213 protein-coding genes, 3 tRNA genes, 2 pseudogenes and 1 riboswitch (2 of these 219 running past the window's edge) are annotated in these 227,079 nt (G+C 69.3%); of the genes and pseudogenes, 129 read left to right on the forward strand and 89 right to left on the reverse strand.

Annotated elements, in window-relative coordinates:
- Together groL and FHU35_RS27255 are read left to right on the forward strand one after the other, a co-directional pair.
- Positions 1–112, forward strand: partial view of a chaperonin GroEL gene (groL, locus tag FHU35_RS27250; RefSeq protein ID WP_145744920.1) — the 3' end only. Its footprint begins 1,523 nt before the window's first position; 112 of the gene's 1,635 nt are visible here — the last part of the coding sequence; its start codon lies beyond the left edge, outside the window; it ends in the stop codon at positions 110–112.
- 142 nt (positions 113–254) lie between these two features.
- Positions 255–2,252: a glycoside hydrolase family 84 protein gene (locus FHU35_RS27255; RefSeq protein WP_145744922.1), complete on the forward strand. Its 1,998-nt coding sequence runs from the start codon at positions 255–257 to the stop codon at positions 2,250–2,252.
- A 314-nt stretch (positions 2,253–2,566) separates the two neighbouring features.
- On the opposite strand, the gene FHU35_RS27260 is transcribed toward FHU35_RS27255, so the two are convergent.
- Positions 2,567–3,136 carry a suppressor of fused domain protein gene (locus tag FHU35_RS27260; RefSeq protein ID WP_145744924.1) on the reverse strand — a complete coding sequence of 190 codons (570 nt, stop codon included), beginning with the start codon at positions 3,134–3,136 and terminating at the stop codon, positions 2,567–2,569.
- Positions 3,137–3,269: 133 nt separating this feature from the next.
- Between FHU35_RS27260 and FHU35_RS27265 the strand changes: the two genes are divergently transcribed.
- From FHU35_RS27265 to FHU35_RS27295, 7 genes are all read left to right on the forward strand, one after another.
- Entirely contained in the window at positions 3,270–4,133 is an 864-nt protein-coding gene (locus FHU35_RS27265; RefSeq protein ID WP_145745399.1) for an AAA family ATPase, read from the forward strand.
- 179 nt (positions 4,134–4,312) lie between these two features.
- The gene (locus FHU35_RS27270; RefSeq protein WP_145745401.1) at positions 4,313–5,404 is read left to right on the forward strand and encodes a vWA domain-containing protein; all 1,092 of its coding nucleotides are present in this window, start codon (positions 4,313–4,315) and stop codon (positions 5,402–5,404) included.
- A 69-nt stretch (positions 5,405–5,473) separates the two neighbouring features.
- Entirely contained in the window at positions 5,474–6,592 is a 1,119-nt protein-coding gene (locus tag FHU35_RS27275) for an XdhC family protein (RefSeq protein WP_145744927.1), read from the forward strand.
- 111 nt (positions 6,593–6,703) lie between these two features.
- Positions 6,704–7,270, forward strand: coding sequence for a (2Fe-2S)-binding protein (locus FHU35_RS27280; protein WP_145744929.1), 567 nt, complete (start codon positions 6,704–6,706; stop codon positions 7,268–7,270).
- Positions 7,267–9,699 (forward strand): xanthine dehydrogenase family protein molybdopterin-binding subunit, encoded by a 2,433-nt coding sequence (locus FHU35_RS27285; RefSeq protein WP_145744932.1) that lies wholly within the window; start codon positions 7,267–7,269, stop codon positions 9,697–9,699. The genes FHU35_RS27280 and FHU35_RS27285 overlap by 4 nt, the downstream gene beginning before the upstream one ends.
- Positions 9,696–10,550 carry an FAD binding domain-containing protein gene (locus FHU35_RS27290; RefSeq protein WP_145744934.1) on the forward strand — a complete coding sequence of 285 codons (855 nt, stop codon included), beginning with the start codon at positions 9,696–9,698 and terminating at the stop codon, positions 10,548–10,550. Before FHU35_RS27285 ends, FHU35_RS27290 begins: the two co-directional genes overlap by 4 nt.
- Before the next feature lie 223 nt (positions 10,551–10,773).
- Positions 10,774–11,583, forward strand: a complete 810-nt coding sequence (locus FHU35_RS27295; protein WP_342788588.1) for an SRPBCC family protein — start codon at positions 10,774–10,776, stop codon at positions 11,581–11,583.
- Between the two features lie 11 nt (positions 11,584–11,594).
- On the opposite strand, the gene FHU35_RS27300 is transcribed toward FHU35_RS27295, so the two are convergent.
- From FHU35_RS27300 to FHU35_RS27310, 3 genes are all read right to left on the reverse strand, one after another.
- Entirely contained in the window at positions 11,595–12,575 is a 981-nt protein-coding gene (locus FHU35_RS27300; RefSeq protein ID WP_145744939.1) for an o-succinylbenzoate synthase, read from the reverse strand.
- Positions 12,576–12,737: 162 nt separating this feature from the next.
- Positions 12,738–13,331, reverse strand: a complete 594-nt coding sequence (locus tag FHU35_RS27305; RefSeq protein ID WP_145744941.1) for a suppressor of fused domain protein — start codon at positions 13,329–13,331, stop codon at positions 12,738–12,740.
- A gap of 120 nt (positions 13,332–13,451) precedes the next feature.
- Positions 13,452–15,113 (reverse strand): DNA repair helicase XPB, encoded by a 1,662-nt coding sequence (locus FHU35_RS27310; protein ID WP_145744943.1) that lies wholly within the window; start codon positions 15,111–15,113, stop codon positions 13,452–13,454.
- Between the two features lie 305 nt (positions 15,114–15,418).
- Between FHU35_RS27310 and FHU35_RS27315 the strand changes: the two genes are divergently transcribed.
- From FHU35_RS27315 to mdlC, 5 genes are all read left to right on the forward strand, one after another.
- Positions 15,419–16,417: an IS481 family transposase gene (locus FHU35_RS27315; RefSeq protein ID WP_145737187.1), complete on the forward strand. Its 999-nt coding sequence runs from the start codon at positions 15,419–15,421 to the stop codon at positions 16,415–16,417.
- Between the two features lie 243 nt (positions 16,418–16,660).
- Positions 16,661–17,872: an IS256 family transposase gene (locus tag FHU35_RS27320; RefSeq protein WP_246110309.1), complete on the forward strand. Its 1,212-nt coding sequence runs from the start codon at positions 16,661–16,663 to the stop codon at positions 17,870–17,872.
- Positions 17,873–18,007: 135 nt separating this feature from the next.
- The gene (locus FHU35_RS27325; protein WP_145744945.1) at positions 18,008–18,559 is read left to right on the forward strand and encodes a DUF4334 domain-containing protein; all 552 of its coding nucleotides are present in this window, start codon (positions 18,008–18,010) and stop codon (positions 18,557–18,559) included.
- Positions 18,560–18,617: 58 nt separating this feature from the next.
- Positions 18,618–19,271 (forward strand): LppU/SCO3897 family protein, encoded by a 654-nt coding sequence (locus FHU35_RS27330; RefSeq protein ID WP_145744947.1) that lies wholly within the window; start codon positions 18,618–18,620, stop codon positions 19,269–19,271.
- A 73-nt stretch (positions 19,272–19,344) separates the two neighbouring features.
- Positions 19,345–20,940 carry a benzoylformate decarboxylase gene (mdlC, locus tag FHU35_RS27335; protein WP_145744949.1) on the forward strand — a complete coding sequence of 532 codons (1,596 nt, stop codon included), beginning with the start codon at positions 19,345–19,347 and terminating at the stop codon, positions 20,938–20,940.
- 82 nt (positions 20,941–21,022) lie between these two features.
- Here the strand turns inward: mdlC and FHU35_RS27340 are convergent, their stop codons facing one another.
- The 5 genes from FHU35_RS27340 to FHU35_RS27360 all read right to left on the reverse strand — a co-directional run bounded on the left by FHU35_RS27340 (position 21,023) and on the right by FHU35_RS27360 (position 26,061).
- Positions 21,023–21,844, reverse strand: a complete 822-nt coding sequence (locus FHU35_RS27340) for an ABC transporter ATP-binding protein (protein WP_145744952.1) — start codon at positions 21,842–21,844, stop codon at positions 21,023–21,025.
- A 3-nt stretch (positions 21,845–21,847) separates the two neighbouring features.
- On the reverse strand, positions 21,848–22,654 hold the full coding sequence (locus FHU35_RS27345; RefSeq protein ID WP_145744954.1) for an ABC transporter permease: 807 nt from the start codon (positions 22,652–22,654) through the stop codon (positions 21,848–21,850).
- A gap of 88 nt (positions 22,655–22,742) precedes the next feature.
- Positions 22,743–23,510, reverse strand: a complete 768-nt coding sequence (locus tag FHU35_RS27350; RefSeq protein ID WP_145744956.1) for an ABC transporter permease — start codon at positions 23,508–23,510, stop codon at positions 22,743–22,745.
- A 7-nt stretch (positions 23,511–23,517) separates the two neighbouring features.
- Positions 23,518–24,531: an ABC transporter substrate-binding protein gene (locus tag FHU35_RS27355; RefSeq protein WP_145744957.1), complete on the reverse strand. Its 1,014-nt coding sequence runs from the start codon at positions 24,529–24,531 to the stop codon at positions 23,518–23,520.
- Between the two features lie 516 nt (positions 24,532–25,047).
- Positions 25,048–26,061, reverse strand: coding sequence for an ABC transporter substrate-binding protein (locus FHU35_RS27360; RefSeq protein WP_145744959.1), 1,014 nt, complete (start codon positions 26,059–26,061; stop codon positions 25,048–25,050).
- A 570-nt stretch (positions 26,062–26,631) separates the two neighbouring features.
- On the opposite strand from FHU35_RS27360, the gene FHU35_RS27365 reads away from it, so the two are divergent.
- From FHU35_RS27365 to FHU35_RS27380, 4 genes are read left to right on the forward strand one after another with little or no spacing between them, the layout of a single operon-like run.
- On the forward strand, positions 26,632–29,967 hold the full coding sequence (locus tag FHU35_RS27365) for a sensor histidine kinase (RefSeq protein WP_246110610.1): 3,336 nt from the start codon (positions 26,632–26,634) through the stop codon (positions 29,965–29,967).
- Between the two features lie 20 nt (positions 29,968–29,987).
- Positions 29,988–30,395: a roadblock/LC7 domain-containing protein gene (locus FHU35_RS27370; protein ID WP_175548002.1), complete on the forward strand. Its 408-nt coding sequence runs from the start codon at positions 29,988–29,990 to the stop codon at positions 30,393–30,395.
- 31 nt (positions 30,396–30,426) lie between these two features.
- The gene (locus tag FHU35_RS27375) at positions 30,427–31,218 is read left to right on the forward strand and encodes a DUF742 domain-containing protein (RefSeq protein WP_145744961.1); all 792 of its coding nucleotides are present in this window, start codon (positions 30,427–30,429) and stop codon (positions 31,216–31,218) included.
- Positions 31,199–31,798: a GTP-binding protein gene (locus tag FHU35_RS27380; protein WP_145744963.1), complete on the forward strand. Its 600-nt coding sequence runs from the start codon at positions 31,199–31,201 to the stop codon at positions 31,796–31,798. Before FHU35_RS27375 ends, FHU35_RS27380 begins: the two co-directional genes overlap by 20 nt.
- Positions 31,799–31,853: 55 nt before the next feature.
- Here FHU35_RS27380 and FHU35_RS27385 read toward each other — a convergent pair whose 3' ends face one another.
- Positions 31,854–34,106: a helicase-associated domain-containing protein gene (locus FHU35_RS27385; protein WP_145744965.1), complete on the reverse strand. Its 2,253-nt coding sequence runs from the start codon at positions 34,104–34,106 to the stop codon at positions 31,854–31,856.
- A gap of 206 nt (positions 34,107–34,312) precedes the next feature.
- Here FHU35_RS27385 and FHU35_RS27390 point away from each other — a divergent pair, with 206 nt between their 5' ends.
- From FHU35_RS27390 to FHU35_RS27405, 4 genes are all read left to right on the forward strand, one after another.
- Positions 34,313–34,498, forward strand: coding sequence for a hypothetical protein (locus tag FHU35_RS27390; RefSeq protein WP_145744967.1), 186 nt, complete (start codon positions 34,313–34,315; stop codon positions 34,496–34,498).
- Between the two features lie 269 nt (positions 34,499–34,767).
- A complete protein-coding gene (locus FHU35_RS27395; RefSeq protein WP_145744970.1) occupies positions 34,768–36,222 on the forward strand; it encodes an NAD-dependent malic enzyme in 1,455 nt (484 codons plus the stop codon).
- A gap of 86 nt (positions 36,223–36,308) precedes the next feature.
- Positions 36,309–36,794, forward strand: coding sequence for a cyclic pyranopterin monophosphate synthase MoaC (moaC, locus tag FHU35_RS27400; RefSeq protein WP_145744971.1), 486 nt, complete (start codon positions 36,309–36,311; stop codon positions 36,792–36,794).
- Between the two features lie 131 nt (positions 36,795–36,925).
- Entirely contained in the window at positions 36,926–37,852 is a 927-nt protein-coding gene (locus FHU35_RS27405) for a molybdenum cofactor biosynthesis protein MoaE (RefSeq protein ID WP_145744973.1), read from the forward strand.
- Positions 37,853–38,221: 369 nt separating this feature from the next.
- Here the strand turns inward: FHU35_RS27405 and FHU35_RS27410 are convergent, their stop codons facing one another.
- From FHU35_RS27410 to moaA, 3 genes are all read right to left on the reverse strand, one after another.
- Positions 38,222–38,821 carry a LysM peptidoglycan-binding domain-containing protein gene (locus FHU35_RS27410; RefSeq protein WP_145744975.1) on the reverse strand — a complete coding sequence of 200 codons (600 nt, stop codon included), beginning with the start codon at positions 38,819–38,821 and terminating at the stop codon, positions 38,222–38,224.
- A gap of 736 nt (positions 38,822–39,557) precedes the next feature.
- Positions 39,558–39,866 carry a MoaD/ThiS family protein gene (locus FHU35_RS27415; RefSeq protein WP_145744977.1) on the reverse strand — a complete coding sequence of 103 codons (309 nt, stop codon included), beginning with the start codon at positions 39,864–39,866 and terminating at the stop codon, positions 39,558–39,560.
- 5 nt (positions 39,867–39,871) lie between these two features.
- Positions 39,872–40,930 carry a GTP 3',8-cyclase MoaA gene (moaA, locus tag FHU35_RS27420; protein WP_186459646.1) on the reverse strand — a complete coding sequence of 353 codons (1,059 nt, stop codon included), beginning with the start codon at positions 40,928–40,930 and terminating at the stop codon, positions 39,872–39,874.
- A 149-nt stretch (positions 40,931–41,079) separates the two neighbouring features.
- Between moaA and FHU35_RS27425 the strand changes: the two genes are divergently transcribed.
- The 7 genes from FHU35_RS27425 (at position 41,080) to FHU35_RS27455 (ending at position 47,750) form a co-directional block, all read left to right on the forward strand.
- Positions 41,080–41,493 (forward strand): TOBE domain-containing protein, encoded by a 414-nt coding sequence (locus tag FHU35_RS27425; protein WP_425474188.1) that lies wholly within the window; start codon positions 41,080–41,082, stop codon positions 41,491–41,493.
- A complete protein-coding gene (gene modA, locus FHU35_RS27430; RefSeq protein WP_145744981.1) occupies positions 41,494–42,255 on the forward strand; it encodes a molybdate ABC transporter substrate-binding protein in 762 nt (253 codons plus the stop codon).
- Between the two features lie 20 nt (positions 42,256–42,275).
- Entirely contained in the window at positions 42,276–43,046 is a 771-nt protein-coding gene (locus FHU35_RS27435; RefSeq protein WP_145745407.1) for an ABC transporter permease, read from the forward strand.
- On the forward strand, positions 43,043–44,134 hold the full coding sequence (locus tag FHU35_RS27440) for a sulfate/molybdate ABC transporter ATP-binding protein (RefSeq protein WP_145744984.1): 1,092 nt from the start codon (positions 43,043–43,045) through the stop codon (positions 44,132–44,134). Before FHU35_RS27435 ends, FHU35_RS27440 begins: the two co-directional genes overlap by 4 nt.
- Before the next feature lie 26 nt (positions 44,135–44,160).
- Complete coding sequence (locus tag FHU35_RS27445) at positions 44,161–44,925, forward strand: HAD-IIA family hydrolase (RefSeq protein ID WP_186459660.1); 765 nt, start codon at positions 44,161–44,163, stop codon at positions 44,923–44,925.
- A gap of 77 nt (positions 44,926–45,002) precedes the next feature.
- Positions 45,003–46,751 carry an AMP-binding protein gene (locus FHU35_RS27450; protein ID WP_186459647.1) on the forward strand — a complete coding sequence of 583 codons (1,749 nt, stop codon included), beginning with the start codon at positions 45,003–45,005 and terminating at the stop codon, positions 46,749–46,751.
- Between the two features lie 180 nt (positions 46,752–46,931).
- A complete protein-coding gene (locus tag FHU35_RS27455) occupies positions 46,932–47,750 on the forward strand; it encodes an IS5 family transposase (protein WP_145737558.1) in 819 nt (272 codons plus the stop codon).
- A gap of 49 nt (positions 47,751–47,799) precedes the next feature.
- Here FHU35_RS27455 and FHU35_RS27460 read toward each other — a convergent pair whose 3' ends face one another.
- Complete coding sequence (locus FHU35_RS27460; RefSeq protein WP_145744988.1) at positions 47,800–48,765, reverse strand: R2-like ligand-binding oxidase; 966 nt, start codon at positions 48,763–48,765, stop codon at positions 47,800–47,802.
- A 127-nt stretch (positions 48,766–48,892) separates the two neighbouring features.
- Here FHU35_RS27460 and FHU35_RS27465 point away from each other — a divergent pair, with 127 nt between their 5' ends.
- Complete coding sequence (locus tag FHU35_RS27465; RefSeq protein ID WP_145744990.1) at positions 48,893–49,510, forward strand: HAD family hydrolase; 618 nt, start codon at positions 48,893–48,895, stop codon at positions 49,508–49,510.
- Here the strand turns inward: FHU35_RS27465 and FHU35_RS27470 are convergent.
- A complete protein-coding gene (locus FHU35_RS27470; RefSeq protein WP_145744992.1) occupies positions 49,507–49,716 on the reverse strand; it encodes a hypothetical protein in 210 nt (69 codons plus the stop codon). The two genes, FHU35_RS27465 and FHU35_RS27470, sit on opposite strands and share 4 nt — an antisense overlap.
- 239 nt (positions 49,717–49,955) lie before the next feature.
- Between FHU35_RS27470 and FHU35_RS30260 the strand changes: the two genes are divergently transcribed.
- On the forward strand, positions 49,956–50,351 hold the full coding sequence (locus FHU35_RS30260; RefSeq protein WP_145744995.1) for a cold-shock protein: 396 nt from the start codon (positions 49,956–49,958) through the stop codon (positions 50,349–50,351).
- A 65-nt stretch (positions 50,352–50,416) separates the two neighbouring features.
- Here the strand turns inward: FHU35_RS30260 and FHU35_RS27480 are convergent, their stop codons facing one another.
- From FHU35_RS27480 to FHU35_RS27490, 3 genes are all read right to left on the reverse strand, one after another.
- Positions 50,417–50,893 (reverse strand): DUF2771 family protein, encoded by a 477-nt coding sequence (locus FHU35_RS27480; protein WP_145744997.1) that lies wholly within the window; start codon positions 50,891–50,893, stop codon positions 50,417–50,419.
- 9 nt (positions 50,894–50,902) lie between these two features.
- Positions 50,903–52,552 (reverse strand): MFS transporter, encoded by a 1,650-nt coding sequence (locus tag FHU35_RS27485; RefSeq protein WP_145745411.1) that lies wholly within the window; start codon positions 52,550–52,552, stop codon positions 50,903–50,905.
- A 167-nt stretch (positions 52,553–52,719) separates the two neighbouring features.
- Positions 52,720–53,559 carry a glutaminyl-peptide cyclotransferase gene (locus tag FHU35_RS27490; protein WP_246110611.1) on the reverse strand — a complete coding sequence of 280 codons (840 nt, stop codon included), beginning with the start codon at positions 53,557–53,559 and terminating at the stop codon, positions 52,720–52,722.
- Between the two features lie 141 nt (positions 53,560–53,700).
- Here FHU35_RS27490 and FHU35_RS27495 point away from each other — a divergent pair, with 141 nt between their 5' ends.
- Complete coding sequence (locus FHU35_RS27495) at positions 53,701–54,588, forward strand: DUF3027 domain-containing protein (RefSeq protein WP_246110612.1); 888 nt, start codon at positions 53,701–53,703, stop codon at positions 54,586–54,588.
- Complete coding sequence (locus FHU35_RS27500; protein ID WP_145745001.1) at positions 54,585–57,563, forward strand: sacsin N-terminal ATP-binding-like domain-containing protein; 2,979 nt, start codon at positions 54,585–54,587, stop codon at positions 57,561–57,563. Before FHU35_RS27495 ends, FHU35_RS27500 begins: the two co-directional genes overlap by 4 nt.
- Before the next feature lie 19 nt (positions 57,564–57,582).
- Here the strand turns inward: FHU35_RS27500 and FHU35_RS27505 are convergent, their stop codons facing one another.
- Complete coding sequence (locus tag FHU35_RS27505) at positions 57,583–57,882, reverse strand: DUF2530 domain-containing protein (protein WP_145745003.1); 300 nt, start codon at positions 57,880–57,882, stop codon at positions 57,583–57,585.
- 62 nt (positions 57,883–57,944) lie between these two features.
- On the opposite strand from FHU35_RS27505, the gene FHU35_RS27510 reads away from it, so the two are divergent.
- The 3 genes from FHU35_RS27510 to FHU35_RS27520 all read left to right on the forward strand — a co-directional run bounded on the left by FHU35_RS27510 (position 57,945) and on the right by FHU35_RS27520 (position 61,421).
- Positions 57,945–59,411, forward strand: coding sequence for an NCS2 family permease (locus FHU35_RS27510; RefSeq protein ID WP_145745005.1), 1,467 nt, complete (start codon positions 57,945–57,947; stop codon positions 59,409–59,411).
- A 215-nt stretch (positions 59,412–59,626) separates the two neighbouring features.
- Entirely contained in the window at positions 59,627–60,061 is a 435-nt protein-coding gene (locus tag FHU35_RS27515) for a MarR family winged helix-turn-helix transcriptional regulator (protein WP_145745007.1), read from the forward strand.
- A gap of 10 nt (positions 60,062–60,071) precedes the next feature.
- Positions 60,072–61,421, forward strand: a complete 1,350-nt coding sequence (locus tag FHU35_RS27520) for an MFS transporter (protein ID WP_425474193.1) — start codon at positions 60,072–60,074, stop codon at positions 61,419–61,421.
- 232 nt (positions 61,422–61,653) lie between these two features.
- Here the strand turns inward: FHU35_RS27520 and FHU35_RS27525 are convergent, their stop codons facing one another.
- Together FHU35_RS27525 and FHU35_RS27530 are read right to left on the reverse strand one after the other, a co-directional pair.
- Entirely contained in the window at positions 61,654–62,283 is a 630-nt protein-coding gene (locus FHU35_RS27525; protein WP_145745011.1) for a superoxide dismutase, read from the reverse strand.
- Positions 62,284–62,384: 101 nt separating this feature from the next.
- Positions 62,385–63,881 carry a glutamate-cysteine ligase family protein gene (locus FHU35_RS27530; protein ID WP_145745013.1) on the reverse strand — a complete coding sequence of 499 codons (1,497 nt, stop codon included), beginning with the start codon at positions 63,879–63,881 and terminating at the stop codon, positions 62,385–62,387.
- 651 nt (positions 63,882–64,532) lie between these two features.
- Between FHU35_RS27530 and FHU35_RS27535 the strand changes: the two genes are divergently transcribed.
- Together FHU35_RS27535 and FHU35_RS27540 are read left to right on the forward strand one after the other, a co-directional pair.
- Entirely contained in the window at positions 64,533–65,336 is an 804-nt protein-coding gene (locus FHU35_RS27535; RefSeq protein WP_425474189.1) for a TrmH family RNA methyltransferase, read from the forward strand.
- Positions 65,336–65,932 (forward strand): DUF2537 domain-containing protein, encoded by a 597-nt coding sequence (locus FHU35_RS27540; protein WP_145745017.1) that lies wholly within the window; start codon positions 65,336–65,338, stop codon positions 65,930–65,932. Before FHU35_RS27535 ends, FHU35_RS27540 begins: the two co-directional genes overlap by 1 nt.
- Positions 65,933–65,988: 56 nt before the next feature.
- Here FHU35_RS27540 and sepH read toward each other — a convergent pair whose 3' ends face one another.
- The 4 genes from sepH to FHU35_RS27560 all read right to left on the reverse strand — a co-directional run bounded on the left by sepH (position 65,989) and on the right by FHU35_RS27560 (position 70,703).
- Entirely contained in the window at positions 65,989–66,924 is a 936-nt protein-coding gene (sepH, locus tag FHU35_RS27545; RefSeq protein WP_145745018.1) for a septation protein SepH, read from the reverse strand.
- Positions 66,925–67,207: 283 nt separating this feature from the next.
- Positions 67,208–68,350, reverse strand: a complete 1,143-nt coding sequence (serC, locus tag FHU35_RS27550) for a phosphoserine transaminase (RefSeq protein ID WP_145745020.1) — start codon at positions 68,348–68,350, stop codon at positions 67,208–67,210.
- A gap of 225 nt (positions 68,351–68,575) precedes the next feature.
- A complete protein-coding gene (locus FHU35_RS27555) occupies positions 68,576–69,535 on the reverse strand; it encodes an SEC-C domain-containing protein (protein ID WP_145745022.1) in 960 nt (319 codons plus the stop codon).
- Positions 69,536–69,590: 55 nt separating this feature from the next.
- A complete protein-coding gene (locus FHU35_RS27560; protein ID WP_246110614.1) occupies positions 69,591–70,703 on the reverse strand; it encodes a citrate synthase 2 in 1,113 nt (370 codons plus the stop codon).
- 616 nt (positions 70,704–71,319) lie between these two features.
- On the opposite strand from FHU35_RS27560, the gene pdxH reads away from it, so the two are divergent.
- From pdxH to FHU35_RS27580, 4 genes are all read left to right on the forward strand, one after another.
- Entirely contained in the window at positions 71,320–71,973 is a 654-nt protein-coding gene (pdxH, locus tag FHU35_RS27565) for a pyridoxamine 5'-phosphate oxidase (protein ID WP_145745026.1), read from the forward strand.
- Positions 71,974–72,134: 161 nt separating this feature from the next.
- Positions 72,135–73,427, forward strand: coding sequence for an MFS transporter (locus FHU35_RS27570; RefSeq protein ID WP_145745028.1), 1,293 nt, complete (start codon positions 72,135–72,137; stop codon positions 73,425–73,427).
- A 107-nt stretch (positions 73,428–73,534) separates the two neighbouring features.
- Positions 73,535–74,929 carry an APC family permease gene (locus FHU35_RS27575; RefSeq protein WP_145745030.1) on the forward strand — a complete coding sequence of 465 codons (1,395 nt, stop codon included), beginning with the start codon at positions 73,535–73,537 and terminating at the stop codon, positions 74,927–74,929.
- 73 nt (positions 74,930–75,002) lie between these two features.
- A complete protein-coding gene (locus FHU35_RS27580; protein ID WP_145745032.1) occupies positions 75,003–75,929 on the forward strand; it encodes an aldose 1-epimerase family protein in 927 nt (308 codons plus the stop codon).
- Between the two features lie 36 nt (positions 75,930–75,965).
- Here FHU35_RS27580 and FHU35_RS27585 read toward each other — a convergent pair whose 3' ends face one another.
- Positions 75,966–77,108 carry an acyl-CoA dehydrogenase family protein gene (locus FHU35_RS27585; RefSeq protein WP_145745034.1) on the reverse strand — a complete coding sequence of 381 codons (1,143 nt, stop codon included), beginning with the start codon at positions 77,106–77,108 and terminating at the stop codon, positions 75,966–75,968.
- 124 nt (positions 77,109–77,232) lie between these two features.
- Here FHU35_RS27585 and FHU35_RS27590 point away from each other — a divergent pair, with 124 nt between their 5' ends.
- From FHU35_RS27590 to FHU35_RS27600, 3 genes are all read left to right on the forward strand, one after another.
- Positions 77,233–77,853 (forward strand): TetR/AcrR family transcriptional regulator, encoded by a 621-nt coding sequence (locus tag FHU35_RS27590; protein ID WP_145745037.1) that lies wholly within the window; start codon positions 77,233–77,235, stop codon positions 77,851–77,853.
- Positions 77,850–78,779 carry a carbohydrate kinase family protein gene (locus tag FHU35_RS27595; protein WP_145745039.1) on the forward strand — a complete coding sequence of 310 codons (930 nt, stop codon included), beginning with the start codon at positions 77,850–77,852 and terminating at the stop codon, positions 78,777–78,779. Before FHU35_RS27590 ends, FHU35_RS27595 begins: the two co-directional genes overlap by 4 nt.
- A 380-nt stretch (positions 78,780–79,159) precedes the next feature.
- The gene (locus FHU35_RS27600; protein WP_145745042.1) at positions 79,160–80,464 is read left to right on the forward strand and encodes a citrate synthase; all 1,305 of its coding nucleotides are present in this window, start codon (positions 79,160–79,162) and stop codon (positions 80,462–80,464) included.
- 113 nt (positions 80,465–80,577) lie between these two features.
- Here FHU35_RS27600 and FHU35_RS27605 read toward each other — a convergent pair whose 3' ends face one another.
- The gene (locus tag FHU35_RS27605) at positions 80,578–82,152 is read right to left on the reverse strand and encodes a glycerol-3-phosphate dehydrogenase/oxidase (protein ID WP_145745044.1); all 1,575 of its coding nucleotides are present in this window, start codon (positions 82,150–82,152) and stop codon (positions 80,578–80,580) included.
- The gene (locus FHU35_RS27610; protein WP_145745046.1) at positions 82,149–82,799 is read right to left on the reverse strand and encodes a TetR/AcrR family transcriptional regulator; all 651 of its coding nucleotides are present in this window, start codon (positions 82,797–82,799) and stop codon (positions 82,149–82,151) included. The genes FHU35_RS27605 and FHU35_RS27610 overlap by 4 nt, the downstream gene beginning before the upstream one ends.
- 16 nt (positions 82,800–82,815) lie before the next feature.
- Here FHU35_RS27610 and FHU35_RS27615 point away from each other — a divergent pair, with 16 nt between their 5' ends.
- Positions 82,816–84,453, forward strand: coding sequence for an FAD-binding oxidoreductase (locus FHU35_RS27615; RefSeq protein ID WP_145745048.1), 1,638 nt, complete (start codon positions 82,816–82,818; stop codon positions 84,451–84,453).
- A gap of 187 nt (positions 84,454–84,640) precedes the next feature.
- On the opposite strand, the gene FHU35_RS27620 is transcribed toward FHU35_RS27615, so the two are convergent.
- The 9 genes from FHU35_RS27620 to FHU35_RS27660 all read right to left on the reverse strand — a co-directional run bounded on the left by FHU35_RS27620 (position 84,641) and on the right by FHU35_RS27660 (position 91,851).
- Complete coding sequence (locus FHU35_RS27620) at positions 84,641–85,378, reverse strand: GNAT family N-acetyltransferase (RefSeq protein WP_145745051.1); 738 nt, start codon at positions 85,376–85,378, stop codon at positions 84,641–84,643.
- Between the two features lie 179 nt (positions 85,379–85,557).
- Positions 85,558–85,929 (reverse strand): hypothetical protein, encoded by a 372-nt coding sequence (locus FHU35_RS27625; protein ID WP_145745053.1) that lies wholly within the window; start codon positions 85,927–85,929, stop codon positions 85,558–85,560.
- Positions 85,922–88,726 carry an FtsK/SpoIIIE domain-containing protein gene (locus FHU35_RS27630; RefSeq protein WP_145745055.1) on the reverse strand — a complete coding sequence of 935 codons (2,805 nt, stop codon included), beginning with the start codon at positions 88,724–88,726 and terminating at the stop codon, positions 85,922–85,924. The genes FHU35_RS27625 and FHU35_RS27630 overlap by 8 nt, the downstream gene beginning before the upstream one ends.
- 129 nt (positions 88,727–88,855) lie before the next feature.
- Positions 88,856–89,107, reverse strand: a complete 252-nt coding sequence (locus FHU35_RS27635; protein WP_145745058.1) for a hypothetical protein — start codon at positions 89,105–89,107, stop codon at positions 88,856–88,858.
- A 2-nt stretch (positions 89,108–89,109) separates the two neighbouring features.
- A complete protein-coding gene (locus FHU35_RS27640; RefSeq protein WP_145745060.1) occupies positions 89,110–89,370 on the reverse strand; it encodes a hypothetical protein in 261 nt (86 codons plus the stop codon).
- Positions 89,371–89,501: 131 nt separating this feature from the next.
- Complete coding sequence (locus tag FHU35_RS27645) at positions 89,502–89,918, reverse strand: hypothetical protein (protein WP_186459648.1); 417 nt, start codon at positions 89,916–89,918, stop codon at positions 89,502–89,504.
- Between the two features lie 49 nt (positions 89,919–89,967).
- Positions 89,968–90,306 carry a PRC-barrel domain-containing protein gene (locus FHU35_RS27650; RefSeq protein WP_145745062.1) on the reverse strand — a complete coding sequence of 113 codons (339 nt, stop codon included), beginning with the start codon at positions 90,304–90,306 and terminating at the stop codon, positions 89,968–89,970.
- 109 nt (positions 90,307–90,415) lie between these two features.
- Entirely contained in the window at positions 90,416–91,219 is an 804-nt protein-coding gene (locus FHU35_RS27655) for an alpha/beta fold hydrolase (protein ID WP_145745064.1), read from the reverse strand.
- A 107-nt stretch (positions 91,220–91,326) separates the two neighbouring features.
- Positions 91,327–91,851, reverse strand: a complete 525-nt coding sequence (locus FHU35_RS27660) for a DUF4232 domain-containing protein (protein WP_246110615.1) — start codon at positions 91,849–91,851, stop codon at positions 91,327–91,329.
- A gap of 328 nt (positions 91,852–92,179) precedes the next feature.
- Here FHU35_RS27660 and FHU35_RS27665 point away from each other — a divergent pair, with 328 nt between their 5' ends.
- Entirely contained in the window at positions 92,180–92,971 is a 792-nt protein-coding gene (locus tag FHU35_RS27665; RefSeq protein WP_145745068.1) for a GH25 family lysozyme, read from the forward strand.
- Positions 92,972–93,223: 252 nt separating this feature from the next.
- Complete coding sequence (locus FHU35_RS27670; RefSeq protein ID WP_186459649.1) at positions 93,224–94,348, forward strand: hypothetical protein; 1,125 nt, start codon at positions 93,224–93,226, stop codon at positions 94,346–94,348.
- 29 nt (positions 94,349–94,377) lie between these two features.
- Here the strand turns inward: FHU35_RS27670 and FHU35_RS27675 are convergent, their stop codons facing one another.
- Entirely contained in the window at positions 94,378–95,430 is a 1,053-nt protein-coding gene (locus tag FHU35_RS27675; protein WP_246110616.1) for a copper resistance D family protein, read from the reverse strand.
- A gap of 725 nt (positions 95,431–96,155) precedes the next feature.
- Here FHU35_RS27675 and FHU35_RS27680 point away from each other — a divergent pair.
- Genes FHU35_RS27680 through FHU35_RS27695 form a run of 4 tightly spaced genes read left to right on the forward strand, consistent with a single transcriptional unit; the run spans position 96,156 to position 100,358 of the window.
- Positions 96,156–97,133 (forward strand): DMT family protein, encoded by a 978-nt coding sequence (locus tag FHU35_RS27680; RefSeq protein WP_145745072.1) that lies wholly within the window; start codon positions 96,156–96,158, stop codon positions 97,131–97,133.
- Positions 97,130–98,362 (forward strand): glycosyltransferase, encoded by a 1,233-nt coding sequence (locus FHU35_RS27685; protein ID WP_145745074.1) that lies wholly within the window; start codon positions 97,130–97,132, stop codon positions 98,360–98,362. Before FHU35_RS27680 ends, FHU35_RS27685 begins: the two co-directional genes overlap by 4 nt.
- Before the next feature lie 2 nt (positions 98,363–98,364).
- Complete coding sequence (locus FHU35_RS27690) at positions 98,365–99,279, forward strand: alpha/beta fold hydrolase (protein WP_145745076.1); 915 nt, start codon at positions 98,365–98,367, stop codon at positions 99,277–99,279.
- Positions 99,276–100,358 carry a glycosyltransferase family 4 protein gene (locus tag FHU35_RS27695; RefSeq protein WP_145745078.1) on the forward strand — a complete coding sequence of 361 codons (1,083 nt, stop codon included), beginning with the start codon at positions 99,276–99,278 and terminating at the stop codon, positions 100,356–100,358. Before FHU35_RS27690 ends, FHU35_RS27695 begins: the two co-directional genes overlap by 4 nt.
- Here the strand turns inward: FHU35_RS27695 and FHU35_RS29485 are convergent.
- The 4 genes from FHU35_RS29485 to FHU35_RS27715 all read right to left on the reverse strand — a co-directional run bounded on the left by FHU35_RS29485 (position 100,352) and on the right by FHU35_RS27715 (position 103,956).
- Positions 100,352–100,768: a peptidase inhibitor family I36 protein gene (locus FHU35_RS29485; RefSeq protein WP_186459650.1), complete on the reverse strand. Its 417-nt coding sequence runs from the start codon at positions 100,766–100,768 to the stop codon at positions 100,352–100,354. The genes FHU35_RS27695 and FHU35_RS29485 overlap by 7 nt on opposite strands.
- A 515-nt stretch (positions 100,769–101,283) precedes the next feature.
- Complete coding sequence (locus FHU35_RS27705; RefSeq protein WP_145745082.1) at positions 101,284–101,646, reverse strand: hypothetical protein; 363 nt, start codon at positions 101,644–101,646, stop codon at positions 101,284–101,286.
- A 298-nt stretch (positions 101,647–101,944) separates the two neighbouring features.
- Entirely contained in the window at positions 101,945–103,543 is a 1,599-nt protein-coding gene (locus FHU35_RS27710) for a solute symporter family protein (protein ID WP_145745085.1), read from the reverse strand.
- Positions 103,540–103,956 (reverse strand): DUF485 domain-containing protein, encoded by a 417-nt coding sequence (locus FHU35_RS27715; RefSeq protein WP_145745087.1) that lies wholly within the window; start codon positions 103,954–103,956, stop codon positions 103,540–103,542. The genes FHU35_RS27710 and FHU35_RS27715 overlap by 4 nt, the downstream gene beginning before the upstream one ends.
- A 690-nt stretch (positions 103,957–104,646) precedes the next feature.
- On the opposite strand from FHU35_RS27715, the gene FHU35_RS27720 reads away from it, so the two are divergent.
- Genes FHU35_RS27720 through FHU35_RS27735 form a run of 4 tightly spaced genes read left to right on the forward strand, consistent with a single transcriptional unit; the run spans position 104,647 to position 109,306 of the window.
- Positions 104,647–107,649: a nitrate- and nitrite sensing domain-containing protein gene (locus tag FHU35_RS27720; RefSeq protein ID WP_145745089.1), complete on the forward strand. Its 3,003-nt coding sequence runs from the start codon at positions 104,647–104,649 to the stop codon at positions 107,647–107,649.
- 56 nt (positions 107,650–107,705) lie between these two features.
- Positions 107,706–108,137, forward strand: a complete 432-nt coding sequence (locus FHU35_RS27725) for a roadblock/LC7 domain-containing protein (RefSeq protein ID WP_145745091.1) — start codon at positions 107,706–107,708, stop codon at positions 108,135–108,137.
- 7 nt (positions 108,138–108,144) lie between these two features.
- A complete protein-coding gene (locus FHU35_RS27730; RefSeq protein ID WP_145745093.1) occupies positions 108,145–108,699 on the forward strand; it encodes a DUF742 domain-containing protein in 555 nt (184 codons plus the stop codon).
- Positions 108,680–109,306 (forward strand): GTP-binding protein, encoded by a 627-nt coding sequence (locus FHU35_RS27735; protein ID WP_145745095.1) that lies wholly within the window; start codon positions 108,680–108,682, stop codon positions 109,304–109,306. Before FHU35_RS27730 ends, FHU35_RS27735 begins: the two co-directional genes overlap by 20 nt.
- An 85-nt stretch (positions 109,307–109,391) precedes the next feature.
- Here the strand turns inward: FHU35_RS27735 and FHU35_RS27740 are convergent, their stop codons facing one another.
- Positions 109,392–110,207, reverse strand: a complete 816-nt coding sequence (locus FHU35_RS27740; protein WP_145745097.1) for an SAM-dependent methyltransferase — start codon at positions 110,205–110,207, stop codon at positions 109,392–109,394.
- 212 nt (positions 110,208–110,419) lie between these two features.
- On the opposite strand from FHU35_RS27740, the gene dprE2 reads away from it, so the two are divergent.
- Positions 110,420–111,163 (forward strand): decaprenylphospho-beta-D-erythro-pentofuranosid-2-ulose 2-reductase, encoded by a 744-nt coding sequence (gene dprE2 / locus FHU35_RS27745; protein ID WP_145745099.1) that lies wholly within the window; start codon positions 110,420–110,422, stop codon positions 111,161–111,163.
- 70 nt (positions 111,164–111,233) lie between these two features.
- The gene (locus FHU35_RS27750) at positions 111,234–112,016 is read left to right on the forward strand and encodes an isocitrate lyase/PEP mutase family protein (protein WP_145745101.1); all 783 of its coding nucleotides are present in this window, start codon (positions 111,234–111,236) and stop codon (positions 112,014–112,016) included.
- Here FHU35_RS27750 and FHU35_RS27755 read toward each other — a convergent pair.
- The 3 genes from FHU35_RS27755 to FHU35_RS27765 form a co-directional block, all read right to left on the reverse strand.
- Positions 111,971–112,714, reverse strand: a complete 744-nt coding sequence (locus FHU35_RS27755) for a dienelactone hydrolase family protein (RefSeq protein WP_145745103.1) — start codon at positions 112,712–112,714, stop codon at positions 111,971–111,973. The genes FHU35_RS27750 and FHU35_RS27755 overlap by 46 nt on opposite strands.
- Before the next feature lie 125 nt (positions 112,715–112,839).
- Positions 112,840–113,844, reverse strand: a complete 1,005-nt coding sequence (locus FHU35_RS27760) for a peroxidase-related enzyme (protein ID WP_145745105.1) — start codon at positions 113,842–113,844, stop codon at positions 112,840–112,842.
- A 53-nt stretch (positions 113,845–113,897) separates the two neighbouring features.
- A complete protein-coding gene (locus tag FHU35_RS27765) occupies positions 113,898–114,302 on the reverse strand; it encodes a VOC family protein (RefSeq protein WP_145745107.1) in 405 nt (134 codons plus the stop codon).
- 78 nt (positions 114,303–114,380) lie between these two features.
- On the opposite strand from FHU35_RS27765, the gene FHU35_RS27770 reads away from it, so the two are divergent.
- Positions 114,381–115,421 carry a nucleoside hydrolase gene (locus FHU35_RS27770; protein ID WP_145745110.1) on the forward strand — a complete coding sequence of 347 codons (1,041 nt, stop codon included), beginning with the start codon at positions 114,381–114,383 and terminating at the stop codon, positions 115,419–115,421.
- Between the two features lie 89 nt (positions 115,422–115,510).
- On the opposite strand, the gene FHU35_RS27775 is transcribed toward FHU35_RS27770, so the two are convergent.
- Positions 115,511–115,972, reverse strand: a complete 462-nt coding sequence (locus tag FHU35_RS27775) for a very short patch repair endonuclease (protein WP_145745113.1) — start codon at positions 115,970–115,972, stop codon at positions 115,511–115,513.
- Positions 115,973–116,081: 109 nt separating this feature from the next.
- Here FHU35_RS27775 and FHU35_RS27780 point away from each other — a divergent pair, with 109 nt between their 5' ends.
- Positions 116,082–117,329, forward strand: a complete 1,248-nt coding sequence (locus tag FHU35_RS27780; protein ID WP_145745115.1) for a DNA cytosine methyltransferase — start codon at positions 116,082–116,084, stop codon at positions 117,327–117,329.
- Positions 117,330–117,680: 351 nt separating this feature from the next.
- The gene (locus tag FHU35_RS27785; RefSeq protein ID WP_145745117.1) at positions 117,681–118,721 is read left to right on the forward strand and encodes a NaeI family type II restriction endonuclease; all 1,041 of its coding nucleotides are present in this window, start codon (positions 117,681–117,683) and stop codon (positions 118,719–118,721) included.
- A gap of 562 nt (positions 118,722–119,283) precedes the next feature.
- Here FHU35_RS27785 and FHU35_RS27795 read toward each other — a convergent pair.
- Genes FHU35_RS27795 through FHU35_RS27810 form a run of 4 tightly spaced genes read right to left on the reverse strand, consistent with a single transcriptional unit; the run spans position 119,284 to position 121,862 of the window.
- Positions 119,284–120,093: a hypothetical protein gene (locus FHU35_RS27795; RefSeq protein ID WP_145745119.1), complete on the reverse strand. Its 810-nt coding sequence runs from the start codon at positions 120,091–120,093 to the stop codon at positions 119,284–119,286.
- A gap of 4 nt (positions 120,094–120,097) precedes the next feature.
- Positions 120,098–121,261 carry a hypothetical protein gene (locus tag FHU35_RS27800; protein ID WP_145745120.1) on the reverse strand — a complete coding sequence of 388 codons (1,164 nt, stop codon included), beginning with the start codon at positions 121,259–121,261 and terminating at the stop codon, positions 120,098–120,100.
- 2 nt (positions 121,262–121,263) lie between these two features.
- The gene (locus tag FHU35_RS27805; RefSeq protein WP_145745122.1) at positions 121,264–121,551 is read right to left on the reverse strand and encodes a hypothetical protein; all 288 of its coding nucleotides are present in this window, start codon (positions 121,549–121,551) and stop codon (positions 121,264–121,266) included.
- Positions 121,548–121,862 carry an SAV_915 family protein gene (locus tag FHU35_RS27810; protein ID WP_145745124.1) on the reverse strand — a complete coding sequence of 105 codons (315 nt, stop codon included), beginning with the start codon at positions 121,860–121,862 and terminating at the stop codon, positions 121,548–121,550. The genes FHU35_RS27805 and FHU35_RS27810 overlap by 4 nt, the downstream gene beginning before the upstream one ends.
- Before the next feature lie 276 nt (positions 121,863–122,138).
- On the opposite strand from FHU35_RS27810, the gene FHU35_RS27815 reads away from it, so the two are divergent.
- Positions 122,139–122,711: a hypothetical protein gene (locus FHU35_RS27815; protein ID WP_246110617.1), complete on the forward strand. Its 573-nt coding sequence runs from the start codon at positions 122,139–122,141 to the stop codon at positions 122,709–122,711.
- A 28-nt stretch (positions 122,712–122,739) separates the two neighbouring features.
- Here FHU35_RS27815 and FHU35_RS27820 read toward each other — a convergent pair whose 3' ends face one another.
- Positions 122,740–123,588: an SDR family NAD(P)-dependent oxidoreductase gene (locus FHU35_RS27820; protein WP_145745127.1), complete on the reverse strand. Its 849-nt coding sequence runs from the start codon at positions 123,586–123,588 to the stop codon at positions 122,740–122,742.
- A gap of 47 nt (positions 123,589–123,635) precedes the next feature.
- Between FHU35_RS27820 and FHU35_RS27825 the strand changes: the two genes are divergently transcribed.
- Entirely contained in the window at positions 123,636–124,622 is a 987-nt protein-coding gene (locus FHU35_RS27825; RefSeq protein ID WP_246110618.1) for an alpha/beta fold hydrolase, read from the forward strand.
- Between the two features lie 147 nt (positions 124,623–124,769).
- Positions 124,770–125,105 (forward strand): hypothetical protein, encoded by a 336-nt coding sequence (locus tag FHU35_RS27830; RefSeq protein WP_145745129.1) that lies wholly within the window; start codon positions 124,770–124,772, stop codon positions 125,103–125,105.
- On the opposite strand, the gene FHU35_RS27835 is transcribed toward FHU35_RS27830, so the two are convergent.
- Positions 125,102–126,130 carry a glycoside hydrolase family 113 protein gene (locus tag FHU35_RS27835; protein ID WP_222429507.1) on the reverse strand — a complete coding sequence of 343 codons (1,029 nt, stop codon included), beginning with the start codon at positions 126,128–126,130 and terminating at the stop codon, positions 125,102–125,104. The two genes, FHU35_RS27830 and FHU35_RS27835, sit on opposite strands and share 4 nt — an antisense overlap.
- A gap of 100 nt (positions 126,131–126,230) precedes the next feature.
- Between FHU35_RS27835 and FHU35_RS27840 the strand changes: the two genes are divergently transcribed.
- The 3 genes from FHU35_RS27840 to FHU35_RS27850 are packed head-to-tail and all read left to right on the forward strand — an operon-like array spanning position 126,231 to position 128,063.
- A complete protein-coding gene (locus FHU35_RS27840) occupies positions 126,231–126,869 on the forward strand; it encodes a TetR/AcrR family transcriptional regulator (protein WP_145745131.1) in 639 nt (212 codons plus the stop codon).
- Between the two features lie 58 nt (positions 126,870–126,927).
- Entirely contained in the window at positions 126,928–127,362 is a 435-nt protein-coding gene (locus tag FHU35_RS27845) for a VOC family protein (RefSeq protein ID WP_145745133.1), read from the forward strand.
- Between the two features lie 53 nt (positions 127,363–127,415).
- Positions 127,416–128,063 carry a class I SAM-dependent DNA methyltransferase gene (locus FHU35_RS27850; RefSeq protein ID WP_145745134.1) on the forward strand — a complete coding sequence of 216 codons (648 nt, stop codon included), beginning with the start codon at positions 127,416–127,418 and terminating at the stop codon, positions 128,061–128,063.
- Here FHU35_RS27850 and FHU35_RS27855 read toward each other — a convergent pair.
- The 3 genes from FHU35_RS27855 to FHU35_RS27865 all read right to left on the reverse strand — a co-directional run bounded on the left by FHU35_RS27855 (position 128,049) and on the right by FHU35_RS27865 (position 129,929).
- Complete coding sequence (locus FHU35_RS27855) at positions 128,049–128,549, reverse strand: putative immunity protein (protein ID WP_145745137.1); 501 nt, start codon at positions 128,547–128,549, stop codon at positions 128,049–128,051. The two genes, FHU35_RS27850 and FHU35_RS27855, sit on opposite strands and share 15 nt — an antisense overlap.
- 244 nt (positions 128,550–128,793) lie before the next feature.
- Positions 128,794–129,222, reverse strand: a complete 429-nt coding sequence (locus FHU35_RS27860; protein ID WP_145745139.1) for a helix-turn-helix domain-containing protein — start codon at positions 129,220–129,222, stop codon at positions 128,794–128,796.
- Between the two features lie 47 nt (positions 129,223–129,269).
- Positions 129,270–129,929, reverse strand: coding sequence for a TetR/AcrR family transcriptional regulator (locus FHU35_RS27865; RefSeq protein ID WP_145745142.1), 660 nt, complete (start codon positions 129,927–129,929; stop codon positions 129,270–129,272).
- A gap of 122 nt (positions 129,930–130,051) precedes the next feature.
- Here FHU35_RS27865 and FHU35_RS27870 point away from each other — a divergent pair, with 122 nt between their 5' ends.
- The 3 genes from FHU35_RS27870 to FHU35_RS27880 all read left to right on the forward strand — a co-directional run bounded on the left by FHU35_RS27870 (position 130,052) and on the right by FHU35_RS27880 (position 135,731).
- Positions 130,052–132,784, forward strand: a complete 2,733-nt coding sequence (locus FHU35_RS27870; RefSeq protein WP_145745144.1) for an MMPL family transporter — start codon at positions 130,052–130,054, stop codon at positions 132,782–132,784.
- A 5-nt stretch (positions 132,785–132,789) separates the two neighbouring features.
- Positions 132,790–134,841, forward strand: coding sequence for a YhgE/Pip domain-containing protein (locus tag FHU35_RS27875; protein WP_145745146.1), 2,052 nt, complete (start codon positions 132,790–132,792; stop codon positions 134,839–134,841).
- Between the two features lie 110 nt (positions 134,842–134,951).
- Positions 134,952–135,731 carry a class I SAM-dependent methyltransferase gene (locus tag FHU35_RS27880; protein ID WP_145745148.1) on the forward strand — a complete coding sequence of 260 codons (780 nt, stop codon included), beginning with the start codon at positions 134,952–134,954 and terminating at the stop codon, positions 135,729–135,731.
- Between the two features lie 56 nt (positions 135,732–135,787).
- Here the strand turns inward: FHU35_RS27880 and FHU35_RS27885 are convergent, their stop codons facing one another.
- Together FHU35_RS27885 and FHU35_RS27890 are read right to left on the reverse strand one after the other, a co-directional pair.
- Entirely contained in the window at positions 135,788–137,323 is a 1,536-nt protein-coding gene (locus FHU35_RS27885) for an aldehyde dehydrogenase family protein (protein ID WP_145745150.1), read from the reverse strand.
- Between the two features lie 11 nt (positions 137,324–137,334).
- The gene (locus tag FHU35_RS27890; protein ID WP_145745152.1) at positions 137,335–138,561 is read right to left on the reverse strand and encodes a cytochrome P450; all 1,227 of its coding nucleotides are present in this window, start codon (positions 138,559–138,561) and stop codon (positions 137,335–137,337) included.
- A 132-nt stretch (positions 138,562–138,693) separates the two neighbouring features.
- Between FHU35_RS27890 and FHU35_RS27895 the strand changes: the two genes are divergently transcribed.
- The 3 genes from FHU35_RS27895 (at position 138,694) to FHU35_RS27905 (ending at position 142,221) form a co-directional block, all read left to right on the forward strand.
- The gene (locus FHU35_RS27895; protein ID WP_145745169.1) at positions 138,694–139,302 is read left to right on the forward strand and encodes a TetR/AcrR family transcriptional regulator; all 609 of its coding nucleotides are present in this window, start codon (positions 138,694–138,696) and stop codon (positions 139,300–139,302) included.
- 100 nt (positions 139,303–139,402) lie between these two features.
- Positions 139,403–141,436 (forward strand): putative bifunctional diguanylate cyclase/phosphodiesterase, encoded by a 2,034-nt coding sequence (locus tag FHU35_RS27900; protein WP_145745173.1) that lies wholly within the window; start codon positions 139,403–139,405, stop codon positions 141,434–141,436.
- A 302-nt stretch (positions 141,437–141,738) separates the two neighbouring features.
- Positions 141,739–142,221, forward strand: coding sequence for a hypothetical protein (locus FHU35_RS27905; RefSeq protein WP_145745175.1), 483 nt, complete (start codon positions 141,739–141,741; stop codon positions 142,219–142,221).
- Here the strand turns inward: FHU35_RS27905 and FHU35_RS27910 are convergent.
- Positions 142,218–142,685, reverse strand: a complete 468-nt coding sequence (locus FHU35_RS27910; protein ID WP_145745177.1) for a hypothetical protein — start codon at positions 142,683–142,685, stop codon at positions 142,218–142,220. The genes FHU35_RS27905 and FHU35_RS27910 overlap by 4 nt on opposite strands.
- A 221-nt stretch (positions 142,686–142,906) precedes the next feature.
- On the opposite strand from FHU35_RS27910, the gene FHU35_RS27915 reads away from it, so the two are divergent.
- Positions 142,907–143,647, forward strand: a complete 741-nt coding sequence (locus FHU35_RS27915; RefSeq protein WP_145745179.1) for a lysophospholipid acyltransferase family protein — start codon at positions 142,907–142,909, stop codon at positions 143,645–143,647.
- 72 nt (positions 143,648–143,719) lie between these two features.
- Here FHU35_RS27915 and FHU35_RS27920 read toward each other — a convergent pair whose 3' ends face one another.
- On the reverse strand, positions 143,720–144,457 hold the full coding sequence (locus FHU35_RS27920) for a helix-turn-helix domain-containing protein (RefSeq protein ID WP_145745181.1): 738 nt from the start codon (positions 144,455–144,457) through the stop codon (positions 143,720–143,722).
- 109 nt (positions 144,458–144,566) lie between these two features.
- Between FHU35_RS27920 and FHU35_RS27925 the strand changes: the two genes are divergently transcribed.
- Positions 144,567–146,012, forward strand: coding sequence for an alpha/beta hydrolase (locus FHU35_RS27925; protein ID WP_145745183.1), 1,446 nt, complete (start codon positions 144,567–144,569; stop codon positions 146,010–146,012).
- 49 nt (positions 146,013–146,061) lie between these two features.
- On the opposite strand, the gene FHU35_RS27930 is transcribed toward FHU35_RS27925, so the two are convergent.
- Positions 146,062–147,267 (reverse strand): cytochrome P450, encoded by a 1,206-nt coding sequence (locus FHU35_RS27930; RefSeq protein ID WP_145745185.1) that lies wholly within the window; start codon positions 147,265–147,267, stop codon positions 146,062–146,064.
- Positions 147,268–147,364: 97 nt separating this feature from the next.
- Between FHU35_RS27930 and FHU35_RS27935 the strand changes: the two genes are divergently transcribed.
- From FHU35_RS27935 to FHU35_RS27950, 5 genes and pseudogenes are all read left to right on the forward strand, one after another.
- Positions 147,365–148,003 carry a TetR/AcrR family transcriptional regulator gene (locus FHU35_RS27935; protein ID WP_145745186.1) on the forward strand — a complete coding sequence of 213 codons (639 nt, stop codon included), beginning with the start codon at positions 147,365–147,367 and terminating at the stop codon, positions 148,001–148,003.
- A 167-nt stretch (positions 148,004–148,170) separates the two neighbouring features.
- Positions 148,171–148,263, forward strand: a pseudogene (locus tag FHU35_RS30480) (hypothetical protein); the annotation flags it as partial.
- Between the two features lie 16 nt (positions 148,264–148,279).
- Entirely contained in the window at positions 148,280–148,507 is a 228-nt protein-coding gene (locus FHU35_RS27940) for an alcohol dehydrogenase catalytic domain-containing protein (RefSeq protein WP_281290276.1), read from the forward strand.
- Between the two features lie 42 nt (positions 148,508–148,549).
- Positions 148,550–149,143 carry a TetR/AcrR family transcriptional regulator gene (locus FHU35_RS27945; RefSeq protein ID WP_186459652.1) on the forward strand — a complete coding sequence of 198 codons (594 nt, stop codon included), beginning with the start codon at positions 148,550–148,552 and terminating at the stop codon, positions 149,141–149,143.
- Positions 149,144–149,225: 82 nt separating this feature from the next.
- Complete coding sequence (locus FHU35_RS27950; protein WP_145745191.1) at positions 149,226–150,611, forward strand: NHL repeat-containing protein; 1,386 nt, start codon at positions 149,226–149,228, stop codon at positions 150,609–150,611.
- Positions 150,612–150,661: 50 nt separating this feature from the next.
- On the opposite strand, the gene dprE1 is transcribed toward FHU35_RS27950, so the two are convergent.
- From dprE1 to FHU35_RS27965, 3 genes are all read right to left on the reverse strand, one after another.
- The gene (gene dprE1, locus FHU35_RS27955) at positions 150,662–152,032 is read right to left on the reverse strand and encodes a decaprenylphosphoryl-beta-D-ribose oxidase (protein WP_145745193.1); all 1,371 of its coding nucleotides are present in this window, start codon (positions 152,030–152,032) and stop codon (positions 150,662–150,664) included.
- 99 nt (positions 152,033–152,131) lie between these two features.
- Complete coding sequence (locus FHU35_RS27960) at positions 152,132–153,418, reverse strand: aminopeptidase P family protein (RefSeq protein WP_145745195.1); 1,287 nt, start codon at positions 153,416–153,418, stop codon at positions 152,132–152,134.
- Positions 153,419–153,447: 29 nt separating this feature from the next.
- Complete coding sequence (locus tag FHU35_RS27965) at positions 153,448–154,443, reverse strand: SDR family NAD(P)-dependent oxidoreductase (protein WP_145745197.1); 996 nt, start codon at positions 154,441–154,443, stop codon at positions 153,448–153,450.
- A gap of 142 nt (positions 154,444–154,585) precedes the next feature.
- Between FHU35_RS27965 and FHU35_RS27970 the strand changes: the two genes are divergently transcribed.
- Positions 154,586–155,341, forward strand: a complete 756-nt coding sequence (locus FHU35_RS27970) for a hypothetical protein (protein WP_145745199.1) — start codon at positions 154,586–154,588, stop codon at positions 155,339–155,341.
- Between the two features lie 247 nt (positions 155,342–155,588).
- Here the strand turns inward: FHU35_RS27970 and FHU35_RS27975 are convergent.
- From FHU35_RS27975 to rpmB, 7 genes are all read right to left on the reverse strand, one after another.
- A tRNA-Arg gene (locus FHU35_RS27975) sits at positions 155,589–155,661 on the reverse strand.
- Positions 155,662–155,708: 47 nt separating this feature from the next.
- Positions 155,709–157,196 carry a GGDEF domain-containing protein gene (locus FHU35_RS27980; RefSeq protein ID WP_246110619.1) on the reverse strand — a complete coding sequence of 496 codons (1,488 nt, stop codon included), beginning with the start codon at positions 157,194–157,196 and terminating at the stop codon, positions 155,709–155,711.
- 57 nt (positions 157,197–157,253) lie between these two features.
- Positions 157,254–157,934, reverse strand: a complete 681-nt coding sequence (gene bluB, locus FHU35_RS27985; RefSeq protein WP_145745201.1) for a 5,6-dimethylbenzimidazole synthase — start codon at positions 157,932–157,934, stop codon at positions 157,254–157,256.
- Positions 157,935–158,013: 79 nt separating this feature from the next.
- Positions 158,014–158,238 (reverse strand): 30S ribosomal protein S18, encoded by a 225-nt coding sequence (gene rpsR / locus FHU35_RS27990; protein WP_246110620.1) that lies wholly within the window; start codon positions 158,236–158,238, stop codon positions 158,014–158,016.
- Between the two features lie 5 nt (positions 158,239–158,243).
- Positions 158,244–158,549, reverse strand: a complete 306-nt coding sequence (rpsN, locus tag FHU35_RS27995; protein ID WP_145745204.1) for a 30S ribosomal protein S14 — start codon at positions 158,547–158,549, stop codon at positions 158,244–158,246.
- 60 nt (positions 158,550–158,609) lie between these two features.
- Entirely contained in the window at positions 158,610–158,777 is a 168-nt protein-coding gene (gene rpmG, locus FHU35_RS28000) for a 50S ribosomal protein L33 (protein ID WP_145745206.1), read from the reverse strand.
- Positions 158,777–159,013 carry a 50S ribosomal protein L28 gene (gene rpmB, locus FHU35_RS28005; RefSeq protein ID WP_145745208.1) on the reverse strand — a complete coding sequence of 79 codons (237 nt, stop codon included), beginning with the start codon at positions 159,011–159,013 and terminating at the stop codon, positions 158,777–158,779. Before rpmB ends, rpmG begins: the two co-directional genes overlap by 1 nt.
- A 79-nt stretch (positions 159,014–159,092) precedes the next feature.
- Between rpmB and mrf the strand changes: the two genes are divergently transcribed.
- The 7 genes from mrf to galT all read left to right on the forward strand — a co-directional run bounded on the left by mrf (position 159,093) and on the right by galT (position 164,999).
- Positions 159,093–160,337 (forward strand): ribosome hibernation factor-recruiting GTPase MRF, encoded by a 1,245-nt coding sequence (gene mrf / locus FHU35_RS28010; protein ID WP_342788587.1) that lies wholly within the window; start codon positions 159,093–159,095, stop codon positions 160,335–160,337.
- Entirely contained in the window at positions 160,334–160,585 is a 252-nt protein-coding gene (locus tag FHU35_RS28015; protein ID WP_145745210.1) for a type B 50S ribosomal protein L31, read from the forward strand. The genes mrf and FHU35_RS28015 overlap by 4 nt, the downstream gene beginning before the upstream one ends.
- Positions 160,586–160,619: 34 nt before the next feature.
- The gene (rpmF, locus tag FHU35_RS28020; RefSeq protein WP_145745212.1) at positions 160,620–160,772 is read left to right on the forward strand and encodes a 50S ribosomal protein L32; all 153 of its coding nucleotides are present in this window, start codon (positions 160,620–160,622) and stop codon (positions 160,770–160,772) included.
- Positions 160,773–160,899: 127 nt separating this feature from the next.
- Positions 160,900–161,595: a response regulator transcription factor gene (locus FHU35_RS28025; RefSeq protein ID WP_145745213.1), complete on the forward strand. Its 696-nt coding sequence runs from the start codon at positions 160,900–160,902 to the stop codon at positions 161,593–161,595.
- Between the two features lie 11 nt (positions 161,596–161,606).
- Positions 161,607–163,031 (forward strand): sensor histidine kinase, encoded by a 1,425-nt coding sequence (locus FHU35_RS28030; protein ID WP_145745425.1) that lies wholly within the window; start codon positions 161,607–161,609, stop codon positions 163,029–163,031.
- A 106-nt stretch (positions 163,032–163,137) separates the two neighbouring features.
- On the forward strand, positions 163,138–163,929 hold the full coding sequence (locus tag FHU35_RS28035; RefSeq protein WP_145745215.1) for a DeoR/GlpR family DNA-binding transcription regulator: 792 nt from the start codon (positions 163,138–163,140) through the stop codon (positions 163,927–163,929).
- Positions 163,926–164,999, forward strand: a complete 1,074-nt coding sequence (galT, locus tag FHU35_RS28040; protein ID WP_145745217.1) for a galactose-1-phosphate uridylyltransferase — start codon at positions 163,926–163,928, stop codon at positions 164,997–164,999. Before FHU35_RS28035 ends, galT begins: the two co-directional genes overlap by 4 nt.
- A 183-nt stretch (positions 165,000–165,182) precedes the next feature.
- Here galT and FHU35_RS28045 read toward each other — a convergent pair whose 3' ends face one another.
- Complete coding sequence (locus tag FHU35_RS28045; protein ID WP_145745219.1) at positions 165,183–165,917, reverse strand: SDR family NAD(P)-dependent oxidoreductase; 735 nt, start codon at positions 165,915–165,917, stop codon at positions 165,183–165,185.
- 121 nt (positions 165,918–166,038) lie between these two features.
- Between FHU35_RS28045 and FHU35_RS28050 the strand changes: the two genes are divergently transcribed.
- The 3 genes from FHU35_RS28050 to FHU35_RS28060 all read left to right on the forward strand — a co-directional run bounded on the left by FHU35_RS28050 (position 166,039) and on the right by FHU35_RS28060 (position 168,886).
- Positions 166,039–166,635, forward strand: a complete 597-nt coding sequence (locus FHU35_RS28050) for a TetR/AcrR family transcriptional regulator (RefSeq protein WP_222429509.1) — start codon at positions 166,039–166,041, stop codon at positions 166,633–166,635.
- 112 nt (positions 166,636–166,747) lie between these two features.
- Complete coding sequence (locus FHU35_RS28055; protein ID WP_246110621.1) at positions 166,748–168,106, forward strand: S1C family serine protease; 1,359 nt, start codon at positions 166,748–166,750, stop codon at positions 168,104–168,106.
- Between the two features lie 279 nt (positions 168,107–168,385).
- Positions 168,386–168,886, forward strand: a complete 501-nt coding sequence (locus FHU35_RS28060) for a MogA/MoaB family molybdenum cofactor biosynthesis protein (protein WP_132619691.1) — start codon at positions 168,386–168,388, stop codon at positions 168,884–168,886.
- A gap of 67 nt (positions 168,887–168,953) precedes the next feature.
- Here FHU35_RS28060 and FHU35_RS28065 read toward each other — a convergent pair whose 3' ends face one another.
- Positions 168,954–169,250 (reverse strand): antitoxin, encoded by a 297-nt coding sequence (locus FHU35_RS28065; protein WP_145745221.1) that lies wholly within the window; start codon positions 169,248–169,250, stop codon positions 168,954–168,956.
- A gap of 119 nt (positions 169,251–169,369) precedes the next feature.
- On the opposite strand from FHU35_RS28065, the gene FHU35_RS29490 reads away from it, so the two are divergent.
- Positions 169,370–169,546 (forward strand): hypothetical protein, encoded by a 177-nt coding sequence (locus tag FHU35_RS29490; protein ID WP_186459653.1) that lies wholly within the window; start codon positions 169,370–169,372, stop codon positions 169,544–169,546.
- Positions 169,547–169,611: 65 nt separating this feature from the next.
- On the opposite strand, the gene mscL is transcribed toward FHU35_RS29490, so the two are convergent.
- The 4 genes from mscL to FHU35_RS28085 form a co-directional block, all read right to left on the reverse strand.
- Positions 169,612–170,082, reverse strand: a complete 471-nt coding sequence (gene mscL, locus FHU35_RS28070; RefSeq protein WP_145745223.1) for a large conductance mechanosensitive channel protein MscL — start codon at positions 170,080–170,082, stop codon at positions 169,612–169,614.
- A gap of 139 nt (positions 170,083–170,221) precedes the next feature.
- Complete coding sequence (locus FHU35_RS28075) at positions 170,222–170,416, reverse strand: hypothetical protein (RefSeq protein WP_145745225.1); 195 nt, start codon at positions 170,414–170,416, stop codon at positions 170,222–170,224.
- A gap of 240 nt (positions 170,417–170,656) precedes the next feature.
- A complete protein-coding gene (locus tag FHU35_RS28080) occupies positions 170,657–170,995 on the reverse strand; it encodes an FmdB family zinc ribbon protein (RefSeq protein WP_145745228.1) in 339 nt (112 codons plus the stop codon).
- Between the two features lie 97 nt (positions 170,996–171,092).
- Positions 171,093–171,686: a 5-formyltetrahydrofolate cyclo-ligase gene (locus tag FHU35_RS28085; protein WP_246110622.1), complete on the reverse strand. Its 594-nt coding sequence runs from the start codon at positions 171,684–171,686 to the stop codon at positions 171,093–171,095.
- A gap of 37 nt (positions 171,687–171,723) precedes the next feature.
- Here FHU35_RS28085 and FHU35_RS28090 point away from each other — a divergent pair, with 37 nt between their 5' ends.
- The 5 genes from FHU35_RS28090 to FHU35_RS28110 all read left to right on the forward strand — a co-directional run bounded on the left by FHU35_RS28090 (position 171,724) and on the right by FHU35_RS28110 (position 175,907).
- Positions 171,724–172,626: a UTP--glucose-1-phosphate uridylyltransferase gene (locus tag FHU35_RS28090; RefSeq protein WP_145745232.1), complete on the forward strand. Its 903-nt coding sequence runs from the start codon at positions 171,724–171,726 to the stop codon at positions 172,624–172,626.
- A 60-nt stretch (positions 172,627–172,686) separates the two neighbouring features.
- Positions 172,687–173,910 (forward strand): molybdotransferase-like divisome protein Glp, encoded by a 1,224-nt coding sequence (gene glp, locus FHU35_RS28095; RefSeq protein WP_145745234.1) that lies wholly within the window; start codon positions 172,687–172,689, stop codon positions 173,908–173,910.
- Positions 173,911–173,916: 6 nt separating this feature from the next.
- On the forward strand, positions 173,917–174,588 hold the full coding sequence (locus FHU35_RS28100; protein WP_145745236.1) for a GNAT family N-acetyltransferase: 672 nt from the start codon (positions 173,917–173,919) through the stop codon (positions 174,586–174,588).
- 258 nt (positions 174,589–174,846) lie between these two features.
- Entirely contained in the window at positions 174,847–175,743 is an 897-nt protein-coding gene (locus FHU35_RS28105) for a gephyrin-like molybdotransferase receptor GlpR (RefSeq protein ID WP_145745238.1), read from the forward strand.
- Positions 175,744–175,834: 91 nt separating this feature from the next.
- A tRNA-Ala gene (locus FHU35_RS28110) sits at positions 175,835–175,907 on the forward strand.
- A 194-nt stretch (positions 175,908–176,101) separates the two neighbouring features.
- Here FHU35_RS28110 and FHU35_RS28115 read toward each other — a convergent pair.
- Positions 176,102–177,037 (reverse strand): AraC family transcriptional regulator, encoded by a 936-nt coding sequence (locus FHU35_RS28115; RefSeq protein ID WP_145745240.1) that lies wholly within the window; start codon positions 177,035–177,037, stop codon positions 176,102–176,104.
- Between the two features lie 181 nt (positions 177,038–177,218).
- Between FHU35_RS28115 and FHU35_RS28120 the strand changes: the two genes are divergently transcribed.
- The 12 genes from FHU35_RS28120 to FHU35_RS28175 all read left to right on the forward strand — a co-directional run bounded on the left by FHU35_RS28120 (position 177,219) and on the right by FHU35_RS28175 (position 191,470).
- The gene (locus FHU35_RS28120; protein WP_145745241.1) at positions 177,219–177,770 is read left to right on the forward strand and encodes a flavin reductase family protein; all 552 of its coding nucleotides are present in this window, start codon (positions 177,219–177,221) and stop codon (positions 177,768–177,770) included.
- Positions 177,771–177,913: 143 nt separating this feature from the next.
- Positions 177,914–179,392 (forward strand): 4-hydroxyphenylacetate 3-hydroxylase family protein, encoded by a 1,479-nt coding sequence (locus tag FHU35_RS28125; protein WP_246110630.1) that lies wholly within the window; start codon positions 177,914–177,916, stop codon positions 179,390–179,392.
- A 150-nt stretch (positions 179,393–179,542) separates the two neighbouring features.
- A complete protein-coding gene (locus tag FHU35_RS28130; RefSeq protein ID WP_145745245.1) occupies positions 179,543–181,099 on the forward strand; it encodes an adenylate/guanylate cyclase domain-containing protein in 1,557 nt (518 codons plus the stop codon).
- Positions 181,100–181,244: 145 nt separating this feature from the next.
- Positions 181,245–181,589 (forward strand): ArsR/SmtB family transcription factor, encoded by a 345-nt coding sequence (locus FHU35_RS28135; protein ID WP_145745248.1) that lies wholly within the window; start codon positions 181,245–181,247, stop codon positions 181,587–181,589.
- An 81-nt stretch (positions 181,590–181,670) separates the two neighbouring features.
- Complete coding sequence (locus FHU35_RS28140; protein WP_222429510.1) at positions 181,671–182,150, forward strand: NADH-quinone oxidoreductase subunit B family protein; 480 nt, start codon at positions 181,671–181,673, stop codon at positions 182,148–182,150.
- Positions 182,147–184,165, forward strand: coding sequence for a proton-conducting transporter transmembrane domain-containing protein (locus FHU35_RS28145; protein ID WP_145745250.1), 2,019 nt, complete (start codon positions 182,147–182,149; stop codon positions 184,163–184,165). Before FHU35_RS28140 ends, FHU35_RS28145 begins: the two co-directional genes overlap by 4 nt.
- Positions 184,162–185,118 (forward strand): respiratory chain complex I subunit 1 family protein, encoded by a 957-nt coding sequence (locus FHU35_RS28150; RefSeq protein WP_145745252.1) that lies wholly within the window; start codon positions 184,162–184,164, stop codon positions 185,116–185,118. The genes FHU35_RS28145 and FHU35_RS28150 overlap by 4 nt, the downstream gene beginning before the upstream one ends.
- A 37-nt stretch (positions 185,119–185,155) precedes the next feature.
- Complete coding sequence (locus tag FHU35_RS28155) at positions 185,156–185,818, forward strand: hypothetical protein (RefSeq protein ID WP_145745254.1); 663 nt, start codon at positions 185,156–185,158, stop codon at positions 185,816–185,818.
- Positions 185,818–187,299, forward strand: coding sequence for a proton-conducting transporter transmembrane domain-containing protein (locus FHU35_RS28160; RefSeq protein ID WP_145745256.1), 1,482 nt, complete (start codon positions 185,818–185,820; stop codon positions 187,297–187,299). Before FHU35_RS28155 ends, FHU35_RS28160 begins: the two co-directional genes overlap by 1 nt.
- A complete protein-coding gene (locus FHU35_RS28165) occupies positions 187,296–188,810 on the forward strand; it encodes a hydrogenase large subunit (protein WP_145745258.1) in 1,515 nt (504 codons plus the stop codon). Before FHU35_RS28160 ends, FHU35_RS28165 begins: the two co-directional genes overlap by 4 nt.
- 317 nt (positions 188,811–189,127) lie before the next feature.
- Entirely contained in the window at positions 189,128–190,321 is a 1,194-nt protein-coding gene (locus FHU35_RS28170; protein ID WP_145745260.1) for a glycoside hydrolase family 64 protein, read from the forward strand.
- Between the two features lie 141 nt (positions 190,322–190,462).
- A complete protein-coding gene (locus tag FHU35_RS28175) occupies positions 190,463–191,470 on the forward strand; it encodes an SDR family NAD(P)-dependent oxidoreductase (RefSeq protein WP_246110623.1) in 1,008 nt (335 codons plus the stop codon).
- On the opposite strand, the gene FHU35_RS28180 is transcribed toward FHU35_RS28175, so the two are convergent.
- On the reverse strand, positions 191,471–192,013 hold the full coding sequence (locus tag FHU35_RS28180) for a TetR/AcrR family transcriptional regulator (protein ID WP_145745264.1): 543 nt from the start codon (positions 192,011–192,013) through the stop codon (positions 191,471–191,473).
- Positions 192,014–192,097: 84 nt separating this feature from the next.
- On the opposite strand from FHU35_RS28180, the gene FHU35_RS28185 reads away from it, so the two are divergent.
- On the forward strand, positions 192,098–192,874 hold the full coding sequence (locus FHU35_RS28185; RefSeq protein ID WP_145745266.1) for an SAM-dependent methyltransferase: 777 nt from the start codon (positions 192,098–192,100) through the stop codon (positions 192,872–192,874).
- A 163-nt stretch (positions 192,875–193,037) separates the two neighbouring features.
- Positions 193,038–194,390 carry an L-lysine 6-transaminase gene (gene lat, locus FHU35_RS28190; protein ID WP_145745268.1) on the forward strand — a complete coding sequence of 451 codons (1,353 nt, stop codon included), beginning with the start codon at positions 193,038–193,040 and terminating at the stop codon, positions 194,388–194,390.
- A gap of 83 nt (positions 194,391–194,473) precedes the next feature.
- On the opposite strand, the gene FHU35_RS28195 is transcribed toward lat, so the two are convergent.
- The gene (locus FHU35_RS28195; protein WP_145745270.1) at positions 194,474–195,088 is read right to left on the reverse strand and encodes a response regulator transcription factor; all 615 of its coding nucleotides are present in this window, start codon (positions 195,086–195,088) and stop codon (positions 194,474–194,476) included.
- On the reverse strand, positions 195,088–196,263 hold the full coding sequence (locus tag FHU35_RS28200; RefSeq protein ID WP_246110624.1) for a histidine kinase: 1,176 nt from the start codon (positions 196,261–196,263) through the stop codon (positions 195,088–195,090). The genes FHU35_RS28195 and FHU35_RS28200 overlap by 1 nt, the downstream gene beginning before the upstream one ends.
- A 146-nt stretch (positions 196,264–196,409) precedes the next feature.
- On the opposite strand from FHU35_RS28200, the gene FHU35_RS28205 reads away from it, so the two are divergent.
- On the forward strand, positions 196,410–197,297 hold the full coding sequence (locus FHU35_RS28205) for an ABC transporter ATP-binding protein (RefSeq protein ID WP_145745272.1): 888 nt from the start codon (positions 196,410–196,412) through the stop codon (positions 197,295–197,297).
- Complete coding sequence (locus FHU35_RS28210) at positions 197,297–197,995, forward strand: ABC transporter permease (protein ID WP_246110631.1); 699 nt, start codon at positions 197,297–197,299, stop codon at positions 197,993–197,995. The genes FHU35_RS28205 and FHU35_RS28210 overlap by 1 nt, the downstream gene beginning before the upstream one ends.
- Here the strand turns inward: FHU35_RS28210 and FHU35_RS28215 are convergent, their stop codons facing one another.
- Positions 197,996–199,450: a dolichyl-phosphate-mannose--protein mannosyltransferase gene (locus tag FHU35_RS28215; RefSeq protein WP_145745436.1), complete on the reverse strand. Its 1,455-nt coding sequence runs from the start codon at positions 199,448–199,450 to the stop codon at positions 197,996–197,998.
- 198 nt (positions 199,451–199,648) lie between these two features.
- On the opposite strand from FHU35_RS28215, the gene rsmI reads away from it, so the two are divergent.
- The 12 genes and pseudogenes from rsmI to FHU35_RS28275 all read left to right on the forward strand — a co-directional run bounded on the left by rsmI (position 199,649) and on the right by FHU35_RS28275 (position 214,912).
- The gene (gene rsmI, locus FHU35_RS28220) at positions 199,649–200,485 is read left to right on the forward strand and encodes a 16S rRNA (cytidine(1402)-2'-O)-methyltransferase (protein ID WP_145745276.1); all 837 of its coding nucleotides are present in this window, start codon (positions 199,649–199,651) and stop codon (positions 200,483–200,485) included.
- Positions 200,486–200,908: 423 nt separating this feature from the next.
- Positions 200,909–202,705 carry a methionine--tRNA ligase gene (metG, locus tag FHU35_RS28225; protein ID WP_145745279.1) on the forward strand — a complete coding sequence of 599 codons (1,797 nt, stop codon included), beginning with the start codon at positions 200,909–200,911 and terminating at the stop codon, positions 202,703–202,705.
- Positions 202,705–203,538: a TatD family hydrolase gene (locus tag FHU35_RS28230; protein ID WP_145745281.1), complete on the forward strand. Its 834-nt coding sequence runs from the start codon at positions 202,705–202,707 to the stop codon at positions 203,536–203,538. The genes metG and FHU35_RS28230 overlap by 1 nt, the downstream gene beginning before the upstream one ends.
- A 294-nt stretch (positions 203,539–203,832) precedes the next feature.
- Positions 203,833–204,084 (forward strand): annotated as a pseudogene (locus FHU35_RS28235) (transglycosylase family protein); the annotation flags it as partial.
- A 620-nt stretch (positions 204,085–204,704) separates the two neighbouring features.
- On the forward strand, positions 204,705–206,195 hold the full coding sequence (locus FHU35_RS28240) for a resuscitation-promoting factor (RefSeq protein WP_145745285.1): 1,491 nt from the start codon (positions 204,705–204,707) through the stop codon (positions 206,193–206,195).
- A 101-nt stretch (positions 206,196–206,296) separates the two neighbouring features.
- Positions 206,297–207,166 (forward strand): 16S rRNA (adenine(1518)-N(6)/adenine(1519)-N(6))-dimethyltransferase RsmA, encoded by an 870-nt coding sequence (rsmA, locus tag FHU35_RS28245; protein WP_186459654.1) that lies wholly within the window; start codon positions 206,297–206,299, stop codon positions 207,164–207,166.
- Positions 207,167–207,340: 174 nt separating this feature from the next.
- Positions 207,341–207,430, forward strand: a riboswitch (SAM riboswitch).
- 241 nt (positions 207,431–207,671) lie between these two features.
- Positions 207,672–208,694: a methionine ABC transporter ATP-binding protein gene (locus FHU35_RS28250; RefSeq protein ID WP_145745287.1), complete on the forward strand. Its 1,023-nt coding sequence runs from the start codon at positions 207,672–207,674 to the stop codon at positions 208,692–208,694.
- Positions 208,691–209,374 carry an ABC transporter permease subunit gene (locus tag FHU35_RS28255; RefSeq protein ID WP_186459655.1) on the forward strand — a complete coding sequence of 228 codons (684 nt, stop codon included), beginning with the start codon at positions 208,691–208,693 and terminating at the stop codon, positions 209,372–209,374. The genes FHU35_RS28250 and FHU35_RS28255 overlap by 4 nt, the downstream gene beginning before the upstream one ends.
- Before the next feature lie 102 nt (positions 209,375–209,476).
- A complete protein-coding gene (locus tag FHU35_RS28260; protein WP_145745289.1) occupies positions 209,477–210,283 on the forward strand; it encodes a MetQ/NlpA family ABC transporter substrate-binding protein in 807 nt (268 codons plus the stop codon).
- Between the two features lie 128 nt (positions 210,284–210,411).
- Positions 210,412–211,368 (forward strand): 4-(cytidine 5'-diphospho)-2-C-methyl-D-erythritol kinase, encoded by a 957-nt coding sequence (locus FHU35_RS28265; protein WP_186459665.1) that lies wholly within the window; start codon positions 210,412–210,414, stop codon positions 211,366–211,368.
- A gap of 33 nt (positions 211,369–211,401) precedes the next feature.
- A complete protein-coding gene (locus FHU35_RS28270) occupies positions 211,402–213,180 on the forward strand; it encodes an ABC-F family ATP-binding cassette domain-containing protein (protein WP_145745293.1) in 1,779 nt (592 codons plus the stop codon).
- A gap of 73 nt (positions 213,181–213,253) precedes the next feature.
- Entirely contained in the window at positions 213,254–214,912 is a 1,659-nt protein-coding gene (locus FHU35_RS28275) for a fatty acyl-AMP ligase (RefSeq protein ID WP_145745295.1), read from the forward strand.
- Positions 214,913–215,023: 111 nt separating this feature from the next.
- Here FHU35_RS28275 and pth read toward each other — a convergent pair whose 3' ends face one another.
- Together pth and FHU35_RS28285 are read right to left on the reverse strand one after the other, a co-directional pair.
- A complete protein-coding gene (pth, locus tag FHU35_RS28280; protein ID WP_145745297.1) occupies positions 215,024–215,599 on the reverse strand; it encodes an aminoacyl-tRNA hydrolase in 576 nt (191 codons plus the stop codon).
- An 84-nt stretch (positions 215,600–215,683) separates the two neighbouring features.
- The gene (locus tag FHU35_RS28285) at positions 215,684–216,304 is read right to left on the reverse strand and encodes a 50S ribosomal protein L25/general stress protein Ctc (RefSeq protein WP_145745299.1); all 621 of its coding nucleotides are present in this window, start codon (positions 216,302–216,304) and stop codon (positions 215,684–215,686) included.
- Positions 216,305–216,706: 402 nt separating this feature from the next.
- Here FHU35_RS28285 and FHU35_RS28290 point away from each other — a divergent pair, with 402 nt between their 5' ends.
- Complete coding sequence (locus FHU35_RS28290; protein ID WP_145745301.1) at positions 216,707–217,312, forward strand: malonic semialdehyde reductase; 606 nt, start codon at positions 216,707–216,709, stop codon at positions 217,310–217,312.
- Between the two features lie 219 nt (positions 217,313–217,531).
- Here FHU35_RS28290 and FHU35_RS28295 read toward each other — a convergent pair whose 3' ends face one another.
- The 4 genes from FHU35_RS28295 to FHU35_RS28310 form a co-directional block, all read right to left on the reverse strand.
- A complete protein-coding gene (locus FHU35_RS28295; RefSeq protein ID WP_222429511.1) occupies positions 217,532–218,503 on the reverse strand; it encodes a ribose-phosphate diphosphokinase in 972 nt (323 codons plus the stop codon).
- An 11-nt stretch (positions 218,504–218,514) separates the two neighbouring features.
- Positions 218,515–220,041, reverse strand: coding sequence for a bifunctional UDP-N-acetylglucosamine diphosphorylase/glucosamine-1-phosphate N-acetyltransferase GlmU (gene glmU, locus FHU35_RS28300; protein WP_145745307.1), 1,527 nt, complete (start codon positions 220,039–220,041; stop codon positions 218,515–218,517).
- Positions 220,042–220,294: 253 nt separating this feature from the next.
- Positions 220,295–222,025, reverse strand: a complete 1,731-nt coding sequence (locus FHU35_RS28305) for a GGDEF domain-containing protein (RefSeq protein ID WP_145745309.1) — start codon at positions 222,023–222,025, stop codon at positions 220,295–220,297.
- A gap of 110 nt (positions 222,026–222,135) precedes the next feature.
- A tRNA-Gln gene (locus tag FHU35_RS28310) sits at positions 222,136–222,206 on the reverse strand.
- 516 nt (positions 222,207–222,722) lie between these two features.
- On the opposite strand from FHU35_RS28310, the gene FHU35_RS28315 reads away from it, so the two are divergent.
- Positions 222,723–223,685, forward strand: a complete 963-nt coding sequence (locus FHU35_RS28315; RefSeq protein WP_145745311.1) for an acyl-CoA desaturase — start codon at positions 222,723–222,725, stop codon at positions 223,683–223,685.
- Between the two features lie 178 nt (positions 223,686–223,863).
- Positions 223,864–224,457: a TetR/AcrR family transcriptional regulator gene (locus tag FHU35_RS28320; RefSeq protein WP_145745440.1), complete on the forward strand. Its 594-nt coding sequence runs from the start codon at positions 223,864–223,866 to the stop codon at positions 224,455–224,457.
- A gap of 39 nt (positions 224,458–224,496) precedes the next feature.
- Here the strand turns inward: FHU35_RS28320 and FHU35_RS28325 are convergent, their stop codons facing one another.
- Positions 224,497–225,645, reverse strand: coding sequence for a PQQ-dependent sugar dehydrogenase (locus FHU35_RS28325; RefSeq protein ID WP_145745314.1), 1,149 nt, complete (start codon positions 225,643–225,645; stop codon positions 224,497–224,499).
- Between the two features lie 166 nt (positions 225,646–225,811).
- Here FHU35_RS28325 and mfd point away from each other — a divergent pair, with 166 nt between their 5' ends.
- Positions 225,812–227,079: the beginning of a transcription-repair coupling factor gene (gene mfd, locus FHU35_RS28330; RefSeq protein WP_145745317.1), read on the forward strand. 2,317 nt of this gene lie beyond the right edge of the window; 1,268 of the gene's 3,585 nt are visible here — the first part of the coding sequence; its start codon is at positions 225,812–225,814; its stop codon lies off the right edge, out of view.

The raw sequence follows: 227,079 nt of genomic DNA on the forward strand, positions 1-227,079 counted from the left end.
CGCCGCGCTGTTCCTGACCACCGAAGCCGTGGTCGCGGACAAGCCGGAGAAGGGCGGGGACGCCGCTGCCGCGGCCGACCCGACCGGCGGCATGGGCGGCATGGGCTTCTGAGTCCAGTCGACAGCTGAGCGAAGGGCCGTCCCCGATGGGGGCGGCCCTTCGCCTTTGCGTCAGGCGGGCAGGTGACCCGGTCGGGTCACTCGCCGGTGTGTTGAACTGGGGGCGTCCGCCAGTGGATTGGATGGGGAGCTCGATGCGCGGTTTTGCCAGGTCGCTCGCGGTGTGCGCGGCCGGGATGATGGCCCTTGCCGGATGCACGAACTCCGCCCCGCCGCCGGACGAGCCCGCCCCGCAGAGCTCCGACGCACTGCCCGGCGAGGGCATGCCGTCGGTGGTCCCGCAGCCGGAGCTGATCGACCGGCTGGGCGACGACGTCGCCGTGCGCGGCAAGGCCGAGGTCGTGGTGGACCCGCTGGTCGACCAGCAGACGAAGGACCTCGCCAAGCAGGTGCTCGAACTCGCCGGCGCCGACGAGGTCGAGTTCCGCGAGCCGGGCGCCCCGGCATCGGATGCGGCGCTGCGCGTGCGGATCGGGGAGCGCACCTCGCCGACGCTGGTCAAGGGCCTGCAGGACTCGCGCATGGGCGCCCCGGTCCCGATGGAGAACGAGGCGTACGTGCTGGCGGTGCGGCCGGACACCGACGCCGAGGTGATCATCGGCGCGTCCGACCCGGCCGGTGCCTACTACGGCGTGCAGACGCTGCGGCAGCTCATCTCGCCCGGCCGCATCGCCGGGGCCGTCGTGCTGGACCGGCCCGCGATGCCGCTGCGCGGTGCGATCGAGGGCTTCTACGGCCCGCCGTGGACGCACCAGGAGCGGATGGACCAGCTGGCGTTCTACGGCGACGTCAAGCTCAACACCTACATCTACGCGCCCAAGGACGACCCGTACCACCGGGAGAAGTGGCGCGAGCCCTACCCGGAGCAGGAGCTCGGCGAGGTGCGCGAGCTCATCGGTCAGGCCGGGGCGCACCACGTGAAGTTCACCTTCGCGCTCTCGCCGGGCAATTCCATCTGCTACAGCGATCCGCGCGATTTCCAGGCGCTGCAGGCGAAGTTGCAGGCCATGTACGACGAGGGCGTCCGCGACTTCTCGCTGCCGCTGGACGACATCTCCTACACGCGCTGGAACTGCGCCGGTGACGAGCAGGCCTACGGTCGTCCTTCGGAGGGCAGCGCCGGGCGGGCGCAGGCCGACCTGCTCAACCGCGTCCAGCGCGAGTTCGTCGACACCCACCGCGGGGTGGCACCGCTGCAGTTCGTGCCGACCGAGTACTCCGACGTCGAGGACTCCGAGTACAAGACGGCGATCCGGGAGGTGCTGGATCCGCGGGTGCGGGTGATGTGGACCGGCGACGGCGTGATCCCGCGCCAGATCACGGTTTCCGATGCGAAGCAGGCGGAGGCCGTGTGGGGCCGCAAGGTCTTCCTCTGGGACAACTACCCGGTCAACGACTTCAACGGGTCGCGCGGGCGGATCATGCTCGGCTCCTACGACAAGCGGGAGCGCGGGCTCAGCGATCAGCTGGCGGGCGACGTCGTCAACCCGATGAACCAGGCGGCGGCGAGCAAGGTCGTGGAGATCGGTGCGGCCGACTTCGCCTGGAACGACCAGGACTTCGACCCGCAACGGGCTTGGCGCGCGGCCGCCGAGTACCTGGCGGGCAAGCGGCTCGCCGGTGAATCACCGGGCGTGCAGGCGGATCCGGCGACGGTGGAGGCGCTGCTGGCGTTCTTCGACCTGGAGCACATGGCGCCGGTCGCCAACGGCTCGGCCTGGCTCCCGCCGGCGCCGGAGCTCTCCCGCCGGATCGACGCGTTCCACGCGGCGTGGGCGGGCGGTGACCGCCAAGCGGCGGTCCGGGACCTGCGGTCCTACGCGGATCTCCTCGCGTCCGCGCCGAAGCGCATCCGGGCCGGGGCGCCGCGGGACTTCGTCGCCGACACCGACCACTGGCTGATCGCCGCCGCGCAGTGGTCCCAGGCCCTGCTCGCGACGGCCGACGGGCTCGACGCACGTGCCAGGGGCGATGAGGCGCTGGCCAAGGCCCGCTTCGACGAGGCCCGGTGGGGAGTGGACGCGGCCAAGCGGATCCGCTCCACCACCGCAGAAGTCCGCCCCGCGGGCCAGGTCCTGGTCGCCGACGGAGTCCTCGACACCTTCATCACCCAAGCCCCCGAGATGCGCTGACCCCAACCCGCGTTCATCGTTTCGGGGCAATTCCCAGTTTTAGTCCAAACCGAGCCATGATCATGTCCGAAATGTCGGCTCAGTTATGACTAAAACTGGGACCTGGTGCGGCTCGTTGCTTCAGGTGTGGGACTCAGCCCGCACCGCTGCGCCGTCCCCTGTGGGGATTTCTCACTCGTCGTCTGGCGAGTACGCCGCGACGCCGATGTCCACCCCGGGGTAAGCGGAAGACATCAGGAGTGGCGCACGGAGTCCAGGCGGCGTGTGAGGTTCCGCTACCCGCACCGCCACGCAAAGTGATTCTGCAATGACCCCTAAAACTGGGAAATGCCGACGTCGCTCCGGAAGATGTCGACGAGGTCGCTGTCGTGCGACTCCCAGCGGTCGTAGAGGGCGTCGCGGCCGTAGCGGGCGACCAGCTGCGACTCCGCCCGGGTGATCGGCACCAGCGTGATCAGCTGCAGCACCGGGCGACCACCGTCGTCCAGCAGCACGTCGAACTCATCGCCCAGGTAGGGGTGCGGGGCGGCGAGAGCGCCCGCGATCGCCGTGTCGGGCAGCAGGATCCGGTCGTTCATGATCAGCGCGCCGTAGCCGACGCGCGCCCGGGACTCGGTGAGCAGCTCCGCGATCACGGCCACCAGGTGCTTGGCGTAGAGCTCCTGATCGCGGCGGAGCGTGCACAGCAGTTCCTGCGGCAGCGGCGCGCCCGCGGTGTGCTCGCGGAGTCCGCTGGTCAGCACGGTCACGTGCGCGCCGTCGGCGTGGTCGCAGTACACGAGGTTGTACGCGCGCTCCCGTCCGCCGGCGCTGCGGCTGTCGGCGCCCCGCACCCTGCCGACGTGCTTCTCCACGTGCGCCGGGAACCCCTCGAACGCGCTCATGCACCACTCCAAGATCGACCGACGCGCATCCTAGCCGCGGGCGCCGATCGACCTGCACCGCTGCCCGGGAGAATGATCGTCGCCAGCGCGGCGTCCGGTCGAATAGGCTCGGGGGGTGGCTGACGCTCTCGAGATGACATCACCGGCCGAGGTCGCAGCGGCGCTGGACAAGACCGGCTACCTGCCCGATGACGGGATCGCGACGGCGGCCTTCCTGGCGATGCGGATGCGGCGTCCGCTGCTGACCGAGGGAGAACCGGGCACCGGGAAGACGGCGCTCGCGCAGGCCCTGGCGGCGGCGCTCGGCGTGGACCTGATCCGCCTGCAGTGCCACGAGGGCATCGACGCGGCACAGGCGCTCTACGACTGGGACTTCCCCCGGCAGTTGCTGCACCTGCGCACCCTGGAAGCCGCTTCCGGTGGTGAGTTCGACGCCGATGCCGCCGAGTCCTCCCTCTACACGCCGCGATTCCTGCTGTCCCGGCCGCTGCTGCGCGCCTTGCAGGAGGCGCCGTGCGTGCTGCTGGTCGACGAGATCGACCGCGCCGACGACGAGTTCGAGGCGTTCCTGCTGGAGGTGCTGTCGGAGTACGCGGTCAGCATCCCGGAGTACGGCGAGGTCCGCGCCGAGCAACCGCCGATCGTCATCCTGACCTCCAACCGCACGCGCGAGGTTCACGACGCCCTCAAGCGGCGCTGCCTCTACCACTGGCTGGAACATCCGGACCTGGACCGCGAGGTCGCCATCCTCCGCCGCCGGCTGCCCGGCGTGGACGCCCGCCTGGCGGAGCAGGTCGCCGCGTCGCTCCAGCGGATGCGCCAGATGGAGCTCCTCAAGCCTCCGGGCGTGGCCGAGGCGATCGACTGGACCCAGGCCCTCCAGGCCTTGGGCGCGGATTCCCTCGACACGGAGACGGCCGCGACGACCCTCGGTGCCGTCCTCAAGTACCGCGAGGACGAAGCGCGGGTTCGGGCGTCGGGAGTCCTGGCGCCCTGACCGGGGACGGTCACCAGTGGGTGGTCCTGGTCCGAATTGACCGGGCAAAACGTGGACGGTTCGGACCAGAACCGCCCGGAGCACCGGTGCGAATCCGATGACCTGCGGTGGGAGGTGTGCTGACGGTGGAGACCGTGACCGGGTTGGTGGGGTTCGCCCGCGCCCTGCGGCATTCGGGGATGGCCGTGGGGCCCAACCGGGTGCAGAGCTTCCTGTCCGCCGTGGAGGAGGTCGGGGTCGACGACCGGGAGGGCGTGTACTGGGCTGGGCGCCTCACGTTGTGCTCCGAGCCCGACGACGTCCCCCGCTACGACGCCGCGTTCGCGACCTGGTTCAGCGCGGAGCCGATGCGGGTGGAGCAGCCGGGCCAGACGGTGTCGCGACCGGCGAAGATCGCGGCCCTGAGCGCCGAGACCTCGGACGGCGAGGGGGAGGGCGAGTCGGAGGATCCCCTCGCGGCGGCCGCCAGCGACGCCGAGGTGCTGCGCGACCGGGACGTGACCGAGCTCAGCGACGCCGAGCGGGATCACCTGCGACGGATGCTCGCGGTGCTGCGCCCGGACCCGCCGACGCGTCCGTCGCTGCGGCGCGAGCCGGGCAAGCGCGGTGCCCTGAGCCCCCGCGCGACGTTGCGCGCGATGCTGCGCTCCGGGGGCGAGCCGGTGCGCCTGCCGCGGCAGCACCGCTCGCGACGGCCCCGCCGCGTGGTGCTGCTGATCGACGTGTCCGGTTCGATGAGCCCGTACGCGGACGCGCTGCTGCGCTTCGCGCACGTGGTGGTGCGCCGGGCTCCGGCGAGCACCGAGGTCTTCACCCTCGGAACCCGGATGACCCGTGTGAGCAGGCAATTGCGCCAGCGCGACGCCGAATCCGCGCTCCAGGCGGCGTCGCGCGCGGTGCCCGACTTCTCCGGCGGGACACGGCTGGGTGACACTCTCCGGGTGTTCTTGGACAGGTGGGGCCAGCGCGGCATGGCGCGAGGCTCCGTCGTGGTGCTCTTCTCCGACGGATGGGAGCGCGGCGACGCCACCGACCTGGCCGAGCAGATGCGCCGGCTGCACCGGCTCGCCCGAGGTGTCATCTGGGCGAACCCGCACGCCGGTCACGACGGATATCAACCCGTGCAATCCGGAATTGTCGCGGCCCTCCCGCACGTTGACCGAATGGTGGCCGGTCACAGTCTGAGGTCGCTCGAAGACATCTGGTCATGGGTACGCAGGCTTTCGCAGTCCGGGGAGCAGGTCCCCGGGACTCCGGTCGGTGTCGTGTGACGCCGGTGCGGGTGGATGCTTGAGAGGGCCGGGGAGGCCCCATGGAGGTTGCCCCAATGGAGGTGCACCGTGCGTGACGTGTTGGATGACTTGACCAAGCGCTGGGAGGCCGGTGAGTCCGTCGGCCTGGGCACGGTGGTGGCCACGTTCCGCTCCGCGCCTCGCCCGCCCGGAGCGTCGATGCTGGTCACGCAGGACGGCGAGGCGGTCGGCAGCGTCTCCGGCGGCTGCGTGGAAGGTGCCGTCTACGAGGAGGGCTCCGCGGTCCTGGAAGGCTCGGAGCCGGTGCTGCGCCGCTACGGCGTCAGCGACGACGACGCCTTCGCGGTGGGCCTGACCTGCGGCGGGATCCTCGACGTCTTCGTCGAGCGGATCGACCGCGAGACGTTCCCGGACCTCGACGAGGTCGCCACGTCGGTGCGCGCGGAGGAGCCGGTCGCGGTGGCGACCGTCGTGGAGCACCCCGAGCAGGAGAAGGTCGGCACCCACCTGCTGATCTGGCGCGAGCGGGTGCGCGGCACCCTCGGTTCGGCGCGGATGGACGACGCGGTGGTCGACGACGTGCGCGGCATGCTCGCCAGCGGTCGCAGCGGCGTCATCGAGTACGGCCCGCACGGGCAGCGCCGCGGCGAGGGCATGCGGGTGTTCGTCAACTCCTTCGAACCACCGCCCCGGATGCTGGTCTTCGGCGCGATCGACTTCGCCGCCGCGATGGCCCGGATGGGTGCGTTCCTCGGTTACCGGGTCACGGTGTGCGATGCCCGCCCGGTGTTCGCGACCAACAGCCGGTTCCCCGGCGTCGACGACGTGGTCGTGGACTGGCCGCACCGCTACCTCGCCAACGAGGCGGAGGAGGGGCGGCTCGACGAGCGCACCGCCGTCATGGTGCTGACCCACGACCCGAAGTTCGACGTCCCGGTGCTCAAGGAAGCCCTGAGCATGAACGTCGGCTACATCGGCGCGATGGGTTCGCGCCGCACTCACGAGGACCGCTTGAAGCGGCTGCGCGAGGAGGGCGTGACGGAGGAGGAGCTGTCCCGCGTGTCGTCGCCGATCGGGCTCGACCTGGGCGCCCGGACTCCTGAGGAGACGGCCGTTTCCATCGCGGCGGAGCTGATCGCGCTGCGCTGGGGCGGCCGGGGTGTGAGGCTCTCCGACGTGGAGGGTCCGATCCACCACCACGACTGAGTGCGCTTGCTCTCGCCGGAACGGCGTAGGACCCTCTAGCCGAGTGACATCCGTCACTCGGCGGAAGTCCGTGTTCCCGAACGTCCGCGCTCCTGGCGAGGAGGCCGTTCCATGCCCCGCATCACCGTCAACGTAGACGGCACCAAGTACACCGATGAAGTGGAACCGAGAACGCTGCTCGTGCAGTACATGCGCGAACGGCTAGGCAAGGTGGGCACCGTCGTCGGTTGCGACACCGGCAACTGCGGCGCGTGCACCGTCCACATGGACGGGCACAGCGTGAAGTCCTGCTCCGTGCTGGCCGTGCAGGCCGACGGCCACGACGTGACCACCATCGAAGGACTGTCCCAGGACGGCAAGCTGCACCCGCTGCAGGAGGCCTTCCACGACAACCACGCGTTGCAGTGCGGGTACTGCACGCCCGGCATGATCATGCAGGCGTTGGACCTGCTGGCCGAGGACCCGGAGCCGGACGAGCAGGCGGTTCGCGAAGGCATGGAGGGCAACCTCTGCCGCTGCACGGGCTACCAGAACATCGTCCGTGCGGTCCGCGACGCGGCCCAGCGCATGGAGCCCGGCGCCGGACCTGCGGCCGAGCACACCGACGACACGCCCATGCAGCGCAAGCCCTCCGATGAGCGGACCGGCGCCGAAGCCGCAGGAGGTCGTCAGCAATGACCGCGACCGCAGAGCCGGAACTCGGACGTTCCCGCAAGCGCAAGGAAGACGCGCGGCTGATCACCGGCCGCACGCGTTGGACCGACAACCTCGCACCCAGCGGAACCCTGCACCTGGCGATCCTGCGCTCGCCGATGGCGCACGCCAAGATCACCGCGATCGACACCGAGGAAGCCGGGCAGGCCCCAGGCGTGATCGCGGTCGTCACCGGCCGCGACATCGCCGACGTCCAGGGCAGCCTGCCGTGCGCGTGGCCGATCACCGAGGACATGAAGGCCCCGGCGGCTCCGCCGATGGCCGTCGACGAGGTGTGCTTCGCCGGTGAGGCGGTCGCCATCGTGGCGGCCCGCTCGGCGGCGGAGGCGCGCGACGCGATGGACCTCATCGACGTCGACTACGAGGACCTGCCGGTCGTGCTGGACATGCCCTCGGCGATCGAATCCGGATCGCCGCTGGTCCACGAGGACCTGGGCACCAACACCAACGCCGTGTGGACCTTCGACTCCGCCGAGGCCGGCACGGGTGGTGACGTGGAGCAGGCCCTGGCCGGGGCGGAGGTGCGCGTCGAGCGGACCCTGCGGCAGCAGCGGCTGATCCCGGCGTTCATGGAGCCGCGGTCGGTGGTCGTCGACCCGACCGGTGACCAGATCACCGTCTGGTCGGCCACCCAGGTCCCCCACATCCTGCGGGTCATGCTCGCCATGACCCTGGGCGTGCCGGAGAGCAAGGTCCGGGTCATCGCACCCGACGTGGGCGGCGGGTTCGGCGGGAAGTTGCAGGTCACGCCGGAAGAAGTGCTGGCGTTCGTGATGGCCCAGCGGCTGAACCGCCCGGTGAAGTGGACCGAAACCCGTTCGGAGACCATGGTTTCCGGACACCACGGCCGCGACCAGATCCAGAAGATGTCGATCGCGGCCACCCGCGACGGCAAGATCACCGGGCTCAAGGTCGAACTGCTCGCCGACATGGGCGCCTACCTGCGGCTGGTCACGCCCGGCGTGCCGATCCTGGGCGCGCTGATGTTCAACTCGATCTACAAGATCCCGGCGTACCACTTCAGCTGCACCAACGTGTTCACCAACAAGACGCCGACCGACGCCTACCGCGGTGCCGGACGCCCGGAGGCCACCTTCGGCATCGAGCGGATGATGGACGAACTCGCCGCCGAGCTCGGCATGGAACCGATGGAGCTGCGGCGGAAGAACTGGATCGCCCACGACGAGTTCCCGTACGACACCGTCGCAGGCCTGACCTACGACTCGGGCAACTACGAGGCCGCCACTGACAAGGCGATGGAGATGTTCGGCTACACCTCGCTGCGCGAGGAGCAGGAACGCCGCCGTCGCGAGAACGACCCCGTGCAGCTGGGCATCGGCATCTCCACCTTCACCGAGATGTGCGGGCTCGCGCCCTCGCGGGTGCTGGGGTCGCTGTCCTACGGCGCGGGCGGCTGGGAGCACGCGTCGATCCGGATGCTGCCCACCGGCAAGGTCGAGGTCGTCACCGGAACCTCGCCGCACGGCCAGGGGCACGAGACGGCGTGGAGCCAGATCGTGGCCGACCGGCTCGGCGTGCCCTTCGACGACGTCGAGGTGCTGCACGGCGACACCCAGGTCTCACCGCGCGGCCTCGACACCTACGGGTCCCGGTCGCTGGCGGTCGGCGGCATGGCCGTGGTCGCCGCCGCCGACAAGGTCATCGACAAGGCCCGGCCGATCGCCGCGCACATGCTCGAATGCGCCGAGGAGGACCTGGAGTTCGCCTCCGGGCGGTTCGGCGTGCGAGGCACCGATCGGGGCGTGGCGATGGGCGAGGTCGCGCTCGCGGTGTTCGCCGCGCACGACCTGCCCGACGGGGTGGAGCCGAACCTGGACTCCGACGCGACGTTCGACCCGGAGAACTTCTCCTTCCCGCACGGCACCCACCTCTGCGCGACCGAGGTGGACACCGAGACGGGACGGGTGAAGATCCGCAAGTACGTGTGCGTGGACGACATCGGATCGGTGATCAACCCGCTGATCGTGGAAGGCCAGGTGCACGGCGGGCTCGCGCAGGGCATCGCGCAGGCGCTCTTCGAGGAGGCCGTCTACGACGAGACCGGCACGCTCACCACGGGCACGCTGGCCGACTACCTGGTGCCCTCGGCGGCCGACCTGCCGGAGTTCACCACCGATCGCACGGAGACCCGCGCGACCTCGAACGCCCTGGGAGTCAAGGGCGTCGGAGAGGCGGGAACCATCGCCTCCACTCCGGCCGTGGTCAACGCGGTCGTCGACGCGTTGCGGCCGATGGGCGTCAACGACGTCGAGATGCCCTGCTCGCCCCAGCGCGTGTGGCGGGCGGTGACCGGCGCTCGCGCGTCCGGCAACACGGCACCCGAGGCCGGCGGCGGACTCGGTTCGATGAACCCCGAGGGAGGTGCCCGGTGATCCCGGCACAGTTCGACTACGTCGCGCCGTCCACGGTGGACGAGGCGCTGGCCGCGCTCGCCGCGGCCGGTGAGGACGGCAAGGTGCTCGGCGGTGGGCAGAGCCTGCTGCCGGTGCTGCGGATGCGGATGGCCGATCCGAGCACGATCGTCGACGTCGGCCGCATCCCCGAGATGCGGGGGATCCGCGAGGACGGCGACGCGCTCGTCATCGGTGCCATGACCACCCACTACGAGGTGGCGCGGGACCCGCTGATCGCGCAGCACGCCCAGCTGCTCGCGCTGGCCACCCGCACGGTCGCCGACCCGCAGGTGCGCCATCGGGGCACCTTCGGCGGCTCGCTGGCGCACGCCGACCCGGCCGGTGATCTGCCGGCTCCGGCGCTCGCGCTGGAGGCGGAGATGGTCATCGCAGGCCCGTCCGGCAGGCGCACCGTCCCGGCCTCGGAGTTCTTCGTCGACTACTTCACCACCGCGCTGGAACCCACCGACCTGCTGGTCGAGATCCGGATGCCGAAGTGGACCGGCTGGAACGCCCACTACGAGAAGTTCAACCGGGTCGCCCAGGCGTGGTCGATCGTCGGTGTCGCGGCAGCCGTCCGGGTCTCCGGCGGTGCCGTCGCCGAAGCCCGCATCGCGCTGACCAACATGGGCCCCACCCCGGTCCGCGCCACGGGCGTGGAGCAGGCGCTGGTCGGGCAGCAGGCCACGGCCGAGGCGGTTCGTGCCGCGGCCAGGCACGCGACCGAGGGCACCAGCGCGCCGGGTGACGCCAGCGCCGACGCCGACTACCGGGAACACCTCGCCGAGGTGCTGACCGGACGGGCGGTGCTCGCGGCGGCGGGTGGCTGATCCGTCCGGACGAAGATCGGGCCTGGCGGCGCTCCTGCGGAACAGTCGCCAGGCCCGAATCGTTCTGGTGGGCGAGGTGGCCCGCTGCGCTGAGCCGAACGGGCTACCGGCGCGCCGTCCGGCCTGGGAGGCTTGAAGGCGGACTGCGTTATAGCTTCAGACTCACACGTCGGCTCTGCGCCGAGCCGCGAGCACGGTCGATCAGGAGGACCTTCCAGTGGAAATGCAGCACACGTTCAGCGTTCCGGTGCCGATCGACGCGGCCTGGAAGGCGATGATCGACCCGGAGCGGGTCGCTCCGTGCATGCCGGGCGCCACGCTCACCAAGGCCGAGGGCAACGAGTTCGCCGGCTCGGTGAAGGTCAAGCTCGGTCCGGTCACGCTGCTGTACAAGGGAACCGGCGTCTTCAAGGACGTCGACGAGAAGACCAGGCGCCTGGTCATCGACGCCAGCGGCAAGGACTCCCGGGGCAGCGGCACGGCCGCCGCGACGGTCGTGGTCAACCTGACCGACGAGGGCGGGACCACCACGGGAACCGTGGACACCGACCTGAAGGTCACCGGTAAGCCCGCGCAGCTCGGCCGGGGACTGATCTCGGAGGTCGGCGGCAAGATCCTGAACCAGTTCGCCGACAACCTCGCCAAGAAGCTGGAGTCCGAGCAGGAGTCCCCGGCGGCGCAGCAGACCTCGACCGAGACCCAGGGCTCGGAGGCCAAGACCGCCGAGCCGAAGGGAACCGAGTCCCAGGGCGGCTCCAACGGCACGACGGCCGCCGCGGGCGCGGCTGCGACCGGTGCCGCGGTGGGGTCGGCGCGCAAGGACACCAGCTGGCGGGTCACCCCGGCGAGCGAGAACTCGTCGAGCCCGACCAGGGTCGCCGAGCCCGCCGCCAACGACGAGGCCATCGATCTGCTGGGGACCGCGGGAACTCCGGTCCTCAAGCGGGCCGCCCCTGCTGCGATCGGCCTGCTGGTGGCGTTCGTGGTGCTGCGCCGCTTCAAGAAGCGCCGCGCCCGCAAGCGCGCCGCCTGAGCTTCCGTTCCTCAATCCCGCAGGAGTGCCCCGACCCGGCCCAGCCGGTCCAGCCACCACCGCTGCACGTCAGCGGGCGGTGTGGCTGCTGCGACCAGCGCCGGGTCGGGCTCCGGTGGCTTCGAGAGCACCGGCAGGAACCCCTGCTCGGGCAGCAGCGACTCGGCGACCACGTCGCCGTCGAGCAGCGCCATGGTGCCCAGCCCGCAGGCGAACGGCAGCTCGGGCAGCGAGCCGGCCAGCGCCAGCTGCGCCGAGAGCCCCACGCTGGTCTCCACCGCCGAGGACACCACGCACGGCAGCCCCGAGGCCTCCGCGACCTGCAGCGCCCGGCGCACTCCGCCCAGCGGGGTCGCCTTGATGATCGCCACGTCGGCGGCACCGGCCACCGCGACCCGCAGCGGGTCCTCGGCCCGGCGGATGCTCTCGTCGGCGGCGATGCGCACGTCGACCTTGCGCCGCACGGCGGCGAGCTCCTCGATGGTCGGGCACGGTTGCTCGGCGTACTCCAGGCCGTGGGCCGCGGCGTCGAGCTCGCGGATGCGGCTGACGGCGGTGTCGACGTCCCAGGCGGCGTTGGCGTCCACCCGGATCGCGCCGTCCGGCCCGAGCGCGTCCCGCACCGCGGCCACACGGTCGATGTCGTCGGCGGCGGACTGGCCGGGGTCGGCGATCTTGACCTTGGCGGTCCGGCATCCGGAGCGGCCCACGATCTGCGCGGCCTTCTCGGCGGAGACCGCGGGAACGGTGCAGTTCACCGGGATCCGGTCACGCACCGGTTCCGGCCAGCTCTCACCGCAGGCCTCGAACGCGGCCCGCAACCAGGGCACCGCCGAGGCGTCGTCGTAGTCCTCGAACGGGCAGAACTCGCCCCATCCGGCAGGCCCGGACAGCAGCACCCCGCGCCGCACCGTGATCCCGCGGAACCGGTTGCGCATCGGCAACGCGTACACCCGGACCGCATCCAACTCCGCAGGATCGAAGCTCGCCATGCCCCGATCCTTTCAGCCCGAACCGACGCCCGCCTTCCCCGGTGAGCCGGAGTCCGGTGGACATCAGAACCCGGAATTCCGCGGAGATCCGGGTTCTGACGTCCGCCGAGATCCGGCGGGTGAGGTGACGTTCCTGGTCAGCGACGTCCTGGGGCGGGTCGGTCAGGCGACGCTGGGACGGCCGAGGTCGAAGACGTCGACTTCGAAGCGCGCCCACTGCTGACGCAGCGCGGTGACGCCGTGGTCGAGGATGTAGTTGAGCTCGCCCAGCGTGACCGGGAGCAGCGTGAAGACCTGCAGCTGCTCGAACCCCTCCGGGTCGGTGAAGCGGGTGAACTCCGACGGGAAGATCGGATGCCCGCTGGCCAGCACCCCGTGGAACTCGGTGCCCGGCAGCAGCGGCTTCTCGTTCGGCACGATCTGGTCGGGGACGAGGAAGGTCCGCTGCTGCACCAGCAGCTCCGAGGTGAGGTCGACCAGGTGACGGGCGGCCTCGGCCTGCTCCCGGTAGACCGTGCACGCCAGCTCTTGCGCGGGTTCGGCGCCCAGCGGCTGGAACCGCAGGCCGCTGCTGATCACCGTCGTCAGATGGAGATCTTCCAGGAAGAAGAACACCAGGCCGTAGCCGCGGTTGGTGCCGTGCACGTTCGGCGGTTCAGCGCCCGTGGGCGGACCGGCGTAGCGCTCGAGGTTCTCCGCGAGTCCGACGAAGCGGTGCGCACCGCCCATCGCCGGCCGTTCGTGCTCGGTTTCCATCCGATCTCCAGTGTCTTGCAGCTCAGACGCTGCGTTCGTTCATCGCAACGGTAGCTGCAAAGCAGGCGAACGCGGACCCCTTTTGGGTGACGGCTATCCGGGGCTCACCCGTTGTTCGCGTCACCCCACGTCAGGGAGGGCCGGACCGAGGAGGTCGTCGGCGTCCACGATCCGGTACGCGTAGCCCTGCTCGGCGAGGAACCGCTGCCGGTGCGCCGCGTAGTCGGTGTCCAAGGTGTCCCGCGAGACGACCGAGTAGAAGTGCGCCTGCTTGCGCTCCGACTTGGGCCGCAACAAGCGCCCGAGCCGCTGCGCCTCCTCCTGGCGCGATCCGAAAGTACCCGAAACCTGAACGGCGACGGAGGCTTCCGGCAGGTCGATCGAGAAGTTGGCGACCTTGGACACGACGAGCCGGTTGATCTCGCCGCGCCGGAACGCGTCGAAGAGTTCCTCGCGCTCCTTGTTCTTCGTCGATCCCTCGATGATCGGAGCGTCCAGCGCCTCGCCGAGCTCGTGCAGCTGGTCCAGGTACGCGCCGATGACCAGGGCCGGTTCGTCCGGGTGCTGGTCGAGGATCGCCTTGACCACCGGGACCTTGGTGCGCGCGGTCGCGCAGAGCTTGTAGCGCTCCTCGGCTTCCGCGGTGGCGTACTGCAGGCGCTCGTTGTCGGTGAGCGTCACCCGCACCTCGACGCACTCGGCCGGCGCGATCCAGCCCTGCGCCTCGATGTCCTTCCAGGGGGCGTCGTAGCGCTTGGGGCCGATCAGCGAGAACACGTCGCCTTCCCGGCCGTCCTCGCGGACGAGGGTGGCGGTCAGGCCGAGCCGGCGGCGGGACTGCAGGTCGGCGGTCATCCGGAAGACCGGGGCGGGCAGCAGGTGCACCTCGTCGTAGACGACCAGGCCCCAGTCGCGGGAGTCGAACAGCTCCAGGTGCTTGTACTCGCCCTTGGAACGGCGGGTGATCACCTGGTAGGTCGCGATGGTGACCGGCCGGATCTCCTTCTTCTCACCGGAGTACTCGCCGATCTCCTCCTCGGTCAGCGAGGTGCGCTCGATCAGCTCGCGCTTCCACTGGCGGCCCGCGACGGTGTTGGTGACCAGGATCAACGTGGTCGCAGCGGCCTCTGCCATCGCCGCGGCGCCGACCAGCGTCTTGCCCGCGCCGCAGGGCAGCACGACGACGCCGGAGCCGCCGGCCCAGAACGACTGCACGGCCTGGCGCTGGTAGTCGCGCAGGTTCCAGCCGTCCTGGTGGAGCTCGATGGGGTGTGCCTCGCCGTCGACGTAGCCGGCGAGGTCCTCGGCGGGCCAGCCGACCTTGAGCAGCATCTGCTTGAGGCGCCCGCGCTCGCTGGGGTGCACCACGACGGTGTCGTCGTCGACGCGCGCGCCGAGCATCGGGGCGATCTTCTTGTTGCGCAGGACCTCTTCGAGCACGGCCCGGTCGAGCGAGACCAGCACGAGTCCGTGCGCGGGGTCGTTGGTCAGCTGCAGCCGGCCGAAGCGGCCCATGGTCTCGACGATGTCGACCAGCAGCGGCTGCGGAACGGGGTAGCGGGAGAAGCGGACCAGCCCGTCGACGACCTGCTCCGCGTCGTGCCCGGCGGCACGCGCGTTCCACAGCGCCAGCGGCGTGATCCGGTAGGTGTGCACGTGCTCCGGCGCGCGCTCCAGCTCGGCGAAGGGTGCGATGCCGGTGCGCGCGTCGTCGGCGAGGTCGTGATCGACCTCGAGCAGCAACGTCTTGTCGGACTGGACGATCAGGGGTCCGTCGGTCAAGGTGAGCGCTCCCTCGGGGGTCGGGTGGCGTTTCCGCAGGTGATCGACACTATCGGCAGCCACCATCAGGACTCCCGCCCCAGTATTCCACTCGTCCGCGACGCCCCCGCGGGATCCAGCCCCCGCGAAGCCCCGAAGTGACCCAAATCGCCCGGCCCGTGTCGAGCGCTCCTCACCAAGTCCCAGTTTTAGTTGTGATGTCCGGGGAGGTTGTCCCGGTGGGTTGGTCTGTTCCGTAGACAGGTGAAGGCCTCTGGTTGTGAAGTGGAGTTGCCTAGAAACCGCTTCATCAACCGGAGGCCTTCGTGTCCCACCCTAACGCGACGCTGACCCCGCGTACCCGGCTGCGACTGGCTCGTTTCATCGTCGAGGACGGCTGCACGGCCACTCATGTGGCGAAGATGTTCATGGTGGCGCCGAAAACCGCGAGCAAGTGGGCCCGGCGATACCGCGAGGAGGGTGTCGCGGGCATGCGGGATCGCAGTAGCCGGCCGCACCACAGCCCGAACAAAACCCCTGACCAGCTGGTGCGGCGGATCGTGGGGTGGCGGTGGCGTCACCGGCTGGGTCCGGTCCAGATCGGCGGGCGCGTGGGCCTGGCGGCCTCGACCGTGCACGCGGTCCTGGTGCGCTGCCGGATCAACCGGCTCTCCCGCATCGACCGGGTCACCGGCGAACCCCTACGCCGCTACGAACACGACCACCCCGGATCACTGATCCACGTCGACGTCACCAAATTCGGCAACATCCCCGACGGCGGCGGCTGGCGCTACCTCGACCACCCCCAGGCCAAACGCAACCGGGCCGCCACCGCACGCCGCACCGGCCTCCGCGACCGCCACCAAGGCCCCCGACTGGGCACCGCCCACGTCCACACCGTCATCGACGACCACTCACGCCTCGCCTACGCCGAAATCCACGCCGACGAAAAAGCCACCACCGCCACCCAGGTCCTGCACCGCGCCGTGGCCTGGTTCGCCGACCACGGCGTCACCATCGAACGCGTCCTGTCCGACAACGGCGCCTGCTACCGCTCACACCACTGGCGCGACACCTGCCACCAACTCGGCATCACCCACAAACGCACCCGCCCCTACCGGCCACAAACCAACGGCAAAATCGAACGATTCCACCGCACCCTCGCCGACGGCTGGGCCTACGCCCGCTTCTACAACTCCACCCACCAACGCAACACCGCCCTCCCCAACTGGCTCCACTTCTACAATCACCACCGCCCCCACTCCGCCACCGGAGGCCAACCACCCATCACCCGACTGACCAACCTCCCCAGACACCACATTTAGTCCAAACTGAGCCGACATTTCGGACATGATCATGGCTCGGTTTGGACTAAAACTGGGATCGGGTGACCCGGCGCTGCCCGCTCGGGACTGTCGGGGTAACGGTGTTTCCAGCCTGACGCGCCGGGCGTGGGTCCGGCGGGATGGGCACTGTGAGTGATGAGCTCTGACGCTGTGAGCGCAGACCGGAAGAAGATCGGCAAGTCGGATCGGACGTTGTCTCCTGAGCAGGCCGCTGTGGCCGAGATGGTGGCGATGGCCAAGGACAAGGGCCTGGATTTGACCGGTCCGGATGGGCTTTTGAAGCTGTTCACCAAGAATGTGTTGGAAACGGCGTTGAACGAGGAACTGACCGAGCACCTCGGGCATGAGAAAAACCGTGCCGACTCGGGCCGGGATTCAGCGAATGTGCGCAACGGTTCCCGTCCGAAGACCGTGATCTCCGATGCGGCCGGCGCGATCGAGATCACGGTTCCGCGGGATCGTGAAGGAACATTCGAGCCGCGGATCGTACGAAAGCGGCAGCGCCGTCTCGGCAGTGTGGACGAGGTGGTGTTGTCACTGTATGCGAAGGGATTGACCACCGGGGAAATTTCCGCGCATTTCGCGGAAATCTACGGGGCGTCGGTGTCCAAGGACACGATCTCCCGTATCACCGACACGGTCGTACGGGAGATGGAGGATTGGCGCAACCGTCCGCTGGATTCGGTCTACGCCGCGATCTTCATTGACGCTGTCGTGGTCAAGGTCCGGGACGGTCAGGTGGCCAACCAGCCCGTCTACGCGGCGATCGGGGTCACTGTGGACGGCCGCAAGGACGTGCTGGGGCTGTGGATGGGCACCGGCGGCGAGGGCGCGAAGTTCTGGCTGTCGGTCCTGATGGATCTGAAAAATCGCGGCATCACCGATGTCTTCTTCTGCGTCTGTGATGGCTTGAAAGGACTCCCGGATTCCGTCGCCTCGGTGTGGCCGCACACCATCGTCCAGACCTGCATCGTCCATCTGATTCGCAACACTTTCCGGCTCGTTCCCCGGCAGAAATGGGATGAGGTCAAAAAGGACATCAAACCGATTTACACCGCACCGAACCCGGACGCGGCACTGGCCGCTCTTGACGATCTCGATGAGAAATGGGGCAAGCAGTACCGGGCCATGATCCGATTGTGGCGCAACGCCTGGGAAGAATTCACGCCGTTCCTCTCCTACGACGTCGAGATCCGGAAAGTGCTGTGCTCCACCAATGCAATCGAATCCCTCAACGCCCGCTACCGTCGAGCGGTCCGCGCACGAGGACATTTCCCCAACGAACAGGCAGCGCTGAAATGCCTGTATCTTGTAACCCGCAGCCTGGATCCCACCGGAGCCGGCCGCACCCGATGGACGACACGTTGGAAGCCAGTCCTCGACGCCTTCGCCATCACCTTCGGTGACCGCTGGCCGGACGCCGAAACCTACTGATCAACACGCTGGAAACACCGTTCCTGCGAAAGACCCGCCCGCTCGCGCGCCCTGGGGTGGGGGTTGTGGCGGGGTGGGGGGAGTGCGAGCGTTTCGTCGATCTTGGTGCCGTGCGTGATGGGAGTGAGGAACGGGATGGCTGTGGAGAACGCTGCTGAGCGGCTGCGGGAGCTGGAAGGCGGAGCCGCCTTGGCGGACGTGCTGGAGCTGTTCGACTCGCTGCCCGCCGTGCGCGTGGACGACTTGGCCGGCACCTGGCGCGGCAACGGGATCGACACCGGGAACCCGCTCGACGGGCTGCTCGAGCGGTTCGGCTGGTACGGCAAGAGCTTCGACGGCCCCGAGCGGGCCCACCCGCTGCTGTTCTCGGCTTCCGGTGGCCGGGTGGTGAGCATCAACCCGGCGTTCGTCCCGATCCGCCCGATGCTGAAGGTCGCCGACAAGCTCGACAGCCCCGTCGTGGCGAAGCTGTTCCGCCTCCTGATGCCGCTGATGACCACGCGCGAACCCCGTGCCCGGCTGCGGATGGTCGAGTACCGGGGCGTGTCCTCCGCCGCGATGGTCTACGACGCGCTGCCGATCTACGACCCGTTCCGCGCGGTCGACGACAGCACCCTGCTGTGCGCGATGGACCTGCGCGGTGCGGACGCGCCCTTCATGTTCGTCCTGCGGCGAGACGCCGCGTAAACGAGCGTTTTGCCTGGCTGGGTAGATTGCTCGTGGCGAACTCGACTTCGGAGGACTTGTGACCTACCCACCGCAACCGGATCCGCACGGTGCGCAGCCCGGGCCGCACCCGGGTGGCTGGCAGCAGGGGCACACCCCGCAGCAGGGCTACCAGTACCCGCAGCAGGGGTCGGACGCCTTCTGGCGCCAGGTGGCGGGTGGTCAGCAGCAGCAGTTCCCGCAGCCGCCGAAGAAGTCGCGGACCGGCTTGATCGTCGGGCTCGTGGTCGGTGGCGCGCTGCTGCTGGTGGGCGGTGGCATCGCGGTCGCGTTCGCGCTGACCGCGGGGAGCCAGGTCGAAGCGGGTGACTGCATGGCGCTGCGCGACGAGCGGGGCGGCGCGATGTCCGGCGCGGACTGCGGGTCTCCCGAGTCGGACTACGAGGTCGTCGAGGTCAAGAACGACCGCCATGCCGAGTGCGGCGACGACTACGTCAACTACACCGGGAACAAGGCCTACTGCATCGTCCTCGACGTCAAGGTGGGCGACTGCCTGACGGCCTTCCAGGACGACGAGGAGGTGCTCCCGCTGAAGATCGAGTGCTCGCGGTCGGAGGACCAGGTCACCCGGATCGCCGGCGGGCAGGACCCGGAGACCGCGTGCGGGAAGAACGAGGGCTACTACGTCTTCAGCCGCAAGACCGTGTGCTTCGGGGACGTCCGGGGCATCTGATGATTACTACCGCTAACGAAGCCGGTCTGCTGTGATGGGTACCGGCGATCGGCGTGTCGAGGAGGCAGTTCGAATGGGCGGCGAGGATCGCACGGTCCGCGACATCACCAGGGGGCTGATGCGCGACCTCGGGTTGACCACGGTGTTCGGCAACCCGGGCACGACCGAGGTTCCCTTCCTGACCGGGTGGCCGGACGACTTCCACTACGTCCTGGGTCTGCAGGAGTCGGTGGTCGTGGCGATGGCCGACGGCTACGCGCAGTCCCGTCGCGAGCCGGTGCTGGTCAACCTGCACTCCGCCGGTGGTGTCGGACACGCGCTGGGCGCGGTGTTCACCGCCTACCGCAACCGCACGCCGATGGTCATCACCGCTGGTCAGCAGACCCGCAGCCTGATGTTCGGCGAGCCGTTCCTGGGTGCCACCGAGGCCCCGAACTTCCCCAAGCCGTACGTGAAGTGGAGCTACGAGCCCGCCCGCGCCGCTGACGTCCCCGCCGCGCTGGTGCGCGCCTACCAGATGGCCACCACGCCGCCGTACGGTCCGGTCTTCCTGTCCGTCCCGGCCGACGACTGGGACGAACCCGGCGTCGAGGTCCAGGCACGTCCGCGCACTCCCGGTTTCGCGCCCGACCCGGAGGCGGTCGCCGGGCTCGCCGAGGCGCTGCGCCGCTGCGAGCGGCCCGCGTTCGTGACCGGTCCGGCGGTCGACGCCGACGGGGTAGTCGACGAGATGGTGCGGCTGGCCGAGAAGACGAAGGCGGCGGTGTTCGCGCCCCCGATGTCGCCGCGCTGCTCCTTCCCGGAGGACCACCCGTGCTTCGCCGGGTTCTTGCAGCCCGAGCAGCGGTTGCTCAGCGAGGAGCTCGCCGGCTACGACCTGGTCGTGGTGTGGGGCGCGCCGGCGTTCACCTACCACGTCTACCGGGGTGAGAACGAGACCGCGCTGCCCGAGCTGTTCCTGGTCCACGACGACCCGGACGTGCTCGCCAGGGCCCGGACCGGACGCGGCGTGATGGGCACGATGGCGCACTCGGTCCCGCAGGTCAACGCGCTGATCGAGGACCTGGACCGACCTTCCCCGACGGCCATGGCGCGGCCCGAGAAGCCCGCCGCGAGCACGCCGATGACCGCCTCCTACGTCTTCGACACCCTCGTCGGGCAGCTGCCCGACGACGCGGCCGTCGTCGAGGAGACTCCGAGTCACCGCAACGACCTGCACGAGCACTTCCCGGTCCGCTCCACCGACGGCGGGTTCTTCACCGGTTTCTCGGGGGCGCTGGGCTACGGCGTCGGCGCGGCGGTCGGTGTCGGCATGGCGAACCCGGCCAGGCGGACGGTGGCGCTGCTGGGCGACGGCTCCAGCATGTACGGCATCCAGTCGCTGTGGACCGCCGTGCGGGAGCAGGCTCCGGTCACCTTCGTGATCCTGGACAACTCGCGGTACGCGGCGGTCGCCGTGCTGGGTGAGGCCGCGGGCGGCAGCAAGCTGCCCGGAGTGGACCTCGGCGGCATCGACTTCGTCTCGCTGGCCACCAGCCTCGGCTGCCCGGCCAAGCTCGTCCAGACCCCGGAGGAGCTGGCCCAGGCGTTGCCGGAGGAGTTCGCGGGCAAGCAGGGCCCCTGCCTCCTGCACATCAAGGTCGACCCCGGGCAGCGGTTCCTGTACTGATCACCGCTCCTGGAGGAGCGCACGGTTCAGACGAGAAGCGGCCCCGACCTGGTGTGGTCGGGGCCGCTCTTGCGCTCTCAGGTCAGAGGACCTGGGTGGTTTCCGCTGCCGAGGGCCGGGCGACTCCCGCGCTCTTGACGTCGAGGAGGCGGGCCACCTCGCTGCGCAGGTGCACGAAGGTCTCGGACTCGCGGGTGGTGATCTGGTCGCGCTCGCGGCCGAGCGGGATCTCCAGGTCCTTGACGATCGTGGCCGGGGACTTCGAGAGCACGAACACCCGGTCGGCGAGGTAGATGCTCTCGTCGATGTCGTGGGTGACCAGCAGGACCGTGCTGTCGAACTGCTTGCGGACCCGCAGCAGCAGGTCCTCCAGCTCGAAGCGCGTCTGCGCGTCGACCGACGCGAACGGCTCGTCCATCAGCAGCAGCGCCGGTCGGCAGGCCAGGGCGCGGGCGATGGAGACGCGCTGCTGCATGCCGCCGGAGAGCTGCCACGGGTACTTCTTGGCCGCGCTCGACAGGCCGACCCACTCGAGCACCTCGTCGGCGCGCTCCCGCCGCTCGGTGCGGCTCACGCCGCGAGCCTGCAGCGGGAACTCGACGTTGGCCCGGACCGACTTCCACGGGAACAGCGAGCGGCTGTAGTCCTGGAACACCACGGCCAGGTCGCTGGGCACGCCGTCGACCGGCTCGCCGTGCAGCCGCACGTCCCCGGAGGTCGCCTTGATCAGGCCGGAAATGCCGCGCAGCATGGTCGACTTGCCGCATCCGGAGGGGCCGACGATGCACGCCAGCTCACCGGTGCGGACCTCGAACGTGAGGTCGGCGATCGCCTGGTGCCCGTTCGCCCCGCCGTAGCGGTGACCGAGTCCGGACACTTCCAGCATCGTGTTCGTTCGGGTCATTGGTCAGCCTCCGACAACTTGGTCCGCCGACGCCTGGGAGGGTTGCCAGCTCAGCGCACGGCGTTCCACCACGAGCAGCAGGGTGTTCAAAACGTATCCGAGGACGCCCAGCAGGACGATTCCCGACCACATCGCAGGGAAGTCGAACTGCCTCTGGTCGAACATCAGCCGGTAGCCGATGCCGTTGGTGGAGCCCACGAGTTCGGACACGACCATCAGCACCAGCGACAACGACAGGCTAACCCGCAGTCCGGCGAAGATCTTGGGCGTCGCGGCGGGCAGCACCACACCGGTGATCCACTGCGCGCGCGGGATCCGGAAGGATCGCGCGGTGTCGACCTTGACCTGGTCCACGGATCGGACGCCGTCGACGGTGTTGAGCAGGATCGGCCACACGACGCTGAACACGATCACCGTGATCTGCATCGACGAGCCGATGCCCAGCAGCACGATGAACACCGGGACCAGGACCGGTGACGGGATGGCGCGCATGAACGCCATCAGCGGCCCGACGAAGTCCAGCAGGTTGCGCGAGCGGCCGAGCAGCGTGCCCAGCGCGATGCCGATGACCGCGGCCAGCACCCAGCCGAAGGCCACCCTGCCGAGGCTGGCGAACAGGTCACCGGTGGCCTCGCTGGTCAGGAACAGCGATTCCGGCGGACCGGAGAACCACTTCTGCCCGGCGGTGCCGAGAATCTTGCTCGGCGCGGGGAAGAAGGGGTGCTGTGCGATTTGGGTCACCAATTCCCACAGCAGCACCGCGATGATGAGCACGAGCCATTGGCGGAGAAATCCGCGCGCCGTGTTCACAACGCACCCCGCAGCCCGGTGTTGAATTCCGGTGAATTCTCGATGTTCATTCCCGGACGATGGGGAAATGAGGGAATGGGGTGACTCATCACACCGCCTCCCGATCCACCGCGCTCCAGGCGAGGCCGCGCTTGTGGACCGTCTCCAGCAGCTCGTTGATCAGGTAGCCGACGATGCCCGCGACGATCGTCCCGGCGAGGACCAGGTCCATCCGCCCGGCACCGGTCGAGGCGTCCAGCACGAAGCTGCCGAGCCCGCTGCCCCCTCCTGCCAGGAACTCCGTGCTGACCACCAGGATCAGCGCGACCGAGGCCGACATCCGGATACCGGTGAGCACGAACGGCGCCGCGTTGGGCAGCAGCACGGTGAACATCGTGCGCGTCCGGCCGAAGCCGAAGGACCGCGCGGTGTCGACCATGACCGGGTCGACCTCGTCCAGCGCGTAGATCGTGTTGAACAGGATCGGCCACACGGCCGCGTACACGGCGAGGGCGATCTTGGTCTCCGGGCCGGAGCCGACCAGCACGATGGCCAGCGGGATCAGCGCCACGGAGGGGATCGGCCGGAGGAACTCGATGATCGCGCGGGTGGCCACCCGGATGCCCCGGACGCTGCCCAGCAGCAGCCCGGCGGGAACCGCGATGGCGATGGAGATGCCCAGCGCGATGGCCCAGGCCAGCACGCTCGCGATCAGGTCGAGCAGGAAGGAGGAGTCGCCGAGGAGCTCGACGAACCTGGCCAGCACGACCGAGGGCGGGGGGAAGTACTGCGGGTCGACGAGCCCGGACCTGCTGAAGGCTTCCCACAACAGCAGGAAGCCCAGCAGTCCGAGCAGACCCCGGATTGTTCTGGTCATGTCCCGATCAACTCTGCGGCGGCTTGATGATCATGCTCGCCACGTCGACGTCCTTGGTGATGTAACCGAATTCCAGCATCAATCGGGGAACGCGCTGCAAGCGGGTGGCGTCCGCGCGCGCGTTCAATTTCAGCATTGTGATGATGGACGCAGTTTCCTTGTCGATCTTCGCGAACTTCGGGAGCAGCGGCTCGATCTTCGCCCGGTCCTGCGCCTCGGCCACCGCGGAGGTCATCGCGCGCTGGAACGCCGCGACCGTCTTCGGATTCTTCTCGGCGAACTGGGCGTTGGAGACGTAGCCGCCCAGCGGCAGGTCCTCCAGCGGGCCGGTGATGGTGTCGAGCACCGGCACGGCGTCGGCGTCGCGGGCGGCCAGCGTCAGGAAGGGCTCCACGACGAAGGCGGCGTCGACCTGGCCGGACTTGAGCGCGTTGGGCATGTTGATGAAGCCCAGCGGCACCATCTCGACCTTGTCGAAGGGCACGTTGTTGGCCTTCATCGAGGCCTTCACCAGCAGCTCGGAGATGGTGCCCGGGCCGGAGATCGCGGTCCTCTTGCCCGCCAGGTCAGCGGCGGTGCGCACCCCGGAGTTCGGCGTCGACATGATCAGGCAGCTGTTGGGTACCCCCGACATGCAGTCCGCGACGATCTTGAGGTCGGCCACGCCCTTGGCCTGCGCGGCGAAGATCGGCACGTAGCTGGAGAAGGTGATGTCGAGGTCACCGCCGATCGCGCTGTTGAGCGCGGCGCCGCCGTCGGAGGAGGGGACGATCTCGACCTTGAGGCCCTCGCGCTGGAAGTGGCCGGCCTCGGCGGCCAGGTACAGCGGGGCCAGCTCCGCGGTGGGCAGGGCGCCGATGCGCAGGTTCTCCTTCTCCACCTTGCCGTTGCCGGACGACTGCTGCTCCGCGCCGCCCAGCAGCCCGCAACCGCTGGCGCCCATCAGGGCTCCCGCGGTTGCCGCGCCGCCTGCGAGTTTCAGCAGGTTCCGGCGGTCGAGGGAGCGGTTCGTCGGACGCATGGCATTTCCTCCTGGCATGGCGGGGTGTGGGGCCCTGGCGGCTGTGCGACGTGCGTGGACCGAGGCCGTTGCGGCCGAAGCGGTGCTGGTCGCGCGGCGAGTCGCGAGGTGTGGGCGGCCTCCGCGCGCGGCCCGTGTTCTCGGGATCACCGACTGCATCGGTGATGAAGAACTCTAGATACCTGATCAGGAGGCGACAACCAGCCGTAATGGGCTCGTTGTGTCCATTACTCGAAGGTGTTGCGCCTGTCACTACTTAACGAACGCAAACAATACGCAGAGTGCTGTCCACAGTGCATTGGAGTGATCTTGTGTTCATAACGGGAAATACCCAGATGCGAAACAGACAAAAGCCGCAGATGCCTCGTACGTGACGAAGCACCTGCGGCTGGTGCGTGCTGCGAGGGCGTCCCCGGAGGGCCGGGCGATCCGTCCCTCAGCACTTCGACTGAGGTGGACCGTCGCCAGGCTCCCGCGAAGGGAGGTGCCCGCTCAGCCTTGCGGCTGAGACGTTGGTCAGGCCGGCTTCGGCGGAACGATCATCTTGGCCACGTCGACCTCGTTGTCCAGGAAGCCGAAGTCCTTCATCAGGCGCGGAACCCGCTGCAGACGCGTCGCGTCGGCGCGCGAGTTGAACTTCAGCAGGCTGATGATCGCGGCGGTTTCCTTGTCGATCTTGGCGAACTCGGGCAGCAGCGGCTCGATCTTCGAGCGGTCCTGCGACTCGGCCACGGCGCGGTCCATCGCGCGCTGGAAGGCCGCCACCGTCTGCGGGTTCTCCTGCACGAACTTCGCGGTCGCTCCGTAGCCGGTCAGCGGCAGGTCCTCCAGCGGGCCGGTGTTGGTGTCGGCCACCGGGACGGCGCCGCTGGTGCGCGCGGCCTGGGTCAGGAACGGCTCGGTCAGGATCGCCGCGTCGACCCGGCCCTGCTGCAGCGCGGCCGGCATGTTGATGAACGGGATGGCGGTGAACTCGGACTTGGAGAAGTCCACGCCGTAGGCCCGCATCGTGGCCTTGACCAGCAGTTCCGAGATCGTGCGCGGTCCGGAGATGGCGATGGTCTTGCCCGCCAGGTCCTGCGGCGTGCGGACCTTCGAGGACGGCGAGGTCATGATCGTGGTCGTGTTCGGCGCACCGGCGCCGCAGTCGGCCACGATCTTCAGGTCCGCGACACCCCGGGCCTGCGCCGCGAAGAACGGCACGTAGCTGGCGTAGGTGATGTCGTAGTCGCCGCCGATGGTGCTGGTCAGCGCCGCGCTGCCGTCCGAGGTCGTGACGATCTCGACGTTGAGGCCCTCCTGCTTGAAGATGCCGTTGCGCACGGCCAGGTGCAGGGGCGCGAGGTCGGTGACCGGCATGGCGCCGACCTTGAGGTTGGGCTTCTCGACCGAGCCGTCGCCGCCGCCCGCCGACTCGGAGCCGCCCAGCAGGCCGCATCCGCTGGCGCCCATCAGCGCCCCGGCGGTTGCCGTTCCACCTGCGAGTTTGAGCAGCCCTCTCCGCGACATAGCGCGACTGGCCAGGGTCATCGAGTCCTCCTTGCAACAGCACGACTTGGAGCACCGGGCCCTGCGTCAGCTCCGCCGGCTCGGCGCGAACAACCCCGAGTAGGGTCCGCCAGGTGCGTCTGTGCACTGTGGACTTGACCACGACCTTCGACGGAGGCGCCGGGGCGAACCGGGGCTCATACTCGACTGCCGTGACTGATGGGGCGCAAAAAGGACTGTAAAGGTTTGAACTATCGGGTTACAACCAGGCGTAACTAACTATGAGTCACACGATCGGCCCAGCTGTTGTCCAAAGCACTCTGAAGAGTGACGGAGGCCAGCGTTGGGGGCCTGACTTGTGACGCCAGGTTAAGTATAGTCTCGCCCGTCGAGGTGACTGGCCTCTGCTTCGGGGGAATGCACGTTGTGACCAGGGAGTGTGATGGCAAGCCCGACTGACAGAGTCGGGGTCTGCGGAAGCTCGATCGTCGAGGTGACGTGGACCCGCTCGTGGGTACCCGACGCGACCGCGTCGGTTCGCGGGCACATTCCCAGCACGATGATCTCCACTGCCACGGTGAGGAAGGGCAACTAGCCGTGGCGGTTCCGCACATGTCCGCCGCAGCGCAGGAAACAGGGATGCTCAACAACGACCCCGCGACCGCAACCGGCGCAGCCGATCCGGCTGCCACCCGGACCAAGAAGTGGTGGCTGCGCAACTGGCGCCTCCGGTACAAGATGGCCGCCGTTCTGCTCGTGCCCACCTTGGCCGCGTTGGGCGTCGGTGGCGTGCGCATCTACGACGGTCTGCACAGCCAGTCGCAGATGCAGACCATCGTCGACCAGGTCGAGTTGGCGCAGCAGACCTCCAACCTCACCCACGAACTGCAGCGCGAGCGGGACTTCGCGATCGTGCTCACCACCGCCAACGGCGGTACCGCGGGCAACGACTACGCGGCGCAGGGGCAGCGGGTCGACGCGGCCGTCCAGCAGGTGCTCGCCTACGAGCCGCAGATCTCCGGGTTCACCCCCGAGGTCCGCTTCGCCTACGAGAGCGCCCAGCACCGGATCAGCAGCCTCGGAGCGCTGCGCGGCACCGTCAGCGGCGGCTTCACCAGCCCGCAGACGATGATCGCCTACAACTCGGTGATCGACACCCTGCTGTCGATCAACAACCAGGTCGCCAACTCCGCGGCCGACACCGCGACCGCTCAGACCGCACGCGCCGCCGACTCCCTCGGCCAGGCCAAGGAGCAGCTCGCGCGGCAGCGCTCGACGCTGCTCAGCGCGTCGTTGCGGAACCAGTTCCTGACCGGTCAGCCCGACCAGATGCGCGCGGCCGACGCTCGCTACGAGGCCGCTTACGGCGAGTTCGAGGCCGCGGCGACCCAGGAGCAGCGCGCGCTGTTCGCCGAGCGCGTCGCCGGTGCCGCGGTCGACCGCACCGAGCAGCTGGAGCAGAGCTCGCTGATCGCCTACGACAACGATCAGCAGGACCAGAACCTCGGCGTCTCGCCGGCTGACTGGGGGCAGCAGTCCGGGCAGCGCACCGACCTCGTCCGCGAGGTCGAGTCGGACGTCCTGGAGGACCTGCACTCCGACGCCTCCTCGCTGGCCGACTCGGCGACCTGGACGCTGATCCGCGACTCCGCTCTGGTGGCGCTGCTGCTGATCGTGGCGTTCGGCGTGGCGGCCTACATCGCCCGCTCGATGCTGCGACCGCTGCGGACCCTGCGCTACAGCGCGCTGGAGATCGCGCAGCAGAGCCTGCCGGACGCGATCAACCGGGTCACCGACAACCCGGGCGCGTCCCACCAGACGACGGTGCCGACGGTGCCGGTCTACACCGACGAGGAGATCGGGCAGGTCGCCCGCACCTTCGACGCGGTCCACCAGCAGGCGCTGCGGCTGGCCGTGGAGCAGGCGATGCTCCGCAACAACGTCAACGACCTGTTCGTCAACCTCGCCCGCCGGTCGCAGACCCTGGTGCAGCGCCAGCTGGCCCTGATCGACCGCCTGGAGCAGGACGAGCAGGACCCGGACCAGCTCTCCAGCCTCTTCGAGCTGGACCACCTAGCGACCCGCATGCGGCGGAACAACGAGAACCTGCTGATCCTCGGCGGCACCGACCTCACCCGGCGCACCATGCGCCCGGTCCCGCTCAACGAGGTCCTCGGCGCCGCGGTCTCCGAGGTCGAGCAGTACGCCCGGGTCGCCGTGGTCGACGCCCCCGAGCTGGCCCTGCAGGGCCGCGTGGTCAACGACTTCGTGCACCTGGTCGCCGAGCTGCTGGAGAACGCCACCGTGTTCTCCAACCCGGACACCGAGGTCACGGTCCGCACCGCCTACCGCCGCCAGCAGCTGGTCATCGAGATCCGCGACCGCGGCGTGGGCATCGACGCGGGCGAGATCGACGAGATCAACGAACGGCTCGTCCGCCCGCCGGAGATCGACGTCGCGGTGTCCCGCCGCATGGGCCTGTTCGTGGTCGGTCAGCTGGCCCGCAGGCACAACATCGAGGTCGAGCTCGGCAACAACGACGGCCTGGAAGGTGGCGTCACCGCCACCGTGCGCCTCAGCGGCGAACTGGTCGTGCAGCTCACGCCGGACGGCCCGGTGCCGATGCCCGACATGCCGCGCGCCCCGCAGCCGGAGGAACGCGGTGCGCTCGGGGAGACCGGCACGCAGCTGGGCCTGGCCGCGGCCTTCGGCGGTCGCGCCGCCGTGAACAACAACGGCCAGCAGCCGGGCCTGGACGCGCCGACCAGCCGCGCCGAGCTGCCGAGCCTGAGCAGCTCCGAGCCGCCGACCGCGTTCACCTCGATGAACCAGGCGGCGATGGACTCCGACTTCGGAGCCTCGTCCTACAACGGGTTCGGTGCTCCCGACGACTCGGCGGACGACGGGGATCAGCCCCCGCAGTACTCCGTGACGACCTCCTCCGGCGATTCGTTCGGCGCAACGAGCGTCCCCCGATGGGAGGATGACGGCTGGGCGCCCCACGACGACGGTGTCGGGGCGGAAGCCTGGCCGGATATCGACCCGGGCTTCGACGGGCAGTGCGGTGCACCGTCGGAGACCTCGTCGACCGATCTGTTCCACAGCCCGTTCGAGGCGGAGAAGCACAAGAACTTCGCCCCGTCCCAACCGTTCGGCTCCGACGAGGGTTCGAACGGCGTCAGCGGTGGCGGTCTGAACGGGAGCGAGCCCGAGAGCGGCTCCCTGAACGGCAACAGCCTGAACGGCAGTGGAATCGGTGCGGCCTTCGGTGGCGGCCACGAGGGCGCCCCAGGAAACGAGAGTCGGCCAGAGCCGGCGTCGGAGTCCTGGGAGTCCGAGAGCGCATCCGTGCGGGGAACTTCCGGTCCGGACCACCCGGGCTTCGACGGCGGATCGCCGGCTCGCGCCGACGACGAGCCGAGGGAGTCCTGGGACATGGACGATGCGCCGACCCAACGCCTGCCGATCTACGAAGCCGTGCTCTCGCAGTGGTTCCGGGAATCCGATGTCGAGGACTCGACCCCGGCCGCCGCTGACCCCAAGCCCGCCGCGCCGGAAACCGCCGCGCCCTCGACCCCGTCGAGCTCCGCGCCGGAACCGGTAGTCGACGAAGTTCCGCGAACCACCACGCCCGACCCGGGCTGGGGGCAAGCGGACGTCGGTTGGAAAGCCGCCGAGGCCCTGCTGCAGACCCACGAGGTCCAGGAGACGACCGCGGCCGGACTTCCCAAGCGGGTCCCGAAGACCAACCTCGTGCCCGGCTCGGCAGCACCCCGCACCCCGCAGACTCCCCGCCGCAAGCCCGCAGCCCCGCGTTCGGCTGATGCCGTCCGCGGTCGCATGGCGAACTTCCAGCAGGGCGTCCATCGGGGCAGGCACGCCAAGGCCGAACCGGTTTCCACCGAACTTCCCCGCTCGAATCCGAGCCGTCCCGAGGAGCAGGAGTGAACGGGTCCGTGCAGCAACCGATGAGCAGCAACAGCTTCAGTTGGCTGATCACCGACTTCGTGCGTCGGGTACCCGGCGTGGCGCACTCGGTGGTCGTGTCCGCGGATGGTCTGCTGCTGGCCGGTTCCCAGGGCTTGCCGCGTGACCGCGCCGAGCAGCTTTCCGCCGTCGCGTCAGGTCTGGTCAGCCTCACCCAAGGTGCAGCGCGCTGCTTCGAGGCAGGCGAGGTGACCCAGACCGTCGTCGAGATGGAGCAGGGCTACCTGTTCCTGATGTCGATCAGCGACGGCTCGTGCCTGGCCGTCCTCGCCGCGCCCAACGCCGACATCGGCCTGGTCGCCTACGAGATGACCCTGCTCGTGGAGCGGGTCGGCCGTCAGCTCACGCCGGAACTGCGAGCGCAGCTGCAGGGCATGGGCCGTCGGTGAATCCGTTGGGGAGAGCTGAGGGGAGCTGATCATGAACGCCGGTTCCGAGCCCAGCTGGGACGGTGACCTGTTCCGCCTCTACAACAAGCGGCTGAGCGCGGAGTCCTGGCAGGACGACTTCGTCGACGACACCCCGTCCGGGCAGGGCAACGAGTCCATCGGCGGGTACGACCGCGCGCTGTTCGGAGGGCCGGGCGCCGACCTGTTCGGGTCCGGCGGATACGGCGACACCTCCTCGGGCGGGCGTGGTGCCCAGTCCCAGCACGACGGGTGGGGTCAGCAGGACCCCCGCGCGGCTGCCGACAACTGGGGATCGTCCGATCGCGGGACCCCGGCTCCGCGCCCACGTCCGGACAGCGGTCCGCCGTCGGTGTCGATGCCGTCCATCTCCCAGTCGATGTCGCCGATCTCCCATTCCATGCCGTCGATTTCCGGCTCGATGCCGGCTATCCCGGCGATGGACGACATGGAAGCCGAGGACAGCGGCGGTTCACTCGTTCGGCCCTACGCCCGCACTCGGGGGCGCACCCGCACCGATTATGATCTTGCTATCGAGACGTTGGTAAGCACCAGCGAACGCGGTCGCAACCAAGCGACCCAATCCCGGCCCGAGCACCGCTCGATCTCCGAGCTGTGCCTGGACGCCCGCTCGGTCGCCGAGGTCGCCGCTCACATGCGGTTGCCGCTCGGCGTGGTGCGGGTGCTCATCGGCGACATGGCCGATACCGGGCTGGTTCTGATTCATGACAGTGGCATGGTCGTCGGTGATCGGCCGTCCATGGAGTTCTTGGAGAGGGTGCTCAGTGGGCTTCGAAGGCTCTGATCCCCGGTCGCAGCAGCCGAGCAACCAGAAGACCTCGACGAAGATCGTGGTCGCCGGTGGGTTCGGCGTCGGGAAGACGACGTTCGTCGGTTCGGTCTCCGAGATCGTGCCGCTGACCACCGAAGCGGTGATGACCGAAGCGAGCGTCGGCGTCGACGACCTCACGGCCACGCCGGGCAAGGTCACCACGACCGTCGCGATGGACTTCGGCCGCGTCTCGCTGGACTCGGACCTGATCCTCTACCTGTTCGGCACGCCCGGCCAGCACCGCTTCTGGTTCATGTGGGACGACCTGGTGCGCGGTGCGATCGGTGCCGTCGTGCTCGTCGACACCCGCAGGCTGGCGGACGCGTTCGCCTCGATCGACTTCTTCGACGACCGCGGGCTGCCCTACGTCGTCGCGGTCAACACCTTCGACGGCCTCACGCACCACCGCCTGGAGGACGTCCGCGAGGCCCTGACCATCGCCGAGTCGGTCCCGATGATCACCGTCGACGCCCGCGACCGCGAGTCGACGAAGAAGGCCCTCATCAACCTGGTCGAGCACGCGATGCGCCAGCGCCTCGCGACGTCTCAGTAGCGTCGTCCCGGCCGGCGGGCTGAATCCCGCGGCCACGGCCGCACCGTGAGCGGGATCAGTCCTCGACGAGGGCGACCGAGGTGATGCGGTGCAGCGGGAAGTTGCCGAGCTCGTCGTTCGCGGCGTCGACTCCCTGCAGGATTCCGCCGCCGACGGTGACCGGGCGGACCACGTGCTGGCTGCGGACGCCGTGGGTGTCCACGAAACCCAGCCAGACGCTGCGCTTCTCGGTCGCCGCGTCGCGCAGCAGCGCCAGCGTCGCCTCCGCGCTCGGGCGCCCGCGCTCGGGAACCACCGAACGACCCCGGCGGGCGGACCCGGCGATGTCGTTGGCGCGCAGCTGGGTGACCAGCGAGCCGAGCTGCTCGGTGCTCGGCACCGGCGGACCGTGCGCACTGCGCTGCCGTGCCTTGCCGCGGGTGCGGCGCCCGCCGGCCCGCAGGTCCAGCACGCTGCCGTCGGCACCTTCAGCGACCGGAGCGAACCCCGCCGCGCGAAGCCCGTCCACGAGGTCGGCCAGCGGTAGCGGGCTGATCAGGACGGTGGGCGCGATGCGCCGCAGCTCCAGCTCCTCGCTCGCCGGCGTGGCGAGAACCTCGGCGAGCACGACCGGATCGTCGCAGCGCAGGAAGGCTGCTGCCGTTCCCGCGCGGAGCTTGCCGTGGCGCCGGGCCACGTCGTCGATCAGGTAGGTCAGGCCCTGCGGGATCGGCGTCTTCGACCGGTCGCGGAACAGCGCGTGCAGGTCGTCGGCGCTGTAACCGGCGTCCAGCGCGCGGCGGACGCTGCTCTCGCCGACCCGGTAGACGGTGGCGCTGCCCGCGGACTCGACGTCGGCGACCAGCTTCATCTCGGTCGCCAGGTCCGGTTCCAGCCGTCCCGGTGCGACGACGGTCAGGTCCGCCTGCACCAGCACGTGGTCCAGCGGTTCGGGCAGCACCTCGCCGAGCCGGTGACCGGCCTCGGCAGGGCCGTCGAACAGCAGCGCTCGACCGGCGGTGGTCATCGCGTCCAGCGCGACCACGCCCAGCGCGGTCGCCTCGGTCAGCGTCCAGCGCACCAGGTCGTCGCGCAGCCGGCCGGCGTGCCGGGGTGCGCGCCAGGCCAGCACGCCCGCCACGTCGTCCGGGCGGGCGCCGCAGCCGCCGGGGAGTTCGTCGAGGTAGTCGAGGATGCGACGGCGGTCCTTCGGCGCCAGCGGCCGGCTCAGCTCGTCCGACAGCGGCCCGATCAGCCGGTCCTTCTCGTCGCGGGCGCCCGTGAGGCCCGGCAGCCGCGGGAGCTCCAGCCACGCGGCGGCCAGCGCGGCCCAGCGCTGCTCGACCGGGGAAGCCAGCCAGGTGTCGGAGGAGATCGTGGGGAGCCAGTGCGGCTCGGAGTCCTCGGTGCGATCCAGCAGCCCGGCGGCGACGGCCACCTCGACGAGCAGCGACACGCGCTGCTCGTCGACCTCCAGCGCCTTGGCGGTGCGCCGCACGTCGCGAATGCCGACCCCGCCCGAACGCAGCACGTCCGGCGGATCCGACTCCCACGCGAGCAGCAGCTCCTCGACGTGCCGCAGCAGCTCCAGCGCGGCACCACCGGCCGTGCTGTCCACCCGCTCGCGGTCGGACTGGGTGAGCTCGGGGGCGGGCTCCTCCGGTTCGACGGTGCCCATCGGCTGGTCGCCGCGCACCGCGAGCGCGAGCTGCCGGGGGAGTTCCACGGTCTCGGTGTCGCGGCGCAGCAGGAGGCCCTTGGCCAGCAGACGCTGGATCGGGTTCGTCGCGCGATCCAGCGGCACGTGGGCGGAGGCGTCCTTGGTGCGGCCGATGGGGGAGCCGTCGGCGAGCTTGCCGACGAGCCTGCGCTCCTCCTCGTCGAGGTCGGCCAGCGCCGCTTTCGCGGTCGCCTCGGTCAGGTCGTCGGCCGGTCGTCCCAGGCCGCCGGGGAAGGTCGGCAGCACCTCGCGGGCGGTTCCGGCGATCTCCAGCGAGTCGTCGTCGCCCCACACCAGCGCGAGGTTCCGCAGCGCGTTCGCGGTCCGCCTGGCCCGCTGGACGGTGACCTCGCTGCCCAGCAGTTCGGCGACCGCGTCCAGGCTGACCGGTCCCTCGTCGGCGTCCAGCAGCACCAGCGCTTCCATCGTGCTCAGCGCGAAGGAGTCCAACTCTTCGCAGGCGCGGGCCACCGACGAGCGCTGGGCGACCCGCGAGCCGAGCACCGACAGATCGGCGGGCGGCGGGGTCGCCAGGTCCGGACGGGCGCGCAGCAGGGCGAGGAGCTGCTCATCGCTTCGATCGCGAAGCCAATTTCCCACTGGAGGCATCACACCCACGATACCCAGAGCTCGGGTGCGGCTCCGCCGCGCAGCGCTGCTGATCACGACGAGATCCGCTCGGGAGAGCGGTTCCGCGGGCGCGGGCCACGTGCGCTGCGAACGAGTTGTGCAAGTTCGGACACCCTTGAGCGAGTTCGATCGCTCCGATCCGGCAAACTGGAGGTGCCCGCAGCCGGAATGCCCAGGAGGACGACGTGGCCGGCAAGACCAACAAGGACCGTATCGACCCGACTTGGCCGCAGGCCGGTGCCGGAGAGCACCCGGTCAGCGAGCTGGTGGCCGACAAGCAGGGCGCCCTGTCGCCGTTCGGGGACACCGCGTTCCCGCTGAACGAGGACGCCGTCCCGTACGAGCACCCGGTCACGGTCATCAACAAGTGAGGCCTGTCGCCGAACCGGCCGGGTGCCGGTTCGGCGTCGACACCGGCGCCTCCGGACGCGCTCTGTCAAGACTGACCCGTGGGTAACCCACCGGATCTAGCTCACAATCGGGAAAGTTTTAAGCTTTTTCGTGCTGGGTGAAGTTCCGGTCGCTTAGCGGGCCTGAAGGGCTTGCGCAACGTTCGGGCGATCTGAAGTCAGCGGCCTGGACCGGGCTGCTGGGGAACGGCACCCACGTCCACAGCCGTTCGCTCGACAGGGGTGCACCCATGCCGGTTCCAGGTCCTGGTTACTCGATCACCGTTCGCGTCGAGGCTCCGCCGTCGACGACCGCCGCCGGTGACCTGACCAGCGCTATCGGTCGCGCAGGTGGCGTGATCACCGCTTTCGACGTCGTCGAGTCGCACGCCGACCGCATCGTCGTCGACATCACCTGCAACGCGCTGTCGGCCGACCACGCGGGCGAGGTCACCGAAACCCTCGAAGCGCTGCCCGGCGTCCGCGTCCGCAAGGTCTCCGACCGGACGTTCCTGGTCCACCTCGGCGGCAAGATCGAGGTCAACTCCCGCGTCGCCCTGGCCAACCGCGACGACCTCTCCCGCGCCTACACGCCCGGCGTCGCCCGCGTGTGCACCGCGATCGCCGAGAACCCCGACGACGCACGGCGTCTCACCGTCAAGCGCAACGCCGTCGCCGTGGTCACCGACGGCTCCGCCGTCCTCGGCCTGGGCAACATCGGTCCCGAAGCCGCGCTGCCGGTCATGGAGGGCAAGGCCGCGCTGTTCAAGAAGTTCGCCGGCGTCAACGCCTGGCCGGTCTGCCTGGACACCCAGGACACCGAGGAGATCATCCGCGCCGTCGAGCTGATCGCACCCGTCTACGGCGGCATCAACCTCGAGGACATCGCCGCCCCGCGCTGCTTCGAGATCGAGGCGCGACTGCGCGAGAAGCTCGACATCCCGGTGTTCCACGACGACCAGCACGGCACCGCCATCGTCGTGCTCGGCGCGCTGCGGAACGCGCTGCGCGTGGTGGACAAGGACATCACCGACTGCCGCATCGTGGTCTGCGGCGTGGGCGCGGCGGGCTCGGCGATCATCCGGCTGCTGCAGAACAAGACGCCCGCCGACATCATCGCCGTCGACATCAACGGCATCGTGCACTCCGGCCGCGGCGACTCCGACGAGAACTTGCAGAACATCGCCGCCTCCACGAACAACGAGGGCCGCACCGGCGCGCTCTCGGACGCGGTGCGCGAGGCGGACGTGTTCATCGGCGTCTCCGCCCCCAACCTGCTGTCCGCGGACGACGTGGCGACGATGAACTCCGACGCGATCGTGTTCGCACTGGCCAACCCGGACCCGGAGATCGACCCGCTGGCCGCTCAGCAGCACGCGACCGTCGTGGCCACCGGGCGCAGCGACTACCCGAACCAGATCAACAACGTGCTGGCCTTCCCCGGCATGTTCCGCGGTCTGCTCGACGCGCACGCCCGCGAGATCACCGACGACATGATGCTGGCGGCGTCCAACGCGATCGCCGACGTCGTCGACTCCGACCGGATCAACGCCTCCTTCATCATCCCCAGCGTGTTCGACAGCGCGGTGTCACCGGCCGTCGCGGACGCCGTGAAGAAGGCCGCCCTGGCGGGCAAACCGGCAGGAGCGACCTCCGGCGGCGGCTCCTCCCTGCCCTGGAGCATGGCCGAAGACCTCGACTTCTGATCCCCGCGGCGGGGACGGGGAGCACCCGTCCCCGCTCCGGACTTCCCTCCACTCGGTCGGGGGAGGCGGTCCTCTAGGCTCGGGGGATGGCGCAGGAGGAGCTCACGCACGTCGACGCGGCCGGTGCCGCGCGCATGGTCGACGTGTCCGAGAAGGACGCAACCGCCCGCAGGGCCGTCGCCAGCGGGATCGTGCGCACGACCGCCGAGGTCATCGCCCTGCTGAGGCGCGACGGCCTGCCCAAGGGCGACGCCATCGCCACCGCCCGCCTCGCCGGGATCATGGGCGCCAAGCGCACACCGGACCTCATCCCGCTGTGCCACCCGATCGCGATCTCCGGCGCGAAGGTCGAGCTCGAACTCGGCGAGACCGACGTCCGGATCACCGCCGCGGTCAAGACCACCGACCGCACCGGCGTGGAGATGGAAGCCCTGACCGCGGTCGCCGTCGCCGGGCTCGCGCTGCACGACATGATCAAAGCCGTCGACCCCGGCGCAGTGCTCGACGCCGTCCGCGTCGAGAGCAAGGAAGGCGGCAAGACCGGCCTCTGGCAGCGCACCGACGCGGACTAGGAACCACTGCGCGCGGCGGTGCGAGCTGAGTCCCGCACCTGGGACAGCGGCTCCCGCCGCATTCCACAACACGGACTAAACCGCCGCTCACCGCCGTTGCACCAGGATCGGGCCATTCACGGGAGGTCTCCATGACGAGGACCGCGCGAGTCGTCGCCGCGTCCAACCGCGCCGCCGCCGGGATCTACGAGGACCGCACCGGTCCCGTGATCGTGCAGTGGCTGCGCGAGCGCGGGTACGAGACCCCCGAACCCTTCGTGGTGCCCGACGGCGACCCCGTCGGAGACCAGCTGCGCACCGCGGTCAACGGCGGGGTGGACGTCGTGATCACCACCGGTGGCACCGGCATCAACCCCACCGACCGCACGCCTGAGGTCACCGCGCAGGTCCTCGACCACCAGATCCCCGGCCTCGCCGAGGCCATCCGCACCGCCGGACTGCCCGAGGTCCCCACCGCCGTCCTCTCCCGGGGACTGGCCGGGGTCGGCGGGTCCACGCTGATCGTGAACCTCCCCGGGTCCAGCGGAGGCGTCAAGGACGGGCTCGGCGTCCTCGCAGGCGTTCTCGACCACGCCGTCGACCAGCTCCACGGCGGCGACCACCCCGGTTCCGCTGCGGCGCCCGCTCGTTCCGCGGCAGAGGTCCTGCGAGCCGACGTCGTCGACGAGGGCATCGACGTCGAATCGCTGGCGCGCTCGGTGGAGCACGACGCGGCAGGAGCCGTGGTGACCTTCGGCGGAGTGGTTCGCGACCACGACGGCGGCCGGGGCGTTCTCGAGCTGGAGTACACCGGGCACCCCAGCGCCCAGGACGTCATCCAGGAGGTCGCGGCCGACATCGCCGGGCGTTTCGAGGGCGTTCGCGCCATCGCGGTCTCGCACCGCGTCGGCCTGCTCAAGATCGGCGACGTGGCGCTCGGCTGCGCGGTCGCCGCGGAACACCGCAAGCAAGCCTTCAACGCCTGCTCCGAACTCGTCGACGAGGTCAAGCGCCGGCTCCCGATCTGGAAGCGCCAGGTCTTCGAGGACAACACCGAAGAATGGGTCAACTGCCCCTGAGCTGTGGGGAACTGATCTGTGGTCGCTTTGCGTGGCGGTGCGGGTAGCGGAACCTGACACGCCTTCTGGGTCCGGGATCCGAGACTTGAGCATGAACGGATCCGCGGCGCTTCGGCTGTCCTCCCCAGAAGACGTGTCAGAACCCGCGGCGGTGCCGGTTGCTCGGGTGGGGCAAGGCGAAAGCACCTTCGGTGCTTGCCTGACGGGTTCGGTCGTTCCCGCACCGCGAAACGGAGAAAGCAGAAACCCCCTCCGCCGCTTGGGGGCAGTGCGGCGAAGGGGGTTTCGTGGCGAAGCACGTGCCGTGTCGGGGGAGACGGCACGTACCTCTTGCCGGTCAGCGTTGGGGGATGCCTGACCGTGCGCGTCTTACCTGACGTCGAGCTGCTGACCCGGGAAGATCATGTTCGGGTCGCTGATGACGCTCGAGTTCTTGGCGGCGATGTCCTGGTAGTTCACACCGAACTCCTGGGCGATCTTGCCCAGCGTGTCGCCCGTCTTGACGGTGTAGTCCGCGCCGTCCGCCTTGACCGTCGACTTGGTCTTGGTCGTGGTGGTCTTCTTCTTCGGCGTGGTCTCGGTCTTGGTGCTCGACTTGGTCGAGCCGCTGGTCCAGTTCAGCTTCGCGCTGCAGCCCGGCCAGGCGTTCTTGCCCTGGGAGGCGAGAACCTTCTCCGCGACGGCGATCTGCTGCTCGCGGGTGGCGTTGTGGGCGCTGCTGGCGTACTGAGTACCGCCGTACGCAGCCCAGGTGGACGGGGTGAACTGGAGACCGCCGTAGAAACCGTTACCGGTGCTGGCGCTCCAGTTGCCGCTGCTCTCGCACTTGGCGAGAGAGTCCCAGTCCGCGGCGTTGGCGGGAGCGGCGATCGCGATCGGGGTGGCGACCACAGCGCCGGCAACGGCGATCCGGGCGAAATTGCGCTTGGTACTCGAAGGCTTGCGGTGCTTGCCCTTGTAACTGGACATGTCCCTCTCTCCTGCCGCGCCTCGGGTCGAACCCTGGTCTGGCTCCTTCGGGGAGGAGCCGGGTCCGCGCCCGCCGGTCTCGGGGGAGCCGGCGGCATCTCTGGGCATTCGGGGCGCCCTGAGATGTCCCTCGTTCCTGTCCGGTCTTGTTTCGTTTTCGGGGTGAGAGCCCGCTGGACAGGTTCAGCGCCACGGGCTCTCGAGTTCCTTGCTGATCGGTTCGGGGCCGACCGAGGAGCGACACTACGTAACCAAGCCGAAGATCGGAAATCTTGGACCATGTGACGCTGGTCACAGTAACACCGGCAAACGGGGTGGCGATCCCGATCATTTTCGCTGATCAGAGCGTCGTTATCGTACCGTTTCCGGCCTGATATCGATCACCGTAAGTGAGGCTTGGGTCACCTCGATGCTCCCACTGGGGAACCCCCGTCACGCGGTTACCAACCGTCGAGCGGGCGTGGATCACGCGCGGAGAGGTGAGCGCGAGTGGCCTATTGCGAATACGTCTCGTATTCGAAATGCGACGGAGCGTGTCCGGTTCGATCGCTGGAACAGGTGGCGTTCAGGCGACCGAGCGGCGGGCTCCGGAGGGGCTCCGGCGACCAAGATCCAATGAGCGAAATATCAACGGAAAAGTCACCTGGACGAGGCTGTACGACACGCCAAGCCATGTTGTATTACGCGCGCACCCGCACGCGCGCAGAAGAAGCAGTGTCTCCGCTCAGCGGAGGATTCAGCCGCCTGCGAACGGCGGCAGGACGTCGAGGGTGGCGTCCTCGGAGATCGGCGTGCTGCGGTCCCGCACGGCCACGCCGTCGAGGAGGAAGCTGCACGCGGGCAGCACCTCGGCGAGCTTCTCGCCGCGCCCGTTGAGCGCCGCCGCGATGGCATCGGAGACGGTGGGCGCGCTGCCGCCGGGACGGTTCAGCGTCACCGTTTCCTCGGGCAGACCGGCCGCCGCGCGGGCACCGGCGAAGTAGCGGACCCGCACCGACACCGAACTCCTCGCCGGACCGGCGTTCTGCTCCGACACCGCGGTCATCTCCGCTAACCCCCGATTGCGCTCATCGGCCTTGATGGCTGGGCGAACTCGCCGGAATCCATCCCGTGGCCGGCGGCCTTGGCCCACATCTCGCCCTGCCACAGCCGGGCGAGCTCGTCGTCGGTGGCTCCTTCGCGCATGGGGCCGCGCAGGTCCGTTTCCGTCGTCGAGAACAGGCACGAGCGTAGCTGTCCGTCCGCGGTCAACCGCGTTCGGTCGCACGCCGCGCAGAACGGCCTCGTCACCGAGGCGATCACGCCCACCGTGGCGGGGCCGCCGTCGACCAACCAGCGCTCGGCCGGTGCCGAACCTCGCTCGGCGACGTCCGGGGTGAGCGTGAACTCCGCGCCCAGCAGCTCCAGGATCTCGTCCGCGGTGATCATCGCGGAGCGCTCCCAGCCGTGCTGGGCGTCCAGCGGCATCTGCTCGATGAAGCGCAGCTGGTAGCCGCGCTCGATGCAGAAGCGCAGCAGCTCCGGCGCCTCGTGGTCGTTGACGCCGCGCATCAGCACGGCGTTGACCTTGACCGGCTCGAGCTTCATCGTCTTGGCCGCAGCCAGCCCGTCGAGCACGTCCTGCATCCGGTCGCGCCTGGTCAACTCCTTGAAGACCGCTCGGTCCAGGGTGTCCAGCGAGACGTTGACCCGGTTGAGCCCGGCCGTCACCAGCTTCTCGGCGAAACCGCCGAGGTTGATGCCGTTCGTGGTCAGCGACGTCGTGGGCCGGCTGGGCAGTGACGAGGTCGCGGCGATCACGTCGACCAGGTCCTGCCGTAGCAGCGGTTCGCCGCCGGTGAACCGGACCGTGTTGACCCCGAGCTCCTCGACGGCGATCCGGATCAGCCGGTTCATCTCGTCGGTGTCGAGCATCTCGTCGCGCTTGAGCCACGGCAGCCCTTCGGCGGGCATGCAGTAGGTGCAGCGCAGGTTGCACTTGTCGATCAGGGAGACGCGCAGGTCCGTCGCCACTCTGCCGAAGCGGTCCACCAGCTGCTGCGTGTCCGGGCGTTCGGACGTGTCGGTCGTGCGGCGCACGAACGGGATTCCCAGGTCCACCGCGTTCACAACTCGACCCTATCTCTTCGGACCGACGGTTTTCGATCGTGCGGAGCAAATCGGACGGTGCAAGATGCCTGGTCATCAGTGGTGCGGCCGGAGTTAACGATCCTGGTTCGCGGACGGGAAAGCCCTAGTTTCCCCGCAGTTGCGGAAGTATGGTCTGGCTCGTGCCGCACTATCGGATCGCAGAGTCCGCTTCGCTCCTCGGCGTCAGCGACGACACCGTTCGCCGCTGGGTCGACGGCGGGCAGTTGCCCGCGGAGCGCGACGCAGCCGGACGGCTGGTCGTCGACGGAGCCGCGCTCGCCGAGTTCACCCGGGACCAGGCGCGGTCGGCGCCGGACCCGTCGTCCGTCGGGCGCTCGGCGCGCAACCGCTGGGTCGGGCTCGTGACCGAGATCGTCTCGGACAAGGTGATGTCCCAGGTGGAGATCCAATGCGGACCTCACCGGGTGGTGTCGCTGATGAGCACCGAGGCGGTGCGCGAACTCGGCCTGGTGCCCGGTTCGCTCGCGGTGGCAGTGGTCAAGTCGACCAACGTCGTGGTGGAGACACCGGGAGAGGGCTGAATGTCGAAGCTCAAGATGATCGCGGGCGCGGTGCTCGCGCTGACCCTGCTCGCCGGGTGCGGGCAGGCGGAATCGGGTCAGGGGCAGCAGGATCCGGCGCAGCAGCGCACGGTGACGGTGCTGGCGGCGGCGTCGCTGACCGAGTCCTTCGACGAGCTGGGCCGGAGGTTCACTGCCGAACACCCGGACGTCAAGGTCGAGTTCGACTACCAGGGCTCCTCGACGCTGGCCGAGCAGATCAAGCAGGGGCGCCCCGCCGACGTCTTCGCCTCGGCCGACGAGAAGAACATGTCCAAGGTCGCCGACCTGGTCTCGCCGCCGCAGACCTTCGCCACGAACCGGCTGACCCTCGTCGTGCCGCCCGGCAACCCCGCGCACGTGGCCTCGCTGGCCGACCTCGCGGGCACGAAGCTCGTCACCTGCGCCCCGCAGGTGCCCTGCGGATCCGCCACCCGGTCCGTCGCCGAGGCCGCCCACGTCGCCCTGCGGCCGGTCAGCGAGGAGAACGACGTCAAGCAGGTGCTGCAGAAGGTCGTCGCGGGCGAGGCCGACGCGGGGCTCGTCTACGTCACCGACGCCAAGTCCGCGGGCGACGAGGTGCAGGCGATCGACTTCCCGGAGTCGCCGCAGGTGGTCAACGACTACCCGGTCGCCACCATCAAGGACTCCCAGCAGGCGGAGGCGGCGAACGAGTTCGTGTCGTTCGTGCGCGGCCCGGCGGGGCGCGAAGTGCTCGGCGCGCACGGCTTCGACGTCCCGTGATCAGACGTCATCCGCCGCAGGTGCCCGCAGTGCTGTGGGCGCCTGCGGCGCTCGCTCTGGCACTGGTGGTGCTGCCGGTCGCCGGCCTGCTCACCCGCGTGGAACCGGCCCGCTTGCCGGGCTTGCTGCTGAGTCCGTCCGCGTTGGACGCGCTGCGGTTGTCGGTGCTCACCGGCTTGATCGCGACCGCGCTCGCGGCCGTGCTCGGGGTGCCGCTGGCGGTGGTGCTGGCCCGTTCGAAGATGCGCGGGTTGCGGGTGGTGCGGGCGCTGGTGCTGCTGCCGCTCGTGCTCCCGCCGGTGGTCGGCGGCCTGGCGCTGCTGTACCTGCTGGGGCGGACGGGTCCGCTCGGCGGCGTGCTCGCGGTGGCCGGAATCCGGTTGCCCTACACGACGGCGGCGGTCGTGCTGTCCCAGACCTTCGTGGCGATGCCGTTCCTGGTGGTCGGGCTCGAAGGCGCGCTGCGGACGGCAGGCGGGCGCTACGAGCAGGTCGCCGCGACGCTGGGAGCCGGCCCGTGGCTCGCCTTCCGGCGCGTGACGCTGCCGCTGCTGCTGCCGGCCCTGGGATCGAGCCTGGTGCTCACCTTCGCGCGGGCGCTGGGCGAGTTCGGCGCCACGATCACCTTCGCGGGCAGCTTGCAGGGCAGCACCCGGACCCTGCCGCTGGCCATCTACACCACCGCGCAGTCCGATGTGGACGCAGCGGTGGCCATGTCGTTGCTGCTGGTCGTGGTCGCCTTGCTGGTGATCGTGATCGCCCGGCCGAGAGCGGTGGAGGGACGGTTGTGAGCGACCTGCGGGTGGACGTCGAGCTGCACCGCGCGGAGTTCTCGCTGCGCGCGGACTTCGCGGTGGCGCCCGGCGAGGTGCTGGCGGTGCTCGGGCCGAACGGCGCGGGGAAGTCGACCTTGCTGTCCGTGCTCGCCGGGCAGCTGCTGCCGGATCGCGGCGCGGTCGAACTGGGTGGAACCACCTGGCTGGACACCGAACGCCGGATCAACGTCCCCACGCACCGGCGGGGAGTGGGGCTGCTCGCCCAGCAGGCGCTGCTGTTCCCCAACCTCACCGCGCGCGACAACGTCGCCTTCGGCCCGCGCTCCGCGGGCGCCACCCAGTCGCGCGCGCGGGAGATCGCCGCGCGCTGGCTGGCCGAGACCGACGTCGCCGACCTGGGCGGACGTCGCCCCGCGCGGCTCTCCGGTGGTCAGGCCCAGCGGGTCGCGCTGGCCCGCGCGCTCGCGGCCGAACCCCGGCTGCTGATGCTCGACGAACCGCTCGCCGCGCTGGACGTCGACGCCGCCCCGGCCATGCGCGGCCTGCTGCACCAGGTGCTGCGCAGGCAGGAGATGCCGACGGTGCTGGTCACCCACGACGTGCTGGACGCTGTGGTGCTGGCCGACCGGTTGCTGGTGCTGCAGGACGGGCAGGTCGTCGAGCAGGGACCGACGAGCGAGGTGCTGTCCCGCCCGCGCGAGGCCTTCACCGCGCGCCTCGCCGGTCTCAACCTGCTGACCGGGACCTCGATCGACGGCGGGGTGCAGGTCGGCGAGGAGATCATCAGCGGCCGCGTGGTCGAGGAGATGACGGCGCGGGAGCCGGGTGGGGCGGTCTTCGCCCCGGCGGCCGTGGCGGTGCACCGCGAGCGTCCGAGCGGCAGCCCCCGCAACGCGCTGCCGGTGCGGATCGCGGCCCTGGAACCGCGCGGTGACGTGGTGCGCGTGCGCGCCACCGGCCCGTCGGGCACCGGTCTGTCCGCCGACGTCACCCCGGCGGCCGTCGCCGAGCTCGGCATCTCCGCAGGTGAGGAGGTGTGGTTCGTGATCAAGGCGGCCGAGGTGGCCATCCACCCCGTATCCGGAGGATCATCTGGGGCGTGACTGAGCCATCCACCTGGACGTACCTGATGGACATGGACGGCGTGCTGGTCCACGAAGAGCACATGGTGCCCGGCGCGGACGAGTTCGTGGCCGCTCTTCGCGAGCACGGCATCCCGTTCATGGTCTTCACCAACAACTCGATCTACACCCCGCGGGACCTGAGGGCCCGGCTACTGCGCAGCGGGCTGGACATCCCGGAGGAAGCGATCTGGACGTCCGCGCTGGCGACGGCGCAGTTCCTGGAGCAGCAGCGCCCCGGAGGGTCGGCCTTCGTGGTCGGCGAGTCGGGGCTGACGACCGCGCTGCACAACATCGGCTACGTGCTCACCGACCGGGATCCGGACTACGTGATCTTGGGTGAGACCCGCACCTACAGCTTCGAGGCCATCACCAAGGCCATCCGGCTGGTGGAGAACGGTGCTCGCTTCATCGCCACGAACCCGGACGAGAAGGGGCCGAGCCGCGAGGGCACGCTGCCCGCGACCGGCGCCGTGGCCGCCCTCATCGAGCGGGTCACCGGCCGCGCTCCGTACTACGTGGGCAAGCCGAACCCGCTGATGATGCGCTCCGCGCTGCGCCACCTCGGCGTTCACTCGGAGAACACGCTCATGATCGGCGACCGGATGGACACCGACGTCCGCTCCGGGCTGGAGTCGGGGCTGCAGACGATCCTGGTGCTTTCCGGCATCTCCGACGAGGACACCGCGGAGCTGTTCCCGTACCGCCCCACCAAGGTCGTCCGCTCCATCGCGGACCTCAGGGACCACGTCACAGACCCCTTCAAGGCCTGACTCGCGCTCCCTCCCCAGCACTCCGGGAGGGGCAGTGGTCCCCCGATCCCAGTTTTAGTCCAAACCGAGGACGGTCCATGACCGTTTTGTCCGCTCAGTTTGGACTAAAACTGGGATCGGGTGAGCGCGAGTCCCGGGGTTGGCCCCGCGCGGCGGTGAGGGTGAAGATTGGTGACCTGCACCACTGCCACGGGGAGGTCGTCGACGTGGGAACCGAGCCGAAACTCATCAGCTACGACTCCGGCGTGTCCGACGTGCCGTTGCTGGGCGACACCATCGGAGCCAACCTGGACCGGACGGCGGCGCGCTTCCCGGAGCGGGAGGCGCTGGTCGAGTTCTCCACGGGCCGCCGGTGGACCTACCGCGAGTTCGTCGCGGCGGTGGATTCGGTGGCGACCGGGCTGCTGGACGCGGGCATCACCCAGGGCGATCGGGTCGGCGTGTGGGCGCCGAACCGTGCCGAGTGGACGTTGACGCAGTACGCGACCGCGCGGGTCGGCGCGATCCTGGTCAACATCAATCCCGCGTACCGGGCGCACGAGTTGGAGTTCGTGCTCCAGCAGGCGGGTGTGCGGATGCTGGTGTCCGCGCAGTCGTTCAAGGGCTCCGACTACGTGGGAATCGTGGAGCAGGTGCGGGGTGGGTGCCCGGGCCTGGAACGCGTGGTGTTCCTGGATTCCCCGGAATGGGAGGCGTTGGCCGGCACCGCCGCCGATTCCGATCGTCTGGGCGAGATCCGGTTGTCGGCTGATGATGCGATCAACATTCAGTACACGTCGGGGACGACGGGTTTTCCGAAGGGTGCGACGTTGTCGCATCACAATATTTTGAACAACGGGTTTTTCGTGGGGGAGTTGTGTGGTTATGGGGAGGGGGATCGGGTGGCGATCGTGCCGCCGTTCTATCACTGCTTCGGGATGGTGATGGGGAATTTGGCGTGCACGAGTCATGGTTCGGCGATGGTGATTCCGTCGGAGGGGTTTGATCCGGGGGTGGCGTTGCGGGCTGTGGCGGCGGAGCGGTGCACGTCGTTGTACGGGGTGCCGACGATGTTCATCGCGGAGTTGGATCATCCGGATTTCGGTTCGTTCGACCTGTCGTCGTTGCGGACGGGGATCATGGCGGGTTCGCCGTGTCCGGTGGAGGTGATGAAGCAGGTCATCGATCGGATGGGGATGTCGGAGGTGGCGATTTGTTATGGGATGACGGAGACGTCTCCGGTGTCGACGCAGACGCGTGCGGATGATTCGGTGCAGCGGCGGGTGTCGACGGTGGGGCGTGTGGGTCCGCACCTGGAGGTGAAGGTGGTGGATCCGGTGTCGGGGTTGACGGTGCCGCGGGGTGAGGCGGGGGAGTTGTGCACGCGGGGGTATTCGGTGATGTTGGGGTATTGGGAGCAGCCGGACAAGACGGCTGAGGTGATCGATGCGGCGCGGTGGATGCACACGGGGGATTTGGCGGTGATGGATGACGAGGGGTATGTGTCGATCACCGGGCGGATCAAGGACATGGTGATCCGTGGTGGGGAGAACGTGTATCCGCGGGAGATCGAGGAGTTCCTGTACACGCATCCGGATGTGTTGGACGCGCAGGTGATCGGGGTTCCGGATGCGCGCTACGGGGAGGAGTTGATGGCGTGGGTGCGGTTGCGGTCGGGGGCTGAGGTGTTGACCGCGGAGGCGTTGCGGGAGTTCTGCGCGGGCAAGTTGGCGCATTACAAGATTCCGCGTTATGTGCACGTGGTGGATGATTTCCCGATGACGGTGACGGGCAAGATCCGCAAGGTCGAGATGCGAGAGGAAGCCCGCAAACTCCTCGACCTCTAGAGGTGTGTGCGGATCGGCTCGCGTGGCGGTGCGGAGTCGCCCGGTCCCAGTTTTAGCCATAACTGAGCCGACATTCCGGACATGATCATGGCTCGGTTTGGACTAAGGGGTCCTTTCATAATGATCTTGGTCTGGCACCATGGGTCGCGTAGTTGATCTTGTGTGTGGCTAGGAGACGGGATGGTGCAGCCGAAGCCCTGGGAAGTTGATGACGAGCTGTGGGCGTTGATCGAGCCGGTGTTGCCGAAGGTGCAGCGCCGGTTCCGCAATCCGGGGCGGCCGCGTGGGAGTGATCGGTTAGCGCTGCAGGGTGTGCTGTTTGTGCTCTACACCGGGATCCAGTGGAACTACCTGCCCCTGGAGCTGGGGTTCGGTTCGGGTCCGACGTGCTGGCGGCGGCTTCAGGAGTGGAACGAGGCCGAGGTCTGGGACAAGGTCCAGGACATCCTGCTGGAGCAGCTGCGTGTGGCCGGTGAGCTGGACTTCTCCCGCGCGGCGATCGATTCCTCCACCATCGCGGCCAAACGAGGACGTGATAGCCCAAAAGTCGGGCCGAGCCCGGTTGACCGCGCCCGGCCCGGCTCGAAACACCACATCGTCACCGACGCCGGCGGCATCCCCATCGAATCCACCCTGACCAGCGCGAACACTCATGACAGCACCCAGCTGATCCCCCTGATGTCCGAGCTACCGACCATCGGTGGACTCCCCGGCCCAGCCCCGCGGTTCCGCAGCCTCTACGGCGACACCGCCTACGACGCCAACGCCAACCGCACCTGGCTCCGCCGCCACGGGATCACGCCCTACCTGCGGCGACGCGGACGAGGACACGGCTCCGGACTCGGCACCAAACGCTGGGTCGTCGAAGCCTGCATCGCCTGGTTCCACGGCTTCCGCAAACTCCGCATCCGCTGGGAACGCTACGACCACATGCACGAAGCCTTCCTCGGCCTCGCCCACTGCATCATCCTCGCCCGCAAACTCCGCCAAGCAATCTGAAACGACCCCTAAAACTGGGACAGGGCGAGGGCGCGTTCGCCGCCGGCGGTCATCCGTTGCGGAGTTTTTCCAGTTCTGCGGCGTCCTCGTCGCCGAAGCGCTCTTCGAGGGCTTCGGGTTCGGCGTCCACGTCGATCTTGGCGAGCGGCATGCCGCGAGCGCTGGAGATCGCGCCGAGCCTGCGGGTCGCGCGGTCCGAGGCGTAGGCCGTGAGCTCGTCCTTGTCGAGGGCGAAGGGCAGCACCTCGGGGGCGTCCTCCGGCGTCCACTGGACCTGCGCGATGGCGTGCGGCAGCAGCCGCGCCATCTGGTCCTCGACCACCGCCCAGTTGCTCTCGTCGGCGGCCACGTGCCTGCGGCAGGTGAAGGTGCCCCAGGCCATGTGCCTGCGCTCGTCGTCGCCGATCAGCTTGATGACCTGCTGCATCCCCGGCAGGATCCCGCGGCTCACGCAGATCTTGTGCCAGGCGTAGTACCCGGTGAGCGCGAGGGTCCCTTCCACCACGTGGTTGTAGGTGACCGAGGCCCGGACCTGGTTCTCGGGGCTGGGATCGGTGTGCAGCTCGCGCAGCGTCTCGGGGAGGGCCTTGTAGAAGATCTCCCGGTAGCCGGGGTTGTCGGTGACGTACTCGTGCAGGTCGTCGGTGAGGCCGACGGCGTCCATCCAGAGCCGGAACACCTGGGTGTGCTTGGCCTCTTCGAAGCAGAACTGGGTCAGGTACATCTCGTCGCCGAAGCGGCCTTCGGCGGCCATCGCGGCCATGAACGGCTGGAGGTCTTCGGTGACGGCCTCTTCGCCCGCGATGAACTGCGCGCACAGCCCTGCCACGCTGCGCTGTTCGTCCTCGGTGAGCCGTTGCCAGTCCTCGGCGTCCTGGCTGAAGTCGATGTCGGCGGGGTTCCAGAACCGGGCGTTGCCCTTGTTGAACAGGCGCAGCGGCAACGATTCCCAGTTCAGTCCGTGGGCTCGCAGGGAGTGGAAGCTCTCGCGCTGGGCGGGGTGCGTGCTCGTCATTGAACTACTCCAGCTCGCCGTGGTGTGAGGTGCGTTACTCCGCAATTTTCGGTACTGGATAGTTTCGAGTCAAGGTCGCACGCGTCCCCGGACCAGGTGTTCTTCGACGTCCGTAGGCTGAACGGCGATGGACGAGCGCAGCGCACTCACGGTCGGATTCGACCTCGACATGACCCTGATCGACCCGCGGCCGGGGATGGTCCGCGCCTTCGACGCACTCAACGAGGAGTTCGGCACAGAACTCGACGGCCGGCACTTCGCCGCCAACCTCGGACCGCCGCTGGAAGACGTGCTGCGCGGATACGAATTCGACGAGCCGATGGTGAAGCGGCTGGCAGCGCACTTCCGGTCGATCTACCCGACCGTCGTCATCGACGAGACGGTCGCGCTGCCGGGAGCGGCCGAAGCCCTGGAGGCGGTGCGCGCCGCCGGCGGGCGGACCTTGGTGGTCACCGGCAAGTACGAGCCCAACGCCGCACTGCACCTCAAGGCCCTGGGCTGGACCGTCGACCGGCTCGCGGGCGGGGTGTTCGGCGCGGGCAAGGGCGATGTGCTGCTGGCCGAGGGAGCGGACATCTACGTGGGCGATCACCACGGGGACGTCGTCGGCGGGCACGCCGCCGGGGCGACCGCGGTGGGCGTGGCCACGGGTCCGTACTCCACGCGCGAGCTCAGCGAAGCAGGCGCCGACGTAACCCTGAACGACCTGACGGAGTTCCCGACCTGGCTGGCGACCCGGGTCTAGCGGCGGCGCCGGGAGCGCACCACGGTCGCGATCACTCCGAAGATCAGCCCTGCCGGGCACAGCAGCGTCACGATGCTGACCCACGGCGGCAGGTCCTGGTGACCGGTCGCGTAGAGCGCGAAGATCACGACGATGGCGAGCAGTCCGACGCCGAACATCGCCAGCGAGATCGGGAGCACTGCTGATCTTGGTGAGCTGCTTGCCATGTGAGCAGCGTATTCACATCGCCACCCCGTCCGGCAATCGGGCTTGGTCGATAAGGATGGGTGATTTCGTCCGCCTTCGCGGTACGCTTGGTGGGACGCGTCCCGGCGCGCGCACCTGCGTGGCGTTAACGGGGCGCTTTCGTCGTGATGGGGAGATTGCCGCGTCACGACGGGAGAATCGGCAAGGAGATCGTGACCCGGCGACGGGTCAGCGCATTCGACAGGGAACGGTGAGGACAGTGCCGACCGGCAGGGTCAAGTGGTTCGACTCGGAGAAGGGCTTCGGCTTCCTGACCCAAGATGGTGGGGAGGACGTGTACGTGCGGTCCTCCGCGTTGCCATCTGGTGTGGATGCGCTCAAGACCGGCCAACGAGTCGACTTCGACATGGCGCAGGGCCGACGCGGCCCGCAGGCGCTGAAGGTCAAATTACTGGACCCGCTGCCCTCGGTCACTGAGGCTCGCCGACGTCCCGCCGACGAGTTGCACGGCATGGTCGAGGACATGATCAAGCTCCTCGAGCTCAAGGTCCAGCCGGATCTGCAGCGAGGCCGCTACCCCGACCGCAAGAACGCCAAGCGGATCGGCGAGGTCGTCAGGGCGGTCGCCCGCGAGCTCGACCCGGGCGGCAACTGATCCGCGAGCCTCAGGAGCGGTTCTGACGCGCTGCTCGGGCCAGGCCCGGAAGGCGCGTCAGGAGCTCACTGCTTGACGTCGAGGACCCAGCTCCCGCCGATGCCGAAGTCGACACCTCCGTCGGCGCCCTGGGACAGGACGGCCGAGAACTGCTGGACCTCGACGTGCTCGATGCGCGCGCCGTCCGGCGGCAGCTGCAGCGTGTAGGAGTGGCGCGAGTCCGGGGTGAACACCGGGCTGCGGCCGTCGAGCTCCTGACCGTTGAGACCTCGGTAGAGGAACACCACCTGCCACGGCGCGCCGGCGACCTCGGCGGGAACCGAGATCTGCACCGGGTCGCGGTCGACCGCGCGCAGTGCGCCGATGGCGTCCGGGTTCGGCGGTGAGCACTCCTGGCCGGTCGGGTCGCAGTGCTGGGCGGGATCGACCGCTACCGAGTCGCCGTGCGAGTAGAAGGTCACCTGCGGTTGGCTGGGGGAGGAGCAGCCGGCGGCGAGCCCGGCGGCAGCCACCGCCAGCAGCGGCTTCAGTCCACGATGCACGATCAGAGCCTACGGGCCGGTACTCGATCGGGCGGTGGCCGGTTGGTCCGCCGCACGTCCCCGCCGTCGTGACGGTGGTCGTAACGGGATCGACGGGATCAGCGTGCCTCCCCGTCCGCGCAGGACCGTTTGCGCCAGGACCACGGCGAGCAGGACCGCGACCACCACGAACCCGATCCAGTACACCGGTGGCAGCAGCACGCCGAGCGCGCCGCCGAACACCCAGCTCAGCTGCAGGATCGTTTCCGAGCGGCCGAACGCCGAGGCCCGCGAGGCCTCGGGCATGTCGCGTTGGATCACCGCGTCCAGGCACACCTTGGCCAGCGCTGAGGCGGTCGCGCCGACGAGGCCGACGATCACCGCCAGCGGTAGACCGGCCAGCACCGCGGCGCAGGTCGCGACCGCCAGCGCTGCGCCCAGGCAGCTGATGATCAGCCCGTCCGGCTTCTCGAAGGTCATCCGCGAGCCCAGGCCGTTGCCCAAGAAGCTGCCGGCCCCGGCAGCGCCTCCGACCAGGCCCAGCAGCACCAGCTGCATGGCCGGCTCGTGCTGGGTGTCGTGCTTGATCACGAAAGCGGCGAACAGCGTCAGGAACCCGGTCAGCACCCGGATCCCGCCGTTGCCCCACAGCGCCACCACGACGTGATCGCTCAGCGGAACCTTCCGCGAGCGCCCGGGATCGCCGATCGAGGTCTGCACCTCGCCCTCGGTGCTCTCCACCCAGCCCGGGATGCGCAGGCACAGCCACACCCCGGCCGCCGCCATCGCGGCCATGAACCACAGCGCGCCCTCGGATCCCCACAGCCAGGCGAAACCGGAGGCGATCCCGCCGAACAGGCCGCCCGCGGCCAGGCCGAAGGCGGTGAGTCGCGAGTTGGCCTTGGTCAGCGTGATCTGCTCGGGGAGCACTCGTGGCGTCATCGCGGCCTTGAGCACGCCGAAGGACTTCGACAGCACCATGCAGCCCAGCGCGGCCGGGTAGAGCAGCCAGCTGTTGAAGTTCAGCGCCATCACGACCGCCAGCAGGACGCGCACCGCGAAGGACGCGGCCAGCGCCAGCCGCCTGCCCTGCTGGAGCCGGTCGAGGGCAGGGCCGATCACCGGTGCGATCACCGCGAACGGTGCGACCGTGATCAGCAGGTAGAGCGCGACCTTGTCCTTGCTCTCCGCCGTGGCCGCGGAGAAGAACAGGGTGTTGGCCAGCGCGACGGCCATCGCCGCGTCGACCGCGTAGTTGCCCATCCACGCGTAGGTGAACTTGGCGAGGCCCGAACGGTCGGCGCCGTCGGCGTGCGCGAGCGAGAAGAACAACCGCACCACGCGCTGCGTCAGGTCCCGGCTGCGCCACGCGGCGACGCGGGTGACCGTCAGCTTCCTGGGCGGTGCCGCTCCGCGGGGTTGCTCGGGTTCCGGTTCCGGCGCGCCGGGGTGGTCCTCGGGCAGCGGCGGGAGCGGACCCGTGCGGTCGCGCGGGCGGTCGTAGTCGGGGTCGTCCTGCCAGGGGTAACGACGTTCGTCGGCGTCCTGAGGCGGCGGTTCGAACCGCTGCCCGGACCGCTGCTGCTCGGTGTACCAACCGCGCTTCCCGCGCTGGCCGGCGCCCCAGCCCGGGCGGCCCTGCGGCTCGTCCGAGTGCTGGTCACGTCGACGCATCCCCATGCCTGCCATCCTGCACCACCTCCTCCCGCTCGGACCGGGTTGCGGGTGAGCTCCTCCGCGCTCGTCGCCGCAACGCCCTCACGAATAAGGAGGCGGAAAACCGCCGAGAAATACAGCTGGACACGATCTGGCGACGAAATAGAGGCCTAGATCACTCCGCCGAGTGATCACTGGGGCACGAACCGAACCCGGAACATCGCGGGCCACTTCTTCCCGGTGATCAGGAACTCGTCGGTCCCGGGCACCGCCGCGATGCCGTTGAGGACGTCGGCACCGGCCTGCTGCTCGGGACGCAGCAGCCCGCCGGCGTCCACGACCGCGGTGACCTGCCCGCTCGCCGGATCGATCCGCAGGATCTCGTCGCTGCCCCACACGTTGGCCCAGACCTGGCCGCCGACGCACTCGAGCTCGTTGAGCTCCTCGACCGAAGATCCCTCCTGCGTCACCGAGACCTCGCCGACCTGCGCGAACGTCACCGGATCGCGGAAGGTCAACCGGTCGCTGCCGTCGCTCATCACCAGGCGCCGACCGTCGGAGCACAGGCCCCAGCCCTCGCCGGGGTACTCCACTCGGCGCAGTTCGCGCAGGGTCGCGCGGTCCCGCTCGAAAGCAACCCCTTCCTGCCAGGTGAGCTGCCAGATACGGTCACCCGTGACGGTGATCCCCTCACCGAAGAACTCGGCGGGCAACCGGGCCTCGTGCCGAGCCGAACCGCTGAGCGGATCGGCGGCGCGGAGCACGGACGAGCCGCGCAGGCCGGTGCCTTCGTAGAGGGTCCCGTCGGCGATTTCCAGGCCCTGAGTGAACGAGGAGCGGTCGTGCGGGAGCACGTTGATCACCTCGACGCGAAGGTGTGGCACGCTTCCCGGGTGCCCAACGCCCTGATCGGTTTGCTCGCGGTCGTCCTGGCCGTCGTGCTGCGCTGGTACCTGCGGCGCACACGCAACCCCGACTCCGATGGTGAGCAGCACTCCGCACAGGAGACGTCCAGTCTGAGCAAGTCGCACCCCGAAAGCTTGACACGCCCGATCACTCCGAGTGTTGCTCCGCTCCGGAACAGCGGTCCTGCGACCCCGGCGGCGACACAGCCGACTGCGGCGCGGAGCGCGTACGGCACAATCGAGCATGTGACGCCTATGCCTGCTCCGATGACCAGCCCAGGCGCGGATGCCCCGTACGACGATGCCGGGCAGCCTGCGGCCGAGCCGTTGAACCCGGAGCTCGCGGCGGCCGTGGATGTCGCCCGAGCTGCTGCGGAGGACGAGGCTCGTCCTGGTGACGACCCGATCGGCTCTCCGATCTTGACGCTGGACACCACCGGCGAGGACTCGGAGACCGCTGCTGCGGAGAGCTCCACGCCGCCTCCGGTGGGCGCGCACGTCGGCGTCGAAGCCGAGGGCACGCACGCCGTCACGCACCACTTCGAGTCGAACTACCCCGGCTACGTCGGCTGGCGCTGGGCCGTGACGGTCGCCAGCGTCGGCGCCGGCGAGCCGGTGACGGTCAGCGAAGTCGTGCTGCTGCCCGGTCCGTCGGCGCTGACCGCGCCGGACTGGGTGCCGTGGCGCGACCGCGTCCAGCCCGGTGACCTGGGTGCCGGCGACCTGCTGCCGACCAGCCCGGACGACCCGCGGTTGGCCCCCGGCCACCTGACCGGTGACGACGAGGAGTTCAGCGACGTCGCCAAGGAGGTCGGGCTCGGCCGCAAGCGCGTGCTCAGCTTCGAAGGACGCACGGATGCCGCCGAGCGCTGGCACTCCGGCGACTTCGGTCCCCGCGCTGACGCCGCGAAGCTCGCGCCCGCGGCCTGCGGCACCTGCGGCTTCTTCCTGAAGCTGTCGGGTTCCATGGGCGGTGCGTTCGGCGTCTGCGCCAACGAGTACGCACCGGCCGACGGTCGCGTGGTCAGCGTCGAGTTCGGCTGCGGGGCGCACTCCGAGGTCGACGTGGACGTCTCGTCCACCGTTCCGGTCGCCGAGATCGTCTACGACGACGCCACGCTGGAGTTCGAACCGCGCGGCACGGAGCGCGGGTGAGCGAGCCCGACCGCTTCGACGCGGTCGGACTGCGCCGCGCGGTGCTGCAGTCCTGGGAGGCCTCGCCGACCCGGTTCCGCGAGGACGCCAACGCGGAAGAGGACCTGAAGCTCGGCGGCTATCGCGACCGCCTCCTCGTCGAGCTCGCCCAGAACGCAGCCGACGCCGCCGGTTCCGGCGGAGTGCTGAGCGTCGAGCTCGTCGGCGACGAGCTCAGGGTCGCCAACACAGGCACCCCGCTGAGCGCTGAGGGCGTGGCCGCGCTGGCTTCGCTGCGCGCGTCGGCCAAGCGCGAAGGCGCTTCCGTCGGTCGCTTCGGCGTCGGCTTCGCCGCGGTGCTCGCGGTGTCCGAAGAGCCCAGCGTGCTGTCGACCTCGGGTGGTGTGGCGTTCTCCGCCGAGCGCACCCGGCAGGCCGCCGCGCAGCTGCCCGGTCCCGCCGAGGAGCTGTCCCGTCGTGAGGGCGCGGTTCCCGTGCTGCGGCTGCCGTGGGAGGTCGAGGGAACCCCGCCCGAGGGGTTCGCGACCGAGGTCCGGTTGCCGCTGCGCTCCGAAGTGGACGCCGCCGCGCTGCTGGACTCCTGCACCGACCAGGCCCCCGGGTTGCTGCTGGCGCTGCCCGCGCTGAGCGAGATCCGGATCGGCCGCCAGACGTGGCGCCGCGTCGACGAGGACGCCGATCGCGTCGTGGTGCAGGGGCCGGTGCGCAGCGATCGCTGGCTGGTGCACCGCGCTTCCGGGGCGTTGAGCCAATCCGTGCTCTCCGGGTTGGGCGCGGAGAACCGCTCGGCCGCGCACTGGCAGGTCACCTGGGCCGTTCCGCTGGACTCCGAGGGCGTGCCGATCCCGCTGGCCGAGGACGTGCTGCACAGCCCGACGCCGACCGAGGAACGGCTGTCGCTGCCCGCCCGGCTGCTGGCGAGCGTTCCGGTCGAGGCCGACCGGCGTCGCGCCGCGGCGTCACCCGCCACCGACGAGGTGCTGACCTTCGCCGCCGAGTGCTACCCGGCGCTGGTCGACAAGCTGCCCGGTGAGCACCGGACCGCCCTGGTTCCGCTGCCCGGCTTCCCGCTGTCCGACGTGGACGACAAGCTGCGGCAGGGCGTCAACGACCGGCTTCGGGTCTCGGCGTGGCTGCCCGGAGCTGCGGACAAGCCGGTCGCGCCGCTGGAAGCGCGCGCGCTGGAGTACGTCTCGTCCGAGCTGGTGGAACTGCTCGACGACGTCGTGCCCGGGCTGCTGGACCCGGAGCTGTCCGACGCCCGGCACCGCCGCTCGCTGCACGCCTTGGAGGTCAGCAGGCTCGGTGCCGCCGAGATCGTGGAGGCGGTCACCGGGCTCGGGCGCGAACCGAGCTGGTGGTACCGGCTCTACGACGCCTTGGCCCCGTTCGAGGACTCCGATCCGCAGGTCCGCGAGGAGTTCACCGCGCTGCCGGTCCCACTGGCCGATGGACGCACCGCGAGCGGCGTCCGCGACGTGCTGCTGAGTCATCCGGAGAGCGACCTGGACCCGGCCGCGCTCCTGTCCACGTTGGACATCTCCGGGCTGCGCATCGCGCACCCGGAGGCCACCCACCCGATGCTGGAGAAGCTCGGCGCGCACCCGGCCGGGCCTGCCGAGCTGCTGGACGCCCCGCCGCTCGCGGAGGCGGTGCGCAGCAGCGTGTCCGACGCGATGGCCGGAGCGGACGTGGGTCCCCTGGCCGAGGCCGTGCTGAAGCTGGTCGAGGAATCGCGGACGCGCGACTGGCTGGGTGCCCTGGCGCTGCCCGACGACGAGGGTGAGCACCGGCGCGCGGATGAGCTCCTGCTGCCCGAGGCCGCGCTGCTGTCGGTCATCGACACCGAGCACCTCGGCGGCGGAGCTCCGCTGTCGGTCCTCGACGCCGAGGTCGCGCAGCGCTGGCCGACCGAGCTGCTGACCTCCATCGGTGTCCTGGACGGCTTCGGCGTGCAGGTCGAGGAGTCCCCGGCGGAAGCGGACGAGAGGTTCCCCGACTCCCACCAGTGGTGGGCGGAGCAGGAGGCCGACCGTCCCGAGGAGTGGCCGCCGGCGAGGTTCGTCGGCATCCGTGATCTCGACCTGGTCGCCGCCGACGCGTGGCCCGAGGCCATCAGCCTGCTCACCCGGGACCCGGAAACGTTGCGCGCGCTGCGCGAACCGCACGGCTACTCGGCCTGGTGGATCGCCCGCTACGCGCTGATCGAAGGGCACCCGCCGCGCCACTGGCGGCTGCCCGGTGCGGACGAGCTCGCCGGGGTCTACGACCCGGTGCCCGAGGTCGAGCTCGACGAGGAGGCGCTGCGGCTGGCGGGTGTTCGCGCTGAGCTGCGGATCGACGACGGTGAGGACGCCGAGGACCTGCTGGAACGCCTGGGCGATTCGGACCGCGCGATCCGGGCGGGAACCGCGCTGCGCGCTCACCGGGTGCTCAGCGAGGCTGTCGCCGCGGGCGTGGTCGATCCCTCCGAGCTGGACCCGCCGGAGATGGTCCGTTCCGTCTCGGGTGCGGTGGTGAGCACCGGGCGCGCGGTCGTCCTCGACGAGCCGTGGATGCTGGGCGTCATGGAGGCGCCGCTGGTCATCGCGGGTGGCAGCCCCGACCAGTTCGACGCCGAGGCGTTGGCCGAACTGCTCGACCTGCCGCTGGCTTCGGAGGAGAACACGCTGCGCGTGCCCGACGAGGGACGCACCCAGCGCTGGTCCGAGGTCGGCCGGGTCGCCTCCAGCTGCGAGCTCTTGGGCATCGCGGTTCCGGAGGGCGAGGTGGCCCTCCACGACAAGCTGCGCGTGCAGGCGTCGACCGGTGAGCACCAGGTGCACTGGTGGGTCGAACCGGCGGGCAAGGTCCACGCCGAACGCACTCCGGACGGCCTGGCGCGGGCGCTGGCCTGGGCGACGGGCTCGTGGCCTCAGCGCTTCGCCCTCACCGCTCTCCTGGCGGATCCGGAAGCCACGACGCTCCTGCGCTGAACCGGGACGTTCCGGGCGTTCAGGTGTCGAGGCCGGAGAGGCCCTGCCAAGACCCCCTGGACCCCCGGCGCGCGGCGTTGCGCTGCCAGCGGAAGACCCCGTAGCCGATGACGCCGAGCGCGGTGCCGGCGATGCAGGTGAAGAACTGAATGCCGACGGTGCCGTCGGCGAGGTCGTTCCAGCCGAACAGCACGACGCCGGCGAACCACAGCGCGGTCCCGATCAGCAGCACCGGCGTCGGGTCCGCGAGCCTGCGCGGCAGCGGGGGGACCGGTCGATGCGCTGCCTCGGAGGGGGCGGTTTCGCCGTCTTGTGCCACGTCAGGCAGGCTACTCCCGGTAGAACGGCCCGCGCACAGGCCACCGCGATTGGAAAGTTCGAATGGTGGAGAGAACCGAGAAGAAGTCTTCGCTGCTGGACCGGTACTTCAAGATCAGCGAGCGTGGATCCAGCCTGGGCCGGGAGGTTCGAGGTGGCCTGGTCACCTTCGTGACCGTCGCCTACATCATCGTGCTCAACCCGCTGATCCTCGGCAGCGATTCGCCGACCGACTCCGGCGCGAAGCACGACGTGGTGGGCAACATCCTGCCCATCCCGCAGGTCGCTGCGGCGACCGCGCTGGTCGCCGGTGTCATGACCATCCTGTTCGGACTGATCGCGAACTACCCGTTCGCCATCGCCACGGGCCTGGGCATCAACACCCTGCTGGCCGTGACGATCGCGCCGCAGGTGACCTGGCCGGAGGCCATGGGCCTGGTCGTGGTCGACGGCATCGTGATCCTGATCCTGGTCGCGACGGGGTTCCGCACCGCGGTGTTCAACGCCGTGCCCGCCGATCTCAAGGCCGCGATCGCGGTCGGCATCGGCATGTTCATCACCTTCGTCGGGCTGGTCGACTCCGGTTTCGTGCGCCGACTGCCGGACGCGGCGGACACGACCGTCCCGGTGGGCTTGGGCATCGACGGCTCGATCGGTTCGTGGCCGACCGCGGTGTTCGTCTTCGGCCTGGTGCTGACCTCGATCATGGTGGCCCGCAAGGTCCGCGGCGGAATCCTGATCAGCGTCGTGGTCACCACCGTCCTCTCGATCATCATCGAGTCGATCTTCCACGCCGGGTCGTCCAGCGATGCGGGCGAGACCGGCTGGAACCTGGGCTACCCGGCGCTGCCGGACCAGATCGCGGGTCTTCCGGACCTGTCGCTGGTGGGTGACATCTCGTTCGGGGCCTTCACGCGACTGCCCGCGCTGGCCGCGGCGATGCTGGTCTTCACGCTGGTGCTGGCGAACTTCTTCGACGCCATGGGCACGATGACCGGTCTCGGCAAGGAAGGCGACCTCACCGACAAGGAGGGGAACCTCCCCGGTATCGGCAAGGCGCTGGCCGTCGAGGGCCTGGGCGCGGTTGCCGGTGGTGTGGGATCGGCCAGCTCCAACACGGTGTTCGTGGAGTCGGCTTCCGGCATCGCCGAGGGCGCTCGCACCGGCCTGGCCAACGTGGTCACGGGTGCGCTGTTCCTGGCGGCGATGTTCCTGACCCCGCTGTACCAGGTGGTTCCGGTCGAGGCGGCCGCTCCGGCGCTGGTCGTCGTGGGCGCGATGATGCTGGCGCAGATCCGCCAGATCGACCTGTCGGACTTCACGACGGCGCTGCCGGCCTTCCTGACCATCGCGGTCATGCCCTTCACCTACTCGATCGCCAACGGCATCGGCGCGGGCTTCGTGAGCTACGTGCTGCTGCGGACGTTCACGGGCAAGGCCCGCGAGGTGCACCCGCTGATGTGGGTGGTGGCGGCGGCCTTCGTGCTGTACTTCGCCTCGGGCCCGCTGGGCAACTTGGTCGGTATCTGACCTGCGATTTCTGGAGAGGGGCGTTCGATTCCCGGAAGGGGAGGCGAGCGCCCCTCTTTCGCGTTCGGGGCCGGGATTGATGCAGACCAATTCGGGTCGGGCGTCTCCTTCATCCCAAATGCTCCCTGTCGGGCACCGGGCTGGTTAAGGTATGCCACCACTGGTCGAGAGATCAGTTTGTCCGAATTCCCGAGATAGTTTGGTAGACTAACGACGTGTCCGATATCGCGGAGCGCGAGCGCACCCTGGCAAGCCGGCTGCGGCTCGCCGTCGTTCGCCTGAACCGGCGGCTGCGCGCGCAGCGAGCCGACTCGGCTCTCACGCTGTCCCAGCTGTCCGCCCTCTCGTGCCTGCACAAGGCGGGGTCGATGACGCCCGGCGAACTGGCGGCGAAGGAAGGCGTTCAGCCACCATCGATGACCAGGGTCATCGCGGCGCTGGAGGACAACGGCCTGGTGGCTCGACGGGCTCACCCGACCGACGGCCGGCAGGCCATCGTCGAGGTGACCGAAGCCGGCCAGGCCCGGATCGAGGAAGAGGTCTCGATCCGGGAGCGCTGGCTCGACCAGCACCTCGCGGAACTGGACGACGACGAGCTGGCGGTGCTGTCGCGGGCCGCCGAGATCATCGACCGGTTGGCCAGTCGATGACGCAGGAGCGCTGAGAGGGGTACGCGGAAGCGTGGTTGACCAAGCTCGAAGGTCTGCGGAGAACGACGACGCAGAAGCCCCGGTCAACCACCGCACGTCATCCGCGGCGGACCGGGGCGCGGAACCCGGCGGAGGCATGTTTCGCTCGCTGCGCGAGCGCAACTACCGCTACTACGCGTCCGGTCAGGTCGTCTCGCTCACCGGCACCTGGATGCAGCGGGCCGCTCAGGACTGGCTCGTGCTCGAGCTCTCCGGTGGCAGCCCCGCCGCGCTCGGCGTGGCGGTCGCTCTGCAGTTCCTCCCGACGCTCGCGCTCACGCTGTGGGCCGGGGTGTTCGCCGACCGCTTCGACAAGCGCACGATCCTGATCGTCACGCAAACCGCCCTCGGGCTGTGCGGCTTCGCGCTGGGGACGCTCGACGTCACCGGGATCGCCGTCCTCTGGCACGTCTACGTGCTCTGCTTCGTGCTCGGGTGCTTCTCGGCGGTGGACGCGCCGGTGCGGCAGTCCTTCGTGGTGGAGATGGTCGGCCCCGCGCAGCTGACCAACGCCGTCGCGCTGAACTCGATGACCTTCAACCTGGCCCGCATCGTCGGGCCCGCGATCGCCGGACTGGCCATCACCGCCGTCGGCACCGGATGGGTGTTCCTGGCCAACGGGCTGAGCTCGGTGGCCGTGGTGGTCGGCCTGCTGCTGATGGACGCCGCCGCCTTGCACCGGCCGAGAGCGGCGGGCAAGGAGCGCGGCCAGCTCCGCGCGGGCCTGCGCTACGTGCGCGGGCGGCCGGACCTGGTCGTGGTGATGGTGCTGATGTTCTGCGTCGGTGCCTTCGGGATGAACTTCGAGAACACCTTCGCGGTGATGGCCCGCAACGTCTTCCACCGCGAGGCCGATGGCTACGGAATCCTCATCACCATGCTCGCGGTGGGCACGCTGACCGGCGCGACGCTGGCCGCCCGCCGCAGCGGCAAGCCCGGCTCGCGGCTGCGGCTGATGCTCCTCGGCGCGGGGGCGTTCGGGGCGTTGGAGGCGCTGGCAGGGCTGATGCCCGGCTACTGGATGTTCGCGGTGTGCCTGATCCCGGTCGGCATCGCGGTCATGACCTTCACCACCAGTGCGAACTCGACCGTGCAGTTGGCCGTGGACCCGACCATGCGAGGCCGGGTGATGGGCCTCTACATGCTGCTGTTCATGGGCGGCAAACCGCTCGGTGGTCTGGCCTCCGGCTGGCTCGCGGAGGTCCTCGGCCCGCGCTGGCCGCTCGTGCTCGGCGGTCTGCTCTCGCTCGCCGCTGCGGTGGGCGGTGCCCTGGCGCTGTCGCACCAGCGCAAGAGGGGGTTGATCCCGTCGCTAGGTTAGGCTAACCTAATACTCGTCCGCTTCGTGGTGGGAGCGGTAGTCAGTTCGGGAACAGATCGAGCCCCGGCCTCCTTCGGGAGACCGGGGCTCGATCATTACCGGCGGCAAGAACTTTGTCGGAGCACTCACCGCCGAGCCCGTGGTGTTCCAGCGGTCGCTTCGCCTGGCGCGCGCCGTCCGGAATCCGGGTGGACGCTTCGCGGCTGCGCCGCTCGCGCTCCCCTCGGGCCGGTCAGGCCGTGGGCAGGCGCAGGCCGTTGAGGCCCTTGCGGGCGTCGTCGAAGCGCCTGGAGACCTCGTCCCAGTTGACGACGTTCCACAGCTGCTTGACGTAGTCCGCCTTCACGTTCTTGTACTGCAGGTAGTACGCGTGCTCCCAGATGTCGAACACCAGCAGCGGAGTGGTGGTGATCGACAGGTTCGAGTGGTGGTCGCGCAGCTGCTGGGTGATCAGCCGCTGGCCGACCGGGTCCCACGCCAGCACGCCCCAGCCGTTGCCCTGGATCGTGGTCGAGACGGCTTCCATCTGCGCGCGGAACTTGTCGAACGAACCGAAGTCCTGATCTATGGCCGCGGCCAGCTCGCCCGTCGGCTTGTCGCCGCCGTTCGGGGACAGGATCTTCCACCACACCAGGTGCATCGAGTGACCTGCGAGGTTGAACGCCAGCGTGGTCTCCAGGCCGACGATCGAGGAGAAGTCGTTCTTGTCGCGGGCCTCGGCGATCTTGGCGATCGTGTCGTTCGCGCCCTTGACGTAGGTGGCGTGGTGCTTGCTGTGGTGCAGCTCGTTGATCTCACCGGAGATCGCCGGCTCCAACGCCGCGTAGTCGTAGTCCAACTCCGGCAGCACGTACTCGGGCACCGAAGTCTCCCTCCGTAGTCGACACCTTCTGGTTGTTGCCACCCTATGGCAATTGAATGGGTGTGGCCACAAGTGTCCCCGGTGGACGGCTTCCGAGGGGGTCAGCGTGTCGGCCAGCTGTGGACCGGGTGGCCGCCGTCCGCCAGCTCGATGTAGCGGCGCAGCATGGAGGACAGCGCGGTCTGGCGATCAGCGCCGTCGGCCTCCAGGTGGGCGACGACGTCCCGCTGCCACGTGGCGCCGTTCTGACGGGCCTGGCAGCGCTGCTCGACGACACCGAGGTACCGGGTGCGGGCCTCGTCGGAGACCCCGCACGCCCGCAGGCCCTCGTGAGCCATCGGCAGCAACCGGCGGAGGACCAGCTCGTCGGGTGTGACCCACCCCGAGCCCGGCCAGTAGAGGTGCGAGTCGAAACCGTGCCGGGCGCCCGCGTAGAAGTTCTCCTCCGCCGCGGCGAACGACATCTGCGTCCAGAGTGGACGGTCCTGTTCGGTCAGCGCCCGCTGCGCGCCGTAGAAGAACATCGCGTTGGCGACGATGTCGACGACGGACGGGCCCGCCGGCAGCACGCGGTTCTCGATCCTGAGGTGGGGGACTCCTTCCACCAGGTCGTAGACCGGGCGGTTCCAGCGCCAGATGGTTCCGTTGTGCAGGCGCAGCTCGTTGAGCTTCGGGGCTCGCCCGTTGTCCAGTGCGGCGACCGGGTCTTCCTCCTCCGGTTCCGGCAGCAGCGCGGGGAAGTAGCGAACGTTCTCCTCGAACAGGTCGAAGATCGAGGTGATCCACCGCTCGCCGAACCACACCCTGGGGCGCACGCCTTGGTTGCGCAGCTCCGTCGGCCGGGTGTCGGTGGCCTGCAGGAACAGCGGTACGCGCGTCTCGTGCCAGAGCGCCTTGCCCAGCAGGAAGGGCGAGTTCGCGCCGATCGCCACCTGCACCCCGGCCAAGCACTGCGCGGCGTTCCAGTGCGCGGCGAAGTCCTCCGGCGCCACCTGCAGGTGCAGCTGCACCGAGGTGCACGCCGACTCCGGCGCGATCGAATCCGCGTAGGACCGCAGCCGCTCGGGCCCCGCGTCCGCGAGCGGCACTCCCTCCATATCCAGCAGCATCTCCTCGCCGCGGGCCATGATGATCTGGTCGTTGAGCACCGAGTAGCGCGGGTTGCTGGTCAGCGTCGAGGGATCGAAGTGCAGGCTGCGCAGCGTCGGTAACGAGCCGATCATCGCGATCTTCGCGCCCGCGTCGTGAGCGCCGCCGTCGGCGCGTTGCAGCGCGGCCCTGACGCCTTCTTCGAGGCGCAGCGCGCTGTCACCCGCGAGCACCCTCGGTTCGACGTTGAGCTCGATGTTCTGCTGCCCGAGCTCGGTGGTGAAAATCAGTTCGCTGATTTTCTCCAGCACCACCGTGTTGTTCATCGACGGCTGCATGTGCTCGTCCACCAAGCACAATTCCATCTCCAGCCCCATCTGTTGATGGGGGAAGGAGAATTCGCCATCGGCGAGCATGCGGGCCAGTGCGTCGAGGCCGCGTTGCATCTTGTTCCGATAGAGTTGCCGATCAATCGGTTTGAAGGATCGATCGTCCACGTGCCGTCCCATGCCGTCTCCCCTTTATCGGCAGCACGTCAGCGCCCAGCGCTGGGTAAACCACCGTGACACATCCCCACCTGGTCAGCCAGCGGCCAATACGGTGTCAGCCGTCACCGCGCTGCGCGCGCACAACCGGAAGCGGCATTCAGCCTTTTCGATTCGGCTCAAGTGCGTCCAATTCGGCCGCCGGGAGCAGAGCCGCGCGCTGTTCGGTGTGGCGCGCACCGGCAATCGGGGCAATGGCGGTGCGAAGTGGGCGACAACCAGTCCAACGCGGTCCCGCGGGGTTCGGCATCACGCAGCGTCGCCCCCTCGTCTGTTGGGGCGAGAACTTTCCCACCGCATTCCTTCGAATCACGGCGAACGCTCCCGCGCGTTCGGAGCGGGAGGTCTGAACAAATCCTCGGCCGAATCCGAAATGGCACGTGAAGAAGCCCATTCCGCCCACACCCCCGAAGCTCGCCGAACGACGAAATGGAATCGCCCCCTCCACCAGCCGAATCCGCCCGCCACCCCGGCGAGCATGGGAACCTTCCTGTCACTCCGGCCGACGGCGAGACGAGGAGGGGAACCTTCCTGTCACCTTCGGACGACCCGGGGCGTGAGCATGGGAACCTTCCTGTCACCGCCGCCCGCGGCGCGGATGGGAGAATGCCGACCGTGGCGCAGAGGGTCGATATCAGCGACGTGGACGATCCGCGGGTCGACGACTTCCGCGATCTGTCCCGCGCGGACCGCCGTCCTGATCGGCCTGGCGGGCGCGGGCTGGTGATCGCCGAGGGCGTGGTGGTGGTCGAGCGATTGATCGCCTCCCGGTACCCGGTGCGGGCGTTGTTCGGGGTTCAGCGCCGGATCGAGGAGCTCGCCGAGGCCGCCGCTGGACTGAACGTGCCCGCCTACGTGGCCGACGCCGACGTGATGGCGAGGGTGGTGGGCTTCCACCTCAACCGCGGGGTGCTCGCGGTGGCCGACCGGGCACCGGTGGTCGATCCGGCAGATCTCGTCCAGCGGTCGCAGCGGCTGGCCGTGCTGGAGGGGATCGGTGACCACGAGAACCTCGGGGCGCTGTTCCGCAACGCCGCCGCGCTGGGCGTGGACGGGGTGCTCCTGAGCGCGGGGTGCTCGGATCCGCTCTACCGGCGCAGCGTGCGGGTGTCCATGGGACATGTGCTGCGGGTGCCCTTCGCGCACCTCGAGTCCTGGCCCGAAGATCTGAAACTGCTGCGCGACGAGGGCGTCCGCATCGCTGCGCTCACCCCGCGCGCGGAGGCGACGCCGCTCCGCGACGCCGGCCTGGACGAGGGCCGGGTCGCCGTGCTCCTCGGCTCGGAGGGGCCGGGGCTCACCGATGAAGCGATCGAGGCCGCCGATGTCGCGGTGCGCATCCCGATGGCCGAAGGGGTCGACTCGCTCAACGTTGCCACCGCCGGGGCCGTCACCTTCCACGCGCTGAGCGGGATCTGATGGACGCGGGCTGGGAATTGCACGCGCGGTCCGGGCGGGCCGTGCTGGCGCGCCCGGACGGGACCGAGCACGACCCCGCGCGGCTGCGGCTGCCCGAAGCCCTCGTGACCGCACTGCACGAGTGGGCGTCGGTGGCCGAACTGGTGCAGACCGGCGAGTCCGCGCAGACCGGTGAGATCGTGTCCCGGCGCGGCCGCCAGCTGGCGATGCGCCTGGCGGCGGAGACCGGCGGGCGCATCGGCTACGTCGACCCGTTCAGCGGTGAGCTCGCGCAGATCGGGCGTCCGCGCTCGGCGCAGGCGGTGCGGCGTCGGGGGAGGCCCATCGCACCGGTTCCTCCCACTCCGTGGGGGACGGGGCTGATGATCAGCGCGGTGATCGCGGCGATCGTCGCGATCACCCTCGTGGTCGTGTCCCAAGGCCTGGCGGACGTCAACGGCTTCCTCGCCGTGTTCGTCAACATCGCCATCGCCGCCGGGTTCGCGCCGTCAATCTGGCTGGGTCGGAACGTCCCCGTGTGGCGATGGGTCGCCTACGGCACGGCAGCGGGCCTGGTCGCCTCCTGGATCGCCGGGTTCCTCAGCACGCTGGGGTAGGAGAACGACGAACGGCCAGGCCCGTGGAGGCCTGGCCGTTCGTCGTTCTCAGCGGCTCAGCGGTGCGAGCGGACGCCCAGCAGCACGTCTTCCCACGAGGGGACGATCGGGTGGTTCTTGCGGGCGTTGCGCTTGGGTTCGGTCTTGGAGTCCTCCGCAGCCTCGGTCTCGGCCGTGACCGGTTCCTGGATCGGCTCCGGCGTCTCCAGGTCCAGCGTCGGCTCGGCAGGCTCCACCGGTTCCGGCTCCGGCGCTTCGACGCGCTGGAGCGTGGGTTCGGCGCGCGCCACCGGGGGCTCCGGCAGCATCGGCTCAGGCTCGGGCTCCACCTCGTCGGGAGCGCCCTGCTGGTCGAGCTGCAGCGCCTCGCGGGCCAGCTCGGTCACCGGGCGGACCGTGCGCAGCGGCCGGTTCGGCGACGGGTCGAGCAGGTCGACGGCGTGCTCGTCGAGCGAGGCGACGGTGCCGCCGTGAGCGCCCGGGTGGAACACCCAGTGCGCACCGTTCTCCGAGCGGCCGGCCTGCCAGGCCAGCTGCACGACCCACTTGTTGTCCTCGCCGCGCCAGGCGTCCCAGTTGGCTTCGGCGTAGTCGTGGCCGCGCATCCCGAAGGTGTGGGCGATGACCTCGCCGAGCGTCTGCACGTCGGGGCCGTCCTCGCGGACCGGGTGCGCGCGCTGCGCCATCTCCGCGATCTGCGCGCGCTCGAGCAGCACCGGGTAGGCGTAGCGCTCGATGCGGTGCTCGGGCAGGCCCGACGTGGCCGCTATTTGAGCGACGGACGCTCCGGAGCGGATGCGTGCTTGGATCTCGCGCGGCCGCATCTGCTGTTCCATCTCGATCTGCACCTGGCCCAGCCTGGTGAGGTCGCCGCGGGCAGCCGCGCGCAATCGCTCGTCAGCGGGCACGGTGAATCGCTCACCGTTCTCCGGGTCCTCGCAGATGACGGATTCACCGTCCTCGTCGAGCCCGACCACTCGCAGCGCTCGCATAACGCCAGCCTCCCGCCGACCTACATGTCACCAAGCTGTGACAGTAACCCGGCGCGCCGCCTTGACGCGGGAGGCACGCCGGGTATTCGTGTCGTTCGTTGGTCGCCCTGTCAGCTTCGATCTTGCCCTACGTGGACTGCGAGTGCGAATGAGTTGAACTACTCAACTCCTGCGAGTATCACTCGACGTGATCAACTTCGTCGCTGTTCGCGACCGTGAAAAGGCAACGGCCGCCAAGGAAACCCGCTGTTCACAGGGTTGCCTCGGCGGCCGCATACCGTGATCAGGACAACTTCGAAACCACCCAGTCGATGGACTTGGTCAGCTGGGTGATGTCGTCCGGCTCGATCGCCGGGAACATGCCGACGCGCAGCTGGTTGCGGCCCAGCTTGCGGTAGGGCTCGGTGTCGACGATGCCGTTGGCGCGCAGCGCCTTGGCGATCGCGGCGGCGTCGACGGAGTCGTCGAAGTCGATGGTGCCGACGACCTGCGACCGCTTCGCCGGGTTGGTGACGAACGGCGTGGCGAACTTCGAGTTCTCAGCCCAGGTGTACAGGCGCTGCGAGGACTCGCGGGTGCGCGAGTCGCACCAGGACAGACCGCCCTGGCTGTTCATCCAGTCGATCTGGTCGGCGAGCATGAACAGCGTCGCGACCGCGGGGGTGTTGTAGGTCTGGTCCTTGCGCGAGTTGTCCAGCGCGGTCGGCAGCGAGAGGAACTCCGGGACCCAGCGGTCCGAGGCGCCGATCTCGTTGATCCGCTCGATCGCGGCCGGGCTGAGCGCGGCCAGCCACAGCCCGCCGTCGGCGGCGAAGGACTTCTGCGGCGCGAAGTAGTAGACGTCCACGTCGGAGGGGTTGAACGCCAAGCCGCCCGCACCCGAGGTGGCGTCCACCGCGACCAGCGCGTTCTCCGAGCCCGCGGGGCGGGACGGCGGCAGCATGACGCCGGTGGAGGTCTCGTTGTGCGCCCAGCCGATCAGGTCGACGCTCGGGTCCGACACCGGGTCGGGGGCGTCGCCCGGGTCGGAGGAGACCACGATCGGCTCGCCGAGGAAGGGAGCCGTCTTCGCGGCCTTGGCGAACTTCGAGGAGAACTCGCCGTTGGACAGGTGCAGCGAGCGCTCGCGGATCAGGCCGAAGGTCGCGGCGTCCCAGAACGCGGTGGTACCGCCGACACCGAGCACGACCTCGTAGCCCTCGGGCAGCGAGAACAGCTCGCTCAGGCCCTCGCGAACGCGTCCGACCAGGGACTTCACCGGCTTCTGCCGGTGGGAGGTGCCCATCACCGAGGCGCCCTCGTCGGCCAGCCGGGCCAGCTGCTCCGGGCGCACCTTGGAAGGTCCGCAACCGAAGCGGCCGTCCGAGGGCTGGAGCTCGTCGGGCAGCTTCAAGGTGGTCGGGTCGGTGGTCTCGGCCTGCGTCATTCCGGCGCCTCCGGGCGTTGTTGTGGTGACTGTGCGGGGTGACCGGGAGAAGCCCGTCCCCGCGCGCCAGTGGCCAGGTCCGCCGGCGCCATTGCCGGCTCGGCTCAGCGTTGCAGCGGGGTTACCGCGCGGTGTCCGGCGGCCGCTGCCGCACCGCAACTTACTGCTGTTCGCCGTCCCGGCCAACCACACTGTGTCCGAGACGGCCCGTTCGAGGCGGATTGATCAGGCGAATCCGGGCGCTCCGCAGCATTTCTTGTACTTGCGTCCCGAATCACACCAGCAGGCGTCGTTCCGCCCGGGCGGCCAGGGCAGGTAGTTCCCTTTGTGCGCCTCTTCGAAGGCGTAGTCGTCCGGGGCTTCGATGCTGGAGTCCAGACGCTGGCCGTTGGCCCGGAGGTAGGCCTCCACGGCGTCCACGGTCGTGGGGACCAGGCAGGCGCCCTTGGTGACCGCGCCGAGCTCCTCCTCCACCTGGCGGCGGTAGGACTCGTGGGTCGCGCCCTCCTCCCACCACTCCGGGTGCTCGTGCGTCGAGCGGGCGAACTCCTCCGCGGTCCACAGCGGTACCGCGTAGTGCCTGAGCATGAGGTTCCCGTCGGCGTCCACCAGACCGTCGAGGTCGCCCCCGTCACCGGACAGCTGCTGGATCCCGTCGCTCACCTCCTGGTTGTACTCGACGCACTGGTCCAGGAACTCGTCCAGCGCGTCGGCGGGAAGGTTCGCATCGCTCCTGGCCCGCTTGCGCTCCAGGAGGAGGTCGTAGCCCTGGTCGGTCGCGTCCAGCGGCTCGTCGAGCGAGGGGACGATGTGGTTGGCGCCCGCGTTGAGCCAGCGCAGCCCCTCGGAGGCCCGGCCGATCGCGGCGTAGCCGGCGTGGACGTCCATGTAGGTCATGGCCACCTCGCTCGGCTTCCGCCGCAGCTCGTCCAGCAGCGGCGTCGCCTCCTCGGCGCGTCCGTGGGTGAGCAGGTACGCGATGTAGGCGCCGCGTCCGCTCAGCGGGCCCGAGTCGTCATCCGCCTCGAAGGCCCTGGTCACGGCCGAGAGCTCGCGCTCGTGGTCGTCGGCCAAGTGCCACTGGCCGGAGGCGTCGACCAGCTCTGCGCACGGGTTGTCGCTGCCCGCGGCGTCCTCCTCGAGAGCCGCGGCGTACTGGGCGTGCAACTTCGCCGAATCGGTCACGCGCGCAAAAATATCCTCCGGTGGGCCGGCCGTCCGGCCGACCCACCTCGAGGACTCACACGGGGGCGATGATCTGCGTGACGGTGTCCCAGCCGGTCACGTCCTGCGGCGAGCGCGGGGCGGGACCGATGTACTGAGCCGACGGCCGGACGAGGCGACCGGTCTGCTTCTGCTCCAGGACGTGCGCCGACCAGCCCGCGAGCCGGGCCGCGGTGAACATCGAGGGCATCATCGCCGGCGCGACCGCCGCGAAGTCCAGGATCACGGCGGCCCAGAACTCCACGTTCGTCTCGATCTGGCGGTCAGGCCGCCTCTCGCGCAGCTCGGCCAGCGCGGCCTGCTCCAGCTCGCGGGCGACCTCGAAGCGAGGGGCCTTCAGCTGGTCGCAGGTGTTGCGCAGGACCCGGGCGCGCGGGTCCTCGGCGCGGTAGACGCGGTGGCCGAAGCCCATCAGCCGGTCGCCGCGGTCGAGGATGTCGGCCACCACGCGACGGGCGTCGCCGGTGCGCTCGACCTCTTCGATCATCGGCAGCACCCGGGCCGGGGCGCCGCCGTGCAGCGGGCCGGACATCGCGCCGACCGCGCCCGACAGGCAGGCGCCCACGTCAGCGCCGGTGGAGGCGATGACCCGGGAGGTGAAGGTGGAGGCGTTCAGACCGTGCTCGGCGGCCGAGGTCCAGTAGGCGTCGAGGGCCTGCACATGAGCCGGGTCCGGTTCGCCGCGCCACCGGGTGAGGAACTGCTCGGTGGTGGTCGTGGCCTCCGCGATGCGGGCGTGCGGGACGGCAGGCTGGTCGCCGCGCGCGGACTGCGCGATGTAGGACAGGCCGAGCGAGCAGGCTCGGGCGAGCTGCTGGCGCACCTGGTCGGCCTCGATGTCCAGAACCGGCTGGAAGCCGAAGGCGGGTGCGGTCATGGCCAGTGCGGCCTGCGCGTCCGCCCGCACATCGCCGGTGCGGACCGGAAGGGGGACGTCCTCGGCGAGCGGCAGTCCGCCGCCGAACTGCCCATCAACCAGCAGCGTCCAGACGTCACCGAAGGAGACCGTGCCCACCAGGTCCTCGATGTCCACGCCTCGGTAGCGCAGCGCGCCACCGTCGCGGTCGGGTTCGGCGATTTCGGTCTGGAAGGCGACGACGCCTTCCAACCCGGGACGGAATTCGCTCATAGCTGCCTCGTCTCCTGGTCGTAGGGATGGTGCGCGCGTGCGCATGGCTGGCGACGTGGCGGGGTTTGAGCCAACACTGCACCCGGGGAGGAAGAAGTAGCAATGGAGGCCCGATGGGAAATAATTCCAGGATGAGTTGACCCGCGGTGAATGGAACCTTTTGCTCTCGCGTGAAAAATTCCGGAAAAATTGCCGTTCCGCAACTCGGGCATCCGGACCAATCGGACGTTGGACGCGTGCTGAGGGCCCGGCGGTCCAGGTCGGGAGGCCCGCGGGCCGCTCTCGGGTCCCGCGGCAGCTCTACCGAAGACCTCCCACCACGGGGGCGTCAAGGGTGCCGCCGCAGCGGCTCGGGTGAGCGAAAGGTTCCCTTGCTCTCACCGCAGCGCAACGCCTGTCCGGGTGATGAAGGGCTGATGTGGGAACGATCACTGCATCGGTTGCGGAATCGATCGTGACCTATCGTCGATTCGGCTCCTGTTCCGATCCCGTTTACCGTCATAGCGAATGACTGACGTCGCGCGCGTCGGTCTCGTCCAACCCGTACCGTCCGGCGCTGAGCCGGAATGCCGAAGTCGAGTCGTGCCGTTCGCCGGACGAGTCAGGGAGGAAGAGGATGTCGGAGGCCAACGTCGCGTTGCCGTCCATGCGTGTTTCCTACGAAGCCGGTGCTCTGCACGAGGACTCGCTCGCCGGCACCTGGCACGAGCAGCTGCAGCTGTGGTTCGACGAGGCCGTCGCGGCCGAACTGGTCGAGCCCAACGCGATGGTGCTGGCCACCGCCGATCCCGACGGCTTCCCGTCTTCGCGGACCGTGCTGTGCAAGGGGTTCGACGAGCGCGGCGTGGTGTTCTTCACCAACTACACGTCCAACAAGAGCCACGACCTGAAGTCGACTCGCGTTGCGGCCGCGACGTTCCCGTGGCTGGGCATGCAGCGCCAGGTCAACGTGCGCGGCGAGGTCGAGAAGGTCAGCTCGTCGGAGACCACCGAGTACTGGGGCGAGCGTCCGCGCGGTTCCCAGCTCGGGGCGTGGGCCTCACCGCAGTCGCGGGTGGTCAACGGTCGTGAGGCGCTGGAGAACTCGCTCAACGGCATCGAGCGCCGCTTCGGGGAGGCCGAGAAGGTCCCGGTTCCGCCGCACTGGGGCGGCTGGCGGATCCGTCCCGACTTCGTCGAGTTCTGGCAGGGTCGTCCCGACCGCCTCCACGACCGGCTCCGCTTCCGCCGGACCGACGACACGTGGGCGGTCGAGCGCCTCGCACCGTGACGAGCGCCCGGCGCTCCTCTCGACCCCTCAGCGGCTCTTCGGCTCCGGCCGGAGAGCCGCTGAGTCGCTCGTGGGTGACGCGGAGCCCGGCGTAGAGCTCCATCACACGGGCGGAAAACCGGTGGTCCCTTAGTTTCGCGAAGGACTACGCTGCTGCTCTCGTGCGGCAGAACAGCGGAACCCTCCCTCGGCGCAGCGTCAGAGCGCTGTTCAGCAAGGTCCTCATCGACACCCGGCCGCTGCAGTACCCGGCCTACCGCCGGCTGTGGGTGTCCAACATCGTCACCGCCGTCGGTGCGCAGTTCTCCGCCGTCGCCGTCCCCAAGCAGCTCTTCGACATCACCGGTTCCTCGTTCTACGTCGGACTGGCGGGCATCTTCGGCCTGGTCCCGCTGCTGGTGTTCGGCCTGTGGGGCGGGGCGATCGCCGATGCCGTGGACCGCCGCAAGCTGCTCATCGTCACCAACGGCGGGCTCGCGGGAACCTCCGTCCTGCTGTGGCTGGCCGCCTCCTCCGGCGTCAGATCGGTGTGGCTGGTCCTGGTGCTCTTCGCGCTGCAGCAGACCTTCTTCGCGGTCAACTCGCCGACCCGAGGCGCGGCCATCGCGAGGTTGATCCCCACCCACCTGCTGCCGTCGGCGCAGGCACTGGGGGCCACCGTCTTCCAGCTCGGCTCGATCGTCGGACCGCTGCTGGCCGGCGTCCTGCTCCCCGTGCTCGGGCTGTCCGTGCTGTACCTGGTGGATGCGATCGCGCTGTGCCTCGCGCTGGTCGCGGTGTTCCGACTCCCCGCTCTGCCGCCGCAGGACGGCGCTCCGAAGAAGGCCGGCCTCCGCTCGGTGCTCGACGGTTTCCGCTACCTGGGCCTGCACGCGGTGCTGCTGGCGTCGTTCCTGCTGGACATCATCGCGATGGTCTTCGGCATGCCGCGCGCGCTGTTCCCGGAGATGGCCGAGCGCACCTTCGGCGATCCGCCCGGTGGCGGTGCCGCGCTCGGGTGGCTGTACGCGGCGATCCCGCTGGGCGCCTTCTTCTTCGGGCTGTTCTCCGGCTGGTTGCACCGGATGGTGCGGCACGGCGTCGGAGTGACGGTCGCCGTGATGGCCTGGGGCGTGGCGATCATCGGTTTCGGCTTCGCGGACTCGCTGTGGCTGGCGGTGCTGTTCCTGGCGCTCGGAGGCGGAGCCGACCTGATCAGCATGGTGTACCGGAGTTCGATCTTGCAGGCGGCGGCCACCGACGAGATGCGCGGTCGGATCCAGGGCGTGTTCACCGTCGTGGTCGCGGGGGGCCCGCGGCTCGCCGACACCCTGCACGGTCTGGCCGGTGCCTACGCGGGCACCCGGGCGGCCGTGATGATCGGCGGAGTGCTGGTCGTGGTCGCCGCCGCGCTGTCCGCAGCGTGCCTGCCCGCGTTCTGGAAGTACCGGGCGCCCACCGGTGACGACGCGTGAGCTGACCTGCGCGGAAAGTGCCGTTCACGCTTGCGCCAGTCGTCGGAGCACGTTTCGACCAGGGGCGGGAAGACAAGCCTCGGAGCCACCCTGCACACTTCTCCGTTATGGCCAACGAAACGACCGTTAATGCGCCCGGCGGTGCGCACGAGCCTGGCCTCAAGAAGGTGATGGGCCCGAAACTGCTGCTCTTCTTCGTGGTGGGAGACATCCTCGGGACCACGATCTATTCGTTGACCGGCAAGGTCGCGGGCAAGGTCGGCGGAGCGCTCTGGGTTCCGTTCCTGGTCGCTTTCGTGGTCGCCTTCCTGACCGCGTTCAGCTACCTCGAGCTGGTCGGCAAGTACCCCAGGGCCGGTGGCGCGCCGCTCTACGTGCACAAGGCCTTCGGCATCCACTTCGTGACCTTCCTGATCGCCTTCGCGGTGATGTGCTCGGGCATCACCTCGGCCGCTTCCGCAGCGCAGGCGTTCAGCGGTGACTACCTGACGGCCATCTTCGGCGACGGCATCGAGTCCTACTCGTGGCTGGTCGCGCTCGGCTTCCTGCTGATGCTCGCGGCGATCAACTTCCGCGGCGTCGGCGAGTCGGTGAAGATGAACGTCGTCCTGACCTTCGTGGAGCTGTCCGGTCTCGCGATCGTGATCGTGTTCGGCCTGATCGCGATCTTCGGCGGGAGCCACAGCGCCGACATCGCCCCGGACCCCAGCAGGCTGACGCAGTTCGACGCCGACACCTCGCCGCTGCTGGCGGTCACCTCGGCCACCGCGCTCGCGTTCTTCGCGATGGTCGGCTTCGAGGACTCGGTCAACATGGCCGAGGAGACCAAGGACCCCGCGAAGAACTTCCCGCGCGCCCTGCTGCTGGGGATGGTCATCACCGCGGTGATCTACCTGGTCATCGCGCTGATCACCTCGACGCTGGTGCCCACCAACGAGCTCGCGGAGTCCGACGGCCCGCTGCTGCTGGTGGTCCAGGCCGCTGCACCGTGGTTCCCGCCGATCCTGTTCTCGCTGATCGCGCTGTTCGCGGTCACCAACACCGCGCTGATCAACATGCTGATGGCCAGCCGGCTGGTCTACGGCATGGCCAACGAGGGCGTCGTGCCCGGCGTGTTCGGCAAGGTGCACCGCGGACGTCGCACCCCGTGGGTGTCGATCCTGTTCACCAGCGTCATCGCGATCCTGCTGGTGAGCTCGCTGGAGATCTCCGACCTGGGCAGCACCACGTCTCTGCTGCTGCTCGTGGTGTTCGCGGTCGTCAACGTCGCGGTCCTGGTGCTGCGCAAGGACAAGGTCGAGCACGACCACTTCCGGGCCCCCACCTGGGTTCCGGTGCTCGGCGCGCTGTCCTGCGCGTTCTTCGCCAGCCCGCTGTCCGGGCGGCCGGGCACGGAGTACGTCATCGCCGGAATCCTGCTGGGCATCGGCGTGATCTTCTGGCTGATCAACTACTTCGTGAAGGGCAAGACGGACTTCGAGGCCGAAGCCCTCTCCAAGTAGTTTCCCCGTCGCAGGAGGCGGTCCGGTCGCGATTCGCGGTGACCGGGCCGCCTCCTGGTCGTAGAGTGGCGGCGTGCATGATCCTCTTCCCGCCACCGGACGGCAGTTCGAGATCACCTCGGGGACCGCGAAGGCGGTCATCACCGAGTTCGGTGCCGTTCTGCGCGACTTCTCCGTCGACGGCGTGCCGCACGTCGAGACCTTCGATGCCGACCGCCTCCCGCCGTCCGCCGCGGGCAACGTGCTGGTCCCGTGGCCGAACCGGGTCGCGGGCGGGCGCTGGGCCCTCGACGGTGAACAGCAGCAGCTGGCCCTGACCGAGCCCGACCGCGACAACGCCATCCACGGTCTGCTGCGCCACGCGCCGTGGTCGATCGTCGAGCACACCGACTCCGCCGTGGTGCTGCAGGCGACCGTCTCACCGCGCCCGGGCTGGCCGGTGCCGCTGCTGACCTCGATCGGTTACGCCGTGGACGGTGACGGCCTCACCGTGACCCACACCGTGGAGAACCTGGGTGGGCGTGCGGTTCCCTTCGGTGTCGGAGTGCACCCGTACCCGCGCGCGGGCAACGTCGAGACCGACGACTGCACGCTGCGGCTGGCCGCCTCCACGGTGCTGCCGGTGGACGCCGACCGGCTGCTGCCCGTCCGGCCACCGCGGGCGCTGCAGGGCGATGAATCCGACTTCCGCACCGGCCGTCGCCTCGCGGGCGTCTGGCTCGACACGGCCTTCGGCGGCGCGGTCCCGGCTCCGGACGACCCCGCGGGCCTGGTCCGGCACTCGCTGACCGACCCCGATGGCCACGGCATCCAGCTCTGGGCGGACCCGGTCTTCAAGTGGGTCCAGGTCTACACGGCGGAGGAGTTCCCCGGGCGGGGCCGGGCGATCGCCATCGAACCGATGACCTGCCCGCCGGACGCCCTCAACTCCGGAACGGACCTCCTCACCCTCCAGCCCGGCGAGGCGTGGACGGCCCACTGGGGTCTCAAGCCCCTCTGACCTGCGACGTCTTGCGGGCGGGCAGCCGCAGCGCTCTCAGGCCTGGGTGAGGTGGCGGGCGATGACCAGGCGCTGGATCTGGTTGGTGCCCTCGAAGATCTGCAGGACCTTGGCCTCGCGCATGTAGCGCTCCGCGGGGAAGTCGCGGGTGTACCCGGCGCCGCCGAGGACCTGGACCGCGTCGGTGGTGACCTTCATGGCGGCATCGGTGGCCACCAGCTTCGCCACCGACGCCTGCTCCCCGAAAGGACGGCCGGCGTCGCGGCGGCGCGCTCCGTCGAGGTACATCGCGCGCGCCGAGTGGACGGCCGCGGCCATGTCGGCCAGCAGGAACTCGATCCCCTGGAACTCGATGATCGGCTGGCCGAACTGCGTGCGCTGCTGCGCGTAGTCGACCGCGAGGTCCAGGGCTGCCTGGGCCAGTCCCACCGCGCAGGCGGCGATGCCCAGGCGACCGGAGTCGAGCGCGCACAGCGCGATCTTGAGGCCGTCGCCCTCCTCGCCGATGAGCCGGTCGGCCGGGACGTGCGCGTCCTCGAGGTACAGCGGGGTCGTGGGCGACCCGGTGAGTCCCATCTTGTGCTCGGGCGGCCCCGCGGTGAGACCCGAGGTGGTCGAGTCCGCCAGCAGGCAGCTGATGCCGCGCGCTCCCTCGCCGGTGCGCGCCATCAGCGTGTAGAAGTCGGCCTCGCTGCCGTGGGTGGTCCAGGCCTTCTGCCCGTTGATCACGTACTCGTCGCCGGTTCGCTCCGCGCGGGTGCTCAGGGCGGCCGCGTCGGAGCCGGCGTGCGGCTCGGACAACGCGTAGGCGCCGAGCAACGAGCCGCCGATCATCTCCGGGAGCAGGCGTTCCCGCTGCGCAGCGGTGCCGAAGGTGGCCAGCGGGAAGCAGCTCATGGTGTGCACCGACAGGCTCACGCCGACCGTCATCCAGGCGCTGCTGATCTCCTCCAGCACCTGCAGGTACACCTCGTAGGGCTGAGCTCCGCCGCCGTGCTCCTCGGGGTAGGGGAGGCCGAGCAGTCCGGAGTGACCGAGCAGGTGGAACGCGTCGCGCGGGAACTTCGCGGCGGCCTCGTCCTCGGCGGCGCGGCCGGCGAGCTCGTCGCGGGCGATCTCGCGGGTCAGCGCGAGCAGATCTGCGGCTTCCTCGGTCGGAAGCAGACGGTCAACGGTCATGGCGCGCTCCCACGTCCAGTGTGCGTAGCGGTGAGTCGTACTGCAAACAGTACTGTAGGCGGTACTGCAGTACTGTGAACAGAGCTGCTCGGAGGTTTCCGCTTCCTGTGGCAGGCTTCTCCCGATGAGCACCTCCCGAGCCGAGCGGACGCTGAACCCGAGGCGGGCCGACCTCCTGGGCCGGCTGCGCGATCTGTTCCTGGCGGAGGGGTTCGCCCACCTCACGCTCGACGACCTGGCAGGCAGGCTGCACTGCTCGAAGTCGACCCTCTACACGCTCGCCGGGAGCAAGGAGCAGCTCGCGGTCCGCGTCGTGGCGCACTACTTCAAGAACGCCACCGAGGACATCGAGCGCCGGACGCAGGCCGCCGACGACGCGCGGGAGAAGGTGCGCGCCTACCTCGACGCCGCCGCCGAGGCGCTGCGGCCGGCCTCGCGGGAGTTCATCAACGACATGGCCGCCAACCTCGCGACCCGCGCCACCTACGAGGCCAACGCCCACGCCGCCGCGGACCGGTTGCGCGGGTTCATCGCCGAGGGCGTGCGGCAAGGGGTGTTCCGCGAGGTGCACGCGGGTTTCGTCGGCGAGATGGTCGGCCGCACCATCGCCGGCATCCAGCGCGGCGAGGTCGGCGAGCGCACGGGGCTGTCCGACGCCGCCGCCTTCTCCGCGCTGTCGCAGTTCCTGCTGGGTGGGCTCACCCAGGATGAGAAGTCCAATTCGGACACAGTGGAGGAAAATTGATCGTCATCGGCGGTGAGGCCCTGGTCGACCTCGTGCCGGATTCGTCCACCCCGGACGGAGAGCTCGGCCCGCTGCACCCGTTGCTCGGCGGTGGCCCGTACAACGTGGCCATCGCGCTGGGCAGGCTCGGCGCCCCCACCGCGTTCTACGCGAAGCTGTCGACGGACCAGTTCGGCGACCGCATGGTGCAGCGGCTGAGCGAGTCCGAAGTGGACACGTCGCTGGTCCAGCGCGGGCCGGAGCCCACGACGCTGGCGGTGGTCGGCCTGGAGGCCAACGGCTCGGCGCGCTACAGCTTCCACACCGAGGGCACCGCAGCGCGTTTCGTCTCCGACCAGCCGCTCCCCGCGGACACCGCGGCGTTGTGCCTGGGCACGCTCGGCATGGTGCTCGAACCCGGTGCCAGCACCTACGAGAAGGCGCTGTTCCGCGAGGCCGAGCGCGGCGTGTTCATCGCGCTGGACCCGAACATCCGCGCCGACCTCATCGCCGACCCCGACGCCTACCGCGACCGCTTCGCCTCCTGGCTCCCCGCGGTCGGGTTGCTCAAGGTCTCCGACGATGACGCCGAATGGCTCGCCCCAGGACGCGACGTGGTCGAGGTGGCCCGCGAGTGGCAGTCGCGCGGTCCGGCCGCGGTGGTGCTGACCAGGGGCGGAGACGGGATCACCGCCGTCACCGCCGACGGCGAGGTGACCGTGCCCAGCCGCGAGGTCCAGGTCGCCGACACCATCGGCGCGGGGGACACCGTGCAGGCGGCGCTGCTGGCCTGGCTGCACCGCAACGACGCGTTGTCGCCGGAGAAGGTTCGCGCTCTCGACCCGCAGCAGTGGGAGCAGGCGCTGGCATTCGCCGCGGCAGCGGCCGCGGTCACCGTGTCGCGTCCGGGAGCCGAGCCGCCGTGGTCTTCGGAGCTGGACACGTGAGCCACATCCATCCGGTGGGGGCTGAACACGCCCCGTGAGCTCAACCGCCTGACTGCGAAAGAAGGAATCCGGATTAGACCGATCGGATTTCACTCGTGGTCACGATGGTGGTGCCGGACAGTGGCGGAGCGTCGATATTGGCGCTCCGCCGACCGGCAAGTGTGATGTGATCGTGGTCCCACCTGCAAAAAAGAGGAAACGCGATTGCTGCGCGGGGGCCCTCTTGCGGTCTAGCGTGACTACTGACAGGACCCCAACGGGGTGGTGCTGCGACGGTTCGGACACCCCGACCCGGAGCGCGGGCGACACGAAGCCCTGCCGCTTGGCTGGCAATCGCGGTCGTCACCACGCCCCCCTTGACGAGCGCGAGAGGTTCCCGAATGCCCGACGACGTGACCGCCAAACGTACCGTCGCGCTGCGCTATGACGCCGGCGAGCACGAAATGCAGGTGACGCAACCCACCGAAGGTTCGCCCGGTGTCGACCTCGGCAAGCTGCTGTCCCAAACCGGTTTGGTGACGTTGGATCCGGGTTTCGTCAACACCGCAGCCTGCAACTCCGACATCACCTACATCGACGGCGACGCCGGAATCCTCCGGTACCGCGGCTACCCCATCGAGGAGCTCGCGGCGAAGTCGAACTTCATCGAGGTCAGCTACCTGCTGATCTACGGTGAGCTGCCGACCCAGCAGGAGCACGACGAGTTCTCCGAGCGCATCCGCCGGCACACCCTGCTGCACGAAGACCTCAAGCAGTTCTTCGACGGCTTCCCGCGCGACGCGCACCCGATGCCGGTGCTGTCGTCGGCGGTTTCGGCGCTGTCGACCTTCTACCAGGACAGCCTCAACCCGTTCGACAAGGACCAGGTCGAGCTGTCCACCGTGCGCCTGCTGGCGAAGCTGCCCACGATCGCGGCTTACGCCTACAAGAAGTCGGTCGGCCAGCCGTTCCTGTACCCGGACAACTCGCTGGGCCTGGTGGAGAACTTCCTCCGGATGACCTTCGGATTCCCCGCCGAGCCCTACGAGGTCGACCCCACCCTGGCCCGCGCGCTGGACCTGCTGTTCATCCTGCACGCCGACCACGAGCAGAACTGCTCGACCTCGACGGTCCGGATGGTCGGCTCGTCCGAGGCGAACATGTTCGCCAGCGTCTCGGCCGGCATCAACGCCCTGTTCGGCCCGCTGCACGGCGGCGCGAACAGCGCGGTGCTGGAGATGCTGGAAGGCATCAAGAACAACGGCGGCGACGTCGACGCGTTCGTCGAGCGCGTGAAGAACAAGGAGCCCGGCGTTCGCCTGATGGGCTTCGGGCACCGGGTCTACAAGAACTACGACCCGCGCGCGGCGATCGTCAAGAAGACCGCCGACGAGGTGCTGTCCAAGCTGGGCGCCAACGACCCGCTGCTGGACATCGCGCTGCGGCTGGAAGAGCGGGCGCTGTCCGACGACTACTTCGTCTCGCGCAAGCTCTACCCGAACGTGGACTTCTACACCGGCCTCATCTACAAGGCGATGGGCTTCCCGACGAAGTTCTTCACCGTGCTGTTCGCGCTCGGCCGGCTTCCCGGCTGGATCGCGCACTGGCGCGAGATGATCGAGGACCCGGCTCGCAAGATCAGCCGTCCGCGCCAGGTCTACACCGGTGCGCCGGAGCGCTCCTACAAGCCGATGGACCAGCGCTGATCTGAATCGTTACCTGAATCAAGTCGGTGGCCACGGCCGCTGACCTCGCAATGGGCCCCGGAGAGCCCGGCCGAGAAGGCCGGCCCCGGGGCCTTTCTGCGCTCATCTCCTCGTCAGGTGGGGTCGATGCCGGAGAGGGCGCGGGCGACGATGTCCTCGACCGCGGGCAGCGCCGTGGCGCGTGCGGTGGGGTCGAGGCCGAGGCGGGTTCGGCGGTCGAGGACGTCGTCGGAATCAAGGGCCCCTTCGTGCCGGACCGCCCACAGGACCTCGGCCGCTGTGAGGTGAAGGCCTTCTGCCACCGGTCGGGCGAGGTCGGGGTCGAGCTCGGTGAGGGCCGCGACACGAGCGGCTTCGGTGCCGTACTTGGCGACGAGGGCGGCGGGAGCCTCCACCTCGGTGAGGTGGCGGCGAGGCGCGGCGCCGACCAGCGCGATCTCGGTGGTGCGGGAAGGCCCTGCCGACAGACCGCAGGTGCTGACCGCGGCGTCCACGGCGTCGGCGGCCATCTTCCGGTAGGTCGTGAGCTTGCCTCCGACGACGGTGACGATCCCTTCCTCCGACGTCAGCACCGCGTGGTGGCGGGAGAGGTCCGCCGAGGCCTTGCCGTCCCGCTGCAGCAGCGGCCGGAGACCGGCGAACGATCCGAGGACGTGCTCGCGGGTCAGCGGTGCGCCGAGCACGTCCCTGATCCCCGCGAGCAAGAAGTCCACGTCGGACTCGGGAACCTCCGGGACGGCCGGGATCGGGCCGGGAGCGGCCTCGTCGGTCAGCCCGAGGATCGCGCGGCCGTCGGGCAGGGGGATCAGCAGCAGGAAGCGCCCGGAGCCGCCCGCGACCGGCGCCACGACGGCGGTTCCGGCCACACCCGCGGCATCGGCGTCGACGACCAGGTGCGATCCCCGCGACGGGCTCAGCTTCACCTCCGGCACGAGTCCTCCGGACCACACCCCGGCGGCGTTGACGACCGACCGCGCGCGGAGGCGCAACGACTCACCGCTGCGCCGGTCGACCACGTCGGCGCCCGCGCCGTCGAGGGACGTCACCTCGCAGCGGGTGAGGACGCGCGCGCCGAACCCGGCGGCGGTGCGGGCGAGGGCCACCACGAGCCGCGCGTCGTCGACGAGCTGGCCGTCGAAGCTCAGCAGCCCGCCGCGCAGCCCGGCCGGGCGAAGGCCGGGAACCAGCGCCAGAGCCTCGGCGGACGGGATCCTCTTGGGCGCGGGCAGGACGTCCGACGGCGTCCTCGCCGCGCGCCGGAGGGCATCACCGGCGCGCAATCCCGCGTGCAGGACGACTTCCTGTCGTCGCGAGATCTCCTCGTGCAGCGGGATGAGCTGGGGGAGCGGACGCACCAGGTGAGGCGCTGTCCGGGTCATGAGGACGTTGCGCTCCACCGCGCTCTCCCGCGCCAGCGCGACGTCGCCGTGGGCGAGGTACCGCAGGCCGCCGTGCACGAGTTTGCTGGACCAGCGAGACGTGCCCCACGCGAGGTCCTCGGCCTCCACGAGCGCCACCGACAGTCCCCTCGCGGCCGCGTCGAGGGCGACCCCGGTGCCGGTGACGCCGCCGCCGACGACGAGGAGGTCGACCTCCTGCTCGGCCGCGGCGTGCAGGTCGGTCCGCAACCGCGCGGAGTTCAGCGAGGTGGCGCGCAGCGAACCGGCGGGCAGCGGAGTGGTGATCATGAAGGGCTCCTTGGCCGTAGAGCGCCGTCGAGGAGGAGGGCGAGTTCGTGCGTCAGCGCGTCGAGTTCGAGGTCCTTCACCGCCGGGCGCGCCGAGATGACGAACGACTGGGTCAGCAACAGCAGGGAGCGGGCCTGCACCGCCACGTCGCCGGGCCGGATCGACCCGTCGTCGTGCCCGGCGGCCAGATACTCGCGAATGAAGCCTTCGGCCGCCACCTGGGTGCTGCCCAGCCGCTCGACCAGGTAGGGGAGAAGCAGCTCGGAGTCGGTTTCCAGGACTCGTTGCAGCAGAGGGGCGTCGTGCAGCAATCTGATGCCGCGCACCATGCTGCCGACCAGGCTCTGCCGCGCGGTGCCGGTTCCGGCGGCTCGGCGGGCTTGGTGCAGGACCTCGCCGAACTCGACCGTGACGAGGGTGGTGACCATGCCGCCGACATCGGGGAAGCGCCGGTAGAGCGTCATCCGGCTGACGCCTGCGACGCGCGCGACCTCGGTGAGCGTCGTCCGGCGGACGCCGTGGGCGAGCACGCACTCGCGCGCCGCCCGCAGCAGGTCGGTGTCGGAGACCCGGTTGGCCGCCTGGCGCCTGCTGGTGCCGGCGGGAGGGGAGTCAGCGCGCTCGATGCTGTGACATTCCGGCTGCATGTGTCACACTCTAGCTGTGAACGGGCAGATCGAACACACCCTTCGCGGCAGCTGGACCTCGTCCGGAGCGGCCGCCGCGCCACTGTCCCCGTCCTCGCTGCGCTGGCTGCGGCAACGCATCGGACTCGTCGAGACCACCACCCCGGCGGTGCCCTCGTCCCTGCTCGAAGTACCCGGAAGTTCCTTCGCCGACACCGCGCGCGCCGAACTCGAAGCGCTGCTGGGCGAAGCGCACGTGCTCGTGGACACCGCGTCGCGGCTCGGACGCTCCGGCGGCATGTCCTACAGCGACCTGATGCGCCGGCGCGAGGGCGCCGAGCTCGCGGTCCCGGACGCGGTGCTGCTGCCCTCGGACCCGGAACTGGTGCAGGGCGCGCTGGAGATCTGCGCCCGTCACGACATCGCAGTGGTGCCCTTCGGCGGCGGGACTTCCGTGGTGGGCGGCGTCGACGCGCTGCGCGGCGGCAAGAGCGCCGTCGTCGCCCTCGACCTGGTGCGGCTCGATCGCCTGGTCTCGCTCGACCCGGACTCGCGGATCGCTGTGCTGCAGGCCGGGATGCGCGCGCCCGAGGCCGAATCGCTCCTGGCGGCGCACGGGTTCACGCTCGGGCACTTCCCGCAGTCCTTCGAGCGGGCCACCATCGGCGGGTTCGCCGCCACCCGCTCGGCCGGCCAGGCGTCCTCGGGCTACGGGCGGTTCGAGGACATGATCGAGGGCGTGCGGCTGGCGACACCGGCAGGTGAGTGGAGGCTCGGCACCGCACCCGCGTCGGCGGCGGGACCCGACCTGCGGCACCTCGCCATCGGCAGCGAGGGGAGTCTCGGCGTCATCACCGAGGTCGCCGTCCGCGTCCGCCCGGCGCCGAGGCGCACTCGCTACGAGGCGGTCGTGGTGGACGGCTGGCAGGTCGGGACCGACGCCGTGCGCGCGCTGGCGCAGGACCGGGTGCTGGCCGACGTCACGCGGTTGTCGGACCCGACCGAGACCGAGGTGCAGCTCGCGATGGCCGGTCAGCTCAAGGCGCGAGCGCTCGCGAACGTCCTGCGTGCCAAGGGCATTCGCAACCCGTGCCTGCTGGTTCTCGGGTGGGATGCGGGGTCCCGCGCCGAGCTCAAGCACCGACGTTCGGCCACCCTGCGCGCGTTGCGCGACGTGCGGACCGTGCGGTTGGGCCGGGCGGTCGGCGAGTCCTGGAAGTCGCACCGGTTCTCCGGTCCCCGGCAGCGGGACGCCCTGCTCGACCGCGGCGTGTGCGTGGAAACCCTGGAGACCGCGACGCACTGGAGCGGGCTGAGCGAGCTGCGCTCGGCCGTGCGCACCGCGCTGGTGCGCAACCTCCAGTCGGGCAGCAAGCCGCCGATCGTGATGTGCCACGTCTCGCACGCCTACGAGACCGGCGCCTCGCTGTACTTCACCGTGCTGGCGCCGCGCGATTCCGAGCAGGCCCTCGCGCAGTGGAAGCGCGCCAAGGAAGCGGCCTGCGACGCCATCGCCGGTCGCGGCACGATCAGCCACCACCACGCCGTCGGCGTCGACCACCGGCCCTGGCTGGGAGTGGAGATCGGCGACGTCGGCACCTCGGTGCTGGCAGCAGCCAAGCGCGCCGTCGACCCGACCGGAATCCTCAACCCGGGCAAGCTGATTCGCGACTAGGAACTGTTCATGAGTCGTTTTGCGTGGCGGTGTGGGTAGCGGAACCTGATCGCCTTCGTGGTCTCCGTGCGCCGCTCCTTGAGTATGCCAATACGAGGCGTCCCGGCGTACTCGCCACGAAGGCGATCAGAACCCGCGGCGGTGCCGGTTGAGTCCCACACCTGAAACGGCGGCGCTGCCGCATTCATCAACAGCGACTAGCGGAGATCGGGGTGTACCGGTAGCCGAGTCCCCGGTAGACCCGCAGGGCGGGTTCGTTGTCCTCGTCGGCCATCAGCACCACGTCGCCGTGCGCGGCCAGCTCCCGGGTCAGGAAGGTGCACAGCCGCGTCGACAGGCCCCGGCCCCGGTGCGCGGGGTGGGTCGCGACGCCGGAGATGTAGCGGATGCCGGGGGCGGGCCAGGAGTCTCCTGCCACCGAGACCGGTGTGCCGTCGGCGTCGCGAATCCCGGCCCAGCGCACGGCGCCAGGATCGTCGGGGAACAGGTACGAGCCGGGGTTGGCCCGGCGCAGGAGCGCGTCGATGTCGGGGACGTCCGCCTCGGTCAGCCACTCGGCCCCGGGAGCGGGGGCCCGCGGCGGTTCGGCGTCGAGGTGCATCCAGCCGAACGTCGCCAGGACCTCGAGGCCGACCCGTTCGGCGACCCGCGCGGCCAGCGGTGCCCTCGCCAGGAATCGGACCTTCTGGCCGGACAGCGCGGGGGAGATCTCCTCCAACAGCGCCACGACGTCGTCCTCGTCGCCGGCGTGAACGACGCGGTCGGCGCGGTTCAGGCGAGGTGCGAAGACCGCCACCGCGCTGCGGTGCCGCCACGCGCTCCCGAGCTCGTGCGGATATCCGGGCTCCAGCGCCTGGGCGGCCCAGCGAACCATCAGATCCGACGAAGCCGCGGCGACCTCCGCGGCGGAACCCAACTCCTCCACGCCCTCAGCTTATTCCGCCGCGACGAGAGGTCACGTCGTCCACGATGGTGGGAATTCCCAGTTTTAGTCCAAACTGAGCGGACATTTCGGGCGCGAAGGGTCCTCGGTTTGGACTAAAACTGGGAAATGCCGAGTGAAGCGATGCCGGAACAACCGCTCGGCGGTGGGGGAGTGGTGGGTTACTTGCGGCGTCGGGGGAGGGAGAGACGGGGTTTGGCGATGGTGTCGCGGAGGGCTTCCAGGGCTTCGTGGGCTTCCTGGCGGGACTGCGACGGCGTCGCGCCGGGAGCGCTGCGATCGGCGGCCGGGACACCGGAGGAACGCAGCCACCGCTCGTCCCAGACGATCTGCATCGCCGACTTCCAGAGCCCCTTGAACTCGGCGACCAGCTTGTCGCGGGTCTCCTCCGACTCCTCCTTGCGCTTGGTGCCGGCCGCGACCGCGTCGCCGAGCTCCTTCGCGCTGTCGCGCTCCTGCTTGCGCATCTCCTTGCCCGCGGCCGTGGCCAGGGCGGTCAGCTCGCGGTAGCGCTCCGCTGCCGTCTCAGTCACCGGCTTCCTCCCGCACGTCGGCATCCGATTCCGTTGAGCGCTGGGCGGGCACCGGCGGGGATCCGCCGAGGTCGAACGGCAGCACGACCTCGGGACGCGAGTGCACGGAGCGGTCGAAGAACAGTCCGCGACGCGACCGCGGCGACCAGTTGACCGGCTGACCGGCGGCGAACGCGCTGAGCTCCTGCCCGTGCACGTCGAAGGCCACCCACGCGCCGATGTCGTCCACCGGGCCCATGCCGAGCGTGTTCTTCACCCGCTGCACGCTGCGCCACCAGCCGATCACGTGCACCCGGGATTCCGGCCCCTGCTTGAGGATCGTGCGCAGCGAGTCCAGCGCGCAGGCCCTGGTCACCGGGTCCTTGCGCTCCAGCGTGGTCTGCGCGGCGTCGACGGCGTAGAGCACCACGCAGTGCCGGACCGGAGCGGCACCGGCGTCGATGTCGGTGGCGATGCGGTCGAGCGTCGCGGAGATGTCGTCGAGTCCCACCACGTCGACCTCGTGGCCCCGTCCGCGAAGCTCCTCGACCACGGCGCGGGCGTCCTCGTCGACGTCGTCGAGCAGCGCGCCGACGGTGAACCGGATCGTGCCCGGCTCGTGCTGGCGCGACAGCGACAGCGCCGCCGCCCCCATCGCACTGGTGGTGTCCTCGCGCACCGAGCCGATCACCGCGATGTTGCGTCCCGGCGAGCGCGACAGCCGCACCGCAGCGGCCGTTCCCTCGACGTCGATGATCTGCCCGAGCAGCGCGCGCGGAGCGCTGACCGGCGCGGTCGGCTTCCGGAACTCGTCCAGGGCCGAGAGCTTCGGCAGGTTGGAGCCGTCGAACAGCCGCGGCGGGTGGGACCCGGGCGTGCGCTGCTGCCAGAGGCGTTGCTGCAGTTCGTGGAAGGTGTCGCGGGCGGTGGCGTCCGGGATGCGGGCGATCTCGTTGCCGTGCTTGACGCCCGACTCGTGGTTGACCACGGCGTGCCAGCGCGGGAGTTCCATCGCCGCCTGGTTGTGCTCGGTGAGCACCCGGCGGGCCTTGGGCAGCGCGATGCGCAGGATGAACTGCTCGAAGATCGCCGGCTTGCCCCAGAACGCCTCGATCCCGGAGACGTCCTGGCTGGCCAGCACCAGGTGGATGCCCTGCGAACGACCGCGCCGCGCAACGTCTTCCAGCAGCTTGGTGGCCTGCGCGGTCACCGGGTCGCGGTCGGCGAACAGGTACTGGAACTCGTCGATCACCGCGACGATCCGCGGCCACCTGCCCTCGGGGTCTTCGGCCCGCAGCTCTTCGAGCTTCGTGACCTCGTAGCGCTTGGCGACGTCGGCGCGCCGCCGCATCTCGTCGGCCAGGAACCGCAGCAGCGCCAGCCCGAACTCGCGGTCGGTGTTGACGTTGACGCCCACCAGCTTCGCGTGCGGCAGCCAGCTCGGGTCCCGCCTGCCGGGCGTGAACTGCGCGAACGACACGCCTTCCTTGAAGTCCAGAAGGTGCAGCTCCAGCTCGTCCGGTGAGTACCGGGCGGCCATGGCGCCGAGCATGCTGTAGAGGAAGTTCGTCTTGCCCGATCCGCTCGGCCCGCCGATCAGGGTGTGCGGGCTGGCGTCGCCGAGCCGCACCCACACCTCTTCGCCCTCGTCGAAGCCGACCGGCGCCTGCAGCTCGGAACGCGAGTGGCACTGCCACAACTCGTCGGGCAGCAGGTCGTCGAAGGTCCGGACCCGCGCACGCCGGGACTCGAACTCGGTCGCGATGGCCCCGCACACCTTCGCCGCCGTCCCGCGCGACGGCGGTTCGTCCAGCGCCACCACGGCTTCGGGCCCGGTCATGCTGGTGCGCGCGCGGTTCTCGCCGATCAGCGAGATCGACTCGATGGAGCTGTTGACGGTCAGCGGGAGGTCGACCGTGATCAGCTGGATGCCGCAAGCCAGACCGTTGCGCGCGATCCGCTGGAGCTGTTGTTGCTGCTCCTCGCGCAGGGGTTGGCCGTTGCCGAACAGCACCGCGATCCGCCACGGCTCGCTCCGGCGACCGTGGGCGGCGGCCAGCGCGCGCAGCGTCGTGTGCTCGCCGAGCAGGGCGCCCGAGTGGATGCGCTTGATGTGATCGGAGAGCACCTCGAGCAGGTCGCTCAGGCGCGTCGAGTCGTGAGCGGTGAGCAGGCCGGCGCTGCTGAGCGGGTGCAGGTCCGGCAGCGTGCCGGTCAGCCGCGCGACGTCCCAGCTGTGGATGCGCACCTGACCGGGCTCGAAGTGGCTGACGATCCGCAGGAGCAGGTTCTGCACCAGGGTTTCCGCTGTTTCCGGCACCTCGTCGGTGGTGATGCGCAGGTGCGCGAAGTCCAGCGCGGGCACGACGGCCGGGAACGGTGGCGACTGCGGGGAATCGGGGAGGCTCGCGGTGCCGATCCGCCACAGCTCGGGCGGGTGGGCGACGTCACCGCCGCCGAAATCGCCGAGCCAGGCCTCGAACGGCTGCGACGCGCTGCCGGGTGAGTTCGCGGCGACCAGCTTCTCCAGCGAGGGCGGACCTTGCTCGGTCCAGTCCCGGAAGATCTCGTCGCGCGCGGTCAGCGCTCGGGCGAGCGCGGCTCGGAAGTGCGGGTCGGCCGGGTCTGCGATCTGCTCCGGTTCGCGTTCGGCTTCGGCCGCGCCGACCTGGGCGATGCGCAGCGCGTACTCCTGCTCGGCGCAGGTGTCGAGCACCTCGCGATGCGCGTTCTCGGTGGCGCCGAGTGCGGCGGAGATGCTGCTGCGCAGGTGCTCGAAGGCCGATTCGATGCGGCTTCGCCGGTCACTGCGTTTCACAACACGCCACCTCGGAGACCGAGTTACGGAACGTGATCAAAGTACCACCTCGAAATATGCCCTGCCCAACCCATGCACAGGCGTGAATATCGCGCAGTGGGAAGGTGTTCCGTGCTTCGACCGAAGATCCTACAAACGGGTGGCGAAGTCGCGGATCGTGTTCAGGACGAGGTCGATCAGCCGCTGCGCGCGCTCAACCTGGTCATGCGTTCGAGGGAGCCCCGGTGGGAGGACGGTCTCCGGGTGCTCCGGGTCGAGCTGGACCAGCGCCTGCCGCGCTTCGTCGAGCTTGCCCTGGCAGGTGCCCAGGTGCGCCCCGGCCTCTTCGAGCTGGCGCTCGATGCCCTGCAGCACTTGGTGGAGTTCGTCGAGCGAGGACACGACTACAGGCGCCCGGCGTAGCTCTCGGTGGAGGAGATCGTCGCCGACAGCGTGCCCTGCGCGCCGCCGATCGTCTGCAGGACCTCGGCGAGCATGCCGTAGGCGTGCTGCATCTCGTCCTGCGCGGTGCCCTGGATGGCCCCGGAGAGCGCTGCCTGCGCTTCCTCGAGGACCAGCGTCGTCTGCTGGAGTGCGGCGACGCCTTCCTGCATCTTCTGGTTGGCCAGCGAAATGCCTGCGCGAACTTCTTCGACGCCTGCCATTTGGATGCGGTCCTCTCCAAGGGCGGTACGACTCTGTAACGGTTCACAAGGTAGTGCCCGGGCAAGATCACCGCTCGGGCGGGCCGCCCTTGTTGATCATTGTTCGGTCATGCCTGGCAAGCCTGTTGGACTTAGTTGTCTACTGTGGATTCGTGGTGATCCGGAGCGTCGTCGTCCCCGGACCACGTCTCGATCAGCAGGCGCTCGCCGGCCGGGACCAGCTCGCCGACCAGATCGGGGTCGTCGACCACCGCCCAGGCCGTCGGCGGCGCGCAGGCGACGCGGTGCCGTCCGCACTCCGGGCCGAGTTCGCGCAGGAAGTTGCGCACCACGCGCGAGAGCGCGGCCACGTGCCAGCCGGTCTCCCCGGTGCCGCGGCTCATCGTCAGCGACCAGCAGCCGGGCTCCTCGTCGGAGCAGTCGGCGACGGTGATGACCTGTCCGCCGATGCGTCTGACCAGGTCGTCGCAGGCCTCGCGGGCGCTGGGTTCGTCCTGGGCACCGACGACCACGGTGATGAGCAGTTCGAGCTCGCTGTGCGCATCCATCGCGGAAGATTCTTCCGCATCCGCACGCGGGTTCGAACGCCCGAGAAGATCAGTATTTGGTATCGCTCTCGTCGGGGTCGACGAGCCCGTAGTAGGCGTAGAGGTCGCGGCCCTCGGTGTCGGTAAGCCTGCCGCCCTCGGCCTCGACGTCCGGGGCGTTGCGGACCCGGTCCCTGGAGACCGGGAGCTCCAGCCGGTTCTCCGCCGTGGTCGCGCCGTCGAGCGGCACGAAGGTCTCCTTGATCCCGAACAGGCCGATCCGGACCGTGACCCACTCGGGCTGGTTGGTGTGGTCGTCGACGTAGACGTTGCCGACTCGTCCGACGCGATTCCCCTCGCTGTCGAACACCGGTGTCCCGATCAGATCTTGTGCGCGCGCGACGTTCATGGCAGCCCCCGCTCTCCGGGCTCAAAACTGCCCGGCAGGACGGTGGCCTGCAAACGCAAGCGACACGCCTCACTCGATCAGGTAATGATCGTCAGCATTATTATCCGCTCTAAGAATTCAGCGCGCGCCCGATGAAGTTGCGGACATCGGTCATGACCTCGGATTTGTTCGTCTCGTTGAACAGCTCGTGGCGGGCGCTCGGGTAGATGTGCTCGTGGAACTCGTTTCCGCGGATGCGGTCGATCCCGGTCCGGGTATCGGCCTCGGGGACCAGCTCGTCGTCCTCGCCGTGGATCCACAGCGTCGGGATGTCCAGCGTCGGGCCCTCGTTGATCGCGAGCAGGCAGTCGTCGACCGCGCGGAGCGTGGCGCGCTTGAACGGACCGTGCCAGACCAGCTCGTCGCCCAGGTACGCGGCGCCGACCTCGGGGTCGCGGGAGAGCGTCGTCGGCTCGATCGGCGTGTCCGGGATCTCGTCGTGCTCCAGCAGGTCCAGCACGTGCCAGGTGCCCAGGACCGGACCCGACAGCACCAGGGCGGCCAGGTGCCGCTGGTGCTCCTGCGCGTAGCGGGCGGCGAGCATGCCGCCCATCGAGTGCCCGATCAGCACGACCGGCAGATCCGGGTGCTGCGCGGTGACCTCGCGGCGCAGCACCTCCAGGTCGGCGATCAGGGCCTCGGCGTCCTCGTAGTAGACCCGGTCGCCCGGCGAGCGGCCGTGGCCGATGTGGTCCGGCGCCCAGACCAGCGCGCGCGACTGGACCAGCTGCTCCGCGACCCACTGGTACCGCCCGGAGTGCTCGCCGTAGCCGTGCGAGATCAGCGCGATCCACCCCGGGTTGTCCGACGACCACTCCCGCACGGCCAGCGTGCCCAGGCTCCCCGCTACCTCGCGGTCCGTTGACTCGATCATGTCGCCACCCCAGCACACCCGTGCTGATCCGGCCACCACCTCAAGGGTGATCGACATGTCTTCTCGGGGGCCGCTCGGCGACGGCACCGCCGCACGGCTGAGCAGTCCTAGTGGTAGGCGCTCTCACCGATGGCTCCGCCGCCGCAGACCACGTCTCCGGTCCAGGTGACCGGCAGCGGCTCGGTCTCGTCCGGCGGGATGACCTGCAGGCTCGCCGGGGCGGGCTGGCACGGGTCGCCTTCGCCCTCGTGGGGAACGGCGGTCCAGTGCAGCGTCGCGGCCGCCGAGGCGCCGGGGGGAAGGTCGATGAGCGCCGGTCCCGGGTTCGGCGTGCGGGTGACGTTCGTGGGCAGCGGGTTGCCCGCGGCGTCCACCAGCTGCATCCCGCCGTAGCCGTAGAGCGTGCAGAACTGATCGCTGGAGTTGGTCAGCGACAGGTCCGCGTAGCGCTGGCCGGCCCCGGCCTCGACCGGCGACATGCTGCCGGTGAGCTGAGAGGTGTGGCAGCGCGGATCACGCGGCTGGTCCGGTGCGTCCTGCGCCTGAGCCGGCAGGGCCGCGCCCGCCAGTGCTCCTGCGGCCAGCAGGCCGGCGGACGTCTGCAGAATGCGTGCTCCGATGCGCCGGTTCACGGCCATCACCCCCGTTCCCGCCGCCCCAGCGGGTTGGTTCGGTCATTGCTCTGCACTTGGAAGACGCCCGCCGTTGGAAAAGGTTGCCCGCGCCGGAGAAACGGCGGCGCACCGCGGGCTCCGCCCCACTGTGCATCTAGTGAAGAAAACTCGCGACTGGGAGCAGCGACTCACTAGATCAGGCGAGTAGGACTACGCATTGATTGCATTGCGTAGGGCTTTCCCGCGCCTTTCGGGTAGCGATCTTAAGCCGAATGGCGGAACTGGCTGTTTGTCGGACTTCGATAGTTTGAGCAGCGGCAGAGGCCAGAACTGCAGGGGGTAAAACATGGCCGAACGCATTCCCGGCATCGATGTGGCGCGGTACCAAGGGGAGCCCGACTGGGGAGCGGTGCGCGGCGCCGGGTACGTCTTCACCTACATCAAGGCCACCGAAGGAATCGGGTACGTCAGTCCCGTGCTCGATTCGCAGCTCAACGGGGCGCGCGGGGCCGGCATGGTCACCGGGCTTTATCACTTCGCGCGACCGGACACCAACACGCCGCAGCAGGAGGCGGCCGACTTCGCCGCGCAGCTCGCGCGGACGAACTCGGCCGGCCCGGGGAACCTCCCGCCGTGCCTGGACATGGAGACCGACGCGCCCAACCTCGGTGGGTGGATCAAGGGCTTCATCGACGCCCTCCGCGGTCACACCGGCCGCCACGAGATCGTCGTCTACGCCTCCAGCTCGTGGTTCCAGGACAAGATCGCGCCGGATACCTGGGTGGACCCGGGCGTGTTCCTGTGGGTCGCGCACTACGGGCGCAACCCCGGCGAGCCCGGCTACATGACCGACCGCGTGGTCGTGCACCAGCACGCCTCCGACGGGAAGGTCCCCGGCATCGGCGCCGACACCGACCTCAACGTCTCGCTGGTGCCGGTGGACGTGCTCACCGGAGCCGGTGCGCCGCCTCCGCCGCCCGGGCCCGCACCGCAGGAGACCTACGTGGTGCAGCCCGGCGACACCCTCTCCGGGGTCGGAGCCAAGGTCGGCGTCGACTGGCGGGAGATCGCCCGCGTCAACGGAATCGGGGACCCGGATCTGATCTACGTCGGTCAGGTCCTCAAGATTCCCCGATAGCGCGGAATCTTCGGCGCAGGCAGTCCTGCGTCCTCCAGCGGCCCGGACGGCTCACCGTCCGGGCCGCTGCACATGCGGGTGGGAAAAGCGTTGATCTGAGGGGAGAACGCGAAAACCCGCGCCACGCGGAGGTGTTTCCGGCGCAGATCTCCATTGGGAAAAGGTTCGTCCGGAAAAGCCGGTTCCCCGTTCTCCCGCGATCAACTCGGGTTACCGTTTTCGTGAACATCACCCGAGGTGGAGGTGAACGCGATGGCGGACGTCGCTGCGCTGGTCCGGTCCAGCTGGACCCGCGGTGAACCCGGCCGGGACGCGCCGGTCGAGCTGGTCAGGGCGTTATATCGCTGGTGGGTCGTCGCGATGGTGCTCAAGATCCTCGGCGCCACCTGGGACATCTCCTGGCACTTCCGGTGGCTGCGCGACGACCTCGCGCCTCCGCACCTGCTCAACACCGTCGGCACGGTGATGGTGATCGGGCTGGTCGTCTACCACAGCTACACCGGGATCGGGGCGGACAAGACCACGCTGCGCTGGATGCAGTGGGGGCTGGGGATCTTCCTGATCGCCGCGCCGCTCGACGTGATCAACCACCGGGTCAACGGTCTGGACATCACCGCCTGGAGCCCGTCGCACGCCCTGCTCTACCTGGGAACTGGGATGATGAGCATCGGCCTGCTGGTGGGCTGGAACCGGCTCTGCCGCACCGACCGGTACTTCTACCCGGTCGCGTGCTTCCTGTGGTTCACCGTGATCGACAACTTCATGTTCCTCAACCAGCACCAGGAGTACGGCGTGCTGGGGCTGGCCGCGTGGGAGCGCGGCACGCCCTACGCCGAGGACAGCCTGCTGCAGTTCGCCGCCGATCAGCTCCACCGGCCGCTGGACTACATCGCGGTGGAGAACTTCACCCTTCCCACGCCGGACTGGCTCTACCCGACCTGGGCGGTGCTGACCGGGCTGGGCACGTTGCTGCTCGCGCGGATCCTGGTGGGGCGCCGCTGGACGGCCACCACGGTGGCCGCCGGCTACCTCGCCTTCCGCTGCGTGGCCTGGGTCCTGCTGGCCGCTGGCGGGTTCCCGATCTCCACGGTGCCGTTCTTCCTGCTGATCGGGGCGTTGGCGATCGACCTGTCCTGCCAGCTGGTGATGCGGTTGCGCCCGCTGGCCGGAGCGGTGGCGGTCACGGCCGCGGCCTACGCGGCGCTGTGGCTGCAGCACGCCTACATCGCCGCGCCGCCCTCGGACTTCGCCTCCGCGCTGTACGTGGTGGTGCTGCTGGCCGGTCTGTGGTGGCTGTTCGAGCACCTCGGCTCGGGCGGAGTCCGGCGCATCGAGCAGTACCTGGCCACGGTGCGCGACTGGCGCGTCCGCGACTGAGTCACAGGTGAGTCGCGTCCGCGACCGGGTCAGATGATGAGCGGGGCGCGGGAGAGGACGACGCCGAGGCCGTAGGCGACGCCCATGACCGCGACCTCGAAGATCACCCAGGTCATCAAGGCCGTCCGCTCCTGCCGTGCGATGCGCGGCAGGAGCCGGAACCGCATCTGGGCCCCGATCACCGCCAGCACCACCAGGCACACCGCCTTGCCGATGAGGATCTGCCCGTACTGCGTGGTGACCAGACCGGCCAGGCCCACGCTCGGCGTGATGATCAGTTCCATCAGGCCGTTGAACATGCCGGAAGCGCCGACCACCAGCAGGGCGAGTCCGGCGAGCTTGGAGAAGCGCGGCACCGCCTCGGCGAGCAGCTCGCGCCGCGGCGCCACGAACACGGCCACCGCGGCCAGGCCGCCGACCCACATGGCGGCACCGACCACGTGCAGCTCCATCGAGATCATGCTGAAGTCGTGGTACTGCCAGTCGGTCGCGTGGCCGGTCAGCGGCATCGGCAGCAGCCCGAGCAGCGCGACGATGGTGCGCAGCTCGGTGGGCACCGACTCGCCGAAGCGCACGGCGAACAGTCCCACGACGGCGCAGAGCAGCCCACCACCGGCGCTGGCGAGCAGGCCGGGGCCGGCGGGCACGTTCTCGACGTAGGCGACGAGAAGCCCGGTGGTGGCCGGTGAGCCCGGGCTGGCTTCCATCGCCTGCAGGACCAGCGAGACCAGCGCGGAGAGCATCCACACCAGGCCCGTGAACACGGTGAGCTGCCGGGCCCGGGCGGCCACGGGTTCGGTGCGCTTCGGCTGGTCGAAGCCGAGCAGCTTGGGCAGCATCGAGAGTCCGACGGTGGCGAGCGCGGCCAGGTCGAGCGCCGCGCGAGCGACCGGGATGCCGAACCGGACCAGCGGGGGCAGCGCGGGCAGGCCGGGGATGGTGCCGACGTCGGTGTAGGCCGTGGCGGCGAGCGCGGTCAGCAGCGCGGCACCCAGCAGGGCCGCGACGACCAGTGCTTTCGCAGTGCGCGCGCGGCTCCGCTTGGTCTGCTCGGTCCGGGATACCGCTTCGTGAACAGCCACGTTCCGCATGATCTCACCCGACCGTGCCTTCATAGGAAGTAGTTGCTGCAGATCACGCATCGTGAGGGAAATGTGCCTGAGCGCGATCGCGGCAGTGGACGTGATGTTCTCCCCATGTCGTTTGGGTCACCGTTTTCGCGCTGAGAATGTTGATCTTCATTTCGGTCGACGTGCCTGCTCTCCAGGCGTGCGGGGTGGAAGGAGTCCAATCCCGGCGATTTGTCGGGGAGCGGTGGCGGGACCGCGAACCGCGGTGGTCGGATGTGTTGCTGACAAAGTCCTCAGCGTTGTTGTTCTAGAGTCAGCGGCGTGGTTTCGGTGGATGACGCACTTGTGCACGCGAAGTGCGCTATCGACGTGCGTGATTCGTCCGGGCGTCGAGAAGTGTTCACCGGATCGGTTCCCGCGAATTCCGCTCAACGTCAGCCTGGCTGTGAACAATTCGTGCTTTGCTGTGGCGCCTGGCCCGCCGTGCGGGATCACCCTGGGTTCAGCCGGGGCAACTCAGGGCACCCTACGGGCGGCTCTGAGGTGGGTTCTCGCAGCCAGAACGCGGGTTCGGCACGAGGGTGGTTCGCGGGCGGCAACCGCCGCTGGAATGCGAGCACGGTTCGCCTCAGGGAAATTGGGGGTCCGGCCCCGGATGTGCGCCGGGCTCGCGAGACGCGAGATTGAGCGGTGTGGACGGACAGAGTGTCATGCAACGCGCTGGGGCGTGATCTGCGATGACTGCGCTTGCGGTGGTGCTGGCGGCGTTGGGCGCCTGCGGGTACGCGGTGGGAGCCCGCTTGCAGCACGCGGCGGTGCACGCCGCGATGGACGGCGGCGGCCTCGGCCTGCGCAGCCAGGCCCAGCTCGTGCGCAATCCGCGCTGGCTGGCCGGACTCGCCGCGCTCGGCAGCGGCGCTGTGCTGCACGTGTGCGCGCTGGGGCTCGCGCCCCTGAGCGTCGTGCAGCCCATGGGGGTGCTCGCGCTGCCCATCACCGTGCTGCTCAACTTCCGGGAGCAGGGCTACAGCCGGCGCGAGGTCAGCCCGAGCATGGTGCTGGCGGTGCTCGCCGCGACCGGCGGACTGGCCGTGTTCGTGCTGCTGGCCGCCGGCAGCGCCACGCCGACCACGGTCGGGGACGCCGATCAGTTCACCGCCACCCAGATCATCGCCGTGGCCGTGCTGGTGCTCGGCGTGGTCGCGGTCGCGACCCGCTCCAAGCTGCGCTGCGTGCTCTTCGCCGCCGGGTGCGCCGTGGCCTACGGGTACGTGTCGCTGATGGCCAGGGCCGTGGCGCAGCAGGTCGGCACCTGGGACCTGCTCTCGATCAACCTCCTCTCCGTGCTGGGCATCTCCGTGGCGATGGTGGCCGGCGGCTGGCTGCTGCAGCACGCCTACGCCAGCGGCCCGCCCGACCTGGTCGTGGCCTGCCTGACCGTCATCGACCCGCTGGTGGCCGTCGGCCTGGGAATCGGCCTGCTCGGCGAGGCCGACCACGTCAGCGGCTGGGTCGCCGCAGCGGAGGCGCTCTGCGCGCTGGTGGCCTGCGCCGGGGTGTTCGCCCTGGCACGGCACCACCCCGACACGACCGAACGGCGCCCGTCGGACAGGCTGGAGGGTGCCCCTGGTGGGACTGACCAGTCGCCTACGGAAGTTCCCACCGGTACCGCCGGACACCGCACGTCCCCTCGTCCTAACGGGAGTTCCTCTTGACTTCGCAACCGTCGCGCAGGCGCCCGCTGCGGATCGTGGTCGGTGCGACCACGTACCCGCCGCACGTCAACGGGGCCGCCAACTTCGGGCACCGGCTCGCCACGGGTCTGTCCGCCCGGGGGCACGAGGTTCACGTGGTGTGTCACTCCGACACCCGCGAATCGCGCACCGAGGTCGAAGACGGCCTGCTGGTGCACCGGGTGGGCTCCTACAGCTCGCCGTTCCACCCGACGATCCGCGGGCTGATGCCGTGGCAGGCCCGGCAGGCGGATGGCCTGCTGGAGGAGATCCAGCCCGACATCGTGCACGTGCAGTCGCACTTCTTCATCTGCCGCGGCCTGATCGACTCCGCTCGCAAGCGCGGCATCGGCATCGTGGCGACCAACCACTTCATGCCGGAGAACATCTTCGGCTACTTCAAGATCCCTCCCTTCCTGCAGAACGCCGCGGGACGCCTGCTCTGGCACAACCTGGTCAAGCACTACCGCAAGGCGCAGATGGTCACCGCGCCGACGCCGCGCGCCGTGCAACTGCTGCAGGACAACGGCTTCGACCGCACGGCTCTGCCGGTGTCCTGCGGCATCGACGTCGACCGCTACCGGCGACCTGCCGCCCGCTACCGCGAGCAGAACCCGGATCCGGACACCCGCACCGTGCTGTTCGTCGGCAGGCTCGACGAGGAGAAGCACATCGACGACCTGCTGCGGGCGATGTCGTTGCTGCGCACCGAGGTCCAGACCCGGCTGGAGATCGTCGGCAACGGTGCTCGCCGCGAGCACTTCGAGCAGCTGGCCACCGAGCTCGGCGTCGGTGACCGGGTCCACTTCCACGGCTTCCTCAGCGACGAGGAACTGCTGGAGGCCTACGCCCGTGCCGACCTGTTCTGCATGCCCAGCATCGCCGAGCTGCAGAGCCTGGCGACCATGGAAGCCATGTCCGCTGCGACCCCGGTCGTGCTGGCCAACGCCATGGCCCTGCCGCACCTGGTCCGTCCGGGCGAGAACGGCTGGCTGTACCCGCCGCGCGACGTGCACGCGCTCGCGGGCGCGATCGGCGACGTGCTGGCGGACCGAGCCACCATCGACCGGATGGGCGAGGCCAGCCAGCGCCTGGTCTCCCGCCACGACATCGCTGAGATCCTCGGACGCTTCGAAACCCTGTACCACCACGTGATCGACCCGAACAGCGCCGTGGAGCTCGACGAGATCAGCACCGAACTGGCGAGCTGATCATGATCGTCCCCGACCTGCACCCGAAGGAGCGCGCAGCTCGGATCAACGGCTCGGACCTGCACTACTGGGTCTACCGCGAGGAGCTGGGCCCCACCGCCGAAACCGTGCTGATCGTGCACGGGCTGCGCGGCACTCACCACGGCCTGGAGTCCATCGCGGCAGGCCTGGCGGGCAGGCGCGTCGTGATCCCGGACCTGCCCGGATTCGGGGACTCCGGGCCGTTGACCGGGCGGCACGACGTCGCCGGCTACGCCGAGGTGATCGTGGAGCTGATCGGTCGGCTCGGCGGTGCCGAGCGGCCGATCGTGCTGGTCGGGCATTCGTTCGGTTCGATCGTCGCCTCCCTTCTGGCGGCTTCCCGCCCGTCGCTGGTGCATCGGTTGGTGCTGATCAACCCCATCGCCACGTCCGCGTTGCGCGGGCCGTACGCGGCCCTGACGGGGTTGACCGCGGCCTACTACTCGCTCGGGGAGCGACTGCCCTCCCGCGCCGGTCGTTCGCTGCTGACCAACCGCTGGGTGGTGCTCGCGGCCAGCCGGGCGATGACCCGGACTCGGGACAAGCAGCTGCGCGGGTTCATCGACGACAACCACCTGCGGTACTTCAGCCGCTTCCACTCGCCGGCCGTGGTCAACCAGTCCTTCCAGGCCTCGGTGACGCACACCGTGACCGACTACGCCGATCAGCTGCGGATGCCGGTGCTGCTGGTCGCGGGCGAGCACGACGAGATCGCGCCGGTGGCCGGTCAACGCGCGCTCGCCGCCCGGTTGCCCGACGCCGAACTCGTGGTGATCTCCGACGTGGGGCATCTCGTGCACTACGAGACGCCCGAAGCCGCCGCGGCCGAGATCGTCCGGTTCCTGGGGCGCTGCGACCACCGCGAGAAGCTCGCGATCCCGGAGCAGACTCGATGAAGCTCGTGGTCGACGCGCGTTGGACGCGCACCGATCAGCACGACGGGATCAGCCGCTACGGCGCGAGCCTCGTCGAAGCGCTGCACCAACTCCACCCCGTGACGATGCTGATCCACGACGAGCGGCAGCTCGACCTGCTGCCCGACGGGGTTCCGCACGTGCTGATCAACAGCCCGATGTCACCGCGCGAGCTGTGGGTCTCGCGCACCCTGAACCGCCTCGGCGCTGACGTGGTGTTCAGCCCGATGCAGATCATCGGCGGGTTCCGCCGCGATTACCGCCTGGTGCTCACGCTGCACGACCTCATCTACTACCGGCACCCTGACCCGCCGGGATTTCTCCCGCTACCGGTCAAGGTCGCCTGGCGGCTCTACCACCAGGCGTACTGGCCGCAGCGCGTGATGCTCAACCGCGCTGACGCAGTCGTGACGGTCAGCGACACCACCCGGCGGTTGATCGAGCGGCACCGGCTGACCCGCAGGCCGGTCACGGTCGTGCACAACGCACCTCAGCCCCAGGCCGCACCGGACGCGCCGGACGCGACGGACGGCGGCCCGCGCGAGCTGGTGTACATGGGTTCTTTCATGCCGTACAAGGACGTCGAGACGTTGCTGGCGGGCATGGCCTTCCTTCCTGGTCACCGGCTGCACCTGGTCAGCCGGATTGCGCCGCAGCGAGAGGCCGAGCTGCGCGAGCAGCTGCCGCCGGGCGCGGACGTGGTGTTCTGGCGGGGGATCGGGGAGGACGAGTACCAGCAGCTGCTGGCCCGGGCCGGCGCGCTGGTCACGGCGTCGCGGGACGAGGGTTTCGGGTTGCCGGTCATCGAGGCGATGAACGCGGGGACGCCGGTGGTCTGCAGCGATCTGGAGATCTTCCACGAGGTCACCGGCGGGCACGCGAAGTTCTTCGAGTCGGGGAGGCCGAAGGACTTCGCTGACGCCGTGCGCGAGCTGGAGGACGATCAGGCCCGCGCAGACCTGGTCGCGGCGGCCCGGACCCAGGCGGCGAAGTTCACCTGGCAGAACTCCGCCGAGCGACTCCTGGACCTGGTGCGGAAGCTGGCCGACCGCGTTCAGTGACTCCAGACCTTGATGGCCCGGGCCACGTATCCGGCCTGCGGGGTCTGCGAACCCGTGGGGTGCGTGTCGAAATCTGCCTCCTCGTCGCAGTGCGGGTCCTGGTACACCGTCACCGGGTGGCCGGTGTTGTTGGCGAAGGACAATGCCTCCCAACCGGTTTCGAGCGTGGTGCACTGCTCGATGCCGGTGGTGCGCAGCGCTAGATCGCGTGGCTGACCGCCGAACCCGGTCTCCGGCCAGACGCAGAAAGACCCTTCGGGGCACATGTTTCGGGGCGATTCGGCGTCGGCCGGTGGTCCGGCGAGCAGCGCGGCCAACGACAGCGCCGTCGACAGAAGCAGCCCCAGCGCGAGCGACCAGCGGGATCGGAAACGGTCGGCAGCGGGCCGGCCGAGCGCGTAGGTGTGCATGACGGGAATCCTTTCGACGAGGGGAATTCGATCCGGGATGCGGCGGAGCTCGCCGCGCTGGAGCAAGATTGGCGGCCGAGCGAAACCGTTTCCAGCGAATTGGCCGGATACACCACCTATGGGTGGATTCGCAGGCGTGGAAAGGCATTCCGGAGCAGCGGAAGATCCGCTCGCGAAACCTGCCGGATGCACCACGATCGAGGCATCAAGCCCGGTGCGCGGCGAGCGGCCGCGGGTGGCCGAGCCCCACCGGGTGCTGGAACCGTGGATCGGTCCGTCATCGGGGTGGAGCTCGGCCGTGGCACCGGGAGACCTCGGCGGCCGGGTGACCGGCATGGACTGCCGGGCTCACCGAGGGGGTGAGGCCGCTGGGCGCGGTTCGCGAGGTCGCCGGCTTCGGTGGCCGGCGACCTGCACGAGGCCGGGCCCTGAGCGAACACCTTCCACGGGGCCTGCCGCCTCCGGCGGACAGGCTGGGAGGGCCGCTTCAGCGGCGGTGGGATGAAAACGGGGAATCACATGAAGCAGCCGCTCACGAATCCTGAAATCTGGCTGCGTTCGTTGGTGATGTCGAGCCATTGCGTGACGGTCCTGCCGTCCTCGCAGAGAATGGGTTCGCCGTCGATTCTGCGGTGAATCGTGGCGGTGTCCCCAGGATTGCCGATTCCACGCACGGAGGCGCTGGTGCCGGGTTCTGAGCGGATCCGCGTCCCGAAGGCGAGGAAGTCCGTCGTGTCCTGCCCAGGTGCCGCCTGCGCTGCCTGGACCAGGGCATCTCGGATTTCAACGGCGATGGTCGCGACTTGGGTTCCGAGCCCGGTGATGGGCACGATCGCGGCCACCGCCATGCCTAACAGGGCATTCCGAAGCTTGCGCATCACAAACCCCCACTTGGCCCGGGCTTTCGCTTTTCGACCGGATTTTCGGCGAATTTGTGAGCGGGTCCGGGCCGGTTCCCAGTTTATTGACCAGAGCCCGGATCCAGCAGTGTCCGATCGGGTAAGGCGAATTCGTGCGGGGCACGCACGGAGTCCGGTGACGCGCAGCGGTCGGGACTCGTTCCGCAACGCCTCGAGCGGGTGAGGGCCGGACCAACATCGACCCGGTCCGCGATGACGAAGGGCGCCAGGGGAACGCGTGGTCCCCTGGCGCCCTTCGAACTCGTGTTTCTCCCGGTCAGGCGTTGCGCGATCCGATTCCGGTGAGGGAGCGGACCTCCATCTCGGCCTGGCGTTCGACGTCCCGCTCCGGCTTGCCCACGAAGGTGCCGATGGCCGCGAACAGGAACGAGATCGGGATCGAGACGATGCCCGGGTTCTTCAGCGGGAAGAACGCGAAGTCCACGCTCGGGATGATCGAGTCCGAGGAACCCGAGACGACCGGCGAGAAGATCACCAGCAGCAGGCAGGAGATCAAGCCGCTGTAGATGCCCCAGAGGGTGCCGGTGGTGTTGAACCTCTTCCAGAACAGCGTGTAGAGCAGCGTGGAGAGGTTCGCCGACGCGGCGAAGGCGAAGGCCAGACCGACCAGGAACGCCACGTTCTGCCCGATCACCAGGATGCCGCCGAGGATCGACGCGGCGCCGATGACCAGGGCCGTCATGCGGGCCACCCACACCACGCGGCCGGAATCGACCTCGCCGCCGCGGAGGACGCTCGCGTACACGTCGTGGGCGAAGGACGCCGAGGCGGTCAGCGTCAGACCGGCGACCACCGCCAGGATCGTGGCGAAGGCGACCGCCGAGATGATGCCCAGCAGTACCGTGCCGCCGATCCGGTAGGCCAGCAGCGGCGCGGCGGAGTTCTCCGCGCCGGGTGCGGCGAGGATCGCGTCGGTGCCCACCAGTGCGCTGGCGCCGTAGCCGATGATCAGCGTGCAGAGGTAGAAGATCGCCATCGTCCAGGTCGCCCACACCACCGAACGTCGCGCCTCACGCGCGTTGGGCACGGTGTAGAAGCGCATCAGCACGTGCGGCAGACCACCGACGCCCAGCACCAGTGCCAGCGACAGCGAGATGAAGTCCAGCTTGGTGATCTCGGACTTGCCGTACTGGGTGCCGGGCCCGAAGATCGCGCGGCCGTGCGGGTTGTTGTCCGCTGCGGCTCCCAGCAGCTCGGTCATGCTGTAGCTGAACTTGCCGAGCAGGAAGATCGTGATCAGCACCGCGCTCAGCACGAGCATGGTGGCCTTGATGATCTGCACCCACGTGGTGCCTTTCATGCCGCCGACCAGCACGTAGACCATCATGACGGCACCGACGCCGGCCATCACCAGCATTTGTCCGAAGTGGCCGTGCACGTTGAGCAGGAGCGCGACGAGACCGCCGGCACCGGCGATCTGGGCGATCATGTACATGATCGTGATGGCCAGCGTGGACGTCGCCGCCGCGGCGCGCACCGGGCGCTGCTTCATCCGGAAGCTGAGCACGTCGCCCATGGTGAAGCGGCCCGTGTTGCGGGTGCGTTCGGCCAGCAGCAGCAGGTTGATCAGCCACGCGACCAGGAAGCCGATGCTGTAGAGGAAGCCGTCGTAGCCGTAGATCGCGATCGCTCCGGCGATGCCCAGGAACGACGCGGCCGAGAGGTAGTCACCGGACAGCGCGATGCCGTTCTGCACACCGCTGAAGGCGCTGCCGGCGACGAAGTAGTCGCTGGCGGTGCCGCGGTTGCTGACGCGGTAGACGATGAACAGCGTGATCAGCACGAACACGGCGAAGACGCTCGTGTTGATGATGATGCTGTCGTCGGGGATGACGGTGGACTGGGCAAGGTTCATCGGTCGAACTCTCCGGCCTGCTCACGGATTTCGTCGACGCGTGGGTCGATGTGGCGACGGGCGAACCGGACGTAGAGGGTGGTCAGCCCGACGGTGGTGACGAACTGCCCGATTCCCAGCAGCAATCCGACGTTGACCTCGCCGTAGACCGGCTTCGCCAGCTGTTCCGGGAAGTAGGCGGCGGCCAGCACGTAGCCCAGGTACCAGATGAGGAAAAACGCCGTCGCGGGAAAAACGAACCATTTAAGGCGACGGCGGAGGCTGCGGAATTCGGCGCTCTGCTGGATAGAGGTGAAATCGGGCCGCTCGGCGGTAGTGCGAACCGCGCTCTTCTCGATTCCGCCGAACGCCGCGCGTTGATTTCCGGGCTCACGCGGTGAACCGCGCAGCGCGGATTGCGTCCCGTTGCTCATGCATCCTTCCTGGGCTTCGCGGTGTGCCGGCCGGGGTCGCCGAGCTGGCGGAGGCGGGCAATTCTTACCACTCTTCTACCTCTATCGACACTGTGGGGAGCAACACTTCGAAGCCTCCATTTCACCCGTCTGAGCAGCGGCGGGGCCAACAGACCGCGACGGGCGGGCAACGCTCGGTTACTGGTGGGTAAGGCCAGGTCAGCGACCTGCACTTTCAAGATCGGAAGCCGTTGACCAGGTGTTACAGCGTCTCACGAGGACGAGTTCAAGGCTCCTTTTGGGCCGAACGGGTGAAATTGCGTCAGGCGCCCACGAACTGATCGAACACTCGGCGTGATCTCGCCTGTTTGGCGTAGCAGATTGCGGAAAAGCCCCCGGTGCTTTCCTTGCGGCAAGGGCATATAGTGCTTGGACACTGAGAGGTAGTCGTGGGAACGGGAAGGGTCACGGTTCGATACCAGTGTCCGGAATGTGTCGGCCGGGGCAGCCATCGGTGACGCTGAGTATCGACGAGACCTCGATGGCACGGAGACCCGCGTTGGTTCGCCGGCCCCGAGTCCTCCCGACGCGGCCGCCTTTCACCCCAGACCATCAGCACGACGATTGCGGGACCGCACGCATGCGCCGTTCGCCTACGCTTTGTTCGACACGCCTGCTTGACCAGCGCGGGGACGTACAGGGAGACCGCTCATGAGCGGGGGTCGGCGGTCCGCCGGCTTCCTGCAGTGGCGCAACTGGTCGCTGCCCACGAAGCTGGCCGCCGTCGTCCTGGTGCCCGTCATCTTCGCGATCACGCTCGGTGTCGGGCAGATTCAGTGGCAGGTCGAGCAGTCCGACGACTACGGCCGGGTCGCGAAGGTGCTCGACGCCGAGAAGCAGATGGAACCGCTGATGAGCGGTCTCCAGCTGGAGCGCAACCACGCGGTGGAGAACCTGGTCGGAGACGGCCAGATCAGCCAGTTCACCGATCAGATCGCCGCCACCGACAAGGCCGCTGAAACCCTGCGCCTCACCCTCACCGAGACCGACGTCTACACCGAGGTCGTCCAGGAGCGATTCGCCGAGACCCGCAGGGCGATGGACAGCCTCACCGCGGTGCGCGCCGGCGTTCAGGCCCGGAAGGTCACCGCCAACCAGGCGATCGGCGCCTACAGCCAGGCCGTCCGCGCGATGCTCGGCCTGGACCGCGCGCTGACCACCAGCGTCGCCGACCCGGCGATCTCCAGCACCGCGACCGCGCTGACCGACCTGCTCGGTCTGACCGAAGAAGTCCGGTTGCAGCAGGCCCTGGTGCTCTCGGGCCTCAGCGACGGTTCGCTGGACCCGCCGACGCTCGACAACCTCTCCGGCTCTCGTGCCCGGCTGCTGTCGAAGATCAACGACGCCAGTTCCGGCGTGGCCAAGCACTGGCAGCAGCGACTCATGCAGCAGCTGCAGGTCCCGGCGATCGTGCAGCGGAACCAGATGCTCGCCTCGGTCATCATGGAGAGCACCGACAGCAAGTCCAGCGGCGGCTTCTCCGTCCAGCGCGAAGCGTGGAATGCCACGAGCGACGGCTCCGTGAAGACCATCGAGTCCGGTCGCGGTGAGCTGGCGACCGAGGTCCGCACCGTCGCGCAGGGACTGGCCGACGACGCCAGCGACCGCGCGGGCTGGGACTCGGTCATGCTGCTGGCCTCGCTGATCGCCGCCGCGGCCGTGATCATCATGATCACCCGCCAGCTGCTCGGATCGCTGCGCGAGCTGCGGATCGGCGCGCTCGACGCGGCCGAGTACGACCTGCCGCAAGCGGTCACCTCGGTTCGCGAGGGCAAGGGCGCCGAGGCCGACGTGCCCCCGCTGCCGGTCAGCACCACCGAAGAGGTCGGCCAGGTGGCCCGGGCCTTCGACGAGGTCAACCGGCAGGCGCTGCGCCTGGCCGTCGAGCAGGCCGACCTGCGTCGCGGCTACAGCGACGCGTTCGTCAGCGTCTCCCGCCGCAGCCAGGCGCTGCTGGAGCGCCAGCTGCGCCTGTTCGAGGAGCTGGAGCAGGACGAGGAAGACCCGGACCAGCTGTCCAGGCTCTTCCAGCTGGACAACCTGGCGACCCGGATGCGCCGGAACAACGAGAACCTCATGGTTCTCTCCGGCAGCGACCTGGCCCGCCGGTTCACGCAGCCCACCGAGCTCGCCGACGTGCTCCGTTCGGCGGTCTCGGAGATCGAGCAGTACCCGCGGATCGCGGTGCAGCCGACCCCGTCGGTGAAGCTGCGCGGCAACACCGCCAGCGACCTCGTGCGCCTGGTCGCCGAGCTGATGGACAACAGCGCGAACTTCTCCGCGCCGGACACCGTCGTGACCGTCTCCAGCTACCAGTCCGGTGATGGCACGGTCGTGCTGGACGTCCTCGACAACGGCATCGGCATGGGCGACGACGACCTGGCCGACGCCAACCAGCGGCTGTCCCGCGTCGCCGAGGACGACATCTCGACCTCGCGCCGGATGGGCCTGTTCGTGGCCGGACGCCTGGCCGCGCGGCACGGCATCAGCGTCGAGCTGCACGGAGGCCCGGACGTCGAGGGCGTGCGCGCGACCGTGCTGGTCCCGTCCGAGCACGTGGTCTCCGCGCAGCAGAGCGGGTCCTCGCAGATGCCGCCGTCGACGCCGCCCGCGCAGGTCAACGGCCACTCGCTGCCCGGCCTGCAGACCTCGGGTTCGTTCCCGGGCGCGGGTGCTCCGCTGCCGCGCCGGATTCCCGAGCAGCCGGAGGACAACGGCTGGAAGACGGAGGAACCGGCCTGGCAGGGTCAGGACCCGTCCTGGGAGCAGCAGTACGACCAGGACTACAACGCCAACGCTCCGACCAGCCTGTTCGAGCCGATCTTCCCCCACGAGCAGGGCGAGCACTCGGGTCAGTTCGACGGCGGTTACTTCGGTGCGGAAGCCGATGACCAGGCCAACGACTTCTTCACCCCGGCCGGTGGTGACGATTCGCGGACCAGCAGCTTCTTCGGCTCCTCGCTGGACTACGAACCGCAGGACCACGAAGCCGAGGAACCCGCGCCGGAACCGGTGCGCAACGACCTGGCGGGGCAGTGGTTCATGCCCGCGGCCTCGGACTCGATCTCGGAGACCGGCGAGTTCCACTGGCCGGAGACCAAGGACGGCGACTCCGCGCTGTTCACCTCCGAGCAGCCGGCCGACGACGAGCCGAGCCTGACCTCCTCGGGCCTGCCGCGGCGCAAGCCGCGCAACCCCTCCCCGGCGGAGCCCGCGGAGGAAGCGCCCCAGAGCCGCAGCGCCGGGGACATCAGCAAGCAGCTCGCGCACAACGGCGTCCAGTTCGGGCGGACCGATCAGGAAACGGCCTACAAGCCGTGGCCGCCGGAACCGGGCGAGCAGGCACCCGAGCTGCCGCAGGCGCAGCCGTGGATCCCGCAGACCCCGGAGGCCCAGGCGTGGGACTTCGCGGCGGACAAGGCCCGCGAGGCCGCCGAATCCGCCGCGAACCCGCAGGAGACGTCGTTCACCAGCGCGGGACTGCCCCGGCGGAAGCCGAAGGCGAACCTGGTCCCGGGCAGCGTCTCCGACCAATCGCAGCAGCCGAGCCAGCCGCGGCGCTTCCAGCGCGACCCGGACGCCTTGCGCAACAGGCTGTCGGACTTCCAAGGTGGCGTCAGTCGCGGTCGGCACCGGATGACGGACGAGGGCTGAGTGGTGGACACGCGCGACAAGAAACGTGATCATCTCGGCAACGAACAGGAGGTTGCATGAGCGCACAGACCATTTCCCGCAGGTTCGGCTGGCTGATCACGGACTTCACCGAACGTGTGCAGGGTGTGGCGCACGCGATCGTGGTTTCGGCTGATGGACTGGTGCTGACCGCTTCGGCGACGCTGCCCAGGGATCGCGCCGACCAGCTCGCGGCGGTGGCCTCTGGTCTGCTGAGCCTCACGCAGGGGTCGGCCAAGTGCTTCGAGGCCGGCCAGGTCGTGCAGACGATCGTGGAGATGGATCGTGGCACCCTGCTGCAGATGGGCGTCAGCGACGGTTCGTGCCTGACGGTGCTCGCCGCGCCGCAGTGCGACATGGGGCTGATCGCCTACGAGATGACCATGCTGGTCGAGCGAGTCGGCCAGATGCTCACCCCGGAGATCCGCACCCAGCTGCAGAACAACAGCGCTTCGGGTCAACTGGTGTGAGGAAGCGATGAGCAGACGCTCGGAATACCCACGCCGAGACCGAAGACGACAGAACTCCGGCGACGACAGCTTCGCCGACGTCGTCAACTCCTTCACGTTCGGCGCCAAGCCCAAGCGGGGCAAGCGCAAGGAGCGCGAGGAGCCGGAGCCGGTACAGGCCCAGGAGCTGGACCAGCGCGCGCGGACGGAGTCGCAGGACCCTGCTGACGTCGTTCCCGAGCAGCCTGCGGCCTCCAGCATCCGGTCCTACACCTGGACCGGCGGCCGGACCAAGTCGAACTACGAACTGGCCATCGAGACCTTGGTTTCGGTCGGCGAGAACTACCGACCCGGCGCACCGGTCCGGCTGGAACACCAGTCGATCGCCGAGTTGTGCCAGCAACCCCGTTCGGTGGCCGAGGTCGGCGCACTGCTGTCAGTGCCGATCGGGGTCGCCCGCGTGCTGCTGGCCGACATGGCCGAACTCGGATTGATCACCGTGCACAGCACGGTGAGCGAAAGCGGCAGCGCACCACACATGATGTTGATGGAAAGGGTTTTGAGTGGACTCCGTCGGCTATAGCGCACCCCAGCTCGGCTCGATGCCTGAGCCTGCCAACCGGGGTGGCACCAGCTCGACGTCGGCGAAGATCGTCGTCGCGGGCGGGTTCGGTGTGGGCAAAACGACGTTCGTCGGTTCGGTCTCGGAAATCGTTCCGCTGACCACCGAAGCGGTCATGACGGAGGCTTCCCAGGGCGTCGACAACCTCGACGCGACTCCGAACAAGACCACGACCACCGTGGCCATGGACTTCGGCCGCATCTCGCTGGCCTCGGACCTGATCCTCTACCTGTTCGGAACACCCGGGCAGCAGCGGTTCTGGTTCATGTGGGACGACCTGGTCCGCGGTGCCATCGGCGCCGTCGTGCTGGTCGACACCCGCCGGCTGGCGGACTCGTTCTCCGCGATCGACTTCTTCGAGGATCGCGGACTGCCCTACCTGGTGGGCGTGAACCTGTTCGACGGGCAGATGCTGCACTCGCTCGAACAGGTGCGAGAAGCGATGGCGATCGGAGCCGACGTGCCGATCGGTCCGGTGGACGCCCGGGACCGGGAATCCACCAAGCGGACCCTCATCGCGCTCGTCGAGCACGCGATGAAGCACTGGACGCAGCGCCAGGCCATGTGAGCTCGAACGGGCGCCTTCGCCGGTCGTTGACGGCGGTTCGGAAAGCTGAACCGCCCTCAATCCGGAGGGGAGGCGCCCCTTCGCGTCAGGGCTTCCGGCCGACTCCGCCGAGCAGGTTGAACTCGCCTTCCGAGGGCTCGGTCAGACGCGGGCCGTCCGGCCACCAGTCGAAGAGGTTGACCAGGCCGGGCTCGATCATCTCCAGGCCCGTGAAGAGCTCCTGGATCCCTTCGCGGCTGCGGTAGAAGCAGCTGCTCATCATCGAGTTGAACTTGACCTCCGACTCGTCGGCGAGCTGCGCGCGCGAGCTGCCGTCGGCCGGGTTGTGCAGGTGCGAGATCGCCAGGTAGGAGCCGGACGCGAGTGCGTCGAGGTAGCTGCGCATGATCCCGGCGGGATTGTCGGCGTCGGCGACGTGGTGCAGCGTGTTGCTGTGGATCAAGCCCACCGGCCGGTCCAGGTCCAGGTGCTTGCGGACCGTTTCGTGGTTGAGGACCTCGTCGGGCTCGCGCAGGTCCGCCACGGCGAAGTGGGTGAACTCGTTCTCCTCCAGCAGCGCGCGGCCGTGCGCCGCGACCGAGGGGTCGTTGTCGACGTAGACGACCGTGGCCTCGCTGTTGATCCGCTGCGCGGCCTGGTGGGTGTTCTCCGCCGTCGGCAGGCCCGATCCCAGGTCCAAGAACTGATCGACACCGGCGTTGCCTGCCATGAAGCGCACCACGCGGATCAGCCAGGCGCGGCACTGCCTGCCGACCTGGACCGCCTCGGGGACGAGCTCCTGGATCTGCCGAAGCACTTCCCGGTCGACCTCGAAGTTGTCCTTGCCGCCGACGAACGCGTCGTAGACGCGCGCGATGCTGGGCTTGGTCGTGTCGATCTGCGGGGGTCGGGCGTCAGACATGAGAGTGGTCCGCTCGGTTGCTTCGTGTGGAACGATCTCGCACATAGAGTATGCGGAGCGGTGAAAGGGGTAAACAGCCGTCCGGTCTTACCGGTGGTGAGCTGCACGACTGAGTCGGTCCAGAGGCTCTTCGCGAGTCGGAAACCGTTGTCCCGCAAGCAACCGGGGGTCACCGGCAACGGCGTTGCCGGGGGAGTGGCAGGATGACCGCGATGAGCGGAGCGGTACTGATCCTGGGTGGCCGGAGCGAGATCGGCGTGGCGGTGGCCGACCGCCTGGTGCGCCGCGGCAACGGCAAGGTGGTCCTCGCGGCGCGGCGTTCGGCCGACCTCGACGGCCAGGAGGCGGCGCTGCGCGAAGCGGGTGCCACCGAGGTCGTGCGGGTCGAGTTCGACGCCGCCCAGCTGGACACCCACGAAGCCCTGCTGCGCGATGTCGCGCGGGACCACGGGCCGATCGACACCGCCGTCATCTCCTTCGGCATCCTCGGTGACCAGCAGCGCGCCGAGTCCGAGGCCGCGCACGCGGTCGACGTCGTGCACATCGACTACGTCGCTCACGTCAACGTCCTCACGCACCTCGCGAACCTGCTGCGCGAGCAGGGCCACGGGAAGATCGTGGTGTTCTCCTCGGTCGCCGGTGTGCGGGTCCGCCGCGCCAACTACGTCTACGGCTCCGCCAAGGCCGGGCTCGACGGGTTCGCCAACGGACTCTCCGACGCGCTGGTGGGCAGCGGTGTTTCGCTGCTGATCATCCGGCCGGGATTCGTGATCGGACGGATGACCACGGGAATGGACCCGGCTCCGTGGTCCTCGACGCCCGATCAGGTCGCCGACGCCACCGACAAGGCGCTGGCGCGAGGACGACGGGTCGTCTGGGTCCCCGGCATCCTCCGCTGGGTCTTCGCCGCCATGCACTACGTCCCGCAACCGCTCTGGCGTCGCATGCCCCGCTGAGCGGCCATTCGAATTTCGAAGCTCGGCGACCCGGCTCCGCATGTCGGTCCCGGCCTCTACGGTGCTGCGCATGGACTTCCACGCGCTGCACGCCGGCGTCCAACCCTTGGTCCTGCCCAACGCCTGGGACTTCACCACGGCCGCTGCGCTGGTCGAAGCGGGTTTCGACGCGATCGGCACCACGAGCCTGGGGGTCGCGGCGGCGCACGGCGTGCCCGACGGCACGGCGAGCACGCGGCGCGAGACCTTCGACCTGGCGAGTCGGCTCGTCGACCTCCCGGTGCCGATCACCGTCGACATCGAGGCCGGCTTCGGCCTGGAACCCGAGGAGATCGGGGACTACGCGGCCCAGCTCGCCGAGCTCGGCGTCGCCGGGATCAACATCGAGGACGAGCTCTGCGATCCCGAGCTGCACGAGCGGCGGATCACCGAGATCCGCAGCCGAGCGCCGGGCCTGTTCCTCAACGCTCGCGCCGACCCGTACTGGCTGGGGAGCGACCCGCAGCTGCCCGACGCCCTGGAACGAGCCCGCCGCTACGCGGCCGCCGGAGCGAGCGGGGTCTTCGTGCCGGGGATCAGCGCGGAGGACGAGGTCCGGGCGTTGGTGGGCGCGGTCGACGTCCCGGTCAACGTCCTCTACAAGCCGGGGCAGAGCGTCGAAGAACTGGCGGCCATGGGCGTCCGCCGCATCAGCACGGGCTCATTGCTCTACCGCGCTGCGCTGAACGCGGCCGTCAGCACCGCTCGCGAGATCCGTTCAGGCGGCGCGACGGCGGCGGACGTCCCCGGCTACCGAGCCCTGCAGGACTACATCATCGGTGGGCGACGGCGGGGTTCCGGCGGTTTGAAGTGACCGCCGTCGGGGCCGGTCTGCTTGCTGTGCCCAGCTCCGAGGTACTGGCAGAACCAACGGCCGGCGAGGTCGGAGACCTTCTCCAGGGAACCGTGCTCCTCGAAGAGGTGCCCGGCGTGCGGGACGATTTCGATCTTGACGTCGGTCAGCGGCAGGTCGGTCAGTAGTGCGGCGGCTTGGCGGTTGAGGTTGAGCACTTCGCGGTCGTTGCCACCGACGATCAGCAGAGTCGGCGCCTGCACCTCGGCCAGTCCGTCTCCGCCGAGATCGGGACGACCACCCCGCGAGACCACTGAGGCGACCCGGCCGGGACGGCGTGCGGCGGCCCTCATCGCGGCGGCGGCACCGGTGCTGGCGCCGAACAGGCCGACCGGCATGCCGCGGGTGGCCTCCCAGGATTCGAGCGCGTCGATGGCCGGGACGAGCCGATCGGTGAGCAGGTCGATGTCGAAGCGGAACTCGTGCGTGCGCTGGTCGGCGGATGCTTCGTCGGAGGTGAGCATGTCCAGCAGCAGGGTGCCGAAGCCCGCGTGCTGCAGCGATTCGGCGACCGCGCGGTTGCGCGGACTGCGCCGCGAACTGCCGGAACCGTGCGCGAACAAAACCACCGCCCGGGCAGGCGGTGGCATCACGAGGTCCCCTTCGAGTTCTCCGGCAGGGGTTGTGACGATCACGGGTTCGGTCGTGAGCTGAACCATCGGGTGCCTCCCTCGGTTTCCGCTCGTAGGCGGCTACCCCGGCGGGTCCGCTGCGACACGCCGCAGGTCACCCCACTGTCGCCCGGCGGGGCCGGGCACGCAGGGTGGATCTAGGAGTCTCGGACCTACGAGCGCACCGCGTTCCCCAGCGTCATGATCAGCCGGTTGTCCCAGGCGAACATGGAGCCCACGGCCACCAGGTCGTGCACATCGTCGGCGTCGAGGCCGACCGCGTGCAGCCGGCGGATGTCGGCGGCCCCGAGCGCGGCAGGCGTGTAGCTCAGCGCGCCGGCGACGTCGACGACGGCCCGCAGCCGCTCGTCGGCGATCGCGGCGGGCCCCGCTTCGGCGAGCACGACGGCGGTCAGCGGGTCGCCGGAGAGCTCCACCTGCCGCTTGCCGTGCACGGCCGTGCAGTAGCCGCAGCCGTTGATCAGCGAGGTGGCCAGCGCCGCGAGCTCCCGGTCGGCGCGGTCGAGAGCGCCGTGCCCGGTCATGATCGCCTCGCGCAGCAGGGTCTGGGCCGACAGCACTCCCGCGTCGAGCTTGAGCGTCTCGACGAACTCGCCGCCGGGCACGACCCGCGACACCCACCGCATCGACGGGAACGCCTGCTCGGGCGTCGACAGCGCGAACCCGTCGGCCGCCGCACCGGCCTCGATGGTGAGGCGCGGCTGGGACGCGGGACCGTCCCCGGCGTCGGCGACCAGCCGCAGCCCGCTCTCCAGCCGCACCCGGAAGCTCGCGTAGGCGGCGACCTGGGTGGCGGTGACGACCTGGGCGGGGGAGAAGTGGTGGCGCAGCTCGGCGATCTCCTCGGCACCGGCGTCGGCGGGGTCCAGCGCGACCTGCTCGCAGTGCGCCAGCAGGGCCTGCGTCGCCTCGGGCAGCTCGTCCCAGCGCTCGACGTCCCGCACCACCTCGGCGTCGTCGAGCCCGACGGCCACCGAGTCGGCGTAGGAGGGCGTTTCGTTGACCAGCGCGACGCGCAGCGCGATCCGCGCCCGGTCGGCGTGGTCGAGCTGGGACGGGTCTTCGGGTCGGAGCACTGCGGCGTCGGCGTTCTCGGCGGCTTCCCGGACGTCCGGCCGAAGCACGGTGAGCGATCCTGCTGCGCTGACGGTCGTCATCGGCTCCCAATCGAGTCGGAACGGATGGGCAGACCTTAGCGCTGCAAGATCGTTCAGCTGCGCGGGAGGTTGAGCTGCCAGGACACGCCGTAGCGGTCCTCGACCCAGCTGAACTTCTGCGAGAACCCGTAGTCGTCCGGTGGCATCATCACCGCTCCGCCTTCGGAAAGCGCCTGGTGAAGCCGGTCCTGCTGAGCCTCGTCCACGCAGTCGACGTACAGCGACACCGACGGCGTGAAGTTGAAGGGGTGCGACACGGGCGAGTCGATGCACATGTGCTGCCGCCCGCACAAGGTGAACGTGGCGTGCTGCACGGAACCCTCAGCGCCCTGCTCGCCGGGCCCGTAACGGCTGATGGCGAGCACTTCGGCGTCGTCGAACAGGCTGATGTAGAAGTGCATCGCCTCCTCGGCCTTGCCGTTCTGGAACATCAGGAACGTGGAGATCTGCGTTGGCATGTCGCCTCCCTGGTGCGTTGGCTGATCACGGCGCGAGTATTGCGGTTGCGACCGACATCCGCCCGAACAGGAGCCGACATGACCACCCCGAAGGTGCCGATGGTGATCGACACGGACACCGCGCAGGACGACTGCATCGCCCTCCTCGTCGGCCTCCTCGACCCCAGAGCCGACCTCCGCGCGATCACCATGGTCGCCGGCAACGTCGGCTTCGACCAGCAGATCCACAACGCCTTCCTCACCCTCAACGTCGCAGGCCGCCTGGGCTCCGTGCCGATCCACCTCGGCTGCCGACGACCCCTCGTCCGCCCCTGGGAGAGCGCCGAGAACGTCCACGGCGACGGAGTCGGCGGCATGACCATGGACCTGACCGGCCTCGCCCCAGACCCCGAGCACGCGGTGGACGCCTTGATCCGTCTAGCGGCCGAATCCCCGGGCGAACTCACGATCGTCTGCATCGGCCCCCTCACCAACATCGCCACCGCCACGGTCAAAGACCCCACCTTCGTCGACAACGTGAAGGCGCTGTACGTGATGGGCGGCAGCAACAACGCCCGCGGAAACATCACCGCAGCAGCAGAGTTCAACTTCTACGTCGACCCGGAGGCGGCCAAGGCGGTCTTCGCAGCAGGTTTCGACATCACAGTCATCCCCTGGGCACCCCTGACCCTGGACTGCGCACTCTTCGGACAAACCCAACTCGACGAAATCGCAGCCCTGAACACCCCGCTGTCCCACTTCTTCACCCGAGTCTGCGCAGCAACTCTCGACTTCGACCGAAGCGTCGGCATCAACGGAACCACCCACCCGGACTCGCTGACCGCAGCAGTGCTCCTGCACCCCGAGCTGATCACCCGAACTGCTGCATACCACGTTGACGTGGAGACAGCGGGCGAACTGACACGGGGGTATGCGGCAATGTCTTGGGGTGTCCACAACCTGCAGCCGAACGCGACAGTCATCGACGCCGTGGACCCCGCTGGGTTCTACGGCTACATCCGAAGTCTTCTCGCCAACAAGTCAGGAGCTTTCAGTCGAAGTCGCAAGTGGAAGGAACAGGAACGGTGTGACGGTACGTACTCAGAGGTTAGGTATGAGGAAGATCGATCCCTGAGCTGAGTGAACATTGTCCGAGTCAGACACACGGACGCCGAGTTTGCAGCCGATAGTCCGAGCAGCGAGCTAACATCGAACGCATGTTCACGCAGCTATTGGAGGGTGGCTTCAACCCGCGCCACCGCGTCATCGAGGAGTTCGTGCTCCCAGACGCGGATGACGCGCCATCCTTCGCTGCGCAGGGCTTCACCGACGATTCGGTCGCGATCCATGTTGCGGCGAAGCTTCGGTGCCCAGTACCACTCGTTCGTCGTCGGCTGACGGCCGTGCTCAGGGCACACGTGCCAGAAGCATCCGTCGACGAACACCGCGACCTTGCGCGCTGTGAACACGATGTCCGGCTTGACACGCACCCCGTCATCGAGCCGGAGAAGAAGATCTTTTCGGTACCGGTAGCCAAGCTTGTGCAGTGCCTTCCGGAGCCTGACCTCGGGCTTCGTGTCAGCTCGTCGGTTGGCGCGCATGTTGCGGGATCGGCCGGCGTTCAGCGGAGCCGGATAGATGCCCGCGGCGTGCGCTCGCTCACGGGCTTCGCTGAGGTCTTGTTCAGACACGATCACACCAACTGTCAGGCGGTGAGGGCTAGCTCGCGCGTACAAGGCAAGATAACGCCTGCCAGGAGCAAGCCTGACGCACCGTGCCTAGCTGCGAGGAGGGGAACAGATGTCGGACTACGGCGTCGTTGAGATTTGCGCAGGTGCGGGCGGCCAGGCTCTCGGCCTGGAGAAGGCCGGTTTCGAGCACCAGCTCGCCATCGAGCTCGACAGCAACGCGTGCGACACGCTCCGCCTGAACAGGCCCGAGTGGACCGTCAAGCAAGGTGACGTCGCAGATCGGGACCTCTGGAACCCCAGTGACTATCGCGGCGTCTCGCTGTTGGCCGGCGGCGTTCCCTGCCCTCCATTCACGATCGCGGGCAAGCAGCTCGGAGCCGAGGACGAACGGGATCTGTTCGCGTGGGCGATCGAACTCATTGACGAGGTCAAGCCCCGGGCGCTGCTCTTGGAGAACGTTCGTGGCTTGAGCATGCCCAGGTTCGCTGGCTACAGACAGCACGTGCTGGACCGGCTGACCGAGCTCGGTTACGTGGCCGAATGGCAGCTGCTCAACGCCTCGGACTTCGGAGTGCCGCAGTTGAGGCCTCGTTTTGTTTTGGTCGCTCTGCGCCCCGAGGATGCCGCCTACTTCGCTTGGCCCGAGACGGATGAGGAACCTAGCACTGTCGGAGAGGTCCTGAAGGACCTCATGGCAGCCAACGGTTGGGAAGGCGCCGACGAGTGGGCCAAGACTGCGAACAAGATCGCACCGACGATCGTGGGCGGATCCAAGAAGCACGGTGGTGCTGACCTTGGCCCGACCAGGGCCAAGCGTGCGTGGGCCGACATGGGAGTCGATGCTCTGGGGATTGCGAACGAAGCCCCTGGACCCGGAAAAAAGTTCGAGGTCGGACCGAAGCTCACGACCGAGATGGTCGAGCGGATTCAGGGTTGGCTGCCGGACAAGGGATTCCGGTGGAAGTTCGCTGGACGAAAGACAGCTACGTATAGGCAGATCGGCAACGCCTTCCCGCCGCCGGTCGCAGCTGCTGTCGGATCAGCGATCATGCGCGCGTTTCTACACGAAGGCGAGCCGACCCAGCGGCAACCCGTCGAATATGACCCGATTTACAAGGCCTTGCGCGGCAGCGGCGAGTTCATGACGCAAGCTCAGATCGCGCGAGAAAGCGGGCTTGACCTCGACGCCCCAGAGCTGGAGCGTCGGATCAGCATCCTCAGCCGCGATTTCAACGTTGAGATAAGCAACGGTAAGTCCTCGACGGCGTACAAGCTCGGCGATTTCCGGGCTTTCACGGGGCAAGAGAGCCATGCTAGGCACGAGCTCTTCTTGAAGAATCGCGCAAAGGTTAGCTAGCACTTGAAGATAATGAGTGAAGTGTTTGATTTATGGGGGAAGACCCGGCGGGGTCTTCTTTTAATGCGATGACGTACTCTTCGCCGTTGCCCGCAGCGCGGGCGCTGCGGGCAACGTGATGATGCTTTTGCGAATGACTGGCGCGGCACGTGGCAGGGTGGGAGAGCGCAGATGCCGAAACCGGTGACGGCCGGTTCCTGATTCTGCCATGATCAGTGTGTGACTGTGGAACAAGAAGGACTTTGGCCTGAGGAAGCTGCCTGCGGAGTGCCGATGGGCAATGACTCGCGGGGACCTGCGCTCCGTTCGAAGCGGAACAGGTTTAGGGTCCATCCAGCTCCGGAAAAGCCGATGTCGACGGTGCGCCCGGCTCGTTTCGGGATAAGTACACGTGTTGGGGCAGTGCCGCCACCGGATCTGAAACCGATTGTGGACTGGTTCGACGAACAGCAAGACTCCCGCGAGCGTTTCCGTTGGACGCTTCGCGACTCGCTCGATGAGTTGCTAGATGGCCAGCGAACCGGGCGATGGTGCTACCAGCATCTCTCCAAGGCCGAGAAGACGCACCTAGGAACGGCTATCGAGGTAAATCTGACAAAAGAGTTCGACATAGAGTCCGGTGTTGATCTTGACTGGCGGATAGGTGGTATAGATCTCGACTGTAAATTCTCGCGTGAATTCGGTTCTTGGGAAATTCCAATGGAGATGTACCGATGCTCCGCGCACGGAGATCGGTCTGGCAGCGCGGATCACCCGGCGATTCTGGTATGGTTGAACGAAGACTCGTTTCAGTGGGCAGCAGGTCTATTTCGGGTGACCGACGAGCGTTTAAGATGGAAAAGCCGGGGAGGAGCCGAGCCTTCGGAACGTGCCTACAACAGGGACAATAAGCGCAAAATTGAACGAAACTATTTTGGCGAAATTTTCTGGCTATGGGGCGGAATTCAGTTTGATTTACCGGTGAATGTTCTGCTAATGATGGATGACCATCGCAGGGGAAGAATTTTGTCCTCCGGGTCTGGTCAAGAGCGGGTGAATCAGCTATTCCGGGAGGTGACTGGAAAAATTGTTGGTCGCCATACCGTGCTTACGGTGGCTCAGCAGGATGACTCCCCGAAGCGGGCTCGTGATGCCCGGAATGCCTTGCGGTCTGAGGGGATAATTGTTCTGGGTCACCTTTCGGCGCATGTGGAGATAGCAAACATCCTGAAATTGCCGGCTCCGGCAAAGGGGGAGTGGGTATCCGAGCGGTTGGTTGCTGTTGATGTCGATGATGAGCGTACGAAGGTCAAGCTCGATGGGATTTGGTGGGCGATTGCCCGCCCTGGAGAATTGATTCAAGCGGGACCACGGCTCCCGAAGGACGTGCTTCCTGATCAGGCTAGGGATTAGTCGTATGTGGTCACCGGTGCCACTGAGCCTTTTCCGCTTGGGTTCAGGTTGCGTGTATGAGGGTCTGCACCGCGTTGACGAGCAATGTCGCGTGGTGCGGGCATCCGCGGATGCGGCGGAGGATCTTCCAGGTTTTGAACTGGGCGTTCGCCGGGGCTGCGTAGCCGCGCGTGCGCGACGTTGAGGGCCTTCTGGTTCGTAGACAGGCGAGGACGGTCATCGAGTTTGTCCTGGCGCGCCCGGTGGCGTTGTGGGAGTGCGACATTCGTACTTTCGCCGCGCTATGGGCTGTCGGCAATGACACGGATGCCAGCGGCGCGAGGGGCGTCGGTATGCCGTGGTCGCGGGCCGCGCCATGTCATGCCGGGCTCTGGGCAGAGCGGGTGAGGCCCAGTGAGGAGAAGGTCTGGGCATTGGAGATCGCACGGCACTGCAATTAGCGTGGACGTTGGTCGGGATATATCGCTCGGTGTACGTCAAGCACTTCCGGATGGCTGCACACCTGGAGCAGGACGACTGTGTGCCATAAGGCACTACCAGGCCGAACTTGTGCTGGGCCTGATCAGAACGTTTGCTCGCGGACCCGCCGGAGGGAGGTGTCAGTGCCGAGTTCTTCGCGGGCGTTCGGGTTCTCGAGGTAGAAGCGGACCAAGTGGTAGATGAGAGTGGGATCGACCGCCAGGTGGATCGTGTTGATCTCGATCATTGGCACTGGTGGGAGCTTGTCGAGCTTCCACGGGCCCGCTAGCTGCCGTTTCTGCCAAGTCGCATTGCTGTAGGCGACCACGAGAACCTCACGGGTGCCGTTGTAACCGGCCTTGATTCCGGCGAAGGTGTCCCACGGCAGGAAGGACTCGAAGGATCGGCTTTCTTGGTGGATGCCGTCTGGGGTGAGCAGGATTCGTCCTCGGCGAAGTCGGCCGAGGGCGACGAGGACGAAGAAGCTGGCGACGACCAGCGCCGCGGCAGCGGCGAAGAACATCGGTACGCCTGGGGCGAAGGCGTCTTCGCCGGCACGGGCGTAGTCCCAAGCTGCGAAGGCCGCGCAGAGGAACACGCACCCCATCAGTGCGTTGATCAGGCCAAACTGCACGCCGGAGTATTTGATCTCCGTGGCTGGCTGGCCGTTGATCGTGGTGGCGGCGATATCGGCGGCGCGGTGTTGGGGCCGTAGCCGCGTCACGAAGCCGAACGCTGCTGCGAACGAGAACAGCGCCGCGAAGAGCACGGTGTATTTGGTCGCTCCAGTGAGCCCGGTTCCGGCGGCGATGCCACCAACACCAAGGCTCACCACACCCAGCACCACGAGGAACGCGAAGGCGAGGATGAACCGTTGGCGGTTCTCCACTGGCCATTCGGCTGGTACTTCCAAGCGGCTAGAAGACGGCATTCCAGGCATCCTCCGCGGCTCCTCCAATGGCACTCGCCGTATCTCCAACGGCCTCGGCGCCGTCTTCGATGGCACCACCGACTTCGCCGACCCCGTTTTGCCAGATCGAATCGGTGACACCGGATGCGAAGATACCTACCCCGGCACCGACTACAGCGCCGACGGCAGTACCGACAACAGGTACGGGAATCATGGTGCCGACTGCTGCTCCGGCTGCGACTGAGGCGCCGAAACCGACGCCGCCGGAGACCACCGCCTGGCCAACTGGCTTGCCATTGGCGATGTCGTAGGCAACGCCACCCACTGCGAGGGCGCCGCCAGCACGAAAGCCCCACCTCGCCGCTTTTCCGTCGACGTCCTTCGCTGCTTTTGCGACATCGTCGGCTTGATAGGCGGCGGCTCGCCCACGGTCGACGTCGTCGTAGATCGAAGCTGCCGTGGTTCCTGCTGGGGCTGTACGCGCTTGGTCAAGGAGCCTGGCGGCTTCGTCGGTCAGATGCTGAGACTGCTTCTGCAAAATCGATGTGTGCTTCGCAGCGAGGGTGCCAGCTGCGCCGTTGGTGAGGTCTCCGACGACGATGAACCACTTCTGGGTTACGTCGTTCTTCATGTTGACCAGTGTGTCAGCGGCGAGCTTCTCCAGATGCCGTGCTCCGTCGGCATCTTTCTGCGCTTGTTCGTACGCAGCCACTTTAGAGGCGTGATCTGCTGCGGCCTTCGCAGCGCTCTCGTGCGCTGAGACTGCTTCCGGTGTACCTGCCGCTCCACTTGGAGCCGTACCTGGCGTGGCAGGTGCTGGGCCAGGATCCTCGATTACATCGCCAGTGACCGTGAGTCCGGCGCCCGCAGCTCGTTCGCGGATGCCTCGCATGTCGTCTTGAGCGCGGCGCAAGTCCGCTGCGTACCTGTCGAAGCCCTCTGCTGAGGATCTGATGGCGGTGGAGAACTGCTCAGTCTTCTCCGCGGCTGTGCCCATCTTCCCGCTGAAAGCGTCGCCCGCCGGGCCTTGCCACCCGCTGTTCGCGCTGTTCCGGGCGTCGTAGATCCGATTCGTGGTCTGCGCGACGCCGCGCTGGAGCGTCGAACGTAGCCAGTCGCTGATTCCGCGCACGCTCTCGGGATTGCCCTCGATTCTAGTGTCGATAGGCATTGTTACGGCTCCCCCACAGCGTTTCGGAGTTCCTCAGTGGCCTTCGCGTCGTCGCTCTTGTACGTGCGATTGGTCTCCTCGACATCGTCACCGGCGCCAGCCAGACCGAGCACGAGTGAGCTCGCGTTCTCGACCAGGTGTGCCACAACCGCGGCCACAGCCGGTGTGCCTACGCCGGCGTCCGGAGTGCCAGGAATTGATTTGCCCACGCCATCCAGCGCGCTGCTCGCGTCGGAGAACGTTGCCCTGATCGAGTCGAGCGCTGCGTGGTCAACGTAGAACCCGTTCATGACGCGGCTTCCTGTCGGTTCTCCTCGGGAATGAACACATCGAGCAACAACAAGGAAAATGGCCGTACTCGCTGCAGTTCATCGAGACCGACTGTTGGCATCACCAACCAGGGCTGGTTCGTGCCGCAGCAGTGCTGCAGCCGATCCAGAGCAGAGTAGGCGAGCAGTGCGACTCGGCCGTCTCGCGTTTCCCGCATCGCAATCCGCGCCTGGCTCGCATCGGACACTTGCTCTACGCACGGCAGGTAAACGACTGGCGGGAAGTCAGGTGGGATCGGCTTTCCCGCTGGTACGGCTTCGGGTCTGGTCATGGCCAGGTCTCACTCGCTCCACAACAGGGATACAGCTCGCTGACTGAAACCACGCTCGGTCATGCAAGGGGCATAGTCAACCATTCATGGCTTGAAGTTGAGGGGGCTTGTGGCTCGACCATCCCTGCAACTCGGGTCTTCTGCATTGCCAGGTTGGGGCGGTGACTCCAGATGCGAGAATGCCGACTCCGCCACCGATGAGGAAACGACGTGACCAACGGGCTTCCACGGAGACCTCACCGCTTGACCGGCGAGCCGCGGCCACCGCGTGGACCGTTGTCGCGTGACTGGCGGAAGCCGGAGGAGAACTCCAGGCGGGCGTTGTCGAAGGTGCCGCATCCCCCCGAAGGCGCGGGTCGCATTCTCGAGTCGTTCCACCCCACCATCGCGAGCAGCTACACCTTCGGCTTCGGGATCTCGCTGGCCGTGCTGGGGTTGCTGACGCTGCAGGACCTAGGGTTCTGGTGGATGCACGTCTGGTGGTTGTGGCTGTTCGTCGTGCCTTGGCCGTTCCTCTTCGTGCTGAAGCGCAGCAGGATCAGGATTTCGGCCGGCGCCGATTGGCTGATGTACGGTAAGAGCGGGTTGATCAAGACCTACGAGCTCACCAAGGTCAATCTTGATGGCTCCGGGTGGAACGCGGTCCTCGAGATCGAGGACCGCGCCGGTGAGCGGATCAGGGCGCCGCTGCGGAGATTCCAGTACAACCGCGAGCTGTGGGACCTTGTCTACCTGGGCCTTCTCCACTCGGTGCAGGCCGGTCCCGCCAGGAGCAACGCGGCGGCGGATGCTCAGCTCGGCCTGAAGGTCCCGGCGCACCACCGGGAGTGGGAATTTCCGGAGTGCTGAACACGGGCCTTCGCAGCGTGGCACCGAATCAATCCGCCCGGGGCACCCTGCCGTCGAGGTCGGTGAAGCCGTAGGTCTCTGCCAGGTCTGCGACTCGCCAGGGTGTGCCGGTGCGGGTGCGGCGGTGGGGGTCGCTCGCGAGGGCGGTGACTGCTCTGCCGGCGAAGCGGGGGGTTTCTGCTGTGGTGAGGTCGAAGCGGCCTTCTCCGGGGAGTTCTACGATCCGGTTTCCGTCGGCGTCTGGTGGAACGAGTTGCAGCAATTCCGTGTCGACGATGCCTGGCCAGATCGAGACGGCGGTGACTCCGGTGTCGCCGAGGTCGTGGGCGAAGTCGGCGGTGAGCCTGTCGAGGGCTGTTTTCGCCGTGCCGTAGACGGCGCTGTGCATGTACCTGGTCGAGCCGGGGGAGGAGACGTTGACGATCAGGCCGTTCGACTCGATCAGCAGCGGGGCCGCGAACGCGCTTGCGGCGTAGTGGGATCGGACGCCGATGTCGAACGTCTCGTCCCAGGCTTCCGGGGGTACTTCCCAGAACGGCTTGCCGATCCAGCGGGCGGTGGCGGGGGAGTTGTAGACGTTGTTGACCAGCACGTCCAGGCGGCCGTGCTCGGCTCGGACGGTGGTGAACAGGTCGCGGACCGCGTCGTCGTCGCGGTGATCGCAGACGTGCGGGACGCCGGTGCCGCCGAGCTCCTCGATTTCGGCCGCGGTCTCGTCGAGGGTTCCGGGGAGCTTGCCCGGGGACTTCGACCGTCCGGTCACGTAGACGGTGGCGCCTGCCGCGCCGAGTTCCAAGGCGATGCCCTTGCCGATGCCGCGGCTCGCGCCGGTGACGACTGCGATCTTCCCGTGGAGTTGCCGAGGTGTTCCGCTCATGACTTCGCGACAGTACCCTACGAATAGAACATGTTCTAGGAAATGGGGTGGCCGTGGAACGCACCGAGCGGTTCGTGACGACCAACGGCGTCCGGATGCACCTGGCTGAGCAGGGCGAAGGTCATCCGGTGATCTTCTGCCACGGCTTCCCGCACACGGGCTACATCTGGCATCGCCAGATGGCCTCCGTGGCGGCGGCCGGCTACCGCGCCCTCGCTCCCGACCTGCGCGGGTACGGGAAGACCTCGGCGCCCTCCGACGTCGACGCGTACGCCAACCGCGAGGTCATCGGCGACCTCCTGGGGCTGCTCGACGACATCGGTGCGCAGGACGCGGTGTTCGTCGGCGTGGACTTCGGGGCCGCCCTGGTGTGGGAGCTGACCCTGCGCGCGCCGGAGCGCGTCACCGGAGCGATCGTGCTCAACAACCCGTTCGTCCCGCGCGCACCCCGCCTGCCGTCCCAGCTGTGGGCGAAGGCAGCCCAGCGCCACTTCTTGCACCTGGACTACTTCCAGCGCCCCGGCGTCGCCGACGCCGAACTCGCCGCCGATCCCCGGGATTTCCTCGCCCGCGTCTACTACGCGCTCAGCGGCGACTACCACTACCTCGACACCTGGAGCTATCCTGCGGAAGGCACCGGATACCTCGACGTGCTGCCCACCGCGCCGGAACTGCCGTGGAGCTGGCTGTCGGAAGGCGAACTCGACGTGCTGGCGGGGGAGTTCGAGCGCACCGGGTTCACCGGGGGCCTGAACTGGTACCGCGCGATCGACCGCAACTGGGAGCTCACTGCCGACTACGCCGATGCCGTGGTCACCGCCCCGACCTACTTCCTCTACGGCGAACGCGACACGGACATGGAGGGCTTCAGCGGGCATGATCCCCTCGCCACCCTGCGAGCGAACGTCCCCGGCCTGCGCGCCGTCAACTCCATCCCGGAAGCGGGCCACCTCGTCCACCTCGAGCGCACCGAAGCCGTCAACGCCCTCCTGCTCGACCACCTCGCGGACCTGACCGGGGCGGCCTCTCGCTGATTCGGCGCTCGATCGAGCGAAGGGATTCTACTCAGGTCAAAGATGAGTAGCGGCGTTCCCGCGAACGTCCCCTCGATGATCTTCACCTCGGTCAGGCTCGCTCTTGGTCATGCTTGTCTTTCGAGCGGATGGGGGTGCTCGGCCGCCGTGGAGGAAGAGCGCGAAGAGGACCGGCCGGGTCCGGCGAGTACCGCCGGTGGCGTGATCGGTGGTCTGGCACTGGTCTTCAGCCTGTGGCCGTGGGTCCTGTACCTGAGATCGGCGTGGGCCGGCTTCGACCCGAACGAGATCGGGGGCGAGGTCACCGACTACCAGCTGCTCAAGCTGTTCTTCGGAATCTGGCTCTCGCTGTGGCTGGTGGGTCTGGCGATCGTTCTCGTGTCGATGGGTGAGCGGACGGACCGCTCGATCTTGCAGCTGGCCGGACTCACCTCGGTCATGCTGGCCGTCTCGGGTCTCGCCTACTTCCTGGGCCGCGCTTAGCGCGGTCCGCCGGACGCGTACCGCCGGGCCACGGCCGAAAAGGCGGCTTTGGGCTCCCACGTCATGTCCGGGTAGGTCCGTCCTCGGCGGCCTTCGAGGAGCTTGACGATGCTCAGGCTCGCTCGGTCCAGGTCGTCCCTGGGGTCGCCGTCCGGGCGGTGCGGGTAGCCGGGCAGGGCGAACAGGAACACGAACGCGCTGTCCACGCCTTCGGTCTCGAAGATCTCCAGCAGCTCGTCCAGGTACTCGGCCTGGCCGGCTTCGTCGCGCTCGTGGACGCCGTTCAGCCTGATGGGGGCCCTGGTCTCCGGGTCGTGCTCGACGACTTCGAGCACCCGGCCACCGCGGTCCCCGGCGCCGCGGTAGGCCGCGGTGCCGAATCCGGTGATGGCGAGCGGTTTCGGGCCTCGGGCCAGGGTGCGCACCGCGTCCCGGAAGCGGTCGGCGACCTCGGCTGAGCGGATCAGCTCGAAGGTCACGAAGTCGAAGGGGGTCCAGTCGACCTGCTCGAACTGGATGGACGCGTAGGTGAGCTCGCCCCGGAAGCGCTCGCGGATCGCCGCTGCGGCATCGCGGAGGAACGCGTTGAGACGCACCCCGAGATCGCGCATGGCCTCGGCTGGGTCGCTCATCAGCTGTGCGACGCGCTCCTCCTGGCTCTCGCCCGGAAGGAACCCGTGGTTCATCACGCTCAGCTCGACCCCCGCGACGAACACGACCGCCGCACCCCGCTGCCTGAGCCGTTCCGCTCGCTCGGCGCAGTCGCGGAAGAGCTCCAGGATCTGCGCCGGCTCCAGTTCCAGCGGATAGGGCGAGAACCAGACCTCCAGACCGAGCTCGGCGGCGGCGTCGGCGGCCAGCTCCAGTCGGTCCGGGTCGCCGCCGATGATCTGAATCGCGTTGCAGTGCAGGTCGTCCCGGATGATGGCGAGCTCGCGCCGGACCACCGCGAGGTCGGAGTCCGGGAGGGAGGTCGTGCCGTGCACGACGAATCCGGTGTCGTAGGTCATTCCTCGTGCTCGCATGGTGACGTCCTCGCTGTCGGCCTCGGTTCAGTCGAGACTGGCATTGAAATTGCGTGCACGCAAGTTTGCGTGCACGCATCTCGTGTGAAACGCTGACGCCGTGACGACCTCACCAGGGCTGCGGGAGCGGAAGAAGCAGGCCACGCGCCAGGCGCTGCGCGAGGCGGCGCTGCGGCTGGCCTTGGAGCGCGGGCCCGATCAGGTGCGGGTCGAGGACATCGCCGAGGCGGCCGGGGTCTCACCGCGCACCTACAACAACTACTTCGCCAGCCGCGAGCAGGCGATCGTCGCCGCCGTGACCGCGGACCGCGAGGCGCGGGTCGCGGCGGCGGTCGCGGCGCGGTCCGCAGACGTGCGGCTGGCCGACGCCGTCGCCGAGGCCGTCGTCGAGCAGTACGCGAACACCGGTGAGGGCCAGCACGAGGCGTTGTTGCTGATCACCACCCGGACCGCGTTGCGGGACGCGTTCCTCGGCGCCGCCGCCGACGTCGAGCCCGCTCTCGCGCCGGCGATCGCCGAACGGCTGGCCGACACCGGATCGCACGCGGCCCGCGTTCTCGCGGCGAGCGTGGCCGCAGCGGTGCGCATCGCGTTGGAGGACTGGCTTCAGCAGGCCGGGAACGCAGGGGATTCCGGCGCGGGGCTGGTCGTGCCGTCCGGCTCGCTGGCCGACCGGATCCGTGCGGCGCTGGCTCCGCTCGCGCCCGCGTTCGATGCTGCTGAGGGGCCCGCGTCGTGAACGAGCGCTGGTCGAAAAATGCGGGGACTGCGGGACGTCGGGCCGCTACGGTGGACTGATGGGGTCGGTCAAGCAGGTTCAGGTCACCTTCGACTGCGCGGAGCCCGAGCGGGTGGCTCGGTTCTGGTGCGAGGTGCTGGGGTACGTCGTGCCACCCCCGCCTCCGGGGTTCGAGTCCTGGGAAGCGTTCGACCGGTCTCTGCCGCCTGAGCGTCAGGGGGCGGCTTTCGGGTGCGTGGATCCTGACGGGGTTGGGCCTCGGTTGTTCTTCCAGCGCGTTCCCGAAGGCAAGGTCGTGAAGAACCGGGTGCATCTCGACGTGCGGGCCGGGGCCGGGCTCGTGGGGGAGGAGCGGCTCGCCGCGCTGGAGGCCGAGTGCTCGCGGTTGGAAGCGATCGGGGCCACCCGAGGCGTGCTCCTGGTCGCCGACGAGTTCAACGAGTCGTGCCAGGTGATGCAGGACATCGAGGGCAACGAGTTCTGCCTCGACTGATCGAGTGGCCGACCGGCAGGGCAGGGGCACCATCGGGGACCGGAGGGCTGCCGATGAGTTGGTTGGGGGAAGTTCGGGAGGCGTACGACTCGATTGCGGCCGGGTACGCCGAGGAGACTCGGGGTTTGCTCGACAGGCTGGTTCACGTGCGGGCTGGGGTCGTGCTGTTCGCCGACCTGGTCCGGGCGACCGGGGGAGGACCGGTCGCCGATGTGGGGTGCGGGCCGGGGCACACGACCGGGCTGCTGCGGGAGCTGGGGGTGGACTCGTTCGGTGTCGACCTGTCCCCCGAGATGATCGAGATCGCTCGACGGGAACATCCCGATGCGCGGTTCGAGGTCGGGTCGATGACGGACCTCGAGATCGACGACGAATCCCTGGCCGGTGTGATCGCGTGGTGGTCGCTGATCCACATCCCGGACGAGGCGGTACCGGGAGTTCTCGCCGAGTTCCGCCGGGTTCTCAAGCCGGGCGGAGTGCTGGCCGTGGGGTTCCACGTCGGTGACGGGCGGGAAGCCCGGATCCGTGATGACCTGCCCGAACCCGTCTACGGATGCCTCCGGGAACCGTCCCGCATGGCCGGCTGGCTTCGGGAAGCGGGCTTCACCGTGGAGTCGGAGCACCTGCTGCACCCGGATACGCCGCGACCGGGAGCGATCCTCTTCGCCTGCCTGCCCCGGCCGGCATCAGTCGAACACTGACCAGCAGATCTCGTTGCGGCGCTGCTGGTCCTCCAGGACCAGGTCCCGGATCGCGTCGGGGAGTTGGGCGCGCTGCCAGCGGCATTCGGCGTGCCCGGCCGCGGAACCCTCGGTCGCCTGAACGGCTTTGATGGCGTAGGCGGCCGCGCCGAGGTCGTGCTCGGCGACGTGGGCCACCACTGCCGCCTGACGTGCGGCGAACGCCGCGAAGCGCGGCGCTCCGGTGAGCGGGCGGGCCGCTGCCATCGCGTGGCCGCCCGCCGAGCGCGCGTCCCACATCCGGATCTCACCTCGGGTCCAGGCGCGGATCTGCTCGATCGCCTGGCGCGGACGCGGATCCGAGGGCTCGGCGTGCTCGACGAGGTGCAGGACGTGTTCCGCGCAGGTCGCGGCCCACAGCGCGATCAGGTGGTGGTCGGCGTCGGTGAGCGTTCCGCCGCGGCGAACGGTGATCAGTCGAGGATCTCGGACTTTCGGCAGGATCACGCAGCCTCCCCTCGGTTCCGCCCAAACCAGCGAAGCCGAAGCGCAAGTCGGCCGGACGGGACACTCAAGCTAGCCGGGATCGGGTGGGTGCACCGGGGGTTTCGGGTGCGGTGCTTGCGGGCGTGGCGGAAAAATCCCAGTTTTAGTCATAACTGAGCCATGATCATGTCCGAAATGTCGGCTCAGTTATGACTAAAACTGGGAGTTGGTGCGCCGGGGTGATGCCTGCGTCCGAGCGGGGTGGTTACTCCGTTGTGAAGAGGCCGCTTTCGCTGTTGAGGACGGAGTCGAGGAGCTGCAGGACCTCTGCGGTCTCGGCGAGCTCACCGACTACGATGATCTTGAGGCGCTTGCGGTCCTCGTCGTGGATGGTCTGCACGCGCAGGGTGCGGTCCGCGCCGACGCCGGCCAGGACCAGGGTGCCGAGGCGGTCGGCCGCCGAGCGGTCCACGCCGTCGATCTGGACGATGCTGGAAACCTCCACAGCGCCAGCGGTGTGGGCGGTCTCGGTGGGTCTGCCGGTGAGCTGCTCCAGGTCGGACTTGGAGATCCGGTACTGCTTGCCGATGCGGACGGCGTGGAGCCTGCCCGAGCGGATGTAGCTGCGAACCGTGCGGACGTGCAGGCCGAGGAGTGCCGCGACCTGCTCTACCGAATACATATCTTCCTGCATCAGTTCTCATTTTAGGTTATGAAGAGGAAGGATGCGTAATCCGCCGATCAGTCGGCAGAATCCGCGGGCTCGATGAAGGACTCCACCATCCTCGGGAAGATCTGCGTGAACAGCGGTTTCGTCGTCGACGACGAGGGGTCGCTGAAGGCGGCGTGCTCCAGCTGCGCCTCGTACACCGAGGTCAGGGCGCGGACCGCGTCCCGGGTGTCGACGACCAGGCGGAGGTTGAGCCGGTCGAGCGCCTCGTGCAGCAGCTCGGCGATCGAATCGGTGAGGTTCTCCAGCGACTCGCCGGCCCGCTTGCGCAGGTGCGGATGCCGCAGGGCGTGCGCGCGGAACTCGGTGACCAGCATGTACCAGTTCTGATCGGCGATCAGCGACTCCGCGCAGGCCGTGCCGACCTTGACGATCGCCTCGTGCAGCGACCCGCGGTCGGCGACGCCCGCGACGAGCACGTCGTCGACGATCGCGCGGGTCTTCTGGACGCGCAGGCTCATCTCCTCCTCGTACACCGCGAGGAACAGGTCCTCCTTGGTGTCGAAGTTCGAGTAGAACGCTCCGCGGCTGAAGCCCGCCGTCTCGCAGATCAGCTCCACGGGGGTGTCGCGAATGCTGTGCTCGGAGAACACCTCGCGCGCGGCGTCGATCAAGCGTCGACGCGTCTGCGCCCGTCGCCGTGTTTCCCGTTGGCGCGGTTGGTCGGTCATGACCGGGATTCTCCTGCGGTGTTTCGCCTCACAGTTGCCTGCGGGCACGAGCTACGTGGATCTCGGGAAATATACAGTCTGTATCGCATACACCGTGTATCGAAATACCGGGAGTGTTCCCCTTGTCTTCGTTGCTTTACCGGCTGGGGCGGGCAGTGGTCCGCGGCCGAGCCTGGGTGCTGGTCGCGTGGTTAGCCCTGCTCGCGGTGCTGGGCACGGGTGCTGCCCTCTTCCAGCAGGGCATGGAGACCGAGCTTGCGATCCCCGGCTCCGAGTCGCAGGACACGCTCGACCACCTCAACAACGTTTTCCCCCAGATGAGTGGTTCGAGCGCTCAGCTGGTCGCCACCACCGCGCCCGGTGAGCGGATCGACTCGCCGCAGGGACGCGAGGCCATCGAGGCCGTGATCGACCGGGTCGAAGGCCAGGAGGGCGTGACAGCGGTGATGAACCCGCTGTCCGACATGGTCAAGAACCAGGTCTCCCCGGACGGCGACACCGCGCTGATCACCGTGCAGCTCAGCTTCGCGCCCACCTCGGTCCCGGAAGCCGTCAAGAGCAGCCTCCTCTCCGAAGCCGACACGCTGGAGCGCCAGCTCGGGCCCGGCAGCGAGGTTCACGCCGGCGGCTCGATCTTCGCGGTCAACATGCCCGCGGTCGGCGCGACCGAGGCGGTCGGCGTGATCGTGGCGCTGCTCGTGCTGCTGCTGATGCTGCGGTCGCTGGTGGGAGCGGTGATGCCGTTGATCACCGCGCTCGTCGGCGTCGGCGTGTCGATGACCATCGTGCTGCTGTCGACCGCCTTCGTCACCGTCTCCTCGGCCGCCCCGATGCTCGGCCTGATGCTCGGGCTCGCGGTGGGCATCGACTACTCGTTGTTCATCGTGTCCAGACACCGAGAACAGCTCGGCGAAGGGCTCTCCGTCCCCGAATCGATCGCGCGCTCGGTGGCCACCGCCGGTTCCGCGGTGATCTTCGCGGGTGTCACGGTGATCATCGCGCTGCTGGCGCTGGCAGTTCCCGGAATCCCGTTCCTGACCGTCATGGGCATCCTCGCCGGTGTGTCGATCGCGGTCGGCGTCGCGGCATCGCTGACGATCATCCCGGCGCTGCTCAGCTTCGCCGGTGAGCGGCTGCGCCCCAAGGCGGCCCGCGCCAAGCGCACCACCCGCGCCCGCCCGCGCACCAAGTTCAGCCTCCGCTGGGTCCGCGCGGTGACCAAGGCACCGCTGCTGACCATCGTGGTCGTCATCCTCGGGCTCGGCGTCTGCACGCTGCCTGCCGCCGACCTGCGGCTCTCGGTGCCCGACGCCGGTGCGCAGGCCGTGGGAACTCCGGCGCGCGACACCTACGACGCCGTCGCCGAGCAGTTCGGACCCGGCTACAACTCGCCGCTGATCGTCACCACCGACGTCATCGGCACCAAGGACCCGCTCGGCCAGGTCAACGGCATGGCCGACGAGATCCGGAAGCTGCCCGGCGTCGCCGCGGTGCCGATGGCCAGCCCGAACGAGACGATCGACACCGGCATCATCCAGGTCGTTCCCACCTCCAGCGGTGAATCGCAGGAGACCGAGGACCTGGTGCACCGGCTGCGCGACCTCAGCCCACACTTCGAGCAGACCTACGGCGCGGGCATCGCCGTCACCGGTATGACCGCCATCGGCATCGACCTGTCGGAGAAGCTCAGCGACGCGCTGCTGCCCTTCGGCGTCATCGTCGTCGGCCTGACGCTGGTGCTGCTGGCGATGGTGTTCCGCTCGGTGTGGGTGCCGATCAAGGCGGCGCTGGGATATCTGCTCTCGGTCGGCGCGACCTTCGGCGCCACGGCGTTCGTGTTCAACCAGGGCCACCTGGCCGGACTGCTCAACATCACCCACGTCGGCGGCGTGATCAGCTTCCTGCCGCTGCTGCTGATGGCGATCCTGTTCGGCCTGGCCATGGACTACGAGGTCTTCCTCGTGTCCCGGATGCGCGAGGACTACACGCACAACCGCGACGCCAAGCGCGCCATCGAAGCCGGCTTCTCCAACGTCTCCCCGGTCGTCGTGGCCGCCGCGGTCATCATGATCTCGGTGTTCGCCGCGTTCGTCCCGCACGGCGACTCCAACATCAAGCCCATCGCCTTCGGGCTCGCCGTCGGCGTGTTCGTCGACGCCTTCATCGTGCGCATGACGCTCGTGCCCGCGGTGATGGCGCTGCTCGGCGACCGGGCCTGGTGGCTGCCGAAGTGGCTGTCGCGCAAGCTGCCCGCGCTCGACGTCGAGGGCGAAGCGCTGGAGCACGAGATCAAGCTCGCCAACTGGCCTGGCAACGACGAGATCGTCAGCGCACGGGGCTTCAGCGTGCTCGACGACCGCGACGAGCCGATCTTCGAAGGCGTGCGGATCGGTCTGCGCCCGGGTGGCGTGCTGGCGGTCCAGGGCGATGACGACGACCTGTCCTCGGCTCTGCTGCACGCTCTCGGTGGCCGGATCACGGGAGTGCAGGGCGACGTGCGGGTGCTGGGTCACCTGCTGCCGACCCGCGCCCGCGCCGTCCGCTCGGGCACCGCGCTCGTGCGCTGCCGGGAGAGCGTCGCACCCGCCTCCGAGATCGCCGCGGCCCTGGCCGACGGCGTGCGGCTGGTGCTCATCGACGAACTCGACGCCGTCGCGGACAACGCGCAGCGGCGCGAGATCTCATCGCTGTTGGCACGAGCGTCCACATCGGATGGTGACCCGGTTTCGTTCGTGGTCACCCACCAGAACCCGAGCTTGGTCTCCGGCCTCCTGCCGGAGCACCGGCTGAGCACGATGCGGCTGTCCGCGCACCCCGACGCCCCCGCGTTCGCCGGCCGCCTCCTGGAGGTTTGAGGGAAATGCTGAACCCGTTCACGAACGCGAGCAGGCGCGCAGGCGGCTCGGTCGGGTGGCGCACCTGGACCGGCTTGGTGCTCGTGCCGGTGCTCATCGTCGGTGTGCTGGCCTGGGCCTTCTGGGCACCGATGTCCGAGCACGGCGCTGCCAAGGTCGCCGTGGTCAACAACGACGAACCCGCGACGATCAACGGCCAGATGGCCCCGCTCGGCCGCGAGATGGCCGCGAAGCTGGTCAACAGCACCGATTCCGGCTACTCGTGGGAGATGACCGACACCGATGACGCCGAGGAGGGCCTGAGCGAAGGCCGCTTCTCGGCCGCGGTGATCATCCCGCCGCGGTTCTCCCAGAACGCCGCCTCGGCCATGACCGGTGAGCCGCTGGACGCCACCCGCGCCGGCATCCAGGTGAAGACCTCGCCCGCGGCAGCGCCCGCCGACGCCGCCGCCGTCTCGGCCGCGGCCCGGGACAGCGTGTCGGTGTTCAACAAGCAGATCCTCGAGCAGCTGCTCGACGGCTTCTACGGCGGCTTCACCGAGATGCACGACCAGCTCGGCACGGCTGCCGACGGCGCGAACAAGCTCGCCGACGGCAGCGGCCAGCTCGCCGACGGCGTCGGTCAGCTCTCCACCGGTGTCGGTCAGCTGACCGGCGGCACCGGTCAGCTCGCCGACGGCGGGAACCAGCTGGCGGGCGGCACCGAGCAGCTCGCGGGCGGTGTCTCGCAGCTCTCCGGTGGCCTGACGCAGCTGCACCAGCAGATCCAGCAGATGCCGGCGCAGACCCAGCAGCTGGCCGACGGCGCGAAGCAGGTCGCGGCCGGAAACCGGCAGATGGCCAACACCTTCACGCCGCTGGCCGACCAGATCCTGACCGTCACCGACAAGATCCCCAGCGAGTCCAGCTCGCTCGACGGGCTGCAGAAGATCGTCGACCAGTGCCCGCCGGAAGGCGCGACCATCGACCTGTGCTCCAAGCTGCGCGACGAGGTCGAGCGGCTCAGCCAGCAGCAGGGCGCGCTGGACTCGGTCAAGGAGCAGATCCAGAAGCCCGCTCGCGACCTCCGCGACGGGATGCAGGGACTGGCCTACGGATCCGAGCAGGTCGCCAACGGCAACCAGATGCTCGCCGACAAGTCCGGCGAGCTCGTCGCGGGCATCGGCCAGCTCGCCCAGGGCGGGCAGCAGCTCGACGGCGGTGCGCAGCAGCTCTCCGGGGGAGCGCGGCAGCTCTCCGACGGGCTCAACCAGTTCAACGGCGCCTCGCAGCAGCTCGGCACCGGTGTGCAGGCGCTGGCCGACGGCAGCAGGCAGGTCGCCGACGGCAACCGCCAGTTCGCGGACCAGATCGCGCCCGCGGGCGACAAGCTCCCCAGCTACTCCGACGAGGAGCGCGAGCACCTCAAGACGGTGGCCTCCAGCCCCGCCGCGCTGGAGTCGAACCTACCGGGCTTCGGCAAGTCGCTGATCGCGCTGCTGGTGGCCGTCGCGTTCTGGACCGCGGCGATGGGCGTCTACGCGGTGACCCGGGCGGTTCCGGCCGATGCCGCGACCTCGCGCCGCTCCACCTGGAACCTGGTGTTCGGCTCGGTGCTTCCCGGAGCCGCCGTGGCCGGGATCGGATCCGTGCTGGTGAGCACGGTCCTGGCGCCGTTCCTCGGACTCGGGTTCGGCGGTTGGGCGGCGTTCACGGGCGTGACGCTGCTGGCGGCGCTGGCGTTCGTGGTGGTCAACCAGGCGCTGATCGCGGTGTTCGGCAGCGTCGGGCGGATCATCTCGATCGCGGTGCTCGTGCTGGCCGCCGCCACCGGGGTGGTCTCGACGGTGCCCGGATTCCTCCGCGACATCAGCGGTCTGCTGCCGACGCAGGGCGCGGTGCAAGCGCTCTCGGCCATCGTCACCGGGAGCGGCGGTGCCGCCGGCGGGGTGCTGCAGCTGGTGGCCTGGCTGGTGGCCGGGGCGCTGATCTTCGCCCTGGCGGTCGACCGAGCTCGCGTCGTCCCGTCGCGGCAGTTCCGGCGCCGACGTGTTCCGGGAACCCGTCCGGCCTGGTGATCTCGTGCCGCGGGGGTGGGAGTTCCAGCCGGAACTCCCACCCCCGCTGTCATGTGCGTGCCCGGATGATCTGAAAGCGATGCGAAAGAACCTGAGCTCAGCATCGCGGCATGACGAGTGCGAAGTCGAAGTACCTGCTGACCTCGGCCGGTGACCTGGGGCTCGAGCAGCTGATCTGCCTGTCCGAACTGCTCGACGACGACTCCACCCGGGTGCTCGGGGAGATCGCCCAGCCCGGATGGCGGTGCCTGGACGTCGGGTCGGGGCTGGGGACCGTCGCGAACTGGCTCGCGGAGCGCACGGGCGACGTCGTCGCCGTCGACCTGCACCCCGACCACATCCGGTCGCGGCCCGGCCTGGAGGTCCGCCGCCACGACATCCGGGACGGCGCGCCCGGCGGGCCCTTCGACCTCATCCACGTGCGGATGGTGCTCCTGCACCTGTCGGAGCGGGAGGAGGTCTTGCGGCAGCTCATCGATTCATTGAAACCTGGCGGATGGTTGGTGGACAGCGAGTTCATCGGGCCGCCGCTGCAGGTCGTCGCCGAGACCGAGCCCGGAGACGGCGAGCTGTTCAACGAGGTCGTGGGGATGTGCTGCAACCGGATCGGAGTCGCCAGCGGGATCTCCTACACGTGGGCCGAGGAGGTCGACTCCCAGCTCGTGGCGGCCGGGCTCGCCGAGGTGCGCAGCCGGCGGTTCGAGCAGACCTTCACCGGTGGCGACGCGGGCGGCCGGCTCTTCCGCTGCTACATCGACCAGCTGGAAACCCGGCTGCTCGCCGAGGGGATCACCGCAGCGGAACTCGCGAGGTTCCGGGACGTGGTGCTCGATCCCCGGTTTCGCGCGTGGATGTTCACCAACGTCGTGTCGATGGGCCGGAAGCCCTGACGCGATCACCGCCGCGACCGGGACTTCGATCGCGGCGGTGATCGCGCAGGGGTGCCTCAGGACAGCAGCTTGCGGATGAACTTGTTGCCGAATCCGTACTGGATCAGGCCGTCGACGTTGCGGATCGTCTTGTCGGTGTAGGGGTACCAGACGCTCTCGTTGTTCGACTTCCCGCGAGTGAGCAGGATCGGCTGCGCGTGGGTGAAACCGCGCAGCGAGTCCGGGCCGTTGACCTGCCCGATACCGCTGTCCTTGCGCCCGCCGAAGGGTGCTTCCGGGACGCCGTAGATGACCGCGGCGTCGTTGTGCACGACCGAACCGGTCTTGAGCTGTCCGCCGATGCGTTCGGCTTTCGCCGCGTCCTTCGTGAAAACGCTTCCGCCCAGCCCGTACTGGCAGTCGTTGGCGCGCCGGATCGCTTCGTCCTCGTCGCGGACCCGCATCACCGTGGCGACCGGGCCGAAGGTCTCCTCGGTCATCAGCTCCATCTCGTGGGTGGCGTTGACGACCACCGTGGGCTGGAAGAACAGGCCCTCGCCGTCCGCGCGGGACCCGCCGACCAGCACCTGGGCTCCCTTGGCCTTCGCGTCCTCCAGGTGGCTGCTGACGACGTCCATCTGGCCGTCGAAGAACAGCGGGCCCACGTCGCCGTCCTCGGAGCCGTAGCGCAGCTTCGAGACCTTCTCCTGCAGCAACCGGACGAACTCGTCGGCCACCGACTCCACGACGTAGATCCGCTCGACGCTCAGGCACACCTGGCCGGAGTTGAACATCGACAGGTACGCGGCCCCCGAAGCGGCGCGCTCCAGGTCGGCGTCGTCGCAGACGATCATCGCGTCCTTGCCGCCGAGCTCCAGGGTGTAGGGCGTGAGCTTCTTCGCGCAGGCCGAGGCGATCGCGCGGCCGGTCTTGACGCTGCCGGTGAAGGAGATCTTGTCAACAGCCCCGTCCACCAGCGCCGCACCGGTCTCGCCGTCGCCGTGCACGCACTGCAGCACGTCGGTCGGCACACCAGCTTCGTGCAGCACCTTCACCGCGAGCTCACCGGAACGCGGGGTGACCTCGGAAGGCTTGAGCACCACCGAGTTCCCCGCCAGCAGCGCCTGCACGACGGGGTTCAGCGACAGCACGAACGGCGCGTTCCACGGCGTGATCACGCCGACGACGCCCAGGGGCTGGTACTTGATGCGCAGCTTCTTCATCGGCAGCAGGTAGCCGTGCAGCCTGCGCTTCTCGTCGCGCAGCGACTTCGGCGCGCGCTTGCACCAGAAGTTGACGAAGTCGCAGGCCGGGACGACCTCGATCGTCAGCGCTTCGGCGCGGGGCTTGCCCGTCTCGGCGCGAACCTGCTCGACGATCTCGTCGCGCCGCCGCACCAGCACGTCGACCGCGTTGCGCAGGATCCGGGCGCGCTCGGAGACCGGTCGCGCCGCCCACTCGTCCTGGGCCTTGCGGGCGCGCTCGATCGCTGCGTCGACCTCGGCCTTGGTGCTGACCTCCAGGTCACCGACGTGATGGCGGTCCACCGGATTGCTCAGGGAGAGACGCCGCCGCCCGTCTTCCGCGGCCGGCTGCGACTTCACGATTGCCATGCGGAATCCTTCTACTCGTAGCTGACTTGCCAGTGCTTGATGCCGTTGATGAAGCTGGATCGCAGCCGTTCGGGCTCGGCGACCTGCCGCAGGTTCGGCAGCACGTCGGCGATGGCGTTGAAGATCAGGTCCAGCTGCAGCCTGGCGAGGTTCGCGCCCACGCAGTAGTGCGCTCCGGTGCCGCCGAATCCCAAGTGCGGGTTGGGGTCTCGCAAGACGTCGAAGCGGAACGGGTCGGAGAAGACGTCCTCGTCGAAGTTCGCCGAGCTGTAGAACAGCCCGATCCGCTCGCCCTCGCGGATGAGCTGGCCGCTGATCTCGACGTCCTCGGTGGCGGTGCGCTGGAACGAGGTCACCGGGGTGGCCCACCGGACGATCTCGTCGGGAGCCGTGGCGGGACGCCGCTCCCGGTAGATCTCCCACTGGTCGGGGTTGTCCACGAAGGCCTTCATGCCGTGCGTCGTGGCGTTGCGGGTGGTCTCGTTGCCCGCGACCGCCAGCAGGATCACGAAGAACCCGAACTCGTCGGAGCTCAGGGACTGGCCGTCGACGTCGGCCGCGACCAGCTTGGACACGATGTCGTCCATCGGGCAGGCGCGCTTCTCCTCGGCCATGGTCATCGCGTAGCCGAGCACTTCGGCGGCCGCGGCCACCGGGTCGCCGAACTCCGGGTCGTCGAAGTTGAGCATCTGGTTGGACCAGTCGAAGAGGTTCTTGCGGTCGTCCTGCGGCACGCCGAGCAGCTCGGCGATGGCCTGCAGCGGGAGCTCGCAGGCGACCTGCTCGACGAAGTCACCTCCGCCCTGCTCGCGGGCCTCGGTCACGATGTCCTGGGCGCGTTCGGTCAGCGCGGCGCGCAGGCTCTCCACCGCGCGCGGGGTGAAGCCCTTGTTGATGATCGAGCGGATCTTGGTGTGCTTCGGCGGGTCCATGTTGACCAGCATCGTGCGGATCGCCTCGAACGCCTCCGGCGTGGTGTAGCCGGGGAAGCGGATGATCGCGCCGTTGGCCTCGGAGGAGTAGAGCTTCGCGTCGCGGGAGATCTCCCGGATGTCCGCGTGCCTGGTGACGACCCAGAACCCGCCGTCGTCGTAGGGCGCGTCCATGCCGTCGGTCTGCGCGTTCCACCAGACGGGCGCTGTCCTGCGCAGTGAGTTGAACTCGTCGACCGGGGTCCGCTGGGCCCACAGCCCAGGGTCGGAGAAGTCGAGTCCGGCCGGGATCGTTGGGTCAGGCACCGTTGCCTCCTCGCGGATCGCGGGGTTGATCACGTTCGGCTTGCCGAAGCGCGTCATACAGACATACCGTAGATGTATGATTGTCAGGAGGCAATGGGCAGCGTCGCAGGTCCGCTCGGCCATACTCGAGTCATGAAACGACCGGCGTGGAACGGTGCGCCGCCGCGTGACGGCGAGGAGGCCAAGGCCCGCATCATCGATGCGGCGATGCGGTGCATCGACCGGCACGGTCCGGGCAAGACGAGCCTCTCGGACGTGGCGGGCGAGCTGGGAGTCATCCGCCAGACCGTCTACCGCTACTTCCCGAGCACCGAAGAGCTGTTCATCGCGGTCGGCTACGCCGCGCTCAACAGCTTCCTGGAACGGCTGGTCGCGCAGCTCGTCGGCCGCCGCGATCCTGCGGACGTCATCGTCGAAGCCATGGCCTACTCCATCGAGCAGGTCCCCCAGGACCCCTACCTCGGGCTCTTCCTCGACCTGGGCAGGCCGGACGCCTTCTCGCGCGGCGCCACCTCGGTGCGCGCCTTCGACGCCTGCCGGGTCGCCTTCTCGCGCACCGAGGTCGACTGGGACGAACTGGGGCTCTCCGGCGAGGAGTTCACCGAACTGCTCGAATTCCTGCTGCGCGTGCTGCTGTCGTTCGTCAACGACCCGCTGCCCGGCCGGAGCGGTGACGATCTCCGCGCGTTCCTCCGCCGCTGGCTCACCCCTGCCATCCAGGCCTCCGTCCCGACCGCGTAGGCGTCCGCGTGCGGAGGCCGATCCGCCGTTTTCGCTGCTTGGCTTGCTGGGACCGCCTACCTGGTCTTACGTTGCGGGCACGCTAGGGACGGGGTCGGCCATGGACCACAACGAGAGCGAACCCTGGGCGGTGCAGGCGGGTGCGCAGAAGATCCTCGCCGCCGAGGACATGAGGGACTACGCGATCTTCGCCCTCGACGCGGAGGGGTACGTCGCCAGTTGGAACCCGGGGGCCGCCCGGCTCGGCGGCTACGAGTCCCCCGAGGTCATCGGACGCCACTTCTCGCTGTTCTACCCGCCTGAGCAGGTCGCCGTGGGCTACCCGGACTGGGAGCTGCAGCAGGCGGCCGACAACGGGTTCTTCATAGACCGGGGCTGGCGAGTCAGGAAGGACGGCAGCCGGTACTGGGCGCACGTGGTGATCGCCGTGCAGCGCACTCCTGACGGTGAGCTCGACGGGTTCATCAAGGTGGTGCGCAACGAGAGCGAGACCGCCGCCCGCGTCGAGCGGACCAAGCGCAGGATGGCCGACCTGTTCGAGCTGGCGCCGTCGGCGATCGGGCTGCTCGACGACGACGGGCGGTTCCTCGACGCCAACGGGGCTCTGTGCGACCTGCTCGGATACCGGGTCAGCGAGCTGGTGGGACGTCGCGACGTCGATGTCCTCGCTCCCGGCGACGCCGGAGGCGGGCTGGTCACCGGGGGCACTCGCTCGACCGGTGCGCTGCTCGTCCCGCACCGGGTGCTCGCGCGGTCCGACGGTTCGCCGGTGTCCTGCCAGGTGGACAGCGCGGCGTCGGTGAGCGATGACGGCGACCGCAGCTGGATGATCACCGTCCACGACATCACCGAACAGCTCGCCCGTGCCGTGACGCTGCGCCACGAGGCGACCCACGACGAGCTGACCGGGTTGCTCAACCGGCGCGGTTTCCGGGAACGGCTCACCGAGCTGCTGCCGGTGATGGGGCCCGGGAGCCTCGCGGTGCTGTTCTGCGACCTGCACAACTTCAAGCGGGTCAACGACGCCCTCGGGCACGAGGCGGGCGACGAACTGCTGTCCGCGGTCGCGCGGCGACTGCTCGACGAGCTCCCGGAGCGCTGCGAAGCCGCTCGCTTCTACGGCGACGAGTTCGTGATCCTCTGCACGGACGTCGAAGGCGATCGCGACCTCGAATCGCTCACCGAGCACGTCTCCGGGCTGTTCCGGATGACCGTTCCGCTGCGGCGCAGGCAGGTTCACGTCTCAGCGGCGGTCGGCGTCAAGGCGGTCGAGGACCAGGACGCCGATGTGGTGGAACTGCTGCGCTCCGCCGAGTCGGCGATGCTCGACGCCCGGGTGCGCGGACAGGTCCGCTCCGGGACCGACCCCGACCAGCTCGTGCTGGAGCAGCACCTGCACGACACCCTCGCCCGCGGCGAGATCGAGCTGCACTACCAGCCGGTCGTCGACAACGAGGGGCAGGTCGTGATCGCCGAGGCGCTGCTGCGCTGGAACCACCCCGACCTCGGCCCGCTCACTCCTGACGTGGTGCTCGAAATCGCGTCGCGCGGGGACGTGCTCGTCGAGCTCGACGCCTGCGTCCTGCGCACCGCGCTGCGAGAGGCGGTGTCCTGGCGGCGTCCCGACGGCGGGAGGGTGAAGGTGTCGGTGAACCTGACCGGCTTGCGGCCCGAGGTGCCGGGCTTCGCCGACTCCGTGCGCGCAATGATCCGCGAAACCGGGGCCGAGCCGGGCGATCTGGTCCTGGAGATGGTGGAAACCGTGTTCGCGCGCCTCGAACCCCAGCAGCTGCAGGAGATGAACGAGCTGGTCGCCGACGGCGTGCAGTTCGCGGTCGACGACTTCGGCACGGGCTACTCGTCGCTGGCGCTGCTCAAGGACCTGCCCGCCCAGATCATCAAGCTGGACCGGATGTTCGTCTCCGGCGTCGGGACCGACCCCGACGACCTCGGCATCGCCCGCGTCATGACCGAGCTCAGCCGCACGCTGGGCCGGATGTGCATCGCGGAGGGAGTGGAGACGGCCACGCAGCACCAGCTGCTGCGCGCCGTGTCGGTCGATGCCTACCAGGGCTTCTACTTCTCGAGGCCGATCCCGCCGGAGGAGTTCCGCACTTACCTCGCGGGTCGGTGAGCGGTGACGCGATGACAGGCCCTGACACGCCACACGGCGTCGGTGCCAGGCATCCCCATGCCGGCACCGACGCCGTGCCCACCCCCCCTCTGAGTGGTCTGGGCGACCTCTGCGGCCGGTGCGAAGTGTCTGTCCGGAATTTTTCTTCCTGAACTGTTTCTTCGTAGGAAGATATATCCAGGTAAGAGTCATCGCAAGCTCAGGGAATCTCTCTGCGATGCAGCTCACTCGATGTGCAGGGCCGAAGGGCCAGGGGCTTTGTCCCGTGGTGGGCGGCGCAGCAACTGCTCATCCTGGTTTTCGTGGAACGGCGGCAGGCTCGGAGCTTCGGTGGCGCGGTGCTGCTCGCGGCCTTCGCAGGCGGGTGCACCATCAACATCGTGCCGCCCGGCGCCCCGCAGCAGCCACCGCCGGCACCACCACCACCCGCGTCCTCGACCGAACCTCCCCGGAGGCCGCAGCCGGCCCAGGCGCACAACACCCACGACTGCGAAGACCTGCAGCGATCCGGCATGGACTTCAACCAGGTCGTCCAGTACTGGTACGGGCTCGGGTCGCCCTCGGACATGGACGACGACTCCGACGGCATCCCCTGCGAAACCATCTACGGCGAGAAGAACGTTTCGTCGGCCACTCAGGGCGGTACGCACGACTGCGCGACCTTGCAAGCCCGAGGTATGTCGTTCATCGACGTCACCGGCTACTGGTACTCGCTCGGGTCGCCCTCGGACATGGACGACGACTCCGACGGCATCCCCTGCGAAACCATCTACGGCGAGCGCTAGGGCTTGGGCCAGATCACCAGCGGGTCGCTGCATTCCAGCACGTCCATGGCCCTCTTCTGGTGGGTCAGGCACTCCTGGACGGCGATGTTCGGGACCGTGTCCGGATAGCCCTTGTCGATGGTGACCGACTGGTTCGCGCCGTCGGTGTTGGCCACGCGGCCACCGTCGCCTCCTCTCGTGGAGAAGATGAGCAGCACTCCCTTGTTGTCGTGGCCGTTGTCCGTCAGATTCCCGGTCACGGTGAGCCACCCGTCGACGTGTTCGACCTTGCCCTCAGCGGAGACGCTGTTGACCGGTTTGGGGGCGTTGTTGCTCTTCCACTGGATCGCGGGCTCCGGGGCTAGCCATCCCTGGATCACGAAGTACTCGACGAGCAGTGCGATCACGCCGCCTCCTGCGGCGATCGCGAGGCCGGTGAAGATCCGCCTGCTCGGTCGATCGCTCGTCTGAGTCCTGTCGATCATGGTGGGTGCCTCCGGCGTCGGAACTCGTCCAGAAAGATCAAGTCCTTGCAGGGTCTCGTGAAGCACCGTGCTGCGGGGCTGAATTCTGGGGCCGTACCCGAATAGAGGATCTTGAGCGGGCGGTGTGCGCACTGATGGACCAGCGGTGCTGGGACCTCGGGAAATGTGACTGTTGACGCACGGGTGCACCGCGCCAACCTACGGTTGCGTAACCTGCTCAAATGGCTGAAATCGTCTATCCGCCCGTCATCTTGGCGGCGAAGGCCATGTTCCGCGTGCTGGACAACCGGCTGCGTGTGACAGGCACAGAGCACATCCCGCGCACCGGAGGCGCGGTGATCGCCTGCAACCACGTCAGCTACCTCGACTTCATCTTCTGCGGTCTCGGCGCCGACCCCGCCAAGCGGCTGGTGCGCTTCATGGCCAAGAAGGAGGTCTTCGACAACAAGATCGCCGGGCCGCTGATGCGCGGGATGCACCACATCCCGGTGGACCGCGAGGCGGGCCGCGATTCTTACGACGAAGCCGTGCGCAGGCTGCGCGCGGGCGAGGTCGTCGGCGTGTTCCCCGAGGCGACCATCAGCCGGTCGTTCACCGTCAAGCCCATCAAGTCCGGCGCGGTCCGGATGGCGGCGGAAGCCGGAGTCCCCGTCGTGCCCATGGCGCTGTGGGGAACGCACCGGCTGTGGACGAAGGGCAAGCCGCGCACGCTCACCAAGCGGCACCTGCCGATCCACATCCACGCGGGCGAGCCGTTCTGGCCCACGCAGCAGGACGATCCGGAGGCGCTCACCGAGGACCTCCGCACCCGCATGTCGGCGATCCTGAACGACCTGCAGGCCGACTACCCCGAGAAGCCCGCCACCGAGGACGAGCGCTGGTGGCTCCCCGCCCACCTCGGCGGCACCGCCCCGACCCCGGACGAAGCGGCGATCCTCGACAGCCGGCCCAAGGGCGAGTAGCACCGACCAGCACTCGGGACACCGCAGGATTCGGGTGAATGCTGCGGTTCTCGGGCCGACGCCTGCGGGCGGTCAGCCCTCCGGCGCGTCCCCGGCCTGGTCGCGCGGCGAGATCTGCAGGAGGGCGTTGAGGCGCTGCAGGACGTCCAGCTGAGCGGGGTTGTAGAGCTCCACCACCGCGTGGAGGATGACCGAGTTGGCGGGAACGTCGCTCGTCGCGAGGTCCTCCAGGGCTGGAACGGCCTCGAACTGGCTGCGCACCAGGGGTGCGTAGGCCTCCGCGAGCCGCTGCCGCGTCTCCTCGTCGGCGTCAGCGGGCAGCGCCTCGAACTCCCGCTGCGCGTCGGATCTCTCGTCCTCGGACGACTCGCGCAGCAACGCCTGGGCGTCGTCGTCGAAGACCTGCGAGTAGAGCATCATCCAGGTTCGGTCCATCTCCGTCATCCCGGACACGTCCCCGTCGTAGCCCTGCGGGAGGTCCGGGCGGCTGCGGTGCTCCAGGATCAGCTTGATCTCGTCGCGCATCTGCTGCTGCCGCTCGATGCTCACCTTCAGCTCGGCGTCCAGCGAGCGCAGCGTCTCCTCCGCGGACTCCTCGGAGGACTCGATCGCCGGGACGTCCGACAGCGCCACACCCAGATCGGTGAGCCTGCGGATCCGCAGCAGCCGGATCAAGTGCTTGATGCGGTAGCGCTTGTAGCCGTTCGCCGCCCGATCGGGCTCCTCCAGGAGTCCGATCTCGTGGTAGTGGCGAACGGTCTTCACCGTTGTCCCGGCCAGCTCCGCCAGCTCACGCGTGCTCCAACTCATCACGCACCAGTGCACACCGTGCCCTGGGGGCACGGTCAAGCGGCTTGACCATGCCCCAACGGCATGCGCTCGAATTCTTCCGTCCTTGGTGGTGGAGAGATGGGGAACGATGAAGCGAAGGCGTGCAGCGGTCGTGGCCGCGATGCTCGGACTGGCGAGCTCGGTGGTCGCACCGACCGCCACGGCACAGCAGCCGGGACCCGCGTGGGGTCCGTGCCCGGCGGACGTGAAGACCGAAACGGTGGCGCTGGAGTGCGCCACGATCCCCGTGCCGCTGAACTACAGCGATCCCGGCGGAGAGCAGATCGAGCTCATGGTGTCGCGGCTGGCCAGCAAGAACCCGGCCAAGCGCCGGGGCGTGCTGATGCTCAACCCCGGCGGGCCGGGCGGATCCGGCCTGGCGTTCCCGGACTTCCTGGCCTCGCGCGGGATGCCCACCAGCGTCCTCGACAGCTACGACGTGATCGGCATGGACACCAGGGGCATCGGGCACTCGTCGCCGGTGAGCTGCGGATTCACCCCTGATCAGGACTACCTCGGCAACATCCCGCCCTACGCGGTCGACGAAGCCGCGGTCGCCGAGCAGGCCGAGTCCGCGAAGCGGATCGCCGAGCAGTGCGCCGCGCACGACGACGGGCGGTTCCGGCACCTCTCGACCGCGAACATGGCCCGCGACCTGGACAGCGTCCGGGCGGCGCTGGGGGAGGAGAAGACGAGCTACCTCGGCTACTCCTACGGCTCGGCGCTCGGCTCGGCCTACGCGTCGATGTTCCCCGAGCGCTCCGACCGCATCGTGGTCGACAGCAACCTCGCCGACACCCACCTCGACCGCGACGCGCTGCGCCGGTACGCCCTCGGCTTCGAGCAGACCTTCCCGGACTTCGCGAAGTGGGTGGCCGCGCGGCACGACGTCTACGGCCTGGGGCGCACGCCGGAAGAGGTGCGCGAGACCTACTTCCGGACGGCGGAACGCCTCGATGCGGCTCCGGTGAACGGCGTCGACGGACGCGTCTTCCGGCTGGCCACGTTCGCCGGCCTGTACGCGGAGGTGTCGTACGGGTCGACCGCGCAGACCTGGCAGTCGGTGCAGGGGGAGGGGGAGGCGCCGCAGCCGGCGGCGGCCCCCGCCCCTGACACGGACAACCTGTGGTCGGTGTTCCTCGGAGTGACCTGCAACGACGTGGACTGGCCCTCGGACGTGGGCACCTACCAGCGCGCCGTCGCCGAAGACCGCGAGCGCTACCCGATGTACGGCGCTGCGAGCGCGAACATCTTCCCGTGCGCGTTCTGGGGAGACCCGGCGGAACCGCCGGTCGCCATCGACGACCAGGGGCCGGCGAACGTCCTGGTGCTGCAGAACCGCCGCGACCCGGTGACCCCGCATCGCAACGCCGAGATCCTCGACGAGAAGTTCGGCGACCGGTCGCGCCTGGTCAGCGTCGAAGGCAGCGGCCACGGCGTCTACCTGCTGGGCGACAACGCGTGCGCGTTCAACACCACGACCGACTTCCTGGTCGGTGGGCAACTGCCCGAGGAGAACACCGACTGCCGGTGACGGTGCAGCGGTGGCGGTTCCCGCCGGAACCGCCACCGCTGAAGGGCGTTTACCAGGTCACCGGCAGGGAGGTGACGCCGCCGGTGATGGTCGGGCGGACCTCCAGCTCGTCCATGTCCTTGCTCAGGCCGAGCCCGGGGAGGCGCTTGGCGAGCGTGTTGAACACGATCCGCAGCTCGGTGCGCGCGAGGCTGGCGCCGATGCAGAAGTGCGCGCCGTGCCCGAAGCCCAGGTGGGTGCGCTCCTCGCGGTCGGGATCGAAGGATTCCGCGTCGGTGTAAGCGGTTTCATCGCGGTTGGCCGAGTTGACCGACAGGATGACGGCTTCGCCGCGCCGGATCGTCACGTCCGCGATCTCGACGTCGGTGTGCGCGTAGCGCAGCAGCCCGAGATCGCCAGGGGCGCCCAGCCGCATGATCTCCTCGACCGTGCGGTTGACCCGGCCGTCGGGGTCCTCGGTCAGCGCCTTCCAGCGCTCGGGCTGGGCGAGCAGGAACAGCACGCCGAGTCCGATCCGGTTGACCGTCGTCTCGTGGCCGGCGAACAGCAGTCCGACGCACAGCCGGATCATCTCGTCGTGGTCGTAATCCGCGTCCTCCTCCTGAGCGCGCACGAGATCCGAGAGCACGTCTTCGCCCAGGGCATCGCGCTTGATGTCGGTGAGCCCGACCATGTAGGAGTTGAACTCCTCGCGCGCCTGGAGCGGATCGTCGTCGGTGGACAGCGTCGCCATCCGCTCGGAGAGCGAGTGGAAGTGCTCGCGGTCGCTCTCCGGCACGCCGAGCAGCTGGCAGATGACCGCGACCGGCAGCGGGAAGGCCAGGTTCGAGTGCAGGTCGGCGGTGTCGCCGGCGTCGTGCGCGGCGATCAGCTGGTCGATGTAGCCGTCCACCAGCTCCTGCACGTGGTCGGTGAGCATGCGCATCCGCTTGGCCGAGAACGCGGGAGTCAGCAGGCGGCGCATCCGCGCGTGGTCGGCTTCCTCGGTCTCATAGTTGCCCGTCGGACCGTTCTGCACCGCGGCCGTGGAGACGCGCGACGCCCGCTCCGGCTCGGGGTGGGAGCGGCCGAAGCGCTTGTCGCCCAACAACGTCCGGACTTCCTCGAACCGCGTGACCAGCCATGCGGGGTCGCCTGCCGGGGTGGTGACCGGCGCGACCGGTGCCTCCCGGCGCAGCACCTCGTACAGCGGGGCGAGGTCGAGCACGTTCGGCCTTTCGAAGGGCAGCTGCGGTCGCTCGGCGACAGAACTCATAGCTCTCCTCGGGAGACTTAATTGGCAGTCACTGACAATAATGTTTCCCGGATTACGATGTGTCAACACGATCCCGGCCTAGCTGAGGGAGGTCTCAGTGGTTGAACGGCCCCGCCGCGGCCGCCCGCCGGCCAGCGACGAGCAGCGGCAGCAGCAGCGCCTCGACATCTCCCGTCAGGCCGTGCGGTTGTTCCGGGCGCACGGCGTGGCCGGGACTTCCGGAGAGCAGATCGCCCGCGCGGCCGGGATCTCCGAGCGCACCCTGTGGCGCTGGTTCCGCAGCAAGGAGAGCTGCGTGGAGCCGCTGCTGTCGAAGTCCATCGACGCCTTCCAGTCGGTGCTGCGCACCTGGCCTCCGGAGCTCGAACTCCCCGAGCACCTGCGCGCCGCCTACACGCCGGTGCTCGACGCGGGTGAGGACATCGAAGCCGTCCTGGCCGTCATCCGCATGACCCACGACGAGCCCGCGCTGCGCGCCCTCTACCTGGTGCTGCGCGAGCGCGCCGAGCCCGCGTTCGCGGAGGTGCTCGCCGAGCGCATGGGCATGCCCGCCGACACCCTCGAAGTTCGCATGCAAGCTGCGGCGACGAGCGCGGTCTTGCGCGAGGCCACCGACCACCTGGTGGCCAGGGCAACGCCCGATGGCGTTCCTGCCGAAGCCCTCCAGGAACACCGGGAGAACGTCGCGGACGCGCTGCGCCGACTCACCCGCTACCCGGCGACCCCGTCGGTCTGAGGGGTTCGAGCCTGGCGAACCGGGTTAACTGCTGGCACATTTCGATACGCGACGGAAGCGTATCGAAATCGGAGGGCGGCGCGCGGGTCGAAGCGTTCGCGGTGGACCGGCCAGGTGGTGAGCTCAGGTCGTACTCCTACGACTCCGAGCCGCTGGGCCCGGAGGAGGTGGATGTCCGCGTCACGCACCGCGGGGTCTGCCACACCGACGTCATGATGATCGGCAACGAGGCCGGGATCAGCACGTATCCACTGGTGGCAGGCCACGAGGCGGTCGATGTCGTGGGAAGCTGCCGGGGACGCCGTCGACACCTCGCAGATCGCGGTCGGCGATCACGTCGGGGTCGGGGCGATCGCCGGTTCGTGCATGCGCTGCGAGTTCTGCCTCGCCGGGCAGCCGCAGTTCTGCGCGCGCAAGCACGACACCGCGCTCCGCGGCCACCGAGGTGGCTTCGCACACTCGGAGCGGTCCAGCCCGTGCGCCAGGTGGTCCCCAATTTCTTAAGTATTTGACGTTCACCCGGGTGACGTGCAAATACCTGCGAAATTGGGAAGGACTTTTACGGCAGGACGACCACGAGACCCAGGTCGGGACCAGGCGATCCTCGCCGCGACGCGCGAACTGCTCGCTGAGCGCGGCTACGCCGGGTTCTCGATCGAGGGTGTCGCGGCCAAGGCGGGAACGGCGAAGACGACCATCTACCGCCGCTGGCAGGACAAGCACGACCTGCTGGTCGCGGCGTTGAACGATCACGTCCCGCGCTACCCGGAGATCGCTGAGGCGGATTCCCTCCGCGGCGACCTCATCGCGCACGCGAGCAGGCTCGCCACGCTGCTCAACGGCTTCGACGGCCGCTTGGCCCTCGGCGTGACGCAGGCCAGGCCCGATGACGCCGGCATCGCCGAGGAGCTGGAGCGCACGACCCCGAGCGGCGCTCGGCTCCCGGAACGGGTCATCAGCCGAGCCGTTGCGCGCGGGGAACTTCCTGCCCCGGTGGATCGGGGTCTCTTCGAGGAGATTGTCTCCTCCCCGCTGACCCTCAAGATGATCCGCAGGCAACCCATCGATGACGACTACGTGGCCCACGTCGTGGATGACATCGTCCTCGCGGCGTTCCGGAGCTCGGCCGGGGAAGCCTGACCACCGCGGTCCTTCGTCGCGCCCGGTAGCACCATGTGAGATTCCTTTGGGCGGGCGAAGGGATTCGGTTACCGTCCAGTACGTGCTCTTCCGATCACTTCGTGTCGTCGCCGCAGCCGCCTTCCTCGGATCGGTGCTGGCCGTTCCGGCGTCCGCTTCCCCCGCGCCGCCGCAGAACCCCGCCCTCGGGTCCAACGGTCTGTCCACGATGCACGGTGACAGCGCGTCCTCGGACACCACGCCGTTCGCCGGGCCGGGCACCGGTCCGGTCGAGAGCCGCCGGATTCCGCTCGGCGCCGCCTGCCCCACGGTCCTGCAGGGCGGGGACGGGTTCCCGCAGGCGTTGTGCACCAAGATCGTCGGCCGGGCTCCGGTGGCGTTCTTGCTGGACCCGGCGACCGGTGAGCCGGTGGCGTCGCTGGACCTGCCGAAGGGATCGCTGCTCGGCGGCGTCTACGCCTACCTCGACGAGCGGGACCGGATGGTGGCGGTCGACGGCAACGGTGACCTGCTGCGCATCGCGCACGACCGCAACGGCGAGGACGGGGCCTGGCGACTCTTCGTCGAGCACCGCACCCCGCTCGACCACGTCGTCTCGGAGCACTGCGGTTCCGCGCACTGCGACAGCGTGACCTCGCTGATGCCCGACTTCGCGGGACGCGTGTGGTTCGCGACGGGTGACGCGGTGGTCGGCTTCGTCGACCCGCGCACGGGTGCCGTCGCCACCACGCGCCTGCCCGAGGGCGAGCGGGTGGACAACAGCATCTCGACCGCGCCGGAAGGCGTCGCCGTCACCACCAGCCACGCGCAGTACCTGCTCGACGGCACGGACGCTCCGCGCGTGGTCTGGCGCCAGCCCTACGACCGCGGTCCCGCGCGCAAGCCGGGCCAGCTGAGCTGGGGCTCCGGCGCGACCCCGACCTTCTTCGGTCCGCGCACCGGCACCGAGTACCTGGCCATCACCGACAACGCGGCCGAGAAGGAGAACCTGATCGTCTACAAGACCGGGAGCGGCGCGCTGGTCTGCTCGATCCCGGTCAGCGACGGCACCGAGAACTCGCCGATCGGTGTCGGCGGCAGCGTGTTCGTCGCCAACACCTACGGCTACCCGTACCCGGCGACGCCGGAGGGCGCGGGCAGCAGCGACCCCGCGTGGGCACCGTTCACCGGCGGCATGAGCAAGGTCGACGTCCGCGACGACGGCTGCGACATCAGCTGGACCAACGAGGTCCGCTCGGCAGCCGTGCCGAGGTTCGCCGGCGACGGCCTCATCTACACCAGCGAGCGCACCCGGCTGGGCGGCTTCCGCTACGTCGCGATCGACCCGAACACCGGCGCGGTGGTCAACTCGCACCCGACCGGTTTCGGCTTCTTCGCCGACACCCTCCAGATGGTCGGCACGATCACCCAGGACCGCGTCCTCTACCAGGGCACGGTCAGCGGAATCCTCCGCATCGCCCCGAAGTAGTCCCGGCCACCAACCCCGCGAATCCTCTTCCGGGGTTGGTGGCCCGCTCGTCAGTCCGCGGTGATGCCCAGGCGGCGGGACAGGTCGGAGGCGAAGATGCCGTCAGGATCAGCGGAATCGCGGATCTGACGCCACTCGTCGAGCCGGGGGTACATCTGCCGGATCATCTCCGGCGTGGTCCGCGAGTCCTTCGCGAAGTACAACCGTCCGCCCGCGGCCAGCACCATGTCGTCGAGCCGGCGGCAGAACGTGTCCAGCCCGTTCTTGATGGGGAAGTCCAGGCTGAGCATGTAACCGGGGTGCGGCCACGACAGAGGCGCCCGGCTGGCTTCGCCCATGCGCTTGAAGACGTTCAAGAAGGATCGGTGCCCGGAGTGCGCGATGGTGCGCACGAGATCCGCCATCTGCTGCTCGGCGCCGTAGGGGACGGAGAACTGGTACTGGAGGAAACCGCCGGTTCGTCCGTAGGCCCGGTTCCACTCGCCGAGGACGTCCAGCGGGTGCAGGAACTGCGAGATGTTCGCGATCTTGCCGCGTGCGTGCTTCGGGAACATGCGGTGCGCGACCTCGCCGGCCACCCGCGAGGTCAGCCGGTTGACCATCCCGTTCGGGAAGACGTCCGGCAAGGTGGCCAGCTGCGGAGCGTCGAGCCGCAGCGGATCGCGCCGCAGCTTCGGCGGCAGGTCTTCCAGACGCGCCAGCGAACCGCGGGAGAACGTGGCCCTGCCGAGACCGCTGCCCGTGGAAATGGTGTCGGGAACGGCCGCGGAGTACTCGTAAGCCTCGTCGGAACCGTCGGTGAGCAGCTCCATCGTCTCGTCGAGATCGCGCGTGCGGTCGTAATCGGCGAGGAAGTAGGCGCTTTCGGTCCGCTTCAACCGCATCCGGGCGCGGACGATGACGCCGGTCAACCCGATCCCGCCGACGGTCGCCCAGAACAGCTGCGCATCAGGACCGTCCGGGGTCAGCGTCCGGATTTCACCGCTGGCCATGAGCAGATCCATCGACAGCACGTGGTTGCCGAAGCTGCCCGCGCTGTGGTGGTTCTTGCCGTGGATGTCGTTGGCGATCGCCCCGCCGACGGTCACCTGCCGGGTCCCGGGCAGCACGGGCACCCAGAGACCCTGAGGCAGCACGGCCCGCATCAGCTGGTCCAGGCTCACCCCGGCATCGACCTCGACGACCGCGTCCTGCTGATCGATCCGGTGAATCCGGTTCAGCGCGGTCATGTCCACGACCAAGCCCCCGGCGTTCTGCGCCGGGTCGCCGTAAGACCGGCCCAACCCCCGAGCGATCACGCCACGCGCCCCCGCACGCCGCACGGCCTCAGCGACGGCGTCTACGTCAGTCGCGTCCACAACATCGGCAACGGTCCCAGCCGCCCTGCCCCAACCGGCAAGAACACGCCGCTGACCAGCCATTTCTAAATGTTCCCCAGTGGTCATGCCCCGAGCGTATCCAAACCCCAGACGCACCACGGCCGTCCGCCGCACGTGTCCGGATCCTGCGCCAGGGCGCCGTCAGCCCGCGGGCTCCCGAACGGGCCGGGCCGTCCCTCGCGCCGGGAGGATCCGCGCCGTGTACGGATTGAGCTCGAGGGGTTCGTCGTCGGTGACGATCACGGTTCCGCCGACGTGGACGAGGTGGCGTCCGAAGGCGTACTGCGGTTCGAGGACGAAGCTCATCCCTGGCGCGAGCTCCATGTCGGGCATGAGAGCCGGGTGATCAGTCACCGGCGGATACGCCTGCGCGCCCGGAAGCGCGCCGATGTCCCCGCGGCCACGGCCCACCACCAGACCCGGGTTGAGCGAGTGGAGCGCGATCAGGAACATCGAACCGCCGCCCGCGTCGAGAGGTGCGTGCACCGCCTCGACGACCTCGCCCCACGTGCGGCCGGGACGCAACTCCTCGAGGCCGGCGTCGTACGCCGCGCGGGCGACGTCCCCGGCTCGGTAGAAGTCGTCGTGCACGTCGCCGACGGCGATCGTGACCTGGTTCTGAGCCTCTCGCCCGCCGCACTGCGAGAACACTTCGGCGTAGATGATGTCGCCGTCCTGGAGTACTCGAGGCGCCTGCGGGCGATAACCCCAGGCGGGCCAGCCGGTCGCCACCGGGTCTGCGCCGGACCAGAAGTGCATCGCGGGCGGGATCGTGCCGCGCCGGTAGCCCTCCGCCATGCCCGCTGCGAACACCTCGTGCTCGCCGACGCCTGGTGCCGCCGTCTCGACCATGGCCCGCACCATGGAGTCGCCGACGTCCGCCGCGTAGCGCACGACGTCGATCTCCTCCGAGCTCAATCGGCTGACCAGCAGGCCCAGCGCCACGTCCACGGAGGTGAACTGCGCCTTCGGGAAGTTCGTCAGCACGCTGTTCCAGAGTCGGTAGGGGACAAGACCTTCCGGGTGCCACGGCACCTGGGGCCCCAACCCGACGACGCCGATGGTGCTCTCGGCGAGCCCCAACTCGTCGAGAGCGCGCGAAAGGGCGCCTGAGTCACGGGATCCGCGCAGGTTCTCAGGTGGGATCCACACCGAGTCGCCGCGTCGCGAGGACTCCAGGTGATCCATGGTGTATTGCGCGGAAGGAAGGAGCACGACAGGTTCGCCGGTCCTGGGGAAGATGACAGTCGTGCCCGCCCTGCCGTTGGTGAACCACCTGTCGTAGGCGACCGACGCCGGGCCTGCGTCCTCGTGCTCACCGAAGACGACCAGCCCGTCCAGGCCCTCGCGCTCCATGAGTGCGCGGGCGAGAGCCCATCGGCGGTCGCGCTCGGCCACGGAGAACGTCGGCACTGCGGTAGTGGTCATGAGGTCTTGCACGTCGTCCTCCTGCTGCGTCAGGGAGCGGTGGTGGTGCCGGTCAGGACGAGGCTGTCGTCCCAGAGCTGCTCCGCGCGTGCGGCGTCGTACGACTCCTCGGACGAGCGAACGTCGCGGCGCCCGTCGAAGTACCGGCCCGTCGTGCCTGCCAGTTCGGGCGCGGTGGTGACCCAAGCGAGCGCGCGGCCCGACTCCTCGGCGGTGTGGATGTTGTCCGTCAGGACCCTGCGCAAGAGCCAGGTGAACCGGGGCAGGACGTGTTCGAGCGCGAACCGGACCGGAGCGGGCATCGAGCGTCCCAGCGCGGTGTCCAGCATCATCCCCGGGTTGAACGCGTTGGCGGTGACGCCTTCGGGGAGCCTGCGGGCCAGTGCGTAGGTGAAGTAGATGTTCGCCAGCTTCGAGGTGCAGTAGCGACGCTGCCCCCGCGTCAGGGCGTTGTCCTTCGCGGCCGCCTGCCCGAGCTCGCCGCGAGCGAGGGCAGGCGGGTCGTTCCAAGCGGGGGCCAGCCCTCTCGGCCCGGGGTCGTGGGTGTCGCTGGAGACCACGACAACGCGGGCAGGTGCCTTCAGCGCCGGCAGCAGCTCGTTGACGAGGGCGAAGTGTCCCAGGTGGTTGACCCCGAACGTGGACTCGAACCCATCAGCGGTCCTCGCGTCGTTCGCCCCCATCTGCACGCCCGCGTTGCAGACCACGGCGTGCAGCACCGGCAGCTCGCCCGCTCTCAGCCGCCCCGTCAGCTCGGTTCCGAAGGATCGGACCGAAGCCAGTGAGGCCAGATCCAGCGCCATCGCCTCCACCGAGTTGCCCGCCGCGGCATCGGCGGCCAGCGCGTCGACGGCCGCCTGCGCGCGGGCTGCGTCGCGGGACGCGATCACGACGTGCCACGGCCCATCGCCGGAACCGAGGATCACCTGCGCGCACGCATATCCGAGACCGCTGTTGCCTCCGGTGACGACAACGGTCCGCGGGGTGCCCGCGCTGTCGGTCGCCCCCGTCGTTCGTTCGCTCATCACTGCCCTCCTCGTCACGTCGAGCTCTCACGAACAGGGTCTTCCGGGCCGTCGCCCCTTACCAGGACCAACCTGTCCCTGGCTCCGCGAAGCCGCTGGTCCACGCGGTGCCCGGTGCTGGCGGCCGAGAAACGAGCCACGTGTGAGTGATGAGGAGCCCTTTACGGGTCCGCAGAAGAATTCGAGCACCCGCTTGCCGGTGCTGCGCCCCGACCGTCGAGCTGATCGGCACGCTTCGCCCAACACGCATTCCGCACCGACGGCCCATTCGCCGGCGAGTGACATGCTCGCGAAGCTGGGCTTGCGCGCGGTGGTCCGCGTTCACAACACCGAAGTGACCACATGCGCTGACCACATGGTGTGGAATCGATTGATGCCGCGCCCGACGAGGCGCTGGCTCAACGACTGCGGAAAGGGCGAGCACGCAGGTGCTGGCATGGACAACTACTCCAGACTCGCCGTAGGCCCCAAGCCAACGCTCGTTGCAGTACCAAAGCGGCCGATGCCTCTCGACGCGCTCGGAGGGTTCGGACCGATCGTCTCGTCTGCAGGGGGCCCTGCGGTGGGCGGATGGTTCGCAGGTGAAGTCGGCAATACGCCCTTTCCCTCCGGAAGGTGGACAGTGCCCAAATCGGTGCGCGTGAGCGTTGTTGTCCTAGGGGCCCTAGTGACAGCACTTGCTCCGCTGTTCAGCGTCCTGTCGCTCGCGGATTCCTACGGCTGGGATCGTGAAAGTGCACGGTCGATCGCGTTCGTGGTGACCATCCTCTTGCTCGGTGGGTGGTACCTCGTTATTCGGAAGCTCGGCCGCAGCCAGTCCCGGCGCGATGTCGGAGAAGGACTCGACCGGAAGCTGGCCCAACATCGGGATGAGGGCGACAAGAAGGACAAGCGCTAAGCACGCCGGGCCCATCCGGTCTGCGCGGTCGACCTGCCGCGCTGCGATCAAGGAGTTGTAGTGGGCAACGGGAATCTGCTCTCCGCTGACCCTGTGACTCCTCAGGTGCAGGCTGATCCGCGCGCACGCGCATTGCACGTAACCATCGGCCGACCCGGCAGACACGAGCTGCAGTGACTGACGCACGAAGCGGTCCTGGCCAGGATGTGGCCAGGTCAGGACAGGTTCCCCATGGCCAAGAAGGAAGCGCCCCCGGCAGGATTCGAACCTGCGACACCGGCTTTAGGAGAGCCGTGCTCTATCCCCTGAGCTACGGGGGCCTGATCGGAGAGTACCCGGACGGTTGTTCGGGTTGGGCACGTGGTGCTCAGTCCGGGTCTTCGTCTTCTTCGCCGGTTTCGACTCGGTTCCTGCCTGCGCGTTTGGCCTTGTACAGGCCTATGTCTGCGGCGGCGAAGAGCTGGTCGAGGTCGTGGTGGCCTGCTGAGACGCCGATGCTGACGGTGGGCTTCTTCTCCAGTCTTCCCAGGACCAGGCGCCAGTCGTGGGCGTTGACGGCGGAGCGGATGCGTTCGGCGACGCGAGGGCCGGCTTCGCGGGAGTCCTCTGCGGCGTCGACCAGGAGGACCACGAACTCGTCGCCCGCCCACCTGCACAGCAGGTCGCCCGCGCGGCATTCGCGGCGCAGCAGGTTCGCGATCTCCTGGAGGACCACGTCGCCCGCGGTGTGCCCGGCGAAGTCGTTGACGTCCTTGAAGTAGTCCACGTCGAGCAGGACCAGCCACGGGATGCGGCCGGCGGAGGCGGTGCGCTCCAGCAGGACCGGGGCCATGCGTTCCAGGCCCAGCCGGTTCGCCAGTCCGGTCAGCGGGTCGCGCAGCGCGGCTTCGCGGGCGGCCATCGCCATCCGCTGCGCCTGGGTGGCGACCCTGCGCTGCTCCAAGGCCTGGCCGAGGCCCTCCTTGAGGATGTCCACGGCGGCCACCGCGGCGGAGACCGCTCGCCTCAGGGCTGCTGCCTCGCCGACCGGATCGCCCAGCTGCCTGCAGATCTCGGCGAGCTCGCGGGAGAAGCGCATCATCAGGAACGACTCCTGGATGGTCTCCGCGCTCTCCAACGCGCGGGCGGCGAACGTGCGGGCCTCGGTCAAGACGTCCTGCGCACGCCGGATCACCGCCAGCACCCAGTTCGCCATAGCGGCGCCGTAGTACTCGGGAGTGTCGTTGCCGAGGGCCAGCGACTCCTGCGCGATGCGTTCGGCCGCCTCCAAGTCGTCCATTCCCGCCAGCGACCGTGCCAGGCAGGCAAGGGCGGTGCGCTTGACGCCGCCCAGCTTGGTCAGCGACTGCGCCTCCTCGCAGAGCTCGCGGGCCGCGGCGAACTGGTGCGACGCCTGCTCGGGCTGGTTCGCGGCCCGGAACACCCGCGAGATCCCCTCGCGGAGCTGGCAGTGCGCCAACGCTTCCTGGTCACCGGAGTCCCGGGCGATCTGCACGGCCAGCGACATCAGGTCCATCGCCGGGCCGCGCCGCCCGATCCCCTCCAGCAGGAATCCCAGCATGCTCACGGTGTGCGCGGCGGATCCGCCGCTCGGCGGCTGGGTGTCGAGCTCCGTCCAGCCCTCGGTGATCAGCTCCAGCGCGAGGGGGATGCGGCCGAGCCGCCAGGCCAGCATCGCGCGGTGCACCAGCACGGCGGAGCGCACCCAGCGGGCGTCGACGTAGTTCGAACCACCGGCGAGCAGCTCGTCGAAGGCAGCGTCGGCCCCGGCGAAGGCGCCCGTGTCGAGCAGGTGCCTCACCAGGCGATCCTGGGCCGGGATGTGGCCGACCAGCGGTTGATCCTCCAACTGCACCGCGACCTCGTCGTGAGCACGTCATCGTGGCCGCTCGGCTGAGCGGCCTTTCCGAGGCTACCGGTTGCGACCGCGTCCGTACGCTTCGTAGTGGAGGACGTCCTCCAACGGCATCCGCTGCCGCCAGCCGTGCCGCTCCAGGTCCGGTGTGTCGGCGAGCTCGCGAACGGGCCCCAGGCACAACCATGCCACCGGCCTGACCTCGCTGGGAACACCGAGCAGCCTGCGCAGGAACTCCTCGCGGTAGAAGCTGACCCAGCCGACCCCGAGGCCTTCGGCGGTCGCGGCCAGCCACAGGTTCTGGATCGCCAGGCACACCGAGTACAGCCCGGCGTCGGCGATGGCGTGCCTGCCCAGCACCTCGGGGGCGCCCCGGTTCGGGTCGTAGGTGACGGCGACGCCCAGGGTGGACTCCACGATGCCCTCGACCTTGATCTTGCTGAAGGTCTCGGCGCGCTCGCCCTCCAGCTTGCTGGCGAACACGCTGCGCTCGGCCAGCACGTGCTCGCGGAACGCGCGGCGGGTGCCCGCGTCGCGCACCAGGATGAAGTCCCACGGCTGGGAGAGCCCCACGCTGGGAGCCGTGTGGGCGGCGGTGAGCACCCGGCGCAGCACCGGCTCGGGCAGTTCCGCTCCGGAGAACTCGCCGCGGACGTCCCGACGTCGGTTGATCACGTCGTAGAGCCCGGCGGCGGGGGCGGAATCGGTCAGGTTGGGGGTGTGTCCAGGGGTCTTCATCGCGGTCAATGCTGCACCGGCGATACCGGTCACCCGGGCTCAGGGTGACCGGTATCGCACGGTGATCGACCGGAACGCCCTATTTGTGGTGATAGGGCAGCAGCGCCATCTCGCGGGCGTTCTTGATCGCCTTCGCGACGTCGCGCTGCTCCTGCGAGGTCAGCCCGGTGACCCGGCGGGAGCGGATCTTCCCGCGGTCGGAGATGAACTTGCGCAGCAGCGTCACGTCCTTCCAGTCCACTTCCACGACGCCCTCGCGCTGGAGGAGGTTCGGCTTCGCGCGGCGTTCGAAAGGTCGGCGCACTCCGATCACCAGCTCGACTTCGTCACGCCGGGGAGCTCGCCGTTGTGCGCCATCTCGCGCAGGCGCACCCGGGAGAGCCCGAACTTGCGGACGTAGCCGCGCGGACGTCCGTCGACCGCGTCCCGGTTGCGCAACCGGACCCTGCTGGCGTCCCTCGGCTGCCGCTGCAGCTCCCGCTGGGCCTCGACCCGCGCGTCCGGCTCGGTGTCGGGCGAGGCGATGGTCCGCTTCAGCTCCGACCGCCGCTCGGCGTACCGGGCGACGACCTCCTTGCGCTGCACGTTGCGAGCGATCTTCGACTTCTTGGCCATGCACACCTCTTCTCGGTCTTACCGGCGCGAAAGCCGCATGCGGCTCTCGCCTGCGGTTGATCAGCGTTCTTCTCTGAATTCGACGTGCTTGCGGGCCACCGGGTCGAACTTGCGGAGGCGCATGCGGTCGGGGTTGTTGCGGCGGTTCTTGGTGGTGACGTAGGTGAAGCCGGTCCCGGCGGTGGAGCGGAGCTTGATCACCGGGCGGGTGTCGGTGCTCTTGGCCATCAGAAGCGTTCCCCTCGTGCGCGCATGTCGGCGACCACGGCGTCGATGCCGCGCTTCTCGATCGTCTTCATCCCCTTGGTCGAGACCCGCAGCCGGATCCACCGGTTCTCGGCCGGCAGCCAGTAGCGCTTGCGCTGCACGTTCGGCAGCCAGCGGCGGCGGGTTCTGCGATGGGAGTGCGAGACCTGGTTGCCGTAACCGGGTTCCTTGCCGGTCACTTGGCAGCGGACGGACATGACCTTCCTCTCGATAACGACATCCATTTTCATGTAGGGCCCGTTCAGGGTAGCGTGTCGACAGCGAAGATGAAAACCGTTGTCGATTGAGGTGGGGATGTTCACCGATCCGTCCGAGCGGACGCCGCTGCTGCTGGTGGCCGGTCTCCGCGAACCCCAGGTCGCCGAGGTGGCCGACGCCGCGCGGCTGCGCGACCCGTCCGGCACCGCGCTGGTGCACGCCGACCTGCGCTCGGTCGCCGAGGGAGTCGTGCGCCGGGAGATCAGGCACGGCGACCACGTCGAGAGCCACGTCCTCGAACTCGCGCACGGCTGCGTCTCCTGCACCCTGCGCGAGGACCTGCTGCCGCTGCTGCGCAGGCTCTCCGCAGCCCCCGATGTCAGCCGGATCGTCGTCCGCCTCGACCCGGCGCTGGAGCCCGAGGCGATCTGCTGGGCGCTGCGCCACGTCGAGGTCGACGGGCGCCCGCTGCTCACCGACGTCACCGTCGAAGGCGTGCTGGCCACCGTCGACCTCTTGACCTGGCTACCGGACGCCTCCGGTGAGCAGGAGCTCGCCGAGCGCGGCCTGGGCGGCAGCACCGACGACGAGCGAACCGTGGCGCAGGTGGCGGTCGGGCAGGCGGAGTTCGCCGACGCCGTCGTGCTCGCCGGTGCCGCCGAGGACCGCTGGCAGCGGGTCCGCACCGAGGCCGTCCTCGCCCGGCTCACCCCCTCAGCGCCGCTCGCGCACCTCGACGATCTGGACGTGTCCGAGCTGCTCGCACGGGTCCCCGGCGAGTCCCGGCGCGGTGAGGTCGACGGCCCGCACGGTCGGCTGCTGCGCGGACAGCCGTCGCTGGACACCGATGCCGGTGTGGCCACGGTGCTGTTCGAGGAGCGCCGCCCGTTCCACCCGAAGCGGCTGCACGAAGCGATCGACCTGCTGCTGGATGGCGTCGTGCGCACCCGCGGCCGGTTCTGGGTGGCCAGCCAGCCCGACGATGCGCTGTGGCTGGAATCCGCGGGCGGGGGACTGGCGATCGCCCACGCCGGACCCTGGCTGGCGACCGTGGACGACTGGGACGGCCTGTCCGACGACCGGCGGCTGAGGGCCTCGCTGACCTGGGACGACTACTACGGCGACCGGATGAACGAGCTCGTCGTCATCGCCCACGAAGCCGATCCGCACGAGATCGCACGAGCGCTGCGCGACGCGGTGCTCACCGACGACGAGCTCGCCGCCGGCCAGCAGGCGTGGGCGCAGTACCCCGACCCGTTCGCCGACTGGCGAACCGAACCGTGCGCAGAACCCGCCGAATCCGAACTGGGAGGCAATCAGTGAAACCCGACATCCACCCCGAGTACCGGCACGTGGTGTTCCAGGACCGCACCACCGGCAAGAGCTTCCTCACCCGGTCGACCGCGACGTCCGAGGCCCGCATCGAGTGGGAGGACGGCAACACCTACCCGCTGATCACGGTCGACGTGACCGCCTACTCGCACCCGTTCTGGACCGGCAACCAGCGGGTCATGGACACCCAGGGCCGGGTCGAGAAGTTCCGGCGCCGCTACGGCGACCGGCGCAGCTGACGCCCGTCGCACGACCGACCGAGAGGATCCCGACATGGCAGTCCCCAAGCGCAAGAAGTCCCGCGCCAACACCCGTCACCGCAGGTCGCAGTGGAAGGCGCAGGCGCCGGAACTGGTGCCGATCGTGGTGGACGGGGAGCGGAAGCTGGTGCCGCGCGCGTTGATCCGGCACTTCCAGGAGAGGTGAACCCGCCCGGCGCGCGTCGCCACTCGGAGTGATCGACGCGCGCCGTGGCGGAGACCGCCGTCACCTCGACGCGCGAGGGTGTGGGGGTTCTCAGGTCGTTCTCAGGGCAACGGGTAACACTGTCCGCATGCGCATCCTCGTCGTCGACGACGATCGTGCCGTGCGGGAGTCGCTGCGAAGGTCTCTGCAGTTCAACGGCTACCAGGTGGAACTCGCCGCGGACGGTCAACAAGCACTGGACCAGCTGGCCGACAGCCGCCCGGACGCCATGGTCCTCGACGTCATGATGCCCCGCCTGGACGGCCTGGAGGTCGCCCGGAGGCTGCGCAGCACCGGTGATGATCTGCCGATCCTGGTGCTCACCGCCCGCGATGCGGTGTCCGACCGGGTCGCGGGGCTCGACGCCGGCGCCGACGACTACCTGCCCAAGCCCTTCGCGCTGGAGGAGCTGCTGGCCAGGCTGCGCGCCCTGCTGCGCCGCGCGACCCCGGTGGAGGACGGCGCGGACGGGCACCCCGCCGCGCTGCGGTTCGCCGATCTGGAGCTGGACCCCGGCACGCGCGAGGTCCGCCGCGGCGAGCGCTCGATCAGCCTCACCCGCACCGAGTTCGCCCTGCTGGAGCTGCTGATGGCGCACCCGAAGCAGGTGCTCACCCGCAGCAGGCTGCTCGAGGACGTGTGGGGTTACGACTTCCCGACCTCCGGCAACGCCCTCGAGGTCTACATCGGTTACCTGCGCCGCAAGACCGAGGCGGAGGGCGAGGCCCGGTTGATCCACACCGTGCGCGGTGTCGGCTACGTGCTGCGAGAGACGCCACCGTGATGGGCAATCCGATGGCCGTCCCCGCGCCTCCGCCACCGGAGGTGGACGACCCGCCTCCGCCGAGCAGGCTGCAGAAGGTGTCGCTGCGCAACCGCGTCACCTGGCTGGCCGCGATGTGCGTCGCGGGTGCGGTCGCGCTGGTGTCGGTCGGAGCGTTCGTGACCGTGCGGGACAGCCTGTACCAGCAGCTCGACGAGAGCCTCACCGAACGCGCGGTGGAGGCCGCCGAGGGACCGCTGGTGCGCACCGCCGACCTGCAGCAGGTGCCGGTCGCGTTCTTCGTCGCGACCAACTTCAAGATCAACGTGCTCTCCGCCGACGGCACGGTGTTCGGCCCCGAGGAGCGGCCGCCGATGAGCGTGCTGGAGCTGTCGGTGGCCAAGGGCGAGGCGCAGCGGTCGCTGCGCACCGACAAGGCGAGCAACAGCCGCGTCGTCGCGGTGCCCACGCGCAACGCGGCACTGGTCATGTCGACCTCGTTGCAACCCACCCAGCGCACGTTGGCGCAGCTCAGCGTGGTTCTCGTGGTGATGGGTGGCGCCGGCATCCTGCTCGCCGCCGCCGCGGGAACCGCGGTGGCCAGGGCCGGTCTGCGCCCGGTGCAGCGGCTGACGGCCGCCGCCGAGCGGGTCGCGCTGACGGGCGACCTGCGTCCGATCCCGGTCAGCGGGGACGACGAACTGGCGAGGCTGACCACGAGCTTCAACGGGATGCTCAGCGCGCTGGCCGAATCCCAGGAGCGGCAGCGGCGCCTGGTCGCCGACGCCGGTCATGAGCTGCGGACTCCGCTGACCTCGCTGCGCACCAACCTGGAATTGCTGCTCGCCGCCGCCCGTCCCGACGCGCCGACGCTCTCCGAGCAGGACCGCCAGGAGATGTTCTCCGACGTCCAGGCGCAGGTGGAGGAGCTGTCCGCGCTGGTCGGCGACCTGGTGGAGCTCGCCCGCGAGGACACCCCGCAGGCCGTGCACGAGTCGGTGGACCTGGTCGAGGTCGTCGAACGGGCGCTGAGCCGGGCCCGGCGTCGCGCCCCGCGCACGGAGTTCGACGTGCACCTGAACCGGTGGGTCATGATGGGCGACGCGACGGCCCTGGAGCGGGCGGTGCTGAACCTGCTCGACAACGCCGCGAAGTGGAGCCCGGACGGCGTCCACGTGCGCGTCGACCTCCGCCCGGAGGAGGGCACCGGGCTGGCCGCGCTGGAGGTCGCCGACGGCGGGCCGGGCATCGCCGAAGGGGACCGGCCCCACGTCTTCGAGCGCTTCTACCGCTCGTCGCACGCGCGCACGCTGCCCGGATCGGGGTTGGGCCTGTCGATCGTCAAGCAGGTCGCCGAGCGCCACGGCGGGTCCGTGCTGGCCGCGCAGGCACCGGAAGGCGGTGCGCTGCTGCGCATGACGCTGCCCGGCGACTCTCAGCAAAACGAACAGCAATGAACAGCTGACCCCACTACTCCCCGGCTGTCCGGCCGGTAATCCGTCAGGTATTGTTGTTTTTTGTTGACTTGATGACGGAAAGCTGGCACCCGGCCAGGGGGTGGACGTGCTCGCACGACAACGCCAGGAAGTGATCCTCGACGAGGTGCGGCGCACCGGAGCCGTGCAGGTCGGGGACCTGGTGCAACGGCTCGGCGTGTCGGACATGACGATCCGCCGCGACCTCGACGCCCTCGCCCGCAGAGGTCTCGTCGAGAAGGTCTACGGCGGCGCGACCTCCACGATCGGCACCAGCACCGACGAACCCGGATTCGAAGCCAAGTCCGTCCGGCAACTCACCGAGAAGGAAGCCATCGCCAAGCTGGCCGCCGACCAGATCCAGCCCGGCACCGCGATCGGGCTCTCGGCCGGGACCACGACGTGGACGCTCGCGCGCCAGCTCGACGACATCCCGGACCTGACCATCGTCACCAACTCGGTCCGCGTCGCCGACGCGCTGCAGCAGCGCGGCCGCGTCGACCGGACCGTGGTGCTCACCGGCGGGGTGCGCACCCCGTCCGACGCGCTCGTCGGACCCGTCGCCGTGCAGTCGCTGCGCTCGCTGCACCTGGACCTGGTGTTCCTCGGCGTGCACGGGATGGCCCCGCGCGCGGGATTCACCACGCCGAACCTCAACGAGAGCGAGACCAACCGGGCCTTCGCCGAGGCCGCGGGCCGGTTGGTGGTGGTCGCCGACAGCGCCAAGTGGTCCACCGTCGGCATCTCCACGATCGTCGACTTCGACGAGGTCGACCTGCTGATCAGCGACCAGGGGCTGCCCCTCGACGCGCGCGAACTGCTCGAAGAGCACGTCGAGCTGCTGCTGGCCGATCAGCAGCCAACCGAGGAGGAAGAGTGAAGCGCACCGCGCGCCGCTTGGCCGACGGCCGGGAGATCATCTACTTCGACGCCGAACCGGGGCCCGAGCGCACCGCGGAGGACGCTCGCGAGCTGCCGCCCCAGGCGCCGGCGTCGGAGATGCGGCGCGATCCGCTGACCGGGGAGTGGGTGGCCATCGCCGCGCACCGGCAGTCGCGCACCTACAAGCCGCCGGCCGCGATGTGCCCGCTGTGCCCGAGCTCTCCCGGGCGTCCCAGCGAGATCCCCGAACCCGACTACGACATCGTCGTCTTCGAGAACCAGTTCCCGTCCTTCGCGCAAGGCATTCCCGGCGAACCGACCACTGTGGACGGGATGTCGATGGTGCCCGCCGCGCCCGCGCGAGGGCGCTGCGAGGTCGTCTGCTTCACCTCCGACCACAACTCCTCCTTCGGCGCGCTGAGCGCGGAACGGGTCCGCGGCGTCGTCGACGTCTGGGCCGATCGCACCGCCGCGCTCAACGAAACCCCGGGCGTCGAGCAGGTCTTCTGCTTCGAGAACCGGGGCGAGGAGATCGGCGTGACGCTGCACCACCCGCACGGGCAGATCTACGGCTACCCGTTCGTCACGCCCAAGACCGAGACCATGCTGCGGGTCGCGGAGCAGTACCGCTCCGAGCACGGCACGCACGTCATGGGCGACGTGCTGGCGGCCGAGCGCGCGAGCGGCGACAGGGTTCTCGTGGACTCCGAGCACTGGACGGCGTTCGTCCCGGCCGCCGCCCGCTGGCCCGTCGAGGTCCAGATCGTGTCGCACCGCCAGGTCCCCGACATCCCGGCGCTCACCGAGGCCGAGCGAGATGACTTCGCCACGACCTACCTGGACGTGCTCGGGCGTCTCGACCGGCTCTACGGCAAACCGCTGCCCTACATCGCCGCCTGGCACCAGGCGCCGGTGAACACCGGTCGTGACCTGTCGTGGCTGCACCTGGAGCTGTTCTCGGTCCTGCGCAGCGCGGACAAGCTCAAGTACCTCGCAGGTTCGGAATCCGGCATGGGCGTCTGGATCAACGACGCCACCCCGGAGCAGATCGCCTCCCGCCTCCGCTGAACCCCAGGCCCTCCCGAGCTCCCGAGCTCCCGAGCGAGGGTCGCGGTGGTGCTCGGCTCACACGGTCCCAGTTTTAGTCCAAACCGAGCCATGATCATGTCCGAAATGTCGGCTCAGTTTGGACTAAAACTGGGACGTGCCCTGATCGGGGGGAACGGGTGCTGCGTGTTGGGGTTGCGGTGATCAGATCTGGGCGGTGCCGCCGTCTACGGCCAGTTCGGAGCCGTTGACGTAGCTGGAGGCGTCCGAGGCGAGGAACGTGGCGGCCGCGGCGATCTCCTCGGGTGTGCCGTGCCGCCCGAGCGGGATCATCTGCTTGCTCTGCTCCTGGATCTCCGACGGGACCAGGTCGTGCAGGCCCGGGGTCGGGACCATGCCGGGCGCGAGCACGTTGACGCGGAACCCGTGCTCGCGCGAGCTGTGGGCCCAGCCTCGGGCCAGGCTGCGCACCGCGGCCTTGGTTGCGCCGTAGACCTCGAGGTCTTGCTGGGGGCGCGTCGCGGCGATCGAGCCGGTCAAGATGAGTGAGGCCCCCGGCCGGAGCAGCGGCAGCGCCTTCTGGATGGTGAAGATCGTCCCCTTGACGTTGGTGGCGAACAGCTCGTCGACCTGCTCTTCCGCGACCTCGCCGAACGGGATCGACGTGCCGATGCCCGCGTTGGCGACCACGACGTCGAGGTGGCCGGCCTGCTCGCGGACGGTCTCGTAGAGCGCGTCGAGGTCGGCCGTGACGGAGGAGTCGCAGACCACGGCGGTCACGTCCTCGCCGAGCTCGGCGACGGCCGCGTCGAGCGCCTTCTTGCGGCGGCCGGTGATGAACACCGTCGCGCCCTCGTCGCGGAAGGCCCGCGCGATCGCGAGCCCGATGCCGCTGCTTCCCCCGGTGACCACCGCGACCTTGTCCGTCAGGACGGCCATGCCGCCCACCTCCTCGTTTTTATGGACCGTACGGTCCACAACTATGCCGAATATGGACCGTACGGTCAATAATCCGGGCCCGGTTATGGCCTGCCGGGTCCAGAACTCCTACGGTTGAGGAGTGCCTCGACCTCGGGAATTCGACGAAAGCCAGGTGCTCCTCGCCGTCCGCGAGGAGTTCTGGGACAAGGGCTACGCGGCGACGTCGATGGACGATCTGCTGCGCGCGAGCGGGCTCGGCAAGGGCAGCCTCTACGGGGCCTTCGGCGACAAGTGCAGCCTCTTCCTGCGGGTCCTGCGCGACTACGACGACGCGAACCTGCTGAGCCTGGGCGAACGTCAGGAGTCGGCGCCGCGAGCGGTCGAGTTCGTGCGCGAGTTCGTGCTCGGCGTGGCCGACGACCGGACCGGGGCCGCAGCGCGCCGCGGCTGCCTGCTGGCCAACAGCACCGCCGAGCTCGCCAACAGCAGACCGGACGTCGCGGCCGAGGCCCGTCGCACCTACGAGGCGATCACCGCGACCCTCGCCGCGGCCGTCGAGCGCGCCCAGCGCGAAGGTGACGTCGACCCCGATGCCGACGCCGGCGAGATCGCTCGCGCGGTCCTCGCCGCCCAGCTCGGGGTCGTCGCGCTCGGCCGGACCGGGATGGACCTCGACGCGCTCACCGAGGTGGCGCGGTCCGCGCTGGCGTGCTCGCTGCCCGCACCGACGCGATAGCGGTGCGTTTGTCTTTTTCGTCGGGGTGGGTGACGACGATCATGGGACTTATCATGCGTGCCCACAGTCAGATCTCAGGCACTTCTCAGATGCCCGGAGCACAGTGGGAGCCATGACCGAACACACCCCGGAATTCGGTGACAAGCCGGACGAGCCGAAGACGAGCGGAGAAGGCGACACCCCTCCATCCGGGGTGCCATCTCAGCAGCAGACCCCCCAGCAGGGGTCGTCGAGCCAGCCCTCCCAGCCCGCCCAGCCGGGCCAGGGCGCCGGGCAGTACGGAGCGCAGCAGCACCCGTACGGAATGCACCAGCAGCCGCACCAGACCCAGCAGTTCGGGCAGCAGCCCTGGCCCGGCTACGCGTCGGGCCAGCCGCCGCAGCAACAGCAGAGGAAGCCCGGTAGGGGACTGGCCGCCGGTGTGGCCGTGCTCGCGCTGGTCTGCGGCCTCGTCGGCGGCGGTGTCGGCGGATTCGTCGGCTACCAGCTCAGCGGCGACAGCAGCGGCACCGGGGCCAGCGCGCTCGACGAGTCCAAGCCGGCTCGCAGCGCCAGCACCGCGCCGCAGGGCTCGATCCAGCAGGTCGCGGACAAGGTCCTGCCGAGCGTCGTGCAGATCCAGATCTCCAGCGCTCAAGGCGCAGGTGAGGGATCGGGCATCGTGCTCAGCAGCGACGGCCTCATCCTCACCAACAACCATGTCGCCGAAGGGGGCCAGGGAGGGCGTCTGACCGCGCTCTTCCACGACAACCGCACCGCGCCGGTGCGCGTCGTGGGCACCGACCCGAAGTCCGACCTGGCGGTGGTCAAGGCCGACATCACCGGGCTGATCCCGGCCGAGCTCGGCCGCAGCGACGACCTCCCGGTCGGCTCGCAGGTCGTGGCCATCGGCTCGCCGTTCGGCCTGTCGGGCACGGTGACCAGCGGCATCGTCAGCGCCAAGGACCGCCCGGTCCGAGCCGGCGGCGAGTCGGGCAGCCAGGACACGGTGCTCAACGCGCTGCAGACGGACGCCGCGATCAACCCCGGCAACTCCGGTGGCCCGCTGGTGGACATGGACGGCCGCGTGGTCGGCATCAACTCCGCGATCTACAGCCCCGGCAACGGCCAGGAGCAGGCCGGCTCGGTGGGACTGGGCTTCGCGATCCCGATCGACCAGGCTCGCCGCATCGCAGGGGAGCTCAAGGACACCGGCGCGGCCACCCAGACCACGCTCGGGGTGACGATCACCGGCTCACCTGGTCAGCCCGGTGCGCAGGTCCGCGACGTCACGCCGAACGGCCCCGCCCAGCAGGGCGGGATCCAGACCGGCGATGTGATCACCAAGTTCGACGACCGGGCCATCCTCGACCCGGACGCCCTGGTCGCCGCCGTCCGCTCGCACAACCCGGGTGAGCGGGTCCGGGTGACGCTCGCAGGCCCCGGCGGGGAGCGCACGGTCGACGTGACGCTCACCGGTCAGCGGGGCTGACCCCAGATCGCGTCGGCCGTGTCCCCGCGGGCAATTGCCCCCTTCCTGCGCCGCGGGGCCGGCCGACGTGTCCACAGTGCTCAGCGCTGCGGCGTCCTCGCCGGACGGAGCCGGGGAGCTCGCGGTGATCGGAGCGCGCAGTTCGACGACCGAAGGAAGGGGCTGGGGAGGAACATGTCGGACGAAACGAGCACCGTGACCGGGATCGCGCCGAAATTGGTGGAGCTCACCGACTCCTTTGAACTGACCGAACCCGACCTTGGCACTACGGTTACCGGCATGGAACGCAGCGCGCAGCGGCTGGGGCGGGCCCTGGTGGTCGTGGTGGACGACCGGGTCGCCCAGGGCGAGCAGGAAGACAACATCGGTCCGCTGGTGACCGAGTTGCTGGAAGAGGCCGGATTCATCGTCGACGGAACCGTCGCGGTGGCCGGTGAAACGGTGGACATCCGCAACGCGCTGAACACCGCGGTGATCGGTGGCGTCGACGTGGTGATCACGGTCGGCGGCACCGGAGTGTCGCCCCGGGACGTCACCCCGGACGCGACCGCCGGTGTGCTGGACCGACCGATCCCGGGAATCGCGGAAGCGCTCCGCGCCTCCGGGCTGGCCGCGGGTGCGGTCGACGCCGGGGTGTCGCGCGGTCTCGTCGGGGTCTCCGGCAGCACTCTCGTGGTGAACCTGTCGGGTTCGCGGGCGTCGGTCCGCGACGGCATGGCGACCCTCACGCCGCTGGTGGCCCACGTGATCGAGCAGCTCTCGGGGCTCGACACCCCCTGAGCCGGAACGAGAAGAGCGGTGGCGCCTCCGAACTGGAGTCGCCACCGCTCTTTCTGCGCCGAGGTGATCAGCCGGGCTTCGAGCCGGTGTCGTCCGGGCCCTTGTCCTGTCGGCCCTGGGAGTCGGGCCCCGCCGTGTCGTCCTTGGCGGAGTCCCCGTTCGCGGAGTCGCGCTTGAGCACGCCCTCGACCTTGCCGCTCACCGACTCGATCTGATCGTGGTACTTGCCGCCGGTGGCCTTGTCCAGGCTCGACTTGGCGGCGTCGAGCCCTTTGGCCGCGCCGGGGCCCGCCTTCTCGGCGAACTCCCCGGCCTTGCCCTTGGCCTGGTCGGCCAGCTCTTTGGCCTTGTCCAAGAAACTCATCGCAGCCTCCCTGCGTCGCTGTCTCCCGCGACGGCGAGACACCCACTCACTGTAACCGATTTCACACTCGGTGAGGCCGATCAGTGCGGGCCTCGCGGCGATCGAGGCAAGATGGACCGGTGAGCAGCGAATCGCCCCAGGAGAAGGCCGAGCGGGAGAAGCGGCGCAGGCTCGCCGAGATCTTCGGAGACGTGCTCCCGGAGACGACCTCCGACGACCGTCCGGACACGACCTCGGCGAGCACCCGCGACAGCTGGTACCGCGAGAACCGGCCTCCGCACCACGACGTCGGCTAGGAACTCGGCTCGCTCCCGTCTCAGGTTCCGCCTCCCGCACTACCGCGCAGAGCGGCCTCCAGGCGTCAGTTGCGCGAAGCGGCGTTGCCGTTGCCGGTGCCCGTGGTGGCCTCTTCCTCGGTGGCCAGGCCCTCGATGCGCGGCAGGCCCTGCTCGGCGCGCAGCAGGTTGCGGATCTCCAGCAGCAGCTCCACGTCGGTGGGCTCGGACTGACCGTCTTCCTTGCCCTTCTTGCGGCGCTCGGAGATCTTGTTCATCGGAACGACGAACAAGAAGTAGACGACGGCCGCGGTGATGAAGAACGTGATCACGGCGTTGATCACCGCGGCGAAGTCGATCGTCGAAGCCTTGTTGCCGGCGATGACCTCGATGCTCAGGCCGGTGACGTTCCCGCCACCGGTGGCCGCGATGAGCGGCTTGATGATGCTGGTGGTGAAGGCGGTGACCAGGGCGGTGAAGGCACTACCGACGACCACCGCGACGGCGAGGTCGATGATGTTGCCGCGCATCAGGAAGTCTTTGAAACCCTTGAGCACGTTGGCACTCCTTTCGAAGAACGCGAGTCCGGATTTGCCGGATCGGGGCCCGCTCCGCATTCGCCGCTGATCGGGCGCGGGCTCAGGCAGCGGATGGCAGCGTAACGGTAACCGAACACCAGAAAGTAATTGCTGGTGCTCAGCCCTGCCCTGTTCGGGTGAAGGCTGTGGCGATTTCCACAACGGAGCGTTCTTCGCTGACGGCCAGGAGCAAGGCCACCAGCAGGAGGGCCGCAGCCACGATCCGGCGAAGCCAGAGCGCGCCGCGCCTGCTGCGGAGCAGGCCGTGGAGCCGGTCGAGCGGAGTGGGATCGAGCCCGGAGTCAGCGCGCATGGTCGTCCTCTCGTGCCTCGGAGAGATCGGATGCGTACGAAGCTAGAGACGTCTCGGGTGCTGAGGAATGGGCGAGGGCGAATCTGTGGAAGAACCCCGTGCCTGTGGACAACTCGGCTCACTCCGACGGTTCGGCCGACGCAATTATTGATCACGCTGCGCCGACGAACTTGGACTTTTCCCGCATACGACAAAGCCGCCGGCCACATTCGAGTGACCGGCGGCTGAAGTGTCGGTGAATCAGGAAGCCGCGGCGGTGGTGCTGCTCGACGACGAGCCCGAGGAGGACGATCCCGACGAGGCCGAGCCGGAGGACGACTCCGACGAGGACGACCCCGAGGAGGTGTTCGACGACGAGCCGGACTCCGTGGAGCTCGACGAGCCGGACGAGCTCGACGAGGAGGACCGGTTGTCGGTGCGGTAGAAGCCGCTGCCCTTGAACACGATGCCGACGGCGTTGAACAGCTTGCGGAGCCGGCCGGTGCACTGCGGGCACTCGGTCAGCGAGTCCTCGCTGAACGACTGCACCTGCTCGAATCGATGGTCACATTCGGTGCAGGCGTACTGATATGTGGGCACGGCCGCGAACCTCCGAAATCTGGGCTTGGCACTCAAACTACGGGAGTGCTAACCCGATAATGCTAGACAACCGGTGTCCAGTGCAAACAGTCGTACGTCACACGGGCAGCCGCACCACCCCGCGGGAGGGCGTGACGACGCTGGTCATCCGCACGTCGTGGTCCTCCCCGGGCAGCGAGGGCACGAATTCCGGGTCCCGCACGATTCCCAGCGTCTCCGCCGCCGGATCGCGAAACGGCAGCGACCGGTCGTAGTAACCCGCGCCCCGCCCGAGGCGGACGCCCTGGTGATCGATGGCCAGCGCGGGAACCAGGACGACCTCCGCCTGCGCGATCCCCGCAGGCCCCAAGCGTTCCCCCGCGGGCTCCAGCAGCCCGAACCCGGCCGGGCGGAGCGAGTCCGGACCGGTGTACTCGGCCCACTCGAGCGGGTTGCGGCCGGACACGATCGGGAGCAGCACCCGCAGACCCGCCTCGCGCAGGGCCGAGGGCAGGCCGGCACCCGGTTCCGGGCCGACCGGCACGTAGGCGGCCACCACGCTCAGCTCCCGCTGCGCCAACCAGTCCAGCAGGATCGGCAGAAGCACCTGGTCATCGGCCTGGCGAGCGGATCGGTCCAGCTCGTCGCGCTGGAGCAGCAGACGGCTTCGCCATTCCGCTTTCGACGTACAGAATTCATCCAGTGAGCTCACGGGTTCACTGTAGGTTTGACCGATAAGCTGCGGCGTCATGAGCAGCCCGACGAGCACGCCGAACGCGTTCCGGACCGCCATCGTGCCGGCGGCAGGCCTGGGAACCAGGTTCCTGCCCACGACGAAAGCGGTGCCCAAGGAGTTGCTCCCGGTCGTGGACACCCCCGGGATCGAGCTGGTGGCCGCGGAGGCCGCGGAGGCCGGGGCGCAGCGCTTGATCATCGTCACCTCGCCCGACAAGGGCGCGGTCGCCGACTACTTCCAGCCGAGCCCCGAGCTCGAGCAGACCCTCAAGGACCGCGGCAAGGACGACCTGCTCGCCAAGGTGCACCGCGCCTCCGAGCTGATCGAAGCGGAGACCGCGCTGCAGGAGAAGGCGCTCGGGCTCGGCCACGCGGTGGGCTGCGCCGAAGCCTCGCTCGCCGACGACGATGACGCGGTCGCCGTCCTGCTGCCCGACGACCTCGTGCTGCCGACCGGAGTGCTGAGCCGGATGGCCGAGGTCCGGGCCCGCTACGGCGGAAGCGTCCTGTGCGCCTTCGACGTGCCCAGGGAGAAGATCTCCTCCTACGGCGTCTTCGACGTCAGCGACACCGATGCCGACGACGTCAAGATCGTGCGCGGCATGGTCGAGAAGCCCGCCGCGGCCGACGCGCCGTCGACGTTGGCCGCTGCCGGCCGATACCTGCTGGACCGCGCCATTTTCGACGCCCTGCGCCGCATCGAGCCCGGAGCGGGTGGCGAACTTCAGCTCACGGATGCCGTAGCGTTGCTGATCTCCGAGGGACACCCGGTCCACGTCGTGGTCCATCACGGTGGGCGACACGACTTGGGAAATCCTGGCGGTTTCCTGAAAGCTGCGGTGGACTTCGCGCTAGCGGATCCCGAGTACGGGCCGGACCTGCGGGACTGGCTCGCCGAGCGGATCGACAGAAGCTGATGCCGAGCGCCGGGTAGGCCGACCCCGGCACCGGTGAGGAGCGGGGAAGAGGCGACAGCCATGAGGTCAGTGGACGAGCAGCTGGCGCGGGTGCTCACGGCCGCCGTCCGGCCCGCCCCGGTTCGAGTGGCGATCTCCGAAGCGCAGGGGTTGCTGTGCGCGGAAGAGGTCGTGGCCGAACGGGCGTTGCCCGGATTCGACCAGGCGGCCGTCGACGGCTACGCGGTGCGCAGCGTCGACGTGCAGACCGCGGCCGAGGAGACCATCGTGCTGCCGGTGGTCGGTGAGATCCCGGCGGGTTCGCGGCAGCCGCGCAGGCTGCAGCCGGGGCAGGCGGTGCGGGTCGCCACGGGCGCTCCGCTGCCGACCCTCGCCGACGCCGTCGTGCCGCTGGGCTACACCGACGAGCAACCGGCCAAGATCACTGTCCAGCAGCCGGTGCCCTCGGCGGCGTTCGTCCGCCGGACCGGCGAGGACGTCCAGACCGGCGACATCGCCGTGCGGCGCGGAGCACCCATCGGCTCCGCCCAGGTCGGGCTGCTGGCCGCCGTGGGGCGCGACAAGGTGCTGGTGCACCCGCGTCCCCGGGTCTCGATCATCTCGCTGGGGGATGAGCTGGTCGACGTCGACCGCACGCCCGGGCAGGGACAGGTCTACGACGTCAACTCCTACGCGCTGGCGGCCGCCGCGCGCGACGCCGGAGCCGAGGTCACCCGCGTCGGCATCGCCAGCAACGAGCCGCGACGGCTGCGCGAGGTGGTCGAAGGACGGTTGCTGCTCTCGGAGATCGTGGTGATCGCCGGTGACGTCGGCGGCAGCGCCGGTGGTGACGTGCGCTCGGCGCTGGCCGACCTCGGCTCCCTCGACGACGACCGGGTCGCGATGCAGCCGGGTTCGGTGCAGAGCTTCGGCCGGCTCGGTCCGGACGAGATCCCGACGTTCGTCGTGCCCGGTAACCCGGTCAGCGCGCTGGTGGTCTTCGAGGTGTTCGTCCGCCCGCTGATCCGGTCGGCGCTGGGCAAGGAGAACCCGCACCGCCGCAGCGTGTCCGCCGAACTGCTCTCGCCGATCACCGCGACCAAGGGCCGGCGCGGCTACCTGCGCGGGCAGTTGCTGCGGGATCCCAAGAACGGTTCCTACCTGGTGCAGCCGCTGGGCACCTCCGGTTCCCACCTGCTCGCCTCGCTGGCCGAGGCGAACTGCCTGATCGTCGTGGAAGAGGACGTCACGGAGGTCGCGGCGGGCGAGGACGTGCAGGTGCGGTTCCTCTCGCAGCGTTCGTGAGCGCGGATGCAGCCCACAGACGCTGATGGGTTCCCGATCGGTCGCCACCCCGGCTGGCCGGCGCGCCTCGGACCGTTGCAGACCTCGCGCGGCACGATCGCGCTGCGCCCGCCGCGCCTGCGCGATGCCGGGCTCTGGAGCCGGACCCGCCTGCAGGACCGCGAGTACCTGCAGAAATGGGAACCGACCGCGCTCGGCGGCTGGCGGGAGCGCAACGCCCCGGCCGCGTGGCCCGCTCAGTGGGCGGCCCTGCGCGGCATGGCGCGCCGGGGTCAGGCGCTGCCCTTCGCGATCACGGTGGACGGCGATTTCGCCGGGCAGCTGACCGTCGGCAACGTCGTTCGCGGCGCGCTGCGCTCGGCCTGGGTGGGCTACTGGGTGGCGAGCAGGCTGGCGGGCGGGGGAGTGGCGCCGGCCGCCGTTGCCCTGGCGGTCGACCACTGCTTCGGCCCGGTCGGGCTGCACCGGCTGGAGGCCACGGTCCGCCCGGAGAACGAGCGCAGCATCCGCGTGCTGGAGAAGTCGGGTTTCCGCCGCGAGGGGCTGTTCCACCGCTACCTAGACGTCGCGGGGGCGTGGCGGGACCACTACGTCTACGCGATGACCACCGAGGAAGTCCCGGACGGCGCGGTGACCCGCCTGATCCGCTCCGGTGGCGCCACGCGCTTCCCTCGTTGAGATCGATCGCACACCGTCACGGCTGACCTGCGGTCGAGTTGCGCGAATTGGGCCGAATGGTCGCCCGAATGAGGGCATTCAGCGGTGCGGAAGCCGACACGCCGGTGTCGATGTTGCTCGCGACTGCTCTGTTCGTGCGGTTCTGTAGTCGATGGCGCAACTGTTGCGCGGCGTGGCTGCGGGACACGAGTGACTGATGTGACTAGCGTGGCGATCGCAGATGTGTAACTGCCGGTGGCCAGGGGGAGGTGGCGAGGAATGCCCAGTTCGTTGATCTTCGCTGCGCTGGCGGCGGCCTGGTTGGTCGTTCTGGTGCCGATGTTCGCCCGCCGCCGGCAGGAAGTGTCCAAGACCACCGATTCCGCGCTCGCCGCCCGAGTCGTGCGACGCGGTAGTGATCGGCGACCGGCGAGGCCCGGAGCCGCGACAACCGACAGGGTGGAGGTCGGGATGCCTGAACCCGGGCTGGACGTGGACGAGCAGGACGTGGACGAGACCTTCGAGGAGTACGACGAGGACTGGCAGCCCGTCAACGGCGAGGACGTCCGGGCCGGTCGCCGCTACCGGCCGGGCCGGGGTGGCTACGACCCCGAGGCCGCTGCGCTCGTCGCGCGCGCCAAGTACGCCCGCAGGCAGCGCATCGTCCTCACGATGCTGCTTCTCGCGCTGACCACCGGACTGCTCGCAGGTCTCGCGTGGACGGTCCTGTGGTGGGGGCACGTCGCCGTCGACCTGTCGCTGGTCGGGTACCTCACCTACCTGCGCCGCCAGGTCCGAATCGAGGAGGACATCCGGGCCCGCCGCCTCGCCCGCGTCAACGGCGAGCGCGAGCTGGTGGAGGCCGAGGAGGACGAGGCCGACTTCGACGAGCGCGTCGACTACCGGCACGACGACCTCGACGAGGACTACGACTACGTCGGTGACCCGGAGTTCGACGAGCTCGGCGAGTTCGTCGAGGACTACGAGGAGGAGGTCGAGGCCGACCGCAGGGTCGAGACCGACCGCCGGCCCCAGCCCATCTCCGCCGAGGACCGCGCCGCCGACATCCGCCCGGTCGTCCCCGGCGTCCGCGTCGAGATCGACGACGAGGACCCGATGTTCGACGAGCTCGACGAGCGCACCTGGGAGCCCTACCGCAGGGCAGCGGGTGAGTGATCTTCGCGAAGAGGGGGGTGTCGCAGGACCTCGCTCCGGGGCTTGCTAAGCTTTCCACACAACAAAGCCGGAGGGCTTGAAACTCCGGTGAGGGGCTGTAGCGCAGTTGGTAGCGCGTCTCGTTCGCATCGAGAAGGTCAGGGGTTCGATTCCCCTCAGCTCCACAGAACGACCGGGCGGTGCAGTTCGCGGATCAGCGAACGCACCGCCCGTTTCGTCTTTCATGCCCCCGGACCTCCGCCGAAGCGGCCCGGCAGCGATCAGCGCTGGAGCATCCCAGTTTTAGTCCAAACCGAGCCATGATCATGTCCGAAATGTCGGCTCAGTTATGACTAAAACTGGGACCTGGTGCGTGGCCCTATGGGCAGCGGAGGGTGTGGGAGGGGGTTGTGCCGTAGGTGCGGCGGTATTCGGCTGCGAAGCGGCCGAGGTGGGTGAAGCCCCAGCTGTGGGCCGCGTCGGCGACGGTCTCGGCCTGTCCGCTGAGCAGGTCCGCGTGCACTCGGCGCAGCCGGATCGCGGTGAGCTCCTGCGTCGGGGTGCGACCCAGGTAGCGGCGGAAGCCCTGCTGGAGCCGTCGGATGCCGACGCCTGCCGTGCGCGCCAGTTCTGACGCCGTCCACTCGTGCGCCGGGTCGGCCTCCATCGCCTCGACCACCCGGGACACGATCCGAGGCCGCATCTCGCCGTGCGCCGTCGCCTCCGGGAAGCAGGCGGTGACGAACGCGGCGGACAGCGTGCCCGCCAGCCTGCGGCACACGCGCGGATCGCTCGCCAGCTCCGGGTCGGCCAGCGCTTCGGTCCCGATGGAGGTCAGCAGCGCCATCCAGGTCCGGCCCCCGCCGGAACGCAGGTCCAGCTGGGCGGGGAGGCGGTCGACGGGCAGGCCGACGAGGGAGGCGACCTCCTCGGCCAGGTAGTCGCGGTCGACGCGCATCCCGACGATGGAGCAGTCAGCCGACCAGCGCGTCATCCGGGTCGGCTGGTCCGGCGGGCACACCGTCGCCTGCCCGTCGAGCGAGAGGACGTGCCTGCCGCCGACCTGTGCTTCGAGGATCCCGCTGCGCGGCACGTTCACCGCCCAGGCACCGGGGTGGTCCGATTCGACCGCGACCTCCGAGCCCCAGCCGATGCGCGCCAGCCGGAGCGGTCCGAGGTCGACTGCTCGCAGCTCAGCAGGGCCGGACGCCCGGGTCTTGACCGCCAGCGCGTGCGGGAAGTAGGCGCGCGCCACCGAGGCGGAGAAGCCGTCCAGCTCCTCGCCCGAGGCCGTCAGCGCTCCCGCACGTCCCATGGCACTCCTTCGCGATTGGCCGATCGTACGCGGCCAGACGTGTCCCACGTAACGCTGAAAAGCCCTCCGGTTCGCAATCCGGCTGGTGCTTTCGCCGAGTGGATCGCCAGGCCTCTCGCGCGCTCCTACTGTCACCGAACACCGCATCACCGCAGGTCTTGACTCTGCAAAGGAGCAGCACATGGATCCGCGCACCCTGCGATCGGCCTTCGGCCGCTTCGCGACCGGAGTCACCGTGATCACCTGCCGCACGCAGGACGGGCGGTACCACGGCGCGACGGTCACGGCCTTCACCCCGATCTCGCTCGATCCGCCGCTGGTGCAGGTCGCGTTGACGCGCAAGGCCAAGGCGACCGGGCACCTGGAGGGAGCGGCGTTCGCGGTCAACGTGCTGGCCGCCGACCAGGTCGACGTGGCCATGCACTTCGCGGGACGCCCGGGGACCGATCCGCTCCCGTGGATCGACAGCGGGGGAGTGCCCGCGCTGTCAGGCACCGCCGCGACCGTCGTCTGCGACCCGTGGCGCGCCGACGACGGAGGCGACCACGTGCTGTTCCTCGGCGAGTGCGTCGAGGTCCGGACGAGCGAGCGCACTCCGCTGCTGTTCCACGACAGCGCCTTCCACCACCTCGGCCTGCGCACGTCCGACACCGTCTGGCTCGGCTGCCAGGACGACCCGCACGCCGGCTGGTTCGACGAGACCGCCCGGTTCGAGCCCGCGCCGAGCCGCTGAGAACACCCCCACTGAGATCGAAGGAGAAGCAGATGACCGACACCCTGGACTCCGCGACCGAGGAGTCCGCGACGAGCGCTCCCACGACCAACCCGGCTGCGGACGCCCCTGCCAACCAGCAGAAGAACTTCGCTTCACGGCCGATGACGGGTGACGAGTACATCGAGAGCCTGCGCGACGGCAGGGAGATCTACCTCCACGGCGAGCGGGTCGAGGACGTCACCGAGCACCCCGCTTTCCGCAACCCCGTGCGCATGACCGCGCGCCTCTACGACGCGATGCACACCGGGCCGCACGTCGACACCCTCACCGTGCCGACCGACACCGGCAACGGCGGCACGACGATGCCGTTCTTCAAGACCCCGACGTCGTCGGCCGACCTGATCAAGGAGCGCGACGCGATCGCCCAGTGGGCACGTCTCACCTGGGGCTGGATGGGCCGCAGCCCCGACTACAAGGCGAGCTTCCTGGGCACGCTGCACGCCAACAAGGAGCTCTACGCGCCGTTCCAGGCCAACGCCGAGCGCTGGTACCGGGAGTCGCAGGAGAAGGTCCTCTACTGGAACCACGCGATCATCAACCCGCCGGTGGATCGGCAGCTGCCGCCGGACGAGGTGGGCGACGTCTACATGAAGGTGGAGAAGGAGACCGACGCCGGGCTGGTCGTCTCGGGCGCCAAGGTGGTCGCCACCGGGTCGGCGATCACCAACTACAACTTCATCGCCCACTACGGCCTGCCGATCCGCAAGAAGCAGTTCGCGCTGATCTGCACGGTGCCGATGGACGCTCCGGGCATCAAGCTGATCTGCCGTCCTTCCTACACCGAGCAGGCCGCTCGCAACGGCACGCCGTTCGACTACCCGCTGTCGAGCCGCATGGACGAGAACGACACGATCTTCGTCTTCGACAACGTGCTGGTGCCCTGGGAGAACGTCTTCATGTACGGCGACGTGGACCGGGTCAACTCGTTCTTCCCGCAGTCGGGATTCCTGCCCCGGTTCACCTTCCAGGGCTGCACCCGGCTGGCGGTCAAGCTCGACTTCATCGCCGGTCTCCTGATGAAGGCGCTCGACGCGACCGGTTCCGGCGGTTTCCGCGGGGTGCAGACGCGGGTCGGTGAGGTCATCGGGTGGCGAAACCTGTTCTGGTCGCTCACCGAATCGATGGCGCGCGATCCCGAGCCGTGGGTGGGCGACGCCGTGATCCCCAAGCTGGAGTACGGGCTGACCTACCGGATGTTCATGATCCACGGCTACCCGCGGATCAAGGAGATCATCGAGCAGGACGTCGCCTCGGGCCTGATCTACCTTCCCTCCGGCGCGGCGGACTTCCAGAGCCCCGACGTCCGGCCGTACCTCGACAAGTACGTCCGCGGTTCGCACGGCATCACCGCGGTCGACCGGGTCAAGGTGATGAAGGCGCTGTGGGACGCGATCGGATCCGAGTTCGGCGGGAGGCACGAGCTCTACGAGCGCAACTACTCGGGCAACCACGAGAACGTGAAGGCCGAGCTGCTGTTCGCCGCGCAGAACCGCGGTGGCGTCGACCAGATGAAGGGCCTGGCCGAGGAGTTCCTCGACGAGTACGACCTCGACGGCTGGAAGGTCCCGGACCTCTTCTGAGACCGGTCCCGGCAGCGGGCGCCGAACCACGTCGGTTCGGCGCCCGCGAGCCCGGCCCAGGCGATGACCGGGTATTCGTTCCGCGCTCCGCTGGGGCGGGACCGCGCTGTGCCCGACATCGTGCGGCCGCGCTCGATTACCGTGGCGCGCGTGACTCCTGCCCGCGTGCTCGTGCGGTACCTCCCCTCGTTCCTGAAGGCCGACGTCCGGTTGGAGGACGCCGACGGGAGGGTGCTCGCGGACTTGACGCGAGTCGTCGTCGCCGCGGTGGTGGTGCTGGCGAACCTGATCGGGACCGTGGTGGTCCTCGCGCTCAACCTCGTGGTTATCCCGCTGCCGCCGAACGGCAAGCTGCCCAACGGCTTCTACATCCTGGCTGCGGCCGCGTACCTGCTGCTCGCGGCGCTGATCGGCGTCGTCGCGGGGATCCGGGGGCAGCGGGGGCTCAACCGGTGGCTCGCCTCCGGCGGTCCGGCCACCGACCGGCTGCGGGCGGGGGTGCTGCGGCTGCCGTTGCGCGTGTTCTGGCTGCAGGTGTGGCTGTGGATCGGTGGCGCCGTCGTGTTCGCCGTCTTCGAGGCGAGTCGTGACGTCGAACGCGGCGCGTGGGTGGGCGTCATCGTGGTCCTCACCGGCGTGACCACGGCCGCGTGCGCCTACCTGCTGATCGAGCGGCTGCTCCGGCCCGTCGCGGCGCGGCTGCTCACCGGGGTCGACCCGAACGACCTGCGGGTCGGTCGGGGTGTGGCGGTGCGCAGCGTCCTGGCGTGGGCGCTGGGCAGCTGCGTGCCGATGGCGGGGTTGTTCATGCTGGGGCTGCGGACCTTGGCCCCCTCGCAGGTGACCGACACCCAGCTGGCCGTGGCGATGGTGGCGCTGGCCGGCACGGCGCTGGTGATCGGCATGCTCACCGTGTACCTGGCGGCTCGGGCGACGGCGGACCCGATCAGCGGTGTCGCGGTCGCCCTGGCCGAGGTGCGGAGGGGACGTTTCGACATCCGGATCCCCGTGTACGACGGCACCGAGATCGGGCGGCTGCAATCCGGTTTCAACGAGATGGTCGAGGGATTGGCCGAACGGGAGCAGATCCGGTCCGCGTTCGGCACCTACGTCGATCCGGCCATCGCCGACCACATCCTCCGGGAAGGAACGGATCTCTCCGGCGAAGAGGTGGAGGTGTCGATCATGTTCATCGACATCCGCGACTTCACCGGGCTCTCCGAGACCATCTCCGCGACCGAGATCGTCGGCACGATCAACCGGCTCTTCGAGCGAGCCGTGCCGGTGATCCGGGAGCACGGCGGTCACGTGGACAAGTTCGTCGGTGACGGGCTGCTGGCGGTGTTCGGCGCGCCCCGGCGCGTCGCCGACCACCCGAGGCGGGCGGTGCTGGCGGCGCTGGCGATCGCGGCGGCCGTGCGGGAGGAGTTCGGCGGTGGTCTGTCGGTCGGGATCGGGGTCAACACCGGAACCGTCGTGGCGGGCAACGTCGGTGGTGCGGGGCGTTTCGAGTTCTCCGTCATCGGTGACCCGGTGAACGTGGCCGCGCGGATCGAGGCCGCGACCCGGCGGACCGGCGACACGATCCTGATCTCCCAGCGCACCCGCGAGCTGGTCGCCGACCTCGAGATCGAGCTCGGCGAGCGGCCGGACTTGGAGCTGAAGGGAAAGTCCGAGCCCGTATCCCTGTACGCGGTGCAGGCGTAGCGGATCACGAGGAGCTCGACGGGCTGTTGGATTCGTGAACTGAGCAATTGCTAATGTTTGCAATTGCTGACCTGTTGTGTTCAGGTGAGCGGCGTGGCCGTGCGCGGTTGCGCACCCGCATCGAGCGTTCCTCGGAGGGAGCCGGATGAGCACGCCGCTGTATCAGCTGAAGGCGGAGTTCTTCAAAACACTGGGACATCCTGCGCGGATTCGAGTCCTGGAGCTGCTGAGCGATCGCGAGCACGCCGTCTCCGAAATGCTCCCCGAAGTCGGGATCGAATCGGCGAACCTCTCGCAGCAGCTGGCGGTGCTGCGCCGAGCCGGACTGGTGACCACGCGCAAGGAGGGGTCCGCCGTCTACTACTCGCTGACCAGCCCGCACGTGGCGGAACTGCTGACCGTCGCGCGCACGATCCTGACCAGGGTGCTCACCGGCCAGGCCGAGCTGCTCAACGACCTGCGCAGTCCTGGCGAGTCGACGAGCGCGTGAGCTGCGGTCATCCCGTCGCACCGGGGTCCTGCGGCGCGGCGGGATGACCGCTTCCCTCGGACGAGGAAGTGGGAGCACCCCGTGTTGAACCTGTGGCGCAAGATCCGCCGGACCGGGCGGGTCGCCGAACCCGCGCCGCCGCGGAGCGACGAGCCGGCCCTGGCTGCGGAACTCGGTGGCTCGGTGCAGATCCGGCACGTGGACGCCGGATCGTGCAACGGCTGCGAGGTCGAGATCGGGTCCGCGTTCGGTCCCGTGCACGACGCCGAGCGCTACGGCGCTCGCCTGGTCGCGTCACCTCGTCATGCGGACGCGCTGCTGGTGACCGGACCGGTGACCCGCAACATGGCGGAGCCGCTGCGGCGGACCTACGAGGCGCTGCCGGAGCCGAAGTTCGTCGTGGCCGTGGGTGACTGCGCTCGCAACTGCGGGGTGTTCGCCGAGGCCTACGGGGTCGCCGGCGCCGTGCGGGACGTGGTGCCGGTGGACGTGGAGATCGCGGGTTGTCCGCCCCGGCCGGAGGAGATCGTCGATGGCCTGCGGAAGTTGACCGGTCGATGAACCTCGTCGGAGCAGGCCTCGGCGCCGCTGCGGCCGCGGGTGCCCTGAGCGCGATCCTGGCGCTGATCACTCCGCGCGGACCGCGTCCCGTCCTGGTCGGTGCGGGCACGGCCGTCGTCGGGATCGGCGGTGCGGTGGCCGGGGCGGGAGCCCTGGCCGGGCAGACGTTCGCGATCGAGATCCCGGCGCTGCTACCGCTGTTCGGCACGTCGTTCACCGCCGACCCGCTGAGCGGCTTGTTCCTCGTGGTCACCGGCGGTGTCGCGATCGCGGTCGCGGTGTACGGGATCGGCTACGCCCGCCACGGCCTCGACGGCCGGGTGGTGCAGCTGATGGTGCCGTTGTTCGTGCTGGCCATGCTCCTGGTCCCGGTCGCCGCCAGCGCGGGCGCGTTCCTGGTGTGCTGGGAGCTGATGGCGCTGACCTCGTTGGTGCTGGTGCTCTCCGAGCATCAGCACCGCGAGTCCGTGGCCGTGGCCGGGCGCTGGTACGCGGTGATGACGCACCTCGGCGCGGTCGCGATCCTGATCGGATTGCTCGTGCTGGTGGCGCATTCCGCCGATGATTCGTTCCCCGCCCTGCGCGCGGCCGCCGAGACCCTGCCGCCGTCGGTGTCCGGCACGGTCTTCGTGCTGGTACTGGTGGGATTCACGTCCAAGGCCGGGATCTTGCCGCTGCACGCGTGGTTGCCGAGGGCGCATCCCGAGGCACCGAGCCACGTCTCGGCGCTGATGTCCGCGGCGATGGTCAACCTCGGCGTCTACGGCATCGCCAGGGTCGGTTTCGACCTGCTCGGCGGCGGTCCCCGGTGGTGGTGGCTGCTGGTCCTGGTGCTCGGAGCGCTCTCGGCGGTCTACGGGATCCTGCAGGCCGCGATGAGCAGCGATCTGAAGCGCCTGCTGGGCAATTCGACGACCGAGAACATGGGACTCGTGCTGGTCGGGGTCGGCGCGGCCGGCCTCTTCGCCGGCGCGGGCGAGGACGTTCTGGCGGGGGTCGCGCTGTCGGCCGCGCTGCTGCACGTGATCAACCACGCCGCGTTCAAGTCCTTGCTCTTCCTGGCCGCCGGATCGGTGCTGCACGCGACCGGCAGCCGCGATCTCGACGTGCTGGGCGGACTCCGAGCGGGAATGCCCGTCACCACCTTGGGATTCGGGGTCGGATCGCTGGCGGCCTCGGCGTTGCCGCCGGGGACCGCGTTCGTCAGCGAATGGCTGTTGCTGCAAGCGCTGATCCACGGTTTGCCCGCCTCCGACGCGGCGACCGCGATCGTGATGCCGGTCGCGGTCGCGGCCGTGGCGCTGACCGCCGGGCTGGCCGTGGCGACCTTCGTCAAGGCCTTCGGAGTCGGGTTCCTGGCGCGGCCGCGCAGCGACGCCGCGGCGAACGCGACCGAGAGCCCGGTCAGCATGCTGGCAGGGATGGGGTTCGCGGCGGTCGCCTGCGTCGTCCTGGCACTGGTGCCGAGCGTCGTCCTGCCGGCCGTCGGTGCCGCGAGCACCACGACTCTGGGGACCGGTGGTCCCGCTGCGAGCGGCCTGGTGGTGCTGCGGTTGAACGGGATCGCGGGGGTGCTCTCGCCCCTGCTGCTCGCCGTCGCCCTGCTCGTGGTCAGCGTCGCCGTCGTGGCGGCGGTGCGCGCGGTCGCAGCCCGTCGCGCCCGGCGAGCCGCACGGCTGTGGGACTGCGGCGCGGGACCGATGTCCTCCCGCACGGAGTACACGGCGACGTCGTTCGCCGAGCCGCTGCAACGGGTCTTCGACGACGTGGTGCAGCCGGAACGCGACATCGACGTCACCCACCACCAGGAGTCGAGCTACCTCGTGCAAGCCGTGGAGTACCGCCAGCGCGTGCCCGATCGCCTCGAACGGCGGCTCTACGAACCGGTTCTGCGGTCGTTCGCCGCCTGGGGCGGCGCGGCACGCCGGTTGGCCAACGGCAGCGTGCACCGCTACCTCGGCTACGGCTTCTGCACCGTGTGCGGCCTGCTGATCCTCCTGGTGGTGATCCGATGAACGCGCTGGGAGTGATCGGCGGGGTCCTGCAGTGCGCGCTCGTCGTCGCGGGATCGCCCCTCCTGGTCGGCGCGATGCGCCAGGTCCGGGCCCGCCTGGAGGGGCGGGCCGGTGCTGGGATCGGTCAACCGTGGCGTGACCTGCGCAAGCTGCTGCGCAAGGAGTCGATCTCGCCTCGGGGCACGAGCGAGGTGTTCCGCATCGCGCCGGTGCTGCTGGTGTCCACGACCGCGGTCGTCGCGATCGTGGTCCCGTTCGTGACGACCGCCTCCGCGGTGGATCCCGTCGCGGACCTGTTCGCGGTGGTCGCCCTGCTCGCGCTGGGCACCGTCGTGCTGGCGCTGGCGGGACTGGACACCGGCACCGCGTTCGGCGGCATGGGCGCGAGCCGGGAGATGACCATCATCGCGCTCGTCGAGCCGACGCTGCTGGTGTCGATCTTCGCGTTGTCGGTGCGCGTCGGCTCCACCAACCTGGGCGCGATCGTCACCTCGACCTTGCACGACCCGGCGCGGGTGATCTCGCCGGTCAGCCTGCTGGCGGCGGTCGCCCTCGCGGTGGTGATCATCGCCGAGACCGGCCGGCTGCCGGTGGACAACCCCGCCACGCACCTGGAGCTGACGATGGTGCACGAGGCGATGATCCTGGAGTACTCCGGGCGGGACCTGGCCCTGATCGAGTGGGCGTCGGCGATGCGGCTGACCGTGTTCCTGGGGCTGCTGGCGAACCTGTTCGTCCCGTGGGGCATCGCGACGAGCGCCGCGCCCCTCGCACTGCTCGGGGGCGTTGCGGCCTTCGCGGTCAAGGTGGCGCTGCTCGGGCTGCTGCTCGCGGCGGGCGAGGTGTTCCTGGCCAAGCTGCGCCTGTTCCGAGTGCCCGAGCTGCTGGCGGGGTCGTTCCTGCTCTCGCTGCTGGCGGTGGCCGCGTCCTTCTTCCTCGCCCAGCCCCACTGATGGGAACGATCATGACGACCGAGCGAGAAGTGGCCCCATGAGCCCCGATCTCTACGTCCACCTGCTGGACCTGGCCTGCGGGGTCCTGCTGCTCACCGCCGTGCTGGTGCTGTGGCGCCGGGAACTCGCCGTCATCATCCGCGTTTTCGCGGTGCAGGGACTGGCGCTGGCGGCGCTCGTCGCGGTGCTGGCCGCGCACGAGGGCTCGATCGAGCTGGGAGCTGTCGCGGTCGGGATCCTCGTGCTGCGGGCCGGGGTGCTTCCCGCGCTGCTGCGACGCGCTCTGGCGGCGACCGGCGAGGAGCGCCGGGAGACGCGGCCGCTGGTCAACGTCGCCTCCTCGCTGCTCGCCGCCGCGGTGCTGACGCTGCTGGGCTACGCCGTGTCGCAGCCGCTGGTCGCCCTGGCTCCGTCGCCGGCGACGCAGGCCGTCGCGGTGGGCGTGACCGTCGTGCTGATCGGGTTCTTCGTGCTGGTCACCCGGCGACGAGCGCTGTCCCAGCTGGTCGGGTTCCTGCTGATGGACAACGGCATCACCGCGGTCGGGTTCCTCACCACCTCCGGGGTGGGGCTCGTCGTGGAGCTGGGGGTGTCCCTGGACGTGCTGCTGGCCGTCCTCGTCCTCCAGATCCTGACCACGCGGATGCGGGACACCTTCGGAGACACCGATCTGGACGAACTGAGGGAGCTGCGCGACTGATGACCACCCTCCTGCTCCTCGTCCCCGTCGCCGTCCCCGTTCTCGCGGCCGGGATCTACGCGCTGGTGGGGTGGCACCGCGCCAGCGCGTGGATCAGCGCCGCGAGCGCCGGAATCGTGCTGACCGCAGCGATTTCCGTCGCCTCGGCCGTCATCAGCGGCGGGCCGGTCAGCACCCTGGGCGGATCGTTGCGGGCGGATGCGCTGAGCGCGTTCATGCTCGTCGTGATCGGGGCCGTCGCTCTCCTGGCCACTGCGGCCACCCCCGACCACCTGCGCACCGAGATCGGCGCCGGGCGGGCGAGCGCGCGCACCGCGGCCCGGCACAGCCTGCTGGTCCAGCTGTTCCTCGCGGCCATGTCGCTGGCGGTGCTGGCCGCGAGCCTCGGGGTGCTGTGGGTCGCGGTCGAGGCCACCACGATCGTCACCGCGTTCCTCGTGGGACAGCGCCGAACCCGGTCGGCGGTGGAGGCGGCGTGGAAGTACGTGGTGATCTGCTCGGCGGGGATCGCGCTGGCACTGCTGGGAACGCTGCTGCTCAACTACGCCGCGCAGCACGCGGCTGCCGGGGTCGGGCTCGACTGGGTCGAGCTGACCGCTCACGCGCACTCGCTCGACCCGGACGTCACGCGGATCGCCGTGGCGCTGCTGATCGTCGGGTTCGGGACCAAGGCGGGACTCGCACCGATGCACGCCTGGCTGCCCGACGCGCACAGCCAGGCGCCGGCGCCGGTGTCGGCGTTGATGTCGGGCGTTCTGCTGTCGGTGGCGCTCTACGCGATCCTGCGGGTGAAGGTGATCGCCGACGCCGCCCTGGGTGTCGGCTTCGCCCGGACGCTGCTGGTGGTGATCGCCCTGGCGTCGCTGGCGCTGTCGGCGTCGCTGTTGCTGGCCCAGCGCGATTACAAGCGCATGCTGGCGTACTCCAGCATCGAGCACATGGGCCTGATGGGCTTGGGCGCGGCGATCGGCGGGCGGCTCGCGATCGCCGCCGTCCTGCTGCACGTCCTCGGCCACGGGCTGGCCAAGAGCGTCCTGTTCCTCGGTGCCGGACGGATGCTGCAGATCACCGGGACCAGCCGCATCGACCGGGTCCGCGGCCTGGCCGCCCGGCAGCCGGTGCTGGCCGGGTGCTTCGGGTTCGGCGTCCTCGCGCTCATCGGGTTGCCGCCGTTCAGCCTGTTCGCCAGCGAACTCGGCATCGCACGAGCCGGTTTCGCAGCAGGACTCGGCTGGGCGACGGCCGCTGCTCTCGTCCTGGTCCTCGTGGTCGCCGCCGCTCTGGTCGCCCACACCAGCCGCATGGTGCTCGGTGCCGCGCCCGACGGGCCCGGCGCGGCGAGCGCCCCGGCCCGAGCGCACCCGGCCGCCGGTGCAGCGCTGGTCGTCGGACTCCTCGCCTGCGCCGTCATCGGCCTCACCGCCGGTCCGCTGCACCCCTTGCTGTCCTCGGCCGCCGACCTCCTCGCGGGAACACCATGAACACATCAGAAGGCAGGACGGTCGGCTACCGCCGCATCGCGCGCACGATCCGTCCCGACGCGATCCCGGGCCAGGTGGCCGAGCTGCTGGAAGCGGGGTTCCGGACCGCCCTGATCGCCGGGCACGACGACGGGGACGCGCTGCGCGCCGTCTACCTCTTCACGCAGGCGGGCACCGATCGGCGCGTCGAGCTGCACGTGCCGCTGGACCGCGACCACCCGCACCTGCCCAGCGTGGCGGGGTTGTCGTTCCCCGCAGGCCGGTTCGAACGGGAGATGCGCGACCTGTTCGGCATCGTGCCCGACGACCACCCGCTGCCGCACCGCCTCGTCCGGCACTTCCACTGGCCCCGGGGCTGGTACCCGATGCTGCTCGACGCGGGGGGCCCGCCGGAGTTCGGCGACGTCGACGGGCCCTACTCGTTCCGCGCCGTCGAAGGGCCCGGGGTTTACGAGATCCCCGTGGGCCCCGTGCACGCGGGCATGATCGAACCCGGCCACTTCCGCTTCTCGGTCGTCGGCGAGACGATCCTCAACCTCAAGGCCCGCCTCTGGTTCGTCCACAAGGGACTGGAGAAGCTGTTCCAGGGGCGCCGTCCCGAGGACGCCCTCGACATCGCCGAGCGCATCAGCGGCGACACGTCGGCAGGGCACGCGCTCGCGTTCTGCCAGGCCGTCGAGGACGCGCGGTCGATGCGCGTCCGGCCCGAGACCCGGCAGCTCCGCGCGGTTCTGCTGGAGCTCGAACGCCTCTACAACCACGTCACCGACCTCGGCGCGCTCTGCAACGACGTCGGGCACGGCATCCTCAACGCCCACGCGGGCCGGATCCGCGAACAACTGCTGCGCATCAACGACCACGTCGCCGGGCACCGGCTCCTGCGCGGGTGCGTCCACGTCGGCGGCACGTCCCTCCGGAACCTGCCCGATCCCGGCGAGCTGGCGGACATCGGCGAGGACGTCGCCGAGCTGGCCGACCTCGCGCTCGGGCACAGCGTGGTCCGGGACCGCTTCTCCGGCACCGCGGTCCTGACCTCCGAGCAGGCCGCCGACCTCGGCGCGCTGGGCTACGTCGCCCGGGCCAGCGGCCTCGACGTGGACGCCCGCCACGACCACCCGGTCCTCGACGAGCCGGGGGAACGCGCCTCCCGCGGCGAGACGGGGGGCGACGTCCTGGCCCGCTTCGTCGTGCGGGTGGAGGAGATCGCCCACTCCATCCGGCTGATCGCGCAGCTGGTCGAGGCGCTGGGCGGCCGGACGGGTTCCGGGGAGCCCGCCGAGTCCGGCTCGCGCGCAACGGGTTCCGGAGCGGGCATCGTGGAGGGCTGGCGCGGCACGATCGTGCACCGGGTCGAGCTCGGTGCCGACGGCACGCTCAGCCGGGTCAGGATCGTCGATCCCAGCTTCTTCAACTGGCCCGCGCTGCCCGTCGCGCTGACCGACACGATCGTTCCGGACTTCCCGCTGACCAACAAGAGCTTCAACCTGTCCTACGCGGGCAACGACCTCTAGAGCGGGAGCTGAAGGGAAAGTCCGAGCCCGTATCCCTGTACGCGGTGAACGGATAGCGGTAGGTTTTGGTTCACTTGCGAAAATCACGGATTTCGGATTGCCCATTCGAGTGCGTTCACAATTATCTGTCGGAATGTCGCCCTCGTCTTGCGCACGGATAGCGAATGTGCGTTTGCGTTGAATAATGTTCAGGTGTGATGATTTCGCTCCTTTTGGGGGTATGGAAAGACGAGTCCAGAAAGGCAGACTTCGGGATCGATCACGAGAGAGGATCGGCTGCCCAGCGCGGCTGTCCCGTTGTCTCTGGAGGTATCCACATGGTTTCTCGTCGGCGGTTTCTCGGATATTCCGCTGCGGCCCTGTCGGCACCGTTCTGGGCCCAGGCGATCAGCGCTCCGTTCGCCTCGGCGGCGCCGGAAAGCATGAAGTTCGTGCTGCAGAACAACTCCGGTGGACCGGCGAACGCGTACATCGCCGGTTTCTCGGACGCCGAGAAGAAGGCCGTTTTCATCAAGGCGGACGGCACCCCGTACTTCCCCGAGGCCGGCGGTCCCGAGCCCGCGCCGATCGGTGACGACGTCGCGATCCCGGTCGACGGCACCGTCGAGGTCACCGTGCCCCGCATGTACGGCGCCCGCGTGTACTACTCGCTCAACGACACCCTGGAGTTCCAGGTCGTCCAGGGCGCCGATGGCACGACCTCGGTCGTGCACCCGAACTTCGTCTCCAGCGAAGACCCGAACTTCGGCAAGGACTGGACCTTCGCGGAGTTCACCCTCAACGCCGAGCAGATCTACGCCAACATCAGCTACGTCGACTTCGTCGCCGCGCCGATCGGTCTGCACCTGACCACGACCGGCAGCGGTGAGCAGGAAGTGCCCGGCATGCCCACCGGCGGCATGGACAAGGTCGCCGAGAGCCTCAAGGGCATGGGCGGCAACTGGGCCACGCTGGTCCAGGAAGCCGACGGCAAGGTCGTGCGGGTGCTCAACCCGAACCACCGCGCCGGCGACTTCGAGGGCTACCTGGAGCCCTACGTCGACGAGGTCTACGCCAAGTACGCGGGCGAGTCGCTGTTCGTCGACACGCAGCGCGAGGACCTCGGCATCATCGAGGGCAAGGTCGAGGGCGAGGAGCTGGTGTTCGGCGGCGAGCGCTTCGCCAAGCCGTCCTCGGTGGACATCTGGGGCTGCAACAGCGGTCCGTTCGCCAACAACCCGGAGAGCGACTCGCAGGAGCGCCTGGCGATCGTGCCGCGGCTGGCGGCGGCGTTCAACCGCACCACGCTGCTGATCAACCCCAACCAGCCGCACGAGGAAGACCCGGCGACGTTCTACCAGAACGAGATCACCAACCACTACGCGCGCGTCGTGCACGAGAACCTGCCCGACGGCAAGGGTTACGCGTTCGCGTACGACGACGTGAGCTCCAACGCCGGTGAGGACCACAGCGGCAAGGTCAACGCGGGCGACCCCGAGGTGTTCACGCTGACCCTCAACGCCCTGCGCTGACGAGCAGGACGCAGGCGGGGTGGTGAGTCGCTCCCCGCTGCGCAGGAGTGCGGCGGTGGCCGATCCACGACGTGGGTCGGCCACCGCTCTCTGCGCGTAGGGTTCAAGTCAACGGTGTTGACTTGAACCTCGGAGGTGGGCGTGAGCGGAGTGCTGAGCGGCAAGAGCTCGATCGGGGAGTGGTTGGAACACCCCGAGGGGCGCCCGCTGATCGAGGAACTGCTGGCGGCGTCCGGCCGCGAGCCCGCGGACCTGGCACCGGTGAGCGGTCTGCCGCTGGAGCAGCTGGTCGAGCTCAGCCAGGGCGCGTTCAGCCGGGAGGCCGTCGACGACCTGGTGCTGCGGGCCAACGGCGGGGTCATGCCCGAGGTCGACGCGGCCGCGTCCGGCTGGCAGGAGCGGATCGTGCCCGGCCGGTTCGACGGCACGACCGTCATCGTCACGGGTGCGGCCTCCGGCATCGGCCGCGCGACCGCGTCACGGATCGCCCGGGAAGGCGGTCGCGTCGTCGCCGCCGACGTCAACGCCGCAGCGCTCGACGAACTCGGCGCGGAGCTGCCCGGCGCGGTCACCGTCGCCGGTGACATCGCGCAGGCCGCTGACGTGGACCGGATCATCGCCGCGGCGGGAGAACGCGTCGACGGGCTCGCCAACGTCGCCGGGGTGATGGACGACTTCAGCCCGCTGCACGAGCTCGACGACGCCGTTTGGGAGCGCGCCTTCCGGGTCAACGTCGACGGGCTGATGCGGCTGACCCGCGCCGTGCTGCCGTCGATGCTGGCGGCGCGCAGCGGGTCCATCGTCAACGTCGCTTCCGAGGCGTCCCTGCGCGGCAACGCCGCCGGCGTCGCCTACACCGCGTCCAAGCACGCCGTCGTCGGCATCACCCGCAACACCGCCTTCATGTACGGGCCGTCGGGGATCCGGGTCAACGCGGTCGCCCCCGGCGGGGTGCTCACCAACATCTCCTCGTCGGTCGAGGGGATGTCGGAGTTCGGGCGCGAGCGCACCGGCGGGTTCATCGGGCTGATGCCCCCGGTGGCCACCGCCGCCCAGCTCGCCGCCTCGATCACGTTCCTGCTCAGCGACGACGGGGTGAACCTCAACGGCGCGATCCTGCCCTCCGACGGCGGGTGGTCGGTGCAGTGATCACGGCGTGAGCAACCGCTGCAGCAGCGCTCCGTAGCGCTCGACCAAGCCGCTCCGGTCGGCGGCCAGCTGCTGGTCGCCGACCACCCACAGCGCGTAGAGCAGTCCGCCGACGAGCGCGGCGGCCGAGCGGGCGCGGGCTTCGGCGTCCGGTCCCCGCATCCGCACCCGCAGCGGCTGGACGAACGACGTCTCGTGCGTCTCGCGCAGCCGTGCGGCGATCTGCGGGTGGCCGCTGCCCTGCACCATCGCCAGGTAGATCGCGCGGCTGCGGGTATCGGAATCGAGCAGCACCTCCACGAATCGAGCGCCGAGCCGTTCCAGCGGCACGTTCAGCAGAGGTTCGTCGTCGATGCTCAGGTGCATGGTGTCCAGGAACAGCAGTTCCTTGCTGCCGAAGTGCCGGATCACCAGCGCCGGATCGGTCGAGGCCAGCGAGCCGATGTCGCGGACCGAGGTGTCGGCGTAGCCGCGTTCGGTGAACAGTCGCGTCGCGGCGTCGCGAATCGCCTCGCGCGTCTCGGATCCCGACCTCCTGGCCATGCGCCAGAGGATATCGGCAGGGGGTCTCGTGAGGCCTGGTCCCGCGTAGGATCTGCGGAACTCTAGCGGAGGGAGCGGGGAGCGGTGGAGATCGACAGCAGCACGCCGCAGTCGGCGCGGATCTGGAACTACTGGCTCGGCGGCAAGGACCACTACGCGGCCGATCGGGAGGCGGGCGACGCCGTGATCGCCCAGATCCCGGACATCCCCGAGGGAGCGCGGGCCGAGCGCGCGTTCCTGGTGCGGGCGGTGCGCCACGTGGTGGGGGACGGCGTGCGCCAGTTCCTCGACGTCGGGACCGGGCTGCCGACCGCCAACAACACCCACGAGGTCGCCCAGCGCCTCGCGCCTGAGAGCCGGATCGTCTACGTCGACAACGACCCGATCGTCCTGGCGCACGCCCGCGCGTTGCTGACGAGCACGAGCGAGGGCAGGACCGACTACCTCGACGCCGATCTGCGGCAGCCGCAGGAGATCCTCGCCGCCGCCAAGCGCACGCTGGACTTCGGCCGGCCGATCGGGCTGATGCTGCTCGGCGTGGTCAACCACCTGATGGACGACGGCGAGGCGTACTCGGTCGTGCGGGAGCTGGTCGACGCGCTGCCCGCGGGCAGCTTCCTGGTGCTCACCCACTCCACGGCCGAAGTGCACGGGGAGCGGATGCTGCGCGCGATGCGGGAGACCACCGAACGCGGCGGCACGCCGATCCGGGCGCGCACGGCGGCTGAGATCGAAGGCCTGTTCGCCGGCACCGAGCTGCTGGAGCCGGGGGTGACCAGCTGCTCGCAGTGGCGCCCGGACACCACGGATGAGACGCCGGCGCCGGTGTACCTCTTCGGAGGCGTCGGCCGCGTCGGCTGATCTCGCGGAATCTTCTGCTCAAGGGGCGAAGTGCGCCGGGAGCAGGAGAATATCTTTCGTCGATGCGGACGATCAGCTGAAGTATCTTGCTCATAACGCGGTCTTCTGTGTAATTCTTGTTGTGTGCGTGAGACCCGCGCACACGCAGCCGGGAGGCCGAATCATGACCGCTCAGCACGAGACCGCTTCGACCGCAGTCCCCGCCCAGCGGGCCGGGACCGACCCCGTAGCCGCGTTGAAAGCGCAGGTCACCGGCGATCTGATGGACATCGTCGTGGACCTCGACGCGGGCAGCGGCTGCCGGCTCCGCGACGTGCGCGACGGCACCGAGTACCTGGACCTGACGATGTTCTTCAGCTCCGCACCGCTCGGGCACGGACACCCCGGCCTGCGCACGCCGGAGTTCGAAGCCGAGCTGGTGCGCGTCGGGCGGGTCAAGCCCTCCAACCCCGACTTCGCCACCGAGGAGCAGGCCCGGTTCGCCGAGACCTTCCAGCGGGTCGTCGGGATCGCCGAACTCCCGCTGCTGTTCTTCATCGACGGCGGGACGCTCGCCGTGGAGAACGCGCTCAAGGTCGCCTTCGACTGGAAGACCAAGGTCAACGCCCGGCGCGGGGTCGCCGTGCGCGGCAGCCGCGTGATGCACTTGGAGAAGGCCTTCCACGGGCGCAGCGGGTACACGTTGTCGCTGACCAACACCGACCCGTCGAAGATCCGCGACTACCCGATGTTCGACTGGCCGCGCATCCCCAGCCCCGCCATCGAACCCGGTGAGCGCTGGGATTCCGACGCGCTGCTGCCCGAAGAGGTCCACGCGCTCAGCGCCGCCGAGGCCGCGCTTCGCCGCTACGGAGCCGAGATCGCCTGCTTCGTCTACGAACCCGTCCAGGGCGAGGGCGGAGACCGGCACCTCCGGCCGCAGTTCCTGCAGGCCGTGCAGCGGATGTGCGTCGAGCACGACGTGCTCACCGTCGCCGACGAGGTGCAGACCGGCGCGCTGACCGGTCAGGCGTGGGCGCACCAGGCGCTGGGGCTGGAACCCGACCTGGTCGCCTTCGGCAAGCGACTGCAGGTCTGCGGCGTCATGGGCGGCCGCCGGGTTCTCGACGTCGCCGACAACGCCTTCCGCGAACCCAGCAGGATCAGCTCCACCTGGGGCGGTTCGCTCACCGACATGGTCCGCGCGACCCGGATCCTGGAGGTCATCGAGGCCGAGGGCCTCTTCCCGCACAGCCGGGCCATGGGCGAGCTCCTGCTGGCCGAGCTGCGCGACCTCGCGGCGGAGTTCCCGGCCTTGATCCACTCGCCGCGCGGCCGGGGCCTGATGTGCGCCATCAGCTTCCACGACCCCGCGCACCGGGCCCGCGCCCTGGAGATCGCGCGGGACCAGCACCGGACGCTGTTCCTGCCGTCCGGTCCGGATTCCCTCCGCGCCCGGCCGCCGCTCTCGGCTCGCCCGGAGGAGATCCTCGACGCGGTCTCGGCCCTCCGGAAGACCCTCTCCTCGCTCGGCTGAACGGGGAACCTCGACGTCCACCTCCGGGGGTCGGTGTGGGGGGAAGTTTTCATGAAAACTTCCCCCCACACCGAAGCACCCAGCTAGATCCAGCCCTCCTGCCAGGCCCGCCGGGCGGCTTCGTGGCGGGTGGTGACGTCGAGCTTGGTCATGGCGGCCGACAGGTAGTTGCGCACCGTGCCCTGGGCGAGGTGGACCTCGGCGGCGATGCTGGCGATGGTGCCGCCCTTGAGGGTGTGCCGGAGCAGCTCCAGCTCGCGATCGGTCAGCGGGCAGGCGTCACCGGTCAGGGCGGCCGCCGCGATCTCCGGGTCGATGTAGCGGCCGCCGGAGTGGACGTCGCGGAGGATGGCCGCGAGCTTCGTCGCCGGAGTCGTCTTCGGCACGAAACCGCGGATCCCCGCCTCCAGCGCGCGTTTCAGCACTCCTGGTCGTGCGTGCCGGGTGACCAGCACGATCGGGAGTTCCCCGGCGAGCCGCCGAGCGGCCTCGACCCCGTCGAGCTCGGGCATCTCCAGGTCGAAGACGGCGATGTCGGGCGCGAGCCGGCGAACCGCGTCGAGCCCTTCGGCGCCGTTGCTGCACTGGGCCACCACGTCCAGGTCCGGTTCCAGCCCCAGCAGCGCGGCCAGCGCGCCCCTGATCAGGTCCTCGTCGTCGGCCAGCACGATCCGGATCACGTCGTTGCCCGCGGCCATCAGCGGTTCCCGGGTTCTTCGGCGGTGCCGGTGAGTTCGAAGTGCTCGCCCTCGTGGCGGGCCTCGACGTGCCCGCTCACAGTGGCGAAGCGGCGCTTGAGCCCTTCGATGCCCGAACCTCCTTCTCCACCAGGCGGATTCGCCGCGTCGTTGCGCAGGACGACGCGGGTGCTCGGCCCCTCCACCGCGATCTCCAGCGTGCAGTGCCGAGCTCGGGAGTGCCGCAGGACGTTCGTCGTTCCCTCCCGCACCAGCGCCCCGAAGAGCGGTTGCAGCGGGGGCGGGACCAGCGCCGCGTCGCCGCGCACCTCGGTCTGCACGCCCGCAGCCTCCAGGATCTCCCGCGCGTTGGCGAGTTCGCCGGTCAGGGTGCTGTGCCGGTAACCCTGGACGACCGCGCGGGTGTCGCGCAGCGCGGTGCGGGCCAGCTCGGCGACCTCCGCGGCCTGCGCGCGAGCCGCCTCGTCGTCGTTGCCGACCAGCCGCTCGGCGAGCTCCGCCTTCAGCGCGATCGCCTGCAGGTGATGTCCCTGCACGTCGTGCAGATCCGCGGCGAAGCGCAGCCTTTCGCGGGCGATGGCCAGCTCGCCGCTGACCGATCGGGCCCGGTCCAGCGCCAGCACCATGTCCCAGAACCACACCACGCCCACGGTCAGCGCCGAGACCAGCGACACGATGAGGACGGCGTAGAAGGCGAAGAACATCCCGATCATCGGGTGCGGGCCGCCGAGCGCGCCGCCCGCCCACGCCACCGCGGCGATGATCACCGTCGCGACGATCTGGATCGGCCAGCGCATCCGGGGTGCCGCCAGCGCCACGTGCACGCTCACCAGTCCGCTGACCGGAAGCACCCAGAGGATCCCGAACGGGTTCGTCGACATCGCGTAGCCCGCGGCGGCCAGCCCGGAGGCGAGCACCAGCCCGCGAGCGACCGGGTAGCGGGGGCCGTGACCGAAACCGCGCATCAGCAGCGTCGACAGCTGCGTTCCGTCCACCGCGACCACCAGCGCGACCAGGGCGAGCACCACGATCTCGACGGCGCTGTAGGTCACGGTGGCGAGGTTGATGGCCGGGAACAGCGCGTAGATCGGCATCATCGGCACGATCGACCACCACGTGTAGCGGCGCAGCCGCGCGAGCCGTCGGGGGTCGAACTCGGTCGGGTCCTCGTTCACGCTCCCAGCATCGTGCATCCGGCCGCCGCGGCGGCACTGGATCGCCGAGCTCATGACATCCGTCATCGGATCCGCTGACACCGCACCCGCGCAGCGCTGACGGAACGCTCTACCGGCGGAACCTCCTCGCGACCAGGCTCGACGGCATGACACCAGTGATCGAAGCCCGCGGCCTGCGCTGCCGCTACGGCGAGTTCGAGGCGGTGCGCGGCATCGACTTCGAGGTCCGGCAGGGCGAGCTGTTCGCGCTGCTGGGAACCAACGGAGCGGGGAAGACGACCGTGCTGGAGACCGTGGAAGGACACCGCGCTGCCGCGGAGGGGCAGGTCCGCGTCTTCGGCGCCGACCCGCTGCGCGATCGGAGCATCCGCCGTCGGACCGGAATCATGTTGCAGGACGGCGGTTTCGCGGGCGACCTGACCGTCGCCGAGACGGCACGGCTCGGCGGTGACCTGCGCAGCACACCCTCCGATGTGGACGGAACGATCGAAGCGCTCGGGCTCGTCGCCCGTCGCAACGTCCGGGTCAAGCACCTCTCCGGCGGCGAACGGCGCCGTCTCGACCTCGCCCTGGCGCTGCTGGGCGAGCCGGAACTGCTGTTCCTCGACGAACCGACGGTCGGCATGGACCCCGAATCCCGCCGGACCACCTGGGATCTCGTCCGCGGCCTGCTCGCCAAGGGCACCACGGTCCTGCTGACCACCCACTACCTCGAAGAGGCCGAACGCCTCGCGCACCGCTTGGCGATCATGCACGAAGGTCGCATCGAGGTCGCCGGACGACTCGTCGACGTCCTCGCCGAGCACCACGCGCGCATCACCTTCTCGGCTCCGCAGGACGTCGCACTGCCGCCGCTGGTCGGCACCGCGACGTGGGCGGGCAACCGCGTCGATGTCCGCACTCCGGAACTGCAGCGAGACCTGCACACCCTGCTGAACTGGGCCGACGGGCGCCTGGACCTGACCGGTCTGCGTGCCCATCCGGCCTCCCTCGAAGAGATCTTCCAGTCCGTCCGACAGGAGGCCAAGGCGTGATGATGGTCCTGGCGCTCGCCCGAACCGAGCTGAAACTGCTGCTGCGCAACAAGACCGTGGCGACCAGCGCGTTCCTGATGCCGATCATGGTCGGCGTGTTCGTCTCCCTCAACCCGTCCTCCGACGCCGGTCCGGGGGTGTGGTCGGTGGTGATCTCGGCGCAGCTGCTGATGGTCCTCGGTCTCACCGTCTACTTCGCGGTCACGGCCGCGCTGGCCGCGCGCCGCGAGGACCGCTACCTCAAGCGGCTGCGCAGCGGCGAGGCGTCCGACGCCGTGATCCTCGTCGGCCTGCTCACCCCGGGCGTCGTGCTCGCCCTGCTGCAATCGGCGCTGATGCTGGGCATCTCGGCGATCATGGGCGCGCCGATGCCGGTGAACCCGCTGCCGATCGTGCTCGGACTGGTCCTGTGCACCGCGCTCTGCGTCGCGGCGGGGATCGCGACCAGCGGACGCACCTCCTCCTCGGAGCAGGCCCAGTTCACCACGCTGCCGCTGTTCCTCGTCCTGCTCGGCAGCTCGGTGCTCGGTGCCGCGAGCCCGCTCGCGCTGCTGCTGCCCGGCGTCGGACTGGCGAGCCTGGTCCACATCGCGATGACCGGCAGCGGCCCGCTGCTCCCGGCGATCGGTTCGCTGCTGGCCTGGACCCTGCTGCTCGTGCTGCTGGCGAAGACCTGGTTCCGGTGGGAGCCGCGCTGATCAGCGCCAGGACGGCAGCCACAGCTCGGCCTGCCAGTGCTCGTAGGAGATCGAATCGCCGTTGAGCACCGGCCACAGCCACACGAAGTTGGCGACGACGAGCCCGATGTAGAGCGACACCGCGAGCAGCCCGGTCTTGCGCCGCTCGTAGTGGTCCTGGGCGGTGCCCAGCACGTGGCCGAGCACCAGCACGATGCCCAGCACGAGGAACGGCACCAGCGGCGTGGCGTAGAAGTAGTACATCTGCCGCGACAGGTTGGTGAACCACGGCAGGTAACCGGCGCCGTAGCCGACCAGGACCGCGGCGTAGCGCCAGTCCAGCCGGAACACCGCGCGCCACACCGACCACGCCGCGACCGGCAGCGCCAGCCACCACATCGCCGGGGTGCCGATCAGCATCGTGGCCTGCACGCAGCTGTTGCGCCCGCAGCCCGGCATCCCGGACTCGTAGTAGTAGAGCATCGGGCGCACGCCCATCGGCCACGCCCACGGCTTCGACTCCCACGGGTGCGGGGTGTCCGGCGTGGTCAGGTGGGTGTGGAAGTCCAGCACGTTGAGCTGGTAGTACAGCAGCGACCGCAGGACGTCCGGCAGTCCGCTCATGCCCACCTGGTCGTTGAGCAGGACCGCGTGCCGGTCGGTCGCGGTCTCGCTGGCGAACCACCCAGACCAGGTCGCGAAGTACACCAGCAGCGGGATGCCCACCAGCGCCCACAGCGCCGGGGCGGTGTCGCGCACCAGCGCTGCCCGCCACGGCCTGCGCACCCCGGCCGCCCGCCGGGCCAGCGCGTCCCAGATCACGCTGAGCAGGCCGAACGCCATGATGTAGTAGATGCCGTTCCACTTGACCCCGCAGGCCAGGCCGAGCATCAGACCCGCGCCGAACCGCCACCAGCGGAAACCCAGCCGCGGTCCCCAGGTCGACGGGTCCAGCCTGCCGTCGGAGCAGACCTGCCACAGCCGCTCGCGCACCTGATCGCGGTCCACCAGCAGGCAGGAGAACGCGGCGAGGATGAACAGCGCCTGGAAGATGTCGAGCATCCCGACCCTGGCCTGCACGTGGCTGAGCCCGTCGCAGATCAGCAGGACACCGGCCAGCGCGCCGAGCAGCGTCGAGCGGGTCATCCGGCGGGCGATCCGCACGATCAGCAGCACCATCAGGGTGCCGAACAGCGCGGCCACGATCCGCCATCCCCACGGCGTGTAGCCCAACAGCCACTCGCCGATCGCGATCAGCTGCTTGCCGACCGGCGGGTGCGCCACCAGCTCGTAACCGGGGTTGTCCTCGTACCCGCCGTTGCGCAGCATCTGCCACGCCTGCGGGACGTAGTGCTTCTCGTCGAAGACCGGAGTGCCCTCGTCGGTGGCCCGGCCCAGGTCCCAGAGGCGGACCAGACCGGCGATCAGGGTGATCACCAGCGTCACCACCCAACCGCGCCTGCGGTCGGTGGGCATCGAGGTGTCCAGCAACGGCAGCGGGTCGGACTCCCCGGGGCGGCGAGCTGACGGTGCGCGGCCGACCTGGACGAGCTCGTCGGCACCGCCGAACCTGCGGACTGGGGCGCTCACACCGTCGATCGTAAGGGGCGGGCGTGCCTTCCCCGGCCGCACCGTCGGTGTTCGTCCTGCCGACCCGGCCTACGCTGTGTCGTCATGGACTCCGGCACCCTGCTGCTCGCCGCCACCCCGCTCGGTGACGCCCGCGACGCGTCCTCGCGGCTCGTCGAGACCCTCGGCTCGGCCGAGGTGGTGGCCGCCGAGGACACCCGGCGGGTGCGCAACCTCGCCAGCGCGCTGGGCGTTCACCCGGCGGGCAAGGTCGTCAGCTACTACGAGGCCGTGGAGTCGGCGCGCGCTCCGATGCTGCTCGACGCGCTGCGCGAGGGGAAGTCCGTGCTGCTGGTGACCGACGCGGGCATGCCGAGCGTGTCCGACCCCGGCTACCGGCTGGTGTCGGCGTGCGTGGCGGAGGGGCTGCCGGTGACGTGCCTGCCGGGGCCGTCGGCGGTGACCACCGCGCTCGCGGTGTCCGGCCTGCCCTCCGACCGGTTCTGCTTCGAGGGCTTCCCGCCGCGCAAGAGCGGCGACCGGCGGAAGTTCTTCGGCAGGCTGGTCGCCGAGGAGCGCACCAGCGTGTTCTTCGAGGCCCCGCACCGGCTCGCCGACGCCCTCGCCGACGCGGTCTCGGTGCTCGGGGAGCAGCGGCCGGCGGCGGTCTGCCGCGAGCTCACCAAGACCTACGAGGAGATCAAGCGCGGCAGCCTCGGTGAGCTCGCCGAATGGGCTGCGGACGGCGTGCGCGGCGAGATCACGGTGGTGCTCGGCGGCGCCGAGCAGGCGGCCCCCACCGATCCCGCGGAGCTGGTGGATCGCGTGGAACAGCGCGCCGCCGAGGGCATCCGCCTCAAGGACGCGGTCGCCGAGGTCGCCGAACTCGCGGGAGTCCGCAAGAAGGAGCTCTACGACGCCGTCCTCACCGCGCGCAAGTAGGGCCCATCGCTCGCCCGGTCCCAGTTTTAGGGGTCATTGCAGAATCACTTTGCTTGGCGGTGCGGGTGGCGGAACCTCACACGCCGTCTGGACTCCGTGCGCCACTCCTTTTGTATGCCAATACACGGCGTCGCGGCGTACTCGCCAGACAGCGTGTGAGAAATCCCCACAGGGGACGGCACGGCGGTGCCGGCTGAGTCCCACACCTGAAGCAACGACACCTGCCGCACCCGGTCCCAGTTTTAGTCCTAACTGAGCCGACATTTCGGACATGATCATGGCTCGGTTTGGACTAAAACTGGGACCAGCCCAGGTTCCGCTCCCCGCAGCGCCATGCGAAGCGGCTGCGGGAACAAACCCCTGGAACTGCGCCGTGCCCCCGCACCGAAAAGGGAGATGCGCGGCCGACTACCCTTGAACGCCATGAGCGCCTCTGTGTTGACCGCTGTGGCCTGGCCGTATGCCAACGGCCCCCGGCACATCGGTCATGTTTCCGGCTTCGGTGTGCCTTCGGACGTCTTCTCCCGGTACCAGCGAATGGCCGGCAACCAGGTGCTCATGGTCTCCGGCACGGACGAGCACGGGACCCCGATCTCCGTCCAGGCGGAGAACGAGGGCCTGAGCACCCGCGCGCTGGCCGACAAGTACAACCGGGTGATCACCGAGGACCTGCAGGGTCTCGGCCTGTCCTACGACCTGTTCACCCGCACCACCACCGGCAACCACTACAAGGTGGTGCAGGACCTCTTCCTCGCGCTGCATCGCAACGGCTACGTGCTGCCGAAGACCACGACCGGCGCGATCAGCCCGTCGACCGGCCGCACGCTGCCCGACCGCTACATCGAGGGCACCTGCCCGATCTGCGGTTACGACGGCGCGCGCGGCGACCAGTGCGACAACTGCGGCAACCAGCTCGACCCGGCCGAGCTGCGCAACCCGGTCTCCCGGATCAACGGCGAGAAGCCGGAGTTCGTCGAGACCGAGCACCTCTTCCTGGACCTGCCCTCGTTCACCGAGTCGCTGGGCACGTGGCTGTCCACCCGGGACGGCTGGCGGCCCAACGTGCTCAAGTTCGCGCAGAACCTCGTCGACGACATGCGTCCCCGCGCGATCAGCCGCGACCTCGACTGGGGCGTGCCGATCCCGCTGGACGGCTGGCGCGACCAGCCCATGAAGCGCTTCTACGTGTGGTTCGACGCCGTCATCGGCTACCTGTCGGCCAGCGTCGAGTGGGCCCGCCGCACCGGCGACCCGGACGCCTGGAAGCAGTGGTGGACCGACCCGGCGGCCCAGGGCTACTACTTCATGGGCAAGGACAACATCACCTTCCACGCCCAGATCTGGCCGACGCTGCTGATGGGCCACAACGGCCACGGCGACAAGGGCGGCGAGGTCGGCCCGTTCGGCGAGCTGAACCTGCCCGACGAGGTCGTCTCCAGCGAGTTCCTGACCATGAGCGGGTCCAAGTTCTCCACCTCGCGCGGCACCGTGATCTACGTGCGCGACTTCCTGCGCGAGTTCGGCCCGGACACCCTGCGCTACTTCATCTCGGTGGCCGGTCCTGAGAACCAGGACACCGACTTCACCTGGGACGAGTTCGTCCGCCGCACGAACTTCGAGCTGGCCAACGAGTGGGGAAACCTGGTCAACCGGTCCATCTCGATGGCGGCGAAGAACAACGGAGCGGTCCCCGCACCGACGGCTCCGGCTCCCGCGGACGAGGAGCTCAAGGCGCAGGCCCGCGCGGCCTTCGACACCGTCGGCGCGCACCTGCGCAGCTCGCGGTTCAAGCTCGCGTCGCAGGAGGCGATGCGGGTGGTCTCGGCGGCCAACAAGTACCTGTCCGACCAGGAGCCGTGGAAGCTCAAGGAGGACCCGGACCGCCGTGACGCGGTGCTGCACACCGCGCTGCAGGTCGTCTCCGACGCCAACACGCTGCTCACGCCGTTCCTCCCGCACTCCGCGCAGAAGGTGCACGAGCTGATGGGCGGTTCCGGGGTCTGGGCGGCGCAGCCGGAGATCCGCGAGGTCGACGACCTCGACGAGCCGTCGCTGTCCTACCCGGTGCTGATGGGCGAGTACGCCGCCGAGCAGGCCAAGTGGGAGTCCACCGACATCGAGGTGGGCCGCCCGCTGGACAAGCCGAAGCCGTTGTTCGCCAAGCTCGACGCCGAACTCGGCGAGACCGGCCCGGAGTGGGCCCCGATCCAGCCGTCCTGATGGGCAAGAAGGACACGAGGCAGGAGCTGCCGCCGGTGCCCGAGGCGCTGGCGGCAGGCGCTGTCGACTCCCACACCCACCTGGACGCGTGCGGCGCCAAGACGGCCGAGGACGTCCGCGCGATCGTCGACCGCGCGCAGAGCGCCGGTGTCGGGCGGGTGGTCACCGTCGCCGACGACCTCGACTCCGCTCGCTGGGCGGTCGAGGCCGCGACCTGGGACGAGCGGGTGTTCGCCGCGGTCGCGCTGCACCCGACCCGCACCAAGGACTTCAGCGCCGGCGATCGCGCCGCGCTGGAGGAGCTGTCCGCGCACCCGCGCGTGGTGGCGGTCGGCGAGACGGGGCTGGACTACTACTGGGACTACTCGCCGCCGGAGCCGCAGCAGGAGGCGTTCCGCTGGCACATCGGTCTCGCGAAGCGGACCGGCAAGCCGCTGATGATCCACGACCGCGAGGCCCACGACGACATCCTGCGCATCCTGGACGAGGAGGGCGCCCCGGAGAAGGTGGTCTTCCACTGCTTCTCCGGAGACGCCGCGTTCGCCGAGTCCTGCGTTGCCAAGGGATACGTCCTCTCGTTCGCCGGCACGGCGACGTTCCGCAACGCGAAAAGCCTTCGTGAGGCGGCGGAATCGGTCCCTCTGGAGCAGATGCTCGTGGAGACCGACGCGCCGTTCCTGACCCCGCACCCGTTCCGCGGACGGCCCAACCAGCCGTACTGCGTCAATTACACCCTTCGTGACCTGGCCGAACTCCGTGGCATGACGCCGGATGAGCTCGCAGTGGCCACCACTGCCACGGCCGAGCGAGTCTTCGGCCTCGATCAGGGGTAGTCACAGCCCTGTAGTTCCTCACGCTGCGCTTTCTGGTAGGCGGGATCCGCCCGCGTCCGCTTGCGGTCCGCACGCCGACTCCTACCGTCCACTGTGGAAGCCGGTACGGGGACACCCCGAACTCCGCAGGAACTTCCCGCGGAGGTCCTCCCAAGCCGGAACCCTCGGTTGTGAGGATGTGCAGTGACGTTGCATAGATTCACGAAGTGGACCGTTGCGGCGGCTGTCGCCATCAGCGGTAGCGCCCTGGTCGCGGTGACCCCGAACGCCGCGGCGACCCCGAACGACGATCGAGCGGCGGTGTGGGATTCGCTCGCGAGGTGCGAATCCGGCGGCAACTGGTCCGCCAACACCGGAAACGGTTATTACGGCGGCTTGCAGTTCAGCCGCAGCACCTGGGCGGCGAACGGTGGCGAGCAGTTCAACCGCTACCCGCATCGCGCGTCGCGGGACCAGCAGATCGCGGTCGCGGAGAACCTGCGCGACGCCCGCGGCGGTTACGGCGCCTGGCCGGCGTGCTCGCGGAAGCTGGGTCTGCCGCGATGACGTGAAATCGCCGCAATAACGCGAATGATCGTCGCGAGGGAACTGGTTTCCCTCGTGCGTGGGGAGGGGAGGTCCGGCCCGAGCGCCCGAGAGCGCTCGGGCCGGACCCTTGCGCGGGGCTGTTTCCGCTGGCCCGAGCGTCCGTTGATCATGCGTTTCAGGCCCTGAGCGCCCGTGTTATATGTCACGGAAGCGGTAGGGGTAACGGCTAACGAATCCTGTCGGTGCCCCCCGAATGGACTAATTTTTGCCGATCTTGACTACAGATCGTGTTGAGTTGCGTGGCAATTAAGCGTAACCGGGGTCACATGTCCGAATCGGGTCCTTGGCGGCCCCGCATGATCACGGTAGAGTCTCGGCCCCGTAACCGATGACAACCAGTCATGGGGAACGCCCGTTAGTCTCGCCGGTGTACGTCGGGGAAGTCTGCGGTGAGCGCATGGAGCTCGCTGCGACTAGGCGGCAATTGGCTTGCGGGAGTCGGATACACATACGAAGCACGAAGGTTGTGCGCACGCGAGGAACGAGAGGGGTTGCGCGAGGAACATGAACTCGCCCAACGCATCTCACGTTCGTCAAATCGCGGTCGCGACTTTGCGCCTTCGGGAGGTAACGACCCTGTGAACGGACGTGGCGAGCCCAGCCATGCACGTTTCGCGACCACGCGGAACGATGGCTACTGGGCCGATTCCTTCGACGCGGCAACTGACTGGTTCACCCCGGTCCAGCCGACGGAGCAGCACACCGCGGTAGGCCTGCTCGACCGTCCGGACCCCCAGTGGTCCGACGAGCACCCGAGCTTCCCGGCCACCGGTTTCGAGATCACCCCGCAGGACGTCTACGACGTCCTCGGCCCCGACGCCGAGGACATGCTCGCGACAGCCGAGATCGACGTCGACGAGGTCATCCGGCTGATCAACGCCGAGACGACCGTCCTGCCCCCGATGGACTTCCTCGAGGCGATGCCCGAGGGCCAGGCGGGCGCTCTTCCGCAGCAGCAGACCGAGGCGATCACCGCGTGGAAGCGCCGCTTCCTCAAGGGCGCGGTCGCCGGCGTGCTGCTGACCCTGACCGGCAGCGGCGGCGCCGCCGCCGCGATGGACAAGTCGGTCACCGTCGAGGTCGACGGCCAAGAGCGCTCCGTCAACACCTACGACAACACGGTCGGCGAGGTCCTGGAGGACCAGGGCATCCGCGTCGGCCCGCACGACGCGCTGAGCCCGTCCCCGCAGGCCGAGGTCGGCCACGGCGAGACCATCACCCTCGACCGCGGGCGGATGATCAAGCTCAACGTCGACGGCGAGGTCCGCGAGGAGTGGGTCCGCTCGGTCACCGTCGAGCAGGCGCTGCGCCAGCTCGGCGTCAACGCCGACGGAGCCGTCCTCAACGCCGACCGCAACATGGCCGTGCCCGAGCAGGGCATGGAGCTGTCGGTCCGCACTCAGAAGGACATCACCCTCTTCGACGGCAGCGGTGCGCCGAAGCAGCTGACCACCACCGCCGCCAACATCGACGAGCTCGTCAAGGAGCAGAAGCTCCAGCTCGGCCCGGACGACAAGGTCACCCCCGGCGCCGACGCCAAGCTGGTCACCGGCGCCGAGGTGCGCATCGACCGGCTGCAGAGCTCGGTGATCAGCGTGACCGTGCCGGTTCAGCCGCCGGTCCGCGAGATCGTCGACAACTCGATGTTCAAGGGCGAGGAGCGGGTCGAGTCGCCTGGCGAGGCCGGCGAGAAGATCCAGTTCACCCGGGTCACCACGCGCAACGGCGAGGAGTCCGAGCGCGATGTGATCGACGAGAAGGTCACCAAGGCCCCGGTCGAGAAGATCGTCCGCGTCGGCGGCAAGCCCGCGCCGAACAGCGCCGTCTGGGACAAGCTCGTCCAGTGCGAGGCCACCGGCAACTGGGCGATGAACAGCGGCAACGGCTACTACGGCGGGCTGCAGTTCGACAAGTCCACCTGGGACGCCTACGGCGGCGACCAGTACGCGCCGTACCCGCACCAGGCCAGCCGCGAGCAGCAGATCTCGGTCGCCGAGAAGGTTCGTGCGGCCAGGGGCGGCAGCTACGGCGCCTGGCCCTCTTGCTCCGGCAAGCTCGGCCTCGACTGAGTTCCACGCGTCATCGAGGAGGCATCCGTCGTCGCGACGGGTGCCTCCTTTTTCGTCACCCGCGCTGACCTCGTGAAATCGGCACGGGTAGGTTCTTCTGCGTGAATGAGCAGGGGGCGGCGTTGTTGGGTCCGGCCGACGTGCGTCGACTGGCCGACGAGCTGGGGATCAAACCGACCAAGAAGCTCGGCCAGAACTTCGTGCACGACCCGAACACCGTGCGCCGCATCGTGTCCGCGGCCGAGGTCGGCGCGGACGACGTCGTGCTGGAGGTCGGCCCGGGCCTGGGCTCGCTCACGCTCGCGCTGCTGCCGGTGGCCGGTGCCGTCACCGCGGTGGAGATCGACCCGGTGCTGGCCGAGCGGCTGCCGCGCACTGCCCGGGAGTTCGCGCCCCAGCTGGCCGACCGGCTCGCCGTGCTTCCCGCGGACGCCCTGCGGGTCCGGGCCTCCGACTTCGCGCAGCCCCCGACCGCGCTGGTCGCCAACCTGCCCTACAACGTCGCGGTCCCCGTCGTGCTGCACCTGCTGGCCGAGCTGCCGAGCCTGCGCAAGGGGCTCGTCATGGTCCAGTCCGAGGTCGCCGATCGGATGGCCGCCGAGCCCGGGAGCCGCGTCTACGGGGTGCCGAGCGCGAAGGCGGCTTGGTTCGCCGACGTCCGGCGCGCGGGTCCGGTGCCGCGCAAGGTGTTCTGGCCGGTGCCCAACGTGGATTCGGGCCTGGTCGCCTTCGAGCGCGTCGATCCGCCGTCCAGCGCTGCGCGCCAGGACGTGTTCCGCGTGGTCGACGCCGCCTTCGCGCAGCGGCGCAAGACGTTGCGCGGCGCGCTGTCGGGCTGGGCCGGTTCCGCGGCCCGGGCGGAGGAGCTGCTGCGCGCGGCGGGCGTCGATCCCGCGACGCGCGGGGAGCAGTTGCGGATCGCCGATTTCGCCCGGATCGCGGAGATCGCGTCATCCGGGACGACCAGCTGAACCACTCGTCCGGTGGCTTGCGCACACGCACCGCGACGTCACTGAGAGTCATCAAAACACCACCGCGGGCGGAATAATTCCCGCTCCACTCGGTATGTGATGTGGCAAACGATTTCGGTCAGTGACGGCTATCAGCTTGCATCGGAACCTGTCGATGGGTTCTACTATTCGGGAAATCCATCCCGAGCGGCTGAGAGACCTGGCTTGTTGACGCCGCAGCAACCACCCATCGCGGGCAGGTGCTAACGCCAGGACCGATGGAGTAGCTGTGGATTCCACCGTGCGGTTAACGAACCTGCCTGCCACCGGCGAGGCCCGGTCCGAGGTACGCCACATCAGGGAACTGCTCACGCAGAGGCGGGTCATCGACCACGGCTTGCGCACTACCTGCGCATGTCGTCGCGAGATGTGACCTGGCCCTTCCCCCTCTTCCTTTCTCTTAGAAGTTCCCCATGGCTGCTGCCCTGCGTGGGCGCGGCCGTTGCGAGCTGATGTGGAGCAGATCGTGATCTCAGTTGAGAACCTGACCAAGTCGTTCCAGCAGAACGGCAGTTCCGTCCGCGCCCTCGACGGTGTGTCGATGGAGGTCAACGCGGGCTCGGTGTGCGGCGTGGTCGGACCGAGCGGAGCGGGGAAGTCGACTCTGGCCAGGTGCATCGCGCTGCTGGAGAAGCCCGACGCCGGTGCCATCCGGGTCGACGGCACCGACCTCGTGTCGCTGGACGGCAAGGCATTGCGCGCCGCCCGCAGGCAGATCGGCGTTGTCCCGCAGGGTGATTCGCTGCTGCGCCAGCGCACCGCGGCGGGCAACGTCGCGCTGCCGCTGGAGGCGGCGGGGATCGGTGGTCCGCAGCGGCGCAGCCGCGTCGGCGAACTGCTCGACCTGGTCGGCCTGACCGACAAGGCCGCCGCCTTCCCGGACCAGCTCTCCGGTGGTCAGCGCCAGCGCATCGCGGTCGCCCGCGCGCTGGCCGCGAAGCCCTCGGTGCTGCTGGCCGACGAGCCGACCTCCGCGCTGGACCCGGCCACCACCGATTCGGTGCTGACCGTGCTCGACCGCGCGCGGGCCGAGCTCGGCGTCACCGTCCTGGTGGTCACCCACGACATGGCTGTGGTGCGCAAGATCGCCGACGACGTCGCGGTGCTGGAGGACGGCCAGGTCGTCGAGCACGGCAAGGTCCTGGACCTCGTCGCCGAGCCCGGCAGCAAGATCAGCGGCACCTTGCTGCCCGAGACCGACCAGGCCGAGTCGCTGCGCCCGACCTCGGGTCGCCACGACGTCGTCGCCGAGGTCGTGCTCGTCGGTTTCGCCGCCGTGGGAGCCCTGCTCCCGGAGGCCTCCAACCGGTTCGCCGTCGACTTGGCGATCCTGGGAGGCGGCCTGACCCGCCTCGGCGACACCCCGGTCGCCAAGTTCAAGATCGGCTTGACCGGTGAGCGCTCCGAGGCGGCGCTGAAGTGGATGGTCGAGCGGGACGCGCACGTTCGTCGCGCCCCGGTGAGCGTTGACGGAGTTGCTGCTGCGTGACTGATGTGACCCCCTGGTCGGAGGTCGGCGAACTACTGGGCGAGGCAACGCTCGAAACGCTCTACATGGTGCTGGTGGCGACCGTGCTGGCCGTGCTCGGCGGGTTGCCGCTGGGCGTGCTGCTGCACCTGACCTCACCGGTCGGGCTCAACCCCAAGCCGGTGCTGAACAAGGTGCTCGGCGTGGTCGTGGACGTGGTGCGCTCGGTGCCCTTCGTGGTGCTGCTGGTCGTGCTCGCGTCCTTCACCAGATTGCTGATCGGCACCTCGATCGGCAGCAGCGCGGTGATCGTGCCGCTGACCATCGGTGCGATCCCGTTCTTCGCGCGGCTGACGCAGAACGCGTTGCGCGAGGTCGGGTTCACCGTCGTCGAGGCCGCGATCACGACCGGTTCCAGCAGGCTGCGGATCGTGTGGACGGTGCTGCTCGGGGAGGCCCGGGCGGCGCTGGTCGGAGCCGTCGGCGTCACCGCGGTGGCGCTGATCGGCTACGCCGCGATGGCCGGTGCCATCGGCGGCGGCGGGCTCGGCACGACCGCGATCCAGGACGGCTACCAGGGCTACGACGACCGGGTCCTCTACGGCTCCGTCGTGGTCCTGGGCCTGCTGGCCTTCGCGATGCAGCTGATCACCGATCGCACCGCCAAGCTCGTCGACCGCCGGCGCACCGCCGTCGGCTGAGACCTCCCGAGCACGAACGAATTCCCCTCGCGCGCTCGTCCCACGAGGACGGTGCGCTACCCCTGCCTGCCTGAAAACAGGCTCGTTGAAAGGACGCACGACATGCGTTTGCGCTTCGCCGCACTGCTCGCTTCGGCCGGGGTTCTGCTGGCCGCCTGCGGTGGCGGATCCGCCGCGGAGGACCCCAACGCGCCGCTGAAGATCGGGGTCAGCCCGACCCCGCACGGCGAGATCCTGCAGTTCGTCGACGACAACCTGGCCGAGCAGGCCGGGATCGACATCGAGATCGAGAAGTTCGACGACTACAACCGGCCCAACGAGGCCGTCGCCAACGGCGAGCTGGACGCCAACTACTTCCAGCACGTGCCCTACCTGGAGGAGTACCGCGAGGAGCGCGGCGGCGAGTTCGCCTGGGTCGAGCCGGTGCACCTGGAACCGCTGGCCGTCTATTCCAAGCAGGCCAAGTCGCTGGCGGAGCTCCCGCCGGGCGCGACGGTCACGCTGTCCAACGACCCGGCCAACCAGTTCCGCGGCCTCAAGCTGCTGGAGCAGGGCGGTCTGATCAAGCTCAAGCCGGAGGCGGCGGTGGGCACCAGGGTGGACGCCGCCATCGCGGAGAATCCGAAGAACATCCAGCTCAAGGACCTGTCCCCGGACCAGCTGCCGCGTTCGATCGACGACGCCGCCGCCGCGGTGGTCAACGGCAACTACGCGATCAAGGCGAAGCTGTCGAACCCGATCGTGGTGGAGAGCTCGCAGGGCAACCCCTATGCCAACGGCCTGGTGACCAGCCCGGCGTTGGCCAAGGACCCGCGCGTGATCAAGCTCGCCGAGCTGCTGCGCAGCCAGCAGGTCAAGGACTTCATCAACCGGGAGTGGGGCGGCGTCGCGGTGGTCCCCGCTTCCTGATCCTCCGGCCCTGGCGAGAACCGCGGTGATCGAGCTCGATCACCGCGGTTCTCGCTTCGCGGACCGGCTGTGCGCAGGGAAGTGGGCGCTGAGGTTCTCCGGCCACGTAGGCTCTTGGTGTGCTCTCCGTGGTTCCTACACCGATCACCGTCCGAGTTCCGGCGAAGGTCAACCTCCACCTCTCGGTCGGTGACGCGCGTCCGGACGGCTACCACGAGCTGGTCACCGTCTTCCAAGCCTTGTCGCTGACCGACGACGTGACGGTGATGGCGGCCGACGAACCGGGCCTCGAGGTCAAGGGGGAGGGCGCGGACGAGGTTCCCACCGGCCCGGACAACCTCGTGTGGAAGGCCGTTCGGCTGCTGGCTGAGCACTGCGGGCGCGACCCGGAGAACCCCGGCCTGCACATCTCGATCAACAAGGGTATCCCCGTCGCGGGCGGCATGGCCGGTGGCAGCGCGGATGCCGCCGCCGCGCTGCAGGCGGTCAACCAGCTCTGGCGGCTGGAACTCGGCCGCGACGAGCTCAGCGAGATCGCCGGCAAGATCGGCAGCGACGTGCCGTTCTCGCTGCAGGGCGGGACCGCGCTGGGCACCGGGCGCGGTGAGCGGCTCGTTCCCGTGCTGGCCAGGCACACCTTCCACTGGGTCATCGCGCTGGATCGCGAAGGTCTGAGCACCCCCGCCGCCTACGGCGAGCTGGACCGGCTCCGCGCGGAGAACGGCAACGGCCGGATCGGCGAGGTGGAACCCCTGCTGGAGGCCCTGGCCTCCGGCGACCCCCGGCAGCTCGCGCTGCTGCTGGGCAACGACCTGCAGGCGGCGGCGGTCTCGCTGCGACCCGGACTGCGCCGCACGCTGCGCGCGGGAGTCCAGGCGGGAGCCCTGGCCGGCATCGTCTCGGGCTCCGGCCCGACCTGCGCGTTCCTCTGCACCGACGCCGATGAGGCCGTCCGGGTCGCCGCCGAGCTCTCCGGCGCCGGGGTGTGCCGGACGGTCCGCGTCGCCCACGGCCCGGTGCCGGGCGCCAAGGTCGTCTCCGAGGAGCCGGCCAACCGCCCCACCCCGCCCCAAGTCCACGCGTGACGCACCCGCAGTGATGGAGTAGTCGAAGTCTCGATGGTCAACCTGGTCAACCTGGAAACGGTCAGCAAGTCCTACGGTGTGCGCCCGCTGCTCGACGGCGTTTCCCTGGGCATCTCGGAAGGCGAGCGGATCGGCGTCGTCGGCCTCAACGGTGGCGGCAAGACGACGCTGCTGGAAGTCCTCGCGGGCAACGCCGACCCCGACGACGGCCGGGTCTCCCAGTCTCGCGACCTGCGGATGGCCGTGGTCACGCAGCGCACCGAGCTGGACGAGGACGCCACCGTCCGCAACGCCGTCCTCGACCCGCACGGCTACACCGCCGAGCACGAGTGGGCCGCCGACCCGCGGGTGCGGTCGGTGCTGAGCGGGCTGGGCATGACGCGCCTCGGCCTGGACACGCCGGTCAAGAACTTCTCGGGCGGTGAGCGGCGCCGCGTCGCGCTGGCCGCCGCCCTGGTGCGCGACCTGGACCTGCTGGTGCTCGACGAGCCCACCAACCACCTCGACGTCGAAGGTGTGCGCTGGCTGGCCGATCACCTGCTGGAGCGCAAGTGCGCCCTGGTGATCGTCACGCACGACCGCTGGTTCCTCGACACCGTCTGCAACCGCACCTGGGAGGTCGTGGACGGCAAGGTCGAGCAGTACGAGGGCGGCTACGCCGACTGGATCTACGCCCGCGCCGAGCGCGCCCGGATCGCTCAGGCGACCGAGGACCGCAGGCAGAACCTGGCCCGCAAGGAACTGGCCTGGCTGCAGCGCGGCGCCAAGGCCCGCACCTCCAAGCCGCGCTACCGCGTGGAGGCCGCCGAGGCGCTGATCTCCGACGTCCCGGAGCCGCGCGACTCCGTCGAGCTGCTGGCCTTCGCCAAGCGACGGCTGGGCAAGACCGTGCTGGAGCTGGAGGACGTCGATCTGCGGATCGGCGACCGGACCCTGCTGGAGCAGGTGACCTGGCGGATCGGCCCCGGCGACCGGATCGGTCTGGTCGGCGTCAACGGTTCGGGCAAGACGACGCTGCTCAAGCTGCTGGCGGGGGAGCGCGAACCGGACGCCGGCAAGCGCGTCGAGGGCAAGACGGTGCGGATGGCGCACCTGACGCAGGAGCTGCACGACCTGCCGGGCAACTGGCGGGTGCTGGAAGCGATCGAGAACGTCGCCAAGACGGTCACCCTCGGCAAGTACGAGCTGTCGGCATCGCAGCTGGGGGAGCGGTTCGGCTTCGGCAAGGGCAGGCAGTGGACGCCGGTCAGCGATCTCTCCGGTGGTGAGCGCCGACGCCTGCAGCTGGCACGGCTGCTGATGGCCGAGCCGAACGTGCTGATCCTCGACGAGCCGACGAACGACCTGGACATCGACACCCTGCAACAGCTGGAGGACCTGCTCGACTCCTGGCCGGGCACGATGATCGTGGTCTCGCACGACCGGTACCTGGTCGAGCGCGTCTGCGACAGCGTCCACGCCCTGTTCGGCGACGGGAGCCTGACCCACCTGCCGGGTGGGATCGACGAGTACCTGACGCGGCGCCACTCGCTGCTGGCGGCGGAGAACAGCGTCGGCAAGCAGGCGGCTGACGCCGCCGAGTCGAGCGGGTTGTCGGGCGCCGAGGAGCACGCGGCGCGCAAGGAGCTCGCCCGCTACGAGCGGCAGCTGGACAAGCTGGCCAAGCGCGAGTCCGAGCTGCACGAGAAGCTCGCCGAGGCCGCCACCGAGCCCGACCGGCTTGCGAAGCTCAACGCCGATCTCCAGTCCCTCCACCAGGAGAAGGACGACCTCGAAACGCGCTGGATGGAGCTGGCCGACCAGCTCGGCTAATCATCACCGGAAGGGTGGACGGGTCGCGTTCGGGCAGGTGCCCGCCCGGTTCGGGAATCGTAAGCTGCGTCACATGAGTCGGTTCGTGGAGACCATGGTGGCGTCGGCCAGGCGGAACTCCGGCGAAGGAGCTCGTGGGCTGTTCACCGGAGAACCCGCCGAGCCCCGGTTCCGCAGCTGGGCGCAGGTGCACGCCGAAGCGCTGCGGATGGCCGGCGGGCTCTCCGAGCAGCTCCGGCCGGGCGCGGCGGTGGCGGTCCTGGCCGCTGATCCCAGGTTGATCGGACCGGCCGTGCAGGCGGTGTGGCTCGGCGGGGGCAGCGTGACGATGCTGCACCAGCCCACGGCGCGCACCGACCTCGCGCACTGGGCCGAGGACACCCTCAAGGTGCTGAAGATGATCGGCGCGCGGCTGGTGCTGCTCGGCCCGCCGTTCGAGCAGCTCGCCGGGGTGCTGGAGGACAACGGCATCGCCTACCGCGACCTCGCCGGGCTCGCCGCCACCGATGCCGAGCCGCTGGCGGAGCCGGTCGAGGTCGCCGAGGACGAGACCGCGCTGCTGCAGCTGACCAGCGGATCCACCGCTGATCCGAAGGCCGTCCGGATCACCCACCGCAACCTGCACGCCAACCTCCACGCGATGGTCACCGCCGGGGAACTGGATCCGGAGCACGACGTCGCGGTGTCCTGGCTGCCGCTGTTCCACGACATGGGGATGGTCGGCTGCCTGACCGTGCCGATGGCCATCGGCATGTCGACGGTCAAGGTCACCCCGTCCGACTTCCTGGCCGGACCGCTGCTGTGGCCGCAGCTGATCAGCAAGTACCGCGCCACGGTCACCGCCGCCCCGAACTTCGCCTACGCCGTCGTCGGCCGCCGGATGGCGCGCGCCGACGACGGCGACTTCGACCTGTCGAGCCTGCGCTTCACGCTCAACGGCGCCGAACCGATCGATCCGGCGGCGGTCCAGGCGTTCACCGACGCCGGAGCGCGCTTCGGGCTCCCGCCGGACTCCATGGTGTGCGCCTTCGGGATGGCCGAGGCGACACTCGCGGTCTCGTTCGCGCCGCTGCGGCGCGGGCTGGAGACCGACGCGGTCGACCCCGACGGTCTGGAGAAGCGGCGCGTCGCCGAGCCGGTCGACCCCGATGCGCCGCACGCGCGCCGGTTCGCGCTGCTGGGGCGCTCGTTGCCGGGCCTGGAGGTCGAGGTCGTCGACGACGAGGGCAACGAGCTCGCCGAGCGGCAGGTCGGGCGGCTGCGCATCCGCGGCGAGGCGGTCACGCCCGGCTACCTCACGGTGGACGGCCCGCAGGAGGTGCAGGACGAGAACGGCTGGCTGGACACCGGCGACGAGGGCTACCTGACCGACGGGCAGGTGGTGATCTGCGGACGCCGCAAGGACGTGATCATCATGGGCGGCCGCAACATCTACCCGGTCGACGTCGAACGAGCCGCGTGCGAGGTCGAGGGCGTGCGCGCAGGCAACGCGGCGGCGGTCCGGCTGGAGGCGGGCAGCAGGCGCGAGCGGTTCGCGGTGGTCCTGGAGTCCAAGCAGGCGGGTTCGGAGGACGCGGAGAAGGCGCTGCGCAAGGAGGTCGTGGCCCGCATCGTCGACGCCGTGGGCGTCCGCCCGGCCGAGGTCGTGGTCCTGGCGCCGGGAACGCTGCCGAAGACCCCGTCGGGAAAACTCCGCCGAGCAGCGACAGCAGACCTCGTGCCGCGGCACTGATTCCCAGTTTTAGTCATAACTGAGCCGACATTTCGGGCATTGATCATGCTCAGTTATGACTAAAACTGGGAATTGCCCGGAAGGGGTGAGAGGTGACCCGGCGGTGCGGGGTTAGTGGAACTCGTTCTGGGCGGGTTCGAGGCCCTTGGTGACCACGGCTTCCACCGCGTCCGCGCACAGGTCGATGAAGTACGCGAGTTCCTTGCGCTCGGTTCCGGAGAAGTCCTTGAGCACGTAGTCGGCGGGGTCCATCCGGCCGGGCGGACGCCCGACGCCGAACCTGACCCGCACGTAGTCGCGGGTTCCCAGCGACTTGGAGAGGGACCGCAGCCCGTTGTGGCCGTTCTCGCCACCGCCCTGCTTGAGCCGGATCGTCCCGTAGGGCAGGTCCAGCTCGTCGTGGATGACGATCAGCGACTCGGGCGGGGTCTTGAAGAACTTCACCGCTCCCGCGACCGGGCCACCGGAGAGGTTCATGAACGAACGCGGCTTGATCAGCACGGACCGGGATCCGGCCAGCCGTCCCTCGACGGCGTCCGCACCCGACTTGTGCGACTTGAACTTGCCGCCGATGCGCGCTGCGAGCTCGTCGGCGACGAGGAAACCGATGTTGTGCCGGTTGCCCTCATAGCGCGGACCGGGGTTGCCCAGCCCGACGATCACAGAAACCGCGTCCGCAGTGGTCACGGAAGTAAGTCTCCCTCTGGTCGGGGCGTGCCCCGCGCCGCCCCCCGGAGGGGAACGGCGCGGGAGCGCCCGACGTCTTCAGGCTCAGGCCTCTTCCGAGGTCTCTTCGCCCTCGGCGGCGGCCTCTTCGCCCTCGGAGGCGCTGTCTTCCTCCATCGAGGCCGAGGCCTCGGAGATGTTGACGACCAGGGTCTCCGGGTCGGACTGCAGGGTCACGCCGCGGGGCAGCTTGAGCTCGCTGGCGAAGAACCGGGTGCCGATCTCGGCGCCCTCGATCGACAGCTCGACCTGCTCCGGGATGTGCAGCGCCTCGGCCTCGACCTCGACCTCGGTGAGCTCCTGGCTGACCATGGAGCCGGAGACGGCGTCACCGGAGACCACGACCGGGATGTTCACGACGACCTTCTCGCCGCGCTTGACCAGCAGCAGGTCGACGTGCTCGATGTAGCCCTTGATCGGGTGGGCGGTGATGGTCTTGGTCAGCGCGAGCTCCTTGCCGGAACCTGCGACCTCGAGCGTCAGCACCGCGTTGTTGCCGTTCTCGCGGATGGCGCGGGCGAACTCGACGCTGGGCAGCGACAGGTGCTTCGGGTCGGAGCCGTGGCCGTAGAGGACCGCGGGGATCTGGCCGGCGCGACGGGTGCGGCGGGCCGCTCCCTTGCCGAACTCGTTGCGCTGCTCGACTGCGATGGTTACCTCGGACACGGTGGTGCACTCCTTGATGACGTCGGGCGGAACGTGAGCTTGGTTCGGTGGCCTGCGGCGGTGGGGCGCGCTGGGAGTGATCGACGGGCGCCGATGAGAACGGCGCCTGGAGAGTGCGCGACATCAGTGCGCCGGAGGAGGAATCGACCGATCGTCACCGTGCCACCGCGCCGATCACGCCGGGCGTACGTCCCGACCTCGCCGAGGCAACCCGAACAGTCTAAACGGTGCTTGGATAGTCGTTTTCGCACGGGTGGACACCACGCCCGAACGTGCCGCAGCGGTGACTCCGCTTACACGGCCCCCCGCCGGGAATCCGCGCGGGTTCGATGACGCTGGAGAGAGGTGGCGGGAGCCCCATCGCCCGCTGGAAGAGATCCCCGATCGCCCAGGAGTGACCCGATGACCGTGTCCCAGTCCGACCTCGTCCTCGACGCGGACGCGCAGGACCTGCTGTTCCGCGACGCTCGCACGGCCAACACCTTCAGCGACGAGCCGGTCACCGACGAGCAGGTCCAGGCGATCTACGACCTGGTCAAGTGGGCACCGACCTCCATGAACCAGCAGCCGCTGCGGATCGTGCTGCTGCGCTCGGAGGAGGCCAAGCAGCGCCTGCTGCCGCACCTGATGGAGGGCAACCGGGCCAAGACGGAGAAGGCTCCGCTGGTCGCGATCCTGGCGGCCGACACCGAGTTCCACGAGAACCTCCCGCGGGTGTTCCCGCACAGCCCCGGCGCCAAGGACATCTTCGCCGACCCCGGTTTCCGGGAGCAGAACGCGAAGCTGAACGCGACCCTGCAGACCGCGTACTTCTTCCTCGGCGTGCGCGCCGCGGGTCTCGCGGTCGGCCCGATGACCGGGCTGAACGCGGGCGGCATCAACGCCGAGTTCTTCCCCGACGGCCGGCAGCAGACCCTCGTGGTCGCCAACATCGGCAAGCCCGGGGAGAACGCCTGGATGGAGCGCCTCCCGCGCCTGGACTACGACGAGGTCGTCACCACGCTCTGAGGTGTGATGGGGAGGTTTGCATGAGAACTTCCCCAGGTGGTGACCTCAGGTGTCCTCCGGGGAGGGATCTCGTGGAACTCCCTGTGACGAGAGTGGGGAAGTTTTCATGAAAACTTCCCTTTGACGAGGGTCGGGAGGTTCACATGAGAACTTCCCCCCGGACGGCGGAAGGCCCCGGTCCACGTGGACCGGGGCCTTCCGCGCTGGTGCGGGACGCCGTCAGGCGCGGCCGTCGAAGAGGCTCGTGACCGATCCGTCCTCGAAGACCTGGTGGATCGCCTCGGCGACCAGCGGGGCGATCGAGAGGACCGTCAGGTTCTGGAACCGGCGCTCGTCGGGGATCGGCAGCGTGTTCGTCAGCACGACCTCCTTGGCTCCGCAGCTCGAGAGCCGCTCCACGGCCGGGCCGGACAGCACGGCGTGGGTGGAGGCGATGATGACGTCGCTGGCACCGGCCGCGAGCAGCTGCTCGGTGGCCTTGGTGATCGTGCCGCCGGTGTCGATCATGTCGTCGACCAGCACGCACAGCCGGCCCTCGACGTCACCGACGACGCGGTTGGCGACCACCTGGTTGGGCTTGCTGGGGTCGCGGGTCTTGTGGATGAACGCCAGCGGCGTGCCACCCAGGTCGTCGGCCCACTTCTCGGCGACGCGCACACGACCGGAGTCCGGGGAGACCACGGTGATGTTCTTGTCGGTGTAGGTCTCGCTGATGTAGTTCGCGAGCAGCTTCTGCGCCATCAGGTGGTCCACCGGACCGTCGAAGAAGCCCTGGATCTGGTCGGTGTGCAGGTCCACGACCATGATCCGGTCAGCGCCGGCGGTCTTGAACAGGTCCGCCATCAGCCGAGCCGAGATCGGCTCGCGGCCCTTGTGCTTCTTGTCCTGACGGGCGTAGCCGTAGAACGGGATGACCACGGTGATGCGCTTGGCGCTGGCGCGCTTGAGCGCGTCCACCATGATCAGCTGCTCCATGATCGCGTCATTGAGCGGTGTGCAGTGCGACTGGATCACAAAGGCGTCGCAGCCACGAACGGACTCGTCGTACCGGACGAAGATCTCGCCGTTGGCGAACTGGTACGCGGCCTGGGGCGTGACCGTCACGTCGAGCTGCTTGGCCACCTCCTCGGCAAGTTCCGGGTGGCTGCGGCCGGAGAAGAGCTTGAGGCTCTTCTTCGGGGTCGCAGACATGGCACTCACGGTCATCGTCCCTCCCCGTTCGACGTCTCTGCGTCATCGGTCGGTTCATTGCCCAAAGTCCGCTGTGCGGCCTGGTCGGCGGCGGTGCCCGGGCGGCGCTTGGCCACCCAGCCATCGATGTTTCGTTGCCTCCCGCGGGCGACCGCCATCGCGCCCGGGGGGACATCCTGGGTGATCACCGAACCGGCGGCGGTGTAGGCACCGTCACCGATCTCCACCGGTGCGACGAACATGTTGTCGGCACCGGTCCGGGAGTGTGATCCGATTTTCGTGTGATGCTTGTTCACACCGTCGTAGTTGACGAAGACGGTGGCGGCGCCGATGTTCGACCTCTCGCCGATCGTCGCGTCGCCCACGTAGCTCAGGTGCGGCACCTTCGTGCCCTCACCGATGTTCGCGTTCTTGGTCTCGACGAAGGTGCCGATCTTGCCGCCGGCGCCCAGCGAGGTGCCCGGCCGCAGGTAGGCGAACGGTCCGACGCTGGCGCCGGGGCCGATCTCCGCGCTGTCGCCGTGGGTGCGCACCACCTTGGCGCCGGGATGGATCGTGCACGCGGTGAGCGTGGTGTCGGGTCCGACCGCGGCGCCCTCGCCGACGGTGGTGCCCGCCCGCAGCTGCACGTGGGGCTCCAGCGTCACGTCGCGCGCCAGCGTCACGTCGCAGTCCAGCCACACCGTGGCCGGGTCGATGACGGTGACCCCTTCGCGCATCCAGCGCGTCACCAGCCGGCGGTTGAGCTCCGTGCCGAGCCGGGACAGCTGGACCCTGTCGTTGACGCCCTCGACCAGCCACGTGTCCGAGCAGATCAGGGTGCCGACGGCGCGACCGTCCCCGCGGGCGATCGAGAGCACGTCGGTCAGGTAGAGCTCGCCCTGGGCGTTGTCGGTGGACAGCCGCTTGAGCGCGCCGGTGAGCACCTCGGCGTCGAAGGCGTAGACCCCGGAATTGATCTCGGTGATCGCGGCCTGCGCGGCGGTGGCGTCCTTCTGCTCGACGATGCCGGTGACCTGCCCGTCGGAGTCCCGGGTGATCCGGCCGTAGCCGGTCGGGTCGTCGACGACCGAGGTCAGCACCGTGACGGCGTTGCCCGATCCGGCGTGCTCGTCGAGCATCGCGCGCAGCGTGTCCGCGTCGAGCAGCGGCACGTCGCCGTAGCTGACCAGAACGGTCCCGGCGAGACCGTCGGGCAGCTCGTACAGGCCGCAGGACACGGCGTGGCCGGTGCCCAGCTGCTCTTCTTGGACGACGGTGGTGATCGGGCGGTCGAGCGCGTCCGAAACCGAGTTCAGGTGCTCGGCGACGGCGTCGCGGCCGTGTCCGAGCACGACGACCAGCTGATCGGGATCGACTCCGGCGGCGGCGCGGACGGCGTGTTCGACGAGGGGTCGACCGCCGATCCGGTGCAGCACCTTCGGTGTCGCCGATCGCATCCTGGTGCCCTCCCCGGCAGCCAGCACGACCGTGCTGACCGGTTCCGGGTGCGCAGCAGCGCGCTGAGAGGAGGGCTGGGCGTTGTCGCCCTGGAGCATCAGCGCTCTCCCTTGATCTCTAGAAGCGGTCTGTCGAGACTCGGATTCCGCGGTGTGCGGACCCGGCGCCGACCGACGTGCCTGTTGCGTCCAAGCGGGTGAAGGGTAACCGCACGGGTCGTCCTTCACCTTCGGTGCCCCTGCCCTTCCGGCAGCAGCAGCGATGGTACCGCCGTTCGGCCGGACGGTCCCGGATGAGAGGGCCCTCTAGCTGGGCCAATGTGATCTTTCCCCATCCAGTTGACGGGACGCTTCAGCGTGCGTCCGGGGGGATCCAGACCGCTTGATCGATCTCGGAAGGCTGCTCGACCGGGGGAGGCTGGGCGGTGTTGTTGACTCCGGAGAGTGCTGTGACGCGGTTCCCGCCGTTGCGCTTCGCCTGGTACATCGCGGCGTCGGCGCGGGCGAGGACCTGCGCGGCGGACTCCTGCGGGCGCATCGCGACCACGCCGATCGACAGCGTCACCCCGCGGGACAGCTCCGGCGCCAGCCGGTCGACGGCCTCGACGGTGCGGTGCAGCGCGGCCTCGGCCGCGGCGAGCGTGGCCCCCGGCAGCAGGACCACGAACTCGTCACCGCCGTACCGGGCGACGAAGTCGTCGGTGCGCAGCGTGTCGCGCAGGTTGCCCGCGACGGTGCGCAGCACGTCATCGCCTTCGGCGTGCGAACAGCGGTCGTTGACGCCCTTGAAGCCGTCCAGGTCGACCAGCGCGACCGCCAGCGGCTGCACGTCCGGAGCGCTGAGCAGGGTTTCCAGCCGGTCGTCGAGCGCGCGCCGGTTGGACAGCCCGGTCAGCGGGTCCTCGCGGGCCTGCCGGGTGATCGCGTCGTGCTTGTGGCTCAGCCGCGAGTTCTCCAGCCGGGTGGCCAGCGTGGACACCCGCGTCTCGCGCATCGCCCACAGCTCGGTCTCCAGCTCCAGCGCGTAGTCGCGCAGCGCGTCCCGGGGGCGGTCCGGTGCGAGCTCGGTGAGCAGCGCGAACTCCCGGGCGAGCGAGATCCGCAGGGTCGGTTCGGAGGTGTCGTGGTTGAGGCTGGTCAGCGTCTCCGACAGCACCCGCACAGCGTCGTCGCGGTGGTCGCCGCGCACCAGGCAGCGGGAGAGCGCGATCGCCATGATGATCTGCTCGCGCGGGTGCATCGAGCGGTCGAGGTGGCGCATCTCCTCCAACCGCGTGATGTGGTCGGCGGAGGGAGCGGCGAGCGCGTGCGCGGCACCCAGCACGGGCATCTGCTCGGCGGCCGTCCGGTTCGACACGCGCGGGAACAGCGATTCCCGCCACGGGCCTTCCACCGCGACGGCGAGCGCGGAGGCGGTGGAGAACTGGCTCGCGGCCTCGTCCTGCAGCCCGACGCGCTCCAGCCGCAAGCCCCAGCCCAGCTGCATCCGGCAGCGGTTGATCATGTGCACGGCGATCTCGTGCGGCCCGCCGCTCTCGCGGATCCGCTGGTGGGCGCGGGCCATCACCTCGTCGGCCATCTCGTAGACGCCCAGCTGCGTCAGCACCAGACCGATGTCGATCAGCGAGGTCGCCAGCAGCCTCTCCCAGGAGCGCCTGCCGAGCGTGCGGTCGGGAGCCAGCTCCTCGTCGAGCATCGCCAGCCCGTGCGCGACCTCGGACAGGGCGGTGTCCTCGGCGCCCAGGAGCAGGGCGCGGCGACCGCGCAGCGCGTGCGCGTCGGCCTGCAGCACCTCGAGGCCGTGGCGCTTGGTGTGGGTGAGCAGCTCGTCCAGCAGCAGATCGGCGCTGCCCACCAGTTCGGAGGTGGTCAGACGCATCGCGGCGCAGTGCCGGAGGAGTTGAGCCACGATGCGCGGTTCACCCCGGCGCTGGGCCTCGGCCAGCAGGTTGTCGGCTTCGCGAATCGTGCTCGACTGGCCGGCCGGGTCGCTGTGCTGGCCGACTGCGTTGAGTTCGCGGGCACGACCCACCAACCACGCGTCGGACACCTCGCCCAGCGTGGTCACCGGTTCTTCGCGCACGGCGGCAGTGTCGTCGCGCAGCGGCGCACACCCCCTGTTCACCTTGTCCCCCGGGCGTCCCGGCCGGTGCGCGTCGCCGCGCACCGCGTCGGGCCCGGGAGGGCTGCTCGCTCCGCCGCCAGGATTCGAACCTGAACCATCGGAACCAAAATCCGAGGTGCTGCCTTTACACCACGGCGGATTGGGCGCATCTGGCCCGCGGAACCGGGCGTTGTGCGCCGGTGCCGCAGCGTGAGCTTACCGGTCGATGACAACGCCCGGTGGCACCCTGCCGAGATCGTCACGTGGCCGGTCGAATCCGAATGCCGGCCCGGGTTCTGGGGCGGTCGTGGTCGCGGCGCCGGGCGGCAGGGCGGCGCGAGGGGCTGCCGTCGTTGCGGTCGGGGAGTCGCGGGGAGTCGGGGACTGAGGCTCGGAAGCCCGCACGGCCGGTTCTGGGCAGGCACACCGTGGAGACGGATCGCAGCGAAGCCCGGTTGCACGGGAATCGACAGACGATCGGGTGAACGAACGCAGCCAAGACACGCCCGAAAAGCAGCGACACGCCGCATTTTTCCTCCGGGGGGTGACGATTTCGCATCAAACAACTTACGCTAGCGTAGGTTACGGTCCCGTAGGGTGGAGGTGTTGCGGGGCCGTGATCTCGGTCGTGGAACCGAAGTTTTCCCACCTCCTCAAGCCATTCGAGGTATTGAGCATGACCGCAGCAACTGAGGACGTTGCTCCCCCGAACGCCGAGTCCGGGCCGAAGCCGCTGACCAGTGGGCCTCAGTCCGCCGGACGGTCGTCCCTGGTGTACGCGTTCCTCCTGATTCCCATGGCCGCGCTGGTCGCCTCCATCCCGTTCTTGTGGGGCTGGGGAATCGGGCCCGTCGACATCGCCCTGGCCGTCGCCTTCTGGGGCATCAGCGGCCTCGGTGTGACCGTCGGATTCCACCGGTACTTCACGCACGGGGCCTTCAAGGCCAACCGCGGCGTCAAGATCGCCCTGGCCATCGCCGGGATGATGTCGGTCCAGGGCCCGGTGATCACCTGGGTCGCCGACCACCGGCGGCACCACGCCTTCTCCGACCGCGAGGGCGACCCTCACTCGCCGTGGCTTTTCGGCACCTCGGCCCTGGCGCTGACCAAGGGCTTCTGGCACTCCCACATGGGCTGGATGTTCCACCGCGAGCTGACCAACGAGGACCGGTTCGCGCCGGACCTGCTCAAGGACCGCGACATCGTCTGGGCCAACAAGCTCTTCCCGGTGTGGACGGCCGCGAGCCTCGTGCTGCCCGCGCTGCTCGGCGGGCTGTTCACCTGGTCGCTGTGGGGCGCGTTCACCGCGTTCTTCTGGGCCGGGCTCGTGCGCGTGTCGTTCCTGCACCACATCACGTGGTCGGTGAACTCGATCTGCCACATGATCGGTGAGCGCCCGTTCAAGAGCCGCGACAAGGCCTCCAACTTCTGGCCGCTGGCGATCCTGTCCTTCGGTGAGTCCTGGCACAACTCTCACCACGCCGACCCGACCTGCGCGCGGCACGGCGTTCTGCGCGGTCAGCTGGACATCTCGGCGCGCACGATCTGGTTCTTCGAGAAGCTCGGCTGGGTCTGGAAGGTTCGCTGGCCCAACGAGAAGCGCCTCGCGCGCATCGCGGTCACCGACCACAAGGGCTGACCGCTCACGATCGAAGGTGCCCGCGCGGTGCGACCGCGCGGGCACCTCCTTGTCCCGGGCCTGCACCTCGCGTGCAGGTCCCTCGCCTAGGGTGGGTCGAGTGGCAGGACGGAGACGCGGGCGGAACGCGCCCGAACCGGCAGCGCCGACGCGGGCTCCGGCCCGGCCGCGCGCCCGGATGACGGGCAAGGAACGACGGCAGCAGCTGCTGGACGTGGCTCGAGCGCTGTTCGCGGAGAAGGGCTTCGACGGCACCTCCATCGAGGAGATCGCCCACCGCGCCTCGGTGTCCAAGCCGGTGGTCTACGAGCACTTCGGTGGCAAGGAAGGCGTGTACGCGGTCGTCGTCGACCGCGAGATGCGCAACCTGCTCGACCTGATCGTCTCGGCGCTCGACGCCGGGCACCCGAGGGTGCTGCTGGAGCAGGCCGCGGACGCCCTGGTCGACTACATCGACGAGAACACCGACGGCTTCCGGGTCCTGGTCCGCGACTCGCCGGTCGCCAGCAGCAGCGGAACCTTCTCCAGCCTGCTCAACGACATCGCCAGCCAGGTCGAGCACATCCTCGGCCTGCAGTTCAGCGCCCGCGGCTACGACGCCAAGCTCGCACCGCTCTACAGCCAGGCGTTGGTCGGCATGGTCGCGTTGACCGGCCAGTGGTGGCTGGAGGCGCGCAAGCCCAAGAAGGAAGAGGTCGCCGCACACCTGGTGAACCTGGCGTGGAACGGCCTCTCCCACCTGGAGCACAAGCCCAAGCCGATCAGTCGGTGACGCTCCGGCTGACAGTGCCCGGTCCTCCTGGACGGCTGGTCAGAGGGTGATCCGGAGCAGTTCGTCGTTGGTGCCGTTCGAGGTCGTCACGTAGAGGCTGCCGTCCGGGGCCTGGCGGGCCGCGCGGAGCCTGCCGTGGGTGTTGTCGAGCTCAGCGGGGATCTCCGGCGCCGCCAGGCCGCCGTCCGGCCCGGGGCGGAAGATCAGGAGCTTGCTGCCCTTCAGCGCCGGGACCGCCAGTGCTCCGTCCAGCTCGCCCCACTGGGGACCGGTGAGGAACTCGGCGGCGCAGACGGCCTCGGTCGGAGAGCCGGAGGACCACACCGCGGGCACGGCGTCGGGGAAGCGCTGCAGATCGGTCATCGGGACCGACTCGTCGTACTCGTCGGTGGTGCCTCCCCGCGACGGGTCCCAGCCGTAGTTGCCGCCGGGCCGCAGGACGTTGACCTCGTCGTCGACGTCCGGTCCGTGCTCGGCGAGGAACACCCTGCCGTCGGGGTGCAGCGCGACGCCCTGGGGGTTGCGGTGGCCGTAGCTGTAAACGAGCCGCTCGTGCGGGTCGGCGGAACCGGCGAACGGGTTGTCCGGCATCGGCGCCCCGGTGTCGAGGTTCATCCGCAGGACCTTTCCGCCGAGCGAGGTGCGGTCCTGCGAGAGCGGTGCCTGAGCGGTGTCTCCGGTGCTGACCAGCAGCGATCCGTCGGCGCCGAGCTCGGGACGGCAGCCCGAGTGCCTGCCGGACGAGCTGAGCGGCAGACCCGTGAGCAGGTCCGAGACGCGGTCCGCGCGCGAGCCGTCCTCGGAGAGGCGCCAGTTGACCAGGCGGATGTCGACCGGGTTGCCGCCCTCCTGATGGGTCTGGCAGGTGATGAAGGTGCGGTTGGCGGCGAAGTCGGGGTGCACGAGCAGACCCATCAGCCCGCCCTCGCCTTCGTCCTGCACGGAGGCGAGATCGGCTTGCACCTCGCGGGTCTCGCCGCCGCTGGCGAGCGCGAACTTCCCGGGGCGCTGGCTGATCAGGGAGCTGCCGTCGGGCAGGAAGCCGACGTCCCACGCGTGTTCGAGTCCGGAGGCGACCGTCTCGACCTTCAGCTGCGGCGCGGCGGCGTCAGCGGGGTTCGGGGGAGCCGTCGCACAACCGGCGGCCACCAGGGACAGGACCAGTGCTGCGGTTCTGATTCCTGACATGTAGATCAGTGTGGCAGCGCTCACGTCTCCGCCAACGGGTCGTCGTGTTTCCGTCATACCTGCGTCGTAGGCTGGTGTTCCCACTCCAGGGTGGCAGCCGCCTCGGCCCATCTTTCCCGGGCAGAGGTGTGTCCGCATTCGCTTTTCTCCGCTGCGAGGTTGCTCCATGAGCCAGGCCGGTCCCCTGCGAGGACTGCTCGACAACGTGCTGCGCGATCCAGCTCTGCGGCGTCTGGTGGATGCCGCCGACAGCCCGCGCCTGGTCGTGGAGGGGCCTGCCGCGGCGCGCCCGCTGACCGCCGCCGCGCTCGCCGCCGGGGCCGACCGGCCGGTGCTGCTGGTCACCGCCACCGGCAGGGAGGCCGAGGAGGCCGCCGCCGCGACCGCCGACCTGCTCGGCGCGGAGGGCGTGGAGGTCTTCCCGTCCTGGGAGACGCTGCCGCACGAACGCCTGTCGCCGCGCGCCGACACCGTCGGCCGCAGGCTCTCGGTGCTGCGCAGGCTGGCCCACCCCGAGGAACACCCCTGCGGGCAGATCCGGGTGCTGGTCACCACGGTCCGCAGCCTCATCCAGCCGATCGCGCCCGGTCTCGGCGAGCTGCGCCCGGTGCGGCTGTCGGTCGGCGTCGAGGTCGACTTCCAGGAGACCGTCGAGCACCTCTCCGCGCTGGCCTACGACCGGGTCGACATGGTCGAGAAGCGCGGCGAGTTCGCGGTCCGCGGCGGGATCGTCGACGTCTTCACGCCCACCGAGGAACATCCGCTGCGGGTGGAGTTCTGGGGCGACGAGGTCACCGAGATCCGCCCGTTCGCGGTCGCCGACCAGCGCTCCCTCCCCGAGGCCACCGACACCGACCTCACCGCGCCCGCCTGCCGCGAGCTGCTGATCACCGAGCAGGTCTCCGAGCGCGCGGCCAAGCTCGCCGAGCAGCACCAGGCCGACCCGCACCTCTCGGAGATGCTCGGCAAGATCGCCGGCGGCGCCCCGGTGGAGGGCATGGAGGCCCTCATCCCCGCGCTGTGCGAGGGCGAGATGCAGCTGCTCAGCGACCTCGTCCCGGCAGGCACCCACGTCATCCCCGCCGACCCGGAGAAGATCCACGCGCGCGCCGCGGACCTGGTGCGCACCGGGCAGGAGTTCCTCGAAGCGTCCTGGATGGTCGCCGCTGATGGGGGCAAGGCCCCCATCGACCTGGGCGCCTCCGCCTACCGCGGCCTCGCCGAGGTCGCCGAGCACACCCGCGAGCTCGGCCTGCCCTGGTGGCCGCTGACCCAGCTGACCAGCGAGGAAGGCGAGGACGACGAGGTCGTCCGGCTGACCCTCAAGCAGCCCGACGCCTACCGCGGCGAGATCGAACGCGCCTTCGCCGACCTGCGGGCGCACATCGCCTCGGGCGGCGCGGCGGTCCTCGTCGTGGCCGGTGCGGGCACCGC

This window comes from Saccharopolyspora dendranthemae (genome assembly GCF_007829955.1).
GTDB lineage: Bacteria > Actinomycetota > Actinomycetes > Mycobacteriales > Pseudonocardiaceae > Saccharopolyspora > Saccharopolyspora dendranthemae.

Bases quoted from the DNA above. Each gene is read 5' to 3' on its own strand.
- FHU35_RS27255 (WP_145744922.1), top strand. From the start codon at position 255: ATGCGCGGTTTTGCCAGGTCGCTCGCGGTGTGCGCGGCCGGGATGATG.
- FHU35_RS27260 (WP_145744924.1), bottom strand. From the start codon at position 3,136: ATGAGCGCGTTCGAGGGGTTCCCGGCGCACGTGGAGAAGCACGTCGGC.
- FHU35_RS27265 (WP_145745399.1), top strand. From the start codon at position 3,270: ATGACATCACCGGCCGAGGTCGCAGCGGCGCTGGACAAGACCGGCTAC.
- FHU35_RS27270 (WP_145745401.1), top strand. From the start codon at position 4,313: ATGGCCGTGGGGCCCAACCGGGTGCAGAGCTTCCTGTCCGCCGTGGAG.
- FHU35_RS27280 (WP_145744929.1), top strand. From the start codon at position 6,704: ATGCCCCGCATCACCGTCAACGTAGACGGCACCAAGTACACCGATGAA.
- FHU35_RS27285 (WP_145744932.1), top strand. From the start codon at position 7,267: ATGACCGCGACCGCAGAGCCGGAACTCGGACGTTCCCGCAAGCGCAAG.
- FHU35_RS27295 (WP_342788588.1), top strand. From the start codon at position 10,774: ATGCAGCACACGTTCAGCGTTCCGGTGCCGATCGACGCGGCCTGGAAG.
- FHU35_RS27300 (WP_145744939.1), bottom strand. From the start codon at position 12,575: ATGGCGAGCTTCGATCCTGCGGAGTTGGATGCGGTCCGGGTGTACGCG.
- FHU35_RS27305 (WP_145744941.1), bottom strand. From the start codon at position 13,331: ATGGAAACCGAGCACGAACGGCCGGCGATGGGCGGTGCGCACCGCTTC.
- FHU35_RS27320 (WP_246110309.1), top strand. From the start codon at position 16,661: ATGGTGGCGATGGCCAAGGACAAGGGCCTGGATTTGACCGGTCCGGAT.
- FHU35_RS27325 (WP_145744945.1), top strand. From the start codon at position 18,008: ATGGCTGTGGAGAACGCTGCTGAGCGGCTGCGGGAGCTGGAAGGCGGA.
- mdlC (WP_145744949.1), top strand. From the start codon at position 19,345: ATGGGCGGCGAGGATCGCACGGTCCGCGACATCACCAGGGGGCTGATG.
- FHU35_RS27340 (WP_145744952.1), bottom strand. From the start codon at position 21,844: ATGACCCGAACGAACACGATGCTGGAAGTGTCCGGACTCGGTCACCGC.
- FHU35_RS27350 (WP_145744956.1), bottom strand. From the start codon at position 23,510: ATGACCAGAACAATCCGGGGTCTGCTCGGACTGCTGGGCTTCCTGCTG.
- FHU35_RS27355 (WP_145744957.1), bottom strand. From the start codon at position 24,531: ATGCGTCCGACGAACCGCTCCCTCGACCGCCGGAACCTGCTGAAACTC.
- FHU35_RS27360 (WP_145744959.1), bottom strand. From the start codon at position 26,061: ATGACCCTGGCCAGTCGCGCTATGTCGCGGAGAGGGCTGCTCAAACTC.
- FHU35_RS27365 (WP_246110610.1), top strand. From the start codon at position 26,632: ATGTCCGCCGCAGCGCAGGAAACAGGGATGCTCAACAACGACCCCGCG.
- FHU35_RS27370 (WP_175548002.1), top strand. From the start codon at position 29,988: ATGAGCAGCAACAGCTTCAGTTGGCTGATCACCGACTTCGTGCGTCGG.
- FHU35_RS27375 (WP_145744961.1), top strand. From the start codon at position 30,427: ATGAACGCCGGTTCCGAGCCCAGCTGGGACGGTGACCTGTTCCGCCTC.
- FHU35_RS27385 (WP_145744965.1), bottom strand. From the start codon at position 34,106: ATGCCTCCAGTGGGAAATTGGCTTCGCGATCGAAGCGATGAGCAGCTC.
- FHU35_RS27395 (WP_145744970.1), top strand. From the start codon at position 34,768: ATGCCGGTTCCAGGTCCTGGTTACTCGATCACCGTTCGCGTCGAGGCT.
- moaC (WP_145744971.1), top strand. From the start codon at position 36,309: ATGGCGCAGGAGGAGCTCACGCACGTCGACGCGGCCGGTGCCGCGCGC.
- FHU35_RS27405 (WP_145744973.1), top strand. From the start codon at position 36,926: ATGACGAGGACCGCGCGAGTCGTCGCCGCGTCCAACCGCGCCGCCGCC.
- FHU35_RS27410 (WP_145744975.1), bottom strand. From the start codon at position 38,821: ATGTCCAGTTACAAGGGCAAGCACCGCAAGCCTTCGAGTACCAAGCGC.
- FHU35_RS27415 (WP_145744977.1), bottom strand. From the start codon at position 39,866: ATGACCGCGGTGTCGGAGCAGAACGCCGGTCCGGCGAGGAGTTCGGTG.
- FHU35_RS27425 (WP_425474188.1), top strand. From the start codon at position 41,080: ATGGTCTGGCTCGTGCCGCACTATCGGATCGCAGAGTCCGCTTCGCTC.
- modA (WP_145744981.1), top strand. From the start codon at position 41,494: ATGTCGAAGCTCAAGATGATCGCGGGCGCGGTGCTCGCGCTGACCCTG.
- FHU35_RS27445 (WP_186459660.1), top strand. From the start codon at position 44,161: ATGGACATGGACGGCGTGCTGGTCCACGAAGAGCACATGGTGCCCGGC.
- FHU35_RS27450 (WP_186459647.1), top strand. From the start codon at position 45,003: ATGACCGTTTTGTCCGCTCAGTTTGGACTAAAACTGGGATCGGGTGAG.
- FHU35_RS27455 (WP_145737558.1), top strand. From the start codon at position 46,932: ATGGTGCAGCCGAAGCCCTGGGAAGTTGATGACGAGCTGTGGGCGTTG.
- FHU35_RS27460 (WP_145744988.1), bottom strand. From the start codon at position 48,765: ATGACGAGCACGCACCCCGCCCAGCGCGAGAGCTTCCACTCCCTGCGA.
- FHU35_RS27465 (WP_145744990.1), top strand. From the start codon at position 48,893: ATGGACGAGCGCAGCGCACTCACGGTCGGATTCGACCTCGACATGACC.
- FHU35_RS27470 (WP_145744992.1), bottom strand. From the start codon at position 49,716: ATGGCAAGCAGCTCACCAAGATCAGCAGTGCTCCCGATCTCGCTGGCG.
- FHU35_RS27485 (WP_145745411.1), bottom strand. From the start codon at position 52,552: ATGGGGATGCGTCGACGTGACCAGCACTCGGACGAGCCGCAGGGCCGC.
- FHU35_RS27495 (WP_246110612.1), top strand. From the start codon at position 53,701: ATGACCAGCCCAGGCGCGGATGCCCCGTACGACGATGCCGGGCAGCCT.
- FHU35_RS27510 (WP_145745005.1), top strand. From the start codon at position 57,945: ATGGTGGAGAGAACCGAGAAGAAGTCTTCGCTGCTGGACCGGTACTTC.
- FHU35_RS27530 (WP_145745013.1), bottom strand. From the start codon at position 63,881: ATGGGACGGCACGTGGACGATCGATCCTTCAAACCGATTGATCGGCAA.
- FHU35_RS27540 (WP_145745017.1), top strand. From the start codon at position 65,336: ATGGACGCGGGCTGGGAATTGCACGCGCGGTCCGGGCGGGCCGTGCTG.
- sepH (WP_145745018.1), bottom strand. From the start codon at position 66,924: ATGCGAGCGCTGCGAGTGGTCGGGCTCGACGAGGACGGTGAATCCGTC.
- serC (WP_145745020.1), bottom strand. From the start codon at position 68,350: ATGACGCAGGCCGAGACCACCGACCCGACCACCTTGAAGCTGCCCGAC.
- FHU35_RS27560 (WP_246110614.1), bottom strand. From the start codon at position 70,703: ATGAGCGAATTCCGTCCCGGGTTGGAAGGCGTCGTCGCCTTCCAGACC.
- pdxH (WP_145745026.1), top strand. From the start codon at position 71,320: ATGTCGGAGGCCAACGTCGCGTTGCCGTCCATGCGTGTTTCCTACGAA.
- FHU35_RS27575 (WP_145745030.1), top strand. From the start codon at position 73,535: ATGGCCAACGAAACGACCGTTAATGCGCCCGGCGGTGCGCACGAGCCT.
- FHU35_RS27585 (WP_145745034.1), bottom strand. From the start codon at position 77,108: ATGACCGTTGACCGTCTGCTTCCGACCGAGGAAGCCGCAGATCTGCTC.
- FHU35_RS27590 (WP_145745037.1), top strand. From the start codon at position 77,233: ATGAGCACCTCCCGAGCCGAGCGGACGCTGAACCCGAGGCGGGCCGAC.
- FHU35_RS27600 (WP_145745042.1), top strand. From the start codon at position 79,160: ATGCCCGACGACGTGACCGCCAAACGTACCGTCGCGCTGCGCTATGAC.
- FHU35_RS27605 (WP_145745044.1), bottom strand. From the start codon at position 82,152: ATGATCACCACTCCGCTGCCCGCCGGTTCGCTGCGCGCCACCTCGCTG.
- FHU35_RS27610 (WP_145745046.1), bottom strand. From the start codon at position 82,799: ATGCAGCCGGAATGTCACAGCATCGAGCGCGCTGACTCCCCTCCCGCC.
- FHU35_RS27640 (WP_145745060.1), bottom strand. From the start codon at position 89,370: ATGGCAGGCGTCGAAGAAGTTCGCGCAGGCATTTCGCTGGCCAACCAG.
- FHU35_RS27645 (WP_186459648.1), bottom strand. From the start codon at position 89,918: ATGGATGCGCACAGCGAGCTCGAACTGCTCATCACCGTGGTCGTCGGT.
- FHU35_RS27650 (WP_145745062.1), bottom strand. From the start codon at position 90,306: ATGAACGTCGCGCGCGCACAAGATCTGATCGGGACACCGGTGTTCGAC.
- FHU35_RS27655 (WP_145745064.1), bottom strand. From the start codon at position 91,219: ATGATCGAGTCAACGGACCGCGAGGTAGCGGGGAGCCTGGGCACGCTG.
- FHU35_RS27665 (WP_145745068.1), top strand. From the start codon at position 92,180: ATGGCCGAACGCATTCCCGGCATCGATGTGGCGCGGTACCAAGGGGAG.
- FHU35_RS27670 (WP_186459649.1), top strand. From the start codon at position 93,224: ATGGCGGACGTCGCTGCGCTGGTCCGGTCCAGCTGGACCCGCGGTGAA.
- FHU35_RS27680 (WP_145745072.1), top strand. From the start codon at position 96,156: ATGACTGCGCTTGCGGTGGTGCTGGCGGCGTTGGGCGCCTGCGGGTAC.
- FHU35_RS27690 (WP_145745076.1), top strand. From the start codon at position 98,365: ATGATCGTCCCCGACCTGCACCCGAAGGAGCGCGCAGCTCGGATCAAC.
- FHU35_RS27695 (WP_145745078.1), top strand. From the start codon at position 99,276: ATGAAGCTCGTGGTCGACGCGCGTTGGACGCGCACCGATCAGCACGAC.
- FHU35_RS29485 (WP_186459650.1), bottom strand. From the start codon at position 100,768: ATGCACACCTACGCGCTCGGCCGGCCCGCTGCCGACCGTTTCCGATCC.
- FHU35_RS27705 (WP_145745082.1), bottom strand. From the start codon at position 101,646: ATGCGCAAGCTTCGGAATGCCCTGTTAGGCATGGCGGTGGCCGCGATC.
- FHU35_RS27710 (WP_145745085.1), bottom strand. From the start codon at position 103,543: ATGAACCTTGCCCAGTCCACCGTCATCCCCGACGACAGCATCATCATC.
- FHU35_RS27715 (WP_145745087.1), bottom strand. From the start codon at position 103,956: ATGAGCAACGGGACGCAATCCGCGCTGCGCGGTTCACCGCGTGAGCCC.
- FHU35_RS27720 (WP_145745089.1), top strand. From the start codon at position 104,647: ATGAGCGGGGGTCGGCGGTCCGCCGGCTTCCTGCAGTGGCGCAACTGG.
- FHU35_RS27725 (WP_145745091.1), top strand. From the start codon at position 107,706: ATGAGCGCACAGACCATTTCCCGCAGGTTCGGCTGGCTGATCACGGAC.
- FHU35_RS27730 (WP_145745093.1), top strand. From the start codon at position 108,145: ATGAGCAGACGCTCGGAATACCCACGCCGAGACCGAAGACGACAGAAC.
- FHU35_RS27740 (WP_145745097.1), bottom strand. From the start codon at position 110,207: ATGTCTGACGCCCGACCCCCGCAGATCGACACGACCAAGCCCAGCATC.
- dprE2 (WP_145745099.1), top strand. From the start codon at position 110,420: ATGAGCGGAGCGGTACTGATCCTGGGTGGCCGGAGCGAGATCGGCGTG.
- FHU35_RS27750 (WP_145745101.1), top strand. From the start codon at position 111,234: ATGGACTTCCACGCGCTGCACGCCGGCGTCCAACCCTTGGTCCTGCCC.
- FHU35_RS27755 (WP_145745103.1), bottom strand. From the start codon at position 112,714: ATGGTTCAGCTCACGACCGAACCCGTGATCGTCACAACCCCTGCCGGA.
- FHU35_RS27760 (WP_145745105.1), bottom strand. From the start codon at position 113,844: ATGACGACCGTCAGCGCAGCAGGATCGCTCACCGTGCTTCGGCCGGAC.
- FHU35_RS27765 (WP_145745107.1), bottom strand. From the start codon at position 114,302: ATGCCAACGCAGATCTCCACGTTCCTGATGTTCCAGAACGGCAAGGCC.
- FHU35_RS27770 (WP_145745110.1), top strand. From the start codon at position 114,381: ATGACCACCCCGAAGGTGCCGATGGTGATCGACACGGACACCGCGCAG.
- FHU35_RS27780 (WP_145745115.1), top strand. From the start codon at position 116,082: ATGTCGGACTACGGCGTCGTTGAGATTTGCGCAGGTGCGGGCGGCCAG.
- FHU35_RS27785 (WP_145745117.1), top strand. From the start codon at position 117,681: ATGTCGACGGTGCGCCCGGCTCGTTTCGGGATAAGTACACGTGTTGGG.
- FHU35_RS27800 (WP_145745120.1), bottom strand. From the start codon at position 121,261: ATGCCTATCGACACTAGAATCGAGGGCAATCCCGAGAGCGTGCGCGGA.
- FHU35_RS27805 (WP_145745122.1), bottom strand. From the start codon at position 121,551: ATGAACGGGTTCTACGTTGACCACGCAGCGCTCGACTCGATCAGGGCA.
- FHU35_RS27810 (WP_145745124.1), bottom strand. From the start codon at position 121,862: ATGACCAGACCCGAAGCCGTACCAGCGGGAAAGCCGATCCCACCTGAC.
- FHU35_RS27820 (WP_145745127.1), bottom strand. From the start codon at position 123,588: ATGAGCGGAACACCTCGGCAACTCCACGGGAAGATCGCAGTCGTCACC.
- FHU35_RS27835 (WP_222429507.1), bottom strand. From the start codon at position 126,130: ATGCGAGCACGAGGAATGACCTACGACACCGGATTCGTCGTGCACGGC.
- FHU35_RS27845 (WP_145745133.1), top strand. From the start codon at position 126,928: ATGGGGTCGGTCAAGCAGGTTCAGGTCACCTTCGACTGCGCGGAGCCC.
- FHU35_RS27850 (WP_145745134.1), top strand. From the start codon at position 127,416: ATGAGTTGGTTGGGGGAAGTTCGGGAGGCGTACGACTCGATTGCGGCC.
- FHU35_RS27860 (WP_145745139.1), bottom strand. From the start codon at position 129,222: ATGCAGGAAGATATGTATTCGGTAGAGCAGGTCGCGGCACTCCTCGGC.
- FHU35_RS27865 (WP_145745142.1), bottom strand. From the start codon at position 129,929: ATGACCGACCAACCGCGCCAACGGGAAACACGGCGACGGGCGCAGACG.
- FHU35_RS27875 (WP_145745146.1), top strand. From the start codon at position 132,790: ATGCTGAACCCGTTCACGAACGCGAGCAGGCGCGCAGGCGGCTCGGTC.
- FHU35_RS27880 (WP_145745148.1), top strand. From the start codon at position 134,952: ATGACGAGTGCGAAGTCGAAGTACCTGCTGACCTCGGCCGGTGACCTG.
- FHU35_RS27885 (WP_145745150.1), bottom strand. From the start codon at position 137,323: ATGGCAATCGTGAAGTCGCAGCCGGCCGCGGAAGACGGGCGGCGGCGT.
- FHU35_RS27895 (WP_145745169.1), top strand. From the start codon at position 138,694: ATGAAACGACCGGCGTGGAACGGTGCGCCGCCGCGTGACGGCGAGGAG.
- FHU35_RS27900 (WP_145745173.1), top strand. From the start codon at position 139,403: ATGGACCACAACGAGAGCGAACCCTGGGCGGTGCAGGCGGGTGCGCAG.
- FHU35_RS27910 (WP_145745177.1), bottom strand. From the start codon at position 142,685: ATGATCGACAGGACTCAGACGAGCGATCGACCGAGCAGGCGGATCTTC.
- FHU35_RS27915 (WP_145745179.1), top strand. From the start codon at position 142,907: ATGGCTGAAATCGTCTATCCGCCCGTCATCTTGGCGGCGAAGGCCATG.
- FHU35_RS27920 (WP_145745181.1), bottom strand. From the start codon at position 144,457: ATGAGTTGGAGCACGCGTGAGCTGGCGGAGCTGGCCGGGACAACGGTG.
- FHU35_RS27925 (WP_145745183.1), top strand. From the start codon at position 144,567: ATGAAGCGAAGGCGTGCAGCGGTCGTGGCCGCGATGCTCGGACTGGCG.
- FHU35_RS27930 (WP_145745185.1), bottom strand. From the start codon at position 147,267: ATGAGTTCTGTCGCCGAGCGACCGCAGCTGCCCTTCGAAAGGCCGAAC.
- FHU35_RS27940 (WP_281290276.1), top strand. From the start codon at position 148,280: ATGTCGTGGGAAGCTGCCGGGGACGCCGTCGACACCTCGCAGATCGCG.
- dprE1 (WP_145745193.1), bottom strand. From the start codon at position 152,032: ATGGCTGGTCAGCGGCGTGTTCTTGCCGGTTGGGGCAGGGCGGCTGGG.
- FHU35_RS27960 (WP_145745195.1), bottom strand. From the start codon at position 153,418: ATGACCACTACCGCAGTGCCGACGTTCTCCGTGGCCGAGCGCGACCGC.
- FHU35_RS27965 (WP_145745197.1), bottom strand. From the start codon at position 154,443: ATGAGCGAACGAACGACGGGGGCGACCGACAGCGCGGGCACCCCGCGG.
- bluB (WP_145745201.1), bottom strand. From the start codon at position 157,934: ATGAAGACCCCTGGACACACCCCCAACCTGACCGATTCCGCCCCCGCC.
- rpsN (WP_145745204.1), bottom strand. From the start codon at position 158,549: ATGGCCAAGAAGTCGAAGATCGCTCGCAACGTGCAGCGCAAGGAGGTC.
- rpmG (WP_145745206.1), bottom strand. From the start codon at position 158,777: ATGGCCAAGAGCACCGACACCCGCCCGGTGATCAAGCTCCGCTCCACC.
- rpmB (WP_145745208.1), bottom strand. From the start codon at position 159,013: ATGTCCGTCCGCTGCCAAGTGACCGGCAAGGAACCCGGTTACGGCAAC.
- rpmF (WP_145745212.1), top strand. From the start codon at position 160,620: ATGGCAGTCCCCAAGCGCAAGAAGTCCCGCGCCAACACCCGTCACCGC.
- FHU35_RS28025 (WP_145745213.1), top strand. From the start codon at position 160,900: ATGCGCATCCTCGTCGTCGACGACGATCGTGCCGTGCGGGAGTCGCTG.
- FHU35_RS28030 (WP_145745425.1), top strand. From the start codon at position 161,607: ATGGCCGTCCCCGCGCCTCCGCCACCGGAGGTGGACGACCCGCCTCCG.
- FHU35_RS28045 (WP_145745219.1), bottom strand. From the start codon at position 165,917: ATGGCCGTCCTGACGGACAAGGTCGCGGTGGTCACCGGGGGAAGCAGC.
- FHU35_RS28055 (WP_246110621.1), top strand. From the start codon at position 166,748: ATGACCGAACACACCCCGGAATTCGGTGACAAGCCGGACGAGCCGAAG.
- FHU35_RS28060 (WP_132619691.1), top strand. From the start codon at position 168,386: ATGGAACGCAGCGCGCAGCGGCTGGGGCGGGCCCTGGTGGTCGTGGTG.
- FHU35_RS28065 (WP_145745221.1), bottom strand. From the start codon at position 169,250: ATGAGTTTCTTGGACAAGGCCAAAGAGCTGGCCGACCAGGCCAAGGGC.
- FHU35_RS28075 (WP_145745225.1), bottom strand. From the start codon at position 170,416: ATGCGCGCTGACTCCGGGCTCGATCCCACTCCGCTCGACCGGCTCCAC.
- FHU35_RS28090 (WP_145745232.1), top strand. From the start codon at position 171,724: ATGAGCAGCCCGACGAGCACGCCGAACGCGTTCCGGACCGCCATCGTG.
- glp (WP_145745234.1), top strand. From the start codon at position 172,687: ATGAGGTCAGTGGACGAGCAGCTGGCGCGGGTGCTCACGGCCGCCGTC.
- FHU35_RS28100 (WP_145745236.1), top strand. From the start codon at position 173,917: ATGCAGCCCACAGACGCTGATGGGTTCCCGATCGGTCGCCACCCCGGC.
- FHU35_RS28105 (WP_145745238.1), top strand. From the start codon at position 174,847: ATGCCCAGTTCGTTGATCTTCGCTGCGCTGGCGGCGGCCTGGTTGGTC.
- FHU35_RS28115 (WP_145745240.1), bottom strand. From the start codon at position 177,037: ATGGGACGTGCGGGAGCGCTGACGGCCTCGGGCGAGGAGCTGGACGGC.
- FHU35_RS28120 (WP_145745241.1), top strand. From the start codon at position 177,219: ATGGATCCGCGCACCCTGCGATCGGCCTTCGGCCGCTTCGCGACCGGA.
- FHU35_RS28125 (WP_246110630.1), top strand. From the start codon at position 177,914: ATGACGGGTGACGAGTACATCGAGAGCCTGCGCGACGGCAGGGAGATC.
- FHU35_RS28135 (WP_145745248.1), top strand. From the start codon at position 181,245: ATGAGCACGCCGCTGTATCAGCTGAAGGCGGAGTTCTTCAAAACACTG.
- FHU35_RS28145 (WP_145745250.1), top strand. From the start codon at position 182,147: ATGAACCTCGTCGGAGCAGGCCTCGGCGCCGCTGCGGCCGCGGGTGCC.
- FHU35_RS28150 (WP_145745252.1), top strand. From the start codon at position 184,162: ATGAACGCGCTGGGAGTGATCGGCGGGGTCCTGCAGTGCGCGCTCGTC.
- FHU35_RS28155 (WP_145745254.1), top strand. From the start codon at position 185,156: ATGAGCCCCGATCTCTACGTCCACCTGCTGGACCTGGCCTGCGGGGTC.
- FHU35_RS28160 (WP_145745256.1), top strand. From the start codon at position 185,818: ATGACCACCCTCCTGCTCCTCGTCCCCGTCGCCGTCCCCGTTCTCGCG.
- FHU35_RS28165 (WP_145745258.1), top strand. From the start codon at position 187,296: ATGAACACATCAGAAGGCAGGACGGTCGGCTACCGCCGCATCGCGCGC.
- FHU35_RS28170 (WP_145745260.1), top strand. From the start codon at position 189,128: ATGGTTTCTCGTCGGCGGTTTCTCGGATATTCCGCTGCGGCCCTGTCG.
- FHU35_RS28180 (WP_145745264.1), bottom strand. From the start codon at position 192,013: ATGGCCAGGAGGTCGGGATCCGAGACGCGCGAGGCGATTCGCGACGCC.
- lat (WP_145745268.1), top strand. From the start codon at position 193,038: ATGACCGCTCAGCACGAGACCGCTTCGACCGCAGTCCCCGCCCAGCGG.
- FHU35_RS28195 (WP_145745270.1), bottom strand. From the start codon at position 195,088: ATGGCCGCGGGCAACGACGTGATCCGGATCGTGCTGGCCGACGACGAG.
- FHU35_RS28205 (WP_145745272.1), top strand. From the start codon at position 196,410: ATGACACCAGTGATCGAAGCCCGCGGCCTGCGCTGCCGCTACGGCGAG.
- FHU35_RS28210 (WP_246110631.1), top strand. From the start codon at position 197,297: ATGATGGTCCTGGCGCTCGCCCGAACCGAGCTGAAACTGCTGCTGCGC.
- FHU35_RS28215 (WP_145745436.1), bottom strand. From the start codon at position 199,450: ATGCCCACCGACCGCAGGCGCGGTTGGGTGGTGACGCTGGTGATCACC.
- rsmI (WP_145745276.1), top strand. From the start codon at position 199,649: ATGGACTCCGGCACCCTGCTGCTCGCCGCCACCCCGCTCGGTGACGCC.
- metG (WP_145745279.1), top strand. From the start codon at position 200,909: ATGAGCGCCTCTGTGTTGACCGCTGTGGCCTGGCCGTATGCCAACGGC.
- FHU35_RS28230 (WP_145745281.1), top strand. From the start codon at position 202,705: ATGGGCAAGAAGGACACGAGGCAGGAGCTGCCGCCGGTGCCCGAGGCG.
- FHU35_RS28260 (WP_145745289.1), top strand. From the start codon at position 209,477: ATGCGTTTGCGCTTCGCCGCACTGCTCGCTTCGGCCGGGGTTCTGCTG.
- FHU35_RS28270 (WP_145745293.1), top strand. From the start codon at position 211,402: ATGGTCAACCTGGTCAACCTGGAAACGGTCAGCAAGTCCTACGGTGTG.
- FHU35_RS28275 (WP_145745295.1), top strand. From the start codon at position 213,254: ATGAGTCGGTTCGTGGAGACCATGGTGGCGTCGGCCAGGCGGAACTCC.
- FHU35_RS28290 (WP_145745301.1), top strand. From the start codon at position 216,707: ATGACCGTGTCCCAGTCCGACCTCGTCCTCGACGCGGACGCGCAGGAC.
- FHU35_RS28295 (WP_222429511.1), bottom strand. From the start codon at position 218,503: ATGTCTGCGACCCCGAAGAAGAGCCTCAAGCTCTTCTCCGGCCGCAGC.
- glmU (WP_145745307.1), bottom strand. From the start codon at position 220,041: ATGCTCCAGGGCGACAACGCCCAGCCCTCCTCTCAGCGCGCTGCTGCG.
- FHU35_RS28315 (WP_145745311.1), top strand. From the start codon at position 222,723: ATGACCGCAGCAACTGAGGACGTTGCTCCCCCGAACGCCGAGTCCGGG.
- FHU35_RS28320 (WP_145745440.1), top strand. From the start codon at position 223,864: ATGACGGGCAAGGAACGACGGCAGCAGCTGCTGGACGTGGCTCGAGCG.
- FHU35_RS28325 (WP_145745314.1), bottom strand. From the start codon at position 225,645: ATGTCAGGAATCAGAACCGCAGCACTGGTCCTGTCCCTGGTGGCCGCC.